This window comes from Xanthomonas theicola, from assembly GCF_014236795.1.
In the GTDB taxonomy this organism is placed as follows: domain Bacteria; phylum Pseudomonadota; class Gammaproteobacteria; order Xanthomonadales; family Xanthomonadaceae; genus Xanthomonas_A; species Xanthomonas_A theicola.
This window is the reverse complement of record NZ_CP049017.1, coordinates 1,417,228-1,643,343: the sequence shown is the minus strand read 5'-3', so window position 1 is coordinate 1,643,343 and position 226,116 is coordinate 1,417,228. Positions and strand designations below refer to the sequence as shown.

At 67.6% G+C, this 226,116-nt stretch carries 189 protein-coding genes, 2 tRNA genes, 34 pseudogenes and 1 riboswitch (2 of these 226 cut by a window edge); of the genes and pseudogenes, 109 read left to right on the top strand and 116 right to left on the bottom strand.

Annotated elements, in window-relative coordinates; genetic code table 11:
- The 12 genes from G4Q83_RS07475 to G4Q83_RS07420 form a co-directional block, all read left to right on the top strand.
- Positions 1 to 165 carry the 3' portion of an ADP-ribosylation/crystallin J1 gene (locus tag G4Q83_RS07475; protein ID WP_128419985.1) on the top strand. 210 nt of this gene lie to the left of the window's left edge, so the window shows 165 of its 375 coding nt (coding positions 211–375); its start codon lies off the left edge, out of view; its stop codon occupies positions 163 to 165.
- A complete protein-coding gene (locus tag G4Q83_RS07470) occupies positions 162 to 467 on the top strand; it encodes a hypothetical protein (protein ID WP_128419984.1) in 306 nt (101 codons plus the stop codon). The genes G4Q83_RS07475 and G4Q83_RS07470 overlap by 4 nt, the downstream gene beginning before the upstream one ends.
- Complete coding sequence (locus G4Q83_RS07465) at positions 464 to 778, top strand: hypothetical protein (RefSeq protein ID WP_128419983.1); 315 nt, start codon at positions 464 to 466, stop codon at positions 776 to 778. The genes G4Q83_RS07470 and G4Q83_RS07465 overlap by 4 nt, the downstream gene beginning before the upstream one ends.
- Positions 779 to 785: 7 nt before the next feature.
- Positions 786 to 1,412, top strand: coding sequence for an FMN-binding negative transcriptional regulator (locus G4Q83_RS07460; protein WP_128419982.1), 627 nt, complete (start codon positions 786 to 788; stop codon positions 1,410 to 1,412).
- A gap of 469 nt (positions 1,413 to 1,881) precedes the next feature.
- On the top strand, positions 1,882 to 2,067 hold the full coding sequence (locus G4Q83_RS07455) for a hypothetical protein (RefSeq protein WP_185817374.1): 186 nt from the start codon (positions 1,882 to 1,884) through the stop codon (positions 2,065 to 2,067).
- Between the two features lie 9 nt (positions 2,068 to 2,076).
- Entirely contained in the window at positions 2,077 to 2,739 is a 663-nt protein-coding gene (can, locus tag G4Q83_RS07450) for a carbonate dehydratase (protein WP_128419981.1), read from the top strand.
- Between the two features lie 41 nt (positions 2,740 to 2,780).
- A complete protein-coding gene (locus G4Q83_RS07445) occupies positions 2,781 to 3,305 on the top strand; it encodes a 3-hydroxyanthranilate 3,4-dioxygenase (RefSeq protein WP_128419980.1) in 525 nt (174 codons plus the stop codon).
- A gap of 37 nt (positions 3,306 to 3,342) precedes the next feature.
- Positions 3,343 to 5,478, top strand: coding sequence for an FUSC family protein (locus tag G4Q83_RS07440; protein ID WP_128419979.1), 2,136 nt, complete (start codon positions 3,343 to 3,345; stop codon positions 5,476 to 5,478).
- Positions 5,479 to 5,507: 29 nt separating this feature from the next.
- The gene (kynU, locus tag G4Q83_RS07435; RefSeq protein WP_128419978.1) at positions 5,508 to 6,779 is read left to right on the top strand and encodes a kynureninase; all 1,272 of its coding nucleotides are present in this window, start codon (positions 5,508 to 5,510) and stop codon (positions 6,777 to 6,779) included.
- A gap of 49 nt (positions 6,780 to 6,828) precedes the next feature.
- Complete coding sequence (locus tag G4Q83_RS07430) at positions 6,829 to 8,193, top strand: FAD-dependent oxidoreductase (RefSeq protein WP_185817373.1); 1,365 nt, start codon at positions 6,829 to 6,831, stop codon at positions 8,191 to 8,193.
- A 178-nt stretch (positions 8,194 to 8,371) separates the two neighbouring features.
- Positions 8,372 to 9,811 carry an exodeoxyribonuclease I gene (sbcB, locus tag G4Q83_RS07425; RefSeq protein ID WP_128419977.1) on the top strand — a complete coding sequence of 480 codons (1,440 nt, stop codon included), beginning with the start codon at positions 8,372 to 8,374 and terminating at the stop codon, positions 9,809 to 9,811.
- A complete protein-coding gene (locus G4Q83_RS07420) occupies positions 9,808 to 10,494 on the top strand; it encodes a DUF2461 domain-containing protein (RefSeq protein ID WP_128419976.1) in 687 nt (228 codons plus the stop codon). The genes sbcB and G4Q83_RS07420 overlap by 4 nt, the downstream gene beginning before the upstream one ends.
- Positions 10,495 to 10,560: 66 nt before the next feature.
- Here G4Q83_RS07420 and G4Q83_RS24230 read toward each other — a convergent pair whose 3' ends face one another.
- On the bottom strand, positions 10,561 to 10,860 hold the full coding sequence (locus tag G4Q83_RS24230) for a VgrG-related protein (protein WP_343068451.1): 300 nt from the start codon (positions 10,858 to 10,860) through the stop codon (positions 10,561 to 10,563).
- 49 nt (positions 10,861 to 10,909) lie between these two features.
- On the opposite strand from G4Q83_RS24230, the gene G4Q83_RS07415 reads away from it, so the two are divergent.
- Complete coding sequence (locus tag G4Q83_RS07415) at positions 10,910 to 11,893, top strand: IS5 family transposase (protein WP_185817191.1); 984 nt, start codon at positions 10,910 to 10,912, stop codon at positions 11,891 to 11,893.
- Between the two features lie 114 nt (positions 11,894 to 12,007).
- On the opposite strand, the pseudogene G4Q83_RS07410 reads toward G4Q83_RS07415, so the two are convergent.
- Positions 12,008 to 12,496 (bottom strand): annotated as a pseudogene (locus G4Q83_RS07410) (integrase core domain-containing protein); the annotation flags it as partial.
- Between the two features lie 73 nt (positions 12,497 to 12,569).
- Between G4Q83_RS07410 and G4Q83_RS07405 the strand changes: the two are divergent.
- A protein-coding gene (locus G4Q83_RS07405; RefSeq protein ID WP_425480344.1) for an IS3 family transposase occupies positions 12,570 to 13,684 on the top strand; the annotation gives its coding sequence in 2 pieces (ribosomal slippage) (positions 12,570 to 12,824 and positions 12,827 to 13,684; 1,113 coding nt in all).
- A 177-nt stretch (positions 13,685 to 13,861) separates the two neighbouring features.
- Here the strand turns inward: G4Q83_RS07405 and G4Q83_RS07400 are convergent.
- The 22 genes and pseudogenes from G4Q83_RS07400 to G4Q83_RS07295 all read right to left on the bottom strand — a co-directional run.
- Entirely contained in the window at positions 13,862 to 14,347 is a 486-nt protein-coding gene (locus G4Q83_RS07400) for a DUF4189 domain-containing protein (protein WP_128421930.1), read from the bottom strand.
- Between the two features lie 232 nt (positions 14,348 to 14,579).
- Positions 14,580 to 15,563, bottom strand: a complete 984-nt coding sequence (locus G4Q83_RS07395) for an IS5 family transposase (protein WP_185817191.1) — start codon at positions 15,561 to 15,563, stop codon at positions 14,580 to 14,582.
- Positions 15,564 to 15,602: 39 nt separating this feature from the next.
- On the bottom strand, positions 15,603 to 16,460 hold the full coding sequence (locus tag G4Q83_RS07390) for a TrbL/VirB6 family protein (protein WP_185817371.1): 858 nt from the start codon (positions 16,458 to 16,460) through the stop codon (positions 15,603 to 15,605).
- 40 nt (positions 16,461 to 16,500) lie between these two features.
- Positions 16,501 to 17,805 (bottom strand): peptidoglycan-binding domain-containing protein, encoded by a 1,305-nt coding sequence (locus G4Q83_RS23165; RefSeq protein ID WP_246432314.1) that lies wholly within the window; start codon positions 17,803 to 17,805, stop codon positions 16,501 to 16,503.
- Positions 17,806 to 17,837: 32 nt separating this feature from the next.
- The gene (locus G4Q83_RS07380; RefSeq protein WP_128421082.1) at positions 17,838 to 18,302 is read right to left on the bottom strand and encodes a hypothetical protein; all 465 of its coding nucleotides are present in this window, start codon (positions 18,300 to 18,302) and stop codon (positions 17,838 to 17,840) included.
- Between the two features lie 109 nt (positions 18,303 to 18,411).
- Positions 18,412 to 18,897, bottom strand: coding sequence for a DUF4189 domain-containing protein (locus G4Q83_RS07375; protein ID WP_128421083.1), 486 nt, complete (start codon positions 18,895 to 18,897; stop codon positions 18,412 to 18,414).
- Between the two features lie 12 nt (positions 18,898 to 18,909).
- Positions 18,910 to 19,917: pseudogene (locus tag G4Q83_RS07370) on the bottom strand (TrbL/VirB6 family protein); the annotation flags it as partial.
- A 13-nt stretch (positions 19,918 to 19,930) separates the two neighbouring features.
- Complete coding sequence (locus G4Q83_RS22535; RefSeq protein WP_221893115.1) at positions 19,931 to 21,283, bottom strand: XVIPCD domain-containing protein; 1,353 nt, start codon at positions 21,281 to 21,283, stop codon at positions 19,931 to 19,933.
- Between the two features lie 34 nt (positions 21,284 to 21,317).
- Positions 21,318 to 22,157, bottom strand: a complete 840-nt coding sequence (locus tag G4Q83_RS07360; protein WP_246432313.1) for a hypothetical protein — start codon at positions 22,155 to 22,157, stop codon at positions 21,318 to 21,320.
- Positions 22,158 to 22,436: 279 nt separating this feature from the next.
- Positions 22,437 to 22,940 (bottom strand): DUF4189 domain-containing protein, encoded by a 504-nt coding sequence (locus G4Q83_RS07355; RefSeq protein WP_128421917.1) that lies wholly within the window; start codon positions 22,938 to 22,940, stop codon positions 22,437 to 22,439.
- Complete coding sequence (locus G4Q83_RS07350; RefSeq protein WP_185817369.1) at positions 22,924 to 24,027, bottom strand: TrbL/VirB6 family protein; 1,104 nt, start codon at positions 24,025 to 24,027, stop codon at positions 22,924 to 22,926. The genes G4Q83_RS07355 and G4Q83_RS07350 overlap by 17 nt, the downstream gene beginning before the upstream one ends.
- A gap of 85 nt (positions 24,028 to 24,112) precedes the next feature.
- Positions 24,113 to 24,898, bottom strand: a complete 786-nt coding sequence (locus G4Q83_RS07345; protein WP_386273468.1) for a hypothetical protein — start codon at positions 24,896 to 24,898, stop codon at positions 24,113 to 24,115.
- Between the two features lie 71 nt (positions 24,899 to 24,969).
- Positions 24,970 to 27,441: a VirB4 family type IV secretion/conjugal transfer ATPase gene (locus tag G4Q83_RS07340; RefSeq protein WP_128421086.1), complete on the bottom strand. Its 2,472-nt coding sequence runs from the start codon at positions 27,439 to 27,441 to the stop codon at positions 24,970 to 24,972.
- 178 nt (positions 27,442 to 27,619) lie between these two features.
- Positions 27,620 to 27,931, bottom strand: a complete 312-nt coding sequence (locus G4Q83_RS07335) for a VirB3 family type IV secretion system protein (protein ID WP_128421087.1) — start codon at positions 27,929 to 27,931, stop codon at positions 27,620 to 27,622.
- The gene (locus tag G4Q83_RS07330; RefSeq protein ID WP_128421088.1) at positions 27,924 to 28,325 is read right to left on the bottom strand and encodes a TrbC/VirB2 family protein; all 402 of its coding nucleotides are present in this window, start codon (positions 28,323 to 28,325) and stop codon (positions 27,924 to 27,926) included. Before G4Q83_RS07330 ends, G4Q83_RS07335 begins: the two co-directional genes overlap by 8 nt.
- A gap of 70 nt (positions 28,326 to 28,395) precedes the next feature.
- Positions 28,396 to 29,241 (bottom strand): lytic transglycosylase domain-containing protein, encoded by an 846-nt coding sequence (locus tag G4Q83_RS07325; protein ID WP_185817368.1) that lies wholly within the window; start codon positions 29,239 to 29,241, stop codon positions 28,396 to 28,398.
- 147 nt (positions 29,242 to 29,388) lie between these two features.
- The gene (gene virB11 / locus G4Q83_RS07320; protein WP_128421090.1) at positions 29,389 to 30,429 is read right to left on the bottom strand and encodes a P-type DNA transfer ATPase VirB11; all 1,041 of its coding nucleotides are present in this window, start codon (positions 30,427 to 30,429) and stop codon (positions 29,389 to 29,391) included.
- An 18-nt stretch (positions 30,430 to 30,447) separates the two neighbouring features.
- Positions 30,448 to 31,629 (bottom strand): TraB/TrbI/VirB10 family type IV secretion system protein, encoded by a 1,182-nt coding sequence (locus G4Q83_RS07315; RefSeq protein ID WP_128421091.1) that lies wholly within the window; start codon positions 31,627 to 31,629, stop codon positions 30,448 to 30,450.
- Entirely contained in the window at positions 31,626 to 32,387 is a 762-nt protein-coding gene (locus tag G4Q83_RS07310) for a TrbG/VirB9 family P-type conjugative transfer protein (RefSeq protein ID WP_128421092.1), read from the bottom strand. The genes G4Q83_RS07315 and G4Q83_RS07310 overlap by 4 nt, the downstream gene beginning before the upstream one ends.
- Entirely contained in the window at positions 32,384 to 33,385 is a 1,002-nt protein-coding gene (locus tag G4Q83_RS07305; RefSeq protein ID WP_128421093.1) for a VirB8 family type IV secretion system protein, read from the bottom strand. Before G4Q83_RS07305 ends, G4Q83_RS07310 begins: the two co-directional genes overlap by 4 nt.
- Positions 33,386 to 33,444: 59 nt before the next feature.
- Entirely contained in the window at positions 33,445 to 33,876 is a 432-nt protein-coding gene (locus G4Q83_RS07300) for a hypothetical protein (protein WP_128421094.1), read from the bottom strand.
- A 397-nt stretch (positions 33,877 to 34,273) separates the two neighbouring features.
- Positions 34,274 to 34,702: pseudogene (locus tag G4Q83_RS07295) on the bottom strand (type IV secretory system conjugative DNA transfer family protein); the annotation flags it as partial.
- Here G4Q83_RS07295 and G4Q83_RS23160 point away from each other — a divergent pair.
- Positions 34,699 to 35,034: pseudogene (locus tag G4Q83_RS23160) on the top strand (IS5/IS1182 family transposase); the annotation flags it as partial. The pseudogenes G4Q83_RS07295 and G4Q83_RS23160 sit on opposite strands and share 4 nt — an antisense overlap.
- Positions 35,035 to 35,066: 32 nt before the next feature.
- Here the strand turns inward: G4Q83_RS23160 and G4Q83_RS07290 are convergent.
- From G4Q83_RS07290 to G4Q83_RS07265, 6 genes and pseudogenes are all read right to left on the bottom strand, one after another.
- Positions 35,067 to 35,303: pseudogene (locus G4Q83_RS07290) on the bottom strand (nitrilase); the annotation flags it as partial.
- Positions 35,300 to 35,880, bottom strand: a pseudogene (locus tag G4Q83_RS07285) (GNAT family N-acetyltransferase). The pseudogenes G4Q83_RS07285 and G4Q83_RS07290, both read right to left, overlap by 4 nt.
- Before the next feature lie 278 nt (positions 35,881 to 36,158).
- Complete coding sequence (locus tag G4Q83_RS07280) at positions 36,159 to 36,557, bottom strand: YgiW/YdeI family stress tolerance OB fold protein (RefSeq protein WP_211288328.1); 399 nt, start codon at positions 36,555 to 36,557, stop codon at positions 36,159 to 36,161.
- 55 nt (positions 36,558 to 36,612) lie between these two features.
- A complete protein-coding gene (locus G4Q83_RS07275; RefSeq protein ID WP_211288329.1) occupies positions 36,613 to 38,049 on the bottom strand; it encodes an ATP-binding protein in 1,437 nt (478 codons plus the stop codon).
- Positions 38,046 to 38,708, bottom strand: coding sequence for a response regulator transcription factor (locus G4Q83_RS07270; RefSeq protein WP_128421095.1), 663 nt, complete (start codon positions 38,706 to 38,708; stop codon positions 38,046 to 38,048). The genes G4Q83_RS07275 and G4Q83_RS07270 overlap by 4 nt, the downstream gene beginning before the upstream one ends.
- A 141-nt stretch (positions 38,709 to 38,849) precedes the next feature.
- Positions 38,850 to 39,833, bottom strand: a complete 984-nt coding sequence (locus tag G4Q83_RS07265; RefSeq protein ID WP_185817191.1) for an IS5 family transposase — start codon at positions 39,831 to 39,833, stop codon at positions 38,850 to 38,852.
- A gap of 663 nt (positions 39,834 to 40,496) precedes the next feature.
- Between G4Q83_RS07265 and G4Q83_RS07260 the strand changes: the two genes are divergently transcribed.
- Positions 40,497 to 41,405: a 23S rRNA (adenine(2030)-N(6))-methyltransferase RlmJ gene (locus G4Q83_RS07260; RefSeq protein ID WP_128420803.1), complete on the top strand. Its 909-nt coding sequence runs from the start codon at positions 40,497 to 40,499 to the stop codon at positions 41,403 to 41,405.
- A gap of 21 nt (positions 41,406 to 41,426) precedes the next feature.
- Here G4Q83_RS07260 and G4Q83_RS24060 read toward each other — a convergent pair whose 3' ends face one another.
- A complete protein-coding gene (locus tag G4Q83_RS24060; RefSeq protein WP_386273465.1) occupies positions 41,427 to 41,546 on the bottom strand; it encodes a DUF1963 domain-containing protein in 120 nt (39 codons plus the stop codon).
- Positions 41,547 to 41,757: 211 nt separating this feature from the next.
- Positions 41,758 to 42,132 (bottom strand): annotated as a pseudogene (locus G4Q83_RS24055) (DUF1963 domain-containing protein); the annotation flags it as partial.
- A 408-nt stretch (positions 42,133 to 42,540) separates the two neighbouring features.
- Here G4Q83_RS24055 and G4Q83_RS07250 point away from each other — a divergent pair.
- Positions 42,541 to 43,083 (top strand): GNAT family N-acetyltransferase, encoded by a 543-nt coding sequence (locus tag G4Q83_RS07250; protein WP_128420804.1) that lies wholly within the window; start codon positions 42,541 to 42,543, stop codon positions 43,081 to 43,083.
- A 152-nt stretch (positions 43,084 to 43,235) separates the two neighbouring features.
- Positions 43,236 to 46,787 carry a transcription-repair coupling factor gene (gene mfd / locus G4Q83_RS07245; RefSeq protein WP_128420805.1) on the top strand — a complete coding sequence of 1,184 codons (3,552 nt, stop codon included), beginning with the start codon at positions 43,236 to 43,238 and terminating at the stop codon, positions 46,785 to 46,787.
- A gap of 22 nt (positions 46,788 to 46,809) precedes the next feature.
- Here the strand turns inward: mfd and G4Q83_RS07240 are convergent, their stop codons facing one another.
- The gene (locus G4Q83_RS07240) at positions 46,810 to 47,133 is read right to left on the bottom strand and encodes a hypothetical protein (protein WP_128420806.1); all 324 of its coding nucleotides are present in this window, start codon (positions 47,131 to 47,133) and stop codon (positions 46,810 to 46,812) included.
- 317 nt (positions 47,134 to 47,450) lie between these two features.
- Here G4Q83_RS07240 and G4Q83_RS07235 point away from each other — a divergent pair, with 317 nt between their 5' ends.
- The 8 genes from G4Q83_RS07235 to G4Q83_RS07200 all read left to right on the top strand — a co-directional run bounded on the left by G4Q83_RS07235 (position 47,451) and on the right by G4Q83_RS07200 (position 57,932).
- A complete protein-coding gene (locus tag G4Q83_RS07235) occupies positions 47,451 to 47,768 on the top strand; it encodes an STAS domain-containing protein (protein ID WP_128420807.1) in 318 nt (105 codons plus the stop codon).
- A 13-nt stretch (positions 47,769 to 47,781) separates the two neighbouring features.
- Positions 47,782 to 49,836, top strand: coding sequence for a chemotaxis protein CheA (locus G4Q83_RS07230; RefSeq protein ID WP_128420808.1), 2,055 nt, complete (start codon positions 47,782 to 47,784; stop codon positions 49,834 to 49,836).
- Positions 49,837 to 50,118: 282 nt separating this feature from the next.
- Positions 50,119 to 52,116 (top strand): methyl-accepting chemotaxis protein, encoded by a 1,998-nt coding sequence (locus tag G4Q83_RS07225; protein WP_185817367.1) that lies wholly within the window; start codon positions 50,119 to 50,121, stop codon positions 52,114 to 52,116.
- 119 nt (positions 52,117 to 52,235) lie between these two features.
- On the top strand, positions 52,236 to 54,152 hold the full coding sequence (locus tag G4Q83_RS07220; protein ID WP_246432312.1) for a HAMP domain-containing methyl-accepting chemotaxis protein: 1,917 nt from the start codon (positions 52,236 to 52,238) through the stop codon (positions 54,150 to 54,152).
- Between the two features lie 9 nt (positions 54,153 to 54,161).
- Positions 54,162 to 54,689: a chemotaxis protein CheW gene (locus G4Q83_RS07215; protein ID WP_128420810.1), complete on the top strand. Its 528-nt coding sequence runs from the start codon at positions 54,162 to 54,164 to the stop codon at positions 54,687 to 54,689.
- A gap of 60 nt (positions 54,690 to 54,749) precedes the next feature.
- The gene (locus tag G4Q83_RS07210) at positions 54,750 to 56,021 is read left to right on the top strand and encodes an EAL domain-containing response regulator (protein ID WP_128420811.1); all 1,272 of its coding nucleotides are present in this window, start codon (positions 54,750 to 54,752) and stop codon (positions 56,019 to 56,021) included.
- A complete protein-coding gene (locus G4Q83_RS07205) occupies positions 56,018 to 56,824 on the top strand; it encodes a CheR family methyltransferase (RefSeq protein ID WP_128420812.1) in 807 nt (268 codons plus the stop codon). The genes G4Q83_RS07210 and G4Q83_RS07205 overlap by 4 nt, the downstream gene beginning before the upstream one ends.
- Before the next feature lie 31 nt (positions 56,825 to 56,855).
- A complete protein-coding gene (locus G4Q83_RS07200; protein WP_128420813.1) occupies positions 56,856 to 57,932 on the top strand; it encodes a protein-glutamate methylesterase/protein-glutamine glutaminase in 1,077 nt (358 codons plus the stop codon).
- Here G4Q83_RS07200 and G4Q83_RS24525 read toward each other — a convergent pair.
- Positions 57,933 to 58,154: pseudogene (locus G4Q83_RS24525) on the bottom strand (phospholipase D family protein); the annotation flags it as partial. It lies immediately after the preceding gene.
- 261 nt (positions 58,155 to 58,415) lie between these two features.
- Positions 58,416 to 59,231 (bottom strand): helix-turn-helix transcriptional regulator, encoded by an 816-nt coding sequence (locus tag G4Q83_RS07190; protein ID WP_128420815.1) that lies wholly within the window; start codon positions 59,229 to 59,231, stop codon positions 58,416 to 58,418.
- 192 nt (positions 59,232 to 59,423) lie between these two features.
- Here G4Q83_RS07190 and G4Q83_RS07185 point away from each other — a divergent pair, with 192 nt between their 5' ends.
- Together G4Q83_RS07185 and G4Q83_RS07180 are read left to right on the top strand one after the other, a co-directional pair.
- The gene (locus tag G4Q83_RS07185) at positions 59,424 to 60,824 is read left to right on the top strand and encodes an MFS transporter (protein WP_128420816.1); all 1,401 of its coding nucleotides are present in this window, start codon (positions 59,424 to 59,426) and stop codon (positions 60,822 to 60,824) included.
- A gap of 38 nt (positions 60,825 to 60,862) precedes the next feature.
- The gene (locus G4Q83_RS07180; protein ID WP_128420817.1) at positions 60,863 to 62,857 is read left to right on the top strand and encodes a glycoside hydrolase family 127 protein; all 1,995 of its coding nucleotides are present in this window, start codon (positions 60,863 to 60,865) and stop codon (positions 62,855 to 62,857) included.
- 24 nt (positions 62,858 to 62,881) lie between these two features.
- Here the strand turns inward: G4Q83_RS07180 and G4Q83_RS07175 are convergent, their stop codons facing one another.
- Positions 62,882 to 63,076 carry a hypothetical protein gene (locus G4Q83_RS07175; RefSeq protein ID WP_128420818.1) on the bottom strand — a complete coding sequence of 65 codons (195 nt, stop codon included), beginning with the start codon at positions 63,074 to 63,076 and terminating at the stop codon, positions 62,882 to 62,884.
- Between the two features lie 39 nt (positions 63,077 to 63,115).
- Positions 63,116 to 63,348: pseudogene (locus G4Q83_RS23150) on the bottom strand (IS5/IS1182 family transposase); the annotation flags it as partial.
- A 139-nt stretch (positions 63,349 to 63,487) separates the two neighbouring features.
- Between G4Q83_RS23150 and G4Q83_RS07165 the strand changes: the two are divergent.
- Positions 63,488 to 63,637 carry a hypothetical protein gene (locus tag G4Q83_RS07165; RefSeq protein ID WP_158255038.1) on the top strand — a complete coding sequence of 50 codons (150 nt, stop codon included), beginning with the start codon at positions 63,488 to 63,490 and terminating at the stop codon, positions 63,635 to 63,637.
- Positions 63,638 to 63,827: 190 nt separating this feature from the next.
- On the opposite strand, the pseudogene G4Q83_RS07160 reads toward G4Q83_RS07165, so the two are convergent.
- Positions 63,828 to 64,570: pseudogene (locus G4Q83_RS07160) on the bottom strand (IS5 family transposase); the annotation flags it as partial.
- Positions 64,571 to 64,919: 349 nt separating this feature from the next.
- On the opposite strand from G4Q83_RS07160, the pseudogene G4Q83_RS23145 reads away from it, so the two are divergent.
- Positions 64,920 to 66,065, top strand: a pseudogene (locus tag G4Q83_RS23145) (ISL3 family transposase).
- A 103-nt stretch (positions 66,066 to 66,168) separates the two neighbouring features.
- Here G4Q83_RS23145 and G4Q83_RS07150 read toward each other — a convergent pair.
- The 10 genes and pseudogenes from G4Q83_RS07150 to G4Q83_RS23140 all read right to left on the bottom strand — a co-directional run.
- Positions 66,169 to 66,245, bottom strand: a tRNA-Pro gene (locus tag G4Q83_RS07150).
- Between the two features lie 82 nt (positions 66,246 to 66,327).
- A complete protein-coding gene (locus tag G4Q83_RS07145; protein ID WP_009597860.1) occupies positions 66,328 to 66,684 on the bottom strand; it encodes a MerR family transcriptional regulator in 357 nt (118 codons plus the stop codon).
- Positions 66,665 to 66,964, bottom strand: a complete 300-nt coding sequence (locus G4Q83_RS07140; protein WP_128421685.1) for an integration host factor subunit alpha — start codon at positions 66,962 to 66,964, stop codon at positions 66,665 to 66,667. The genes G4Q83_RS07145 and G4Q83_RS07140 overlap by 20 nt, the downstream gene beginning before the upstream one ends.
- 21 nt (positions 66,965 to 66,985) lie before the next feature.
- On the bottom strand, positions 66,986 to 69,364 hold the full coding sequence (pheT, locus tag G4Q83_RS07135) for a phenylalanine--tRNA ligase subunit beta (RefSeq protein WP_128421686.1): 2,379 nt from the start codon (positions 69,362 to 69,364) through the stop codon (positions 66,986 to 66,988).
- Positions 69,365 to 69,481: 117 nt separating this feature from the next.
- On the bottom strand, positions 69,482 to 70,492 hold the full coding sequence (gene pheS / locus G4Q83_RS07130; RefSeq protein WP_128421687.1) for a phenylalanine--tRNA ligase subunit alpha: 1,011 nt from the start codon (positions 70,490 to 70,492) through the stop codon (positions 69,482 to 69,484).
- A gap of 186 nt (positions 70,493 to 70,678) precedes the next feature.
- Complete coding sequence (gene rplT / locus G4Q83_RS07125; RefSeq protein WP_128421688.1) at positions 70,679 to 71,038, bottom strand: 50S ribosomal protein L20; 360 nt, start codon at positions 71,036 to 71,038, stop codon at positions 70,679 to 70,681.
- 10 nt (positions 71,039 to 71,048) lie between these two features.
- On the bottom strand, positions 71,049 to 71,246 hold the full coding sequence (gene rpmI, locus G4Q83_RS07120; RefSeq protein WP_010342861.1) for a 50S ribosomal protein L35: 198 nt from the start codon (positions 71,244 to 71,246) through the stop codon (positions 71,049 to 71,051).
- A gap of 397 nt (positions 71,247 to 71,643) precedes the next feature.
- Entirely contained in the window at positions 71,644 to 72,183 is a 540-nt protein-coding gene (gene infC, locus G4Q83_RS07115; protein ID WP_128421689.1) for a translation initiation factor IF-3, read from the bottom strand.
- A gap of 48 nt (positions 72,184 to 72,231) precedes the next feature.
- Positions 72,232 to 74,136, bottom strand: coding sequence for a threonine--tRNA ligase (gene thrS, locus G4Q83_RS07110; protein ID WP_128421690.1), 1,905 nt, complete (start codon positions 74,134 to 74,136; stop codon positions 72,232 to 72,234).
- Positions 74,137 to 74,407: 271 nt separating this feature from the next.
- Positions 74,408 to 75,142: pseudogene (locus G4Q83_RS23140) on the bottom strand (IS3 family transposase); the annotation flags it as partial.
- On the opposite strand from G4Q83_RS23140, the pseudogene G4Q83_RS07100 reads away from it, so the two are divergent.
- Positions 75,119 to 75,298, top strand: a pseudogene (locus tag G4Q83_RS07100) (IS481 family transposase); the annotation flags it as partial. The pseudogenes G4Q83_RS23140 and G4Q83_RS07100 sit on opposite strands and share 24 nt — an antisense overlap.
- On the opposite strand, the gene G4Q83_RS07095 reads toward G4Q83_RS07100, so the two are convergent.
- Complete coding sequence (locus G4Q83_RS07095) at positions 75,299 to 77,737, bottom strand: TonB-dependent receptor plug domain-containing protein (RefSeq protein WP_128420750.1); 2,439 nt, start codon at positions 77,735 to 77,737, stop codon at positions 75,299 to 75,301.
- A 233-nt stretch (positions 77,738 to 77,970) separates the two neighbouring features.
- Between G4Q83_RS07095 and G4Q83_RS07090 the strand changes: the two genes are divergently transcribed.
- The 5 genes from G4Q83_RS07090 to G4Q83_RS07070 all read left to right on the top strand — a co-directional run bounded on the left by G4Q83_RS07090 (position 77,971) and on the right by G4Q83_RS07070 (position 82,862).
- Positions 77,971 to 78,450 (top strand): DUF3574 domain-containing protein, encoded by a 480-nt coding sequence (locus G4Q83_RS07090; protein ID WP_128420751.1) that lies wholly within the window; start codon positions 77,971 to 77,973, stop codon positions 78,448 to 78,450.
- A gap of 89 nt (positions 78,451 to 78,539) precedes the next feature.
- Positions 78,540 to 78,959 carry a GNAT family N-acetyltransferase gene (locus G4Q83_RS07085; RefSeq protein WP_170069174.1) on the top strand — a complete coding sequence of 140 codons (420 nt, stop codon included), beginning with the start codon at positions 78,540 to 78,542 and terminating at the stop codon, positions 78,957 to 78,959.
- Positions 78,960 to 79,065: 106 nt separating this feature from the next.
- Positions 79,066 to 80,664, top strand: a complete 1,599-nt coding sequence (locus tag G4Q83_RS07080; protein ID WP_128420765.1) for a hypothetical protein — start codon at positions 79,066 to 79,068, stop codon at positions 80,662 to 80,664.
- Between the two features lie 589 nt (positions 80,665 to 81,253).
- Positions 81,254 to 82,171, top strand: coding sequence for a hypothetical protein (locus G4Q83_RS23135; RefSeq protein WP_246432311.1), 918 nt, complete (start codon positions 81,254 to 81,256; stop codon positions 82,169 to 82,171).
- Positions 82,065 to 82,862, top strand: a complete 798-nt coding sequence (locus tag G4Q83_RS07070; protein WP_246432310.1) for a DUF3014 domain-containing protein — start codon at positions 82,065 to 82,067, stop codon at positions 82,860 to 82,862. The genes G4Q83_RS23135 and G4Q83_RS07070 overlap by 107 nt, the downstream gene beginning before the upstream one ends.
- A gap of 208 nt (positions 82,863 to 83,070) precedes the next feature.
- On the opposite strand, the gene G4Q83_RS07065 is transcribed toward G4Q83_RS07070, so the two are convergent.
- Positions 83,071 to 83,775, bottom strand: a complete 705-nt coding sequence (locus tag G4Q83_RS07065; protein WP_128420753.1) for a glutathione S-transferase — start codon at positions 83,773 to 83,775, stop codon at positions 83,071 to 83,073.
- Positions 83,776 to 84,013: 238 nt separating this feature from the next.
- Between G4Q83_RS07065 and clpB the strand changes: the two genes are divergently transcribed.
- The 3 genes and pseudogenes from clpB to G4Q83_RS07050 all read left to right on the top strand — a co-directional run bounded on the left by clpB (position 84,014) and on the right by G4Q83_RS07050 (position 89,867).
- Entirely contained in the window at positions 84,014 to 86,629 is a 2,616-nt protein-coding gene (gene clpB / locus G4Q83_RS07060) for an ATP-dependent chaperone ClpB (RefSeq protein ID WP_128420754.1), read from the top strand.
- Between the two features lie 464 nt (positions 86,630 to 87,093).
- Positions 87,094 to 88,399 (top strand): annotated as a pseudogene (locus tag G4Q83_RS07055) (O-acetylhomoserine aminocarboxypropyltransferase/cysteine synthase family protein).
- Positions 88,400 to 88,736: 337 nt separating this feature from the next.
- On the top strand, positions 88,737 to 89,867 hold the full coding sequence (locus G4Q83_RS07050; RefSeq protein WP_128420755.1) for a sterol desaturase family protein: 1,131 nt from the start codon (positions 88,737 to 88,739) through the stop codon (positions 89,865 to 89,867).
- A 47-nt stretch (positions 89,868 to 89,914) separates the two neighbouring features.
- Here the strand turns inward: G4Q83_RS07050 and G4Q83_RS07045 are convergent, their stop codons facing one another.
- Both G4Q83_RS07045 and G4Q83_RS07040 read right to left on the bottom strand, forming a co-directional pair.
- On the bottom strand, positions 89,915 to 90,229 hold the full coding sequence (locus tag G4Q83_RS07045) for a PsiF family protein (protein ID WP_128420756.1): 315 nt from the start codon (positions 90,227 to 90,229) through the stop codon (positions 89,915 to 89,917).
- A 394-nt stretch (positions 90,230 to 90,623) separates the two neighbouring features.
- Positions 90,624 to 91,424 carry an AraC family transcriptional regulator gene (locus G4Q83_RS07040; protein WP_246432309.1) on the bottom strand — a complete coding sequence of 267 codons (801 nt, stop codon included), beginning with the start codon at positions 91,422 to 91,424 and terminating at the stop codon, positions 90,624 to 90,626.
- A 66-nt stretch (positions 91,425 to 91,490) separates the two neighbouring features.
- On the opposite strand from G4Q83_RS07040, the gene G4Q83_RS07035 reads away from it, so the two are divergent.
- Positions 91,491 to 92,705, top strand: a complete 1,215-nt coding sequence (locus tag G4Q83_RS07035; RefSeq protein ID WP_128420758.1) for an MFS transporter — start codon at positions 91,491 to 91,493, stop codon at positions 92,703 to 92,705.
- A gap of 253 nt (positions 92,706 to 92,958) precedes the next feature.
- Here the strand turns inward: G4Q83_RS07035 and G4Q83_RS07030 are convergent, their stop codons facing one another.
- The 8 genes and pseudogenes from G4Q83_RS07030 to G4Q83_RS06995 form a co-directional block, all read right to left on the bottom strand.
- Positions 92,959 to 94,155 (bottom strand): type III PLP-dependent enzyme, encoded by a 1,197-nt coding sequence (locus G4Q83_RS07030; RefSeq protein WP_128420759.1) that lies wholly within the window; start codon positions 94,153 to 94,155, stop codon positions 92,959 to 92,961.
- On the bottom strand, positions 94,152 to 95,915 hold the full coding sequence (locus G4Q83_RS07025; RefSeq protein WP_128420760.1) for an IucA/IucC family protein: 1,764 nt from the start codon (positions 95,913 to 95,915) through the stop codon (positions 94,152 to 94,154). The genes G4Q83_RS07030 and G4Q83_RS07025 overlap by 4 nt, the downstream gene beginning before the upstream one ends.
- A complete protein-coding gene (locus G4Q83_RS07020; protein WP_128420761.1) occupies positions 95,893 to 97,065 on the bottom strand; it encodes an MFS transporter in 1,173 nt (390 codons plus the stop codon). Before G4Q83_RS07020 ends, G4Q83_RS07025 begins: the two co-directional genes overlap by 23 nt.
- Positions 97,062 to 98,882, bottom strand: coding sequence for an IucA/IucC family protein (locus G4Q83_RS07015; RefSeq protein ID WP_128420762.1), 1,821 nt, complete (start codon positions 98,880 to 98,882; stop codon positions 97,062 to 97,064). The genes G4Q83_RS07020 and G4Q83_RS07015 overlap by 4 nt, the downstream gene beginning before the upstream one ends.
- On the bottom strand, positions 98,879 to 100,105 hold the full coding sequence (locus G4Q83_RS07010) for an ATP-grasp domain-containing protein (RefSeq protein WP_128420763.1): 1,227 nt from the start codon (positions 100,103 to 100,105) through the stop codon (positions 98,879 to 98,881). Before G4Q83_RS07010 ends, G4Q83_RS07015 begins: the two co-directional genes overlap by 4 nt.
- Positions 100,106 to 100,358: 253 nt before the next feature.
- Positions 100,359 to 100,751, bottom strand: a pseudogene (locus G4Q83_RS07005) (TonB-dependent receptor domain-containing protein); the annotation flags it as partial.
- Positions 100,752 to 101,165: 414 nt separating this feature from the next.
- Positions 101,166 to 101,813, bottom strand: coding sequence for a XopG/HopH/AvrPtoH family type III secretion system effector (gene xopG / locus G4Q83_RS07000; RefSeq protein WP_128421785.1), 648 nt, complete (start codon positions 101,811 to 101,813; stop codon positions 101,166 to 101,168).
- Positions 101,814 to 102,266: 453 nt separating this feature from the next.
- Positions 102,267 to 103,319, bottom strand: a complete 1,053-nt coding sequence (locus G4Q83_RS06995; RefSeq protein WP_128421783.1) for a DNA-binding protein — start codon at positions 103,317 to 103,319, stop codon at positions 102,267 to 102,269.
- A gap of 183 nt (positions 103,320 to 103,502) precedes the next feature.
- On the opposite strand from G4Q83_RS06995, the pseudogene G4Q83_RS06990 reads away from it, so the two are divergent.
- Both G4Q83_RS06990 and G4Q83_RS06985 read left to right on the top strand, forming a co-directional pair.
- A pseudogene (locus tag G4Q83_RS06990) lies at positions 103,503 to 104,459 on the top strand (site-specific integrase); the annotation flags it as partial.
- A 20-nt stretch (positions 104,460 to 104,479) separates the two neighbouring features.
- Entirely contained in the window at positions 104,480 to 107,440 is a 2,961-nt protein-coding gene (locus G4Q83_RS06985; RefSeq protein WP_128421782.1) for a Tn3 family transposase, read from the top strand.
- 73 nt (positions 107,441 to 107,513) lie between these two features.
- Here the strand turns inward: G4Q83_RS06985 and G4Q83_RS06980 are convergent.
- The 3 genes and pseudogenes from G4Q83_RS06980 to ybaL all read right to left on the bottom strand — a co-directional run.
- Positions 107,514 to 109,196 (bottom strand): annotated as a pseudogene (locus G4Q83_RS06980) (TonB-dependent receptor family protein); the annotation flags it as partial.
- 97 nt (positions 109,197 to 109,293) lie between these two features.
- Positions 109,294 to 110,025, bottom strand: coding sequence for an HpcH/HpaI aldolase family protein (locus G4Q83_RS06975; RefSeq protein WP_128421736.1), 732 nt, complete (start codon positions 110,023 to 110,025; stop codon positions 109,294 to 109,296).
- A 182-nt stretch (positions 110,026 to 110,207) separates the two neighbouring features.
- The gene (gene ybaL / locus G4Q83_RS06970; RefSeq protein WP_128421735.1) at positions 110,208 to 111,887 is read right to left on the bottom strand and encodes a YbaL family putative K(+) efflux transporter; all 1,680 of its coding nucleotides are present in this window, start codon (positions 111,885 to 111,887) and stop codon (positions 110,208 to 110,210) included.
- A 647-nt stretch (positions 111,888 to 112,534) separates the two neighbouring features.
- Between ybaL and G4Q83_RS06965 the strand changes: the two genes are divergently transcribed.
- Entirely contained in the window at positions 112,535 to 114,049 is a 1,515-nt protein-coding gene (locus G4Q83_RS06965; RefSeq protein ID WP_128421734.1) for an MASE1 domain-containing protein, read from the top strand.
- On the opposite strand, the gene G4Q83_RS06960 is transcribed toward G4Q83_RS06965, so the two are convergent.
- The 3 genes from G4Q83_RS06960 to G4Q83_RS06950 all read right to left on the bottom strand — a co-directional run bounded on the left by G4Q83_RS06960 (position 114,033) and on the right by G4Q83_RS06950 (position 116,318).
- Entirely contained in the window at positions 114,033 to 114,467 is a 435-nt protein-coding gene (locus G4Q83_RS06960; protein WP_185817365.1) for a hypothetical protein, read from the bottom strand. The genes G4Q83_RS06965 and G4Q83_RS06960 overlap by 17 nt on opposite strands.
- A gap of 441 nt (positions 114,468 to 114,908) precedes the next feature.
- A complete protein-coding gene (locus G4Q83_RS06955) occupies positions 114,909 to 115,547 on the bottom strand; it encodes an IS5 family transposase (RefSeq protein ID WP_185817364.1) in 639 nt (212 codons plus the stop codon).
- Positions 115,548 to 115,625: 78 nt separating this feature from the next.
- Entirely contained in the window at positions 115,626 to 116,318 is a 693-nt protein-coding gene (locus tag G4Q83_RS06950; protein WP_128418612.1) for a TraX family protein, read from the bottom strand.
- A 512-nt stretch (positions 116,319 to 116,830) separates the two neighbouring features.
- Between G4Q83_RS06950 and G4Q83_RS06945 the strand changes: the two genes are divergently transcribed.
- Positions 116,831 to 117,271 carry a hypothetical protein gene (locus G4Q83_RS06945; protein ID WP_158254944.1) on the top strand — a complete coding sequence of 147 codons (441 nt, stop codon included), beginning with the start codon at positions 116,831 to 116,833 and terminating at the stop codon, positions 117,269 to 117,271.
- Positions 117,272 to 117,588: 317 nt separating this feature from the next.
- Positions 117,589 to 117,678 (top strand): annotated as a pseudogene (locus G4Q83_RS24520) (DUF3325 domain-containing protein); the annotation flags it as partial.
- 198 nt (positions 117,679 to 117,876) lie between these two features.
- Here the strand turns inward: G4Q83_RS24520 and crcB are convergent.
- Both crcB and G4Q83_RS06930 read right to left on the bottom strand, forming a co-directional pair.
- Complete coding sequence (gene crcB / locus G4Q83_RS06935) at positions 117,877 to 118,296, bottom strand: fluoride efflux transporter CrcB (RefSeq protein ID WP_128418520.1); 420 nt, start codon at positions 118,294 to 118,296, stop codon at positions 117,877 to 117,879.
- A gap of 114 nt (positions 118,297 to 118,410) precedes the next feature.
- A riboswitch (Fluoride riboswitch) is annotated at positions 118,411 to 118,481 on the bottom strand.
- A gap of 1 nt (position 118,482) precedes the next feature.
- Complete coding sequence (locus G4Q83_RS06930) at positions 118,483 to 119,772, bottom strand: replication-associated recombination protein A (protein WP_425480273.1); 1,290 nt, start codon at positions 119,770 to 119,772, stop codon at positions 118,483 to 118,485.
- A gap of 389 nt (positions 119,773 to 120,161) precedes the next feature.
- Between G4Q83_RS06930 and xopZ the strand changes: the two genes are divergently transcribed.
- Positions 120,162 to 124,280, top strand: coding sequence for a XopZ family type III secretion system effector (gene xopZ, locus G4Q83_RS06925; protein ID WP_185817363.1), 4,119 nt, complete (start codon positions 120,162 to 120,164; stop codon positions 124,278 to 124,280).
- Between the two features lie 57 nt (positions 124,281 to 124,337).
- On the opposite strand, the gene lolA is transcribed toward xopZ, so the two are convergent.
- The 3 genes from lolA to G4Q83_RS06910 form a co-directional block, all read right to left on the bottom strand.
- Positions 124,338 to 124,964, bottom strand: coding sequence for an outer membrane lipoprotein periplasmic chaperone LolA (gene lolA / locus G4Q83_RS06920; protein ID WP_128418522.1), 627 nt, complete (start codon positions 124,962 to 124,964; stop codon positions 124,338 to 124,340).
- Positions 124,965 to 125,021: 57 nt separating this feature from the next.
- Positions 125,022 to 126,932: a DUF3857 domain-containing transglutaminase family protein gene (locus tag G4Q83_RS06915; protein ID WP_185817362.1), complete on the bottom strand. Its 1,911-nt coding sequence runs from the start codon at positions 126,930 to 126,932 to the stop codon at positions 125,022 to 125,024.
- A 101-nt stretch (positions 126,933 to 127,033) separates the two neighbouring features.
- Positions 127,034 to 129,391: a DNA translocase FtsK gene (locus tag G4Q83_RS06910; protein WP_128418523.1), complete on the bottom strand. Its 2,358-nt coding sequence runs from the start codon at positions 129,389 to 129,391 to the stop codon at positions 127,034 to 127,036.
- Between the two features lie 288 nt (positions 129,392 to 129,679).
- Here G4Q83_RS06910 and trxB point away from each other — a divergent pair, with 288 nt between their 5' ends.
- Entirely contained in the window at positions 129,680 to 130,723 is a 1,044-nt protein-coding gene (gene trxB / locus G4Q83_RS06905; protein WP_170069110.1) for a thioredoxin-disulfide reductase, read from the top strand.
- On the opposite strand, the gene G4Q83_RS06900 is transcribed toward trxB, so the two are convergent.
- Positions 130,651 to 131,103 carry a carboxymuconolactone decarboxylase family protein gene (locus G4Q83_RS06900; protein WP_128418524.1) on the bottom strand — a complete coding sequence of 151 codons (453 nt, stop codon included), beginning with the start codon at positions 131,101 to 131,103 and terminating at the stop codon, positions 130,651 to 130,653. The genes trxB and G4Q83_RS06900 overlap by 73 nt on opposite strands.
- Positions 131,104 to 131,114: 11 nt before the next feature.
- Positions 131,115 to 131,510, bottom strand: a complete 396-nt coding sequence (locus G4Q83_RS06895; RefSeq protein WP_128418525.1) for a MerR family transcriptional regulator — start codon at positions 131,508 to 131,510, stop codon at positions 131,115 to 131,117.
- Positions 131,511 to 131,601: 91 nt separating this feature from the next.
- On the opposite strand from G4Q83_RS06895, the gene G4Q83_RS06890 reads away from it, so the two are divergent.
- From G4Q83_RS06890 to infA, 3 genes are all read left to right on the top strand, one after another.
- Positions 131,602 to 132,705 carry a GNAT family N-acetyltransferase gene (locus G4Q83_RS06890; RefSeq protein WP_246432308.1) on the top strand — a complete coding sequence of 368 codons (1,104 nt, stop codon included), beginning with the start codon at positions 131,602 to 131,604 and terminating at the stop codon, positions 132,703 to 132,705.
- Between the two features lie 35 nt (positions 132,706 to 132,740).
- The gene (gene aat / locus G4Q83_RS06885; protein ID WP_128418527.1) at positions 132,741 to 133,478 is read left to right on the top strand and encodes a leucyl/phenylalanyl-tRNA--protein transferase; all 738 of its coding nucleotides are present in this window, start codon (positions 132,741 to 132,743) and stop codon (positions 133,476 to 133,478) included.
- 94 nt (positions 133,479 to 133,572) lie between these two features.
- Positions 133,573 to 133,791, top strand: coding sequence for a translation initiation factor IF-1 (gene infA, locus G4Q83_RS06880; RefSeq protein WP_004425677.1), 219 nt, complete (start codon positions 133,573 to 133,575; stop codon positions 133,789 to 133,791).
- Here the strand turns inward: infA and G4Q83_RS06875 are convergent.
- The 6 genes from G4Q83_RS06875 to clpS all read right to left on the bottom strand — a co-directional run bounded on the left by G4Q83_RS06875 (position 133,776) and on the right by clpS (position 139,779).
- Positions 133,776 to 134,096, bottom strand: a complete 321-nt coding sequence (locus G4Q83_RS06875) for a transposase (RefSeq protein ID WP_185817361.1) — start codon at positions 134,094 to 134,096, stop codon at positions 133,776 to 133,778. The two genes, infA and G4Q83_RS06875, sit on opposite strands and share 16 nt — an antisense overlap.
- Before the next feature lie 148 nt (positions 134,097 to 134,244).
- Positions 134,245 to 135,573: a S1 family peptidase gene (locus G4Q83_RS06870; protein WP_246432307.1), complete on the bottom strand. Its 1,329-nt coding sequence runs from the start codon at positions 135,571 to 135,573 to the stop codon at positions 134,245 to 134,247.
- Between the two features lie 120 nt (positions 135,574 to 135,693).
- Complete coding sequence (locus tag G4Q83_RS24515; RefSeq protein WP_425509769.1) at positions 135,694 to 136,056, bottom strand: transposase; 363 nt, start codon at positions 136,054 to 136,056, stop codon at positions 135,694 to 135,696.
- Between the two features lie 94 nt (positions 136,057 to 136,150).
- A complete protein-coding gene (locus G4Q83_RS24045; protein ID WP_128418529.1) occupies positions 136,151 to 136,402 on the bottom strand; it encodes a transposase in 252 nt (83 codons plus the stop codon).
- 650 nt (positions 136,403 to 137,052) lie between these two features.
- The gene (gene clpA / locus G4Q83_RS06855) at positions 137,053 to 139,335 is read right to left on the bottom strand and encodes an ATP-dependent Clp protease ATP-binding subunit ClpA (RefSeq protein ID WP_128418530.1); all 2,283 of its coding nucleotides are present in this window, start codon (positions 139,333 to 139,335) and stop codon (positions 137,053 to 137,055) included.
- Between the two features lie 123 nt (positions 139,336 to 139,458).
- Positions 139,459 to 139,779, bottom strand: coding sequence for an ATP-dependent Clp protease adapter ClpS (gene clpS, locus G4Q83_RS06850; protein WP_128418531.1), 321 nt, complete (start codon positions 139,777 to 139,779; stop codon positions 139,459 to 139,461).
- A gap of 76 nt (positions 139,780 to 139,855) precedes the next feature.
- Here clpS and G4Q83_RS06845 point away from each other — a divergent pair, with 76 nt between their 5' ends.
- From G4Q83_RS06845 to G4Q83_RS06820, 6 genes are all read left to right on the top strand, one after another.
- Complete coding sequence (locus G4Q83_RS06845) at positions 139,856 to 140,362, top strand: hypothetical protein (RefSeq protein ID WP_128418532.1); 507 nt, start codon at positions 139,856 to 139,858, stop codon at positions 140,360 to 140,362.
- Positions 140,362 to 140,820 carry an NUDIX hydrolase gene (locus tag G4Q83_RS06840; RefSeq protein ID WP_128418533.1) on the top strand — a complete coding sequence of 153 codons (459 nt, stop codon included), beginning with the start codon at positions 140,362 to 140,364 and terminating at the stop codon, positions 140,818 to 140,820. Before G4Q83_RS06845 ends, G4Q83_RS06840 begins: the two co-directional genes overlap by 1 nt.
- Positions 140,817 to 142,013, top strand: coding sequence for a tRNA 2-thiouridine(34) synthase MnmA (gene mnmA, locus G4Q83_RS06835; protein ID WP_128418534.1), 1,197 nt, complete (start codon positions 140,817 to 140,819; stop codon positions 142,011 to 142,013). The genes G4Q83_RS06840 and mnmA overlap by 4 nt, the downstream gene beginning before the upstream one ends.
- Positions 142,010 to 142,624, top strand: coding sequence for a high frequency lysogenization protein HflD (gene hflD / locus G4Q83_RS06830; protein ID WP_128418535.1), 615 nt, complete (start codon positions 142,010 to 142,012; stop codon positions 142,622 to 142,624). The genes mnmA and hflD overlap by 4 nt, the downstream gene beginning before the upstream one ends.
- Positions 142,625 to 142,753: 129 nt before the next feature.
- Entirely contained in the window at positions 142,754 to 143,944 is a 1,191-nt protein-coding gene (locus G4Q83_RS06825) for a methyl-accepting chemotaxis protein (RefSeq protein ID WP_128418536.1), read from the top strand.
- Between the two features lie 153 nt (positions 143,945 to 144,097).
- On the top strand, positions 144,098 to 144,394 hold the full coding sequence (locus G4Q83_RS06820; RefSeq protein ID WP_128418537.1) for a hypothetical protein: 297 nt from the start codon (positions 144,098 to 144,100) through the stop codon (positions 144,392 to 144,394).
- Positions 144,395 to 144,700: 306 nt separating this feature from the next.
- Here the strand turns inward: G4Q83_RS06820 and G4Q83_RS06815 are convergent.
- A pseudogene (locus G4Q83_RS06815) lies at positions 144,701 to 144,985 on the bottom strand (ATP-binding protein); the annotation flags it as partial.
- A gap of 89 nt (positions 144,986 to 145,074) precedes the next feature.
- Positions 145,075 to 145,644: a transposase gene (locus tag G4Q83_RS06810; RefSeq protein ID WP_185817360.1), complete on the bottom strand. Its 570-nt coding sequence runs from the start codon at positions 145,642 to 145,644 to the stop codon at positions 145,075 to 145,077.
- A 315-nt stretch (positions 145,645 to 145,959) separates the two neighbouring features.
- Here G4Q83_RS06810 and G4Q83_RS06805 point away from each other — a divergent pair.
- Positions 145,960 to 146,035 (top strand) — tRNA-Phe (locus tag G4Q83_RS06805).
- Positions 146,036 to 146,581: 546 nt separating this feature from the next.
- Here the strand turns inward: G4Q83_RS06805 and G4Q83_RS23120 are convergent.
- Positions 146,582 to 146,794 (bottom strand): annotated as a pseudogene (locus G4Q83_RS23120) (transposase); the annotation flags it as partial.
- A 162-nt stretch (positions 146,795 to 146,956) separates the two neighbouring features.
- Between G4Q83_RS23120 and G4Q83_RS06795 the strand changes: the two are divergent.
- The 5 genes from G4Q83_RS06795 (at position 146,957) to G4Q83_RS06775 (ending at position 151,684) form a co-directional block, all read left to right on the top strand.
- Positions 146,957 to 147,436 carry an LEA/WHy family protein gene (locus G4Q83_RS06795; RefSeq protein WP_128421813.1) on the top strand — a complete coding sequence of 160 codons (480 nt, stop codon included), beginning with the start codon at positions 146,957 to 146,959 and terminating at the stop codon, positions 147,434 to 147,436.
- A gap of 415 nt (positions 147,437 to 147,851) precedes the next feature.
- Positions 147,852 to 148,310 carry a MarR family winged helix-turn-helix transcriptional regulator gene (locus G4Q83_RS06790; protein ID WP_343068442.1) on the top strand — a complete coding sequence of 153 codons (459 nt, stop codon included), beginning with the start codon at positions 147,852 to 147,854 and terminating at the stop codon, positions 148,308 to 148,310.
- On the top strand, positions 148,307 to 150,490 hold the full coding sequence (locus G4Q83_RS06785) for an FUSC family protein (RefSeq protein WP_128421811.1): 2,184 nt from the start codon (positions 148,307 to 148,309) through the stop codon (positions 150,488 to 150,490). Before G4Q83_RS06790 ends, G4Q83_RS06785 begins: the two co-directional genes overlap by 4 nt.
- Entirely contained in the window at positions 150,474 to 150,680 is a 207-nt protein-coding gene (locus G4Q83_RS06780; RefSeq protein ID WP_128421810.1) for a DUF1656 domain-containing protein, read from the top strand. Before G4Q83_RS06785 ends, G4Q83_RS06780 begins: the two co-directional genes overlap by 17 nt.
- Positions 150,681 to 150,688: 8 nt before the next feature.
- Complete coding sequence (locus G4Q83_RS06775; protein ID WP_128421809.1) at positions 150,689 to 151,684, top strand: HlyD family secretion protein; 996 nt, start codon at positions 150,689 to 150,691, stop codon at positions 151,682 to 151,684.
- A 141-nt stretch (positions 151,685 to 151,825) separates the two neighbouring features.
- On the opposite strand, the pseudogene tnpA (G4Q83_RS06770) reads toward G4Q83_RS06775, so the two are convergent.
- Positions 151,826 to 152,257: pseudogene (gene tnpA, locus G4Q83_RS06770) on the bottom strand (IS200/IS605 family transposase).
- A 274-nt stretch (positions 152,258 to 152,531) separates the two neighbouring features.
- On the opposite strand from tnpA (G4Q83_RS06770), the gene G4Q83_RS06765 reads away from it, so the two are divergent.
- The 4 genes and pseudogenes from G4Q83_RS06765 (at position 152,532) to dxs (ending at position 157,973) form a co-directional block, all read left to right on the top strand.
- Entirely contained in the window at positions 152,532 to 154,316 is a 1,785-nt protein-coding gene (locus G4Q83_RS06765) for an acyl-CoA dehydrogenase C-terminal domain-containing protein (protein ID WP_128421951.1), read from the top strand.
- Between the two features lie 42 nt (positions 154,317 to 154,358).
- Positions 154,359 to 155,145, top strand: a pseudogene (locus G4Q83_RS06760) (IS5 family transposase); the annotation flags it as partial.
- Between the two features lie 122 nt (positions 155,146 to 155,267).
- The gene (locus tag G4Q83_RS06755; RefSeq protein WP_128421882.1) at positions 155,268 to 155,927 is read left to right on the top strand and encodes an HNH endonuclease; all 660 of its coding nucleotides are present in this window, start codon (positions 155,268 to 155,270) and stop codon (positions 155,925 to 155,927) included.
- A 138-nt stretch (positions 155,928 to 156,065) separates the two neighbouring features.
- Positions 156,066 to 157,973 carry a 1-deoxy-D-xylulose-5-phosphate synthase gene (gene dxs, locus G4Q83_RS06750; protein WP_128421881.1) on the top strand — a complete coding sequence of 636 codons (1,908 nt, stop codon included), beginning with the start codon at positions 156,066 to 156,068 and terminating at the stop codon, positions 157,971 to 157,973.
- A gap of 248 nt (positions 157,974 to 158,221) precedes the next feature.
- Here dxs and G4Q83_RS06745 read toward each other — a convergent pair whose 3' ends face one another.
- From G4Q83_RS06745 to G4Q83_RS06735, 3 genes and pseudogenes are all read right to left on the bottom strand, one after another.
- The gene (locus G4Q83_RS06745) at positions 158,222 to 158,380 is read right to left on the bottom strand and encodes a hypothetical protein (protein ID WP_158255087.1); all 159 of its coding nucleotides are present in this window, start codon (positions 158,378 to 158,380) and stop codon (positions 158,222 to 158,224) included.
- A 73-nt stretch (positions 158,381 to 158,453) separates the two neighbouring features.
- The gene (locus G4Q83_RS06740; protein ID WP_128421880.1) at positions 158,454 to 158,912 is read right to left on the bottom strand and encodes a cupin domain-containing protein; all 459 of its coding nucleotides are present in this window, start codon (positions 158,910 to 158,912) and stop codon (positions 158,454 to 158,456) included.
- A 198-nt stretch (positions 158,913 to 159,110) separates the two neighbouring features.
- Positions 159,111 to 159,370 (bottom strand): annotated as a pseudogene (locus G4Q83_RS06735) (transposase); the annotation flags it as partial.
- A 79-nt stretch (positions 159,371 to 159,449) separates the two neighbouring features.
- Between G4Q83_RS06735 and G4Q83_RS23115 the strand changes: the two are divergent.
- Positions 159,450 to 160,240, top strand: a pseudogene (locus tag G4Q83_RS23115) (IS5 family transposase); the annotation flags it as partial.
- Here G4Q83_RS23115 and G4Q83_RS23110 read toward each other — a convergent pair.
- Positions 160,241 to 160,336, bottom strand: a pseudogene (locus G4Q83_RS23110) (gamma carbonic anhydrase family protein); the annotation flags it as partial.
- Between the two features lie 216 nt (positions 160,337 to 160,552).
- Positions 160,553 to 160,759, bottom strand: coding sequence for a hypothetical protein (locus G4Q83_RS06720; RefSeq protein ID WP_185817460.1), 207 nt, complete (start codon positions 160,757 to 160,759; stop codon positions 160,553 to 160,555).
- Between G4Q83_RS06720 and G4Q83_RS06715 the strand changes: the two genes are divergently transcribed.
- Together G4Q83_RS06715 and G4Q83_RS06710 are read left to right on the top strand one after the other, a co-directional pair.
- Complete coding sequence (locus tag G4Q83_RS06715) at positions 160,662 to 161,429, top strand: ankyrin repeat domain-containing protein (protein ID WP_170069195.1); 768 nt, start codon at positions 160,662 to 160,664, stop codon at positions 161,427 to 161,429. The two genes, G4Q83_RS06720 and G4Q83_RS06715, sit on opposite strands and share 98 nt — an antisense overlap.
- Before the next feature lie 36 nt (positions 161,430 to 161,465).
- On the top strand, positions 161,466 to 162,650 hold the full coding sequence (locus tag G4Q83_RS06710) for a Tle-like phospholipase domain-containing protein (RefSeq protein ID WP_128421251.1): 1,185 nt from the start codon (positions 161,466 to 161,468) through the stop codon (positions 162,648 to 162,650).
- 321 nt (positions 162,651 to 162,971) lie between these two features.
- Here G4Q83_RS06710 and G4Q83_RS23105 read toward each other — a convergent pair whose 3' ends face one another.
- Complete coding sequence (locus G4Q83_RS23105) at positions 162,972 to 163,250, bottom strand: hypothetical protein (protein ID WP_158255058.1); 279 nt, start codon at positions 163,248 to 163,250, stop codon at positions 162,972 to 162,974.
- Between the two features lie 156 nt (positions 163,251 to 163,406).
- On the opposite strand from G4Q83_RS23105, the pseudogene G4Q83_RS24510 reads away from it, so the two are divergent.
- Both G4Q83_RS24510 and G4Q83_RS23100 read left to right on the top strand, forming a co-directional pair.
- Positions 163,407 to 163,727: pseudogene (locus tag G4Q83_RS24510) on the top strand (hypothetical protein); the annotation flags it as partial.
- Positions 163,728 to 163,736: 9 nt separating this feature from the next.
- Complete coding sequence (locus G4Q83_RS23100; RefSeq protein WP_246432306.1) at positions 163,737 to 163,919, top strand: hypothetical protein; 183 nt, start codon at positions 163,737 to 163,739, stop codon at positions 163,917 to 163,919.
- A 47-nt stretch (positions 163,920 to 163,966) separates the two neighbouring features.
- Here G4Q83_RS23100 and G4Q83_RS06700 read toward each other — a convergent pair whose 3' ends face one another.
- The 3 genes from G4Q83_RS06700 to G4Q83_RS06690 all read right to left on the bottom strand — a co-directional run bounded on the left by G4Q83_RS06700 (position 163,967) and on the right by G4Q83_RS06690 (position 169,806).
- Complete coding sequence (locus G4Q83_RS06700; protein ID WP_128421249.1) at positions 163,967 to 165,196, bottom strand: DUF819 family protein; 1,230 nt, start codon at positions 165,194 to 165,196, stop codon at positions 163,967 to 163,969.
- Between the two features lie 220 nt (positions 165,197 to 165,416).
- A complete protein-coding gene (locus tag G4Q83_RS06695; protein WP_128421248.1) occupies positions 165,417 to 167,486 on the bottom strand; it encodes an alpha/beta hydrolase family protein in 2,070 nt (689 codons plus the stop codon).
- Positions 167,487 to 167,847: 361 nt separating this feature from the next.
- On the bottom strand, positions 167,848 to 169,806 hold the full coding sequence (locus G4Q83_RS06690) for an OPT family oligopeptide transporter (protein WP_128421247.1): 1,959 nt from the start codon (positions 169,804 to 169,806) through the stop codon (positions 167,848 to 167,850).
- 641 nt (positions 169,807 to 170,447) lie between these two features.
- Here G4Q83_RS06690 and G4Q83_RS06685 point away from each other — a divergent pair.
- From G4Q83_RS06685 to G4Q83_RS24505, 4 genes and pseudogenes are all read left to right on the top strand, one after another.
- Positions 170,448 to 173,516, top strand: a complete 3,069-nt coding sequence (locus G4Q83_RS06685) for a TonB-dependent receptor domain-containing protein (RefSeq protein ID WP_128421246.1) — start codon at positions 170,448 to 170,450, stop codon at positions 173,514 to 173,516.
- A gap of 22 nt (positions 173,517 to 173,538) precedes the next feature.
- Complete coding sequence (gene ggt, locus G4Q83_RS06680; protein ID WP_128421245.1) at positions 173,539 to 175,320, top strand: gamma-glutamyltransferase; 1,782 nt, start codon at positions 173,539 to 173,541, stop codon at positions 175,318 to 175,320.
- Positions 175,321 to 175,917: 597 nt separating this feature from the next.
- A pseudogene (locus tag G4Q83_RS06675) lies at positions 175,918 to 176,799 on the top strand (IS3 family transposase); the annotation flags it as partial.
- Positions 176,800 to 176,849: 50 nt separating this feature from the next.
- Complete coding sequence (locus G4Q83_RS24505) at positions 176,850 to 177,035, top strand: IS3 family transposase (RefSeq protein WP_185817229.1); 186 nt, start codon at positions 176,850 to 176,852, stop codon at positions 177,033 to 177,035.
- A gap of 267 nt (positions 177,036 to 177,302) precedes the next feature.
- Here G4Q83_RS24505 and G4Q83_RS06665 read toward each other — a convergent pair whose 3' ends face one another.
- Positions 177,303 to 178,286, bottom strand: coding sequence for an IS5 family transposase (locus tag G4Q83_RS06665; protein ID WP_185817191.1), 984 nt, complete (start codon positions 178,284 to 178,286; stop codon positions 177,303 to 177,305).
- 141 nt (positions 178,287 to 178,427) lie between these two features.
- Positions 178,428 to 178,859 (bottom strand): annotated as a pseudogene (gene tnpA / locus G4Q83_RS06660) (IS200/IS605 family transposase).
- Between the two features lie 232 nt (positions 178,860 to 179,091).
- Here tnpA (G4Q83_RS06660) and G4Q83_RS06655 point away from each other — a divergent pair.
- Genes G4Q83_RS06655 through G4Q83_RS06645 form a run of 3 tightly spaced genes read left to right on the top strand, consistent with a single transcriptional unit; the run spans position 179,092 to position 181,864 of the window.
- A complete protein-coding gene (locus G4Q83_RS06655; RefSeq protein WP_128419860.1) occupies positions 179,092 to 179,952 on the top strand; it encodes a DUF2306 domain-containing protein in 861 nt (286 codons plus the stop codon).
- Complete coding sequence (locus tag G4Q83_RS06650) at positions 179,922 to 181,064, top strand: sensor histidine kinase (RefSeq protein WP_246432305.1); 1,143 nt, start codon at positions 179,922 to 179,924, stop codon at positions 181,062 to 181,064. The genes G4Q83_RS06655 and G4Q83_RS06650 overlap by 31 nt, the downstream gene beginning before the upstream one ends.
- A complete protein-coding gene (locus G4Q83_RS06645; protein WP_128419859.1) occupies positions 181,061 to 181,864 on the top strand; it encodes a LytR/AlgR family response regulator transcription factor in 804 nt (267 codons plus the stop codon). The genes G4Q83_RS06650 and G4Q83_RS06645 overlap by 4 nt, the downstream gene beginning before the upstream one ends.
- 741 nt (positions 181,865 to 182,605) lie before the next feature.
- Here G4Q83_RS06645 and G4Q83_RS06640 read toward each other — a convergent pair.
- Complete coding sequence (locus G4Q83_RS06640) at positions 182,606 to 183,100, bottom strand: single-stranded DNA-binding protein (protein WP_128419858.1); 495 nt, start codon at positions 183,098 to 183,100, stop codon at positions 182,606 to 182,608.
- A gap of 191 nt (positions 183,101 to 183,291) precedes the next feature.
- Between G4Q83_RS06640 and G4Q83_RS06635 the strand changes: the two genes are divergently transcribed.
- Positions 183,292 to 184,290, top strand: coding sequence for a polyprenyl synthetase family protein (locus G4Q83_RS06635; protein ID WP_128419857.1), 999 nt, complete (start codon positions 183,292 to 183,294; stop codon positions 184,288 to 184,290).
- Positions 184,291 to 184,309: 19 nt separating this feature from the next.
- The gene (locus tag G4Q83_RS06630; protein ID WP_128419856.1) at positions 184,310 to 184,585 is read left to right on the top strand and encodes a nucleotidyltransferase family protein; all 276 of its coding nucleotides are present in this window, start codon (positions 184,310 to 184,312) and stop codon (positions 184,583 to 184,585) included.
- On the opposite strand, the gene G4Q83_RS06625 is transcribed toward G4Q83_RS06630, so the two are convergent.
- The 4 genes from G4Q83_RS06625 to G4Q83_RS06610 all read right to left on the bottom strand — a co-directional run bounded on the left by G4Q83_RS06625 (position 184,540) and on the right by G4Q83_RS06610 (position 190,914).
- Positions 184,540 to 185,340, bottom strand: a complete 801-nt coding sequence (locus G4Q83_RS06625) for a dienelactone hydrolase family protein (protein WP_128419855.1) — start codon at positions 185,338 to 185,340, stop codon at positions 184,540 to 184,542. The two genes, G4Q83_RS06630 and G4Q83_RS06625, sit on opposite strands and share 46 nt — an antisense overlap.
- 92 nt (positions 185,341 to 185,432) lie before the next feature.
- Entirely contained in the window at positions 185,433 to 186,866 is a 1,434-nt protein-coding gene (gene murD / locus G4Q83_RS06620) for a UDP-N-acetylmuramoyl-L-alanine--D-glutamate ligase (protein WP_128419854.1), read from the bottom strand.
- Positions 186,847 to 188,217: a UDP-N-acetyl-alpha-D-muramoyl-L-alanyl-L-glutamate epimerase gene (gene murL / locus G4Q83_RS06615; RefSeq protein WP_128419853.1), complete on the bottom strand. Its 1,371-nt coding sequence runs from the start codon at positions 188,215 to 188,217 to the stop codon at positions 186,847 to 186,849. The genes murD and murL overlap by 20 nt, the downstream gene beginning before the upstream one ends.
- An 87-nt stretch (positions 188,218 to 188,304) precedes the next feature.
- Positions 188,305 to 190,914: a bifunctional aspartate kinase/diaminopimelate decarboxylase gene (locus tag G4Q83_RS06610; protein ID WP_128419852.1), complete on the bottom strand. Its 2,610-nt coding sequence runs from the start codon at positions 190,912 to 190,914 to the stop codon at positions 188,305 to 188,307.
- A gap of 151 nt (positions 190,915 to 191,065) precedes the next feature.
- On the opposite strand from G4Q83_RS06610, the gene G4Q83_RS06605 reads away from it, so the two are divergent.
- Positions 191,066 to 191,944 carry a PhzF family phenazine biosynthesis protein gene (locus G4Q83_RS06605; RefSeq protein ID WP_128419851.1) on the top strand — a complete coding sequence of 293 codons (879 nt, stop codon included), beginning with the start codon at positions 191,066 to 191,068 and terminating at the stop codon, positions 191,942 to 191,944.
- Between the two features lie 76 nt (positions 191,945 to 192,020).
- On the opposite strand, the gene G4Q83_RS06600 is transcribed toward G4Q83_RS06605, so the two are convergent.
- Together G4Q83_RS06600 and G4Q83_RS06595 are read right to left on the bottom strand one after the other, a co-directional pair.
- On the bottom strand, positions 192,021 to 192,638 hold the full coding sequence (locus G4Q83_RS06600; protein WP_128419850.1) for a glycine zipper 2TM domain-containing protein: 618 nt from the start codon (positions 192,636 to 192,638) through the stop codon (positions 192,021 to 192,023).
- Between the two features lie 258 nt (positions 192,639 to 192,896).
- Positions 192,897 to 193,328 (bottom strand): OsmC family protein, encoded by a 432-nt coding sequence (locus G4Q83_RS06595; protein ID WP_128419849.1) that lies wholly within the window; start codon positions 193,326 to 193,328, stop codon positions 192,897 to 192,899.
- 285 nt (positions 193,329 to 193,613) lie between these two features.
- Here G4Q83_RS06595 and G4Q83_RS06590 point away from each other — a divergent pair, with 285 nt between their 5' ends.
- The 5 genes from G4Q83_RS06590 to G4Q83_RS06570 all read left to right on the top strand — a co-directional run bounded on the left by G4Q83_RS06590 (position 193,614) and on the right by G4Q83_RS06570 (position 196,513).
- Positions 193,614 to 194,012, top strand: coding sequence for an HU family DNA-binding protein (locus G4Q83_RS06590; protein ID WP_128419848.1), 399 nt, complete (start codon positions 193,614 to 193,616; stop codon positions 194,010 to 194,012).
- 151 nt (positions 194,013 to 194,163) lie between these two features.
- Positions 194,164 to 194,859, top strand: coding sequence for a tellurite resistance TerB family protein (locus tag G4Q83_RS06585; protein WP_128419847.1), 696 nt, complete (start codon positions 194,164 to 194,166; stop codon positions 194,857 to 194,859).
- Positions 194,860 to 195,414 carry a M23 family metallopeptidase gene (locus G4Q83_RS06580; RefSeq protein ID WP_128419846.1) on the top strand — a complete coding sequence of 185 codons (555 nt, stop codon included), beginning with the start codon at positions 194,860 to 194,862 and terminating at the stop codon, positions 195,412 to 195,414.
- Positions 195,415 to 195,508: 94 nt separating this feature from the next.
- Positions 195,509 to 195,808: a DUF3861 family protein gene (locus G4Q83_RS06575; protein WP_128419845.1), complete on the top strand. Its 300-nt coding sequence runs from the start codon at positions 195,509 to 195,511 to the stop codon at positions 195,806 to 195,808.
- Positions 195,809 to 195,916: 108 nt separating this feature from the next.
- On the top strand, positions 195,917 to 196,513 hold the full coding sequence (locus G4Q83_RS06570) for a DUF1439 domain-containing protein (RefSeq protein ID WP_128419844.1): 597 nt from the start codon (positions 195,917 to 195,919) through the stop codon (positions 196,511 to 196,513).
- 223 nt (positions 196,514 to 196,736) lie between these two features.
- Here G4Q83_RS06570 and G4Q83_RS06565 read toward each other — a convergent pair whose 3' ends face one another.
- Both G4Q83_RS06565 and G4Q83_RS06560 read right to left on the bottom strand, forming a co-directional pair.
- Positions 196,737 to 197,282, bottom strand: coding sequence for a type 1 glutamine amidotransferase domain-containing protein (locus G4Q83_RS06565; protein WP_128419843.1), 546 nt, complete (start codon positions 197,280 to 197,282; stop codon positions 196,737 to 196,739).
- Between the two features lie 89 nt (positions 197,283 to 197,371).
- A complete protein-coding gene (locus G4Q83_RS06560) occupies positions 197,372 to 197,839 on the bottom strand; it encodes an SET domain-containing protein (RefSeq protein ID WP_128419842.1) in 468 nt (155 codons plus the stop codon).
- 200 nt (positions 197,840 to 198,039) lie between these two features.
- Here G4Q83_RS06560 and G4Q83_RS06555 point away from each other — a divergent pair, with 200 nt between their 5' ends.
- The 17 genes and pseudogenes from G4Q83_RS06555 (at position 198,040) to G4Q83_RS24500 (ending at position 211,869) form a co-directional block, all read left to right on the top strand.
- The gene (locus G4Q83_RS06555) at positions 198,040 to 198,498 is read left to right on the top strand and encodes an SUF system Fe-S cluster assembly regulator (protein WP_128419841.1); all 459 of its coding nucleotides are present in this window, start codon (positions 198,040 to 198,042) and stop codon (positions 198,496 to 198,498) included.
- 16 nt (positions 198,499 to 198,514) lie between these two features.
- Positions 198,515 to 199,957: a Fe-S cluster assembly protein SufB gene (gene sufB, locus G4Q83_RS06550; protein WP_128419840.1), complete on the top strand. Its 1,443-nt coding sequence runs from the start codon at positions 198,515 to 198,517 to the stop codon at positions 199,955 to 199,957.
- Positions 199,957 to 200,295, top strand: coding sequence for a hypothetical protein (locus G4Q83_RS06545; RefSeq protein ID WP_128419839.1), 339 nt, complete (start codon positions 199,957 to 199,959; stop codon positions 200,293 to 200,295). The genes sufB and G4Q83_RS06545 overlap by 1 nt, the downstream gene beginning before the upstream one ends.
- Positions 200,289 to 201,056 carry a Fe-S cluster assembly ATPase SufC gene (gene sufC / locus G4Q83_RS06540; protein WP_128419838.1) on the top strand — a complete coding sequence of 256 codons (768 nt, stop codon included), beginning with the start codon at positions 200,289 to 200,291 and terminating at the stop codon, positions 201,054 to 201,056. Before G4Q83_RS06545 ends, sufC begins: the two co-directional genes overlap by 7 nt.
- Entirely contained in the window at positions 201,053 to 202,315 is a 1,263-nt protein-coding gene (gene sufD / locus G4Q83_RS06535) for a Fe-S cluster assembly protein SufD (RefSeq protein ID WP_128419837.1), read from the top strand. Before sufC ends, sufD begins: the two co-directional genes overlap by 4 nt.
- Positions 202,312 to 203,565: a cysteine desulfurase gene (locus tag G4Q83_RS06530; protein WP_128419836.1), complete on the top strand. Its 1,254-nt coding sequence runs from the start codon at positions 202,312 to 202,314 to the stop codon at positions 203,563 to 203,565. The genes sufD and G4Q83_RS06530 overlap by 4 nt, the downstream gene beginning before the upstream one ends.
- 147 nt (positions 203,566 to 203,712) lie before the next feature.
- On the top strand, positions 203,713 to 204,249 hold the full coding sequence (locus G4Q83_RS06525; RefSeq protein ID WP_128419835.1) for a GNAT family N-acetyltransferase: 537 nt from the start codon (positions 203,713 to 203,715) through the stop codon (positions 204,247 to 204,249).
- Positions 204,246 to 204,575 (top strand): non-heme iron oxygenase ferredoxin subunit, encoded by a 330-nt coding sequence (locus G4Q83_RS06520; RefSeq protein WP_128419834.1) that lies wholly within the window; start codon positions 204,246 to 204,248, stop codon positions 204,573 to 204,575. Before G4Q83_RS06525 ends, G4Q83_RS06520 begins: the two co-directional genes overlap by 4 nt.
- Positions 204,576 to 204,879: 304 nt before the next feature.
- Complete coding sequence (locus tag G4Q83_RS06515) at positions 204,880 to 205,782, top strand: TonB-dependent receptor (protein WP_128419833.1); 903 nt, start codon at positions 204,880 to 204,882, stop codon at positions 205,780 to 205,782.
- Positions 205,769 to 205,927, top strand: a pseudogene (locus tag G4Q83_RS23095) (sel1 repeat family protein); the annotation flags it as partial. The gene G4Q83_RS06515 and the pseudogene G4Q83_RS23095, both read left to right, overlap by 14 nt.
- Before the next feature lie 46 nt (positions 205,928 to 205,973).
- A complete protein-coding gene (locus tag G4Q83_RS06510; RefSeq protein ID WP_246432304.1) occupies positions 205,974 to 206,618 on the top strand; it encodes an alpha-hydroxy acid oxidase in 645 nt (214 codons plus the stop codon).
- An 82-nt stretch (positions 206,619 to 206,700) separates the two neighbouring features.
- Entirely contained in the window at positions 206,701 to 207,342 is a 642-nt protein-coding gene (locus tag G4Q83_RS06505) for a PepSY-associated TM helix domain-containing protein (protein ID WP_128419832.1), read from the top strand.
- Positions 207,343 to 207,392: 50 nt separating this feature from the next.
- Positions 207,393 to 207,905: a DUF2271 domain-containing protein gene (locus G4Q83_RS06500; RefSeq protein WP_128419831.1), complete on the top strand. Its 513-nt coding sequence runs from the start codon at positions 207,393 to 207,395 to the stop codon at positions 207,903 to 207,905.
- Positions 207,906 to 207,947: 42 nt separating this feature from the next.
- Complete coding sequence (locus tag G4Q83_RS06495; RefSeq protein WP_128419830.1) at positions 207,948 to 208,754, top strand: DUF4198 domain-containing protein; 807 nt, start codon at positions 207,948 to 207,950, stop codon at positions 208,752 to 208,754.
- Between the two features lie 43 nt (positions 208,755 to 208,797).
- On the top strand, positions 208,798 to 209,790 hold the full coding sequence (locus G4Q83_RS06490) for an FAD:protein FMN transferase (RefSeq protein ID WP_185817357.1): 993 nt from the start codon (positions 208,798 to 208,800) through the stop codon (positions 209,788 to 209,790).
- A pseudogene (locus tag G4Q83_RS06485) lies at positions 209,787 to 211,416 on the top strand (flavodoxin domain-containing protein). The gene G4Q83_RS06490 and the pseudogene G4Q83_RS06485 overlap by 4 nt, the downstream one beginning before the upstream one ends.
- Before the next feature lie 171 nt (positions 211,417 to 211,587).
- Complete coding sequence (locus G4Q83_RS24500) at positions 211,588 to 211,869, top strand: hypothetical protein (protein WP_158254996.1); 282 nt, start codon at positions 211,588 to 211,590, stop codon at positions 211,867 to 211,869.
- A gap of 95 nt (positions 211,870 to 211,964) precedes the next feature.
- On the opposite strand, the gene G4Q83_RS06475 is transcribed toward G4Q83_RS24500, so the two are convergent.
- From G4Q83_RS06475 to ffh, 5 genes and pseudogenes are all read right to left on the bottom strand, one after another.
- Positions 211,965 to 212,231: an EF-hand domain-containing protein gene (locus G4Q83_RS06475; protein WP_128419829.1), complete on the bottom strand. Its 267-nt coding sequence runs from the start codon at positions 212,229 to 212,231 to the stop codon at positions 211,965 to 211,967.
- Between the two features lie 40 nt (positions 212,232 to 212,271).
- The gene (locus tag G4Q83_RS06470) at positions 212,272 to 212,463 is read right to left on the bottom strand and encodes a response regulator (RefSeq protein WP_246432302.1); all 192 of its coding nucleotides are present in this window, start codon (positions 212,461 to 212,463) and stop codon (positions 212,272 to 212,274) included.
- A gap of 139 nt (positions 212,464 to 212,602) precedes the next feature.
- Complete coding sequence (locus G4Q83_RS06465; protein WP_128419828.1) at positions 212,603 to 213,241, bottom strand: HutD/Ves family protein; 639 nt, start codon at positions 213,239 to 213,241, stop codon at positions 212,603 to 212,605.
- 311 nt (positions 213,242 to 213,552) lie between these two features.
- A pseudogene (locus G4Q83_RS06460) lies at positions 213,553 to 214,266 on the bottom strand (transposase); the annotation flags it as partial.
- Between the two features lie 92 nt (positions 214,267 to 214,358).
- Complete coding sequence (ffh, locus tag G4Q83_RS06455; RefSeq protein ID WP_128419826.1) at positions 214,359 to 215,747, bottom strand: signal recognition particle protein; 1,389 nt, start codon at positions 215,745 to 215,747, stop codon at positions 214,359 to 214,361.
- A 130-nt stretch (positions 215,748 to 215,877) separates the two neighbouring features.
- Between ffh and G4Q83_RS06450 the strand changes: the two genes are divergently transcribed.
- Positions 215,878 to 216,672 carry a cytochrome C assembly family protein gene (locus G4Q83_RS06450; protein WP_128419825.1) on the top strand — a complete coding sequence of 265 codons (795 nt, stop codon included), beginning with the start codon at positions 215,878 to 215,880 and terminating at the stop codon, positions 216,670 to 216,672.
- 162 nt (positions 216,673 to 216,834) lie between these two features.
- Here G4Q83_RS06450 and G4Q83_RS06445 read toward each other — a convergent pair whose 3' ends face one another.
- Positions 216,835 to 217,887, bottom strand: coding sequence for an aldose epimerase family protein (locus G4Q83_RS06445; RefSeq protein WP_128419824.1), 1,053 nt, complete (start codon positions 217,885 to 217,887; stop codon positions 216,835 to 216,837).
- A gap of 624 nt (positions 217,888 to 218,511) precedes the next feature.
- Here G4Q83_RS06445 and G4Q83_RS06440 point away from each other — a divergent pair.
- Positions 218,512 to 220,104, top strand: coding sequence for an alpha-N-arabinofuranosidase (locus G4Q83_RS06440; protein ID WP_246432301.1), 1,593 nt, complete (start codon positions 218,512 to 218,514; stop codon positions 220,102 to 220,104).
- A 98-nt stretch (positions 220,105 to 220,202) separates the two neighbouring features.
- Here the strand turns inward: G4Q83_RS06440 and G4Q83_RS23090 are convergent, their stop codons facing one another.
- Entirely contained in the window at positions 220,203 to 220,439 is a 237-nt protein-coding gene (locus G4Q83_RS23090) for a hypothetical protein (protein WP_246432300.1), read from the bottom strand.
- A 393-nt stretch (positions 220,440 to 220,832) separates the two neighbouring features.
- Between G4Q83_RS23090 and G4Q83_RS24495 the strand changes: the two genes are divergently transcribed.
- Positions 220,833 to 221,126 (top strand): helix-turn-helix domain-containing protein, encoded by a 294-nt coding sequence (locus tag G4Q83_RS24495; protein ID WP_128422014.1) that lies wholly within the window; start codon positions 220,833 to 220,835, stop codon positions 221,124 to 221,126.
- Positions 221,015 to 221,314: a transposase gene (locus G4Q83_RS06430; RefSeq protein WP_425509768.1), complete on the top strand. Its 300-nt coding sequence runs from the start codon at positions 221,015 to 221,017 to the stop codon at positions 221,312 to 221,314. The genes G4Q83_RS24495 and G4Q83_RS06430 overlap by 112 nt, the downstream gene beginning before the upstream one ends.
- Positions 221,315 to 221,627: 313 nt before the next feature.
- Here the strand turns inward: G4Q83_RS06430 and G4Q83_RS06425 are convergent, their stop codons facing one another.
- From G4Q83_RS06425 to G4Q83_RS23085, 3 genes and pseudogenes are all read right to left on the bottom strand, one after another.
- On the bottom strand, positions 221,628 to 222,233 hold the full coding sequence (locus G4Q83_RS06425; protein WP_281402005.1) for a dipeptidase: 606 nt from the start codon (positions 222,231 to 222,233) through the stop codon (positions 221,628 to 221,630).
- A 91-nt stretch (positions 222,234 to 222,324) separates the two neighbouring features.
- Positions 222,325 to 222,411, bottom strand: a pseudogene (locus tag G4Q83_RS24040) (hypothetical protein); the annotation flags it as partial.
- 2 nt (positions 222,412 to 222,413) lie between these two features.
- Positions 222,414 to 222,788: a hypothetical protein gene (locus G4Q83_RS23085; RefSeq protein WP_246432299.1), complete on the bottom strand. Its 375-nt coding sequence runs from the start codon at positions 222,786 to 222,788 to the stop codon at positions 222,414 to 222,416.
- Between the two features lie 196 nt (positions 222,789 to 222,984).
- Here G4Q83_RS23085 and G4Q83_RS06420 point away from each other — a divergent pair, with 196 nt between their 5' ends.
- Positions 222,985 to 224,253: a cation:proton antiporter gene (locus tag G4Q83_RS06420; RefSeq protein ID WP_128421667.1), complete on the top strand. Its 1,269-nt coding sequence runs from the start codon at positions 222,985 to 222,987 to the stop codon at positions 224,251 to 224,253.
- Between the two features lie 43 nt (positions 224,254 to 224,296).
- Here G4Q83_RS06420 and G4Q83_RS24225 read toward each other — a convergent pair.
- Positions 224,297 to 224,895: pseudogene (locus G4Q83_RS24225) on the bottom strand (LysR family transcriptional regulator); the annotation flags it as partial.
- Between G4Q83_RS24225 and G4Q83_RS24965 the strand changes: the two are divergent.
- The gene (locus G4Q83_RS24965; RefSeq protein ID WP_484632464.1) at positions 224,860 to 225,357 is read left to right on the top strand and encodes a DUF2798 domain-containing protein; all 498 of its coding nucleotides are present in this window, start codon (positions 224,860 to 224,862) and stop codon (positions 225,355 to 225,357) included. The pseudogene G4Q83_RS24225 and the gene G4Q83_RS24965 sit on opposite strands and share 36 nt — an antisense overlap.
- Positions 225,358 to 225,543: 186 nt before the next feature.
- Here the strand turns inward: G4Q83_RS24965 and G4Q83_RS06405 are convergent.
- Positions 225,544 to 225,807: pseudogene (locus G4Q83_RS06405) on the bottom strand (glutathione S-transferase N-terminal domain-containing protein); the annotation flags it as partial.
- Positions 225,808 to 226,022: 215 nt separating this feature from the next.
- Positions 226,023 to 226,116 carry the 3' portion of a glycoside hydrolase family 97 C-terminal domain-containing protein gene (locus G4Q83_RS23070; RefSeq protein WP_246432297.1) on the bottom strand. 365 nt of this gene lie beyond the right edge of the window, so only the last 94 of its 459 coding nucleotides appear in the window; its start codon lies beyond the right edge, outside the window — the gene reads right to left on this strand; it ends in the stop codon at positions 226,023 to 226,025.

The following is a 226,116-nucleotide window of genomic DNA, read 5'->3' as shown; positions in this document are numbered from 1 at the left end:
CGCGCGGCGTTCCTGGCGCCCTACCCGGTGCAGAAGGTGGGCGGCGCGCAGCACACTGAGTGGTGGATCCCGGCCGAGGCGCTCGATGCGCTGAACGACAACATCGTCGGCCCCATCGAGATCGTCGCGCGCTTCGATGCGCCGCCTGAGGAGGCCGCCCCATGATCCTGTTCTTCGCGCTGTGCTTCGTCGGCGTGGCGATCGCCGGATTCAGCGCGTTCCTGATCTTCTGGCCACTGACCCTGGTGCATGTCCGCGACCGGCACCCGACCCTGGCGGCCGCGTTCGGCCCCGGCGCCTTCCTCAAGCCGGCGGCGCTGGGCTGGCTGCTGGCGCGGCGCTACCGCCCGCTCGGCGACCGCTCGCTGTCCGGGCTGGCGACGCCAGCCTGGCTGTCGCTGCTGACCATCTTCTTCGGCCTGGGCATGGCCGCCCTGCTCTGGCTGCTATCCCTGGTGACCCCATGACGTCAGACTCTCGCGCCAACGATCGGTGGTACCTGACCAGCCTCGGCCGCCTCCTGGTGTGGGCGCGCCTGCGCGTGCGCGAGGCCGGCACCGCCGAGGTCCTGGACAGCGACGGCAATACGTTCAGCTATGACAGCCAGGACACCGCGCAAGCGGCGCTGTTGGACGCCGAATTCGTCGCCTACGACGGCCTGGACGAGGACGATGCGCTGGCGCGCGGATTCTCGCTGGACGAGGTGGCGCCGCCGCAGGCCGACGACGACGCGGCGCTGCGCGGACGCATGACCCAGACCCTCGGCGTGCGCGCCTGAGCGGCCGATGCACGTCCCGCCGGCGTTCGCCGAAACCGACCTGGGCGCGCTCGACGCGCTGATCGCGCGCGATCCGTTCGCGACCCTGATCAGCGTCGGCGACGACGGCCTGCCCTGCGCCACGCCGCTGCCGGTGCTGTACCAGCGCGACGGCGAACGCATCGTGGTCGAGGGCCATTGGGCGCGCGCCAATCCGCAGGCGCGGCACCGCGGGCCGGCGCTGCTGATCGTGCACGGCCCGCATGCCTACGTGTCGCCAGGCTGGTATCCGGACAAGGAAGCGATGGCGCGCGTTCCGACCTGGAACTACGCCACCGCGCACCTGCACGGCCAGTTGCAGGTCAGCGACGACGAAACACTGCTGGCCGACTTGGTGGCGCGGCTCAGCGAGCGCCACGAGCGCACGGTCGGCAGCGACTGGCGCTACGAACCGCACAACGACGCGCACCGACGCCAATTGCGTGGCATCGTCGGCTTCCGCTTCGAACCCGAGCGCGTCGAACTGAAGTTCAAGCTCGGCCAGAATCATCCGGCGGCGAACGTGGCCGCGGTCAGCGAGGCGCTGCAGGCGCAGGCCGATGCGGGTGCGCAGGCCGTGGCCGCGTTGATGCGCGAGCGTCTGGCGCAGCGTTGAGCCGCGCCTGCCGCAGCGCCGGCACGCATCGATGCCGCAACGCACACCGGCGGTGACGCCGCGTGCGCACCGCGGCTGGCGATCGCGCCGCTCACCCGGCGTCGACCGGGCAGCTGCCGCAATCGGCGCACACCGGAAGGTCCCGAAACCCACTCCGTCGGCAATCTGCTCGGCGATGCGCTGTGCGGCAAGATCCCGCGCGAAGTGCGCTTCGGCAGCGCGGCGCTGGCGCCGTTCGATGCAAGGCCAAGGCTGCACGGGCAGCGTATCGTCGCCTTCGAGGCGCGCGGCAAGGCGCTGCCGGGCCGCTTCGACAACGGGCTGGTGCTGTTCACCCACCACCAGCTGCTCGGCCAACGCTGCGCGCCGGCGTCGCGCTGGCCGCCGACGATGCGCCCGCGGTCCTGTTCACCGCGCCCTGGGTGGAGGTGTGGCCGAGCACGGAGATCGGAGCGGCCCGCCGCACCGCTTGCCGCGCAAAAACCGCCGCTGCGCGTGTCTGGCCCGAGAGCGCTGCCGCCGCCATGGCGAACGCACCGACCGCACCGGCGCCACCGACGCCGGCGTGCGCAAGCGCGCCGCAGCCGCGTCGATGAACCACACCACGCCCGGCGTCGCGGCGCCGCGCCCCGGCCCGTGCCCGCTTCTGGAATAATGCGCGGCTATGAGCAAGATCGATCAGCTGCTGCACAACAACCGCGCCTGGGCCGACCGTATCCGCCACGAGGATCCGGAGTTCTTCAGCCGCCTGTCCCAGCAGCAGACCCCGGAGTACCTGTGGATCGGTTGCTCGGACTCGCGGGTGCCGGCCAACCAGATCATCGACATGGCGCCGGGCGAGGTGTTCGTCCACCGCAACATCGCCAACGTGGTCGTGCATACCGACCTCAACTGCCTGTCGGTGATCCAGTTCGCGGTGGAGGTGCTGAAGGTGCGGCACATCCTGGTGGTCGGCCACTACGGCTGCGGCGGCGTGCACGCCGGGCTGACCCGCGCGCGTCTGGGCCTGGTCGACAACTGGATCCGCCACGTCACCGACGTGGCCGAGAAACACGAGGCCTGCCTGCAGCGCGCCGGCGACCTGCCGCTGCAGCATGCGCGGCTGTGCGAGCTGAACGTAGTCGAGCAGGTGGTCAACGTCAGCCGCACCTCGATCGTGCGCGACGCCTGGGCCGCCGGACAGGAACTGACCGTGCACGGCTGGGTCTACAGCCTGCGCGACGGCCGTGTCCACGACCTGGGCATGGAACTGGAGCGGATCGAGGATCTGGCGCCGCGCTACGATGCCGCGCTGGCGCGCATCTGCCAGGACCGCGAGGATCGCTGACGTCTGCGCGCCGCCCCGCCGCGATCGCCGAAGGACACGCCATGCTTCCCGCTCCGCTCAACCTGCATGCCTGGATCGAACAACACCGGCACCTGCTGAAGCCGCCGGTCGGCAACAAATGCCTCTACACCGGCGACTTGATCGTGATGGTGGTCGGCGGGCCGAACACGCGTTCAGACTTCCATTACGACGAAGGCCCGGAGTGGTTCTACCAGATCGAAGGCGAAATGGTGCTGCGGATCCAGGAAGACGGCGCCGTGCGCGAGATCCCGATCCGCGCCGGCGAGACCTTCCTGCTGCCGCCGAAGGTGCCGCATTCGCCGCAGCGGCGACCCCATTCGGTGGGCCTGGTGATCGAGCGCCGACGCCTGCCGCACGAGAACGACGGCCTGCTGTGGTTCTGCACGCACTGCAACCACCTGCTGTACGAAGAATACTTCCCGCTGCGCGACATCGAGACCGACTTCGCGCCGGTGTTCGCGCGCTTCTACGCGTCCGAGGCGCTGCGCACCTGCGGCCGCTGCGGACAGGTGCACCCGGTACCGGCGCCCGCCGCCGCCCCGTGAGCGCACGCGCCGTCCCCCGTCGCTCCATCCCGCCGCGATGCTGCGCAGACTGATCGCGCTGAAGCCGCGCGACGTGCCGCTGCGCGTGGCCGTGCGCAACACCGTCGCGGTGGTCGCGCCGCTGGCGCTGGGCGTGGCCAGCGGGCATGCGGCGCTGGGTCTGGCGATGGCGACCGGCGCCTTGAACACGATGTTCTCCGACCAGCCCGGGCCGTACCGGGCGCGGATGCAGCGCATGCTGATGGCGGCGCTGGCCGCCGGTGGCGCGGCGCTGCTGGGCATGCTGATCGGCGCGCATACCCCGGCACTGGCGCTGGCGGCGCTGCTGCTGGGCCTGGGCGGCGGCCTGCTGGTGGCGCTGGGGCCGGTGGCGGCGCGGGTCGGACTGACCTGCATGATCCTGCTGGTGGTCAGCGCCGACGTGCGCCTGCCGGCGGCGCAGAGCGTCGGCGTGGCCGCGCTGATCTTCGCCGGCGGCGTGCTGCAGATGCTGATGGCGCTGGCCGCCTGGCCGCTGCAGCGCTATCGCCCGGAACGCTTCGCGCTGGCTGAACTGATGCGGCAACTGGCCGGAATCGCCCGCCAGCGGCCCAGCGCGACGCTGGCGCCGCCGGCGACCGAGGCGGTGCTGGACGCGATGGTCATGCTGCACGGCGAACACCGCTCGCGCGGGCTGGCGGTGCAGTCGTTCCGGATCATCGCCGAGCTGTGCGAGCGCGCGCGGCTGGAACTGCTGACCCTGGCCGACCTGCACGGGCGCCTGGACGAGGCGTCGCGCGCGCGGCTGCCGATCGAACGCGTGCTGGAGCGCAGCGCGGTGGCCCTGGACCAGCTCGCCTACGCACTGGACAGCGCCGAGGACCCGACCGCGGCGGAAGCCTCGATGACCGGCTTCGACGATCTGATCGAGGTCCTGGCACAGGCCCAGGCCCAGACCGAGGACACCCGCGAGCGGCGCCTGCTGCGCATCGCCGTGGCCCGCGCGCAGGCCCTGGGCGGGCAACTGCGCGCGCTGGTGCGCAACGGCCATTGGGCCAGCAGCCGCGGCGAGATCCAGGCCAAACTGGCCGAGGCGCGGTTGCCGGCAGCGCTGCGTCCGCTGGCGCCGCTGCAGACCCTGCGCGCCAACCTGAGTTTCTCCTCGGTCGCGTTCCGGCATGCGCTGCGCTGCGGCGTGTGCCTGAGCCTGGCGGTGCTGTTCGAGCGCTGGCAAGCGTTCCCGCACGGCTACTGGATCCCGATGACCACCGCGATCGTGCTCAAGCCGGATTTCGGCGGCACCCTCAGCTTCGGCGCGCTGCGCGTGGCCGGCACCTTCGCCGGGCTGCTGCTGGCCACGGTGCTGGCCCACTTCACGATGGACGGCGTGGTGGTGCGGCTGCTGTTGCTGACCGTGTTCTGCCTGGGCTTCCGCCTGCTGACCCAGGTCAACTACGGCCTCGGCGTGGCCTCGCTGACCGGCATGCTGGTGCTGCTGCTGTCGTTCGAGGGCATGGCCCCGGGCGAGGCGATCGACCAGCGCATCCAGGCCACCGTGCTCGGCAGCGCGCTGGCGCTGTTCGCCTACGCGCTGTGGCCGACCTGGGAGCGCCGCCACATCCGCGCCACCCTGGCGCAGTTGCTGCTGGCCTATCGCGACCATCTCGCCGCGCTGCTCGACGGGCGCCTGCAGACGTTGCCGGAAACCCGCGCCGCGGCGCGTACCGCGCGCACCAACGTACAGGCCTCGATCGAGCGCCTGCGCGGCGAGCCGCGGCGCCGACGCAATGTGCGCGAACTGAAGCTGGCCGAATCGGTCCTGGCCAACGGCAACCGCCTGATCCGGGCCGCGCTGGCGCTGGAGGCGGTGCTGCGCGACAGCCCCGCGCTGCCGCCGCTGCCGGAACTGGAGCAGTTCCAGCGCCAGACGCATGCGGCGCTGACGCAGCTGGCCGACAGCCTGTGCAGCGGCAGCGCGCCGGCGCAGGCCACGCTGCGCACCGACGAACGGCGCTTGTCCGAGGTACTGGCCGCGCACCTGCAGGACGCCGCCGACGGCTCAGCGCTGGCCGCGCTGGCCGACACCAGCGACCGCATCGCCAACAGCGTCGGCACCCTCGCCCACCTGCTGCGCAGCGCCATGCTGCCGGCCTCGGCGGCGGCTGCCGACCAAACGCCGTGCCGCGACCACTAGACTGCGCCCTGGACCCGCCCCCGCCGCCGATGAACGAGATCCTGTCCCGCACCCACGCCACCGCGCTCGACGCCGCCGATCCGCTGCGCGAGCTGCGCCGCCAATTCCTGTTCCCGCAGCATCAGGGCGTGGACCAACTGTACTTCGTCGGCAATTCGCTCGGCCTGCAGCCGCGCGGCGCCCGCGCTGCAGTGCAGGAGGTACTGGAGAAATGGTCGACGCTGGCGGTGGAAGGCCACTTCACCGGTCCCACGCAGTGGATGACCTACCACGAACTGTTCGCCGCGCCGCTGGCGCAGCTGGTCGGCGCGCTGGCGCACGAAGTGGTGGCGATGAACACGCTGACGGTGAACCTGCACCTGCTGATGGTCAGCTTCTACCGCCCGACCCGCGAACGTCCGGCGATCCTGATCGAGGCTGGCGCGTTCCCCTCGGACCAGCATGCGGTGGCCTCGCAGATTCGCTTCCACGGCTTCGATCCGGCCACCGACCTGATCGAAGTGCAGCCAGACGGCGCCGACGGCATCGTGTCGATGGCCGCGATCGAGCGCGCTATCGCCGAACACGGCCCGCGCCTGGCGCTGGTGCTGTGGCCGGGCGTGCAGTACCGCACCGGGCAGGCGTTCGACCTGGGCCAGGTGGCGCGGCTGGCGCGCGCGGCCGGCGCGGCGGTCGGCTTCGACCTGGCCCACGCGGTCGGCAACATCCCGCTCAACCTGCACGAGGACGCACCGGATTTCGCGGTGTGGTGCCACTACAAGTACCTCAACGCCGGCCCCGGCGCGGTCGCCGGCGCCTTCGTGCACGAGCGCCACGGCCATGGCGACACCCCGCGCTTGGCCGGCTGGTGGGGCCACGACAAGCGCACCCGCTTCCAGATGGCCCCGGACTTCGTCGCCGTGGCCGGCGCCGACGGCTGGCAGCTGAGCAATCCGCCGATCCTGAGCATGGCGCCGCTGCGCGCCTCGCTGGACCTGTTCGAACGCGCCGGGCTGCCGGCGCTGCGGCGCAAGTCGCTGCAGCTCACCGGCTACCTGGAGACGCTGATCCGCGCGCGCCTGGCCGGGACCTTGCAGATCCTCACCCCATCCGACCCGGCGCAGCGCGGCTGCCAGCTGTCGCTGCGCGTGGCCGGCGGCCGCGCGCGCGGCCGTGCGCTGTTCGAATACCTGCAGTCGGTCGGCGTGCTCGGCGACTGGCGCGAGCCGGACGTGATCCGGATCAGCCCGGTGCCGCTGTACACCCGCTACCGCGACGTCTACCGCTTCGTCGAGGAAGCGGAAACCTGGGCCGGCGTCTGAGCCGCACCCTCCTGCGCGGCCGCGGCTGCCTTTCCTGCCGGACTTCTCCTTGAGCGCCTCCCCCCGCAGCATCACCCTGATCGGCGCCGGCCTGGCCGGCTCCCTGCTCGCCATCCTGCTCTCGCGCCAGGGCTGGCGCGTCACCGTCTACGAGCGCCGCGGCGATCCGCGCATCCAGGACTACGAGCACGGCCGCTCGATCAACCTGGCACTTGCCGAACGCGGCTTGCACGCGCTGCGCCAGGCCGGCGCCGATGCCGCGGTGATGGCCAAGGCGGTGATGATGCGCGGGCGCATGGTGCACTTCGCCGACGGCCGCCAGCAGTTGCAGCGCTACGGCCGCGACGACAGCGAGGTGATCTGGTCGGTGCACCGCAACGACCTCAACATCACCCTGCTGCAGCTGGCCGAGCAGGCCGGCGCGCAGATCCATTTCTACCGCCGCCTGCACACGGTGGACTTCGACGCCGGCTACGCGCGCTTCATCGACGACCGCGACGACCAGCCGCACGACATCCGCTTCGGCAGCATGATCGGCGCCGACGGCGCCGGCTCGGCGCTGCGCGCGGCGATGCAGCGCGCGGCGCCGATGGCCGAGCACACCGAGTTCCTCGACCATTCGTACAAGGAGCTGGAGATCCCGCCCAACGCCGACGGCAGCTTCCGCCTCGAGGCCAACGCACTGCACATCTGGCCGCGCGGGCACTACATGTGCATCGCCCTGCCCAACGACGAAGGCACCTTCACCGTCACCCTGTTCCTGCCCAACAAGGGCCAGCCGAGCTTCGCCACCACCCGCACCGGCGCCGAGGCGTCGGCGCTGTTCGCGCGCGACTTTGCCGATGCGCTGCCGCTGATGCCGCGACTGGCCGAGCACTGGGAGCAGCATCCGCCGGGCCTGCTCGGCACGCTGCGACTGCAGCGCTGGCGCCTGGACGGGCGCGCGGTGCTGCTCGGCGACGCCGCGCACGCGATGGTGCCCTTCCACGGCCAGGGCATGAACTGCGCGTTCGAGGACTGCGTCGCCTTGGCCGCGCACCTACAGCGCGAACCCAACCTGGGCCGCGCCTACGCCGCGTTCGAGGCCGAGCGCAAGCCCGACGCCAGCGCGATCCAGCAGATGGCGCTGGAGAACTACATCGAGATGCGCGACCGCGTCGGCGATGCCGGTTTCCTGCTGCAGCGCGAGCTGGAGCAGGCGCTGCAGGCGCGCCACCCGACCCGCTTCGTGCCGCACTACGCCATGGTCACCTTCCTGCGCACGCCGTATGCGCTGGCGCTGGAGCGCAGCGAGATCCAGCGCGAGATCCTGGTGCAGGCCACGCAGGGCCACAGCGATCTGTCGCGGATCGACTGGGCGTGGCTGCAACGGATCGTGCACGAGCGCCTGGCGCCGCTGGAGGGCGCGCATTGAGCCGATCTGCCTTACCCTGTAGCAGCGGCTCTAAGTGGCCTCGGGCCATCAACCGCGACAGGCATTACCAATAAGCCTGTCGCGGTTAAAACCGCTCCTGCACAAACAGGCCCATGCGGAACGCGAGCGGCAACGCGTCCGCGGCCGATGCCCTGCCACCCGCCACCGCCAACCTCCAATGCCCGACAGCTTTCTCTTCTACGACCTGGAAACCTTCGGCGCCGATCCGCGGCGCACACGCATCGCCCAGTTCGCGGCGGTGCGCACCGATGCGCAACTGAACGTGGTCGAGGAGCCGATCAGCTTCTTCGTGCAACCGGCCGACGACCTGCTGCCCTCGCCGATCGCCACCCTGATCACCGGCATTGCCCCGCAGCAGGCGCTGCGCGACGGGGTCAACGAGGCCGACGCCTTCGCGCGCATCGCCGAACAGATGGCGCGGCCGCAGACCTGCACGCTGGGCTACAACTCGCTGCGCTTCGACGACGAGTTCGTGCGCCATGGCCTGTTCCGCAATTTCCACGACCCCTACGAACGCGAGTGGCGCGGCGGCAATTCGCGCTGGGACTTGCTGGACATGCTGCGGCTGATGCACGCGCTGCGCCCGGACGGCATCGTCTGGCCGCAGCGCGAGGACGGCGCCACCTCGTTCAGGCTGGAGCAGCTGGCGCTGGCCAACGGCGTGCGCGACGGCGACGCGCACGAGGCCCTGTCCGACGTCTACGCCACCATCGGCATGGCGCGGCACTTCCGCGAGCGCCAGCCGCGGCTGTGGGAGTACGCGCTGAAGCTGCGCGACAAGCGTTTCTGCGGCGGCCTGCTCGACGTGATGGCGATGCAGCCGGTGCTGCACGTGTCGATGCGCTATCCGGCCGCGCGCCTGTGCGCGGCGCCGGTGCTGCCGCTGGCGCGGCATCCGCGCATCGACAGCCGGGTGCTGGTGTTCGACCTGCAAGGCGGAATCGAGCCGCTGCTGCGCTACACGCCGGAGCAGATCGCCGACCGCCTATACACGCCGCAGGCCGACCTGCCCGAGGGCGAGCAACGCATCCCGTTGAAGGAAGTGCACCTGAACAAGGCGCCGGCACTGGTCGCTTGGGCGCACCTGCGCGCACCCGACTTCGCCCGCCTGCAGATCGAGCCGGCGCAGATCCTGGCCAAAGCCGCGCGCCTGCGCGCGGCCGGGCCGGAGTTAGCCGAGAAGGTGCGCCGCGTGTTCGGCAGCGAACACGCGTCGGCCCCGGCCGATGTCGATGCCTCGCTGTACGACGGCTTCCTGGCCGACGCCGACAAACGCGCGATGGCGCAGGTGCGCGCCACCCCGCCGGCGCAACTGGCGCCGCTGGAACACGGCTTCCGCGATCGGCGCCTACCCGAACTCTTGTTCCGCTACCGCGCGCGCAACTGGCCGCAGACGCTGTCAATCGCCGAGCGCGGCCGCTGGGACGACTACCGGCGCCGGCGCCTGCACGGCGACAGCGACCTGGCCGAACTGGGCTTGGACGACTACTTCGCGCAGTTGGCCGATTTATGTGTGGCTCACGCCCACGATGCTACCAAGCAAGCCCTGCTCGACCAGCTGGCCGCCTGGGGCCAGGACCTGCAACGCACCCTATGACCCGTTATTTCAGCGACGCCAGCTTCAAGTTCCTGCGTGCCCTGGCGCGGCACAACGACAAGGCCTGGTTCAACGACAACCGGTCCAAGTACGAGGAGCACGTGCGCCAGCCGTTCCTGCGCCTGATCACCGACCTGCAGCCGGACCTGGCCCAGGTCAGCGAACATTTCCGTTCCGATCCGCGCGGCGTCGGCGGCTCGCTGTTCCGCCTCCATCGCGACGCGCGCTTCTCCCACGACAAGTCGCCGTACAAGACCTGGCAAGGCGCGCGCCTGTTCCACGAGCGGCGCAAGCAGGTGCCGGCGCCGTCGTTCTACATCCACCTGCAGCCGGGCGAGAGCTTCATCGGCGCCGGGCTATGGCATCCGGAACCGGACACCCAACGCAAGGTGCGCCAGTTCATCTTCGACAACCCGGGCAGTTGGAAGGCCGCCGCGCATGCGCCGAAGCTGCGCCGCCGCTTCGACTTCGAGGCCAGCGAAGTGCTGGTGCGGCCGCCGCGCGGCTTCCCGGCCGAGTTCGAGTTCATCGACGACCTCAAGCACAAGAACTGGGTGTTCTGGCGCCAGCTCGACGACGCCAGCATGACCGGGCCGAAGCTGCGCGCGCTGGTGGCTGCCGACCTGCAGACCCTGGGACCGTTCGTGGACTATTTGTGCGCGGCGTTGGATTTGGAATTCTAGACATGGCAACGCTTTCTGTAGGAGTCAACCGTCATGCAGAAGCGATGACAGGAGAGGGTAAAGCGCTCAATCGCGCGCGATGGCATTGATGTCATGACCCATTTCCGAGAGACCACGCTGGAATATTCCAGGAATCAGGTCTCGAAACTGCACTGACGTACTCCACAGGGCATCTTGAACTGATGGACCTCGATCACTCAAATCTAGTCCGGCTGCGGCAAGCCGCGACACCTGCGGATCATAGTGTGTCCGACGGATGAAATCGTGCTGGTCCTGACTGAAAGCAGAATCATCATTCGCCAGCTGGCGCCACCCGACGTCCCCCCCGCTTTCAGTAGCGGGGCTCTTTAGGGATGGTCTGAACAACTCCCTCTGATCCTGCGACAATCGTACAAAGCCCAACAGGACAACGACGATGCAATTGTCTTTCGGCGACGCGGAGTACAACGGCAAGCGCAAGCAGACGCGGCGCGAAAGGTTGCTGGCCGAGATGGATCAGGTGGTGCCGTGGAAAGACCTGCTGGCGCTGATCGCGCCGCACTATCCGAAGTCGGGCCATCCGGGCCGTCAGCCGTACCCGCTGGAGACAATGCTGCGCATCCACTTTCTGCAGCAGTGGTACGCACTGAGCGACCCGGGCGCGGAAGAAGCCTTGTACGACACGGCGTCGATGCGCCGTTTCGCCAGGATCGGCGGGTTGGATGAGGTGCCGGACGAGACCACGATCCTCAACTTCCGCCGGTTGCTGGAGACGCACGATCTGGCGCGCACGCTGTTCAACCGGGTCAACGCGCACCTATCGCGCAAGGGCCAGAGCCTGCGCGGCGGCACCATCGTGGACGCCACGATCATTGCCGCGCCCAGCTCGACCAAGAACAAGAACGGCGAGCGCGACCCGGAAATGCACCAGACCAAGAAGGGCAATCAGTACTACTTCGGGATGAAAGCGCACATCGGCGTGGACGATGAGTCCGGGCTGGTGCACCACTTGGAATGCACGGCGGCCAACGCCGCAGATATCACCCAGGCGCACAAGCTGCTGCACGGCAAGGAAGACACGGTATGCGGCGACAGCGGCTACACCGGGCTGGCCAAGCGCGAGGAGATGGCGAGCAAGCGCAAGCTGCGCTATCTGATCGCGGAGAAGCCCTCGAAGCTGAAGCAGATCAAGAGCAAGCGCGAATTGAAGTGGGCACAGCGCTGGGAGCACGCCAAGGCCAGCCTGAGGGCGAAGGTGGAGCATCCGTTCCGGGTGATCAAGCGCCAGTTTGGCTACGTCAAGGTGCGCTATCGCGGCCTGGCGAAGAACACGGCGCAAGTGCTGACGCTGTTTGCGCTGTCGAACCTGTGGCTGAAGCGAAAGCAGTTGCTGCCTGTCGTGGGGAGGGTGTGCCTGTAATCCGGGAAATACCCCGGAAATGCGCCGGAAACGGCGAAAAACCGAGGGTCTGAGCGCCGTGGGCGTGGTCGATATGGCTTGCCTCATCCTCCGACCGCGTTGATCAGACTATCCTTAGAGTCCGGGTTTCATCGTAGCGGCTTTGGCCGCTAGCTGTTGGGCATAGGCGGCCGGGGTCAGGCCGCCCAAGATCTTCTTCGGTCGCTCCTCGTTATATTCCCGTCGCCAGGTCTCGATCTCGGTGCGGGCGTGCAGCAGCCTCGGGAACCAGTGCTCGTTGAGGCATTCGTCGCGCAGGCGGCCGTTGAAGCTCTCGATGTAGGCGTTCTGGTTCGGCTTGCCTGGCTGGATCAAGCGCAGCTGCACACCGCGCTCGTGGGCCCACGTCACCATCGTCTTGCCGCAGAACTCCTTGCCGTTGTCGGTGCGGATCACCTGCGGCAGACCCCGTGTCAGCGCCAGCCGATCCAGCACCCGGGCCACGCCGTGGCCGGAGATGGCCCGCTCCACCTCGATCGCCACCGCCTCGTGCGTGGCATCGTCGACGATGGTCAGGGCCTTGAGCACCCGGCCCTCGGCGGTGCGGTCGAACACGAAGTCCATCCGTAAGCTCCCCCGCACCGCAGACACCGCATAAGTAGATCTTTCTGGCATCGTTTCACAGCCAGGAGGTTCCATGCGCACATCGAAGTTCACCGAGACGCAGATCATCGCAACGCTCAAGCAGGCCGACGCCGGCGTACCGGTCAAAGACATTTGTCGCCAAGTCGGCATCAGTACGGCGACCTACTACCAGTGGAAGAGCAAGTACGGTGGCTTGGAGGCCTCCGAGCTTCGACGGGTCAAGGAGCTCGAGTCCGAGAACGCCAAGCTCAAGCGGATGTATGCCGAGCTGGCGCTCGACAACGCGGCGATGAAGGACCTGATCGCAAAAAAACTCTAGGGCCGGCGCGCAAGCGCGAGGCGGTGCGGTTCCTTGTCGAGGTCCACGCGCGGCCGTTGCGCCGGTCCTGTGCATGCGTCGGGTTGTCGCGGGCGGCGTGGTACGCACCGCCTTTTGACTGGACGGTGCGCGATGCCGAGCTGATCGCCGAGATCGCGCGCTTCGTTGAAGCGCACCCCAGTCGCGGCTTCTGGAAGTGCAGCGACCACCTCCGCAAGCAGCACCCGGGCTGGAATCCCAAACGGATCTATCGCGTGTACAAGGCCATGAATCTCAACCTGCGCCGCGCCGCCAAGCGGCGCCTGCCCAAGCGTGAGCGGGTGCCGCTCTACGTGCCCAGGCTGCCAGACACGGTCTGGTCAGTCGATTTCATGAGTGACGCGCTGGCCTGCGGCCGCAGATTTCGCACCTTCAACGTCGTGGATGATTTCAACCGCGAGGTGCTGCACATCGAGGTGGATACCTCGATCAACTCGCAACGCCTGGTGCGTGTTTTCGAGCAGATCAAACGCGACCATGGCCTGCCGCAGGTGGTGCGCTCGGACAACGGCCCCGAATTTCTGGGCGAGGCGTTCACCGGCTGGCTCAAGGCCAATGGCGTCGCACTGCAGTACATCCAGCCGGGAAAGCCGAACCAGAACGCCTTCATCGAGCGCTTCAATCGCACCTTCCGCGAGGAAGTGCTGGACCAGCATCTCTTCGCCCGTCTCGACGACGTTCGCGAAGCCACCCATTGGTGGATGATCGATTACAACGACGAGCGATCCCACGACTCGCTCGGCGGAATGACCCCGGTCCAGTACCGCAACCAACACGCCGAAAGTTCTACTTTTAAAGTGCCTGCTTGACGGGGGAGCTTACGCCTGATCATCAGTAAGGCACTGAGCGCTCCCGGCCTGTACTTCAACAGGGCAACGAGTCTGTGCGAATGAAGTATTCGAAAATATAAAAAATTCAAGAGCAAAGAGCAAGATGGTAATTATTATTAAATTTTGTATCGCGCGCATATTAGTCACCACACAAATTTAGTACTTCCTAAAAAATGGATCAGTGCACTCCGTAAACTTAACTGAGCACTGAGAACTGTACTTGTTTTTACAATCAGCCAGTGCGCGACTACTTGCAACAGATTCATCCTTCCCGGTAACAATACTGCTGCCACCACTAATCGAGTCAGCTATAGCCACACACTGATTAAAATATGTCATCTCGACCAAACAGTCCTCTGCGCCGACCGAATAACATTTCTTTAGGGCGTCTTGGCGTGCATCTTCCTCAGTGAATTTACCATTTGAGCTCCACCCCTCCCTCCCTTTAACTGAACCGACGATAGCGCCCCACGTTTTAATCCACTCACCAGTGGTTCGTGGAGGCGCCCGCTCTTGATCATCAGGAAGACATTGAGCTCCTCCTGCTTGCACTCCAACTGGACAACGCGTTTGTGCATACAAATCAAAAGAAGCAAAAAAAATTAGAAAAACAAAAGATAGATACCCGACCTTGATTTCCATAATTACTCCAACTACTTATTCTCATGAGCTCCACGACTTCCCGCCTGAGCAACCTGACTGGATGCTTCAACGCCTCGATTCATTGAAACATGACTATTATCTACATGATTCGAATTAAGGATAGTCTGATCAACGCGGTCGGAGGATGAGGCAAGCCATATCGACCACGCCCACGGCGCTCAGACCCTCGGTTTTTCGCCGTTTCCGGCGCATTTCCGGGGTATTTCCCGGATTACAGGCACACCCTCCCCACGACAGGCAGCAACTGCTTTCGCTTCAGCCACAGGTTCGACAGCGCAAACAGCGTCAGCACTTGCGCCGTGTTCTTCGCCAGGCCGCGATAGCGCACCTTGACGTAGCCAAACTGGCGCTTGATCACCCGGAACGGATGCTCCACCTTCGCCCTCAGGCTGGCCTTGGCGTGCTCCCAGCGCTGTGCCCACTTCAATTCGCGCTTGCTCTTGATCTGCTTCAGCTTCGAGGGCTTCTCCGCGATCAGATAGCGCAGCTTGCGCTTGCTCGCCATCTCCTCGCGCTTGGCCAGCCCGGTGTAGCCGCTGTCGCCGCATACCGTGTCTTCCTTGCCGTGCAGCAGCTTGTGCGCCTGGGTGATATCTGCGGCGTTGGCCGCCGTGCATTCCAAGTGGTGCACCAGCCCGGACTCATCGTCCACGCCGATGTGCGCTTTCATCCCGAAGTAGTACTGATTGCCCTTCTTGGTCTGGTGCATTTCCGGGTCGCGCTCGCCGTTCTTGTTCTTGGTCGAGCTGGGCGCGGCAATGATCGTGGCGTCCACGATGGTGCCGCCGCGCAGGCTCTGGCCCTTGCGCGATAGGTGCGCGTTGACCCGGTTGAACAGCGTGCGCGCCAGATCGTGCGTCTCCAGCAACCGGCGGAAGTTGAGGATCGTGGTCTCGTCCGGCACCTCATCCAACCCGCCGATCCTGGCGAAACGGCGCATCGACGCCGTGTCGTACAAGGCTTCTTCCGCGCCCGGGTCGCTCAGTGCGTACCACTGCTGCAGAAAGTGGATGCGCAGCATTGTCTCCAGCGGGTACGGCTGACGGCCCGGATGGCCCGACTTCGGATAGTGCGGCGCGATCAGCGCCAGCAGGTCTTTCCACGGCACCACCTGATCCATCTCGGCCAGCAACCTTTCGCGCCGCGTCTGCTTGCGCTTGCCGTTGTACTCCGCGTCGCCGAAAGACAATTGCATCGTCGTTGTCCTGTTGGGCTTTGTACGATTGTCGCAGGATCAGAGGGAGTTGTTCAGACCATCCTTAAAGCTTTCATTTCTCCCCGGCGCCTGCGGCGTATAAGGCTGCCCCGTCGCCGGATCCTTGCCCATCTGCCCAAACGCCGAGTACGCCGTGAACTGCCCCAGCGTCCCCTGGAAGAACGCCGCCGCCATCGGCGGCGACGTCACGATCAACGTCGTCAACACCAACCCGATCCCTCCCTGCTGCAACGCCATCCCGCTCACCCCTTCCCCCGTCCCACCCGTCACCGACCACTTCGCCAGAAAACCCGTACCCACCACCCCGACCACCTTCGTCGCCAAACTCACCGTGAAACTCAGCACCGACAACGAGAACACCGTCCCGATCCCGTACATCAGCCACTTCTGGAACAACGACTTCGTCGCATCGAACAGCAAGCACAGAATGAACAATGGACCAAATCCCACGAACAACGCCATCGCCAGCTTGTTCAACAGCAGCAGCGATCCCCCCACCACCCCGGGACCGGCCATCCCCAACCCCGTGAACAACCGCGCCTGGTCTTTCTTCTGACCCAGATCCGCGTCGCCGCCCGTCTGGATCTGGTCGATGCTCGTCAGCGCCACCTGCATCAAAAACAGGTTCCTGTCGATCGCCTCGTACGGACTGCGCGTGTCACCGGTCACCGTCTTCACGATCGCGCTGCTCAGCCCGTCGGTCAGCTTCCAGTACAACCCGCTCATCAGACCATCGCTCTGGCTCGCACCCGGCCTGGCCGCCGACACCATGCTCATCGCCACTCCAATGATCAGCACCGCTCGCAACGCCGTCACCACCAGGTCCATCGCGATCTCTCGCGACTGGCCCGTCACCACGCGGTAAGCAACTTTCATTCGGCTCACTCCCTTGCAATCCATGTCTCCACTCCAATGCCTACCGCGACATCGCGACCGGCTCCTTCGACGCGACCTGCTGCGTCTGGGCCTGCCGCTGTACTTCCTCGGCCATCTGCCGCGTGCTCTCCTGCAATGGCTGCGCCTGCGCCTGTTCGCGATCCACGTACACCCGATGCATCGCCGGATCGTTCAACCCGCCCTGCACCGCGATCAGGCCGCGCCCGTCCTTGTTCGCCACCACATGGTCGATCCGATCCAGGCCGCTGACCTTGGCCTCCAACGCCATCTGCCCGGCCGCCTGCTCCAATGCCTGGCGATTGGCGAAGCCGCCGCGCTCGCCAAGCCCTTCCAGCGCGCGCACGGCGCCGGCATATAAAGCGTGCTGCGGATGGCTGGGGTCGGACAGCAATGGCGCTGCAACCGCTGACTGAAGCGTTGCGGCTTGCTGTGCTGGAGCATGCTGCGCCAGTGCCTGGTCCAGCGCCGCGCGGGTGTTGCGGCCGACGATGCCGTCCACCTGCAAGCCGCGCTCACGCTGGAACTGCTTCACGGCGTGGCGGGTGTTCGGGCCAAAGTCGCCATCCGGGTGCAACGGTGCGCCGGCGCGGCCGGTCTGGCCGAGTTGCGCCAGTTGGCCTTGCAACTGCTTGACGGCTTCGCCACGCTCGCCTTGTTCAAGCCTACCATCGGCTATCGGTTCGCTGCCATTTTGGGCGCGAGACGACGTCGACAACTGCTGCGCGGGCTCGGAGTTGATCTGGCGCCACGCATCGTCTGGAGACAAACCGCTTTGGATCGCTTTAAAATAAGACTCGCGCATCGCGTCTAGCGCCTGCGCTGTTTCCGCACTAGTAATGGAGGAATGATTCGCGCCACCAGCTTTATGATAATAGCTTTTCCCTGTATCAGGATCGGCGATACTTGCCCACTCTTGCGATAACGCCTTTTGCGCATCGTGAAGCGTCGCACCAGTCTGACCAGTGATGTATTCCTTGATAGCCGGCCTTTTCTGCGACATAAGGTAGTCGGAGAAAATTTCATCTTGTATTTCAGGCGTCATAGCCTTAGAGCGTTCGATGCCGAGCAAATCCACAGCATCTTTCATTGTACCGGGAATCACTTGATATCGACCTACCGCAAACAGTCGTTGTTCATCGCCTCTCGGCAATGCCTGAGCATCCATTACCTGAGCAACTGTCATCACAGAAAAATCTAATGGGCCGTCACTGCCACGGACGTGTTCGCGTCCATCGACACCAAGATACGTACCACGGTTGTAAGCGTTATATCCTATATGCCCAGACTCGCCACGCTGGATTAGATCAGCTAACGGACTACTCATAAAAACTCCTTTTAAAAAACCTGGATTATTTTCTATTTAACGGATTTTACTTTCCATGAAGAAACCTGAAGTCGCGATTTTTCACCCGACACTAGCACATCGTCGATTTCGCCGTAAGTTATTACTGTTAGTAATTGCCTGCCATCAGCACCATCAAACTCCATGATGCAGTATCCATCTCCACTGCATTCACTCAACTCAGGAGCAAGGTCACAAACTTCACAACGCTTCGGATTGGATGAGCAAATTTTCTCAAAAGCAGCGCCAATCACTTCCTGCTTGCAAGATGGGTGGAGCTTAGGAATCCAGCCATTAATCAAAGCAATGCCTCTTAAATTCCCATAAGACATACCCTTTTTAAAATTTGAAGTAATTGAAACAGAAATTTGGTTTTTTTTGGATATTTGTGCGACAAAATTATCATCAGATGAAGCCTTATCTTCGGCAGCAGAAACACTCTCTCTTGAATCAATTGGTGGCAAATCAGCCTGAGACATACACCCAGTCGAAGAAAAAAATAATAGCATCAAAAGATTAGCTCGCAACACGGAATCACCGCCGCTATATTTTCGAATGATAAAAAATCAGAAGATCACCGCGATCCATTTAAAATCCCCTAAATACTGGCTTGGTACAATCACTATAGATCACAGAGCATTCTGTGCTTCCATTTTTTTTACACATATTTATGGCATTTTTTTTTGCAATGGAAATATCTTGTGCAGAAGCCATCCCGCTGTCACCGTCGCCAGAAGCTGGTGAAGCCATAGCGACGCATTGATTTCTATAAGTAATTATAACTACACATCCTTTATAACCTGCTGACTGGCATTGATCTAATGCATCAACTCTCGCATCTTTCTCAGACATCATGCCAATAGACGCCCAAGCCTTTGAGGTATCTACAGCGTTGGCAATAGCACCCCATGTTTTAATCCACTCTCCCGTGGGACGTGGAGGCGAAACTTCTTCAGCATCAGGCAGACATTGAGCACTCCCAGCTTGAACACCCGTTGGGCAGCGCGTTTGCGAATGAGCAACACCCGCCCATAACGTAAAAAAAATAAAGATAAATTTTATTCGCACTTCCATCCTCCAAGAGCATCAAACGTCTTTATTATTAGACGCTAGCCCACGAGATCCAGGGCCAGCGACATTAGAATTAGACGCATCTACACCGCTAGTTCTAGTTTCAACCTGACCTACATGTTTTGCAGTGCCAGTAGAACCTGAAGCATCTGCCATCGGCGCCTGCGGCGTATAAGGCTGCCCCGTCGCCGGATCCTTGCCCATCTGCCCAAACGCCGAGTACGCCGTGAACTGCCCCAGCGTCCCCTGGAAGAACGCCGCCGCCATCGGCGGCGACGTCACGATCAACGTCGTCAACACCAACCCGATCCCTCCCTGCTGCAACGCCATCCCGCTCACCCCTTCCCCCGTCCCACCCGTCACCGACCACTTCGCCAGAAAACCCGTACCCACCACCCCGACCACCTTCGTCGCCAAACTCACCGTGAAACTCAGCACCGACAACGAGAACACCGTCCCGATCCCGTACATCAGCCACTTCTGGAACAACGACTTCGTCGCATCGAACAGCAAGCACAGAATGAACAATGGACCAAATCCCACGAACAACGCCATCGCCAGCTTGTTCAACAGCAGCAGCGATCCCCCCACCACCCCGGGACCGGCCATCCCCAACCCCGTGAACAACCGCGCCTGGTCTTTCTTCTGACTCAGATCCGCGTCGCCGCCCGTCTGGATCTGGTCGATGCTCGTCAGCGCCACCTGCATCAAAAACAGGTTCCTGTCGATCGCCTCGTACGGACTGCGCGTGTCACCGGTCACCGTCTTCACGATCGCGCTGCTCAGCCCGTCGGTCAGCTTCCAGTACAACCCGCTCATCAGACCATCGCTCTGGCTCGCACCCGGCCTGGCCGCCGACACCATGCTCATCGCCACTCCAATGATCAGCACCGCTCGCAACGCCGTCACCACCAGGTCCATCGCGATCTCTCGCGACTGGCCCGTCACCACGCGGTAACCCTTGAACAGCACCCATAGCGTCAGCGCGCTCATCGCCGTCACCGTCACCCACCACGACATCCGGATCACCCAATGCCTACCGCGACATCGCGACCGGCTCCCTCGACGCGACCTGCTGCGTCTGGGCCTGCCGCTGTACTTCCTCGGCCATCTGCCGCGTACTCTCCTGCAATGGCTGCGCCTGCGCCTGTTCGCGATCCACGTACACCCGATGCATCGCCGGATCATTCAACCCGCACTGCACCGCGATCAGGCCGCGCCCGTCCTTGTTCGCCACCACATGGTCGATCCGATCCAGGCCGCTGACCTTGGCCTCCAACGCCATCTGCCCGGCCGCCTGCTCCAATGCCTGGCGATTGGCAAAGCCGCCGCGCTCGCCAAGCTTTTCCAGCGCGCGCACGGCGCCGGCGTACAAGGCGTGCTGCGGGTGATGGGGATCCGATAGCAACGGCGTCGCAGCCTGTTGCAAGGGCGCAGGCTGCGCCACTGCCTGGTCCAGCGCCGCGCGGGTGTTGCGGCCGACGATGCCGTCCACCTGCAAGCCATGCTCACGCTGGAACTGCTCCACGGCGTGGCGCGTGTTCGGACCGAAGTCGCCATCCGGGTGCAACGGTGCGCCGGCGCGGCCGGTCTGGCCGAGTTGCGCTAACTGACTTTGCAGCTCATGTACGGACTTTCCATGATGCCCTTGTTCAAGTTTAACGATATCATTCGAACGATGTATCTGATATGTTGTTTCAACAAGCGGCCCTTGCACGGGTTGACTCGACTGATAAGCCTGCTTTAGATTCGTTACAGTCTCAGCATAGCCAGAATACCTATCCATCTGCCGTCCCATGGCCGCATAAGCTTGGGCATTGGTAATATTTCCATCACCATACAGGGAGGCATTTCCCCTGATGACCTGAGCACTCAGCACGCTGCTCACCTTGGCATCCGGATGATCATGCACTGCTTGAAGGAATCTGGAACCGTCACCGACACCCAAGTTATGCATTGCATAAACATCCGCCACAACGTCCTCTCCGTCATATCGAGCAGCACGATCAATATTATCGCGTGTAAACTCAGCCAACATCGCAGCTTGTAGACGAGTATTTTGGCGCAATTCTGGCGAATTCGCCTGCGCACGAGTGAGATTCACAGCATTCTCAACACCATACTTTTCACCATAGGTATTGATCATCTGCTGCCAAGTGCCATCCAAGAATTGGCCATATCCATAGGCGGACGAGATTGCCATTGTCCCGTCAAACTGCCTCACGGTATTATTATTTGGATTACTGATAGCTATCGGCCTCGCTTGCGGGTTAAAACCTGATTCAAAACCAGCAATTTTGATCATCACGGCTGGATCTATACCAGCATCTCGCGCAGCATCTTCCAATTCTTGACGATGCTCAGCCCATCGCTCATCGATCCTTTCCATAAAACGACCCTCCTATGATATCTCATTAAAATTCTTAAGGTTTCCAGGGATAGAACCCCTGTTTTTCATCATAAGCGACCAAACGAGTCTCTAACACACTATCGCCCCGACTTAGAGTGACTTTTAGTGGATACATTCCTGCCACTACCTCACCATTACGCTCAACTTCTAAAGTATTGCTTTCGCCCGGTGAATTCTCGCGGACACGCGGAATGTTTGATACGTCACGAATTTTGCTACCTATCGGCACTTGAAGTGAATAGTGAGTCGCTTGTATTCCTTGCCACACACCGCCCATAGTAGACAACCAACCATAACGACTAGGCCCGACTTCGATCAGCTTGCTATCAAGGCAACCACAATCACCAGCCTGCCCCCTATCAATTGCAGGATTAGAGGCAACAACTCTCCATTTTTTTCCGGCACCTACCTCAATCAAAAAAAGCCCCTCCAGACCAGGCTCGACTTGAGAATATATTTCAGCTTGCGGATCGCTATAAGCTTGCAAATAAATCATAATGCCGCCATCAGCATTAATAGCTTCAGGCTTGGCGGCAATCATGCAATATTCTATTGAATCTCCACCTGTCTGAAAGGAATGATGCCAACAGCCTCGCGATGAATCGAATTTATTACGTCCATAGACAGAATCCAGCACCGCTTTTACGATAAATTCAAGCGAATTCGAATCAATTGAAACCTGTTTGAGAGAATTCTCTGTCGTAATTGAAACTGCATCCACGCTAATAGCATGCTTTTTATTGCCCCCCACTCCCTTACTTTGATAAACAGGGACATCTTCATTCTGCTTCTGGCAAGACAACAGAAAAGAAGAAAAGCTGACAACAAGCACAAATAATAATTTTCGCGACATGAAATTCAACTCGTTTTGCCCATAATTTATTTAATAAACAAAATCCTACTCGCCAAATTAAAAAATTCCATATGAAATTGCCGTGTGCGAACCCATATTAAAAACATGATCACAATCACAATTATCAATTAAAACAAAATATGTAAAATTCCTGCATTAAATAAAAGCGTAACAAATATAATTTAATTGAATTTCGTCTATTCATCTCATTTCGACAGATAGGTCAGAACAATACCCTCCAAAGATTCTTAGCTAACTCGATAACCAAAAATTAGAAATTCAATATTTTCTAAACACCGAATCCGTGCATTCAGCAAACAAGGCCGAACACTGCGTCGCCGATTTTTTTTGACAATCACCTACGGCTCTTTTACTAGCAGTAGCTTCATCTTTCCCAGTATTGGTGTAGATTCCACGACCACCTGCCCCAGCAACAGCGATACACTGATTGAAATAAGTTGCATCCACGCTACAATCAGAAGCCCCCGTGGAGAAACATCTATTCAAAGCATCTTGGCGTGCTTCATTTTCAGTAAACTTTCCTTTGCTTGACCAAGCACCATGCGCTTGATTGGAGCTAACCAATGCTCCCCAAGTTTTAATCCATTCTCCTGTCGGACGGGGCGGTGCTGCGCTCTGGTCATCAGGAAGACATTGCGCTCCTCCTGCCTGTACCCCAACGGGGCAGCCCGTTTGAGCAAAAATTTCCTGAGAAAGAAAAATTGCTGCAACGACAGTCAAATAGAAAGTATTGTTTTTGATAGAACTAAATTTTGTCTTCATGAGCACCTCTAGTCCCGGGGCGGGCTACTTGGTTTTGCTCCCCACCGACCCTGTTCATATTCGCGTAATTAGTCGTTTCCTTAGAGCCTATATCGCCTGGATTCGTATGACCAATTCTAACCGGCGCCTGCGGCGTATAAGGCTGCCCCGTCGCCGGATCCTTGCCCATCTGCCCAAACGCCGAGTACGCCGTGAACTGCCCCAGCGTCCCCTGGAAGAACGCCGCCGCCATCGGCGGCGACGTCACGATCAACGTCGTCAACACCAACCCGATCCCTCCCTGCTGCAACGCCATCCCGCTCACCCCTTCCCCCGTCCCACCCGTCACCGACCACTTCGCCAGAAAACCCGTACCCACCACCCCGACCACCTTCGTCGCCAAACTCACCGTGAAACTCAGCACCGACAACGAGAACACCGTCCCGATCCCGTACATCAGCCACTTCTGGAACAACGACTTCGTCGCATCGAACAGCAAGCACAGAATGAACAATGGACCAAATCCCACGAACAACGCCATCGCCAGCTTGTTCAACAGCAGCAGCGATCCCCCCACCACCCCGGGACCGGCCATCCCCAACCCCGTGAACAACCGCGCCTGGTCTTTCTTCTGACCCAGATCCGCGTCGCCGCCCGTCTGGATCTGGTCGATGCTCGTCAGCGCCACCTGCATCAAAAACAGGTTCCTGTCGATCGCCTCGTACGGACTGCGCGTGTCACCGGTCACCGTCTTCACGATCGCGCTGCTCAGCCCGTCGGTCAGCTTCCAGTACAACCCGCTCATCAGACCATCGCTCTGGCTCGCACCCGGCCTGGCCGCCGACACCATGCTCATCGCCACTCCAATGATCAGCACCGCTCGCAACGCCGTCACCACCAGGTCCATCGCGATCTCTCGCGACTGGCCCGTCACCACGCGGTAACCCTTGAACAGCACCCATAGCGTCAGCGCGCTCATCGCCGTCACCGTCACCCACCACGACATCCGGATCAACAGCGACCATTGGAAATAGTCGATCTCGTCACGCAAGAAATTGTTGATGAGCGTGAAGAACGCGTAGTTTCCTATATTCTGTAAAAAATCCATGACTGCTCCATGATGCGATATGTTCGCCGCTGAACGTTACTGCTGTGGACCGGCGCCCGTTCGAAAGGAACCGGAACAAGACCGATTATTTCTCGATACTCAGTCTTTGGAAGCCGTCCGGACGCGATGACTTGGCGGTCTCCAATGCCCCGGCCATCGCCGCTCCGCCGACCAGCTTGCTGGCAAAATCGCTGAGTCCGGTAAACCCTTCGAACAAGCTGCCGCCTCCCGTGGTCGTCGCGGACGGCGCCTTCTTGCCGTTCATCGCCGCCCATGCCCCGGCCGACTGCACCTTGGTCAGGTAGGCCAAGCGCTTCTCGTAGGCGAACATGGCCGATTCGGTCTGTTGGCGATCGATGTCCATCAGCGTCTTCAGCGCGATCAGTTTGTTGGTGTTGTCTTCGAGCTTGCCGATCTCTTCCGCCTTGATGCCTTGGCGCTCTTTTTCGATCGCGCGCAAGCGTTCCAGCCGCTTCGCCGTGATGTCGTACATCGCCACCATGTAGTTGAACTGCGAATTGCGGGTGCGCTGGATGAGTTCGCAGGTCTGCTGCTGTTCCTTGGCAACGGGCGTACCGGAGGTCGTGCTCGCACAATCGGAAACGCCGTCGTTGTCATCGGCCTTTACCAGCTTCTCTTTCGGCTTCTCGACTTCCTCGCCACTCGGTTTTTCACCGGTGCTTTTGCCAATGAGGTTCGCCTTGTGGATTTCATCAAGCTTGTCATGAAGCTTTTCGGTATTTTCCTCATTCTTTTTGATTTGCTCATTGTCGATCACCTCCCACTGGGCGAGCGCTGTAGCAGGCGCCAACGCGCACAGCGCAACCGCAGCAACGATGATCCGGAAGCGATTGGAAGCTTTCATAGTCATGTCCATAGACCCCTCTCAACACTGAACTTGGAGAAACAGCCGGCTATTCCCATGGCCTGGGCAGCCCATCGTCAGATGACGGCGGCAGCACCCCGGCTATCGGAAGGCGAAGATTTGGCAGAGGCCGATTTTCCGGAACCCTTGCGCCTGGCGTAAAACTCGCTCAGCCACTGTTCGGGCCGCAGATCGTCCGGCGCCACGCCATGCTCCTTGGCTTTCCGTTCGAGCACTTGATGCATGATTTCGATATTGTCGGTCGAGGCGGAAATGACGGCCAGCGCATCGTCCATGCCGCGCAGATTGAGCTGGCAGACCGACGAGCCATGCCCTTGTTTGACCAGGAAGCAACGCGAGCGTTCGTCGAGGTTGACGACCACCTGGTACTCGGCTTCGGTCAGTTTGAGCCCCTCGATGTAGTCTTCCTTGCTCGCGTTCGGGTTCGGCAGCAGGATCATGGTGGCGGTCTGCTCGACCAGCGCCGCGGAAATGTCGCTGGCCAGCGCATCCTCGGGGCTCTGGGTGGCGAAGATGCCCAGGCCATTCTGCTTACGAATGGTCTTCTGCTTGTTCTTGGCGAATTCCTTGAGGCCGCCCTTGCCGTCCAGGATCTTCCAGAATTCGTCCATGACGTAGATCAGCGGGCGCCCGTCGATCAGGGCCTCCAGCCGGTGCAACAGGTAGTTGACGACCGGGACGCGCACTTCCGGGTTGTCGATGACGTCGGTGTAGTCGAAGCCGATGATGCTGGCCTTTCCCAGGTCGATGGTGTCGGCCGGGTTGTCGAACACCCAGCCGTGCGAGTTGCCCGCGGTCCACTTGCGCATGCGCGCATACAGGCCGTCGTCGCCCATGTTGGGCAGGCTCTTGCGGAAGTTGGTCATGCTGCGCAAATGCATCGGCGTATCCAGCATGCCTTCCACGCCGCGGAAGATGTCCTCTTCCTCGCGCGAGGTGTACTCGAGCTTGCCCGCCAGGACCTTGATCAGGTCGGCCAGGAACTGCACGTTGGCTTCGCTGCGCTCGCATTGGAACGGGTTGAAACCGGTAGGCCGGCCGTTCTCCAGGGCGAGGTAGTTGCCGCCGCAGGCGCGGACGAAGATCTCGGCGCCGCGGTCCTTGTCGAAGAAGAAGATGGTCGGGATCGGGTCGAATTTCTGCACCTGGCTGAGCAGGAAGTTGATCAAGGCGGTCTTGCCCGTACCCGACTTGCCGATGACCATGGTATTGGCGATCGCCTTTTCGCCCAGCGAGTTCTCCGCCGGGTGCGTGGCGTGGAAATTGAAGTAGTACGGCTGGCCGTTGGTGGTCTGCAGCGTGGTGACGCATTCGCCCCAGGGATTGTTGTCGCGCTTGCCCTGGGCGAAGTTGTGCAATGGCGACAGGCCCAGGAAGTTCAGCGAGCTCACGTTGGCCAGGCGCGTACGGTATTTCCAGTTGCCCGGCAGCTGCGCGTAGAAGGACGATGCGATGGCCAGGTCCTCCTTGGTGGAGACGAAGCCGGCATTGGACAGCTCGGCACGGGTGGTCGCGATCTGCTGCGACAGTTTTTCCTGGGTGTCGGCGTAAACGGCGACGGTGAAGTGGTACTCGCCCAGCACGAAGTTGCCGGACGACAGCTGGTCCATCGCCAGGTCCAGTTCGTGGATCTGGCTGACCGCCTTGTCGCCCGAGGAGATCATCATGCCCTTGGTGCGGTCCAGCACCTTCAGCGCGTCGTGCCGGCCCATGGGGCTGAAGGAATGGGTCACGACATATTCGAAGTCCAGGTATTTCAGGCCGTTGAGGATGCCGGGATAGGTCGCGTCGGTGTATTCCTTGATGTTCAGGATGGCGCCGAAGTGATTGACGCCATCGGGGGTCTTGATCACGTAGTCGCCGGTCTTGTTGGCGAACATGTGCTTGCTGACCGGCAGATAGGCCGGCACCGGCGCCTGCAGCACGGGCACCGGCTCGTCGATCCGGTTGATGAGGTAGCCGAAGAACTCGAGCGCTTCGGAGAACGCCACGCCATTGCTGGCTTCGTACATGCTGAGCCGATAAGGCGAATAGTCCTTCAGCACCGCCTCGACGTTGCCGGCCATCTCGAGAACCTTGGCGATCGACTGGTTCTGCTCGGTTTGCAGCTGCGCGATATTGGACGATTTGTCCATCAACCGTTTGCCGGTGACGACGGGGCGGTAGATCATGGTCAGATACAACTCGTTCTGCATGATCTTTTGCGACGAAAGCGCGCCGTAGTAGTGCTCCGAGAGCGCCTGGTTGAATGCTTGGTGGAACTTGCCGTTCGACTTGATGCGGCGGCGGCGGCGCACGTCGTGCACCCAGAAGGCGACATTGGCGAAATCCGGGGCGCGCAGGGTCTGCAGCATCCGGTTGAATGTGTTGTGGCGATGCTCGATCTCCCACTCCTCGCGGCCGACGAACGGCAGCCCTGCCAGATGCCAGGTCAGCATGAAGTCTCCTCCCGTCGTCTTGAGCACCGACGGTGCGACGTGCGTGGAGATGGTGATGAACTCGCTGATCGAAGTGTCTGGAATGAACATAGTGGGATGACTCTGAGTCCATTGCGTCTTGCCAAGGCCCGACTCGTACGAGGCGGGAACAGTCGAACAATCATTCGCCTACATGAACGGCATATTGCATAGCGGTGCGGAAGACCGAACAACCCCATGCATGAACCGAGCATTCGTGCATGGGGCCGAGGCCGTCACGCCCGTCGACCTACGGCTTGGCGCCTGGGACGTTCCTCCGGTACTCGTTGGGAGAAAACACCCACATGCCGCCGTAGCGCTGCAGGTTGCACACACGCATCCTGAACAGCCAGCGCAATCCGAGCATTCTGAATATCATCTCGTCGCGCTTGGTCATCTGCTGCATGATGAAAATGATCACCGGGATGAGCAGCAGAAACCACAGATCGAAGTAAATGCCCATCAATAAGCCGCCGCCCGCACCGATGAAGAAGGGAATATAGGGCACTCCCAGGAACATCGCAGGACGCGTGCAGCCACGGAAGAGCACGTTCTTATGCATAGTGCTGGATGGCCTGCATGACCAGGGATCCGGTGCTCTTGATGCACGAGGTCTGGCCGGTATCGCCGATCAGCATGTTGGCCAACTGGCCAGCGGCACCGATCAGCACGCCACCGATCAGGATCGGCGAAACTTCGGAGATGCGCTTGTGCGCAAACGCGATCTGGTATCCGGCCACGATGACGGCGATGGTCACCACCGCGACGGATCCCATGTTCAGGATATTGTTGACGTTGCTCAGGAAGCCACAGACCTTCTTATCGGCACCGGCATAACCACTTGTCGCCATCGCGACGTTGGCGGCCAGCAGTGCTATTACGAACAGCATGGATTTCAGCGCCGCCATGCCAGCAACGTTTGTGCCGGCGGATATTTCAATCTTATTGAGCTTCATAACATATCTCCTGATTTTGAACAGCGAGTGGTCGAAAATGTCATTTCCATGACGGCACTACTTTGGCTGGCTAGAACACAAAAGCCCCGTCGCCAGCGGCCGGCGGCGGAGAATTCGAGCCAGGGACATCCGCTCCCACGATAGGCTGCGGCCTATTCGCGGAAGCATGCGAAGCTGGACCGGCTCCGCCACCAGCAGGTACCGCCATTCCTTTGCCGGCGCCTGTCGGCCGTATCACATAGAGATCCGGATCGGTCGCAGCCGCTTGCGCGGTCTCGCCGGCAGGCCGTGCCGCAGCGGCCGCCGGATGGAGCACCGACGGCTGCGGCTGCGAGGCCAACCCGTCGGCCAACTGGTTGGCTGCCTGGATGCGCCGCGACACCACCGAGTCGAGTTCGCGCACGACCGACGCCCTCGCCGCTTCGGTGGCGGCGCGGCGCACGCCGGACGACACCAGTGGAATCGCTCCCGCAGGAATGTCGGCCTGCGCCCTGCCCTGGTTGATGGAGGCGTAGACCTTCTGCACATAGCCATGCCTGTAGCCGGTCTCGAAGTTGCCCGAGTAGTAGCAACTGAACGACTTGCCCCAGTTGCCGCCCGAACGGCCATGACACTCGGCCAGGATCCTGGAGGCGGCCTGCAGGTTGGGGCAGGTCTTGAACGCCTTTTCGTAGGAGTCGAGCCCGTATTTCAGGAGGTTGTAGCGGTTGACCTGGCCCAGGCCGAGCGAGAAGTTGTAGCCCTTCGCCTCGAGCATCCGCGCGGTGGCGACGGCCTCGGCGATGTTTTGCGGCTGGCGCACCAAGCGGCCGCCGACCACGCCGATCGCGAGCGGATTGTACGACGATTCGACGCGCACGACGTGCTGCATCACTTCAGCCGGAACCGCCATTTCGGGGCAGCTCAGGAGTTCCATGCCTGGCAACATTCCGTCACACTCCTTTATCCATCGACTTAGCGGCAAGCAGCCAACGAGTCGCAGATGACGCAAATCAATCGTGTTCGAAGGGAACCCCAAAGTCAATCCACGGCGGCGCCCGCATCACTTCGGTGAATATATTCATCAATGCCCATGAAGCGTCCGCTCCGGGTCGAAATCGATGCCGGTGATGTAGCGACGGCCGGCATGCGACTTGATGTGCACCACGATGTCGATGGTCATCATCAGCAATCGCTTGATGACCGAAAACTCCAGCCCCGAGCCCTCGGACGAGGCTTTCACCATCAGCGCCAACTGGTCCCAGGTCTGGCCGATGCTGCCGGCATGGCAACTGGTGATGGAACCAGGATGGCCGGATGCGCAGTTCCGGATGAAGTAGAACGATTCGTCGCCGCGCAGCTCCGCCAGGATGATGCGATCGGGCTTCATGCGCAGGCAGGCCTCCATGCAGCTCTTGGCGGTCACGTTGCTCGTACTTTGTCCGCCTTTCGAATAAAGCAAATGCACCGAATTGGGCTGGCTGATGAACAGCTCACGCGCATCCTCGATCGTCACCAGACGCTCTTCATTGGGAATGTGATTCACCAACGACTTCATGAACGTGGTCTTGCCGCTGCCGGTGGCGCCGGCGACGACGACGTTCTTCTTGAACAGCACCGCCTTCTTGAAGAACTCGGCGTAGTTTTTCTCCCGTCGCAACTCCAGCAACTCACGATCCTGGTCGCTGGCACCCATTTCCTGCTCCAGGATCTCATCGAAGAACCCGTCTTCCTTGTATTGTTCAAGCGTCTTGGTGTGCTTGGACGGCAGGCGGATCGTGATCGACACCTTGCCTGCATCGCAGGCAGGAGGGATGACGAATTGGGCGCGCTGGCCGGTCGGGAAGGTCAGCGACACCACCGGATCGGTATCGGTGATGCGCTGGCCGGTATTGCTTTCGTTGACCACGGCGGTACAGAACTGGCGGGCCCGATCGAAGGTCAGCGACGGGATATCCATTTTCCGCCAGCCGCGCAGCGTCTCCAGGTACAACTCGCCGGGACGGTTGATGCAGATTTCCGTGACGTCCGGCGAATTCAGATAATCCAGGATGCCCAGCACCGAATACTGGTAATCCAGGAAATCCGTGGAGATCTGCGCGGTCGGCGAGTCGTCGAAAGTCACGGCGAGGTCCTTGCGCGATCAACGCGGCAACACGGCGGTGAAATCGACGTCTTTTGCCACATAGACGCTGACCACGGTGCCTTGATTGATGGTCACGGTGGCGGGCCGGCGACGTTCCAGCGCCTGGTCCGCCAGCCGCTGGATGGACTGCGCCGTATTGCTCTCGAACGGTTGCTCGGTGACGATTCCAGAGTTGAGGCCGACCGTGGTGGTCGAAGGCCCGTTTTCAGCCGCTGCCCATTTGAACGCGTCGCTGAGCATGCTGATCATCAACGCGGACGAGATCCGGCTGCCCCAGTGCGCATTGTATTGGCCCGGATGCCCCGCGCTGCCCAAGTTGTCGATGCCAGGGCCCAGCAGCGTGACATCGATCCCGGTCGGCGTGGTGATGCGATCCCATACCACCTGCATCCGCGGACCGGTGGGCTCGATCGCACCGTATTGGCCGAGGATCTTCGAACCCTTCGGCAGCAGCAGGCGCCTGCCGTTGATGGAGTAGACCGGCTCGGTGACGATGCAGGACGTGAAACCGGGGAAATCGGTGATGATCCGCGTCTCGAGCACGCAGCGGATGTAGGTGCCGCGCACCAGCAGGCCGTCGGGATTTGCGATGGGCTTGGCGGAAGTCTCCTGCTCCTGCGCCTGCGGCGCGGTGCCCGGCTGCTGACCAGGCAATATGCCGCCCAGCCCCTGTTGCGCGCCGCCGGCCGGCTCCTGCATGCCCGCCATGCGCCGTTCGAGCAGCGACGGCCCACGTTCCTGGCGCGTGGGCGCAGCCGACATCTCGTTGTCGGTCGGCAGCGGCGGCAGCGGCGGCAGGCTCGGCTGCTGCTCCAACGCCACCGGTTCTGCCGTCTGTGTCGGCAACGGCGCGGCCGTCTGGGTCTGCGGCAGCGCAGGCGCGACGACCGCCTCCTGCTTCGGCTTTGGCGGCGGTTGGTTGGAGCCGGTGCCGCTGAACAGCCAGAGAATGACGACGGTCAGCAGCAAGGCGATGGCGGCGAGGAACACAAGCGCCTTGCGGTTGAGCTTCTGGACGTCGCTGGAACGCAGCACCGGCTCGTTGGCATCGAGATCCGGATCGGCAGCCTGGCGCTGGCGGGCGAAATAGGGATTTTCGTTGCCCACATCGCCTGCTTGCGGAGCGCGCGGCCGTTCGTGGCCGTTATTTTCGTCAGACGGAGGTATGTTCGAGTTCACTTTTGCTTATTCCTACGCAAGCCGACAACATTCTTGCCATGGCGGACAACCAGGAAAGGATAGGTTCCGTGGACGATCAGGGCATTGCCCTCGACTGTGGTATTGACCAGAAAATCCTCGTCATTCTCTTTTTCGCGACCGAACACGGCCGGGAAATTGCCCGTCGGGAAGCGCGTCAGATCCATCTTGATGTAGGTGAACTTGCCGTCGTCGTAGACGCTGTTCGGCACGATCCAGGTCTGCTTCGAACGTGTCGAATAGTCGTAGTCGAAATAGTAATGGCGCCCCTTGGAGAGACGGGTATCGAGCTGGGACTCGTCCTTCACCTCCTCGCTGGCGGCAGCGAAGCTGGTGTCCTTGGGATAGGTGAAGGTCACCTTGTATTGCACACCCGCCTGCTTGGCCTGCTCCAGCCGCTGCCAATCCGTGGCGACAACCTTCAATTCCAGGATATAGGAATGGGTCGCCGTACGGATCATCATGTTGGTGTCGACGTCGACGTTCTTCGGCTTCAGGTAGAACACGTTCTCGCGGCGGCTCAGTTCCCAGCCGCTGGTAAACCCGGTGCTGTAGTCGAGGATCTTCTCGTTCGGGCTGAGCTCGACCTGTGTCGTGATCCCCAGGCCGGTCCGCACCTGGTAGATCCTGTCGGGTTCGTACTCATATTGTTGAACCACCTGCGCCGAGGCAAGCGGCGCAAACAAGGCCGATGCCAGCATTGCGGCACATGCCGAACCGGTTTTCGTCATGAAACTCATCGAACGTTCGCTCCATTGCCATTGTTCTGGGGTGCAACGTTGGGCGTGGGCGCCGCGGTGGCCGGCTGCATTCCCGGATAGGCCGGCGCGCTGACCGGGGTGCGCGGCGGGATCTGCTGCTGGGGAGGCAATCCGCCATTCGTCCCGGGCGCTACCGGCTGGCCCGGCGGCCCTGGCAGCGGCTGCGCCGGCGCCTGTCCGGGCGCGAGTTGCGGCTGGCCGGCCGCGGCGGCTGGCGCCTGGAACGCTTGCGGCGGCGGCGCAGGGATTGCCGCGTAGTCGTTGTCGACCCGGTAATCGGTGACCTGGAAGCCCAGCGGGTTCTGCACGCGAAGTTCCTCCTTCATCATGAGATTGGCGCTGTATCGAAAACCCATGATCGCGAACTTATTGTCCAGCAGCGTCGTCTGTCCGGTCTTCTTGTCGTAGACGCTGCGCTGGAAGCGGACATTGGCGCCGGTGTACGGCTTGCCGCCGCCGCCAAGCAGGGTGATGCTCAAGATGTTCACGCGAATGGAGCGGACCTTGCCATAGGTGTAGTACGGCGACGCGGGATTGTTGGGCGAATGCAGCGACTGGTACTCGCTGCCCACCGCGGTTTCTGATGGCGCCATCGAGAAGACCAGACTCCAGTCGTTCAGCCCCATAATCTCGAAATCGTAGGACTCGCGGGCGGTGATGAAGCGGGCCACATTGCTCCTGGCCAACGCCTCGCTGGCGGTGATGCTCTGGACATCGGCGGGATTCTCCAGCACCGATACCGTCGAGGTCCCGGTGTACGCATCGGCCATCACCAGATAAGGCACCTTCTCCTTCAACGGCAGCATGTAGTAGTAGCCGCCTCCCAGCAGCAGGCACATGACGATCGCGCCGAACGCAATCCACCATGCGCGGCGCTCGCTGCGCCGCGCCAGATCGGCGATGCTGACCTCGTAGTCGACAGCCTTTGCAACCGCCTTGTTGACGCTTTCGCTCTCAATTGGTTTTTTACCGAACATCAGACTTCACCGGGTTACGTAACATGGCTGCGGCGGCATGCGATGCCCCCGAGGTAACGTCACTTCGCCTTGCCATCGCCGGCCGGCGGCGGGGTCCGGCTCAGCGAAGAAGAGGATGGCTGCACGAGAATGCGGTTGCCCGCGGCGGAGACGGTGACGCCTTCCTGCGCATAGACCAGGCTGAGCTCGGCGACCGCCTGCTGTATGCTCGTGGTATTGAGCTTGGCTACCGGCGCATAGAGGGTGTAGTCGGACTGGATGCTGTATGCCAGCTCCATGTTCGAGTCCTTGGCCCAGCGCTCGAGCATCGTCTTCAGGGTGCCGTCCATCGGCACGGCCTGGTACACGTACGACGAGTACAGCGGGATCTCCATCGTCGACTCGGAGAACCGGTTGACCGGCTTCCACCTGCCGCGGAAATCGGGCGCTGGCTTGGTCGCGCAGGCGCTCAACAGCGCAACGGTGCCCAGGGTGGCGATCAGCCGAAACATATGTGTTCTTTTCACGCGAGCCTCTGAATTGCGGAAACATTTGTCGATGGGCGGTCGGCAGGCAGCCGACGGTCAGAGAACTGCAGGTTTCGCCACAGAGAAGGCGCGGTGCGGCGCGCGGCGGACGCTCGCGTCCGGCGACGCGGTCTGCGGCCACGCGAGTTGCGCACAGGGGCGTGCTCCCGAAGACGGACGACGTCCCGGAACAGGTATTCAACACCGAAAAAGACTGAATTTGATCGCAAACTCTCCATGTCACCCTCGCGTGCGTCCTGAGAACCCACGCCCCCCTGTTTCTATTGCCAATAGTCCTAATTGCCAATTGCACCGCACCAACGCCGCGAGAATGTGCCGCAGCGCATGCTCTCGTCAAGCATTTGGCAAAAAAACGTTCAGTTCATCTGAATTGACAGTAATTTTGTGACTCAATTCGCATTTCTTCAGGCGGCAATGTCGGCACGTCGACCCTCGGCAGCAATCTGGCGGTGAAGCGGCGGTCCTTGTAGTACTTGATCTTGTGGCATTTGACCGGATGCGCGATGCCTTCGTACAGGAACACTTCGTGGTCGTTGCCCATCGCCTTCAGTTCCTGCGGCAGCATCAGCGCCCTCTCTTCGGATACGCTGCGGGTCACGTCCTTGCCGCGCGTGAGGTTCTGGCGACGGAAGGTGGTGCAGCCGAGCATCTCGGAGTCGTCATTGGCACCTTGCTGCTCGCGCGCAGCGTAGAGGATCTGCAACGCATGGTTGGCGATGATGGTGCGCGACACGTCCTTGCCATAGGTCGCATCCCGCTGCGCCATGCTCTGGATGATCGGCAGAAATCGCCAATGCGCGGGCGAGGCGGGCCGATGGGGACGCTGAACGCGAGGCGGCCAAGGCGATGATCGCCGATGCTGGGCAGGCGGCAGCGCCGGGGGCGGTGCTGACGCGGGGAGCGGACAAGGGCGATGACGCAGCCGCGCTCATCCAGGCGCTGGACGAACCGAAGCTCGTGCCGCATGTGGCGCAGAACACGTCAGGCCGGCGTTCGGCGGCGGCAGACGCGGTGGCGGCCAGCGAGGGCCATGCGCGCTCCCGGCGCAAGGGCAAGTTGATCGAGCAGGGGGTCGGCTGGGCCAGGGCCGTGGGCCGGATCCGGCAGGCGATGGCGCGCGGTCCGGGGGTCAGTTCAATCCCAGGGCGATTCACTGCGAACAGCACCAGGTATTGCGGATGCAGCGCCTGGACCGCCGCCAGCGATGTGGGCAGGCTCGCGGACGCGGCCGCGGCGAAGGTCGCGGCCAGTTCCAGCGACAGGTACTCGGGCAACCCCGCGAGCTGCGCGCCGGCCGGCGCGGCCTGGCCGATCAAGGCCGCCTGCTTGTCGGCGAAGGCGGCGAAATCGATCGGCGCGCCGACCGGGTGCTTGGCGACGGCGATCTTCATGCGGCGGGCTCCAGCGGCCGGGTCCAGAAACTCAAGGTATGCATGAGCTGGCCGCGTTCAAGCTCGTCCCACGGCAACTGCATGCGCAGCGACGGCTGCGGCCGGTAGCCGCGCTTGCGCCAGAAGCGGTCGTTGCCGCGGTCGCCGGGCGGGCGCCGCGGATCGCCGGGATCGCGGTCGACCGTGCAGAACGCGGCCGGGCGGAAGCGCCGAGCGCGCGCATGCGCCTTGCGATGATCGAAGAAGGCATTGCCGACGCCGCGCCCGCGATACTCCGGCAGCAGGACCGATTCACCGAAATAGAACACGTCCGCGACCGCGATGGCGCTGCCGGCCAAGGCCGCGCCGAACGCCTCGGCGGCGTCGCCGAGCGGCAGCCCGGTGCAAGCGCCCACCACCCATCGCGCCAGCACGAGCACGCTGCCGGGCGAAGCGGCGTGGCGGACAGGTGATCGCGCTCGTAGTCCAGGTCGCCGGCTTACAGGTAGGGCCAGTCGCAGAACACCGCGATGCGCAGCGGCGCCACTGTGTCCAGGAACGGGGCGATCTGCGCATCGCGCAGGCGCAGGCGCTGGATGCGGAGCGTCCATCCGTGGACTCTACCGCGGGCGTGCCCATCGCGCGGCCGGCTTGGCGAGCGCCTGGCCGGTGTTCCTTGCCATCATCCTGGTCCCGGCTGAGACCGACCCTGTCGGGGCTGAAGCCCCTCCCGCAGGGAACCCGGCCGACTCCTGCATGCCCTGTAGAAGCGGTTTCAACCGCGACGGGCGAAGCGGCGGGCGCTGCGGCGCCTCGCACCGCGCGGGCCGATGACGCGAGGCGCTCGGCACCGGCCGCAAGGCAGCGGCCGCGGCATCAGCGCAGGAAGCGCACTTCGTCCACCTCGACTTCGGCGGAACGCAAGCCCTTGTCGAATTCGCCCAGCAGTTCGACCTCGGCCCTGTCGTCGAACGAACGCCCGGCCGGCAGCCGGTGCGCATCGATTTCGACCTTCATGCTGCCGGTCGCGTCGCGGAAGGTGTAACGGTCGCCGCCGTCGTGGGAGACGATGCGCCCGCGCAGCACCACCGGTTGTTCGTCCTTGCCCTGGTCCAGCAGTTGCTTGACCGTCGTCACCGGCACGCTGTTGGGCCCGGTGTACTGGGCGGCGGCCTGGCCCGCGGCGAGAACCGCCAGAGCGGTGACGGCGAGGGTGGAGAGAATGGTCTTGCGCATGGAGTGCTCCTTCGGTTCGAGATCATGGCCGATCGCCATGGACGCCATTGGAACGCCCGAACCTGAAGTGGATCTGATGCCAGGCGCCCGCGATTCAGGCAGGCGCCCTGCGCTGCGGCAGTTCGATCCATACCGACAGGCCGGTGCCCTCGCCGCCGCAGGCGAACCGCAGTTGCCCGCCGTGCAGGGCGACGATGCGCTCCACCAGCGACAGGCCCAGTCCGCTGCCCTGCCCGGCGTTGCCGAGCACGCGGAAGAAGCGCTGGGTGAGCCGGGGCAGGTCGCCCGGCGCCACGCCGGGGCCGTCGTCGCGGACCACGATGTGCACCGCGGCGACAGCGCCGGCGGCACTGCGCATCTGGCTGGCGTGGATGCGCACCTGACCCTCCACCCTGCCGTAGCGCACCGCGTTGTCGAGCAGGTTGCGCAGCACGCTGCGCAACAACGAGCCATGCGCCCAGACCGTGTCGGCGCCGACCGCCGCATGCAGGCCGATGCGCTTGGCCGCCGCCGCGGCGGCGACGTCGGCCAGCGCCGCATCGACCAACGCCGGCAACGCCACCCACTCGCAGGGCAGGCTGCCGGGGCGCTGCGGATCCAGCCGGGCCAGCATCAGCAGGTTGTCCACCAGCGCGGTGGCACGGTCCACGTCGCCGCGCAACAGCGCCAGATCCTGGCGCTGCGCGGGATCCAGCGCCGCCGCGTGGCGGCGCTGCAGCAACTGGATCTTCATGCGCAGGCCCGCCAGCGGCGTGCGCAGCTCGTGCGCCGCATCGGCGGTGAAGCGGCGTTCGGACTGCAGCGCCTCGCCCAGCCGGGCGAGCACGCCGTTGAGCGCCTGCACGATCGGGCGCAATTCGTCGGCCTGGCCGGCCGCCGACAGCTCCTTCATATCCTGCGGCGACTGCCGGCCGATGTCCTCGGCCAGGCGCTCCAGCGGCCGCAGCTGGCGGCGGATCACCCACCAGTTGAGCGCGGCCAGCAGCGCCAGCAGCGCCAGCGCCGGCCACACCAGATTCTCGGCCATGTCCCCGAGCAGTTCGGTGCGCTTTTCCAGCGGCTGCGCGACCTGCACGTAGATACCCTGCGCGCGGGCGTGCAGCACGTGCACCCGCCACAACCGCCGCGCGCGGCGCACGGTGCTGGTCGCGTCGTCGCCGTGCACCTGTTGCGGCGGCACGAACGGCTGCACGGGAACGTCCGGCGAGCGGCGCAGCACCGTACCGTGGCGGTCGACGATCTGATAGTACAGGCGCACCCCGCCGCCGGCGTCCGCCGCGCGATCGCCGTCCGCGGACTGCGCCGCGCCGTGCAACAGGCCCGGGCCGAAGGTCGCGACCAGGCGCGCGCCTTCTTCCAGCGCCTCGTCGAACACGTCGCTGGCCTCGCTCCAGGCCACGCCGACGATGATGCCCAGGCTGACCAGCCAGCACACGATGCTCGAGCCCAGCGTGGTGGCGATCAGCCGCCGGCGCAACGAATAGCGCGGGTCGGCCGCGTCCGACGCACGGTCGCGGCGCCGCCCGTTCACCCCTGCGCTCCCAGGCAGTAGCCCTGGCGCCGGATCGTGCTGATCAAGTCGCTGCCCAGCTTCTTGCGCAGATGCGAGATGTGCACCTCGATCGCGTTGCTCTCCACTTCCTCGCCCCAGCCGTACAGCGCATCCTCGAGTTGGTCGCGGCCGACGATATGCCCCTTGCGCGCCAGCAGCGCGTGCAGGACCGCGTACTCGCGCGCGGTCAGGGCCACCGCCGCGCCGCCGCGGGTGACCCGCTTGGCGACCGGGTCCAGCTGCACCTCGCCGTGGCACAACACCACGCTGGCGTTGCCGTTGCTGCGGCGCAACGCCGAGCGGATGCGCGCGGACAGCTCTTCCAGGTCGAACGGCTTGACCAGATAGTCGTCGGCGCCCAGGTCCAGGCCCTGCACCCGGTCCTCCAGCGCGTCGCGCGCCGTGATCATCAACACCGGCGTGGTCAGCCGCGCCGCGCGCAGCGTGCGCAGCAGCGTATCGCCGTCGAGTCCGGGCAAGCCGCGGTCCAGCAGCACGCATTGGTAGGCCTGCGCCTGCAGCGCGGCACGCGCCGCGTCGCCGCGGGTCAACCAGTCCACGGTGTAGCCGTCCAGCTTGAGCCAGGCGCGCAGCGTGTCGCCGAGCGAGGGATCGTCTTCTACCAGCAGGATGCGCATCGGGGAACGCTAGCCGACAAGGCTTAAGGATAGTCTGATCAACGCGGTCGGAGGATGAGGCAAGCCATATCGACCACGCCCACGGCGCTCAGACCCTCGGTTTTTCGCCGTTTCCGGCGCATTTCCGGGGTATTTCCCGGATTACAGGCACACCCTCCCCACGACAGGCAGCAACTGCTTTCGCTTCAGCCACAGGTTCGACAGCGCAAACAGCGTCAGCACTTGCGCCGTGTTCTTCGCCAGGCCGCGATAGCGCACCTTGACGTAGCCAAACTGGCGCTTGATCACCCGGAACGGATGCTCCACCTTCGCCCTCAGGCTGGCCTTGGCGTGCTCCCAGCGCTGTGCCCACTTCAATTCGCGCTTGCTCTTGATCTGCTTCAGCTTCGAGGGCTTCTCCGCGATCAGATAGCGCAGCTTGCGCTTGCTCGCCATCTCCTCGCGCTTGGCCAGCCCGGTGTAGCCGCTGTCGCCGCATACCGTGTCTTCCTTGCCGTGCAGCAGCTTGTGCGCCTGGGTGATATCTGCGGCGTTGGCCGCCGTGCATTCCAAGTGGTGCACCAGCCCGGACTCATCGTCCACGCCGATGTGCGCTTTCATCCCGAAGTAGTACTGATTGCCCTTCTTGGTCTGGTGCATTTCCGGGTCGCGCTCGCCGTTCTTGTTCTTGGTCGAGCTGGGCGCGGCAATGATCGTGGCGTCCACGATGGTGCCGCCGCGCAGGCTCTGGCCCTTGCGCGATAGGTGCGCGTTGACCCGGTTGAACAGCGTGCGCGCCAGATCGTGCGTCTCCAGCAACCGGCGGAAGTTGAGGATCGTGGTCTCGTCCGGCACCTCATCCAACCCGCCGATCCTGGCGAAACGGCGCATCGACGCCGTGTCGTACAAGGCTTCTTCCGCGCCCGGGTCGCTCAGTGCGTACCACTGCTGCAGAAAGTGGATGCGCAGCATTGTCTCCAGCGGGTACGGCTGACGGCCCGGATGGCCCGACTTCGGATAGTGCGGCGCGATCAGCGCCAGCAGGTCTTTCCACGGCACCACCTGATCCATCTCGGCCAGCAACCTTTCGCGCCGCGTCTGCTTGCGCTTGCCGTTGTACTCCGCGTCGCCGAAAGACAATTGCATCGTCGTTGTCCTGTTGGGCTTTGTACGATTGTCGCAGGATCAGAGGGAGTTGTTCAGACCATCCTTAAGGGAATCTGATCGCGGCCACTCTACGCCGCGCCCGCCACCGCGGACAGTCCGGTGCGGCGAACACTCACTGCTGGTGGACGAACACCCGCTTCGCCATCTCCCCGGCGGCGGCCACGACACCGCGCCAGGCGGCCGATTCGAGCAGGACCAGGGTCGGAGGCATCCACCATTCCGCGGTCCTTGACGGCCGCGATGCGCACCGCGCTGCCGGCGGCGTAGGCCGCGCCCTGCGCCGGCAGCGGGCACGCATCCAGGCAGCGCTTGCGGCTTGCGCCCGCCCAGAACGGGTACGTGGAAGTCCCGGTGGTGCACACGGCCGGGCCGAAGACGCGCTTGGCCACCCGCCGATCGCCGCTGCGCCGCTCCACGTCGCCCCTGGCCGAGGTCCAACGCCCGCTGCCGGCGACGCAGGCAGCCGACATGCCCGCCAACGACGCCGCGACGAGCAAGCGGCAGGCGCGGCACGGCGCCGGGGCACACGACGCACCGGGACGACAAGCAGCACATGAAGGACAGGTGCGGCATCCGCCTACGCTAGCACCACGCAGCGTCCGGCGCATGGCTGCGCGGCGCGGCGCCCCGTACACTGCGCCGATGAACTATCGCCACGTCTACCACGCCGGCAACCATGCCGACGCGCTCAAGCACACCGTGCTGCTCGCGCTGATCGATGCGCTCAAGCGCAAGGACAGTCCGTTCTTCGTGCTCGATACCCATGCCGGGCGCGGCCGCTATCTGCTCGCCGCCAGCCAGGCGCGCAAGACCGGCGAGGCCGCGGCCGGGGTGCTGAAGCTGATGGGCCAACCCACCTTGCCCGAGGTGCTGGAGCGCTACCTGCGCGCGGTGCAGGCCGACAATCCGGTCGGCGCGAAAGATGCGAGTCCCTCGCAAAAGCCCGCTCGTCCATGTGCGGGGATTCAATTGAATCACTACCCTGGTTCGCCGTTGCTGGTCGCCCAGGCGATGCGCGGGCAGGACCGGCTCGCCGCCTGCGAACTGCAGGCCGAGGAGGCGGCCGAGCTGAGCGCGCTGTTCGCCCACGACCGCCGCGTGCAGGTGCATGCCGGCGACGGCTATGCGGCGATCAAGGCATTCGTGCCGCCGAAGTCCGGCGCGGCCAGGATCGGCCGCGGCGTGGTCCTGATCGATCCGCCCTACGCGGCGCAGGACGCCGAGTATCCGCTGGTCGCCGCGGCCCTGCGCGAGACCCTGAGCCGCTGGCCGCAGGCGATGTGCGCGGTGTGGTACCCGATCAAGCAGCGGCGCAGCCTGCAACCGTTCTTCCGCAAGGCCGCGGCGATGCCGGCGAAGGCGGTGCTGCTGGCCGAGCTGCAGGTGCGCCCCGACGATTCGCCGCTGCGGCTCAACGGCAGCGGCATGCTGCTGCTGAATCCGCCGTGGCAGTTCGAGCAGGTGCTGGCGAGCGCGCTGCCGGCGCTGAAGACGCATCTGGGCGAAGCGGGCGCATCGACGCGCCTGGAGTGGTTGAAACGCGAGGAGTGAAGCGGTGCGCGCGGCGCAGAGTCAATAGCAATCCCAGTTGTAGGCGACCGGGCTGAAATCGCCGCGGTGCAGGTCGGCCGGATCGATGAAGAAGTCGGCGATGCCGCTGTCGCCCCACATCATCGCCTGGTCGCTGTCCAGCTGCAGCCGCAGGACCTGCGCATCCTGCGGCTTGCGCGGATCCTCCTGGGTGAACTCCGGTAGCCGCCGAGCTCGCGCCCGCTGCGATCCAACGCGTCGTACAGCGCCTCGTCCACGTCGTCCTGCGGCAGCGTGCGGCGTAGGCGGCGGCCTCGTCCAGTAGCCGGCCCAGCGCCTGCTCGACGTGCACGTCGCTGCTGCCGACGGTCTGCTCGCCGACAGTGGAATGCATCGCCCGCGGATGCGCCGGATCGAACGGCAGCGTGTCGCCGGCCGGCAACGGCAGCTCGGCCTGCCGTGCCGACGCCTCGGGCCGCGACCAGCACACCACGCGTAAATTGCGTTGCGCGCTCAATGCGGCCAGGTCGTTACCGTCATCCAAATGGGTGCCATAGAAGTCGTCGCTGCCGATGCAGAACTGCAGGATGCCTTGCGTGGGATAGCCGCGCAGCGTCGGCATTTCCGCCGGGTCGACCTGCGCCAGCCGCGTCAGCGGCTGGCCGCGTGCGTCGCGCAGGTACGCTTTGTCCGCGGTCCAATACGGGCGCCCGCCAACCTTGCTGGCCAGGCGATCGTCCTGCGCCATCGGCTGCAAGCGCAACTGCGCCTCCGGCTTGCGCGTGGCATCCAATCGTTGCCGGCAGGGCGCCAGTACCGCGTCCACCCGCACCCGCGCCGCGGCGCCGGGCGGGGCGACGGCGCGACCGGCGGCAGCGGCGCCTGCAGCAGCTGATTGCCGCAGCCGGCCAGCGTGTGCACGGTCTCGGCGAGCATCGCGCCGAAGCCGGTGGCCAACGCGGCAGCGCCCTTGGCCAGGGCGATGGGCAGGTTGGCGCCAAGCGCGAAAAAAGGCGCGCCGCGAATCGCCGCTGCCCGACATGGCCTATCCTCATTCAAAATCGCCGCATGGGCAGGCAAACGCGGTGAGCGCTGCGTTCACGGCATCCGCCCTGGGTAATGCGAAAATCCAGGCTTCCTCGAGGATCATCCGGCCATGGCTACCCGCAACCGCATGCCTCCATGGCATGAAAACGTGACCCTGCCCAGCGGACGCGAGTTGCTGATCCGGCCGATCCGGCCGGAGGACAGCGCGCCGTTGCAGGGGGCGTTCGGCCTGCTCGGGCCGGACGAGATCCGCGTGCGCTTCCTGCATGCGATGCAGGAACTGACCGAGGACATGGCGCAGCGGCTGACCCACCCCAAGCCGAAGACGGAGCTGACCCTGGTCGCGGCCGAACCGCTGCCGCCGGGCGAAGCGGTGGTCGGAGCGGTGGCGCGCGCGGCGATCACCCCCGGTACCCGCGAGGCCGAGTACGCGATCCTGGTCAGCAGCTTCGTCGCCGGCCAGGGCCTGGGCCGGCAGTTGATGCGCAAGCTGGTCAAGTGGGCGCGGCGCAAGTACCTGGACCGGCTGTACGGCGACGTGCTCGAAAGCAACCTGCCGATGCTGCAACTGGCCGAGTCGCTGGGCTTCCAGCCGATGCCGCATCCGGACACGCCGGGGCTGGTGCGCGTGGTGCTGGAACTGGGCAACTAAAGCCCACACGCCTCTTCCCAGGCGCCCACGCCTCACAACTCGCCGCACCGCGCTTGTCCCGAGTCCCCGGTCCCCGGTCCCCGGTCCCTGGTCACTGCTGGTCCCTGCTGGTCCCCGGTCCCCGGTCCCGAGCTTGCTAGACTACTCGGTCCATGGCGCCTCTTTTTTCCTTCCCCAGTCCGCCGCTGCCCAAGTCCGGCCGGCTCCGCGCCTATTGGCGCGCCCCTGCGTCCTCGACCGCCCTGGCCTGGCACATCGCCTGCGCCGCCGCGGCGCATCGCGGGCCGCTGCTGGTGGTCGCGCGCGACAACCAGAGCGCGCACCAGATCGAGGCCGACCTGCGCACCCTGCTCGCCGGCGACGTCACCCTGCCGGTGGTGCCGTTCCCGGATTGGGAAACCCTGCCCTACGACCAGTTCAGCCCGCACCCGGACATCGTCAGCCAGCGCCTGTCGGCGCTGCGCCGGCTGCCGACGCTGCAGCAGGGCATCGTGGTGGTGCCGGTGCAGACCTTGATGCAGCGCGTGGCGCCGTTGCGCTACATCGTCGGCGGCAGCTTCGACCTGCGCGTGGGCCAGCGCCTGGACCTGGAGGCGGAAAAGCGCCGCCTGGAAAGCGCCGGCTACCGCAATGTGCCGCAGGTGATGGATCCGGGCGACTTCGCGGTGCGCGGCGGGCTGCTCGACGTATACCCCATGGGCGCCGAGGCGCCGCTGCGCATCGAACTGCTGGACGAGGACATCGACTCGATCCGCGCCTTCGACCCGGAATCGCAGCGCTCGCTGGACCATGTGCAGGCGGTGGAGATGCTGCCGGGCCGCGAAGTGCCGATGGACGATGCCAGCGTCGAGCGGGTGCTGGCCACGCTGCGCGAACGCTTCGACGTGGACACGCGGCGCAGCGCGCTGTACCAGGACCTGAAGGCGCGGCTGGCGCCGTCGGGCATCGAATACTACCTGCCGCTGTTCTTCCAGGAGACGCGCGGCGCAGGGACGCCACCGCGCGACGCCACCGCCACCCTGTTCGATTATCTGGGCGAGGCGGTGCTGCCGCTGGTCGCACCGGGCGTGGGCGCCGCCGCCGATGCGTTCTGGGTGCAGACCCAGAACCGCTACGAGCAGCGCCGCCACGACGTGGAGCGTCCACTGCTGGCGCCCGAGGAACTGTACCAGGCGCCGGACACACTGCGCGAAAAGCTCAATGGCCTGCCGCGCATCGAGGTCTGCGCCGCCGACCACGCGCGCAGCGGCGCGGCGCAGGCGCTGGGCGACCAGCCGTTGCCGCCGCTGCCGGTGGCGGCCAGGGACGCCGCCCCGGCCGAAGCGCTGAAGCGCTTCCTCGGTCGCTATCCCGGCCGGGTGTTGATCGCCGCCGACTCGCCGGGCCGGCGCGAGGCGCTGCTGGAAGTGCTGGCCGCGGCGCAACTGCGGCCCGAAGTGCTCCCCGACTTCGCGGCATTCCTGCCCTCTGCCGCCGGCAACGGCCGGCGCGAGGCGCCTGGCCGCGGGCCGGCGCCCGCGGCGGTCGCGTTCGCGATCGCGGTGGCGCCGCTGGAGGACGGCTTCGCGCTGGACGAGCCGCAGGTGGCGGTGTTGACCGAGCGCCAGCTGTTCCCCGAGCGTGCCAGCCAGCCGCGGCGCACGCGCCGCGCCGGGCGCGAGCCGGAAGCGATCATCCGCGACCTCGGCGAGCTGTCCGAGGGCGCGCCGATCGTGCACGAGGACCATGGCGTGGGCCGCTACCGCGGGCTGATCGTGCTCGACGCCGGCGGCATGCCCGGCGAATTCCTGGAGATCGAATACGCCAAGGGCGACCGCCTGTACGTACCGGTCGCGCAGTTGCACCTCATCAGCCGCTACTCCGGCGCCTCGGCCGAGACCGCGCCGCTGCATTCGCTGGGCGGCGAGCAGTGGAGCAAGGCCAAGCGCCGCGCCGCCGAGAAGGTGCGCGACGTGGCCGCCGAACTGCTGGAGATCCAGGCCCGCCGCCGCGCCCGCGCCGGCCTGGCGCTGCAGGTGGACCGGGCCATGTACGAGCCGTTCGCCGCCGGCTTCCCGTTCGAGGAGACCGCCGACCAGCTCGCGGCGATCGAGGCGACGCTGCGCGACCTGGCCAGCAGCCAGCCGATGGACCGCGTGGTCTGCGGCGATGTGGGCTTCGGCAAGACCGAGGTCGCGGTGCGCGCCGCGTTCGCCGCGGCCAGCGCCGGCAAGCAGGTGGCGGTGCTGGTGCCGACCACGCTGCTGGCCGAGCAGCACTACCGCAACTTCCGCGACCGCTTCGCCGACTGGCCGCTGCGGGTGGAGGTGCTGTCGCGCTTCAAGAGCGCCAAGGAGATCAAGGCCGAGCTGGAGAAGGTCGCCGACGGCGGCATCGACGTGATCATCGGCACCCACCGCCTGCTGCAGCCGGACGTGAAGTTCAAGGACCTGGGCCTGGTCGTGGTCGACGAGGAACAGCGCTTCGGCGTGCGCCAGAAGGAGGCGTTGAAGGCGCTGCGCGCCAACGTGCACCTGCTGACCCTGACCGCCACGCCGATCCCGCGCACGCTCAACATGGCCATGGCCGGGCTGCGCGACCTGTCGATCATCGCCACCCCGCCGCCGAACCGGCTGGCGGTGCAGACCTTCGTCACCGCCTGGGACAACGCGCTGCTGCGCGAGGCGTTCCAGCGCGAACTGGCGCGCGGCGGGCAGCTGTACTTCCTGCACAACGACGTGGAAAGCATCGGCCGCATGCAACGCGAACTGAGCGAGCTGGCGCCTGAGGCGCGCATCGGCATCGCCCACGGGCAGATGCCCGAGCGCGAACTGGAACGGGTGATGCTGGATTTCCAGAAGCAGCGCTTCAACGTGCTGCTGTCGACCACGATCATCGAATCGGGCATCGACATCCCCAACGCCAACACCATCGTCATCAACCGCGCCGACCGCTTCGGCCTGGCCCAGCTGCACCAGCTGCGCGGCCGCGTCGGCCGCTCGCACCACCGCGCCTACGCCTACCTGCTGGTGCCGGACCGGCGCAGCATCACCGGCGACGCGCAGAAGCGGCTGGAGGCGATCGCCTCGATGGACGAACTCGGCGCCGGCTTCACCCTGGCCACGCACGACCTGGAGATCCGCGGCGCCGGCGAATTGCTCGGCGAGGACCAGAGCGGGCAGATGGCCGAGGTCGGCTTCAGCCTGTACACCGAGTTGCTGGAACGCGCGGTGCGCAGCATCCGCCAGGGCAGGCTGCCGGACCTGGACGCCGGTGAGGAAGCGCGCGGCGCCGAGGTGGAGCTGCACGTGCCGGCGCTGATCCCGAACGACTACCTGCCCGACGTGCACACCCGCCTGACCCTTTACAAGCGCATCTCCAGCGCGCGCGACGCCGAGACCCTGCGCGAGCTGCAGGTGGAGATGATCGACCGCTTCGGCCTGCTGCCGGACCCGGTCAAGCACTTGTTCGCGCTCGCCGAACTCAAGCGCGGCGCCGGCGACCTGGGCATCCGCAAGCTGGAACTGGGCGAGAACGGCGGGCGCATCGTGTTCGAGGCCAAGCCCAGCGTCGATCCGATGACCGTCATCCAGATGATCCAGAAGCAGCCCAGGCTGTACGCGATGGATGGTCCGGACAAACTGAAACTGAAACTGCCGCTGCCCGACGCCGCGGATCGCTTCAACGCCGCCCGCGGCCTGCTGGCGGCGCTGTCGCCGCGATGATCCGGGGTTGCCGCCGCCGCCTTCACGAGGCGCCCGCCTGACACGTTTTGCCGGCGCTTCCCTGCCCGCCCGCCATGCGCCGGACCCGGGCCGGGATTCGGCGCCGGACGATGCCGGCCAGCTGCAACAGGCGCCGACGACCGGCCATGTCGCCAACGTCGACGCCGTGTTCGCCACGCTCGAGCAAATCGCGGCACTGCCGGACGATTTCCAGACTGCCCACTTCGCGCCGCTGGGCGGGAAGCTGCAGCAGCCGACGAACGCTCTGGACGAACGCACCAAGGCGCTGAACGACGCCCAGCACGGCTGCGTGGTGAAGCGGCACGCCATCCGCTTGCTCGAGCACGCAGCGCACAGGTCCGCGCGTCGCCAACGACGACCGGTCGCACCCACCGTTTTGGTTTGGGCGGCGCCCGCCACGGCGCTGGCACGGCGGATGCATCGGATCCGGTGCCAGGCATCGCCACGCACACCTGGAATGGAGGCCAACTCTCATGCTGAACAAATCATCCTTGTCAAGAAGTTTTGCAAGACAAAATGTGTCGCCAGGGCTAAATATTCCCAGAAGAGGCCGATATCTGCTGGTAGCAAGCCGGGAACGGCTTGTTCGCACCCGTGCCACGGCCGGGTGCGCCGTTTCACTGCCCGTATCGGAGACACGCCATGCGCTCACCATCCCCGGACTCCCCGCGCCTGCCGCTGCAACTGAGCGTGGAAGGCGACATGACCATCCGCCGCGCCGGCGAACTGAAACCGTTGCTGCTGCCGGCGCTGGAGCACCCCGGCGGCCTGCAGCTGCAGTTGCAGGCGGTCACCGAAATCGACGCCACCGGCATCCAGCTGTTGCTCGCCACCCAGGCCGCGTTGCGCGCGCTGGGCAGGCCGTTCCAGCTCGATGGCTGCAGCGCGCCGGTCGACGAGGCGCTCGACCTGCTCGGCCTGCGCGACACGCTCGCGCCTGCCGGCGACCCCCTCCACTGATCGGCGCCACGCTATGAATCTCGCTCAACTGCTGCAGACTTTCATCGCCGAGAGCCGCGACCTGCTCGAGGACATGGAACGCAACCTGCTGGAAGCCGAACGCGGCGAAGCAGGTCCGGACGCGGTCAACGCCATCTTCCGCGCCGCACACACGATCAAGGGCTCCGGCGGGCTGTTCGACCTGGCGCAACTGGTGGGCTTCACCCACCTCGTCGAGAGCGTGCTCGATCTGGTCCGCGAGAACGCGGTGGCGCTGGATTCGGAACTGATCCAGCTGATGCTGGCCTGCTGCGACCATCTCCGCACGCTGGTGGAAGCGGCGGCCGGCGCCGAGGCCGACGAAGCCGCCATCGCCGCCGCCGGCGAGCCGCTGCTGGCACGCCTGCAGACCTACCTGCAACCGGCCGCCGCACCGGCAGCGGTCGCCGCCGCCGCACCGGCGCAGACCGGCTATTGGCGGATCTCGCTGCAGTTGTTCAGCGACGCGCTGCGCTTCGGCAACTCGCCGCTGCACCTGATCCGCTGCCTGCGCAGCCTCGGCACGCTGCTGGCGGTGCGCACCCGCCACACGCGCGTGCCGGCGCTGCCGGAACTGGACCCGGAAGCCTGCTATCTGGGCTTCGACATCCTGTTGCGCGCGCACGTGCAACAGGCCGCGATCGAGGACATCTTCGAGTTCGTCCGCGACGACTGCGAACTGCAGGTGATCGCGGTGGATCCGCACGGCGACGCCGCCAACCTGGAACTGCCGCTGCTGGTCGCCGAGGCGGGCAGCAGCGCCCACGCCGACGATTTCGCCGGTTTCGACACGCCCGCGGCGGTCGCCCCGCTCGCGCCCGCCACGCCGGCACCGGCTGCGGCTGCCGCGCCCACCACCGTGCGCGGCGAAGGCGGCAACGCCGCGCGCGCGCAGGAAGGCGGCTCCATCCGCGTCGATGCCGACAAGCTTGACCGCATGATCGACCTGGTGGGCGAGCTGATCATCGCCGTCGCCAGCACCGGCGCCAATGCGCAGCGCACCGGCGACGCGCAACTGCTGGAATCCACCTCGATCCTGGCCGGGTTGGTCGAGGACGTGCGCGAAAGCGCGCTGCAGCTGCGCATGGTCAAGATCGGCGGCACCTTCAGCCGCTTCCACCGCGTGGTCCACGACGTGGCGCGCGAACTGGGCAAGGACATCGTCCTGGCGGTCAACGGCGAGGACACCGAGCTGGACAAGTCGGTGGTGGAGAAGATCGCCGATCCGTTGACCCACCTGGTGCGCAACGCCATGGACCACGGCATCGAACCGGCCGAACTGCGCCAGGCGCGCGGCAAGCCGGTGCGCGGCACGGTGCGGCTGAACGCGTTCCACGACTCGGGCAGCATCGTCATCCAGATCAGCGACGACGGCGGCGGCCTGAACCGCGAGCGCATCCTGGCCAAGGCGCTGGAGCGCGGGCTGGTCGAGCCGGGCCGCAGCCTGTCCGACCGCGAGGTGTTCGCGCTGATCTTCGAACCGGGCTTCTCCACCGCCGAAAAGGTCACCAACCTGTCCGGGCGCGGCGTCGGCATGGACGTGGTCAAGCGCAACATCGCCGCGCTGCGCGGCAGCGTGGACATCAGCAGCCAGCAGGACGTCGGCACCACCATCTCGGTGCGGCTGCCGCTGACCCTGGCGATCATCAACGGCTTCCAGGTCGGCGTCGGCAGGTCGGTGTTCGTGGTGCCGCTGGACGTGGTCGAGGAGTGCGTGGAGTTCGCGCCGAACTACCAGAGCGACTACATCGACCTGCGCGGCGGGGTGTTGCCGTACGTGCGCCTGCGCTCGCTGTTCGGCATCGCCGGCGCGCCGCCGGCGCGCGAGAGCATCGTGGTGATCCGCCAGGGTGCACAGCGTTTCGGCCTGGTGGTGGACAGCCTGCTGGGCGAATGGCAGACCGTGATCAAGCCGCTGGCCAAGGTGTTCGCCGGGGTCAAGGGCATCAGCGGCTCGAGCATCCTCGGCAGCGGCGGCGTGGCCCTGATCCTGGATGTGCCTTCGCTGCTGTCGCAGGTGGAACCCGCTGCCGATTCGCTGGCCGCCTAGTCCTGCGCCAGGCCGCATGCAGACCATCATTGCCTCCGATCCACGCAGCAATCGGCAGCCAACACTGAAGAATTCGCCGCCACGGCCGAAGACGTAAGCAGCCAGGCTGAACACTTGCAGGTACTCATGCGTTTCTTCAGGACCGGCGCCGCGACCGCACTCCCTCGTCGGCATCGCCTCGGCGCCGGCGGCGCGGATCGATGAAGCCGCGTTCGGAACGTTCTGAATGCCGCCACACCCCCACCCGGCGCCATGCCGCCCACCCTCCATAGGTACACCGCAATGTCCCATATCGCACTCTCCACCAAGCTCTGGACCAGCTCCGCCATCGCCGTGTCGCTGCCGCTGGCGGCGAGCGCGGCCGGTTTCGCGCTGGCCTTGCCCGCGAGCCAGACGCTGGCGCTGGGCGTGGCGGCCGCCGTCGCCGGCGGTGCGGTGCTCGCCCGCGCGGTCTACGTGAGCTGCCGCTCGCTGCGGATCTGCACCGACACCCTGGCACGCTTCGCCCGCGGCGATTTCGACGTGGTGATGCCGACGGTGCGCAACGACCAGGCCTGCGAGATCCTGCTGGCGCTGCGCCAGGTGCAGTCGTGCGTGCGTCGGCTCAGCGAGGATATCGGGACCATGTCGCGCGAGCACGACGCGGGCGCAATCGACGCCGTCATCGACAGCCAGCGCTTCGAGGCGGACTTCCGCAGTGTGGCCGAGGGCGTCAACCGCATGGTCGCCGACCATATCGCGACCAAGAAGAAGGCCATGGCCTGCATCGCCGAGTTCGGCCGCGGCAACTTCCAGGCGCCGCTGGAAAGCTTCCCCGGCAAGAAGGCGTTCATCAACGACACCGTCGAGCAGGTGCGCCGCAACCTGCTGGGGCTGATCGCGCAGATGAACCACATGTCCGCCGAGCACGATGCCGGCGACATCGACGTGAGCATCGACAGCCAGCGCTTCGAGGGCGATTACCGCACCATGGCCGAGGGCATCAACCGCATGGTCGCCGGCCACATCGCGGTCAAGAAGAAGGCCATGGCCTGCATCGCCGAATTCGGCCGCGGCAACTTCGATGCGCCGCTGGAGACCCTCCCGGGCAAGAAGGCGTTCATCAACGACACCATCGAACAGGTGCGCGCCAACCTACGCGCGCTGATCCGCGACACCAACCTGCTGGCCGAGGCCGCCGGCGCCGGGCGCCTCGAGGTGCGTGCCGACGCCAGCCTGCACAACGGCGATTTCCGCCGCATCGTCGACGGCATCAACCAGACCCTGGATGCGGTGATCGGCCCGCTGAACGAGGCGCGCCAGGTGCTCAAGGCGATCGAGGAAGGCGACCTGACCCGCACCGCCAGCGTCCAGTGCCAGGGCCAGCTGAAGGAGCTGCGCGACAGCGTCAACGCCACCGTGGCGCGGCTGTCGCAGGTGGTCGGCGACGTCAACATCAGTGCCGAGGCCCTGGCCAGCGCCTCCGAGCAGGTCAGCGCCACCGCGCAATCGCTGAGCCAGGCGGCCAGCGAGCAGGCGGCGGGCGTGGAGGAGACCAGCGCCTCGCTGGAGCAGATGACCGCCTCGATCGCACAGAACACCGAGAACGCCAAGGTCACCGACGGCATGGCCGGCAAGGCCGCCAACGAGGCCACCGAGGGCGGCGAGGCGGTGCGCTCGACGGTGGCGGCGATGAAGCAGATCGCGCAGAAGATCGGCATCATCGACGACATCGCCTACCAGACCAATCTGCTGGCCTTGAACGCGGCGATCGAGGCCGCGCGCGCCGGCGAGCACGGCAAGGGCTTCGCCGTGGTCGCCGCCGAGGTGCGCAAGCTGGCCGAGCGCAGCCAGGTCGCCGCGCAGGAGATCGGCGATGTGGCAAGTTCCAGCGTCGAGCTGGCCGAAAACGCCGGCAAGCTGCTCGAGCAGATGGTGCCGTCGATCAAGCGCACCTCGGACCTGGTGCAGGAGATCACCGCCGCCTCCGAGGAGCAGACCTCCGGCGTCGGCCAGATCAACGCCGCGGTCGGCCAGCTCAACCAGACCACCCAGCAGGCCGCGGCCAACTCCGAGGAACTGGCCGCCACCGCCGAGGAAATGAGCGGCCAGGCCGAGCAGTTGCAGCAGCTGATGGGCTTCTTCCGCACCAACCAGGCGACGTCGCCGCGCCGGTCGGTCGGTGCGCCGCGCGCGACGAAGAAGCCGTCGGCCGGCGCGCGCGCGCGCGCGTTCGCCCACGCCGAAAGCGGCCTGGCGCTGCTGGCGGCGCCGGACGAAATCCACTTCGACAGCTTCTGACCGCCCCCCCTTTTCCTGGCCTTTCGCTGCAAACACATGCGTTCCGCGCAGCCCCAGACCGGCCGGCATTTCACCTTCGACACAGGGAGCCCAAGATGTTCGCCAATATGAAAATCGGCATGAGAATCGGCCTCGGCTTCGCCGTGGTGCTGCTGTTGCTGCTCGGCATGGGCGCCTTCGCCACCTACGCCATGGCGAAGATCAACGCTGCCTCGGTGGAGATCAGCGGCATCAGGATGCCGGGCATCCGCTATGCCCAGGCGATGAACACCGATATGTCGAACTATCGGATTCAGGAATTGCAGCATGTGATCAGCACCACGCCGCAGGACAAGCAGAATTACGAGCAGCGGATGGAGGAGTTCCTCGGCCAGTTCAACAAGGACCGCGACGCCTACCTCAGGCTCGATTCCTCGCCCGAGGAAAAAGCGCTGTATGGCAGGTTCAGCGCGGAATTCGACAAATACCTGGCGCTGAACCGAACCATGCTGCAACTGTCCTCGCAGAACAAGACGCAGGACGCGATCGCGCTGCTCAACGGCGAGCAGCGCGAACTCTACTATGCCTCCGCTGCCGCGCTGGCGAAACTGATCGAACTGAACACCGGCAGCGGCGAACAGGCCAGCGCCGCGGCGAGCGCCACCTACGCGTCCTCGCACACGCTGATCCTCGCCACCATCGCGGTCTCGGTGCTGCTGGGGATCGCGGTCTCGGTATTCATCGTGCGCGGGCTGATGCGCGTGCTCGGCGGCGAACCGGCCTACGTGGCCGAGATCGCCAACCAGGTGGCGCAAGGCAACCTGACGCTGGACGTCAGGATCGGCGCCAACGACAGGGGCAGCGCGCTGTACGCGATGCACAGCATGGTCGAGCGATTGAAGCTGGTCATCGACGGCCAGCGCCGCGTGGTCCAGGCCGCCAACCGCGGCGACTTCTCCGAACAGGTCGCCCTGGACGGCCTGGCCGGCTTCCAGCGCGAGATGGGCCAGCGCCTGAACGATCTGGTGGGCACCACCGGCAACAGCATCCAGGACGTGGTGCGGGTGATGAGCGCGATGTCCGACGGCGACCTGACCCAGAGCATCGACCAGCACTACGACGGCGCGTACGCCGAGATGAAGAGCTACGTCAACAACACCATCACGCGGCTGTCGCAGGTGGTCGGCGAGGTCAACGGCAACGCCGAGGCCCTGGCCAGCGCCTCCGACCAGGTCAGCACCACCGCGCAATCGCTGAGCCAGGCGGCCAGCGAGCAGGCGGCGGGCGTGGAGGAGACCAGCGCCTCGCTGGAGCAGATGACCGCCTCGATCGCGCAGAACACCGAGAACGCCAAGGTCACCGACGGCATGGCCGGCAAGGCCGCCAGCGAAGCCGCCGAAGGCGGCGAAGCGGTGCGCTCGACGGTGGCGGCGATGAAGCAGATCGCGCAGAAGATCGGCATCATCGACGACATCGCCTACCAGACCAATCTGCTGGCCTTGAACGCGGCGATCGAGGCCGCGCGCGCCGGCGAGCACGGCAAGGGCTTCGCCGTGGTCGCCGCCGAGGTGCGCAAGCTGGCCGAGCGCAGCCAGGTCGCCGCGCAGGAGATCGGCGATGTGGCAAGTTCCAGCGTCGAGCTGGCCGAAAACGCCGGCAAGCTGCTCGAGCAGATGGTGCCGTCGATCAAGCGCACCTCGGATCTGGTGCAGGAGATCACCGCCGCCTCCGAGGAACAGACCTCCGGCGTCGGCCAGATCAACGCCGCGGTCGGCCAGCTCAACCAGACCACCCAGCACGCCGCGTCCAATTCCGAGAAACTGGCCGCCATCGCCGAGGAAATGAGCGGCCAGGCCGAGCAATTGCAGCAACTGATGCGCTTCTTCAAGCTCGGCGCCACGGCGCAGGCGCCGCGGCGCCGCGCCGCGCCCGCGGCAGCGCGCAAGCCGGCGCCGCCCACGCATGCCGCGACCCGCAAACCGTTGGTGCGTTTCGCCGGGGACCAGCTCGCGTTGGCCGGCGATGCGCCGGACGAAGTCCACTTCGACAGCTTCTGAGGACAGGCCATGACCGCCCACGAACCGTCCGCGCCGTCCGGCGCCCCCGATCTGGCTCCCGACCAGTTCCTGACCTTCCTGCTCGGCAAGGAAATGTTCGGCGTCGGCATCCTCGGCATCAAGGAAATCATCGAGTACCGCACGCCGACCGATGTGCCGATGATGCCGCCGGCGCTGCGCGGGGTCATCAACCTGCGCGGCGCGGTGGTGCCGGTGGTGGACCTGCAGCAACGCTTCGGCCGCGCCGCCAGCGACGTCACCAAGCGCACCTGCATCGTCATCGTCGAGGTGGCCAACGGCAACGAGCGTCAGGTGCTGGGGCTGCTGGTCGACGCGGTCAGCGAAGTGCTGGAGATCGCCGATATCGCCCCAGCCCCGGCCTTCGGCGCCGGCATCCGCCGCGACTTCATCCACGGCATGGGCAAGGTCGGCGAGCGCTTCGTGATCCTGCTCGATGCCGATGCGGCGCTGTCCACCCAGGAGTTCGTCGCCATGGCCGGCATCGCGTCGGATGTCGAGGAAGGCATGGCCGCCTGAATTCCCCGCGCGGCACGGCGCGCGTGGCGCCCGCGTCCGCCCCTTCCCACCGGAATCCTCATGCCGCTCGTTCATGAAATCGCCTCGCTCAGCCACCTCGGCACGATCCTGGTGGTCGACGACAGCCAGGTCCAGCGCGAGCACGTGCTGGCGCTGTGCCTGCGGCTGGGCGCGGTGGCGGTGGAAGGCCTGCACGACGGCCATGCGGCGCTGGCGCGGGTGACCCAGGGGCCGGCGCCAGGACTGCTGATCGTGGACCTGGAGATGCCCGGCATGGACGGGGTGCAACTGCTCGACGCACTGGCCCGCTGCGGCGTGCGCGTGCCGATCGTGGTCGTCTCGCAACGCGGTGCGGCGCTGATCGAATCGGTGCTGCAGGTCGGCCGCGCCAGCGGCCTGCAGGTACTGGCCGGCCTGGAAAAGCCGCTGCGCGCGGCCGAGCTCGGTGCGGCGCTGCAGGCGCACCCCGCGCCGGCCACGCCGGCGGCGCGGACCGACGCCGCGCTGGACGGCGCGACCGACGCGGCGACGCTGCACGAGGCGCTGCGCCGCGGCGACATCGAGGTGGCGTACCAGCCGAAGGTGGACATGCGCAGTGGCCAGGTCCACGGCGTGGAAGCGCTGGCGCGCTGGCGCCATCCGCGCAACGGCCAGATCGCGCCGGACCGCTTCATCGCCCTGGCCGAGCGTGAGGGCCTGATCCACGCGCTGACCGCCAGCGTCGCCGACCAGGCGATGGCGCGGCTGGCGGCATGGAAGCAGTCCGGCTTGCGCCTGACCCTGGCGATCAACCTGTCGCCGCTGCTGTTGCAGGACCCGGGACTGCTCGACGAACTGCACAGCCAGTTGCAGCGCCACGGACTGGCGCCGGCCGACGTGGTCCTGGAAATCACCGAAAGCTCGCTGGTCGAGGCCAGCGCGCTGGGCATGCTGGCGCGGCTGCGGCTGCAGGGCTTCGGCCTGTCGCTGGACGACTACGGCACCGGCTTCTCCTCGCTGCAGCAACTGACCCGCATCCCCTTCACCGAACTGAAGATCGACCGCATCTTCGTGCACGACGCGCACCTCAGCCGCAATCTGCGCACCGTGCTGGAATCGGCCCTGGGCATGGCCCAGCGGCTGGGCCTGAGCACCGTCGCCGAAGGCATCGAGACGGTGGAAGACTGGCGACTGCTGCAACAACTGGGCTGCGATCTCGGCCAGGGCTACCTGCTGGCGCGGCCGATGGGCGGCGGCGCATTGCATGCCTGGCTGCTCGAGCACCAGGCCCGGCTGCAGGAACACGGCCCCAACGCGGCAAGCGCCGCCCCACTGACACGCGGACCCTCATGACCAGCACCGAGACCATCACCGAGCAGGAATTCGGCAAGTTCCAGCGCTTCATCTTCGACGCCGCCGGCATCACCATTTCTCCGGCCAAGAAGGCGATGCTGTGCGGACGCCTGGGCAAGCGGCTGAAGGTGCATTCGCTGCAGACCTATACCCAGTACCTGAAGCTGCTGGAAAGCCGCGAAGGCAGCGGCGAGGTGCAGACCGCGATCGACCTGCTGACCACCAACGAGACCTATTTCTTCCGCGAGCCCAGGCATTTCGATCTGCTGCGCAAGCTGGCGAACGCGCACAAGGGCGGCGCGCCGTTCCGCAGTTGGAGCGCGGCCAGTTCCAGCGGCGAGGAGGCCTACAGCATGGCGATGGTGCTGGACGACGCCATGCAGGGGCGGGCCTATGAAGTGGTCGGCACCGACATCAGCACCCGGGTGCTGGCCAAGGCGCGCACCGGCCACTATCCGCTGCAGCGCATCGAGCACATGCCGCCGACGCTGCTCAAGCGCTACTGCCTGAAGGGCCACGGCGAGTACGAAGGCAGCCTGCTGATCGACCGCAGGATCCGCGACAACGTGCGTTTCCTGCACGCCAACCTCAATGCCCCGCTGCCCAACCTGGGCCAGTTCGACGTGATCTTCCTGCGCAACGTGATGATCTACTTCAACGGCCAGACCAAGCGCGAAGTGGTCGCGCGGGTACTGTCCACGCTCAAGCGCGGCGGCATTTTCTGCATCGGCCATTCGGAAAGCCTGAACGACATCAACAACGACGTGGTGCAGCTGGCGCCGTCGGTATTCCGCAAGCCATGAGCGCCGTGGCCGCCCTTCAAAGGAACGCGTGATGACGACGATCAAGGCCATGGTGGTCGACGACTCGGCGGTGGTGCGCCAGGTGCTGGTGGCGGTGCTCAACGAGGCGCCCGGCATCGAGGTGATCGCCGCCGCCGCCGATCCGCTGCTGGCCATGGACAAGATGCGCCAGCAATGGCCGGACGTGATCGTGCTGGACGTGGAAATGCCGAAGATGGACGGCATCACCTTCCTGCGCAAGATCATGGGCGAGCGCCCCACCCCGGTGGTGATCTGCTCCACGCTCACCGAGAAAGGCGCGCGGGTGACCATGGACGCGCTGGCCGCCGGCGCGGTGGCGGTAGTAACCAAGCCCAAGCTTGGCCTGAAGCAGTTCCTCACCGACTCGGCCGAAGAATTGGTGGCCACGGTGCGGACCGCCGCGCGCGCCAACGTCAAGCGCCTGGCCGCGCGCAGCGCGGCGGCGGCGGTGGAAGCGGAGGTCAAGCACAACGCCGATGTGATCTTGCCGGCGCAGGGCGGCCGGCCGCTGGCGCAGACCACCGAACGGGTGATCGCGATCGGCACCTCCACCGGCGGCACCCAGGCGCTGGAGGAAGTACTCACCGCGCTGCCGCGGGTCAGCCCGGGCATCGTCATCGTCCAGCACATGCCGGAGAAGTTCACCGCCGCGTTCGCCGCGCGCCTGGACACGCTGTGCCAGATCTCGGTGAAGGAAGCGGCCAACAACGACCGCGTCGTGCCGGGCCGCGCGCTGATCGCGCCCGGCGGCAAGCACATGCTGCTGCGCCGCAGCGGCGCGCAGTATTTCGTGGAAGTGATGGACGGGCCGCCGGTGAACCGGCACCGGCCGTCGGTGGACGTGCTGTTCCGTTCCGCCGCGCGCGCCGCTGGCGGCAATGCGCTGGGCATCATCATGACCGGCATGGGCGACGACGGCGCGGTCGGCCTGCTGGAGATGCGTCAGGCCGGCGCCCGCACCGTGGCCCAGGACGAGCAGAGCAGCGTCGTGTTCGGCATGCCCAAGGAAGCGATCAAGCGCGGCGGCGCGGAAAAGATCCTGCCGCTGGGCGCGATGGCGCGCGAGATCGTGCAGCAGCTCGGCTAGCACCCGCTTGGCCCGCAGGCCGGTGTGGGTATCGGTGTCGTTGGTGTCGCCGGACGCATCGAAGCATGCGCCGACGTTGCGTCCGCCGACCGCGGCCATGCGCCCGTCGGCGATCCAGGCCCTGTCGTGCATGCGCCGGTTGACGCTGAAGAAGCGCGGCAGCAGTTCCACACCGCGCAGCAGCGCGGTCGCAGGCAACGCCTGACGGCCGGGCCGCGCGCGCGGTCGGCGAAGCGGCCCTAGAACACTTTCGATCCAAGTGACGCCACTTGTGGGAGCGACTCCGCTGGCTGCAAATACCACAGTCGAAATGCGCTAGCCGTCCAGCGCCGCCAGCGCGGCCAGCAGCGGCCCGGTCGTCAGGCGTTGCCGCTCCATGTCAGCGCGTTCTTCCTTCGCAGGCGTCCCCGGACATCGACGCCGCGTGGCAATGCCATGCGCAGGCGACCGCGGCCGCGCCGCAGCGCCCCGGCGGTCGCGCATTCACCCGGAGTTGATGTGCTCCTTGCAGTACAGCCGACGGTAGGCGGTCGGGGTCATGCCCAGGCGCTGGCGGAAGATGCGGCGGAAGTAGCCGCCGTCGCTGAAGCCGGCGCGCTGCGCGATCTCGTCGACGCTGCAGGCGTTCACCAGCAGCAGCTTCTCGGCGAAGGCGATGCGTTGGCGGTGGACCGCCTCGGTCAGCGTGGTGCCGAACGCGCGGCGGTAGATGCGCCCCAGGTAATCCGCGTTGCAGTGCAGTTGCGCGGCCAGCATGGAGGTGTTGAGCGCGGTGTGGAACCGGGTGCCGATCAGTTGCTTGGCGCGGTACGCCAGCGCCACCCCGGCACGGTCGGAATCGTGCGGGTCGGGCCAGGCGCCGGCCACGCATTGCAGCATCGACAGCACGATCGGCTCCAGCATCGGCAGCGTGCGCCGCTCCTCCTGCTCGCTCAGGAACCAGCGGAACAGGCCGACGAAGCGCTCCGGATCGTGGATCGCGGTGCGTTGCGGCATCGACAGGAGCGTCGCGGCGCCCGCGGCGGCGGCCGGCTCCAGCTCGAAGTGCACCCAATAGAAGCGCAGATCGTCGGGGAAGCGGCCTAGCCCGGCGTGCTCGCGTCCCGGCCACAGGATCAGGGTCTCGCCGGGGTCGATGTGGAAGTCGATGTCTTGCTCGCGGATCGACAAGGCGCCGCGCTCGACGAAGATCAGCTCGTAGGACTGGATCACCCGCGCCGGATGCGCGCCGACCCCGCGGGAAATGAACAGGCCGCCGTTCTGGACCCGGATCGGATAGGCGACTGCGAGTTCGAGCATGTCGGAAACGTCTCCCCGCCGCGAAGGCCACGCTGCATTGCAGCAAACAATGCGCCGCAAGGCCATGCGCCCGGCCGCCGCCACGCAAGTCGGAATCGTACCGTTTTTATACCGCGCCGGCTCTTGTCCCGTGGCCGGCGGCATGCGAGGTTGGCGTGCCGCCAACCCCGCGTCCCGCAAGGAACCGTACCGTTGAACGCGACCGCCGTTGTCTCCGTCGCCGCGAGCGCCGAACAGGCCGCCACGCACAAGCTCTCGCGCCTGGAGAAGTTCGGCTATGGCCTGGGCGATGCCGGCGGCACCATCGTCACCTGCCTGATCGCCAACTTCCTGACCTTCTTCTACACCGACGTGTTCGGGCTGACCCCGGCGCTGGTCGGCACCCTGTTCACCGTGCTGCGCATCGCCGACGCGCTGTCCGATCCGTTGATGGGCCTGCTCGCCGACCGCACCCGCAGCCGCTGGGGCCGCTTCCGCGGCTGGCAGCTGTGGATCGCGCTGCCGATCGGCATCGCCTGCGTGCTGACCTTCAGCACGCCGCAGCTGAGCTACGCGGCCAAGGTCGCCTACGCCTTCGCCAGCTACTTCCTGCTGTCGCTGTGCTACACCGCGATCAACGTGCCGTACTGCGCGCTGATCAACAGCATGACCGGCGACCACCGCGACGTGGTGTCGGCGCAGTCATGGCGCTTCGTGCTGTGCGGCATCGCCGGCTTCCTGGTCTCGGTCGGGCTGCCGTGGCTGGTGCGGATGCTCGGCGACGGCGATGTCGCGCGCGGCTACCAGCTCGGCGTGGGCCTGCTCAGCGTGCTGGCGGTGGCGATGTTCCTGTGCTGCTTCTTCACCGTGCGCGAGCGCGTGCCGGTTAGCCTGATGGGCGAGGCCGGCGTCGGCCAGCACCTGCGCGGGCTGCTGCGCAACGACCAGATGCGGCTGGTGCTGCTGATGTCGTTCCTGCTGATCAACGTGTTCAACATCCGCGGCGGCGGCTACCTGTACTTCATCACCTACGTGCTCGGCGGCGGCGCCGGCTACACCTCGCTGTTCTTCGCGATGGTGGCGCTGGCCACGGTGCTGGGCGCGATCGTGGTCAACGCGCTGTGCCGCCGCTTCGATCCGCTGGTGCTGTACCTGCACACCAACCTGGCGCTGGCCGCGCTGGGCGTGCTGCAGTGGTACATGCCCACCGGCCCAGCGCAGCAGACGCTGTGGCTGGGCCTGATCTTCGTCAACGGCCTGGTGCTCGGCTTCGCGCTGCCGCTGCACTTCTCGATCATGGCCTTCGCCGACGACTACAGCGCATGGAAGAACCGGATCCGTTCCTCCGGCATCAACTTCGCCTTCAACCTGTTCTGCATCAAGCTGGCCTGGGCCTCGAGCGCGGTGGTGATCAGCTACCTGTTCGTGCGCGTGGGCTACCGCGCCGGCGCCGAGCACCAGACCACCGCCTCGCTGCAGGCGATGACCCTGCTGGAAACGCTGATCCCCGCGGCCATCCACCTGCTGCTGGCGGTGGTGATCTACCGCTGCCGCCTGCGCCGGCCGCTGCTGGCCGAGGTCGCCGCCGACCTGGCCGCACGCCCGGTGCACTGATGCCCTCCCCTCTCTCCCTCCCCAGGATCGCCACGCTCATGCCGCATTCGCTCGCCCCGCCGCCCGAACTCCCGCTCGACCGCCTGCGCATCGCCGACCCGTTCTGGCAGCGCTACCAGCGCCTGGTGCAGGAGGTGGTGCTGCCCTACCAATGGGACGCGCTCAACGACAACGTCGCCGATGCCGAGCCCAGCCACGCGATCGAGAATTTCCGCATCGCCGCCGGGCGCAGCGACGGCGCCTTCTACGGCATGGTGTTCCAGGACAGCGACGTGGCAAAGTGGCTGGAAGCGGTGGCCTACCTGCTCGCGCAGCATCCCGATCCGGCGCTGGAACGCGATGCCGACGCCACCATCGAGCTGATCGGCGCCGCGCAGCAGGCAGACGGCTACCTCAACACCTATTTCACGGTGAAGGCGCCGGAGCAGCGCTGGAGCAACCTGGCCGAATGCCACGAGCTGTACTGCGCCGGGCACATGATCGAGGCCGGCGTCGCCTACCACCAGGCCACCGGCAAGCGCGCGCTGCTGGACATCGTGTGCCGGCTCGCCGACCACATCGACGCCACCTTCGGTCCCGGCCCGCAGCAACTGCACGGCTATCCCGGGCATCCGGAAATCGAACTGGCGCTGATACGCCTGTACGAGGCCACCGGCGAGCCCCGCTACCTGGCGCTGGCCCGCTACTTCGTCGAGCAGCGCGGCACCGCGCCGCACTACTACGACGAAGAATACGAAAAGCGCGGGCGCAGCTACTTCTGGGGCGGCCATGGACCGGCGTGGATGATCCAGGACAAAGCCTACAGCCAGGCGCACGTGCCGGTGGCGCTGCAGACCACCGCGGTCGGCCACGCGGTGCGCTTCGTCTACCTGTACGCCGGCGTGGCGCACCTGGCGCGGCACAGTGGCGATGCCGGGCTGCGCGCGACCTGCGAGCGGCTGTGGGAGAACACCACGCAGCGGCAGCTGTACCTCACCGGCGCGATCGGCGCGCAGAGCCACGGCGAAGCCTTCAGCGTCGACTACGACCTGCCCAACGACACCGCCTACAACGAAAGCTGCGCCTCGATCGGGCTGATGATGTTCGCCAACCGCATGCTGCAGCTGGCGCCGCACAGCCGCTATGCCGACGTGATGGAGCGTGCGCTGTACAACACGGTGCTGGCCGGCATGGCGCTGGACGGGCGCCACTTCTTCTACGTCAATCCATTGGAAGTGCATCCGCCCACGGTGCACGGCAACCACGGCTTCGACCACGTCAAGCCGGTGCGCCAGCGCTGGTTCGGCTGCGCCTGCTGCCCGCCGAACATCGCACGCGTGCTGACCTCGCTCGGCCACTACATCTATACCCGCCGCGACGACACGCTGTACGTGAACCTGTACGTCGGCAGCGATGCCGCCTTCGACGTGGACGGGCACACGCTGACGCTGCGCCAGCGCAGCGACTATCCGTGGCAGGAACAGGTGGAACTGAGCATGGACTGCGACGCGCCCATCGACGCTGCGCTGGCGCTGCGCCTGCCCGACTGGTGCCGCGCGCCGCAACTGCGGCTCAACGGCGACGCGGTCGCGATCCAGGAGCACCTGCAGCACGGCTACTGCGTGCTGCGCCGACGCTGGCAGCGCGGCGACACCCTGCACCTGCAGTTGCCGATGCCGGTGATGCGGGTCAGCGGGCATCCGCGCGTGCGCCATCTGGCCGGCAAGGTCGCGCTGCAACGCGGGCCGCTGGTGTACTGCCTGGAGCAGGCCGACAACGGCGCGCAGCTGCACCAGCTGCGCCTACCCGCCGCTGCGGCGATCCGCACCGCACCCGGCAGCGGCGCGCTGGCCGGACAGGTGCTGTTGCAGGCCGAGGGCGAACGCCTGCACGGCCACGACGCCGCCCAGGCCGACGTCCTGCCGCTGTACCGCTACGACGCGCCGCCGGCATCGCGGCAGGCGCAGACCCTGACCTTTGTGCCCTATTTCGCCTGGGCCAACCGCGGCGAAGGCGAGATGCGGGTCTGGGTGGACGCGGGCGGCGACAGCTGAGGCCGTCCGCCGCCCACGGCGCGCTCACAGATCGGCGAGGATCTGCTGGCGCCGGGGTTCGTGTTGCGCCGGGTCGATCCGGCCTTGCGCCCGCAACGCCTCGAGCGCGGGCAGCCGCGCTTCCACCGATGCCGCGGGCGGCAGCGCCAGCACGACCAGCAGAATCACGAAGCGCCAGATACCGAACCCGAACCTCCGATCCTCCTTGATGCGGCGCATGCTGCGCCCTGCGACGTCGCCGGCCCTGAAAAATCTTTCTCAGCAAGTCGCAATCGACCTGCAGATTGATCCGCCTTGGCGCGTCGCCCGCGCGATCAGCTGGAGCCAGGCACACGAAAACGCGACAGCGCATCAGCCAGCGCAGGTTGTCGCCGGCTGCGCTGGGCACCGCGTTGCAGGCATCGCCCGCCTGGCCCCTTCAGCCAGCACCGATCCAGCCTGTGCTCCTGCTTCAAGTGCCCGATCACCGGTTCCACCGCCTGCCGGCGTTCCCGGCCCTTCGCGTTCATCGCACTGTCGCAGCTTCAAGCCGTGCCGCTTGCTAAGCCGCGCCGGCTTGCGGCGCGTTGAACCTGCCCCGCAGTAATGGACGCCATGAAGCGATACTTTCATCGCAACCTGGAGGTTCCCATGCAACGCGTTACCCGTCGTCGATATACCGATGACTTCAAGGCCCAAACCGTAGCCCTGGCCAAGTCGATCGGCCTGGCCAAGATGGAAAGCGAGCTGGCCGGCTGCGGACAGAAGACACCACGCTCAAGATGGAGCGCGATATCCTAAAAAACAATCACGGGCTTTGGTCCGCCTGTGAGCGTGAGAGTGGTGACGCTGTCTCATCAGCGATCCCGGTTAGGGAAGGTCTGAACAACAGGACCTGAGGCGGAGGAATGCAGCATCATGCCTACAATTCGGTTTCGGACCACCGGATGTCGCGCCGTTTCCGACCCATTCCCGGGTGTTCCCCGGGTGACAGGCGCAACTCTCCCACCACCGGCAGCAACTGCGTTCGCTTCCACCACAGGTTCGACAGCGCAAACAGCGTCAGCACCTGCGCCGTGTTCTTGGCCAGGCCGCGATAGCGCACCTTGACGTAGCCGAACTGGCGCTTGATCACCCGGAACGGATGCTCCACCTTCGCCCTCAGGCGAGCCTTGGTCTGTTCCCAGCGCTCGGCCCGCTTCAATTGGCGTTTGTTCCTGATCTGCTTCGGCTTCGAGGGCTTCTCGGCGATCAGCTAGCGCAGCTTGCGCTTGGCGGCCATCTCCTCGCGTTTGGCCAGCCCGGTGTAGCCGCTGTCCCCGCACACCGTGTCTTCCTTGCCGTGCAGCAGCTTGTGCGCCTGGGTGATTCAGCCACATTGGCCGCTGTGCATTCCACGTGGTGTATCAGGCCGGACTCCTCGTCCACGCCAATGTGCGCCTTCATCCCGAAGGAGGACTGGTTGCCCTGCTTGGTCTGGTGCATCTCCGGATCGCGTTCGCCATCCTGGTTCTTGGTCGAACGGGGCGCGGCAATGATCGTGGCGTCCACGATCGTGCCACCGCGCCAGCTCTGGCCCTTGCGCGACAGGTGCGCATGAATCCGGTTGAACAGCGTGCGCGCCAGATCGTGCGTCTCCAGCAACCGGTGGAAGTTGAGGATCGTGGTCTCGTCCGGCACATCATCCAGGCCGCCGATCTTCGCGAAACGGCGCATCGACACCGTGTCGTACGGCGCCGCAGGGTCACGATCCGAGCCTTCGGATCGCCGAACACACCTCGCCGCGTGGCCAGCGCCACAAAGCCGGGGAAGCAGAACAGATCGCGCAGGGTGCGGCCGGTCTTCATGCGTTCACCCAGGTCGGCAAGTCAGGGCAGGATCCGCCCTGCGGCACAGCGCAGAAAAGCGCTTGTTTCCAAGGACCAAGGCAAGTTCAACCCGGCAAAAGCACCCCTATGAATCCGCGATGAGCCTAAAAAAAAGGTTCATCGCCCAACTGAGTGGAGAGGCGCACGGCCGACCGGTCGGACTTGCTGTTGTCCAGGCAACCCACTGAAGGTCGGCCGCGGCCGAGCAGGATTGTATGTCCCGGCTGGGCGGCTGGGAGGGGTGCGGTGTCCGCAAGCGGCGGCATGCGTCCCGTGGGCAGCAGCGTTGGGGGGTGATCGACCTGGAGCCGGCGCCGGGTGCGCAACGGCACTGCATGGGCTGCGGGCAGACGGTGACAGCGATTGATGGCCGCACGATGCGGCGCATCGGCGAGTTGCCGGTATTCGGCGATCCGGTGGAGTTGCATGTGCCGTGTCTGCGCCTGGCTTGTCCGAGGGGCGGCCCCCGGCGGCAGCGGCTGGACTGGCTGGATCGGCATGGCCGGGCGACACGACGGCTGGCCGAGAGCGTGGCGCGGCCATGCGCGGCGACCTCGGTACTGCACGCCGCCCGTTGGCATGGGATCGACTGGAAGACGGCCAAGACAATCGCTTTCAGGACCCTGGAGCGCACGCTGGGGCCGCTGGAGCTGGACGGGGTACGCGCGATCGCGATGGACCAGTTCGCGGTGCACAAGGGCCATCGCTACGCCACCGTCGTGGTGGACGTGGAGCGCAAGCCGGTGCTGTGGGTGGGACGGGGCCGCCCACGGGTCCAGGTCAGAGCCTTCTTCGAACTGCTCGGCCCCCAGCGCTGTGCCGACATCCAGGCGGTGGCGATGGACATGAACGCCGCCTAGGACCTGGAAGTGCGCCAGCACCGCCCAAACGCGCGCGTGGTCTACGACCTGTTCCATGTCATCGCCGAAGACGGCCGCGAGGTCATCGGCCGGGGGCGGGTGGATGCGGCCAACCCCCTGCGCCACGACAAGCCGGCGCGCAAGGCGGTCGAGCGTGCGCACTGGCTCCTGTTGCGCAATCGGGCCAACCTGGCCGAGTCCGAACGGATCCAGCTGAGCGAGGTGCTGCAAGCCAACCAGACGTTGATGACGGTCTACGCGATGAAGGAACAACGCAAGGCGCTGTGGAATGCAGGTACGGCCCGGGCCTGGCGCCGTGCCTGGAGGCAGTGGCGACGCCACGCCCGGGAGAGTGCGATCCCGGCCCTGATGCACTTCGCCAGGTGCCTGCGGCCCGACTGGCGCGGCATCCTCCGTCGGGTACGCTGGCCGAGGCACACCGGCTTGCTCGAAGGCATCCACAACAAGATCAAGGTCATCAAGCCCATCGCCTACGGCTAACGCGATGACGCCCACTTCTTCCTCAAGATCGCGCTGCCTTCCACGCAGTTGGGAGATGAACCAACGAAAAGGCCCATGTCGCTGACATGGGCCTTCTTGAAGATGGTCGGGGTAGCCGGATTCGAACCGACGACCACTAGTCCCCCAGACTAGTGCGCTACCAGGCTGCGCTATACCCCGGTAAAAACGTCCGCCTCGTGGCGAGGCTGGCAAGTATAGCCGGTTCGACGCTGCCATTCCTAGCCGATTTCGCCAGTGGCGCTCAACGCCGCAGCAACTGCAGCACTTCTTCCAGTTCCTGCCGCACCTGCTTGATGATCTGGTTACTCAGCGCCGACTCCTGGCGGGCGCCCTCGCCTTCCAGGCGCAGGCGCGCGCCGCCGATCGTATAGCCCTGTTCGTACAGTAGGCTGCGGATCTGCCGCACCATCAGCACGTCGTGGCGCTGGTAGTAGCGCCGGTTGCCGCGGCGCTTGACCGGTTCCAGGCTAGGGAATTCGGTCTCCCAGTAGCGCAGTACGTGCGGCTTGACGTCGCACAGCTCGCTGACCTCACCGATGGTGAAGTAGCGCTTGGCCGGAATCGGCGGAAGTTCACGGTTACTGCCCGGGTCCAGCATAAGCCTCCACTCGCTCCTTGAGCTTCTGTCCCGGTCGGAAAGTCACCACCGTCCGCGCCGAGATCGGGATTTCTTCGCCGGTCTTGGGATTGCGACCAGGCCGTTGGTTCTTGCGACGCAGATCGAAGTTGCCGAAGCCGGACAGCTTCACCTGCCGGCCCTGTTTCAGCGCATCGCGCAGCACATCGAAGAAAGCATCGACGAATTCCTTGGCCTCGCGCTTGTTCAGCCCGACTTCGTCGAACAACCGTTCGGCCATTTCCGCTTTGGTCAACGCCATTGCCCTGCTATCCCCTACATCTCAGCCGCGAATCCGCGCATCGTGTTCGCGCGCCAACGCCGCCACTGCATCGGCGACCACTGCATCCACATCGCGATCCGTCAGAGTGCGCGAGCTGTCCTGCAAAATCAAGCCCATAGCGAGACTCTTGAAACCCGCCTCGACCCCGGGGCCGACATAGCGGTCGAACAGCACCACCTCGCGCAGCAGCGGCCCAACCGCACCGCGCACGCTGTGCGCCAGCGCCGCCCAGGCCACCACCTCCGGCACCAGGAAGGCCAAGTCGCGGCGCACCGACGGGAACCGCGACAGCGCGGCGGCGCGCGGCAACGCGCGCGCGGCCAGCGGTGCCAGATCCAACTCGAAACCCAGCATATCCGCGTCGATCTGCAGCGCCTGCAACAGCCGCGGGTGCAGTTGGCCGATCCAGCCGATCAGCGCGCCGTCGCGGTACACGTCGGCCGACCGGGTCGGGTGCGCGAAAGGGCGCGCCGACGGACGGTATTCCAGGCGTGCGCCAGCGGCGCTGGCCAGCGCCTCCAGGTCGCCCTTGAGGTCGTGGAAATCGACCTTGCGCGCCGGCAGGCCCCACTGCAGTGCGTCGGCATCGCCGCACACCGCCACGGCCACGCGCTGCGTCTCCGACGGCGCGGCGCCGGCGGCCGGCGCGGCCGCGAAGACCTTGCCCAGTTCGAACAGGCGCACGCGGCCGGCCTGGCGCGCGACGTTGCGGCCCAGCGCCGCGGCCAGGCCCGGCAACAGCGACGGGCGCATCACCGCCAGTTCGGCGCTGAGCGGATTGGCCAGCGCCACGCGTCCGGCATCCAGGCCCCACTGGTCCAGCAGGGCCGCATCGACGAAGGCGTAGTTGATGGTTTCCAGCATCGCGCGCGCGACCAGTTGGCGGCGCACGCTCACTTCGTCCAACTGCGTTTCGCTGCCCATGGCGATGCGCGAGGCGCCGCCCGGCAGCGTGGTCGGCAGCCGGTCGTAGCCGTGGATGCGCGCCAGTTCCTCAATCAGGTCCTCTTCCAGGGCGATGTCGAAGCGGCGGCTCGGCGCGGTGACCTGCCAGCCAGTGGCGGCCGCGGCGACCTCCATGCCCAGCGCGCGCAGGATGCGCTCGACCTCGGCATCGGCGATCTCGATGCCGAGCACGCGTACGATGCGCGCGCGGCGCAGCGCGATCGGCGCCGGCGCCGGCAGGTGCTCGAGCAACTCAGCCTCGACCACCGGGCCGGCGCGGCCGCCGGCCAACTCCAGCACCAGCCGCGTCGCCAGTTCCAGCGCCGGCCGCGGCAGCGCCGGATCCACGCCGCGCTCGAAGCGATGGCCGGCATCGGTATGCAGGCCGAGCTTGCGGCCGCGGCCCATGATCGCGGCCGGCGCGAAATGCGCGGCCTCCAGGAACACATGCCGGGTCGTATCGGTGACGCGGGTGTCGTGGCCGCCCATCAATCCGGCCAGGGCGACCACGCGGTCGCCGTCGGTGACGGCCAGGAAGTCGTCGTCGAGCGCCGCGTTGCGGCCATCGAGCAGCGTCAGCGTCTCGCCGGCGCGCGCGCGGCGCACGCCGACCGGGCCGCGCAGCGTGTCCAGGTCGAAGGCATGCATCGGCTGACCCAGCTCCAGCATCACGTACTGGGTGATGTCGACCAGCAGCGATACCGGGCGCACGCCGCTGCGACGCAGGCGCTCGGCCATCCACAACGGCGTCTTCGCCGCCGGGTCGAGATCCTCGACGACGCGGCCGCAATAGCGCGGCGCGGCGCGGCCGGCCTGCAGCCGCACCTCCAGCCGGCGCGCGCTGGCGACGGCGACCGGCGCGGCCGCGAACGGCAGCACGTCGCTGCCGCAGGCCGCCGCCACGTCGTAGGCGATGCCGCGCACGCCGAAGCAGTCGGCGCGGTTCGGGGTCAGCTTGATCTCGATGCTGGCGTCGGGCAGGCCCAGGTACTCGGCCAGCGCCTGCCCGGTCGGCGCGTCGTCGGGCAGTTCGAACAGACCCGACACGTCGCTGTCCAGGCCCAGTTCCTTGGCCGAGCACAACATGCCGTTGGACTCGACGCCGCGCAGCTTGGCCGCCTTGATCGCGATACCGCCGACCTGCGCACCGACCAGCGCCAGCGGCGCGACCAGCCCGGCGCGCGCGTTCGGCGCGCCGCAGACGATCTGCAGCAATTCCCCCTGCCCGGCATCGACCTGGCAAACCTGCAACCGGTCAGCCTGCGGATGCGGCGCCGCGGCGACGATGCGTGCCACCACCACCTGCTGCAGCGACTCGCCGAGCGGCGTGAGCTGCTCGACCTCCAGGCCGATGGCGGTCAGGGTCGCGGCCAACTCGTCGCGCGAGGCCTGGGTGGGAACGTGGCTGCGCAGCCAGTTTTCAGAGAATTTCATGGTTTTTCCGGGACTCGGGACTCGGGACTCGGGACTCGGATGCCAGAACTCGCGAACAGGCGGAACGCCGAAGCTTCCACGAGTCCCGAGTCCCGGATCCCGAGTCCCGAACGGAACTCAAGCGAACTGGCGCAAGAACCGCACGTCGTTGTCGAAGAACGCGCGCAGGTCGTTGACGCCGTAGCGCAGCATCGCGAAACGCTCCACACCCATGCCGAAGGCGAAGCCGGTGTAGCGTTCCGGATCGATGCCGACGCTGCGCAGCACGTTCGGATGCACCATGCCGCAGCCGAGCACTTCCAGCCAGCGGGTGCTGCCGTCGGACTGCTGCCAGGCGATGTCCACCTCCGCGCCGGGTTCGACGAACGGGAAGTAGCTGGGGCGCAAGCGCATTTCGAAATCGCGCTCGAAGAACGCGCGCACGAACTCGGACAAGGTGCCCTTGAGGTCGGCGAAGGTGGAATGCTCGTCGACCAGCAGGCCTTCGACCTGGTGGAACATCGGCGAATGGGTCTGGTCGCTGTCGCTGCGGTAGACCTTGCCGGCGGCGATCATGCGCAGCGGCGGCGCATGCTCGAGCATGTAGCGCACCTGCACCCCGGAGGTGTGCGTGCGCAGCAAGCGGCGGCCGTCGCCGCGGTCGTCGGCGAGGTAGAAGGTGTCGTGCATCGCCCGCGCCGGATGGTGCAGGGGAAAGTTCAGCGCCTCGAAGTTGTGCCAGTCGTCCTCGATCTCCGGGCCGTCGGACAGCTCGTAGCCCAACCGCGCGAAGATCTCGGTGATGCGCTCCAGCGTGCGCGTGACCGGATGCAGTCCACCGCGCTCGCCGCGCCGGCCCGGCAGGGTCACGTCGATGCGCTCGGCGGCCAGGCGTGCGTCCAGCGCCGCGCGCTCCAGCAGCGCGCGGCGTTCGGCCAGCGCCGCGCAGACCGCATCGCGCGCACGGTTGATCGCCTCGCCGGCGAGCTTGCGCTGCTCGGGCGGCAACGCGCCGAGCTGTTTCATCTGCACGGTGATGCTGCCGCTCTTGCCCAGCAGCGCGACGCGCAACCGCTCCAGCGCCTCCGGACTCTGCGCCGCGGCGATGTCCGCCAGCGCCTGCACGCTCAGGGATTGGATCTCACTCATTGCACTCGCGCCTCACTTCAGCCGATCACCCGGTCCGGATCCCGCGACAGGATCGATCCCGCAATCGGGATGCCCAGAACGCAAAAAGGGGAAGGACTCGCGCCCTTCCCCTGCATGTCTGCTCTTTCCCTGCTGTTGTTCAACAGTCCGCGCATGGATGTGCGGGCCGTTGCAGAGGGACCTGCATTATGCCGCCAGCGCGCCCTTTGCCTTCTCAGCCAAGGCGGCAAAGCCCTGCGCGTCGTGCACGGCGATGTCCGCCAGCACCTTGCGGTCCAGGGTGATGCCGGCCTTGAGCAGGCCGTTCATGAAACGGCTGTAGCTCAGGCCGTTGATGCGGGCCGCCGCGTTGATGCGGGTGATCCACAGCGAACGGAAATTGCGCTTCTTCTGCTTACGGCCGATGTAGGCGTACTGCTGCGCCTTGATCACCGCCTGCTTGGCGACGCGGAAGACCTTGCGGCGGGCATTGTAGTAGCCCTTGGCCAGGTTCAGAACTTTCTTGTGCCGGCGGCGCGCCTGGACGCCACGTTTTACTCGAGCCATGGTTCAGTCCTCAGAGGTAAGGAAGCATACGGTCAAGACGGCCTGCGTCCTCGGCACGAACATGGTTCGTCTGCCGCAGGTTGCGCTTTCGCTTGGTCGCTTTCTTGGTGAGGATGTGGCTACGGTTGGCGTGGCCGGCCTTGTACTTGCCGGAGGCGGTCTTGCGGAACCGCTTGGCCGCCGCCCGGTTGGTCTTGATCTTGGGCATTGCAATGTCCTTGAGGGTGTTTTGTCACTGGTCAGGGCGGTGGCGGCGCCACGCTTTCCATCCGTGCCCGTACCGGCTTGTAAGCCCTTGATCCTCGAAGGATCCGGGCGGGTCCTGTTGCCGCGCGAACGGCAAACCCGGCGAACCGGGCCGCGCATTATGCCAGGGCTTGGAATGCCTTGCAAATCATGCATTTCGATCCCGCCGGACAGACGATGGCGTCGAGACTCGGGACTCGGGACTCGGGACTCGGGACTCGAAAAAGGCTGCGCGATCGGCAGCCACGCCTCAAGCGCAGCGATCCAGACGCCGATAGGGGAACGCGAAGTCACCAGCAGGCGCCCGGGGCGGCCGCGCGCCCGCACATGGACGGCCGCGCGATCCTGACTTGCTGCGGTCAGCGCTTCTTCGGCGCGATCATCATCACCATCTGCCGGCCTTCCAGGCGCGGACGCGATTCGATGACGATGTCTTCGCCGAGGTCGGCCTCGATCCGGGACGCCATTTCGCGACCGAGCTCCTGGTGGCTCATCTCGCGGCCACGGAAGCGGATGTTGACCTTGACCTTGTCGCCCTCTTCGAGGAAACGGCGCATGTTGCGCAGCTTGATCTGGTAATCGCCCTCGTCCGTGACCGGACGGAACTTGATTTCCTTGATCTCGACCTGCTTGGTCTTCTTCTTGGCCTCGTTCGCCTTCTTCTGCTGCTCGAACTTGAACTTGCCGAAGTCCATGATCTTGCAGACCGGCGGATCGGCCTGCGGCTGGATCTCGACCAGGTCGAGCCCATCCTCTTCGGCCAGCGCCAGCGCTTCGTCGCGGGTCAACACGCCGACCATCTCGCCGTCCGCGCCGATCACGCGGACGCGCGGGACGCGGATCTCTTGGTTCTTGCGGTTCTGTTTGTTGTCAGGGGTACTGATGTTGCAATCTCCCAGGGGAATCGGACCGACGCGGACGGAGGCTCCGCCCGCATCGGGGTTGTCTTACGCCAGCTGCTCGGCGAGCAACCGTTCGGCGAAGGCGGCAACCGACATGGTTCCCAGATCCTCCCCCGATCGCGTACGTACTGCAATGGCGCCGTTTTCCTTCTCGCGGTCGCCCGCTACCAGCAGGTAAGGCACCCGCTGCAGCGTGTGTTCGCGAATCTTATAGCCGATTTTTTCGTTCCGCAAATCAGCCTGGATGCGGAACCCTTGATTTGCAAGGAGTTTCCGCACGCCGTCCACATAGCCGGCCTGGGCATCGGTGATGTTCATCAGCATCGCCTGCACCGGCGCCAGCCAAGCGGGGAACGCACCGGCATGGTGCTCGATCAGAATCCCGATGAAACGCTCCATCGAACCGACGATGGCCCGGTGCAGCATGACCGGATGCTGTTTCTGGCTGTGCTCGTCCACATACTCGGCGCCGAGGCGGCCGGGCATCATGAAATCCACTTGCATCGTGCCCAGCTGCCAGGTACGGCCGATCGCGTCCTTCAGGTGGTACTCGATCTTGGGACCGTAGAACGCGCCCTCGCCCGGCAACTCCTGCCATTCCACGCCACAAGCGCCGAGCGCGGCGCGCAGCGCGGCCTCGGCCTTGTCCCAGGTCGCATCTTCGCCCAGGCGCTTTTCCGGGCGCAGCGCGATCTTGATCTGGATGTCGTCGAAACCGAAGTCGGCATACACCTTCAGCGCCTGCTGGTGGAACGCGGTGACCTCGGCCTCGATCTGCTGTTCGGTGCAGAAGATGTGGCCGTCGTCCTGGGTGAAGCCGCGCACGCGCAGGATGCCGTGCAGCGCACCGGACGGCTCGTTGCGGTGGCAGGCGCCGAACTCGCCGTAGCGGACCGGCAGGTCGCGGTAGCTGTGCAGGCCCTGGTTGAACACCTGCACGTGGCCGGGGCAGTTCATCGGCTTGACCGCGTAGGTGCGTTTCTCCGACTCGGTGAAGAACATGTTGTCCTGGTAGTTGTCCCAATGGCCGGACTTCTGCCACAGCGACACGTCCAGGATCTGCGGGCAGCGCACCTCGCCGTAGCCGCTGTCGCGGTACACCTTGCGCATGTACTGCTCCACCACCTGCCAGATCGACCAGCCCTTGGGATGCCAGAACACCAGGCCCGGGCCCTCTTCCTGCAGGTGGAACAGGCCCTGCTGCCTGCCGATCTTGCGGTGGTCGCGCTTGTCCGCCTCCTCCATGCGCAGGATGTAGGCATCCAGATGCTTCTTGTCGGCCCAGGCGGTACCGTAGATGCGCTGCAGCTGCTCGTTCTTGGCGTCGCCGCGCCAGTAGGCGCCGGAGATGCGGGTCAGCTTGAACGCCTTGAGGAAGCGCGTATTGGGCACGTGCGGGCCGCGGCACATGTCCACGTACTCCTGGTGGTAGTACAGGCCCATCGCGGTGACGTCGTCGGGCATGTCCTTGATCAGGCGCAGCTTGTAGTCCTCGCCGCGGGCCTTGAACACCTCGATCGCCTCGGCGCGCGGGGTCACCTTCTTGACCACGTCGTAGTCCTGCGCGATCAGCTGGCCCATGCGCGCCTCGATCGCCGCCATGTCCTCGGGGGTGAACGGGCGCTCGCTGTAGATATCGTAATAGAAGCCCTCGGCGATGACCGGGCCGATCACCATCTTGACCTCGGGATACAGCTGCTTGACCGCATGGCCGACCAGATGCGCGCAGGAATGGCGGATGATCTCCACGCCCTCCTCGTCCTTGGCGGTGATCAGGCGCAGCGTGGCGTCGTGGTCGATGATGTCGCTGGCATCGGCCAGGCGGCCGTCGATCTGGCCGGCGATGGTCGCCTTGGCCAGGCCCGGGCCGATGGACCGGGCCACGTCAATGGGGCTGACGGGGTGTTCGAATTCGCGGCGGCTGCCGTCGGGGAGCGTGATCGTGATCATGGGATTCGGCAAGGAAAGGAGCGGTGCGGATCGGGCGTCTCCCGCCTTGCGCCGCAAGCCGGCGGCGCAAGGCACGGGATACAAAGAAGGCGCCACAAGGACGCCTGCTCGGACAGCCTTGGGCGAGGTTTCATGCTGGGGCGAAGGTAGTGCTCATGTCGCACGCTCGGCCGGCGTCGCCGCGGGCCACCCGAAGTTCCGCATCGATGATGGTCGGAATGGTAAACCAATTTGAACCGCCCCGACTTTCTTGGAGGCCGTTTGGTTTGAGTCAGGCCGCCTTGGCCTGAGCGGCTTGCTGCCGAGGGTAAGCGCTTGGGCTTCCGCTGGCCGGACGTGCCCGATCGGCCCCAGCCGTGGTTTGTGGTTGAACCCGTGCACCCAGTCCAGCGTGGCCAGCTCCACCTGTTCGCGCTTGCGCCACGATCGGCGGTGGATCCCCTCGGCCTTGTACAGGCCATCGATCGTCTCGGCCAGCGCGGTGTGCCCCAAGGGCAGGCTTCGCGCTCATAGCAATCGCTCACGCGGCCCACCGACGGCTCGATCCGCCTCGGTCGGCCGCTCGCTGTCGCGGATGCTCACAGACTGCGAACCGCGGTCGCAGGGGTGGATCAGTACGCCCTCCCGCTGCCGCGCGTGCAGCGCCTGTTCCAGGGCGTCGAGCGCGAGGTCCGTGGTCATCGAGCCCGACGCCTGCCAGCCCACGATCCGCCGCGCGGACACGTCGAGCGCCAACGCCACGGACACCCTGCCCTGCCACGTCGAGACCTAGGTGAAGTCGCTCACCCACAGCGCGGTCGGCCGGTCGGCCTGGAACTGCCGGTTCCCCCGGTCCAGCGGACACGGCGGCGCCTTCGCTGTGCGTGGTCTTCACTGGCTTGCCACCGACCACGCCACGCAGGCCCAGCCGGCGCATCCGCCGCGCCACCGTGCACCGCGCCATCTGCCGGCCTTCCCGCAGCAACTGCTTCCATACCTTGCGCACGACGATCACGCGCAGTTGCGCCAGCACCTAGCCGACTTCATCGATGCCTACACCTTCGGCCGCAGGCGCAAGACCCTGAAGGGGCTGACGCCGTACGAATTCATTCGCAAACAGTGGACATCCGAACCCGGCCGGTTCAAGGTCGCCCCGATCCATCCAATGCCGGGACTGAACAGCCTAGAAAGCCAACCGCACCCGCCCGTAGTAGTAAGCGCCATTGCTGCCGATCGGCGACAGCACGTCGTAGGGCAGGTTGCCAAAATAGGAGATGTCGCTGTTGGAGCGGTCGGAGTAGTTGTCGGTAAGGTTCTGCCCGCCCAGCGCCACGCTCCACTGCGCGGTAAGGTGGTACTCGACCTCGGCGTCGAGCTGCCACTCGGCGCCGTAGGTCTGCCGCGGCACGTAGCCGTCGCCGAAGTCGAACACGCGGGTGGCGCTGCCGTAGCGGCTGAGGCGGGTCTGCAGCGCCCAGCGGTCGTTGCTCCAGTTCGCCGCGAACTGGGCGCGGGTGCGCGGTGCGGCGTCGGTCAGGGTGTTGCGCTCCTCCGCGCCGAACAGCACGTAGTCCGGGTTCAGCGCCAGCAGCTGCGCCGGCGTGGCGACCAGGTTCTTCAGCTCGGTCTTGGCGTAGCTCCAGGTGCCGGTCAGCTGCAGCTGGCCGTCGCCCAGCCCCTGCCGCCAGTTGCCGACCAGTTCGGCGCCGCGGGTGCGGGTGTCGGCGGCGTTGACGAAGAAGCTGGCGCTCTGCAGGCCGGTGACGCCGAAGTTCTGCGCCACGAACGCGGTCAGCGCGTCGCCGCTGATGTCCTCCGACAGCGCGATGCGGTCGTCGATGTCGATCTGGAACAGGTCCAGCGACAGGTCGAAGTGCGCGCCGACGCGGCTGGTGAAGCCGAGGCTGTAGTTGACCGACTTCTCCGGCTTCAGGTCGCGTGCGCCCAGCGCCTGCGCGATCGGGTTGTTGACCGACAGCAACCGGCCCTGCAGCAGCTGGCCGGAGGCGTCGTAGCCGGTGGAGGTGGCTTGGTAGCCGATCTGGCTCAGCGACGGCGCATGGAAGTTGTTGGAGATCGCGCCGCGCAGCGCGAACGCCGGCACGAATTCGTAGCGCGCGGCCAGCTTGCCGGTCAGCTCGCCGCCGAAGTCCTGGTAGTGCTCGTAGCGCGCGGCCAGGTCGGTGGAGAACGTGTCGCCGAACTGGCTGGACAGGCTGGTGTAGACGCTGGCGACGTTGCGCGACAGGTCGGCCGCGTCCTGCGGGGTCAGCCCGCCGCCGGCCTGGGCGCCGGTGGGACGGTCGGTGTAGGCGCCGGCGGCGTAGCTGGCGGGGTCGCCGGGACGGGTGCGGTAGTGCTCGCGGCGGAACTCCACGCCGCTGCCGACGGTGTGGGTGGCGCCGGCGGCGTCGAAGCTGCGGCTCAGGTCCAGGTTGGCCACGCTCTGCGCGAAGGCGTAGTCGCCGGTCTTGAAGCGGGTCGGGCTGTCCGGGCCGAGCGAGGCGTTGAGCGAGTTTTTCAGCCGGTAGGTGAAGTCGTTGCGGCCGTAGTCCAGGCTGGCGTCGTACGCCCAGTCGCCCCACTGCCCGCGCGCGCCGGCCACGCCCTGCTGGTCGCGGTTCTCGCCCAGCGACACCGGGCGGTAGCCGTTCGGGTAAACCTGTGTCCAGTTGGCGTCGCTGTCGGGATAGCGGAAGTAGTTGGCGCCCTGCGTGTCGCGCTGGTTGTAGGTGCCGAAGAAGTAGAACTCGCTGGCCTGGCCGAACGGCAGCTTGCCGTTGATCCAGGCGTTGAGGTCCTTGCTGGCGCCGTCGCCGAGCACGTAGTTGCGCTTGCCGGCCAGGGCCAGGTTGGCCGGGGTCTGCGCCTCGAAGGACGGGATCTGGTCGTAGCCGGCGCGATTGGTGCCCTCGCGGTTCTTCAGCTCCAGGCCGACCTTGAAGAAGCCGCCGTCCTCGCCGAGGCCGGTGCCGACCTTGGCGCTGGCGTAGCTGGTCCGGCCGTCGGTGAGGGTGCGGTCGATCGGCTTCACGTCGGTGTGGTTGGCGCCGAAGCTGGCTTCCAGCGCGCCGCTGTCCGGATCGTCGTCGAGGATCACGTTGATCACCCCGGCCACCGCGTCCGAGCCGTATTGCGCGCCGGCGCCGTCGCGCAGCACTTCGATGCGCTTGATCGCGCTGATCGGGATCGCATTGAAGTCCACCGGGGTGGTGCCCTTGCCGATCTTGCTGTCGGTGTTGACCAGCGCCGAGGTGTGGCGGCGCTTGCCGTTGACCAGCACCAGCACCTGGTCGGGCGAGAGCCCGCGCAGCTGCGCGGCACGGATGTGGTCGGCGCCGCCGGAGTTGGACTGGCGCGGGAAGTTGAACGACGGCAGCAGCGCCTGCAGCGCGCTGCCCAGCTCGCCGTTGACCACGCCGGCCTTGCGGATGTCCTCGGCGCTGAGCACGTCGACCGGGGCGGTGGACTCGAGCACGGTGCGGCCGCTGGCGCGGGTGCCGGTGACGATCACCGTGTCCAGGTTGGTCGCGGTGCCGGGATCGGCTTGCTGCGCCAGGGCGGGGGCCGACAGGGCCAGGGCGATGGCCAGGCTCAGCGGCTTGGCGAACGGGTACGACATGGGGGCTCTCTCCTGCAGTGGCGCAACGCCCGGCTGCAGCGGTGGTCCGTGCCGCGCAGGCGGAATGCATTTCGGGTACATCCATCCGGATGAAGCGAGATCTTACCGTTAACGCGGCCGTGGGCCGCCCGGTCCGCCGCGTTCGGCATGGGCTGATGCCCTACGCTTATCGGGCGCGCGCTGCCGCGGTCGCCTACCATCCCGTCCTTCCGTTCCACTTCCGAGACCTGCCGATGCTGCTGCGTGCCCCCGTGCTTGCCGTGTTCCTGGCCCTGACCGCCTGCGCCGGCGTGGCGTCGTCCGCTTCCACCGCGCCGGCCACCGTCGGCGCCGCGCTGCAGGGCGATGCCGCGCGGCCGGCGCAGGCCAGCGGCTGGGTGCGCAGCGAGCTGTATTTCGGGGTCGGCGAGGAGAGCGGTCCGGCTGATCGGCCACAGGCCGAGCCGATCAGCGAGGCGCAATGGCGCGCGTTCCTGGACAAGCAGGTCACGCCGCGTTTCCCCGACGGCCTGACCGTGTTCGACGCCTACGGGCAGTGGCTGTTCCGCGGCGCCAAGGAGCCGAACCGGCTCAACACCAAGGTGCTGGTGATCCTGCACGAGGACACGCCGCAGCGCCGCGCCGACATCGAGGCGATCCGGCTGGCGTGGAAGCAGGCGACCGGGCACCAGTCGGTGCTGTGGTCGCGGCAGCCGGTGGAGGTGTCGTTTTGACGGCGGGACCGGGGACCGGGGACTCGGGACCCGGAAAGGCAGGAGCAGCGACGTTCGCGATCGGCCAGGATGATCTTTCCGGCGAGGCGGTGCGTGCGCTGCTGGAGTACCACCTGCAGCAGATGCATGCGCAGTCGCCGCCGGGCAGCGTCCATGCGCTGGACCTGTCCGGACTGCAACGCGCGAACGTGACCGTGTGGAGCGTCTGGCGCGGCGATGCGCTAGCCGCAGTCGGCGCGTTGCGCGTGCTGGACGATGGCGGCGGCGAGCTGAAGTCGATGCGGACCCATCCGCACTTCCTGCGCCAGGGCGCGGCTGCGGCCCTGCTGGAGCACATCGTGGCCGCCGCGCGCGCCGCGGGCCTGCGCCGGCTGAGCCTGGAGACCGGCAGCGGCCCGGCGTTCGACGCGGCACTGGCCTTGTACCGGCGCCGCGGCTTCCGCGATGGACCGGCGTTCGCCGACTACGTGCCGACCACGTTCAACCAGTTCCTGCATCTGCAACTGTAGCCGCGGCGCGGATGCGCAGGCCGGGATGCTGCATCCCTGCCTGCGCGCCAATCCGGCCGCGCTGCTTCCATTACCATCCATCGACCCCCACGCCGCCATCGCCCGCATGCCCAGCACCGCTCCTCCTTCGTCGCGCCCGCGCTGGTTCGTTGCCGGCGACCTCAACGGCTTCTTCGGCCTGGTGCTCGACAACCTGTCGATCCTCGGCTTCATCAGCGCGGCCCTGATCGGCCTGTTCCAGTTCCCGGCCGAGGTCATCTACACGCGGATGATCCCCGGCACCGCGTTCGGCGTGCTGATCGGCAATCTGCTGTACACGTGGATGGCGCGCCGGCTGGCCGCGCGCAGCGGGCGCAGCGACGTCACCGCGATGCCGCTGGGCCTGGACGCGCCGACCAGCATCGGCATGGCGCTGCTGGTGCTCGGCCCGGCGTTCGTGCGCTACAAGCAGCAGGGCCTGGACCCGCAGGCCGCGGCGCTCGCCACCTGGCACCTGGGCATGGCCGCGCTGGTGGTGATGGGCGCGCTGAAGACCATGCTGTCGTTCTTCGGCGACGCGGTCGCCCGCGCCTTGCCGCGCGCGGCGCTGCTCGGCTCGATCGCCGGCATCGCGCTGGTGCTGATGGGCTTTTTGCCGTTGCTGGAGACGCTGCGCTCGCCGCTGGTCGGCCTGGTCGTGCTGGGCCTGCTGCTGTACGTGCTGATCGCCAAGGGCCGGTTGCCGTACGGCGTGCCCGGGGTGCCGCTGGCGCTGGTGCTCGGCACCGGCCTGTACTACTGGTCCAATGCCGCCGGTTTCGGCATCCCCGGCGCCCAGGCGCCGCAATGGGTGGCGCCGCAGCTGGTGCTGCCGTGGCCGAGCCTGAGCTTCGTCGCCGGCCTGGCCGACGCGGTGCCGCTGTTGCCGCTGCTGCTGCCGTTCGGCCTGCTGATGGTGGTCGGCGGCATCAACGTCAGCGAGAGCGCGCGCGCCGCCGGCGACGACTACCGCACCCGCGACATCCTGCTGGTCGAAGCCTGCTCGACGCTGGTCGCCGGCATCTGCGGCGGCGTCGCCCAGACCACGCCCTACATCGGCCAGCCGGCCTACAAGCACATGGGCGCGCGCAGCGGCTACACGCTGCTGACCGGGCTGTTCATCGGCCTGGGCGGCATGCTCGGCCTGGTCGCCGGGCTGGTGCAATGGCTGCCGCTGGCGGTGCTGGCGCCGATCATCGTGTACGTGGCCATCGACATCACCACGCAGGCGTTCCAGGCCACGCCCAAGCGCCATGCCGGCGCGATGGTGCTGGGCTTCCTGCCGTCGGTGGCCTACCTGCTGGCGATCAAGGCGCCGGGCTGGATCCCGCCGGACAAGCTGGCCGCGCTGACCACCACCCTGGACGGCCATGGGCTGCCCGAACTGGCGGTGATCTTCACCCTGGGCAACGGCTTCATCATCACCGCGATGCTGTGGATCGCGGCGGTGGCGGCGATGGTGGACGGGCGTTTGCGCCGCGCCGCGGCGTTCCTGCTGGTGGCGGCCGGATTGACCCTGTTTGGCCTGATCCACTCGGTGGATCCGCGCGGCGGCATCTACCTGCCGTGCACGCTGAGCGGCCTGCCCAAGCTGATCGCCTGGCAATTGGCCGGCGGCTACGTGGCCCTGGCCGCGCTGCTCGGCCTGCTGTCGCTGCAGAAGCCGCGCGCGGTGCTGGTGGACTGACGGCGCAACAATCGGCGCCGGCATCGCGCCGGCGCGCGCGGAGGGCGGAATGGACGAGACCGGCAGCCTGTGCGTGAGCGCGCGTTGGCGCTGGCGTAGACGCCCGCCGCCAGGGCGGTGTCGTTCGACTGCGCCAAGGCGTCCAGTGCGGTCGAGCGACTGTTGTGCACGGACCAGCGATCGGACGCCGCTGGCCCGGCGCTAGGCGGCGCGCGTGGCGGTGGTGCCGGCTGCGCAGCGGCAAAGCGTGCGCAGCGCGCAACACCTGGTTGGCGCAGCGCGACCGCTGCCTGGTCCAGCCCGATCCGGGCGCCTGCCTGAAGCAGGCGGATCGAGGCGCAGGTGCGCGCGCTGGACAGCCGGTTCGCGCCGCAGGCGGCGCGCTTTGATCGCATCGTCGCCGCCATTCCCGCCACGCCGGCCGCGGCGGCGGCGCAATTGCGCGACTACGACGGCGGCCTGGCCTCGGCCTGGCTGGTGTACCTGCATCGCTTCGTTGTCGGCGGCCGAGGTCGGCGCGCCCGAAGCGCGTGCCCGGCTTGCGTCTGCGAGCGCCGCGCTGCGCCGGCAAGACTCGGTGTCCGCCGGGATGCCCGACGTCGCCGAGCCGGCCAGCCGACAGGACGAAGAAGCGCGCGATCTGAGCCTGCTGCGGCTGTGGATCGAGCGCAGCGGCTACACGGAGCACGCCGCCAAGCCGCCGAATCCGCGTCCCTACGTGCATTGCTTCGTATTCGCTCAGCAGGGCGAGGCGGCCTACGACGCCATGGGGCCGCTGTACGGTTCCAGTCGCGATCTTTCCGCACCGATTTGCCGGCCGTTGCCCGGCCTGTTCGATCAACCCGCATGGGAGCAATTGCACCAGGCGTTCCGCAGCCTAGTGGAGCGCGTGTCCGACGATGCCGGCACGATGCGCTATGCGGATTTCGCCGGATGGCGGCGGCTGTCGTTGCAGGCCGCGGTGTCGCCGCTGTTGTTGCTGAAGCAGCCCAAGGGCGCCGAGCCGCCGGGCGATCCGACGGCCGCCATCGCGGCTTGGCACGACGCGAGCCTGTGGCCGGACGCCGATCGCAAGGCGGCATTGGCCGCCTTGCAGCCGGCGCGCGAGGTCACCGCGCGTTGGATGATCGAACACACGTCCATGCCGGCGGCGCAGGCCGAGCACGTAGCCGCCGCTCTCGTCGCGAAGTGGGTCGAGGCGCGTATCGCCTTCGGCAAGGGACCCGAAGGCTGGCGTCGCTTGCTCGAGGCGCGGCGCAGCGCCAGCGCGCAGAGGCTGAACGCTGGCCGTCCCGCATTGGAACCGGCGATGGCCGTGGCGGTCGCACCTGCCACTGTTCAACGGAGAACCGGACGCCATGCAGCCGCGTCATTCGTTCTGGCCCTGGATCCTGGTCGCTGTGCTGGTGATCGCTGCCGCGTCGTGGCTGTTCTGCGACAACCTGAGCGCGCTGCTGCGCAGTGCCGAGCCTGCACCGACCATGGTGGCGCCGGCATCTGTTTCTAGCGCGGCGCCGCCCGCGCCCGCGGCGGCACCGGCCGCGTCGCCGCCGCCGATCCAGCATCCGATCGATCCTGCCGCCGCGGCCGATGCGGCGATCCCCGCGCTGGCCGACAGCGACACGGCGGCGCGGGCCGAACTGGCGACGCTGGCAGGCAGCGAGGCACCGCTGACGCTGTTGATCGGCGACCATCCGATCCAGCGCGCGGTGACGATGATCGACAACCTGCCGCAGCGCCGCAGCGCCGCGCGCACCCTGGCATTGAAACCGGTCCCCGGGCAACTGCAGGTCGCCACCGATGCGGCCGGCGCCAGCACCATCGCCGAGGCCAACGCGCAGCGCTACGCCCCGTACGTGCAGGCCTTCACCCAGGCCGATGCCGGCGCCATGGTGGCCGTTTACCGGCGCTTCTATCCCTTGTTCCAGCAGGCGTACGTGGAACTGGGCTATCCCCGGGGCTGCTTCAACGACCGCCTGGTGCAGGTGATCGACCATCTGCTGCAGGCGCCGCGGCCGCGGCCGCCGTCGCCGCCGGCCGTGGTCGCCGATGCGCGCACCGGCAAGTACCGCTTCGTCGATCCGGCCCTGGAGTCGCTGTCGGTCGGGCAGAAGGCGCTGCTGCGTCTGCGACCGGCGCAGGCCGAGGCGGTGCGCAAGCAGTTGCAGGCGATCCGTGCGGTGTTGATCCGGCCCTGAGGGCCACCACCTCGGCTGGCTTCGGTACCGTCGTTGTGGGCCGTCTTGCGCAGCGTTGCAGGGCGCATGGAGGAGCGACTTCAGTCGCGACGGGCATTACCTGCAAAGCCCGTCGCGACTGAAGTCGCTCCCACAGGAGGCATCATGCTGCTGCTTGGCCCGAACGCGGACCCCGCGATCCTCCATCTAGACCGCGTGCCGCCACGCATCACCCATCCAGCTCCGGATAACGCCGGAAAATCCCGTTGTCGTTGAACGGCAGGCGTCGCGCCGAGGCCAGGTAGGCCGCGACGCCGGGACGTTCGGACACGCGCTGCTGCAGGGTGCGCAGCTGCGGCAGCTTCGGCGAGAGTTTCTTCATCGCGTTGGGGAAGGCGTAGTCCAGCCCGCTCATCAGCTGGAACAGCGACAGGTCCACGTAGGAGTGCTCGCGCACCGCATGGCGCCCCCCGCCCTGGCCCAGCACCTGCTCGAAGTAGCCCAGGAACTTCGGCAGCCGCTGCGTGCGCAGATCCTCGGCGCGGCGCCGCGCTTCGGGCTTCTGGTCTTCGTAGTACAGCGCGCTGGCGACGGGATGGTGGCTGTCGTGGATCTCGGTCACCAGATCGGCGATGGTCAGCTGCAACTGCAGCGCTTGTGTGCGCCGCGACTCGCCGTCCGGCACCAGCCCCAGCGGCGGGCCCAGGTAATGCAGGATGTTGGCGACCTGCGCGATCACCAGCCGTCCGGCCTTCAGGAACGGCGGCGCGAACGGCCGCGCACCCGGCTGCGCGCCGTCGAGGAAGGGCTGCATGGCCGCGTCGCCTTCCTCGCGGGCCACGTCGCGGTAGGCCGCGCCGGCATCCTCCAGCGCCAGCCGCACGAACTCGCCGCGGCCCTGGATGCCGGTCCAGTAATAGAGGTCGTAGCGCATGGCGGTTCCTGTGCGGGAAGGTTCGCAAGCGCCAGGGTAGGCGCTGCACAGGTAGCGGCGTGTGACCAGGCCGCGACCGCTGCGGGGGCGCGGCGTGGCGGCGTGGCCGCTCCGCGGGGTACGTCGCGGACCCGGTGGCTGCGGATACAGCGGGCGCTGCGGCCTTGAAACACGCCGCCCCAACCGCATCTGACTAGCATGCCGGCGCGGCCGGCCTCCCTTTCAGAGGAACTTCCCGATGCGGATGGACAAGCTCACCTCGCGTTTCCAGCAGGCGCTGGCCGACGCCCAGTCGCTGGCCGTGGGCCGCGACCACACCATCGTCGAGCCGGTGCACGTGTTTACCGCGCTGCTCGACCAGTCCGGCGGCAGCACCCGGCCGCTGCTGGCGCAGGCCGGCGTCAACGTGCCGGTGCTGCGCGAGCGGCTGGGCGAGGCGCTGGAAAAGTTGCCCAAGGTCAGCGGCCAGCCCGGCAACCTGTCGATCGGCAACGACCTGAGCCGGCTGCTCAACCAGACCGACAAGCTGGCGCAGCAGCACAACGACCAGTTCATCGCCAGCGAGTGGTTCGTGCTGGCCGCGGCCGACGATGCCGGCGCGCTGGGCCTGGCGCTACGCGCCGCCGGCGCCGACAGGAAGAAGATCGAAGCGGCCATCGACAAGCTGCGCGGCGGCGAGACGGTGCAGTCGGAGAATGCCGAGGACCAGCGCCAGGCGCTGGAGAAATACACCATCGACCTCACCGCGCGCGCCGAGAGCGGCAAGCTGGATCCGGTGATCGGCCGCGACGAGGAAATCCGCCGCACCATCCAGGTGCTGCAGCGGCGCACCAAGAACAACCCGGTGCTGATCGGCGAGCCCGGCGTGGGCAAGACCGCCATCGTCGAGGGCCTGGCCCAGCGCATCGTCAACGGCGAGGTGCCCGAAGGCTTGCGCGGCCGGCGCGTGCTGTCGCTGGACATGGGCGCGCTGATCGCCGGCGCCAAGTTCCGCGGCGAGTTCGAGGAGCGGCTCAAGGGCGTGCTCAACGACCTGTCCAAGACCGAAGGCCAGGTCATCCTGTTCATCGACGAACTGCACACCATGGTCGGCGCCGGCAAGGCGGACGGCGCGATGGATGCGGGCAACATGCTCAAGCCGGCGCTGGCGCGCGGCGAGTTGCACTGCATCGGCGCCACCACGCTGGACGAATATCGCAAGTACATCGAGAAGGACGCCGCGCTGGAGCGGCGCTTCCAGAAGGTGTTCGTCGGCGAGCCGACCGTGGAGGACACCATCGCGATCCTGCGCGGACTCAAGGAGCGCTATGCGGTGCACCACGGCGTGGAGATCACCGACCCGGCGATCGTCGCGGCGGCCACGCTGTCCAACCGCTACATCACCGACCGCCAGCTGCCGGACAAGGCCATCGACCTGATGGACGAGGCCGCCAGCCGCATCCGCATGGAGATCGACTCCAAGCCGGAGGAACTGGACCGCCTGGAGCGGCGCCTGATCCAGCTGAAGATCCAGCGCGAGATGCTGAAGAAGGAAAAGGACGAGGCCTCGCGGCAGCGCCTGGCCGACCTGGAAAGCGACATCGGCAAGCTCGAACGCGAGTTCTCCGACCTCGACGAGGTGTGGAAGTCGGAGAAGGCCGCGCTGCAGGGCGCGACCAGGATCAAGGAGCAGATCGAGCAGGCGCGGGTCGAACTGGAGGCGGCACACCGGCGCCAGGACTATGCCAAGATGAGCGAGATCCAGTACGGTCTGCTGCCGAACCTGGAGAAGCAGCTGGCCGCGGCCGGCGAGGCTGAGCATCACGACTTCACGCTGGTGCAGGACCGCGTCACCGCCGAGGAGATCGCCGAGGTGGTGTCGCGCTGGACCGGCATCCCGGTCAATAGGATGCTCGAGGGCGAGCGCGACAAGCTGCTGCGCATGGAGGACGAGCTGCACCGGCGCGTGGTCGGCCAGGAAGAGGCGATCAAGGTGGTGTCGGACGCGGTGCGGCGCTCGCGCGCCGGCCTGTCCGACCCGAACCGGCCCAGCGGCTCGTTCCTGTTCCTTGGCCCCACCGGCGTCGGCAAGACCGAACTGTGCAAGGCGCTGGCCGACTTCCTGTTCGACAGCAGCGACGCGATGATCCGCATCGACATGAGCGAGTTCATGGAGAAGCATTCGGTGGCGCGGCTGATCGGCGCGCCCCCGGGCTACGTCGGCTACGAGGAAGGCGGCTATCTCACCGAGGCGGTGCGGCGCCGGCCGTATTCGCTGATCCTGCTCGACGAGGTGGAGAAGGCGCACAGCGACGTGTTCAACATCCTGCTGCAGGTGCTCGACGACGGCCGCCTCACCGACGGCCAGGGCCGCACCGTGGACTTCCGCAACACCGTCATCGTGATGACCTCCAACCTGGGCTCGCACCAGATCCAGGAACTGAGCGGCGACAGCGTGCCTGGACCGGACGGCAAGCCGTCCGGTGGGCCGGAGGCCTACACGCAGATGCGAGCAGTGGTGATGGGCGTGGTGCAGGCGCATTTCCGCCCGGAATTCGTCAACCGGCTGGACGACATCGTGGTGTTCCACCCGCTGGACAAGGCGCAGATCAAGTCGATCGCGCGCATCCAGATGAGCGGCCTAGAAAAGCGCCTGGCCGAGCGCGGCTTGAAGATCGAACTCGGCGACCACGCGCTGGAGCTGCTCGGCAACGTCGGCTTCGATCCGGTCTATGGCGCGCGGCCGCTGAAGCGCGCGATCCAGTCGCAGCTGGAGAACCCGCTGGCGCAGCAGATCCTGTCCGGGCAGTTCCTCGGCGGCGACACCATCAAGGTCGGCGCCGAAGGCGGGCACCTCACGTTCGAGAAGACCTGAAGCGCGTCGAGGCGCCGGTTGGATCCGTTGTCGGATCGGTGGGCGGCGCCGGCGCACCGGCGCCGGCTTTCCGCCAAGTGGCGGTGCGTGGCGGCTATTTCGATCATGAACTGCGCGGAAGCGCTGTCGGCATGCGTGGTGCCCGCAGCATGTCGCCGATGCTGCGCATCGCAGCTGCCTGGTCGGCTCCCTTGCTCCATGGCGTAGGACGGCAGCGGCGGTGCGGCCCACGCGAACGCCGGCAGGGCGAGGACCAGCGACGGGAGCGAGCATGCGGCGTGTTTCATCGGGGAGAGCGTCCTGGAGGCGCCTGCGCACCGCCGCATCGGTGCGACCGGCCCAGCCGCGCAAGCGTGCTGGCCGGAATGCGCTGACAACCCGGCGGCATGACCTCATAATCGCAGGTTTGCATTCCCCGCCGCGCAGGGCGCTATCGTCTCGGCTCCTCTTGCCGAGACCCGCCCATGTCCGACCCGAACTGGAAGCTGGAAACCATCGCCGAGCACGGCGGTTACCGCCCAGACCCGACCACGCGCGCGGTGGCGGTGCCGATCTACCAGACCGTGGCCTATGCCTTCGACGACACCCAGCACGGCGCTGACCTGTTCGACCTGAAGGTGCAGGGCAACATCTACAGCCGCATCATGAATCCCACCACCGACGTGCTGGAGCAGCGCATCGCCGCGCTGGAAGGGGGATCGGCGCGCTGGCGGTGGCCTCCGGGCAGGCGGCGGTGGCCTATGCGATCCAGACCATCGCCGAGGCCGGCGACAACATCGTTTCCTCCAGCGCGCTGTACGGCGGCACCTACAACCTGTTCGCGCATACCTTGCCGCTGTCGGGCATCGAGACCCGCTTCGCCGACTACCGCGAGCCCGGCGCGTTCGCCGGGCTGATCGACGACCGCACCAAGGCGATCTTCGTCGAGTCGATCGGCAATCGGCGCGGCAACGTCACCGACCTGGAAGCGGTCGCCACGGTGGCGCATGCGCACGGCGTGCCGCTGATCGTCGACAACACCGTGCCCACGCCGTATTTGCTGCGGCCGATCGAGTTCGGCGCGGACATCGTGGTGCACTCGCTGACCAAGTACCTGGGCGGGCACGGCACCAGCCTGGGCGGGGCGATCGTGGATTCGGGCAAGTTCCCGTGGGCCGCGCATGCGCAGCGCTTCCGCCGCCTCAACGAACCGGACGTCAGCTACCACGGCGTGGTCTACACCGAGGCCCTGGGCGAGGCCGCCTACATCGGCCGCGCGCGGGTGGTGCCACTGCGCAACACCGGCGCGGCGCTGTCGCCGTTCAACGCGTTCCAACTCCTGCAGGGCATCGAGACCCTGCCACTGCGCATGGACCGGATCAACCAGAACACGCTGGCGGTGGCCCGGCATCTGCAGACCGAAGCCAAGGTGGAATGGGTCAACTACGCCGGGCTGCCCGGGCATACGCCGGGCTGCCCGGGCATCCGGAGCATGCGCTGGCGCAGAAGTACCTGCGCGGGCACGGCTCGGGCGTGCTCACCTTCGGCCTGCGCGGCGGCCGCGCCGCCGGCGCGCGCTTTCTCGACGCGCTGCAGCTGTTCACCCGGCTGGTGAACATCGGCGACGCCAAGTCGCTGGCCACGCATCCGGCCTCGACCACGCATCGGCAGCTGTCGGCGCAGGAACTGGAGCGCAGCGGGGTCGGCGAGGACACGGTGCGGCTGTCGGTCGGCATCGAGCACATCGACGACCTGCTCGACGACCTGCGGCAGGCGCTGGCGCAAGCCTGACCCGGACAGGAGCGCGCGCCGCAGCGGTGGCCCTGGGCGCCGCTGCCGCGACGCATGCCATGGTGCGCGCGGCGGCAGCGGACAGCTAGGCGAAAGGATGCGGCGCCACGCTAGCACGTGTCATCCATCCCGAGCAGGCCGCATTGGGTCTGGCGTGCCGTCGGCGGGGGTGCATGGCGTCGCGCCAGGCTGGGCGGTCAGGCCGCGCCGCGGACGGCCTGCCAGGCATGGCCCGCCGGGCCGCTGTCGGCGCGACCTGCTGCGGGCTGGCCGGGCACGCCCGTGTGCGCGGCCACCGTGCCGGCATTGCCATGTCCTCAGGTCAGGAGCTCTCGCCATGTTGTCCATCCCGCATGCCTGGTCGGTCGTGGTCGCCGCGATGGCCGACCATGCGGTGGCGCCGCTGCTGGCGGCGCTGCACCTGACCGGGCTCAGCGACGATCCACGCGAGATCGCCGCGGCGTTGCTGATCGCGGCCCTGCAGCTGTGCATCATCGGCGTGCTGTTCCGCCCGCTGGAAAGCCTGTGGCCGGCCGAGCGCTGGGAGCACCAGCGCCTTGCCAGGATCGACTTCCACTACACTTGGCTGATGCTGGTCGGGGTGTTCCCGCTGTTTTCGTTCCTGATCCTGACGCCGGTGGCCAATGCGCTGGGCGGCGCCGATGCCAGCGCCGCGGCGGCGCCGGCGTTCGGCCTGCGCCATGCGTGGCCGTGGCTGGACCGGCATCCGCTGGCCTTGTTCGTGCTGTACTACCTGGCCTACGACTTCACCTACTACTGGATGCACCGGGTGCAGCACTGGCTGCCGTGGTGGTGGGCGATGCACAGCATGCACCACAGCCAGCGCCAGCTCAGCTGCTGGGCCAACGACCGCAGCAACTACTTGGACGGCGCGCTGCAATCGTTCGTGCTGGCCGCGGCGGGGGTGGCGTTCGGCATCGCCGCCGACGAGTTCGCCTGGTTGATGCTGCTCGGCGAACTGGTGCAGAACCTGTCGCACGCCAACGTGCGCTTCGGGTTCGGGCCGGTGCTGGAGAAGATCCTGGTCGATCCGCGTTTCCATCGCCTGCACCACATGCGCGTGGACCCGCAGCGGCCGAGCCTGCACAACTGCAATTTCGGCCAGGTGTTCGCGTGCTGGGATGTGCTGTTCGGCACCGCGTTGTACGGCGAGCCGTTGCGTCCTACCGGGGTCGGCGATCCGATGGTGGACCGCGACAACGAGCTTGGGCTGGTGGCGTTGCAACTGGAGGGATTGAAGCGGTTCTGGGGCGCGGTGCGGCGCCGTGCCGGATGGACGCCGGGCGAGGTCGCCTTCAGCGAGGACTATGTGCCGATTCCTGTCGAGCATGTCCCGGTCGAGCATGCTGTGGCGGCGAGCGAACACGCGGTACCGGCCGATGCGGCGGCCGAGGCCCCGGCGCCGGGCAGTCCCCGCGTCCCGAGCGGTCTGCTCGGGAGCCGATGACAGATCCTGGCGGGGCGGCGTCGCTTCGGTTCGGTGCCGCCGACCGATCACTGCTTCTTCAGGCAACCGCTCATGAAGGTCTTGCGTGCATCGCCCTGCAGCTTCTGCGTCGCGGCCTGCGCATTGCAGTCCTTCATCCGCTGCTGCGATGCATTGGCCGGTGCCGTCGCCGCAGTGCTGCCGCTGAGGCACGCCTTCTGCGCGGCCTTGTAGTCGTCGCCTTTCTTGCCCTTGTTCTGGGCCGAGCACTGGGCCATCAGCGACTGCTGCGCGGTCTGCGGCTTGGTTGCGGCATCGGCCAACAGCGGAGCGGCGCCCAGGCTCAGCAGCAGGCACACGGCGAGAGAGCGGGAACGGGTCATGGCGGTACTCCAGTCGGGGGGTGCGCGCATCCTGCGCCTGCGCACCTGACCGGACCGTGACACAGTCAGCGGACCGGCACGCTGACGGAAGGGCTGTCTCGGCGGCTGGTCGAAGCGGCGCTTCAACATCGCGGCTAGAACATTTCCGACTCGGGTATTTGCAGTCAGCGGAGTCGCTCCCACAAATGGCATCACCTGGATCGAAAGCGCCCTAACGCGCCGGGGCCGTCGTGGCCGACTCGACCGCTACGTCGATGACGCGGCCGTCGGCGGCCAGCCGTCCCGGCCCGCGCAACGGGCCTGGAGGGTCTCGGGGGCCGCGCGCCTGGCCGCGCGGGCCGGCCGTGCACGGCGGCAGCGCCTATGCGCCGCAGGCGCCTCGCGACCGGCACGGTTACCGGAAGAACTGGCTCGGCGGCTGGCCGAACTGGCGCTTGAACATCGCGGTGAACGCGCTGGGGCTGTCGTAGCCGAGTTCGATCGCCACGTCGATGATGCGGTCGCCGGCGGCCAGCCGTTCCAGCCCGCGCAGCAGGCGCAGCTGCTGCCGCCATTGGCCGAAGCTCATCTGCAGCTCGCGCCGGCACAGGCGCTGGATGGTCTTGACGTCCACGCCCAGCCGCGCCGCCCAGGCATGCAGGGTGGTGGCGTCGGCCGGGTCGGCATCGAGCGCGGCGGCGATGCGCAACAGGCGCGGATCGTGCGCCTGCGGCAAGTGCAGCGGCAGCGCCGGCAGCGCGTGCAGCTCGTCCAGGATCAGCCGCATCAGGCGCCCGTCGCGCGAGTCGGCGGGGTAGTCCCAGGGCACGCTGGCGGCGCTGCGGATCAGCGCTTCCAGCAGCGGTTCCACCGCCATCACCGACGGCTGCGCCGGCATGCCGGCGATCACGCCGGGGCGGATGTACAGGCTGCGCATGCCCAGCGTGCCGACGCAGCGCACGCTGTGCACGGTGCCGGCCGGCATCCACAGCGCGCGCGTGCTCGGCACCACCCAATGGCCCTGGCCGGAGCGCACCACCATCAGCCCGTACAGCGCGTAGACCAACTGGTGGCGCGCGTGCCGGTGCGGGGCGATGGCGGTCTCGCTGGGATCGTCGGTGGCCTTGCACACCACGTCGGCCGGCGCGTCGTCCACGCTCCACGCGTGCCGCGCCGTGGCGCTGACACTGTCCTTTTCTCGACGAGTGGTGGGCATGTTGCGCAGGAAGACCGAAGCGGCTCAGCCTACCATGCGCGCCGTCGCCCCATTGCCCGGTCCCTCATGTCCAGCATGCGTCACGCCGCCGCCGTTCCCGCCGCCGCCCGTCCGGTGGTGACCGGCATCCTCGCCGCGATCACTTCCTCGCATCTGATCAACGACATGATGCAGTCGCTGATCCTGGCGCTGTACCCGGTGCTGAAGGGCCAGTTCCAGCTCAGCTTCGCCCAGGTCGGGCTGATCACGCTGACCTACCAGCTCACCGCGTCGTTGTTCCAGCCGCTGATCGGGCTGCGCACCGACCGGCGGCCGGCGCCGTACTCGCTGCCGCTGGGCATGACCTCGACCCTGTGCGGCCTGTTGCTGCTGGCGTATGCGCCGAGCTTTGCGATGGTGCTGCTGGCCGCGGCGCTGGTCGGGATCGGCTCGGCAATCTTCCATCCCGAATCCTCGCGGATCGCGCGGCTGGCCTCGGGCGGGCGGCATGGGCTGGCGCAATCGGTGTTCCAGGTCGGCGGCAATACCGGCACCGCGCTGGGACCGCTGATCGCCGCGGCGGTGATCGTGCCCAACGGCCGCCACGCCGTGGCCTGGTTCGGCGCCGCGGCGCTGCTCGGCATCGCCTTGCTGTCCTATGTCGGCCGCTGGTACGCGCTGCACCTGCAGGCGGCCCGCGTCGCGCCGCGGCTCGCCGCCATGGCGCCGTCGCTGCCGCGCAAGACCGTGGTGCGGATCGTGGCGGTCCTGCTGCTGCTGATCTTCTCCAAGTATTTCTACATCGCCGGGCTGAGCAGCTACTACACGTTCTATCTGATCCAGCGCTTCGGGGTGTCGGTGCAGAGCGCGCAGCTGCACCTGTTTGCGTTCCTGCTGGCCTCGGCGCTGGGCACGCTGATCGGCGGCCCGGTCGGCGACCGGATCGGGCGCAAGCCGGTGATCTGGGTGTCGATCCTGGGCGTGGCGCCGTTCGCGCTGGCGCTGCCGTACGTCGGCCTGCATGCGGCCACCGCGCTGACCGTGCTGATCGGCTTCGTGCTGTCCTCGGCGTTCTCGGCGATCCTGGTGTACGCGCAGGAAATGATGCCCGGCCGCATCGGCACCATCTCCGGGCTGTTCTTCGGCTTCGCCTTCGGCATGGGCGGGCTGGGCGCGGCCGTGCTCGGCCTGCTCGCCGATCGCGCGGGCATCGTGTTCGTGTACCAGGCGATGTCCTACCTACCGCTGCTGGGCATCGTGGCGGCGCTGCTGCCGAGCCGGCGTCCGGCGCCGACGCCTTGAGCGCGGTGCGTCCTTTCGGGGCATAGCAGCGCAAGATCGGGACCGCGCGGGAGCGGTCGGCGCGGCGCCGGACGCACGCCCGCGCGTCTGCGGCAACGCTCGCAGGCACGCGGCCTTGCCCGGCTCGCCCCGATCGCCGTTCCACGCCCAGGTGTGTGCCGGCTGGCGAGACCCTCGGCTCCCGGACCGGGAGTCTCCGGAAACGCCGGCCGCGACCGAACTGCGCCGCCGTCCGCGTGCCGGTGCGCAGTGCTCAGGGCGTGTCCTCCACGAACAGCATCTGCGGCGGCGGGTGCATCAGGAACCGCTGGTGCGAGATGTTCCAGGCATAGGCGCCGGCGAGCGGGAACGCCAGGCAGTCGCCCGGCGCCAGGGCCGCCACCGGTTGCGCCCGCGCCAGCACGTCCTTGGGCGTGCACAACTGGCCGACCAGGGTGACGCGCGCGTCGCGCAGCAGCGGCGGCTGCGTGCCGCGCAGCACCAGGAACGGATGGTCGTGGCCCTGCGCGACCGGGGTGCGGAAGTGGTGGGTGCCGCCGCGGCCGATGGCGAACCATTCGCCATGGCTGCGCTTGATGTCGAGCACCTCCATCAGGTACCAGCCGCAGCTCGCGCTGACGTAGCGGCCCGGCTCCAGGCGCAGGCGCAGGCCTTCGCCGTGCGCGTGCAGCAGCGCCGGCAGGCCGGCGCAGAACCTGGCCCAGTCGAACGATGCGGTCGGATCGGCGTAGTTCACGCCGAAGCCGCCGCCGGCGTTCACCGTCAGCGGACCCAGCGCATGGGCCTGGCGCCAGCCCTGCACGGTCTGCAAGTAGTGGGCGAGCAGACGCAACTGCGCCTGCGCGTCGCACTGGTGCGACATCAGGTGGAAGTGGAAACCGGCCAGCTGCAGCGCCGGGGCCTCGCGCAGCCGCTGCAGGGCCGCGTCCAGGTCGAGCGTGTCCAGGCCGAACGGCGATGGCCGCCCGCCCATCATCAGGCGCGTGTCCTGCATGCCGGGTACGGCGATGTTCATGCGCAGGAACAGCGGCACGCGGCGCCCGCCGTGCGCGGCGATACAGGCCAGCCGTTGCAGTTCGCCCAGGCTCTCCACATGCAGCGTGCACGCGGGCAATGAGACTGCCAGCTGCAGTTCGGCGTCGAGCTTGCCGGGGCCGCCGAACAGCAGCGGCCGTCCCGGTTGGTGTTCGCGCAGCCACTGCAGCTCGCCGCCGGACGCCGCTTCGAAGCCGTCCACCCACGGCGCCAGCGTGCGCAACAGCGGCGGCTCGGCATTGGCCTTGGCCGCGTAGTACAACTCGCAGTCCGCGGGCAGCTGCGCGCGCATCGCCACGGCATGGCGGCGCAGCGCTGCCAGGTCGTAGACGTAGGCGCACACCGGTGCGTCGTCGCGTTCGCGCAATTGCGTCAGCGCCGCCGCCAACGGCGCCGGATCCACGTGCAGGCTCATGCCGCGGCCTGCCGCGGCGCCGGCATCGCGATCGGGTTGGGCAGCAAGGTGTAGTCGGCATGGCGGTCGGCGCGCTGCAGCAGGCGCAGGCGCAGGTTGTTCTTGGCCGGCAGCGGCGCGCCATCGAGCAGCGCCTGCAGCGCCGGTTGCGTGCCGTGGCGCTGCTGCCATGCCTGGGCGATAGTGCCGACGATTCCCCACAACTGCCGTTCAAGGCGGTCGTGGCCGTCGGCCAGATGGAAGATCGCCTCGGCCAGGTTGTTGACCAGGGCGCAGTAGGCGATCCGGTTCCAGCCCTGCTCGGCGCTGTAGTACAGCGACTGCCGCGCGGTCTGCGACATCCCGTGCAGGCGCGCGGCGGGCCAGCGCGCCGGCAGCAGCTTGGTGCCTTCCAGGTCGCGGATCCAGACCCGCGCCGGCAGCCCGTCCACGCAGCCGATCACGGTGTTCTGCAGGTGCGGCTCGAGCACGATGCCGTAGTCGAACCAGGCGCTCCACACGCCGTCCAGCAACAGCCGCGTGTAGGCATGGAACCAGGCCGCGGTGGCCGCATCCAGGCTGCCGTAGCGGCCTGCCAGCGCCCGCAGCGGCGCTGCGCAGGCGGCCTCGCCGCGCGCATCGCGGGTGAACAGCGCACCGGCCACCTGCGGTTGGAAACGCAGCCGTTGCGGCGCCGGGATCGCCTGCCGGTAGAGCATGCCGAAGCTTTCGCCGAGCTCGCGGCAGGCCTGCGCATCGCCGCCCAGCGCGGAGAAGTCCAGATCGGTGGCGGCCGGCTCCAGCAACACCTCGAAGCCCGGCACGCGCTGCGCCAGTTCGCGCCAGGTCGGCGCCAGCAGGCGGGTCAGCGCGACCGCGCTTTCCAGCTCGTACCAGGCGTTCTTGCGCACGCAGTTGGTCAGGCGCACGTGCACCGACAGCTTGAGGAAGTAATCCAGCTCGGCGTGGTAGAGCGTGCGTATCGAGGAGGTCGGGCGCAGCGCCAGGCCGCGTTCGCCCAGCGGTTCGATCCAGCCGCACGCCTGCGCCTGGCGCAGCAGCGGATGCGCCAGCACGCGCTCGGCTTCCCACGGATGGCAGGGATACAGGTCCGGCCCGGCGCCGGCCTGCGCCAGCGTGGCGCGCACGTCCAGGCCCTGCGCGCGGTACAGGCGCGGGTCGATGCGGAACCAGAACAGCGGAAACTGGCTGCGCGCTTCCGGCGCGCAGGCCAGCACCTGCGCCAGCGGCACGCCTTCGCGGCTCTTCGGCGTCGGGTGCAGCGCGTGCCCCCACAGCATCGATTGCTCGGCATCGATCATCGCCTCGCCGCTGGGCGCGGCGGCCTCGGCGCAGCGCAGCAGCTGTGCGGTCACCGCGATGCTGTTGTCGCTCTGCGCCAGCAATTCGGCATTGAACGCCTCGCCGTCGGCCAGTTCCTGCAACAGCAGGCGCACCAGCGCGGCCGCGTCCAGGCAGTGCCACGGTTGTCCGTTCGCCTTCAGGTACGGCGCCGAGTCGAAGCGGCAGCGACCCAGCGTGTCGGTCTGGGCCAGGCGGATGCACAGCAGTGCGCCCGAAGGCAGTTGCAGGCGCAGCCAGCGCTCGCCGGCCGTGGCGATGCCGGGACGGTCGAGGCCGCGGTAGTCGAACTCGGCCTGGCCGCGGCCGATCGCCACTTCGCGCAGGTAACAGTTGAGCCAGCAGGTGATCGCCTGCGCTTGCGCCAGGCTGGCGTACCACGGGTCGTGCAGCGGGTCATGCATCGCGAGCGGTGACATGCGCGGTTCTCCGTACGGAAGTGAGCGAGAGGGCCGGCGCCAGCGCCAGCAGGGCCGCGACGGTCGCGGCGAGGAACGGCACGGCCAGGCCGTGGCCTTGCACCAGGGCGCCGGCGAGTGCGCCGCCGGCCACGCCGGCGTACTTGCCGACCGCATCGAAGCGGCCGAACAGCTGCCCGGCGGCGTGCGTGCCGGCCACGCCGGCGAGGCTGCGGTTGAGTCCGCGCAGCGCCATCCACATGCCCACGCCGAACAGCACGCGCGCCCCGATCAGCCAGCCCGGCGCGTGCAAGGTGGCCTGCAGCAGGCACGCCAGCGCGAACAGCGCCAGCCCCGCCGGCAGCGGCGAGGCGCCGTGCTCGCGGCCGCGCCAGCACGGCAGCAGCACCAGGTAGACCAGATGCGGCAGGCTGTACAGCAGGCCCGCGGCGGCGGCGCTGCCGATGCCCTGCGCCTGCGCGTACGGCAGGAAATACGGGAAGGTCACCACCATCGCGAAACAGAACAGGAACTGCGTGCTCCACAGCGCGCAGCGCTGCCGGCGCCGGCTGGCGTCGGTGTGCGCGTCGGCATCGGTCGCGGCCCTGGCCGGGCCTGGCCACGGCGGGTCGGCGGGCAGCCGCCAGCTCAGCGCGAAGGCGAGCAGCGGCAGCAGCGCCAGGTAGCGGTACAGCGATTGCGCCGGACCCAGCGTGCTGGCCAGGCCGAGCAGCGCCGGTGCGGTGACCATCGCCAGCCGCGCCGAGAACTGGGTCCAGTCCAGTGCGCGCGCCAGCGGCCCGGTGCGCGCCTGCGTGGTCAGGTAGGCGTTGGTCGCGGCCAGCGAGCCGCCGCAGGCGCCCTGCACGACCAGCCCGGCCACCAGCCAGCCCAGGTCGGGGGCGAAGCCGGCCATCGCGAAGCCCAGCGCCAGGCCGAGCTGCGCGCGCAGCAACGAGCGCTTGCGCCCGTAGCGGTCGGCCAGCCGGCCCCAGGCGCTGGCGGTGAGCGCGGTGCACAGGGTCGGCAGCACGTACAGCACCCCGCTCCAGCCGATCGCCGCGCCCGGCGCCAGCTGTTCCAGCACGCGCGGCAGGAACAGCGGCATGCCCAGGGCGGTGAACGCGGCCAGGTAGTGCGCGGCCAGCACCGGGCCGAGCACGCGCTTCATCGCGATGCCCCGTGCGCCAGCGCCGTCGCTTGCGCCGGTGCCGATGCCGCGGGGGCGGCCGTCGTGGCCGGTTCCTCGCGCAGCAGATTGGGGGCGCTGTCGCCGTAGAACTTGTTGATGTCGGCGGCGCCGGTGATCTGCTTGCCGAACAGGCTGCCGGCACTGAGCAGGTACTTCACCGGCAGCCGCGGCGCCGCCAGCAAGGCGTGCGCCGGAGCGGTGTCGACGCCTTCGGCATGCAGCGCACGCAGGGTGCCGTGCAGGTGCGCGCGCAGGTGCGCGTACAGCGGCGCGCGCAGTGCGGGCTGCGCGTCGGCCAGGCCTTCCAGCACCGCCTGCAGGTCCAGCTGCACGATGATGGTGCAGAACATCCGCGCCAGCGCGGCCTCGTCTTCCACTGCGATGCGCGCGTCGCGCGGCGGCCCCAGTTGCGCCAGCTGCGGACGCTGCGCATACAGCCGCGACAGCTTCACCCGTGCCGCGTCGTTGTCCTTCAGCAGCAGTCGCGGCGCGCGGCCGCGGGCGTAGATCAGCACGCTGTTCTGCTGGTTGGCCTCCAGCGCGATGCCGTAGCGCAGCCACAGCCGCAGGTGCACCTGGCACATCAACGCGAGGTAGGCGTCCCACCAGGCGTGCAGATCGCCGCCATGGAAGCGCTCGGCCAGGTGCAGCGCCAGCGCACGGCCGTCCGGCAGCGCCGCGCACAGGCCGGCCACCGGCACCAGCGTCGCCTCCGGCAACGGCGGATAGCGACGCAGCAGATAGGCCAGGTGGCGCGCCTCGCCGACCTGGCCGGCGTGGGCTTCGTCCACGTGCAGGTAGCGTTCGCTCAAGGCCGGATCGTGGTTGGCGATGTCGCGCAGCACGCGTTCGAACCAGTGCCCGTCGTACAGCGTGGACGGCTTGATCAGGCGCAGGTTGAGCGCGCCCAGGGTGCGCATCGGCAGCGGCAGCTTGAGGTGGTGATCTGGATGATCCAACGGGATCAGCGTGCGTACCGACAGCGACGGGCGCACCTGCAGCCACGGCTGCGGCGCGGCGATCGCGCCGTCGGGCAGCGCGAAGCCGTCTTCGCCCAGGCGCGCGAAGGTCAGCGGGTGCAGCGGCCAGGCGATATGGCTGGCGTCCAGTGCCGGCGCCAGCCCGAGCATGCTCGGGCGCGGCCAGAACGCCGGCGGCGGCGTGGTCTGCGCGGCCTGCGTCGCCGGCAGCGCCAGCCAGCGCAGCGCGAAGCGCGGCGCGAACTCGGGCGCATAGTGCGGCAGCTGCGCGTCGTCCAGCCCGGCCTTGGCACGCGCGGTCGGATAGAACGGATGGTCGCGATGGCTGGCCAGCTGTTCGCAGCGGTAGGCGCGTTCGTGCGCATCGGCTGTGTCCAGCGCGGCGGCCAGCAGCGGGCGCTGTTGCGCGTAGGCCTGCCGCGCCAGCGCCCGCTGGCGCACCGCGCAGTCCGCTTCGTCGGCATAGGCGCGGTGCAGGCGCTGCGTGTCCGCGTCCAGTCCGGCGCTCATCCGTGCCAGCCAGGCGCCGGCGCCGGATTCGAACGCGATGCGGTCGCCGTCGCGCAGCAGCCAGCCATCGCTGCAGGCGCTGAGGTCCTGCAGGTAGCCGCGGCGTTGCAGCGGCAGCCACAGTTCGCCGTCGGGCAGGTGCGCGATGCGCCACCAGATCGCGCCGGGCAGCGGCGCCGGCCAGGCCGCGAGCAGCGCCGGCGGCGGCGTGGCGGCGCCGCCGCGGCTGACGATGCCGTGCAGGTCCTCGCGCAGGCAGGCATCGATGATGCGCAGGTCGATGTAGCGGCGGTCGTCCAGGTTCATGGCTGCGCTCCCGCGCCGCCTTCGATCCGCCAGTGCAGCGGCGCCTCGGCGGCGGCCAGCGCGCGCGGCAGGTCGGGCGCGGTGTCGGCGAGCACGTCCAGTGCGCCCAGGTAGTCCTTGTTGGAGTGGCTGAGGCGGATGCTGTCGCCGGGTTGCCGCAGGCGCCGATAGCGCGCCTCCCAGTGCGTGCCGTTGCACGCCTGATCGTCGCTGGCCACGGCCAGAGTGCCTTCGGCCTCGGCGACGTAGTAGCGCACCAGCGCATGTTCGCGCTGCGCGCGCAGCGTCGGCAGCGGCTGCCCCAGATGCAGGCCGAGCACGCTGTCGAACCAGCGCCCGCCGAACATGCGGTCGAGCAGGAACTCGCGGCCGTCGCCGATGCTGCGGTAGTTGATCTCCACCAGCACCGGCCCGTCGGCGGTAAGGATGAATTCGCTGTGGCAGGCGCCGAAGCCGATGCCGAACGCCTGCAACTGCGCCAGCGCCTGGCGCAGCGCCGGCGTGTCGGGATCGCCGCGCCAGCTGGCTTCGCATTCGACGAAGTGCGGCGGCGGCGACAAGCGCACGTCGAAACCGCCCAGCGCCTGCAGGCGCTGCCCGTCGCCGAGCGTCTCCACCGTGAACAGCGGCCCCTGCAGCATGCCTTCCAGCAACACGCTGCGCTGCGGGTGGCGCAGCCAGAAATCGTCCAGATAGGCTTGCAGCGCGGCGCGATCGGCACAGTGGCGCACGTCCAGGCTGGCCACCCCCTCGCGCGGCTTGGCGATCAACGGCCAGGGCGCCTGCGCCGGCACCGGCACGCCCGGCGCCAGGCTGCGGAACCACGGCGCCGGCAGGCCGCGCGCGCGCAGCCGCTGGCGCATCGCGGCCTTGTTCTTGGCCGCATAGCAGACCTGCCAGTCCTTGCCCGGCACTCCCAGCGCGGCGGCGACCAGCGCGGCGCTGGTCTGCAGATGGTCGCTGTTGCTGAACACCGCGCGCGGCTGCACTTGCACGGTGCTGAGCAGGTCGAGCACGCCGAGCGGATTGAACACGTCGCACTCCAGCACGTGGACCGGCACCGCCGGCGGATGCCGGCGGAAGTGCGCCAGGTGCGCGTGGCCGTGGTCGGTCAGCACCAGCACCGGCACGCCCAGGCGCTGCGCGGCGGGGACGAAGCCATCGGTAACCGCGGGATGGCAGACGTGGCTCAGGATCAACAGGGGAGCGTCATGCGGGGTCATGATCGGTTCTCGTTCGGAAGACGGGGACGGACGCGCGCGACGCCGCGCGCGGCCGCGATCGGGCGGACACGGGGGAGCGAGCCGCGGCTGCGGCGGATCCAGGGACTGCCTGGCACACGCATCGAGCGCGCGCTGGGTACGTGGCGAACGCGGCCGCGTTCGCCGTAAAGGCCCGCGTCTCCCGCGGGCGGCGGCGCGCCGGGTGGCGCGCGGTGCTGCAAAGGCTAGCGTCGTCGTCCGACGGCAACGGCGATCAGAAGCGGTATCCCAGGCCGACCGTGACGCTGCGGCCCGGGGCCGGCTGCCGGCCCCATGGGCTGGTGTCGATGCCGCGGTACCAGTAGTTGCGATCGAACAGATTGTTCACCGCCAGCGAGGCGCTGAGCTTGCCGCTGTCGCGCTCGCTGAGCACCTGGCTCAGCTGCGCGTTCCAGACCCAGTACGCGGGCAGTTCGCCGACCGAGCCGATCGCGTTTTCCTGCACGGTATTGGCGGCATCGCTGAAGGCACGGCTGAAGTAATAGCCGGACACTGCGACGGTGGTGTGACCGGGCTGGTAGGACGCGCCGAGGCTGAGCTGGTTGCGCGAGGTGTAGGGCACCAGCTTGCCGTCGTAGGCGCCCGATTCCTGGCGTGCGTCCAAATAGGGGTTCAGCCGACATACGTGTAAAAATGACTCGCAGAACCCGATTTATTTTGTGAAAACATGAAGTTGCCAGATAAAACGGCGCTTCCATCGGCTCATCCACTACCTTGTCCCTTTCGAGGTTCGGCACGCTGCAACCCGTCTATTACCCACCCTGCGGATTCTGTGAGTCATTCTGGCCTGGACGTAGCCCACGTCCCCAGGAGCAACGGAACTCACGCCTACGACCAATGACTACTTACCCCACGCCGCGATCAGCCTGAGGACCAGGAGTGATTCGTGCAAGAAATAGCCAAAAATGAGGGTGGAGCAGGGATTCGTGTAAAAAACAGCCAAAAGTGAGCTAACTCGCTGTCAGCAAAGGTTTTTATACACCAATCCCTGCCGACCCTCTTAAGGATAAATTCGCGAAACTCAGGGGTCATTGAATCCAGGATAGGCACTGCGGCGCGTAATGCCATGCTCATCGCATATTGAGTATTCTGACGTTTCCCGCCCCTCATATTTGCCCAGACCAATAGCTCGCCATTCTTCCTTGGCTGCAGGAGTTCCTGCAGCATATTTATGCCCGCTCAGGCCTTTATGGGTTCCCTGCATCATATGCTTTGCGTGAATCAGCTCGTGACCAAGAATTACAAAGGCACTTTCGGGATTGGAATGATCAGGCTGCGCCATGCCTTCTTCATCCGTTTTGAAACCCAAGTTTGGCGACCATTTGACGGTTACGCTTGTGCCCTTTCCATTTTTCTTTATCCCAAGGAAATTGCGTGACTTTGTAATGAGGGTGTTGGTGACGCTCGGATCATTTACCCTGTCTCGACCATACTTTTTCTGCTGCTTTTCTGTGAGGCATGGGCGTGCCCCAGGATCATCGCTATTGTCTCTCTCTATAGTTACTCTCTTATTCCTTGACTCAAAATTCCTTAACTCATCGAGCAGATTATTGCCACTTGGTCCGCTTCTTAGCCTATTCAGAGAACTCTCCACTTCCCCTGGAAAATGTGCATCTTGCTCATCATGAGATACAAATATACATGGATGGCTTGTAGGAGTGATATTCATGCCGGGGATGTCTCCGGGAACGTGTCAGAAACAGCGCAAAAAAACGGGGTTTCGAGCATGATGGCCGGCCGGCGGGCGTTGATCAGACCTTCCTTAGCGTATAATCTCCGCCTCGCCTCGCCAGTCGATGCTGAGACAATCTTGACGGACGCCCGCTTAAACCATCGAATGCTCCTGCATTGAAGCTGGTGGTTGATGAGAGGAAGGGGGCGTGACATTCGGGGAGATGAGGGCGATCCTAGATCCCCCTCTGTAATGTGGGTTGTATAATGCGCAGGTGACCCTGCCACGCTCGGTTTTGAAGCGCATAGACCCATGTCGATCTCCTGCTGTGACTTTAGAAGCAAGTTTGCCGGGGAGCGCTCCTCTTCGCTTCGCCTCACCGAAGTCGTGGCTGCGACGACGAAGGCGTTGGCGCTGAGGATGACCGAGCATTCCCCAAATGGCTGGGTATCAGCCTGCCGGCATTGCACCGGCTGCGATGGTCTTTTCGTGTTCGTCAACGAGGCGCGGTGGTCGCAGCTGCGCCAGGAGCTGTTCCAGCGTGCTCAGACGTACCGTGGCCCGCAAGGTCTCCACCTCGGCGTGTTCCCGGCGCTGGCGCTCCTCGACCAGATCGGTCAGCGCTGCAGCCAGCTCGGTGCGCACGCTTTCCAGCGCTTGGACATCGCCGGTCCAGCGCACCTGCAGGGCTTGGTGCTCGGCGGCCGCCAGGCGCAGCGAATCGCGCTCGCGTTGCTGGGCGTCGGCCCGCTGGCGTGCCTGCGTCAGTTCCCGCTCCAGGCGGGTCTGGCGTTCCAGCCACTGGCCGTTTTCCCGGTTGAGCTGCATCAGATCGTGGTTCTTGGCGGTCAAGGCCTCGTTGGCCTGCCGTAGGGCGACCTGCAGCTCCTGCACCTGGTGCTCATGCCGGCGCTGTTCCTGCTCGCGCTGGTCCTTGACCGAGGCGCGGTAGTGCTCCAGAGCTTCCCTGGCGTGTTCGTGCTTGTGTTCCAACGATTTCGCATGGGCGTCGTGCTCGGCCACGCGAACGGTCAGGCCGGAGATCCGCTCCTCCAGTTGGGCCAGCTCGGTGGTGCGGCTGGCCACCTCGTTCCTGGCGGCCTCGCCCGCCTCGCGTTCGGCCTGCAGGGCGGTCTCGCAGCGTTGCAGCTGCGTCCTGAGTGAGTCAGCCTCTTGCCGGGCCTGCTCCAGCGTTTGGGTACGCTCTTGAAGCTGCGCCTGGAAGCGCGCCTGGGCCTGCGCCACCAACGTCTCAGCCTCGGCGTGCAAGCGCTCGGCGAGGCGGCTGACCAGATCCTGCAGCGCGTCGCTAATGGCGACCTTGGCGCCGGGGCGCCGTCCGTCCTCGTCTTCCAACTCCCTCAGATAGCGGTGGATGGTGGTCTTGGAGCCCGTGTTGCCGAGCGCCACCCGGACCGCGTCCACGGACGGATGCTTGCCCGTTGCGCGCAGGCTATCGCGGGCACGTTGCACGTCGCTTTTGTACAACCCGGACCTTGCCATCCGTCACTCCGCGTATTTCGTAACGAATTACATACCATGTAATTACGTACTACTCAACGCGTTAGACGAACCAGCTGCGAGCCGTGGGTTCACGCGGGATAATGTTGAATTATCCCGCGTTACCCGGAATTTTCGGCTACAGTCGCCATGCGGCCGTACGAAACGGCGTTTCGGAGCGACGCGGTGAGCTCGGTCAAGCAGTATCTGGAAGCGGCAACCCGTGCCAACACCGAGCGCGCGTATGCAGGGGCGACCCGTCACTTCGAGGTCGATTGGGGTGGTCATCTGCCGGCGACCGCGGAGCAGGTGGCGCGCTACTTGGCCACCTACGCCGGACAACTCGCGCTCAACACACTCAGGCACCGGCTCGCGGCACTGGCCCAGTGGCACCAGGCGCACGGTTTCGCCGACCCCACGCGGGCGCCCGTCGTACGCAAGGTGCTCAAGGGCATCCAAACGGTGCATCCAAGTCAGGAAAAGCGCGCCACGCCACTGCAGCTCACGCAGTTGGGTCAGGTCGTGGATTGGCTCGATGGCGCCGCAGCTGCGGCCGGCACGCGTGACGATGCGGCCGGTCGGCTCCGGCACCTGCGCGATCGCGCCTTGGTACTGCTGGGCTTTTGGCGCGGCTTCCGCGGCGACGAACTGGTTCGCCTCCAGGTTCAGGATTTGGAGCTGGTGGCCGGCGAAGGCATGACCTGCTTCCTGCCGCACAGCAAGGGCGACCGCCAGCACGCCGGTCGGATCTACAGAGTGCCAGCCTTGTCGCGCTGGTGCCCGGTTGCCGCCACCATGGCCTGGGTCGCGGCAGCCGCCCTCCACGAGGGGCCACTGTTTCGCGCGGTCAACCAGTGGGGTGGGATTGCCGCCGCGCCGCTCCACCCCAACAGCCTGGTGCGCCTGCTACGGCGGATCTTCCGCGAGGCTGGGCTGACCTCTCCCAACCACTACAGCGGCCACTCGCTGCGCCGCGGCTTCGCCGGCTGGGCCAACGCCAACGGCTGGGACGTCAAGGCTCTGATGGAGTACGTCGGCTGGCGAGACGTGCACTCGGCGATGCGTTACATCGACGGTGGTGATCCCTTCGCGCGCCAGCGCATCGAAGCAAGTCTGCCGGAAGCGCCCGCGCTGCCAAGGCCTGCAACGACCTGAGGGGCTGGATGGCGTCGATCGAACGGACCGCATACCCGCAATTCAAGCGCAACCCGGTCGTCCGCGAACTGGTTGCGGCCTACACGCCAACCGACGCTGAGGCGGCCTTCGTTGCCGAGTACACCCGGCAGCCTGCGCACCGCCTGACGCTGACGATCCTGCTCAAGACCTTCCAACGGCTGGGGTATTTCCCCGTATTGGACGAAGTCCCGTCGGCGGTGGTGCGCCATATCCGCAGCGCGCTGAAACTGCGCGTGCAGGTCAAGCCAGCGAGTATTGCCAACGCCTCGCGCTATCGCTACTACCGCCGGATCCGCCAATTCCTGCAGGTCTGGGCCTACAGCGACGGCGGGCTGAAGATTGCGGCACGCGCGGTATACGAAGCCGCTGCGGTGATGGATAACCCGGCGGACCTGATCAACGTGGCCATCGAACAGCTCGTGCGTGATCGCGTCGAGCTGCCGGCGTTCTCCACACTGGATCGCCTGACCCGGCGCATCCGCACGCTGGTCAACGGGCGCTATTTCGCCCAGATCGAGGCTCGGCTGACCATCGACGAAAAACAGCGCCTGGAAGGCCTCCTGCAGGTCGAACAGGGGCGTCAGAAGAGCCCGTTGCACGCGATCAAGCGCCTTCCCAAGCGCTCTTCGCTGCAGCATTTCCAGGAGTTGATCGACCATATCGCCGAACTGGGCGAATTGGTCGGCAGCGAGTTGCACCTGGCGGGCATCCCGGAGGTCAAGCGCAAGCACTTCGCCGCCGAGGCGCGGGCATTGGATGCTTCCGAGCTGCGCAAGTTTCGGCCCGCCAAGCGCTACGCCGTACTGGTGTGCTTGATCCACCGGGCCCGGGTCCGGACGCGCGACGATCTCGCGGAGATGTTCATCAAACGCATGGGGAACATCCACAACCTGGGCCGAGAGGAACTGGAGCGGCTGAGGGCGCGCTATCGCGAGAAGACCGAAGCGATCGTGGCGACGATGTCGGATGTGGTCCGCGTCCTCGACCATCATCGCGGCGACACCGAGGCGGGGCGTGAAATCCGCCGTCTGGTCAACGCCCACGGTGGCGTGCAGATGTTGCAGGCCGACTGCAACGCCATTGCGGCGCATAGTGGCGACAACTACTTGCCCCTGCTGTGGCCATTCTACAAAAGTCATCGCGCCACCATCCTGCGGATGGTGCGTATGCTGGACTTGGCCTCGACCACGGAGGACCGCTCGCTGATCGACGCGATCGAGCTGATCCTGACGCAGGAACGAACCCGCAGCAATTGGTTGGACGAAGCGGTCGATTTGGCGTTCACCACCCAGCTTTGGCGCAAGACCATCGTTCATCGCACCGAACGAGGCGGGGAGCGCATCCACCGGCGTCTGTTCGAGGTTTGTGTGTTCTCATCGCTGGCCAACGAACTGAAATCGGGCGACGTGGCTGTGCGCGGATCGGAAACCTACGCCGACTACCGCGAGCAGTTGCTGCCGTGGGAGCAGTGCGAACCTATGTTGGAGGATTACTGCAAGCAGGTGGGGCTGCCGGCCACGGCCGTGGGCTTCGTCAATGCCTTGCAATCGCGCCTGATGCAGGTCGTCGAGCTTACCGATCAGGGCTATCTGGAGAACGGCCAAGTGGTCATCGGCGAGGATGGCATCCCGGTGCTCAAGCGCAGCAAGGCCAAGGAGATGAGCAACGGGGCCCGCGCCCTAGAAACCGCCGTCCTAGACCGCATGCGCGAACGCAGCGTCATCGAGATCCTGTGCGATGTGGCCCACTGGACGCGCTGGCCCCGGCACTTCGGTCCTCTGTCCGGCTCGGACGCCAAGATCGAGCAACCGACCGAGCGCTACGTCCTCACTGCCTTCACCTATGGTTGCAACCTCGGACCGGCGCAGGCTGCCCGACACCTGCGTGGCGCCGTCTCGGCACACATGCTGTCATTCGTCAACCGCCGGCACGTGGATGCCAACAAACTGGCGGCGGCCTGTCGGGACATCATCAACAGCTACGCCGGCCTGCAGCTCCCCAAATGCTGGGGCGATGGCAAGAGCGCGGCCGCCGACGGCACCAAATACGACCTCTACGACCAGAATCTTCTCGCCTCGTACCACATCCGCTATGGCGGCTACGGCGGCATCGCCTACCACCACGTGTCCGATACGTACGTCGCGCTGTTCAGCCACTTCATTCCGTGCGGTGTCTGGGAGGCGGTCTACATCATCGATGGCCTGCTGAAGAACACCTCCGACATCCAGCCGGACACCGTCCACGCCGACACGCAGGGACAGTCGCTGCCGGTCTTCGGCCTTTCGCATCTGCTGGGCATCCAGCTGATGCCGCGCATCCGCAACTGGCGCGAATACAAGTTCTTCCGCCCCGACGAGGACATTCGCTACGAACACATCGACGCGCTGTTCCGGGACACTGTCGACTGGGATCTGATCGAGACCCACTGGAAGGACCTGATGCAGGTCGTGCTCTCGATCAACACCGGCAAGATCGCGGCCTCGACGTTGCTTCGCAAGCTGGGCAACTACAGCCGCAAGAACCGGCTGTACCAGGCCTTCAAGGCGCTCGGTTCAGCCGTGCGCACCTTGTTCCTGCTGCAGTACATCTCCAACCGCGAGTTGCGCGAACAGATCACCACCTCGACCAACAAGGTGGAGGCCTACAACGGCTTCGCAAAGTATTTCTTCTTCGGCGGGGAAGGGGTGATTGCCGACAACGACCCCGTCGAGCAGGAGAAAGCCGTCAAGTACAACGACCTGGTCTCCAATGCCGTCATCTTCTACAACGTGGTCGAACAGACCCGGATCATGAAGTCTCTGATGCGGCAGGGGTGGAAGATCACGCGAGAGGACGTGGCTTTCCTCAGCCCGTACGTGACCAGCCATGTGAAGCGCTTCGGGGATTACCTGATTGATGTGGAGGCGGTCCCGGAACCGTATGAGACTGAACTGGCATTGGTAGTATAGTTTTGTTGCGCCAAAATATCCGCTAACTCACTGATGCAATGGATGAAATCCGATCTTGTGAGCCATTTTTACACGTATGTCGGCTGAACCCCAAATAGGCGTAACCGGCGTCGAGGGTCAGCGCGCGCAGCTGCGCCGGACTCCACTGCAGTTCCACTTCGCCGCCTTGATGACGGGTCTTGCCGAGGTTGCGGTAGGTGCGGGTGGTGTTGTCGAGCTGGATCTGCTGGTCGAAATCGATCAGGTAGCCGCCGAACTGCACGCGGGTGCGGTCGTTGGGCTGGTAACGCGCGCCGGCCTCGTAGTTCCAGGCCAGCTCGGCGTCGAGGTTGTCGCCGTAGATGATCTGGGTGACCTGCGGGGCGCGCAGCGAGCGTTGCCCGTCGGCGTACAGGTACCACTGCGGCGAGGCCTGGAAGCCGACGGTCAGGCCGGGCAGGACATCGCTGGTCTTGTTGCGCGTGCTGGCGCCGCTGGCGAGGTTGTAATAGCGCGAATCCACCCGTTCGTAGCGCAGCCCGGGGGTGATGGTGACGCGGTCGTCGGCCAGCCCGATCGCATCGCTGACGTAGGCGGCGCCGCCGCGCTCCTTGAAGCGCCAGTCGCGCACCAGGGTATACAGCCCGTCGCTCAGCCGCGTGTTGCCGACCAGGAAGTCGATGTCCTCGCTGATCGCGCGCGCGCCGACGGTCCACTGCTGGCTCACTGCGCCGGAGTCCATCTTCCAGTTCAACCGCGGCTCGCTGCCATAGACCTTGAAATCGCGTGGGCCGCTCTGCCGCAACTGCGGCGGCAGGTCGGGGCGCCAGGTCTCGCCGGACGCCGAGCGCATGCCGACGACGAAGTTGCGGCTGCTGCGCGCGCTGAAGTTGCTCCAGTCCAGGCGCAGGTCCTGGAACGGGCCCAGATCGCCGAAGTCCTGCTGGTAGACCAGCGACGCGCGCGTGGTGCGGCCGGTGAATGCGTCCAGCGGTCGCGTCGACTGGCGCCTATCGCGCAGATAGTCGGCGGTCGACAACGCGCCGGCCATGTCCATGGCGGCCACGTAGCGCTGCACGCTGGCCTTGAGCAGCGTGTCCGGCGCCAGCCACCACTCGGCGCGCAGGCGCAGGTTCTTGATGTTGGTGTCGCTGTGCTCGCGCCAGTACTCGCCCTTGGTCCAGTTCGCGTCCAGCTGCAAGCCGAAGCTGTCGCTGGCGTAGCCGCCAGTGCTGATCGCGGTGTCGCTCAGGTAGTGCCCGGCGCCGCCGGCGGTGACCTTCTGCCCCAGGGTCGTGGTCCAGGTCGTGGGAATGTCCGGACTGATCAGGTTGATCACCCCGCCGACGTTGTTGGGGCCGTACTGCACCGCCGCACCGCCGCGCACGATGTCGATGCGGTCGACCTGGTTCAGGCCGACCGGGAACAGCGACAGGCTGGTCTGCCCGTAGGGCGCCAGGGCCAGCGGAATGCCGTCCTCGAGCACCTGCACGCGGCCGCTGCGGCTTTCGTACAGCCCGCGCAGCATGATCTGCGGCAGCGCGCCGGTGCCGGTTTCGTCGAACACCTTGATCCCCGGCACGCGCTGCAGCGCATCGTCCAGCGAGCGGTTGGCGCCGTTGCGCAGTTGCGCGCTGTCGATCACCTGGCGGCTGCCGGCGTAGTGCTGCACATCCTCAACGGTGGAGCGGCCGAGCAGGCTGCCCTGCACCTGCACGGTATCCAGCTGGCGGATCCGCGCCGCCGCGTCCTGCGGATCCTGCGCCTCCTGGGCGATGGCCGCGGACGGGGCGAGCAGGGCCAGGCCAACGGCGGCGGCCAGCAACGAGGGGGAGAGCGAAACGGTCAAGGCGAAGACTCCGGAGAACGAAAGATCAGGGCGTGCGCAGTTCGGCGGCGTGCTGGCGCAGCGCGGACTGCATCAAGGCGCGGTCCTCGCCGGCGAACAGCCACTGCAGGTCGGCCTGCGCCAGCCAGTGCCGGCGTTGCGCCGCGTCGCGCGGATTGGGGCAGAACGCGATGCCGGCGTCGCGGCAGGCCGCGTCGATCGCCAGCAGCTGCGCCCACACCTGCGGATGGGTCGGCTGCGGGCCGACGCCCAGGTCCAGCGCCAGGTCGAGCGCGCCTTCCATCACCAGCGACACCCCCGGCACCTGCAGGATCTGCGGCAGTGCGCGCACGCCGGCAGCGCTTTCGATCATCGGCACCACCCGCAAGCTCTGCCGGGTACGTTCGATGTAGTCGGCCAGCGCGACGCTGCCGAAGCCGGTGACCCGCCCGCCGCTGATGCCGCGCCGGCCGCGCGGCGGGAAATGCGCGGCGGCGACCGCGCGTTCGGCCTGCTCGGCGCTGTCCAGCCCGGCCAGCACCACGCCGCGCGCGCCGGCGTCGAGCACCCGGCCGATCAGCTTGGCGTCGACCTCGGGCACGCGCACCCAGGCGTCGCAGCCGCCGAGCTCGCAGGCGCGGATCGCGTGTTCCAGCTCGGCCGGCGAGCGCAGCACGTGTTCCAGGTCGAGCACCGCGAAGTCGTAGCCAAGATGGCCGAACATCTCGCACAGCAACGGGCTGGGTACCGAATTGAGCAATCCGATCTTGCAAGCCATGGGGAAACGAGCGCCGTTGGAGCGGGCGCCCATCCTGACTTAAACGAGAATGATTATCAAGAGTATTGGGGGCGCCGCGGCGGCGTCGCTGTAGACAGTTTCTGTGCGCGGCGCACGCTTGCGGGCGGCGTGCCGTCGCCTGCGGCACGGATCGCCCCGCAGCGGGCCGTGCTACGCGCGGTTCAGCGCGGCGCGCTGCGCAGCGCGCGATACGGCGGCGTCGCCATCACCATCTCGGCCAGCGAATAGGCCAGCTCGCGTTCGGCCATCACCGTGCCGTCGGCGCCATGCTCCAGCAGGTGCTTGACTTCGGCATCGCTGTGCGCGCGGGCGAGCAGGGTCAGCGCCGGGTTGAGCGCGCGCAGCTTGGCCAGGGCCTCGCCCGCTTCCAGCGGTTGCGGGATCGCCAGGATCGCGATCTTGGCCTTGTCCGGGTGCGCCTCGGCCAGCACCCGGTCGGCGGCGGCGCTGCCGCGGATGCCGGGGATGCCGTCGGCGTGCGCGCGTTCCACGTGCTCGCGGTTGTCGTCGATCACCAGCACCGGCACCCCGCGCTCGCGCAGCACCGCGACCAGCGTGCTGCCGACCCGGCCGTAGCCAATCACGATGGCGTGGCCGACCAGGTCCAGCGACGGCCCCGGCGGCAGTTCCGCTTCCACCGCCACCGGCGCGTCCGCCGCCTGCCTGGCCTGCCAGCGGTCCAGCCAGGTGAACAGCAGCGGGTTGGCGATGATCGACAGCAGCGCGCCGGCCAGGATCAGGTCGCGCCCGGTCTCGGGCAGGATCGCCAGGCTCACCCCGAGCCCGGCCAGGATGAAGGAGAACTCGCCGATCTGCGCCAGGCTGGTGGAGATGGTCAGGGCGATGCCGGTGGGATGGCCGAACGCGCGCACGATCGCGAACGCGGCCAGCGACTTGCCCACGGTGATGGTCAGGAACGTGGCCAGCACCTGCCACGGATGCTCGAGCAGGATGTGCGGGTCGAACAGCATGCCGACCGAAACGAAGAACAGCACCGCGAACGCGTCGCGCAGCGGCAGCGAATCGCTGGCCGCCTTGTGGCTGAGCTCCGATTCCTTCAGCAGCATGCCGGCGAAGAACGCGCCCAGCGCGAACGACACCCCGAACAGGGTGGCCGAGCCGAACGCCACGCCCAGCGCGATCGCCAGCACCGACAGCGTGAACAGCTCGCGCGAGCCGGTCGCGGCGACCTTCTCCAGCGCCCACGGGATCGCGCGCCGGCCGACCACCAGCATCACCACCACGAATGCGGCCATCTTCAGCAGGGTGATGCCCAGCGCGCCGAGCACCGCGCCGGTGCCGACGCCCGTGCCGCCGAGTGCGTCGGCCAGTGCCGGCAGCAGCACCAGCGCCAGCACCATCACCAGGTCCTCCACGATCAGCCAGCCGACCGCGATGCGCCCGCGCTGGGTTTCCAGCAGGCGCCGTTCCTCCATCGCGCGCAGCAGCACCACCGTGCTGGCCACCGACAGCGCCAGGCCGAACACCAGTCCGTGCAGGGTCGGCCAGCCCATGCTCCAGGCCAGGCCCCAGCCGAGCAGGGTGGCCACCGCGATCTGCGCCAACGCGCCGGGGATCGCGATCCACTTCACTTCCATCAGGTCTTCGAGCGAGAAATGCAGGCCGACCCCGAACATCAGCAGCATCACCCCCAGTTCCGACAACTGGTTGGCCAGCGCCTGATCGGCGACGAAGCCAGGGGTGAACGGCCCCACGCAGACGCCGGCCACCAAGTAGCCGACCAGGGGCGAGAGCTTGACGCGATGCGCCAGGGTACCGAGGACGAAGGCGAGGGCGAGCCCGACCGCGATGATGTCGATGAGGCTGGTGTCGTGATGCATGCAGATTCGCAGAACAAGAATGCCTGGAGTGTGGCCGATGCGGCTTCTGCCGGCAAATCGCGGCGCGTCCGCTGCGCCGGATGCCGCCTTCGCGGGCGCGGTCGCCGCTCTTGCCGGAGCAGGGAGGGCTGCGGGTTGCGGCCTCATGCGGACGATGGGCGGGGCGAGCTTGGCCTGGCCCGCTCGCGACGCCTGAGGTCTGGTGCGGCGGTCCGGGCGCGGCGCTTGTGCGGGCGCCTGCTGCGCGCGGCGCCGTTGCCCGAGCGCGCTGGCGTTGCAGCGCAGTCGAGCCGGCGCTGCCGCCGCCAAGTCGCGGGCGGGTAACGGCGGCGCCATCCGCTTGCGGTAAAGCCGGGCCGTTCCTGCCGCAGGCCGGCACGCTGGCGCCGCCCGGCGTTCGCACAGGCCGCAGGTCCAGTCTTTGCGCCGCTCTCAAAGCAGTGCGTGATACGCCGGAAGGGCGGAGTCGCGGGCGCAACCGGGGGCGGCGAATGAGAAGTCCGTCCCAACCTGCTGGCGATCCGCCGCAGACCCTCGCCGCACAAGCATTGCGGTTTGCCCTGCGGCCGGCAAACTGTCTACTGTGCGGGCGCGAGGCGTGATGTATGTTGCGCCGAATTGGGCGTCCTGCCAGGGATCAAGGTGGCATGGCTAGACTGAAAAACTTCGCGAAGGGCCTGTTGCTCGGCGCCGGCTACTGTGCGGTCTATCTGACCGTGTGGCACTGGTCCGTGGATCAATGGTTCCTGCCGGCCGGGCTGCGTGCGGCCTCGCTGTTGTTCCTGCCCTATCGACTCTGGCCCTATCTCTTCTTGGGCGACGCCGCCGCATTGCTTACGATGCGCGTGCCGATGGTCGAGGCCGATGGCGCTAGCGCCTTGTGGGCCTATCTCAGTTCTTTGCTGCTGATGCCCTTATTTTCGCTGCTGGCCTGGGCTTTCCGCCGAGGTCTTCCCGATTTCCGAGTGGAGCAGAACTGGTTGCCGCTCGTCACTCTCTGTCTAGCGCTATGGGCAGTCCTGGTCAACAAGGGATTGAATTGGCTGTTGTCTGGTCCTGCTGCATATATCAACTTGGAAAATACCCTGAAATTCTGGATAGGTTTCTATCTGGGGATCATCATGTTCGTCTTGCCCGCGTTGCTCTGGGTCAGGCGCGAGGGCGCTAGGTTCGTTTCCAGCGACCTTCTGCGAGACATTGGAATCGCGGCGCTGTTGATGGCAACCCTGTTCGGCGGAGCCATGAGTATGCATGGCGTGCTACGTCAATTCTTGCTCGTGCTGATGATTACCCCGGCAGTGTGGCTGACGCTTTCGCACGGCTGGCGTGGCGCTGCGGCCGGTGTCGTCATGGCGAACTTCGCGGTGGCAATGTCGCTGCCGAAGACCAACTATCCAGGAGCCTACGACGCCGACACGCTTCAGGTGCAACTGTTGGTCGGATTTGCGGCAACCGCGCTCTTCACGCTTGGTGCAAAGATATCCAGTGCTTTCGATCAAGTCCGCCGCTTCGGTTTTGCCGAGCAACAGGCGCTGCAGGTCGCGCAGGCCAGTTACATGTCGGCGGAACGGACGCTGCGCAACCGTGTGATCGAGTATGCGGATATTCACCTGCATATTAACAAGATGCGTGGCGACATCGCTACCTCGCTGAAGAAGCGCGGGCACTATGCTGCGGCGATGGAGATGACGCGGACGGGAGTCATACAGGCGCAACTCTTGGACGACTACATTGCGGCACTGTATCCGCTGGATATCGAAACGCACGGGTTGTATGGCGCGTTGAGTTCGATCGCATTCGCTAATGCCTGTGATACGGAGGTCGAGTCGTGCCTGCATGGTGAATCCCTGCAACTGTCAATTGGCCTGCAGCTTGCCGCGTACCGGTGTGTGCTGAATGCGATGGATATCCTGCCAGGCGCCAGCCGGCATAGGATCACCGCCCGGGTATGGAAGCTGCATGGCAAGCGTGGCGTGGCGATCGTGATTGCGGCTGATCCGGTGATGCTCGATGTCGGAAAGAGCAAAAAAACCGACGAGATCGAATGGGAAATTTCCAGTCGCTTGAAAGCTCATGACGGCACCTGGAAGCGCCGTCATAAGTTTAAGATCAGCTTCTTCGTTTCCGAGACGTTGGAAAGGAAGATCACTTCTTGGCAGTGACCGTCCATGCATCGCCATTGGCGGTACTTGCTACCTGCACGGTGAAGTAACGCGCATCGTAGACGACGGCGCCACGGCTCTTGTCGAGCGCCTCGACGATGGTGATGCGCTCGACATCCTTGCCCATCGGGGTTACCCAAGCCGTGTTCTCGATACGGCCTACCGCACCACGGACCTGCCCCGTTGCGTCGTTGATCTGGAGATATGTGACCCCGCTGCGTTCGAACTGGTAGATTCGCACCGAGGTGTTCGAGGAAAGATTTTCCGCGAGCGGCGCACTTTCGCCGAAGCCCTTGGTTGCGATTGGGGTGCCTACGCCACCTCCCGGGCAGCAGCTCTGCGCATGAGCACTTGCAGCGAACGCCGAGCACAGCAAGGTGCCCGACACCATCGCCGTGATTTTTGATGCGTTCCACATAATCGATTCCTTCCCCTGCCGAGGGGGGCATAGCCTGCCATTCAGGCGCGTCTACCTTACGCGAATCGCAGCGCGCGGCTGTCGACAATTACGTCGCGGGAAGACGACATGCGCTCATAGGTCGTTGAGATGGTTGCATCTCCAGGGTTGTGTCTAGCGCAGCAACTTCCTCTCTTTACTTGCGTTGTGCCGATCGAATCGAGCCAATCGACAGGGACCGGTCGCCTTTGGGCGAGCGATTGCTGCCAAGGTTCTCCGCAACATTCCGCGGCAGCCAGGACCGAAGGGTCGTCCGCCCTGGGGCGGGCACCCGACAGGCTGCATGAGGCCATCGGCCAGGTTCTCTGTCCCACCCTTCCTGAGGGTGTGGCGCAGCCGGCGGACAAGGGCTAGGCTGGATCGTGTGCGGCCTGCCACGCGGTGCAACGGCCGCAGGCCCCTTTAGAGCCTGTTCAAAGTCTTTTTGAGCAGTACTGCCGGGAAAGCAGGATGGACGAGCTGCAAGCTGGCGTTGCGTTTGCGCTCGCAGTTCTTCCACAGCCTTCGGTTCTTCTCTGGCCATGCAAAGCTGCCCTGGAGCGCCAGCAGCGCACCCTTGCAATCGGTCGCCTCTGCCGTCGTCACCGCGATGGCATGCGGCAATCCTTGGGTATCGGCAGCGATATGACGCTTGATGCCTGACACTTTCTTGCCAGCGTCATCGCCCTTCCGGCCCGCAGCGTCCGTGTTCTTCACGCTCTGCGCGTCGAGGATCAAGAACCTGCTGCAGGCGGTGCGCCCCGTTTCTCGCGGGCCGCGCCAACCCGATTTCTTTAACGCCCGCTCCAGCAGGCTCACGGCGCGCTCATCCACTTCGCTCCATATCTGGAAGTACGCGTGCACCGTGCGCCACTTCGGAAAGTCGCTGGGCAAAGCGCGCCATTGGCATCCGGTGCGCAGCAGGTCAAGCACCGCGCAGAACACCTCATGCCAATCGACCTTGCGCGGCGCGGTCTTCTTGCGCGCACCTTCAGGCAACGCGCGGATCTGCTCGAACGGCTCGCCGCTGATGCCACTGGGATAACGGGCTCTGCTCTCCATAGGATCGGATAAGTCGAGCAGACTTTGAACAGGCTCTGACACCAACTCGCTGATTCTTGTGATTCGATTTGGCCGACATCAATTGGGGACATCGACAAACGCCAGCACAGCCAGGTGCCCGACGTAATAGACGTAAAACGCCCAGCGCGTGCGCGCAACCGGGAAATGGCGGCGCGCCAGCAGCGCCAGCAATGGCAGCGCCGGCACTGCCCAGCCGTTGCCGTTGTACCAGCACAACAGGGCGAACGAGAGCCCGAACAGCGCGATGCGCGGATAAAGGTGGTCGGCCAAACGCCGTAGCCGGTCCTGCGGTGTCGCCTGCAACGCGTCGAGCCGCACCGCCTGCCACCGGAACAGCCACCAGGCCGACAGGACCAGGGCCAAGCCCGCCCACTGGTAGTCCACCAACGGCGGCGCAGGCAGCGCGCACATGCCGAGCAAGGTCCAGCGACGGTGCTGGATGCTCCAGATCGCGGTAGCAGCCAGGGCAAAACTGAGCAATACGTTGACCGGTATCCAGTAGCCGAACGCGAGCCCGTGCACCGGTTGCGCTACGATGCCCCACAGCAGCAGCCGACGCACGGACTTGAGTACGTCGGCCCTGGGCTGGGCCAGGTTGTAGGCCAGCACCAACGCGAACAGCGGGAACGCAATGCGACCGAGTTCGGACACCACCGGAAGGTAGCCGTCGCCGAGCACTTTCGCCACATGGTCGCCGGTCATCAGGATCAGGGCCAGCCATTTCAACAGCTCGCGGGCACTGCTGGTCATCGTGTCATGTCCGGATGCTGCTCCTGGCAGCCAGATTGCCGCCCTGCCCGACATTTTGCTCCTGTCGCCATTCAGGACGCCGCAATACGCAAGCGGCGCGAGCAAGCCCCGGCCGGCATTCTGTCGGCGCCGGCTGGCACCACGAGCGTTGGCTTTCCCAGGCGATGCGTGCTCTGCAGGCACCACGCTGCAGCGCCGCCATCGCTGCGCGTTGCCTGTGGAAAACGTCAGCGCGGCGCTGGCCCTGCCCTACCACGCGATGATCACCCATACCAGGCTGGTCACGCCGATGCTGATGCACCTGCCATAAGGCGTCAAGGTCGCCTATCCGGATGCCGAGCAAGCGTTCTACGCCGACGCCTTCCAGCAACCGCAAAACACCCGCGCCGCCAGCGGCGACCGGGCCGGCGGCTGCCCCGATGGCGCGCCTGCTGGACGCGGCCCGGGCCGAATGGGGCGCGTAGGCAGCGATCGCCGGGTTCTCACTGTACAACCCGGGCGATGCCGCCGCGGTGATCGAAATCCGCCAGGGCCACGGCCAGCATCTGGCCTACGACGCGCCGTCCATGCTGCTGGACGCCGGCACTGGCCGGATCCGAGGCATCGCCGACGCCCGGCGCAGACCCGCAGCACGCTGTATGGCCTGCACGGGCGCTTCGCCGGCCCCGGCCTGCGCTGGCTGTTCTGCTCGGCTGCCTGATGGTGGTTTGAGGCACAATGGAACGGAAAACCGGCATAAGCCGATCAGTACGCAACCGGTCCAAGGCGTCCACTGCGCGCAAGATCGCCGGCGTGTCGAGACCATCTTCAAGGGTTTGCCACTCTGCACCGGTGATCGAAGCGATGTGCTGATTCCTCAATTCCTCACTGGGGGCCACTGCCGCGCCGTGTGGACCAGAACCGGCATCCGTACGGCGTTATCGTCGATCACGATCCCGTACACCAAGCGGTAGCTTTCATGCGGGATCGACTCTCGGGTGCCGAGGATCCTGCCGAGATGCCCAATCATCGATGCGCACCTGGGCAATGGCATCCCGGCGGCCGACCGGGGCGTTGGCCGGGGTGGATCTGGTGCGCTTCGGGCTGGGCTGCGCGTTGGCACTGACCGCGCGGTGCATGCAGCGCTGGCGGCCGCCGCTGTCGGCGGCCGAACGTCGCGCCCGCGAACGCGCGGCGGGCGCAGTCGGCACCGACCGCGGCGCTGGAGTGGCCATGAGCCTGCTCGGCCTGGCCCTGGCGTTCTCTGCCTTCTCCGCGCCGTGCCTTAGCGATGGAGAAGCGCCAACTGGGGATGTATGGCGCGCAGCGCGCCACGCCGGCGCGGATGCGCCGGCTGCGGGTCGCCGGCTGGCTGCTGCTGGGCGCGGCGTTCGCCTGCTGCGCGACCGCCCGCGGCTGGAGCATCGGTCCGGTACTGTGGCGCCAGCGCCGCGCTGCCGAGCCATGGGCTGCTGCCATACCAGCCGCGTGCCATCGTGCCGCTGGCATTGGCCGCGCCGCCGCTGGACCTGGCCGTCGCGCTGCCGTCCTGAACCATCACTGCCGGTGCCGGCGCGGCTCATTTGCCGGCGCTGGCCTCCGGCGGGCGCAGATCGGTGGCCACGCGGGCGCCGGCGAACACCAGCAACAGTCCGGCCGCCAGGGTGATCGCCAGGTACGTGGGCACCATGCCGCCGCGCCCGTTGCGCACGAACAGCAGGCTTTCCATCATCAGCGAGGAGAACGTGGTCAGGCCGCCGATCAGGCCGACGATCAGCAAAACCCGCCAGTACGGCGCGCTGGCGCCCTTGCCTTCGAACCAGACCAGCAGGAAGCCGCCGAAGAACGCGCCGACCAGGTTCACCGCCAGCGTGCCCCACGGGAAGCCGGCGCCATAGCGCTGCAGCAGTGCGCTGCCGACGGCAAAGCGCAGTCCGGACCCGACCGCACCACCGGCCATCGCCAGCAGCAACTGCTGCCACCACAACGCGAGGTTCATGCGCACCTCCAGCGAACGCAGGCGGTGGAGGTGGACGGATGGGCGGAAGCGAAGGTCGGCATCGTGGTCTCCGGAAAAGGCGATGCCGGGACGCAGGCCTACCGCCCCGGCGGGGGTTGGGCAGGCATCATCAGCGCGCAGGTGCTGCGGGCGGTTCGAGGAGGAATGCCATCTCCTGGGTGCCGATTATGCAGGCGGCGGCTTGGTCTTGTCAGCCCGTGCCTGCGCGCGCGCGGCGCGCAGCCGGTCGAGCTTGTCCTTGAGCTTGATCTCCAGGCCGCGTTCCACCGGCCGGTAGTACACGCGCTCGCCCATCGCATCCGGAAACCCGGTCTGGTCCAGGGCGATGCCGCCCTCGGCATCGTGGTCGTACTGGTAGTGTTCGCCGTAGCCAAGGCGCTTCATCAGTTTGGTCGGCGCGTTGCGCAGATGCAGCGGCACCTCCTGGGTCCCGCTCTCGCGCACCTCGGCCTTGGCCTGGTCGAAGGCGGCATAGCCGGCATTGGACTTGGCGGTGCTGGCCAGGTACAGCACCAGTTGCGCGAAGGCCAGTTCGCCCTCCGGGCTGCCCAGTCGCTCGTAGATGTCCCACGCCTCCAGCGCCATCTGCTGCGCGCGCGGATCGGCCAGGCCGATGTCCTCGATCGCCATGCGGGTCAGGCGCCGCGCCAGGTAGGACGGATCGCAGCCGCCGTCGAGCATGCGCGTGAGCCAGTACAGCGCCGCATCCGGGTTGGAACTGCGCACCGACTTGTGCAGCGCCGAGATCTGGTCGTAGAACTGCTCGCCGCCCTTGTCGAAGCGGCGGGTGCGGTCGGCCAGCACCTGCAGCAGGGTCTGCGGGGTGATTTCGCCGCCCTCGTCCTGGGCCAGTTCCGCGGCGATCTCCAGCAGCGTCAGCGCGCGCCGCACGTCGCCGTCGGCGGCGCTGGCGATCTCCAGCAGCGCCGCGTCCGCGACCCGGATCGCCTCGTTGCCGAGCCCGCGCTCGGCGTCGTGCAGCGCCCGCTGCAGCGCCGCAGCGATGTCCTGCGGGGACACCGCTTCCAGCACGTGCACGCGGCAGCGCGACAGCAGCGCCGAGTTCAGTTCGAACGAGGGGTTCTCGGTGGTGGCGCCGACGAACAGGATGGTGCCGCGCTCGATGTGTGGCAGGAACGCGTCCTGCTGCGTCTTGTTGAAGCGGTGCACCTCGTCGACGAACAGCACGGTGCGGCGTCCGTCGGCGAAGCGCTGCGCCGCCTCGGCCAGCACCTGGCGCACGTCCGGCAGGCCGGACAGCACCGCGGAAATCGCCTTGAACTCGGCGTCGGCATAATGGGCCAGCAGCAGCGCCAGGGTGGTCTTGCCGCAGCCCGGGGGCCCCCACAGGATCATCGAATGCACGCGCCCGGATTCCACCGCGCGGCGCAGCGCACTGGCCGGCGCCAGCAGGCGCTTCTGCCCCACCATCGCGTCCAGCGTCCGCGGGCGCATGCGCTCGGCCAGCGGCCGCAGTGCATCGCGATCGCCGCTCAGCAGGTCGGGGGCATCGGGGATGAGTCTGCGCTTGGCCACCTGCGTATTCTATCGTCGGCATGTGTGCGGCGTGCAGCGCCGGCACGCCAACCGGGGGGCGCGCGTGAGCGGTTGGTGCAGCGGCCAGCGCGTGCCGCTGATCCACAGCCACTGCTGCAGCGCCGGCGAACTTTCCGTTTTCAGCACGCCACTTCGCCGGTCGATGCCCGCAATCGACCATGGCATGCGATCTTTGCGGCTACGCTGGCGCAAGCCTGGAGGCCACGACGGCCCGCCACATCCGATGCGAAGGCACCCCTCCCGAGAGCGGATCGCGGCGTGAAAACTCCCTTGCGCGAATCATTTCCATGCCCCTTTTCCCGCTGCGGCCGTATGCTGTTTCCGCCTGCCTGCCGGGCATGGCCGAGACCATCTCGCATCCATCCGCACCTTCGGCACGGCGGCAGACGCACAACAAGCTGGCCACGCCCGATCCAAGCGCGTTCGAAGCCGACCTGATCGCGGCGCAGGACGCGCCCCTGACCTGGTCGGCCGCGCTGTTGGAAAAGGCGGCGCAGAGCAAGCCAGTTCCGTTCACACCGGCAAGCGCGCCGGGCAAGCGGCGGGCGTTGACCCTGCCCTGGCGCAAGGCAGGGGCGCTCCTGGGACTGGACAGCGGAACGCCGCTGCCGCATCGCGACCTGCTTCGCCATGCGTCCTGCGCCGGCCCTGCCGACAACGCGGGCCATCCGGCCCCGCCACAGCCCGATGCCGCGCCGGATCTGAATGGGGCGTTGCTGTCTCGCCTGGAGCATGCCAATGGACGCCTGGCGAGGGATATTGCCCGGCGCCAGGCCGACGAACTGAAGTATGCGCATACACGGACGTTGGAGGCGGCATGCGAGCGGTTGGCGTTGCTGGCGCGCCGCGCCGGGAACCTCGGCGACCGCATGGCTCAGCTCAGCCGGCAACGTGCCGAACTGGTACAGCAGGTGCAGCAATGCGATGCCCAGGCGGACGCGGTTTCCGCTGCACTGCGCGCACTGGAGCCGAACGTCGCGGCCGCACGCGACGCGCTGAGCGGCGCGCGACGCCGCGGTCAGCCGCTGCGATCCACAGAGGCCGGGCCGCCGTCGGCCGCAGCGAATGTGCAAACCGCCATCGCCCAGGCACGTGCGGCGCTCACCCGGCTGGAAGGCGAACTCGACCGCGCGCGCAGCAATGGCAACGCGCTTGCCAAGGCCGTCTTCTTCGGCCGCGGCACCGCGCAGGCCGAGACACTGGCGCAAAAGCTCACCGATGCCAATGCCGAGCTGGCCGCGATGCAACGCGCGCATGCGCAGGCACAGGAGAAGTTGCATGCACTGCAACACGGCCCGCAAGGCGCGCCCGGCGCTGCAACCGCCTCCCCGTCGACATCCGGCATCCTTGACCGGCCAGGCATGGGGGCGGACATCCTGCGCGCGCGGCTGTTGCAGCACGAACGCATGCAGGCCCTGCAACGCAGCCACGGCGCGCGTTGCCAGCGGCATAGGCAGCGACTGCAGGACGAATTGCGGCGCGTGGATGCGCAATTGGACCAGGCGCGGCACTCGTCGAAAGTCAATGCGAACGAGCTTTGGCAGCAGGACCGGACCGTGCATGCGCTCAAGCAAGCGCAAGGCCGGATGGATCAGATCGTGGTCCAGGTGGCTCAGGACCTGTCCAGTACCGAAGCGCAGCACGAAGCGATGCAGGCGGCGTTCGCCAGCACGACCGCCGACGCCAGCGAATGTCTGCTCGATGCCCTGCCGGGCTTCCGTGCCCAGACGCGGTGCGCGGCCGGCGAGCGGACCTTGCGCGCCTGGACCGCCGCTGTGCAGGCGCGTGGCGATGCGTTCGGCAGCGACGCATTGGCGCCGGCCGACGCGATCGGAATCGGCTTGCAGGCGCTGTCGATCGCCGCCAACGGCGACGTCGCGCAAGCTGCGCAGGCGCTACGCGACCTGAGCGCGATCGGTTTGCGCGACCTGGTGCCGGCGCCGGCGGTCAGTCCTCCGACGTTGAGCGAGGTCGCCACCGCCTGCGTCGGATTGCTGGCCGGCGTGCCGCGCGGCATGCAGGTGCTTTCGCAGATGCTGGGGGCCGAGCAGATGCGGCCGTCCAACGAACAGCGGGAGGCCGCGCAGATCTATCTACGCGCTGGTCAACTGCGTGCGCGCACGGCCGAAGCGCAGAGCGCCCACCGCACATGGTTGGGCGCGGCCCAGGGCGGGGCGCAGCATGCGCTGCATGGCGCATCGCTGACGCACGGCTTGCAGGCGGCCACGCAGATGCAACGCAGCGCTTTCCACGCATTGCGCAACGGCTATGAGAGCGTCGCAGCCGGATCGCCCTATGCGCAAGTCAACGCCTGCCTGCAGATGTTCGCGCAATGGGCGCGTGCCGGCAGCGCGGTCGCAGACCGGCGCCAGCTCAACCCGTTGCATGCGCTGGCGCTGGGCACGCGGGTGGCCGCTGCCGAAGCCCTGCCCACCGCATCGCGACGCGCCAGCGATGAACTGCGCAAGGCGGCGGCGCACCTGACCGGCTGGCTGAGCGCGCGGCGCCATGCCCAGCGTGCGGCCGGGCAACTGCCGGCAGCGCAGGAGCTGGCCATGCAGGCGCTTGCGGAACACGTGCGCTGGAATCCGCCCGAACAGGACCTGACGCGCCTGGCATTCACCGCCAAGCGACTACGCGAAATCGAGCAGCGCGGCGTGGACATCCAGGGCCACGCAGCCGGATCCTCGCGCACGGATCCGGCCGAACCCGTGGCAGCCTGCCATCCCGCGGTCGAGGCCACCTGGGTCGCATTGCGCGCTGGCGGCATGCGGCTGCCGGACACGCTGCGCCTGCTGCAGCGCGGCCTGCTCGACTGCCGGGAGCAGGCCGCGGCAAGCGCCAGCGAGGAAGAACTGGAATCCACCGAGCGCCAGCGTTTCCATCAGGCCGTCGCCAGCGCCAGCCGCCTGCTGCACGACGGCGACACCGCCCGCGTGCGATCGCCGCGGGCCTTGTTCGATTGCCTGCGCGACCTGCTGGAAAATCTGGCGTGGCGCGATAAGCTGCGCATCACCGAACAACGCGTGCTTGGCCTCAACGCATCGCCGCTGTCCGCCGCGCTGGCGGTGATCCCCGCCGGACTTGGCCTGAAGCTGGTGCTGAGCGGGCAAGCAAGCGCAGAGGCCTCGTTGGAAATCTACATGGGACGGACCGGCCTATCGTTGCAGATCGGACGACAGGCAACCCGCCAGGTGCAGGCCGGTGCGGGAATCAGCGCCGGGTTTCTGCTGCCGGGCACCGAAGCTGCGCCGGTGGGCGTGGGCGGAGCGGCCGAATGGCGCTTGAAGGCCGAATCGAGTATCGAGAATGGCGTGCAGATTCGCGTGCCCCGGCGCGGCAAAGGCCAGGAACTGGAGCAACGCGCGCAATTCCTGGCCATGTTCGAGCATCTGTTGCACCTGGCCGGCGAGGCCGACAGCGACGGCGTGCCGCTTGCACAACGCGACCTGCTGGGCCAATTGCTGGCGCAGCATCCCAGCATCACCGTCGGCGCGATCGCCGGCGCCCAGCGGAGGTCGTCGAGCACCGAATCCAGTATCGTCGCCAGCGCCGGCGTGCGTGTGGGAGAGATGGACGGTAGACCGCGGCGCGCGACGTTCGGCGTGTCGCTGGGACTCAAGGGGCGCCGCGAAACCGCCAGTTCGCAGACGCCGGTCGCCGGCTACATGAAAACGCTGCTGAGGGATTCGATCGCGCAGTCCAGGGTCGAGACGACCGCGCGCGCGGCGGCCAGCGTGGTGGCCCGGCAATGGCATCGCCCCGGCGCGGCGGGCGCTGCGCCCGCGCCGCTCGGGCGGCTGTCCACCGGCACGCTCGAGGCCGGTTTCAGCAAGGAACTGCATTCGGCCGGCAGCAGTACGTTTTGCACGCTGTGGATGTTCAACAACGAAATCGATCCGGTACGCACCGACCGCGGTTTCGAATTCCAGAACGTCGCCCAGTTCGAACGCGACGTGCGGCGCAACTGGGCGCTATGGACCCATTACGGGATCGCCAGGTTGCGAGGCAAGGTCGACGAACAGCGGCTTTACCTGGTGGCCGAGCGTCAGTTGGAAGACTTCATCGACAGAGTCCGCGTGCATATGCGCGACAACCGCTTCGCCTCGCTGATCGTGGACTGGGCGCTGCAGGCCGAGGCCGCGCCGCGCCTGGACGCGCTGCGCGCGCAGAGCCAGCTGTTGCGGATCGCCGGGCGCGAAGCGGAGGCGGCACGGGCCGACCGCGCCTTCGACGCGCTGCTGAACGAACCGGCGGTGTGGGAACCCACGATGCTGATCCTGCGCGAGAAGGGCAAGCGCCAGCGCGAGCGCGGCATCGATTTCTTCGTCAAACGGCAGACCAACCAGTTGGCCGAGTCGATGCGCACGGTAGGCCAATGGACACCCTACGAACCGGTGCCGTGACCGCGCCGACACGCCGCCGGCCGCCCTGCCCCGCTTGCCGCCGGGCCCGGCGGCGGATCACTGGTCGCCGACCACGTCCACGTCCTTGTCCGGCACGTAGCGGAAGGTGCCGGCGGCGAAGGCCGGATTGCGCTTCCAGCCGCTGAAGCGGATCTCGGTGCGCTGGCCGACCGCATCGACCACTTCCATCCGCGCCAGGCCGCTCGCATCGAAGCCGAGCTTGGCGATCTGGAAGCTGGCCTCGGTGTCCACCTTCGGCGTCATCGACAGCCACTGCAGGCCGTCGCGGGCCACCGCCTCTTCGCTGACGTCGTACTGGCGGTCCAGCTTGCCCGGATCGATCAGCGCGGTCAGCGGGCTGTTCTGTTCCTCGGCGCCCTGGGTGCGCACCGTGACCTGCTTCAGGTCCGGGTCGTAGACCCAGATCTTGGCGCCATCGGCGACGATCAGCTGCGTATAGGGCTTGCGGTACTCCCAGCGGAACAGGCGCGGCGCCGACAGCGCGACGCGGCCACTGGCGGTTTCCTTCAGCGCGCCCTTGCCGTCGTAGACCTTCTGCGCGAACTGGCCGTCCAGGCCCTTGAGTCCGCGGGTGAAGGTGTTGAGGTCCTCGCGCGCGCCAGCGACGGCGCTGCCGGCCAGCAGCATGCTGGCAAGGACGGTGTAGCGGAGTGTGCGAGGCATGCCGATGGCGTCCGGATGGGAGGTGGGAAGTGTGGCGCGGACAAGCTGAATAGGCGGTCAGAGACCCGCCGGAGCGTTCCCGGTCTGCATGCGGCCGAGGTCGCCGTACAGGATCTGCCCGCGGAAGCCGCGCCGCACCTGCTGGTACAGCTCGCGGAACGCGGCGTAGTCCTGCGGCTGGCACAGCGCCTCGGGGCCGTGTACCGCACGCCGGTGCAGCGTGTGCGTGGCGACCACGGTCTGCCCGTCGCGCACCCAGGTCGCGGCGTATTCGCCGGCGGCGTTGCGGAAGCGGGTGTCGGCGGGGATCGCGATGATCGGCACGCTGTCCGGGAAGGTCAGCCGGTAGGTCTCGCTGCGCGCGTTGTCGTTGCAGTAGAAAGGGGTCAGGTTGCGCTCGGCCGAGGTGGTGGCGTAGACCCCGCGCACCGAGTCGGCGCCCGGCATCTGCGGCAGGCTCATGCCGCCGACCACGCCGAAGTCGACGTAGTCGCTGGCGCGGAACCGGTAGGCGTAGCCGAACGGCCGGCTCAGGTCCTGCGGCGCGCCCTGCAACACCAGTTCGCCGCTGCCGTCGAAGCCGGACGCGGCGAGGATCGATTCCTCGATGCGGGTGCGGTTCTGCGCATTGAGCTGCACGAACATGGTGCGCAGGCCGATCTCGCCGATCTGGCCGCTGTCCAGCCGGGTCATGCCGCTCAGGCTGCCGTCGGCGGCGAAGCGGTAGTCGGCCTCGGCCTGGTACAGGTTCACCCGCGCGTCGTTGGGCGGGGTACGCGCCACGGTGCCGTCCGCGGTATGCAGCACCGGCACGCCGAGATCGCCGGCCGGCAGCTGGCCGAAGCGCGCGTAGGGATTGGTCGAGTCCACGTACAGCTTGAACTCGGGCAGATAGGTGATGGCGTGGTTGAAGCGGCCGAGCACCGGCACCTCGGGCAGGGTCGGCCCGCCCTCGGCGCCGATCAGCACCGGCGTGCTGGCGACGCCCTTGGCCGCCAGCAGCGCCTCCAGCACCACGGTGTGGTCCTTGCAGTCGCCATAGTGGTTGTCGAGGATGCTGTCGGCGCTGTTCGGCTCCAGCCCGCCGTTGCCCAGGTACACCGCCACGTAGCGAATGTTGCGCGCCACCCACTCGTACAGCGCCGCGGCCTGCGCGCGGCGGTCGCCGATGCCGGCGGTGATCTGCTCGGCGCGCGCGCGCACCTTCGGCGTGACCTGCGAGGCGACGCCGCTGCTGCGCTGGTAGGCCTGGCCCATCTGCGACCAGCGGCGGAAGCTGCTGGCCATGATGGTCGGGCTGAACTCCCAGGTCGCCGCCGCCCAGTTCTGGCTCTTCATCGGCTCGCGGCGCTGGTAGCGCCATTCCCAGCGCGCCCGCTCGCCGTCGATCCTGGGCATGTCGGCGCCTGTCACCCCGCGCGTGTACAGGTGCATCGGCATGCGCCGCGGCGCGACCAGAGTCACCGTGGCATCGTCGTACTGCGAGAACACGCTGAAGGTCTCCCACAGGCTGAAGTAGCCGGGAAAGTAGGGCACTGTCTGGGTGCGGCGCACCCGGTACACCAGCCGCGCGCCCGGCATCAGGTTGGGGAACACCACCACCTTGACCTTGCGGTCGGCGTACATCGCCGCCGAGGCGCTGGAGTAGCTTTCCTGGGTGTAGATCTTGTCGGCCGGCACGTCGTGGCGCAGCCCGTCCGGGGTGATCGCGTAGGCGGCCAGCACCTCCAGCGTCTCCAGCTTCTCGCTGTAGCTCAGCCGCACCTGGCTGAACTTGTCCACGCCGGCCTTGGTCTTCAGCAGCAGCTCGTACTCGTCGGTCTCCACGCTGCCGGCGTCGTCGCGCACCTCGTAGTCGGCGCGGTAGCGCACGTAGCTGTAGTTGTTGGCGACCTCGGCCGCGGCGGGCCAGGCCACGGAAAGGAGGGCGCACAGCAGCAGGCGCAGGAGGCAGGCAAGTCGGGGCATCGGCAACGGCAGCGGACGGAAACGGCCGCCAGCATCGCACGCACCGCGGCGGCGGGCGCCGCGCAGGGCCCGGAACCGGGATGCGGGCCGCGTCGCGCGCCTCACTTCGGCGGCGGCGGCGCCAGCACGCTGCGGTCGCCGTTGTGCTCGGGCGCACTGACCACGCCGGCCGCCTCCATCGCCTCGATCAGCCGCGCGGCGCGGTTGTAGCCGATCTTCAGCCGCCGCTGCACGCCGGAGATCGAAGCGCGGCGGGTCTCGGTGACGATGCGCAAGGCCTCGTCGTACAGCGGATCGGACTCGTCGCCGCCCCCGCCGTTGCTCTCCGGCAGGCCGGTCGCACCGATCACCGTGCCGTCGCCCATGCTCTGCACTTCGTCGAGCACGCCCTCGATGTAGTCGACCGGGCCGCTGGCCTTCAGGTGCTCGACCACGCGGTGCACTTCCTCGTCGCTGACGAAGGCGCCGTGCACGCGCTCGGGCATCGCCGTGCCCGGCGGCAGGTACAGCATGTCGCCGTGGCCGAGCAGGGTCTCGGCGCCGGACTGGTCGAGGATGGTGCGCGAGTCGATCTTGGAGCTGACCTGGAACGCGATGCGGGTCGGGATGTTGGCCTTGATCAGGCCGGTGATCACGTCCACCGACGGGCGCTGGGTGGCCAGGATCAGGTGGATGCCGGCCGCGCGCGCCTTCTGCGCCAGGCGCGCGATCAGTTCCTCGACCTTCTTGCCGACGATCATCATCATGTCGGCGAATTCGTCGATGAAGATGACGATGAACGGCAGCGTGTCCAGCGGCCGCGGCGCTTCGGCCAGGTCGGGATTGGGCTTGAACAGCGGGTCCATCAGCGGCTGCCCGGCGTCCTGCGCGTCCTTGACCTTCTTGTTGAAGCCGGCCAGGTTGCGCACCCCGACCGCGCTCATCAACTTGTAGCGACGTTCCATCTCCGCCACGCACCAGCGCAGGCCGTTGGCGGCCTCCTTCATGTCGGTGACCACCGGCGCCAGCAGGTGCGGAATGCCCTGGTAGACGCTCAGCTCGAGCATCTTCGGATCGATCATCAGCATCCGCAGGTCGGTGGCCGAGGCCTTGTACAGCAGGCTCAGCACCATCGCGTTGACCGCCACCGACTTGCCCGAACCGGTGGTGCCGGCGACCAGCAGGTGTGGCATGCGCGCCAGGTCGGCCACGGTCGGTCGGCCGGCGATGTCCTTGCCCAGCGCCAGGGTCAGCGGGCTGGCCGACTTGTCGTATTCCTTGGAGCGCAGCAGCTCGCTGAGGTAGATCATCTCGCGGCCGACATTGGGGATTTCCAGTCCGATCACCGACTTGCCCGGGATCACATCGACCACGCGCACCGATTTCACCGACAGGCCGCGCGCGATGTCCTTATCCAGCGAACTGATCTGGCTGACCTTGATGCCCGGCGCCGGCTCGATCTCGAAGCGGGTGATCACCGGCCCCGGGTAGGCGCCGACCACCTGCGCCTCGATGCGGAAGTCCTTGAGCTTGAACTCGATCTGCCGCGACAGCGTCTCCAGTGTCTCCTCGGAATAGCCCTTCGTCTGCGGCTTGGGATCATCCAGCAGCGCCAGCGGCGGCACCCCCGACTGGTCGCCGCCGACACCGAAGAACAGCGGAATCTGCTGTTCGCGCTTGGCGCGCTCGCTCTTCTCCACCACCGGCGCCGGCGGCGGCTCGATCTTCACCGGCTCGCGCGTGGCGCGCTGCACCGCGTCCACCTTGCGCACTTCCTCGCGTTCCTCGCGCAGGGCGCGGGTCTGCTGCCATTGGTTGGCCTGCTGGCTGCCGCGCCGCGCCAGCGCCGGCAAGGTCATCAGCGCCTTGCCGATGCGTTCCATGACCGCGAACCAGGACAGCCCGGTGGCCAGCGTGATCGACACCAGCATCAGCACCAGCACGAACAGATTGCCGCCCAGCGCGCCGAAACCGGCGTTCAGCGAACTGCCGACCAGCTTGCCGAGGATGCCGCCGGCCGCCACCACGTCGCCGCCGAACAGGCGCAGGTGCAGCAGCCCGGTGGCGGCGATCAGGAAGCCGACGATGCCGACCAGGCGCAGCGCCGGACCGAGGTCGGCCTCGCCGTCGCCATCGCTGTCCATGCCGAACAGCGCGATCCAGGACACCGAGCCGATCACCAGCGGCAACAGGAACGCCACATAGCCGAACAACTGCAGCAGCACGTCGGCGATCCAGGCGCCGAACTTGCCGCCCATGTTGCGCACCGGCGCGACCACGCTGCCGGTATGCGACCAGCCCGGATCGGTCGTCGAATAGGTGGCCAGGCTGGCCAGCAGGTACAGCAGCAACGGCGCGATCGCGATCAGCGCCAGATCGCGCCACAGCTTCTGTCGGCGCGGATTGGCCGCGGCGGCCTGCTTGCGTGCGGCCGCGTTGGCGCCCTGGGATTTGCCGCGTTCCGGAACCTGCTTCGCCACGCTCTGACCAGACCTTAGAAATACACCCTTAGTGATTGATAATAAACGAAACGGCCTGGCATTTCAGCACTCGGAGCCTGAGCCGCCCCACCCTCTTCTGCGATGCGCCCCAGCGCTGCGCGGCGTTGCCCACGGGCGGCGTTCGAGTGGCGGCGCGGCGGCCGCAGGTCGCCGCGTTCCCACCACGCGGCTTGATTCATCCCAGGCCGGCCGCCACTCTATGCGACTTCGCCGGAAACCGCGCAATGCCGCGATTCCGCCGCCATTTCAACCTCTTTGCGAGTATACATGAGCCCCTCTGCCGCCAATCCCGCCAAGCATTCCCGCCTGCTGATCCTGGGCTCGGGCCCGGCCGGCTGGACCGCCGCGGTGTACGCTGCGCGCGCCAACCTGAAGCCATTGCTGATCACCGGCCTGCAGCAGGGCGGCCAGCTGATGACCACCACCGAGGTCGACAACTGGCCCGGCGACGCCCACGGCCTGATGGGGCCGGACCTGATGGCGCGGATGCAGGCCCATGCCGAGCGCTTCGACACCGAGGTGGTCTTCGACCACATCCACACCGCCGACCTGGCGCAGCGCCCGTTCCGGCTCAGTGGCGACAGCGCCGAGTACACCTGCGACGCGCTGATCATCGCCACCGGCGCCACCGCCAAGTACCTGGGCATCCCTTCGGAAGAGGCGTTCAAGGGCCGCGGCGTGTCCGCCTGCGCCACCTGCGACGGCTTCTTCTACAAGGACCAGGACGTGGTCGTGGTCGGTGGCGGCAACACCGCGGTGGAAGAAGCGCTGTACCTGTCCAACATCGCCCGCAAGGTCTACCTGGTGCACCGCCGCGACAGCTTGCGCGCGGAGAAGATCATGCAGGACAAACTGTTCGCCAAGGTCGAAGCCGGCAAGATCGAGACCGTCTGGCACCACGCCATCGACGAGGTGCTGGGCAACGAGACCGGGGTGATCGGGGTGCGGGTCAGGTCCACGCTCGATGGCAGCACGCGCGAGCTGGCCGCCCACGGCTTCTTCGTCGCCATCGGCCACCACCCGAACACGCAGCTGTTCGACGGCCAGCTGGCGATGAGCAACGGCTACCTGGAGATCCGTTCCGGCCTCGGCGGCGCGGCCACCGAGACCTCCGTCGCCGGCGTGTTCGCCGCCGGCGACGTCGCCGACCAGCACTACCGGCAGGCGATCACCTCGGCCGGCTTCGGCTGCATGGCCGCATTGGATGCCGAGCGCTATCTGGACGCCGGCGCCGCAGTTCAGCCGCCGGCTTCCGCGAACGCCTCGCGAGCGCTGGCGACCGCGTTGAGCGCGGCCGGGAAGCCGGCGTAGACCGCGGTCTGCAGCAGGATCTCAACGACTTCCGCGCGCGTGGCGCCCACGTTCAACGCCCCGCGCACGTGGACCTTGAGTCGCGGCCCGGCATGACCCAGCGCGGCCAGGGCGGCGACAGTGGCCAACTGGCGTGTCTTCAGGTCGAGGCCAGGGCGGCCGATCACCTCGCCATAGCAGAAATCGACGATGAATCCGCCCAGTTCCGGGGCGATGCCGCCCAGTCCGTCTATCACCGCGCGGCCACTGTCGCCGGTGACCCGTTCCAGCACGGCCATCCCGCGCGCGCGGCGCATGGATGCCTCAACTGCCGAGGCCGGGGTTGCCGGCGATGCGGCGCCGGCGGTGACGGCGGTGACGGCGAGCGCACCCTGCAGCATGTCACGTCGTTTCATTTGCGTTCTCCTTTTCCAGAATTGCTGACGGCGGAGCGCTGCATCCGCCGGTAGACCTCGATCTTTTCCGTCAGCGCGGCACGATGTGCGACCAGCTCGCTCTCGCGCACGGCCAGTCGCTGCAGGTGCTCCTGCAGCAAGGCCAGGCGCGCATCCACGCTGGCCTCGCCCTGCCGGCGCAGTTGCGCGTAGCCGCCGATCTGCCGCATCGGCATACCGGTGGCGCGCAACCGCTGGATGAAGCGGATCCAGGCAAGGTCGGTCTCGGCATAGCGCCGCCGGCCTGCGACCCTGGTCACCGGGTCCAGCAACCCGGCGCGCTCGTAGTAGCGCAGCGCATGCGCACTCAGGCCGAGCCGTGCGGCCACTTCGGAGATGGCATAGGTCTTCATGCGGCGACCGTACCGCTTCGAGCACGCTCGAAGTCAAGCGCCCGCGGCCTGGGCGATGGGCTACCCTGTGCGCATGCCGGACGTACGCCTGATGCCTTCGCTCTCTCGCATACCCGCAGCGGATTGGGATGCCCTTCACGATGGCCGCAACCCTTTCGTCGGCCATGCCTTCCTGTCCGGGCTGGAGCAGACCGGCTGCCTGCGTCCGGACTGGGGCTGGAATCCGCTGCATCTGACCCTCTGGGAGGGCGCGATCCTGGTCGCCGCCGCGCCCGGCTACCTGAAGACCAACTCGCACGGCGAATTCGTGTTCGACCATGCCTGGGCGCACGCCTACGCGCGCTATGGGCAGGACTACTTCCCGAAATGGCTGTGCGCGGTGCCGTATTCGCCGATGACCGGGCCGCGGCTGCTGGCGCGCGACGGCGCCGGGCGCCGGGCGCTGCTCGCGGCGATGCAGGCGCTGACCGAAGCCAACGGACTGTCCTCGGCGCATGTGAACTTCCACACTGCCGCCGAAGACGCTGCGTTCGGCGACGATTGGCTGCCGCGCAGCGACGTGCAGTACCAGTGGCACAACGACGTCGGCTGGACCGATTTCGAGTCCTACCTGGCGGCAATGGACCACAAGCGGCGCAAGAACATCCGCCAGGAGCGGGCCAAGGTGCAGCGCGCCGGCATCGGCTTCCGCATCGTGCACGGCGAGGAGGCCAGCGCCGCCGACCTGCAGGCGATGTACGGCTTCTATCTGCGCACCTTCGACGACTACGGCAATTCGCCGGCGCTGACCCCGGATTTCTTCTCGCATCTTGCGCGAGAAATGCCGCACAATTTATTGATATTCATGGCGGTCTTGGATGACGTTCCGGTCGCGGGCGCGCTCTGCCTGCGCGGCGGCGAGACCCTGTACGGACGCTATTGGGGCGGCGACAACCTGCCCGGCCTGCATTTCGAGACCTGCTATTACCAGGGCATCGACTACTGCCTGCGCGAAGGCCTGACCCGCTTCGAGCCTGGTGCGCAGGGCGCGCACAAGATCGCCCGCGGCTTCCTGCCGCGCCTGGTGCGCAGCCGCCACTGGATCGCCGATCCCGGTTTCCGCGCCCCGCTCGCGGACTGGTGTGCGGAGGAAAACGCGGCAGTGCGCCGGCATGCGGCGGCGCTGCTGCGGCATTCGCCGTTCCGCCACGGCTGAGTCCGACCCTCGCCCGATCGGCTACGCTGCGCCCGATGCGCCGACTTCCCGCCCTGCTCCCGGCCGATCCGACCGCCCCGTTCCCCCCGCCGGCAGGCGCGCTGCGCGACCCCGACGGCCTGCTCGCGATCGGCGGCGACCTGTCGCCGACGCGCCTGCTCAATGCCTATGCGCACGGCATCTTCCCGTGGTACTCGGCCGGCCAGCCGATCCTGTGGTGGAGTCCGGACCCGCGTACCGTCTTCCGCAGCGAGGCGGTACGCCTGTCCTCGCGCTTCCGCCGCGCGCTGCGCCGCTCGCCCTGGCGGGTCCGCGCCGACACCGCGTTCGCGCGGGTGATCGAGGCCTGCGCGCAGGCGCCGCGCCGCGGCCAGGACGGCACCTGGATCAGCGCCGAGATGGCCGCCGCTTATGTCGCCCTGCACCGCGCCGGACATGCGCATTCGGTGGAGGTGTTCGACGGCCAGACGCTGGTCGGCGGCATCTACGGCGTGGCGCGCGGGCGCATGTTCTTCGGCGAGAGCATGTTCAGCGCGCGCAGCGGCGGTTCCAAGGTCGCGCTGGCGGCGCTGGCGCGGCGTTTGCGCCAATGGGGATGGCCGCTGATCGATGCCCAGGTCGAGAACGACCACCTGCTGAGCCTGGGCGCCGAGCGCTGGCCGCGCGCCCACTTCCTCGGCGCGGTCGCCGCACTGGTCGCCGAGGCCACGCCGGCCGGGCCGTGGACGCCGTTGTTCGGCGAACTGGCGGCCGCGGAACTGGGCCGGGACTGAGCGGCATTAACACAAACTTTGCATGCAGCGGCCGAGGCGGGTAAAATCCCCGCTCTTAAGGCCTTTGGCCGCACGCGAAATCGCACAGGATTACATGTCGAAAGACGACTCCATCGAATTCGAAGGCACCGTCAGCGAGACGTTGCCCAATACCACCTTCCGGGTCAAGCTGGAAAATGGGCACGAGATCATCGCCCACATCTCCGGCCGCATGCGCAAGAACTACATCCGCATCCTGACCGGCGACCGGGTGAAGGTCGAGATGACCCCGTACGACCTGACCAAGGGCCGCATCACCTACCGCATGAAGTGACCGCCCCGCAGCGGTCGTGAAAAACGGGTCTTCGCGGATCGGTGTGGGTGCGAACGGGCGTTTTCGGGTAGCGGCGGCAGGACGCTGGCGATGTTCGTGAGCCTGAGATCGTCCTGATCGCGGTCGCCATAGGCACTGTGCGGGATGCCCCGGATCTTGTTGTTCAGGCCTTCCACCCGGCCGCGGCCGATCTTGTGATCGGGATGGCAGTAGGCGGCGATGCCGTCCCAGTGCCGCCCGATCCTCTTCACGAACCGCTGGGACGGCGCCAGCCGCTGCCGGGTTCCCCCCGATTTCACGGACACTGACAAGAAAGCCGATAGAGGCAGCAGGCGTGTTCATGACGAAGCGAAGGAAGTTCAGTGCGCAGTTCAAGCGCGGTGCGGTTGGGCACGTCAGCCGGCCGGGCGGCAGCGCGGGCCGTCGGTGGGGTGATGCATGGCGCTCGGACGATCAGTACAGCCGCAGTCCCAGGTCCACGATCTTGCCGATCGGGCTGAAGACCAGCGCGTCGCATTTTCCGGGCTCGACACCCGCATATGCCGCACTCTTGACGATGCCGAAGGCCGTGTTCCCGTAGTGGACCGGGCCGCCGCTGTCGCCCCCAAAGCAGGCCAGTTCCTCCCCCACGGCGACCTTGTAGGCACGGGGATCGCAGACTTTTCCGTTGCAGTCGTTCTTGCCGAAGCTGTAGGTGGTACCCGATACCACGCCGCAGGACCAGCCGGTCTGCAGGCCGCGATGGCATACGCGATCCCCTGCCTTGGGAGCCGCCGTGGAAAGGATCACGACACCGCATTGCGCGCATGTGTCGCGCGCGAAAATTTCGCCGAGCGGCCGATACCCGACGACGGGGAAGGAGTGCCAGGCCAGGTCGTGCGTTGCATCGAAAAGCTGTGCTTCATGCGTGAGCTTGGCCGTGACCTGCTGCCCACTGCCCGCATCCGACCAGTTGCCGTACATCAGCTTCTTGCCGCAGTGGGCAGCGGTGAGGATGCCCCACTTGGTGTTGTCCTTGTTCCGCACGATGAAGCCGCCCGTGCATTGGTGTTCGTTTTCGAGGTTGAGGAGCGGCGGTCCGCCTTGCACGTAGGGCGCAAGGGGTTCCGCAGCGGCGCCCGCATCGCCGGACCGCGCCGGCCCGGACGACGGCGCATCAGCGGCTTCTTCCGGCGGTGTGGATTCCACCGGACCCCGCAGGAACTTGAACGTGACGGGCGCTCCAAGCTCGCGGCTCAGGGAATCCGTTTCCGCCTCGTAGGCACTGCGATCGTCGGAGGGCGCAAGGACGTAAAGCACGATCGCGCTGTGTACTTCGTCGATGCCCGTGCCCTGCATGCCTGGCACGAGTTCACGCAGGCGCCCATCCTGGGCGGTGAGGATGGCGCTGATTTCGTCCAGCGTCTTTCCCGACACCAGCGAGAACTCCACCGGAATCGCGCCATGCGCGGTGGTCACTTGCTTGATGGCGGGCAGCGGGCCGCGCTTGAGGCGCAGGATCAGCTTGAATCCATCTCTGCGGTCGTCCCAGTACGAGGTATCGAGCCGATCCGCGTATTGCGACTCGAACACTTCGATCTCGGGGCGCGCCAGTTGCTTGAGCTGCAGCCGGCGGCCGGCTTCCTTTTCATCAACCTGGTTGTCCTTGGCGTATCCCTTGGCCGCCGCTTCCAGCTGGTCCTGTGGAACGGGCGCCTGGACCTGGGCAATGGCGGGGGCCATGGTGGCGAAGCCAACGGCCAACAGCAATGAACGCATCATCATCATCATCTCCTTCTCCATGGTCTGCTTGCGACGTGTGGTGGTGCGACCTCGTTTTATTTTTGTTGGCGCTGAATTCAGCGTCAATCGCCATCAATCGTCACGTGCTCGCGGCGCTGGTAGAAGCGTCTGAATTATTTTTTATCGTCCAGATAACAGGAGATTTACGGAAACAAATATCCGCCACCGGTAGGGAGGTTGATGGGCTCTGCTTCCTCTACCATCGCCAGCATCCCGAAATTGGGGTCTTCGCGGATCAGTGTGGGTCAAACGGGCGTTTTCGGGTAGCGGCGGCAGGACGCTGGCGATGATCTTGAGCCTGAGATCGTCCTGATCGCGGTCGCCATAGGCACTGCGCGGGATGACCCGGATCTTGTTGTTTAGGCCTTCCACCCGGCCGCGGCCGATCTTGTGATCGGGATGGCAGTAGGCGGCGATGCCGTCCCAGTGCCGCCCGATCCTCTTCACGAACCGCTGGGACGGCGCCAGCCGCTGCCTGCGCAGGCGCTGCTTGCAGCGCTCGAAGAAGGCCCGGCGCCGCGTTCGGTGCGATAGCTCCAGAGCTGGCCGAACGACGCCTTGAGCAAGGAGGCGGTGTTCAGGCGCTGGTCGGCGGCCAGCCGCTTTTCAGTGCCTGGCGGCCGTCCAGGGCCAGGTGCTGGCGGTGGGACAGCCGGGTGCAGCGCTGGCCCTTGAGAGAGGCGCGATCCTTGCCCTGCAGGCGCTTGTACTGCTGGCGCCTGACCCGGCCAAGGGCGTCGGACAGGCGGGGCAGGATGGGGAACTTGTCGAACACGATGGCCGCCTTGGCGGCGTTCTTGCCCACCCAAGTGCGGAACGGCCGCCACATGGACCGTCCTGCCGTGAAGCCGCTCCACCTCGGCCACCGCCTTGTTCGTCATGCGTGGGCACAGCTTGCCCACGTGCAGGGCAAAGCGCTCGGTATGGCGCGGGTTCATCGCCAGCCCGTCCAGCCGCTCTACGTGCACGCCGCCGCACCCCGGGCATGGGACCCGGCCCACGCTCGAACTCCACGAACACGCACCCGCCGGCCGCCGGCAGGTCGCGGGCACGGCACAGGCGCGTGTCATAGCGGTTGCGACAGCGATGCCCGCGGTGGGAACACACAGCCGTTTTTTTGGCGCCGCAGGGTCACGATCCGAACCTTCGGATCGCCGAACACACCCCGCCGCGTGGCCAGCGCCACAAAGCCGGGGAAGCACAACAGATCGCGCAGGGTGCGGCCGGTCTTCTGCGTTCACCCAGTTCGGCAAGTCAGGGCGGGATGCGCCCTCCGGCACAGCGCAGAAAAGCGCTTGTTTCCAAGGACCAAGGCGAGTTCAACCCCGCGAAAGCACCCACGCGAATCCGCGATGAGCCTGAAAAAAAGCGGCCGGCGGCCGCGCGTCTTGTTTCTGCATCGGTGACATCGCCAGGCGACTGCAGTTGGTGCTGCAGCCGCCTTTTGCCGTGTGGGCGGCGTCCACCTCCCGCGCCGCCTCACTCCACCGTCGCCGGCAGCAGGCGCTCCGGCTCGGCCTGGGCATCCACCACCAGCTCGCCATTGCTGACGTCGATGGTGACGCGACCGCCGCCGACCAGCTTGCCGAACAGCAGTTCGTCGGCCAGCAGGCGCTTGACCTTGTCCTGGATCACCCGCGCCATCGGCCGCGCACCCATCAGCGGGTCGAAGCCGTGCTGAGCCAGCCAGTCGCGCGCGGTCGGCGTGGCCGACAGCGACACGTGCTTCTCCTGCAGCAGCATCTCCAGCTCGATGACGAACTTGTCGACCACGCGCAGGATGTGGCTGAACGCCAGCGGCTGGAACTGCACCACCGCATCCAGGCGGTTGCGGAACTCCGGGGTGAAGCTGCGGCGGATGACCTCCATCGCATCGGTGGAATGGTCCTGCTGGGTGAAGCCGATCGAACGCCGCGACGCCTGGGTGGCGCCGGCATTGGTGGTCATCACCAGGATCACGTTCTTGAAGTTGGCCTCGCGTCCGTTGGTGTCGGTCAGCACGCCGCGGTCCATGACCTGCAACAGGATGTTGAAGATGTCCGGATGCGCCTTCTCGACCTCGTCCAGCAGCAGCACGCAGTGCGGGGTCTTGACGATCTTCTCGGTCAGCAGGCCGCCCTGGTCGAAGCCGACGTAGCCCGGAGGCGCGCCGATCAGGCGGCTGATCGAATGCGGCTCCATGTACTCGGACATGTCGAAGCGCACCAACTCGATGCCCAGCTGCAGCGCCAACTGCTTGGTCACCTCGGTCTTGCCCACGCCGGTGGGGCCGGCGAACAGAAAGTTGCCGATCGGCTTCTCCGGGTTGGCCAGGCCCGAACGCGCCAGCTTGATCGACGACGCCAGCGTCTCGATCGCCGGATCCTGGCCGAAGATCACCATCTTCAGGTTGCGCTCCAGGTGCTGCAGCACGTCCTTGTCGGTGGCGCTGACCTGCTTGGCCGGGATCCGCGCCATCTTGGCGACGATGGTCTCGATCTCCTCGATGTCGATCAGTTGCTTGCGCACGCCCTCAGGCAGCAGGCGCTGGCGGGCGCCGGCCTCGTCCATCACGTCGATGGCCTTGTCCGGCAGCAGGCGGTCGCCGATGTGCTTGACCGACAGGTCCACCGCCGCCTGCAGCGCATCGTCGGCGTAGGTCACGCCGTGGTGCGCCTCGTATTTGGGCTTGAGCCCCTGCAGGATCTCGAAGGTCTCGCCCACGGTGGGCTCGACGATGTCGATCTTCTGGAAGCGCCGCGCCAGCGCGCGGTCCTTCTCGAAGATGCCGCGGTATTCCTGGAACGTGGTCGAGCCGATGCAGCGCAGGTCGCCCGAGGCCAGCGCCGGCTTGATCAGGTTGGAGGCGTCCATGGTCCCGCCCGAGGCCGAGCCGGCGCCGATGATGGTGTGGATCTCGTCGATGAACAGCACCGCGTTGGGCACCTTCTTCAGCGCGGTCAGTACGCCCTTCAGGCGCTTCTCGAAGTCGCCGCGGTACTTGGTGCCGGCGACCAGCGCGCCCAGGTCCAGCGAGTAGATCACCGCATCGGCCAGTACCTCGGGGACGCTGCCCTCGACGATGCGCTTGGCCAGGCCCTCGGCGATCGCGGTCTTGCCGACGCCGGCCTCGCCGACGTACAGCGGGTTGTTCTTGCGCCGGCGGCACAGCACCTGGATGGTGCGCTCGATCTCGTCGGCGCGCCCGACCAGCGGGTCGATGCGGCCGTTGCGCGCTTGCTCGTTCAGGTTGCTGGCGTACTCGGCCAAGGCGTCGCCCTTGGCTTCGCCCTCGCCGGCCTCGCTCTTGGATTCGCCATCGGCCGGCGCCGGGCTCTCGCCCTCCTCGCCCAGCTTGGCGATGCCGTGCGACAGGTAGTTGACGATGTCGAGCCGGGTGATGTCCTGCTGATTCAGGAAATACACCGCATGCGAATCCTTTTCGCCGAAGACCGCGACCAATACGTTGGCGCCGGTGACTTCCTTCTTGCCCGAGGATTGCACGTGGTAGACCGCCCGCTGCAGCACCCGCTGGAAGCCCAGCGTGGGTTGCGTGTCGCGGCCGTCGTCCTCGGCCAGACGCGAGACCGACGCCTCGATCGCCTGCTCCAGTTCGCCGCGCAGGCGCCCGACATCGGCGCCGCAGGCTTTCAGCACCGCCTGCGCCGAGGGGTTGTCGAGCAATGCCAACAGCAGGTGTTCGACCGTCATGAACTCATGACGGGCTTCCCTGGCGCGCTTGTAGCACTGGCCGATGGTTTGCTCGAGATCTTTGCTGAACATGGTTCACTCCGACGTCTGTTGCCAACGATATGCGGCTGGAGTTGCGAATTTTCACAACCCTATCGGATCAGTGTGTTCAGACCGCGTTAGTCCGGGCAAGCCGGCGACCGACGCTTACCAATATCAGGCTTTTTCCATGGTGCACAACAGGGGATGCTGGTTCATCCGCGAGAACTCGTTTACCTGAGCTACCTTGGATTCAGCCACCTCGCGGGTGTACACCCCGCAGACGCCGCGGCCGCGGGTATGCACGTGCAGCATCACCTGGGTGGCTTTTTCCAGGTCCAGCGAGAAGAACTGCTGCAACACGGTCACCACGAAATCCATCGGAGTGTAGTCGTCGTTCAGCAACAGCACTTGGTACATCGGCGGGCGGGCGACTTCGGGCTTGCCGGTCTCCACCAATACACCGTGGTCATGGTCTGGGGAATTCTTGCGAGGCATGTGCCGATTATATACGGCGCCTGTCGGCCCGGATTGGACGATCGCCGGTCCTGCCCGCACAATTCGCCTTCCTTCGATGGCGCAGCGCATGCATTCCAACCATTTCCGCACCGCCGTCCTGTGCGCCACGCTGCTGGCCGGCGCCGCCGCGCCGGCGCTGGCTGCGCAACCGGACCTGGCGCTGGGCAAGCGCCTGCAGGCGATGGGCTACGACGTCCAGGCCGATGCCGACGGCGACTACCAAGTGCTGTTCGGGCTGCACGGACAGGGCGGCGAGCGCCGGCAGCTGACCTACGTCCGCTCGCCGGTGGAGACCTTCGGCAGCTACCGGATCCGCGAGATCTGGTCGCCGGCCTACCAGGCCCAGGGCGCCACCCTGCCGGCCGCGGTCGCCAACCGCCTGCTGGAAGACGCGCAGGCCGACATCCTCGGCGGCTGGGTGCGCCAGGGCGGCACCGCGGTGTTCGTGGTCAAGCTTGCCGCCGATGCCGACGACACCGCATTGCGCGAAGCGCTGGAAGCGGCGGCGCGCGGCGCCGATGCGATGGATGCCGAACTCAACGCCGGCAGGGACGCATTCTGATGGCGCCGGCTCCCGGCCCCTGGCAACCGGACGTGACCGTGGCCACGGTGGTGGTGCACGACGGACGCCTGCTGCAGGTCGAGGAATCCATCGCCGGCGCGCTGGTGCTGAACCAGCCGGCCGGGCACCTGGAGCCGGACGAGAGCCTGCTGCAGGCGGCGCTGCGCGAGACGCTGGAGGAAACCGGCTGGCAGGTGCGGCTGACCGCGTTCATCGGCGCCTACCAGTGGAAGGCCGACAACGGCCGCCACTACCTGCGCTTCGCCTTCGCCGCCGAGCCGGTGGCGCACGATCCGCAACGGCCGCTGGACGACGGCATCGTGCGCGCACTGTGGATGACGCCAGCCGAGCTGGAGACGGCAGCGGCGCGCTGGCGCAGCCCGCTGGTCTGGCAGGTGGTCGCCGATTTCCTTGGCGGCCGGCGCTATCCGCTGGACCTGCTGCGGCAACTGGCATGAGCGGCGCACGGATCATGGTCGGCGTCTCCGGTGGCGTCGATTCGTCGGTGGCGGCCTGGCAGCTGGTGCGGCAGGGTGCAGCGGTCGCCGGCCTGTTCATGCAGAACTGGACGGACGACGGCAGCGGCGATGCGCAGGACAGCGCGAGTGTCGCTGAAGGCAGGAAGCCGAAAGCGACCGGCTGCCGCGCCGAGGACGACCGCCGCGACGCGGTGGCGGTCTGCGGCCTGCTCGGCATGCCATTTCACTTCCGCGATTTCTCGCAGGAATACTGGCAAGGCGTGTTCGCCCACTTCCTGGCCGAGTACGCGGCCGGGCGCACCCCGAACCCGGACGTGCTGTGCAACCGCGAGGTCAAGTTCAAGCATTTCCTGGATGCGGCGCGCGAACTCGACGCCGAGCACATCGCCACCGGCCACTACGCACGGGTGGCGTTCGCCGAGGCTCGCTGGCGGCTGTTGCGCGGGGTGGACCGCAACAAGGACCAGAGCTATTTCCTGCACCAGTTGGGCCAGTCGCAGCTGGCCGCGACCCTGTTCCCGGTCGGCGAGCTGCCCAAGGAGCAGGTGCGGCGCATCGCCCGCGAGGCCGGCCTGCCCACCCACGCGAAGAAGGACTCCACCGGCATCTGCTTCATCGGCGAGCGCGACTTCCGCGAATTCCTCGGCCGCTACCTGCCGGCGCGGCGCGGCCAGATCCGCGACCCGCGCGAGCAGGTCGTGGCCGAACATCCGGGGGTGTTCTACTTCACCCTGGGCCAGCGCGAGGGCCTGAACATCGGCGGCATGCGCGGCCGCGCGGCGGCGCCGTGGTACGTGGTCGGCAAGGACGTGGCGCGCAACGTGCTGTACGTGGACCAGGACCGCGACAGCCCCCATCTGATGTCCACACGATTGCAGTCCGAAGCCGCGCACTGGATCGCCGGGTCGGCGCCGGCGCGGTGCTTCGACTGCACCGCGCAGACCCGCTACCGCCAGGCCGACGAACCGTGCACGGTCGAGGTCGGCGACGACGGCACGCTGGCGGTGCGTTTCGCGCGCCCGCAGCGCGCCGTCACCCCCGGCCAGTCGCTGGTGCTGTACCAAGGCGACGAATGCCTGGGCGGCGCCGTGATCGCCACCACCGACGCCGCGCTGGAACGCCGCCTGGCGCAGCGTCAGCACCCCGCTTCACTTGAGGAAACCACCCGATGACCGATTCCATGGACGCGCGCGTGCTGGCGCTGGCCGGCGTCGCCCAGGCCCTGCAGCAGGTGCGCCGCATCGCCGAGACCGGGCAGTCGGAGGCATCGCTGGTGCGGATCCTGCTCGACAGCGTGTTCCGCACCGACGCCGACACCCCGGAGGCGGTGTACGGCCGGGCCGGCGAGGTCGCGCCGGGGCTGCGCCTGCTGCACAACTATTTCCGCAACCAGGGCCAGGACGAGATGCTGCCGCGGCTGGCGCTGGCGGTCGTGCAGCTGGAGCGGCGTTTCGTGCGCGACACCGAGACCAGCGCCAAGGTCAGCGCAGGCATCGCGCGGATCGTGCCGGTGCTGGAGGAACACGCCGACAGCGCGCACCCGGAGGTGATCGGCGCGCTCGGCCAGCTGTATGCCGACACCATCAGCCATCTGCGCCCGCGGGTCATGGTGCAGGGCAACCCACACTACCTGGGTCAGGCCGGGGTGGTCGCGGAGATCCGCGCGCTGCTGCTGGCAGCGGTGCGCTCGGCGGTGCTGTGGCGGCAGATGGGCGGCAGCCTGTGGGATTTCCTGCTGGCCAAGCGGCGCATGCTCGAGGCGGTGGACCGCGCGCTGCGCTGAACGCGCGGCCCCGGCGTCGGCGCGCCTGCGGGGCGGGTCTGGCCCGCATGGCCGCGATCGGGCCAAGCTGCGCCTAAAGACCGAGGGGGGACGGCCGATACAGCAATCGTGAATCTGCCGAGAACGTCCATGTACTCACGCCTCCTGATCCGTCTGGCCGCCCCGCTCGCCCTGACGCTGCTGTTCCCCATCGCTGCCGGTTTCGACTGGCCGGCTCCGGTCCGTTGGGCCATCCTCACCACGATGACGTTGAGTTGGCTGGGCTTCGCCGCCTGGACGGCATACAGCCAGAGCCGGCGCTCGCCGGAGCAGTCCAAGATCATGCGCGAGCAGGATCAGCTGCTGTCCGAGCTGCGCAACTTCGTCGGCAACGAGATCGACGGCTCGCGCAGCGAGATCGAACGCGCCCGCGAGCTGATCCGCCAGGCGGTCAGCGGCTTGGGCGGCAGCTTCGAGGCGATGAACCGCAAGTCGCGGCAGCAGAGCGTGGCGCTGGCCCGGATCGTGGACCGCGCCGGCGACGACGGCGGTGCCGGGGTGGACGTGGCGCGCTTCGCCCAGCATGCCAGCCAACGCATGGAGCAACTGGTCGAGGCGCTGGAGCAGGTCAGCGGCCAGAGCAGCGCCACGGTGCACTACATCGACGACATGTCCCAGCACCTGGACGGCATCTTCGCGCTGCTGGAGGACGTCAAGTCGATCGCCGACCAGACCAATCTGCTGGCGCTGAACGCGGCGATCGAAGCGGCGCGTGCCGGCGAGGCGGGCCGCGGCTTCGCGGTGGTCGCCGACGAGGTGCGCAACCTGTCCGAGCGCTCGACCACCTTCAACGAGCAGATCCGCAAGCTGGCGCATAGTTCCAAGGACGCCATCGCCAAGGTCCGCGAGACGGTCTCGCACATGGCTTCGCGCGACATGGACCGCTCCCGCGAGGCGCGCGCCGAGGCCGCATCGATGCTGGACAACGTGGCGGCGATCAACAATTCGCTGGGCGACGGCATGCGCGAGATCTCCGAATGCGGCCGTGCCATCGACAGCAGCGTCGCCGAAGCGGTGCGCGCCCTGCAGTTCGAGGACATCGCCACCCAGGCCCTGGGCGGGGTGCACACCCACCTGGACCGCCTGACCGCGATCAACCGCGAGGCGGTGGCGCTGCAGGAACTGCTGCATCGCAATGGCGGCGTGTTCGACAGCGAGCTGGTCGAGGCCCTGCAGCGCGTCGGCAGCCGCCTGCGCGAGATGCGCGTGGAGTGGGAGCGTCCGCCGCACAAGCCGGTGGCGCAGCAGAGCATGGGTGCCGGCACCGTCGAACTGTTCTGATCCATCCCCCACTGTCCGGATGCACGCCGTGCTCCCTACCGCGCCAGTCCCCGGTCCCGGCCGGGGCTTGTCACGCCTGCCCTACCCCCGGCCGAGCCGATGCCTTTCCACGCGACGATGCCTTTGCACCCGTCTGCGCCCCGAGTCGCGGCCATGCCTTGCGACGACCTGACCGCGGCGCTCGATGGCGCACCCGGCATGGGGGACGCCGTCGCCGCGATCGCCGCGCGGCGCCAGCCGGGCCGCGCGCTGCGGCAGCTGGAAGCCGCGGCGCAGGACGAACTGCGGCGGATGCTCGCCGCGCGCGGGCACGCGGCGCCGGGGAGCCGCATCGCCGACCCGGTCTGGGCAGGGCTGGCCTGGGACATGGGCCTGAACGGGGCGGCCATCGCCGCCGCCGGTGCGCCGGCCCAGGCGCCTGGCTACACGGTGCTGCCCGACGACGACTGAACCGGCCTGCGCGGTCGCTGCCGTCTGCGCCTGCGGCGCCCCATCGCGACCTCGCTGCACCGCGTGATCCACTGTGGCTGCTCGACACACCTCCGCCCGGTCGCCGCGAATTTTGTAGGAGCTTCAGGCGCGACCGGGCTTCAGCAATACCAGTAAGGCCCGGTCGCGCCTGAAGCCACTCCTGCACGGTTCCGTTGCCGGCGAATCGATGAGAAACGGGGAATGCGGACAAAAAGTTGGACTACCCGGAGGTAGTTCATGTATTCGTACGAAGACAGGATTCGAGCGAGCCAGCTGCACGGCGTCTCAGTCCACCGGCCCAGTCCGTCTGGCCGCCTGGCCGGCCTTGCGTTTGCCCTTGAGCCTGTCGCTCTCGCCCGTGATCTGCACGATGTGCGCGTGATGCAGCAGCCGGTCGAGCATGGCCGCCGTGAGCGTCTGGTCGTCGGCCAAGGCGCCTGCCCATTGCGTGAACGGCAGATTGCTCGTCGGCACCATCGATCCGCGCTCCTCGCGCTTGGCGACCACGTTGAAGAACAGGTTCGCTTCCTCGCGCCCGAACGCCAGGTAGCCGATCTCGTCGACCACCAACCGCTTCGCGATTGCCCTGACGCCTGGAGGCCGATGTTGTCGTGTTGGTAGGATTGGATTCGGGGTTTCGGGGCTTCCCGGACGAACGCTCACCGGAGCCGTTGCTGGACCTCGTCTTGCCCAAGCTCGCAAACGAGAACGAACAAAAGCGCCGCTTGCTCTACGTTGCTCTGACCCGGGCCAAGCACCAGGTGGTGATCCTGGCCAATGGGGAGGCGCCGAGCGGATATGCCCCGGAACTGTCGGCACTGTCGGAACGGCATCCCTTCATCGAGTGGGGCAACCTGGACGCCCAGGGACATGGCCAAGAACCAGGTCCGCAGCGGCAGTTTGGCCTCGGCCAGTACCGTGCCAGGGGGGAGCGAAGTCGGGTGCTTGCCGCGATGGCGCTGGAACACATCGCGGCCATGCCGGTGGCCATGACGGCGATGCCCGCAGGCAGGGCAGACCAACCCCTGGGGCCATCGTTGCGCGAACAATGCCTGTCGGCATGGCGCCTGCTGGCCGTAGCGCTCCAGAAACGCCGGCAGACTCAGGCCGGCCTGGAACCGGATCAGGTGCTTTTTCCTCCCCATGGCCCCGGCCTGTTGTGGATCAGACAGATGCAGCTTTGCAGACGCCTGGATCAAGGGATGCGACTGGTGGGGAATCAGGAACATCTAAGGCCAAGCCGCAGTCCCCCCCCCCCCCCCCCCCCCCGGCCCCTTGGTCTGCGGCTTCTCAGCAGCGGGTTGCGTCGCCAGCCGCAAGCCGGCCCGGGGCGCGCCATGTATGCGCCTCAAGGCGCGGTTCCAGGCGTTGCCTGCACTGTTGCCGACACCCAGACTACGCAGCCCGCCCAACTGCAGCGCGGCGCTTCGCGCAGCTCGTGTTTCTTCGCCGCCGCAGGCCACTGCCGCCCGGCAAGCCTTGCCCAATCCCGATGGCATCGCTATGATGCGCGTCCCCGCACCGGTCCTGCCGTGTTGCGCAGTGGCCGAGTAGCTCAGTTGGTAGAGCAGGGGATTGAAAATCCCCGTGTCGGCGGTTCGATTCCGTCCTCGGCCACCATATAAATCAAGGGCTTGCGGAGATGCGGGCCCTTATTTTTTTTATGGTCTGGCATTTGTGCCCGTATAGTGCCCGTTACGCAGAATGCCTTCTCTTCTCGTTGGCATTGAGATATGCAGAGCCCCCCCTCCCCCCGAAAGAACAGTCCCCGCCAGGATCGCCCGGGCGGGGCCGGGGCCGGTGCCGGGCCAGGGTCTCCCTGTCCAGCGGCGCCCCAGACGCGGGGCGGTGCCGATGTTTTCCGCCAGTTCGGCATGGACTGGCGGCAGCCGGTATTCGACGCCCGCACGCGGCCCGCACTGTCCATCCGCGCGCGGGGTCATGTGTTGGCGATCGGGTTGCGCTTGAGGTAGATCAGCAGCTCCCGGTTGCGGTAGGCGATGTTCTGGATGCTCACTGTTGTCCCAGTGCTCGCCGCGCACGACGATGCGGTCGCTGGGCTGGATACCGTCGCGCCAGCGCACGCCCGGCCTGGCGCATCTGCTTGGTCAAGTCATCGCGGCTGCGGAAGAGGCCCAGAGCGGGGTTGGCGGCGCGCCAGGCGGTCTCGTCGTCCAGCGCGCACCCCTGGCATCCGGTGCGCAGGATATATACCACCGCTTCAAACACCAGCCGAGCTGGCTTGGGCGGTCGCCCAGCGCCAGCTCGGCGCCGGTACTCCGTCGTCGCTGGGCGCTCGCGTACGGGAATCAACGGTTCGGCCCGAGCCCAGAGGTCATCCGTTACCACCCACGCGTCCACGCGTTTACCTGTTGCCATGCTTTCACTGCCTCGCCGCGTGCTGGGCGGCTCAGAGCAATAGTTCACTATTTACGGGCAGGTTCTTAGTCTGGGGCTTGGGGGCTTTGGCTGGAGCTGACCAAGCTCGGCCCGATGGCGCCGTAGTATTCTTCGCCGATCTTCCCGTTCTGGAATCCGATCATGCGTCAGCGGCTTCGCTTCGGCTTGCTCGTGTTCTGCACTGCGCTGCTGGCCGCCTGCGGCGACGGCATGGTGCGGCGCGTGTCCGACCCCGCCGCCAGGGTGCAGCAACTCACCGTGAACATGGACGGCAGTTGGAAGGTGGACCTGCGCCTGCAGAACTACAGCAGTATCCCGATGCGCTACGAGGGCGTGCGCCTGGACCTGGACGCGGGCGGCGAGGCCGCCGGTGTCTTGCAGCTCGCGCCTGGGATCTCGATCGGACCGGAAGCGGCAGATGTGGTGAGTGTCGCGCTGCGTCCGAGTTCGGCCGCCCGCATCGCCGTGGCCGATGCGCTGGCCGGGCACCGCAGTCTTGAGTACACGCTCAAGGGCAGCATCGATGCGACGCCGGAAGACAACAAGAAGCAGCGCCATTTCGAAATCGACACGCGCAACCTGCTCACCCCGGCACCTGGCCTGGACGGCGTGTTGCGCTGAAGCGGGTCATTCGTTCCCGAGTGGATCGCGCCGCCCTTGCGCGCGTGGCCGGCAAGTGAGGAATGTGGACATTAGAGATGCCCACACCCGATCAACGACGCGCCGCGCCGCGCGCAACAGCGGCCCAGCGGGCGAGCGTCCTGACGGTACGGCTGCTCTGCCGCGCCCATAGCTTGGCGGTATGCGGCCGCCGCGGTTTTTCGTTCCCGCATCCTGGCCAGGGGCCAGGGGCCATTCGGCATCAGGCATGACGTCTTGCCGCCTGCATTTAACTCAGTGAGGTAAGCCCCCGGCTTTGCCGGGGGTCATTTAACTACCGTTATTACCCAATTACTACACATATGTAATATATGTATATGTATAAAATGACCCGCCAGCCATAAGCCGCTTCGATGCCACCGAACAGCGCCTGGACGTGACCGGCCACAGGCATCCGGGCTTCCCGCGCGATGCGGCGACGGTCGTGCGCCTGATCAAGCTGTTGCACAAGCTGATCCTGGACCAGGGCAACGACATGCTGCGCGCCTACGGCCTGAACTACTCCGAATACAACGTGCTGATGATGATCGACGCCAGCCCCGACGCGACCTTGAATCCGTCGCAGCTGAGCGACGCGGCCAGCGAGAAATCGGCCAATATCACCCGCCTGACCAGCCATCTAGTCGACAAGGGCCTGATCCGGCGCGCACCCAGCGCCGAAGACCGGCGCATGCTGCTGCGCCTGACCACCGAGGGCGAACGCCTGATCGAGGCGTTCATGCCGACGGTGTCCGCGCAGCTCGGCGGCTATGCGCGGCACCTGGACCAGGCGGAACTGGCGCAGCTCGAAGCGTTGCTGAAGAAATTGCTGCGCAGCGTGGAAGGCGAGACATGAGCGCGCCAGGCGTCGACGTCGCCGCCAACGCGCCCGCCGCGGCACCGCGGCAGGGCCTGCGCACGCTGCTGGCCGAGGCATTGCACGGCGAAGGCCAGGCCTGGCTGTTCGTGTTGCGCACGCTGCTGTCGATCTACGTCGCCGGCTGGATCGCGCTGCGCCTGGACCTGTCCTCGCCGATGACCGCGATGATCACCGTCGTGGTGGTGATGCACCGGCAGACCGGCATGGTGTTCGCGAAGGGCTTCTACCGTGTGCTGGGCACGTTGATCGGCAGCGTCGCCGCGCTGGCGATGGTCGCGCTGCTCCCGCAGGAACCGGTGCTGTTCGTGCTGCTGCTGGCGCTCTGGATCGGCTTGTGCACCGGCGGCGCGCTGTTGTACCGCAACTTCAAGGCGTATGCGTTCGTGCTGTCCGGCTACACGGTGGCGCTGATCGCATTGCCGGCGGTGAACCAGCCCGAAAACGTGTTCGCGCTGGTGACTGCGCGCGTCACCGAAGTGGTGCTGGGGCTGTTGGTGACCGGCATCATCAGCGACGTGGTGTTCCCCAGTCGCCTGCGCCTGACCCTGCGCAACACCGTGCGCCGTGCCTACGACGGCTTCCTGGACTTCGTCCACGACGCCACCGGCGGCCAGTTGCCGCGTGCGGCGATCGAACAGGCGTACCTGCGCTTCGTCCGCGACGCGGTGAACATCGAGGACCTGCGCAGTTCAGTGGTGTTCGAGGACCCGGAGGCGCGCGCGCGCAGCGGCCGCCTGCGCCTGCTCAACCAGCGCTTCATGGCCGTGTCCACCAGCTTCCAGTCGCTGCACCACTACATCAACCGCCTGCTAAGCCGGGCCGAGGGCGACGTCGCCGACGCGCTGATCGGCCTGTACCGGCCGCTGCAGGTGGCGCTGAGCGAACGCGGCGGCCGCGAACGCACCGCCGAGACCGCGCGTCGGCTGGCCGCGTGCCGCGACGTGCTGGCGTCCCGCGCGGCGGCGCTGCGCGACGTCCTGCCGGGCGCACGCCACGAGGATTTCGACACCGGCGTATCGCTGTTGCGGCGCTTCTTCGGCGAATTGCACGACTATGTCGCCACCGAGGCCACGCTGCTCGCCCCGCAGCAATGGCGCACGCCGCGGGCGACCGGCGATAGCGCGGTGTTCCTGCGCGGCAACGACTACGCGGCGGCGGTGGTGACCGGGCTGCGCAGCGCGCTGCTGGTGGCGGCGATGTGCTGGCTGTGGATCCACGCCGGCTGGATCAGCGGCGCCACCGCGGTGTTCCAGGCCGTGGCGCTGAGCGCGATCCTGTCGTCCAGCGCCAACGCGCCGGCGGCGGCACGCTCGCTGTTCAAGGGCTTCGCGTTCGGCGCCGCGCTGGGAACAGTCTGCCAGTTGCTGGTGCTGCCGCAGATGGACGGCTACGCCCTGTTCGTCGCCGGTACTGCGCCGTTCCTGCTGCTAACCCTGTACCTGGCCTCCAAGCCCGCGTTGTTCGGTCTCGCCACCGGCACCAATCTCGCCTTCGTCTCGATCCTGGCGGTGCAGCCGACGCCGAGCTTCAACGCTATCGCCACCTTCAACAGCGTGGTGCCGCTGCTGCTGGGCACGCTGGCGGTGGGCGTGGCGTTCGTGCTGGTGCCGCCGGTGATCGGCACCCGCTGGCATCGCCGGCGTCTGCTGGAACAATTGCGGCGGCAGACCACGCTTGCCGCGCGCGCGCCGCTGCCCGGGCTGCAGCTGCGCCTGGAAAGCGTCAACCGCGACCTGTTTCAACAGATCGTCGCGCACACCCCGCCCGGCGACGATGAACTGCGCGAGCTGCTCGGCTGGGCGCTGTCGGTGCACGAAACCGGGCGCACCCTGATCGAACTGCGCCGCGACGCCGCCGACGGCGAGCTGCCGGACGCACTGGCGGCCAAGGTCGACGCCGCGGTGCAGGCATTGGCCAGGCTGTACCTGACGCCGTCCTCCGCGCACCACCGCGCGGCGCTGGAGCGGATCGACCAGGCGCTGGCCGCGTGCCGTCTCGACGACGAGGCGGTGCCGCTACGCTGGAAACCGACCCGCGAGCACCTGCAACTGCTGCTCGGCGCCTTGCTCGATGCCGACTCCGTGCTCGCCGCGCTCGCCGCCGCGAGCGCGCCCTCCCCCCCCTTGCCAGGAGCCGCCGATGCCGCTGCCCGCTGAAATCTCGATCGCCGGCGTATACGTGCCCGGCCTACTGGTGCTGGCGGTGTTGCTGCTGTGCGTCGCCTCGGCGGCGGACGCGCTCGCCGGCCGCGCAGGTCTGTACCGCTACGCCTGGCACCCGCCCCTGTTCCGCCTGGCCCTGTACGTCGGCACCTTCGCCGCGTGCGGCCTGCTCCTTTTGCCGTGAGCTCCACCATGAAGACGCCCGCCCTGATCCGTTTCGCCCTGACCGCACTGATCGTACTGGCCGCCGCCCTGCTCGCGCACGCGCTGTGGCGGCACTACATGCTGTCGCCGTGGACCCGCGACGGCCGCGTGCGCGCCGAGGTGGTGCGCATCGCCCCGGACGTGTCCGGCCTGGTCGATGCGGTCGCGGTGGCCGACAACCAGCACGTCAAGCGCGGCGAGGTGTTGTTCAGCGTCGACCGCCGGCGCTTCGAACTGGCGCTGGCGCAGGCCCACGCCGACCTGGCTGCGGCGCAGGCGCAGGCGCGCTCGGCCGGCGCCAGCATTTCCGCAGCGGCCGCCAGCCAGGCGGCGAGCGAGGCCGAATTCCAGATGCGCCGCGCGCAGGCGGAACGGCGCGCCCGCGCCGCCGCGGTGATCTCGGCCGAGGCCCGCTCCGATGCCGAGGCCACCGCGCGCTCGGCACAGGCCGACGTGCACCGTACCGCCGCCGTGCGCGGCCAGGCCAGCGCCGCGCAGATGCAGGCGCTGGCGGCGGTGGCGCAGGCCCAGGCCGCGGTCGACCTGGCGCAGCTGGACCTGCAGCGCACCCAGGTCCGCGCCACTGCCGACGGCTACGCCACCAACCTGGACGTGCGCGTCGGCGACTACGCCCAAGCCGGCAACGCGCGGCTGGCGCTGGTGCGCGACGACGCGATGTGGATCTACGGCTACTTCGAGGAGACCAAGCTGCCGCAGGTGCACGTGGGCGACCGTGTCGACATCCGCCTGATGAGCGGTGGGGTGCTGCTGCGCGGCCGGGTCGAAGGCATCGCCCGCGGCATCGCCGACAGCGACAACCCGACCGGCACCTCCCTGCTCGCCGACGTCAGCCCGACCTTCAACTGGATCCGCCTGGCGCAGCGAGTGCCGGTGCGGGTGCGCATCGACCCGGCCAGCGTGCCCAAGGACACGGTCCTGGCCGCCGGCATGACCGCCACGGTAACGGTACGGGGGGAGCCGTGATGACCGGCCTACGGCCGTTGTGAAGCGCTTCGGGAGTAAATATCCCCCGGCAAAGCCGGGGGCTTTAGAGATGTGAGCCGCTCAAAGCGGCTGCGGGAGCGCTACGCGCCTCCCTTGTTAGGGCCACCTGAAGGTGGCCGACTACCTCAGCAACTGCAATTGGTCCAAGCGCCGATCTTCCGCCTCTTGGTTCTGGATGTATGCCCCGATCAACCCTTCATCCCGACCTACCCTCGTAACGAAGTAACCTCGCGCCCAGAAGCTCTGCCCTACAAAGTTCCGCTTCCGCTCCACATACACCCGCGCTAGGTGGATGGCGCTCTTGCCCTTGATATAGCCCACCACCTGCGACACCGCCTACTTCGGCGGAATCTTCAACAGCATATGGACGTGATCTGGCATCAGATGGCCCTCCTCGACCCGGCTCTCCTTCTGCTCGGCCAATCGCCGGAACACCTCTCCTAGATGCTTCCTCAGACCCACATACAGTGTCTTACGGCGACACTTCGGTATGAACACAACGTGGTACAGACACTCCCACCTGGTGTGACTTAAGCTCTCAAACTCATCCATCTCGGTTCCTCCGTCTCGTGTGCTTGGCCGCTCACGTTGCGGAGTCTCCGGGATGGACTCCCGGATACGTCAAACTTCTACTGCCTCCCCGGCAGAGCCGGGGGAACTCTCAGGTTGGTTTAGGGATTGGCAACGACGGTTCTGCGCAAAGGACAGAGCATTACCCGCAGGGCCGGGCATTGGCTTTTGCGAATCCCCAATCCCCGCCCCACATCCATACGCCGTAGTATCCTGCGCACCTCGGCCGCGCCGCGGCCTCTGTTCGAGCAACCGCATGAGCACCTACCAAGCCCCGCTGACCGACCTGCGCTTCGCGCTGCACGACGTGCTGCAAGTGGAGGCGCTGTTCGCCCGCCTGGGCTATGCCGAGGCCACCGCCGACGTGGTCGACGCGGTGTTGGAGGAAGCCGCGCGCTTCACCGACACGGTGCTGGCGCCGCTGAACCGGGTCGGCGACGAACACGGCTGCACGCTGGACGCGGCCACCGGCGCGGTCGCCACCGCGCCCGGCTTCCGCGAGGCCTACCGGCAGTTCGCCGAAGGCGGCTGGACCGGGCTGACCGCCGCGGTCGAATTCGGCGGCCAGGGCCTGCCGCACACGCTGGGCGTGCCGCTCAACGAGATGGTCAACGCGGCCAATCTGGCCTGGGGCAATTTCCCGCTGCTGTCGCACGGTGCGGTCGAGGCGCTGAAACGGCACGGCGAGGCGTGGCAGCAGGAGGTGTTCCTGAAGCCGCTGGTCGACGGCCGCTGGACCGGCACCATGTGCCTGACCGAGCCGCACTGCGGCACCGACCTGGGCCTGCTCAAGACCCGCGCCGAGGCCAATGCCGACGGCAGTTGGTCCGTCAGCGGCACCAAGATCTTCATCACCGCCGGCGAGCACGACTTCACCGACAACATCGTGCATCTGGTGCTGGCGCGGCTGCCGGACGCGCCGGCCGGCGCCAAGGGCATCTCGCTGCTGGTGGTGCCCAAGTTCAAGGTCGCGCGCGACGGCAGCGTCGGCGCGCGCAACGCGGTGCGCTGCGGCTCGCTGGAACACAAGATGGGCATCCACGGTTCGGCCACCTGCGTGATGAATTTCGACGGCGCCGAAGGCTATCTGGTCGGCCAAGCGCACAAGGGCCTGCAGGCCATGTTTACGATGATGAACACGGCGCGGCTGGGCGTCGGCCTGCAAGGCATCGGCCTGTCCGAGCGCGCCTACCAGAACGCCCTGCGCTATGCGCGCGAGCGCCTGCAGTCGCGCTCGCTGACCGGTGCCAAGCTGCCGGACAAGCCGGCCGACCCGATCCTGGTGCATCCGGACGTGCGCCGCATGCTGTTGACGGTGAAGGCGCTGACCGAAGGCAGCCGCCTGCTGGCGCTGCACGCCGCGACCCTGATCGACGTCGCCCACCACGCGCAGAATCCGGCCGAGCGCGAACAGGCCGACGTGCTGGTGAGCTTCCTGACCCCGATCGCCAAGGCCTGTCAGACCGAATGGGGGGTGGAGAACACCTACCATGCGCTGCAGTGCTTCGGCGGCCACGGCTACATCCACGAGCACGGCATGGAGCAGCTGGCGCGCGATGCGCGCATCACCACGCTGTACGAGGGCACCACCGGGATCCAGGCGCTGGACCTGATCGGGCGCAAGACCGCGTCGAGCCAGGGCGCGGGGCTGACGCTGTTCCTGGCCCAGGTCGAAGCGTTCTGCGCGGCGCATGCCGACGCCGCGGCGCTGGCCGAGTTCATCGGCCCGCTGCGCGAGAAGGCCGGCCAATGGTCGGCGCTGACCAACCACATCCTGCAGCGCGCCGCCGGCAATGCCGACGAACTCGGCGCGGCGAGCTACGACTACGTGTTCTATTCCGGCTACGTGGTACTGGCCTACTGGTGGGCGCGCAGCGTCGCCGCCGCCGACGCCTCCGCGCGGAGCGACGCGTTCAAGCAGTCCAAGCGCGAGACCGCACGCTTCTACTACGCCAAGCTCCTGCCACGTACGCTGACCCACGCCGCGGCGATCGAGGCCGGCGCCGAACCGCTGATGGCGATGGCCGATGCGCACTTCTGAGAGCCTGTTCACGATCTTTCCCGGGTAGTGCAAACTCTGCGGATGCGCACAAAGACCTATCCGAGTGCCATGAGCCGGGAGCGGTTCGAGCAGATCCGCCCCATTCTGGAGCAGGCGCGCAAGCGTACCAAGCCACGGACCGTGGATCTGTACGACGTGTGGTGCGCGGTGCTGTACCTGCTGCGCACCGGCTGTCAGTGGCCAGCGCTGCCCAGCGACTTCCCGAAGTGGCGCACCGTGCACTGCTACTTTGCCAAGTGGAGCGAACCAGACGATGAAGGAGTGAGCCTGCTGGAGCGGGCGCTCAAAAAATCAGGGTGGCGCGGCCCGGCAGAGACAGGGGCGCAACGCTTGCAGCACGTTCTTGATCGTGGACGCACAGAGCGTGAAGAACACGGACACGGCCGGCCAGAAGGGTTATGACGCGGGCAAGAAGGTCTCGGGGATCAAGCGTCGCATCGCCGTCGATACCCAAGGCCTGCCGCATGCGGTCGCGGTGACGACGGCGGAAGTGACCGACCGCAAAGGCGCGCTCCAATCCCTGGATCGTTGCAAGCCGAACCTGGGACACGTGCAAAGCCTGTTGTGCGATAGCGGCTATACCGCAGAACCGTTCGCCGAAGGCGTACGAGAGATCCTGGGCAAGCAAGTCACGGTGCAGATCGCCAAACGCAGCGAACTGCACACCTTCAAGGTCATGCCCAAGCGCTGGAGCGTCGAACGCAGCTTTGCGTGGCTGGAAAAGAACCGAAGGCTATGGAAGAACTGCGAGCGTAAGCTCAACACCAGCTTGCAGTTCATCCACCTGGCATGCCTGACACTACTACTCAACTACTCAAAAGATCGTGAACAGGTTCTGAGCGCGCCGGCGCCCTGCGCTGCGCCGGTCGCCCGGTTCCGTCCCGCCGCGATACACAAATCGTCAACAATCGGGTATAAGCTGTTTTCCCGATGGAGACGGACACAACAACGCTTGGTCTGATCGATACCGGAGCCTTCGCCGCTGCGGCCGGCGACCCGCTTTTTCCGCCGCCCCCCGCCCACCTGCCCTCGGTACGACTGCTGTCGCTGGATGCGCACGGCCGGGTGCTGGACTGGATCAACTGGCAGGCTGCCGCCTGCCTGTACGCGCGTGATGCGGTGGCCTGGACGCTGGGCGAGCCGTGCATGCACATCCATGGCGGGATGTCGCGTGCCAGTGGCGAGCGCAGCGTGCTGCGCCTGCATCCAATCATCGCCGCGCGCGGCCACGCCCGCTCGCGCGCGCTCGACCCAACGCCGACGCTGACCAATATCGCGCTGTTCGCCCGCGACGCGCAGCTGTGCTTGTACTGCGGCCAGCAGTTCAGCCGCCCGCAACTGACCCGCGACCACGTGCTGCCGGTGTCCAAGGGCGGCCGCGACACCTGGGAAAACGTGGTCACCGCGTGCTTCCATTGCAACTCGCGCAAGGGCAGCCGCACCCCGCAGCAGGCGGCGATGCCGCTGCTGGCGGTGCCCTATCGGCCGAGTTGGATCGAACACCTGATCCTGTCCAACCGCAACATCCTCGCCGACCAGATGTTGTTCCTGAAGGCGCAGTTGCCCAAGCGCTCCAAGCTTTCGCTCTGAACCGGCGCAGCGCCGCGCACTGCGACCGATTACCGCACCCGGCCTCCGCCGCGACCTGCGGCATCCGCAGATGAACGGGTTGCTTGCCCGTGCCTGGAATGGGGAGGAAAATGATCAATCCGCTGGACCCTAATCCCCATGATCGACGCCACTCGCTATCCGCGCCTCTCGCGCATTCAGATCCCTGCCGAACTGCGCCGCTGCCAGGAGTCGGAGTTGCCGGCGATCGCCGAGGAACTGCGCGCCTACCTGATCGAGTGCGTCGGCAAGAGCGGCGGCCATTTCGGCGCCGGCCTGGGCGTCATCGAGCTCACCATGGCGCTGCACTACCTGTACGACACGCCGGCCGATCAGTTGGTGTGGGATGTCGGCCACCAGACCTATCCGCACAAGATCCTCACCGGACGCCGCGACCAGATCCACTCGGTCAAGCAGGCCGGTGGCGTGGCCCCCTTCCCCAAGCGCGAGGAAAGCGAGTACGACGCCTTCGGCGTCGGCCATTCCTCCACCTCGATCTCCGCGGCGCTGGGCATGGCCATCGCGTTGCAGCGCGCCGGCGACCCGCGCAAGGTGGTGGCGGTGATCGGCGACGGCGCGATGACCGCCGGCATGGCCTACGAGGCCTTGAACCATGCGGGCGGCATGGACCCGGAGCCGAACCTGCTGGTGATCCTCAACGACAACCGCATGTCGATCTCCGAGGCGGTCGGCGGGGTCACCAAGATGCTCGGACGGATGAGCGGCAGCAAGACCCTCCATGCGATCCGCGAGAGTGGCAAGAAGATCCTCGGCGACAAGAAGCGCAATCCGACCGCGCGCTTCGTCCGCCGCTGGGAAGAGCACTGGAAGGGCATGTTCGTGCCGTCCACGCTGTTCGAGGAAATGGGCTTCCACTACACCGGCCCGATCGACGGCCACGACCTGCCGGCGCTGATCGGCGCGCTGAAGACGGTGCAGACGCTGAAGGGCCCGCAGCTGTTGCACGTCATCACCACCAAGGGCAAGGGCTACCAACTGGCCGAAGGCGACCAGATCGGCTACCACGCGGTCGGCCCGTTCGACCCCAGCGAGGGCCTGGTGTCCAAGCCAGGGGCCAAGGCACCGACCTACACCGACGTATTCGGCGACTGGATCTGCGACATGGCCGCCGCCGAGCCGAAGCTGCTGGCGATCACTCCGGCGATGCGCGAGGGCTCGGGCCTGGTGCGCTTCAGCAGGGAGTACCCGCAGCGCTACTTCGACGTGGCCATCGCCGAGCAGCACGCGGTGACGCTGGCCGCGGGCATGGCCACCCAGGGCGCGAAACCCGTCGTTGCGATCTATTCGACTTTCCTGCAGCGCGGCTACGATCAGGTGGTCCACGACGTGGCGGTGCAGCAGCTCGACGTGCTGTTGGCGATCGACCGCAGCGGCGTGGTCGGTCCGGACGGCGCCACCCATGCCGGCAACCTGGACATGAGTTTCCTGCGCTGCGTACCGCATCTGGTGGTGATGGCGCCGTCCGACGAGGCCGAATGCCGGCAGATGCTCAGTACCGGGTTGCAATATGCCGGCCCGGCCGCGGTGCGCTACCCGCGCGGCACCGGTCCCGGCGTGCCCCCCGGCGCTGCGTTGGACACGCTGCCGATCGGAAAGGCGCAGCTGCGCGTCAAGGGCGCCACGCTGGCGCTGCTGGCGTTCGGCTCGACGCTGGCGGCGGCCGAGCAGGTCGGCCGCGAGTTCGGTCTGAGCGTGGTCAACATGCGCTTCGTCAAGCCGCTGGATCGCACGCTGCTGCTCGATCTGGCCCGCAGCCACGACGGCTTCGTGACCATCGAGGACAACGTGGTGACCGGCGGCGCCGGCTCCGGCGTGGCCGAGTTGCTCAATGCTGAAGGCATGCTGCGCCCGGTGCTGCACCTGGGTCTGCCGGACGCGTTCCAGCACCACGCCAGCCGCGAGCAGTTGCTGGCCGAAGCCGGCATCGACGCCGCCGGCATCCGCGCTGCGATCCTGACGCGCTGGCCGCAACTGGCGGCCGGCGCGCCGCGCACCGCTGTGGGCTGAAGCACGCCGGACAACGCGATCGGCGGACCGTCGGCCGGGCTCGCGAGGTATGGCCCGGGCCACGCGCGGCGGCCGCGGCGCGGGCCGCTGGCATCGCCTGGCGCGCTTGCTGCAGCGGTCGCAGGCCGTCTGGGCGTAGCGTGCGCGCCGCCATCTTGAACCCTGCAGCGGGAGCGCGCGCCGCGCCGCAACCATACCGTTCGCGCGCCCGGCCTCGCCCACCGCGTCGCCAGCGAACGCCGTGCCGGTCAGGCTGCGATCACCTCGTAGCCGCGGGCGCGCAGTCGATCCAGCGGCCCGGCCGCCTCCTGCAGGCGCTGCATCGACAACGTCGCGAAGCTGGAGCGGTTCCGCGCCAGTTGCTCGACCGTCTCCCGCCACTGGCCCAGCGCACGCTGGCTCCGCACACATTCGCCAAAAGCATCGCACCACACTCCGGGGTTGGGGCCGGCGCCGGGCGGCGGCACAGCGTGGACCGGTTCAGACCACCAGACTGGGCAGGTAGGCGGCCAATGGATCGGCGGCGGACAACAGCTCGAAGCATCCCCACAGAAAGAAGCCAGGCGCCACCACGCAGCGTACCAGGCTGCCGTCGTCCAGCGGCCGCGCCGCCTGACAGGTGACCACCGCGGGCACGCCGCCGCGTTCGCTGGCATCCATGCGGTAACGCTGCAGGCCATGCTGCGGATCAAAGCTCAGCAATTCGAGCGCACCGCCCTCCTCCCACTGCCAGGTCACGTCGGCGTCGATCCGGTGCCAATCGCTGCTCTCCCCGCGCGCCAGCAGGAAGCGGACGCGGTGCAGGCCGGGCGCGTGATGCCCTCGTGGCATACCTGCAGCGCGGAGGTGCACGCGCGCATAGCGCCCGCCTTCCGGGTGCGGCAACAGCGACAGGTCGCGCAGCAAGGTCTCGATGCGGGATGCGGATGCGGTCGCCATGCGAGCCAATCTAGAGCAGATTCGACTTATTCCGGTTCATATCCTGCAGCCTTGAAATAGTGCCAACACTCGTCGGCAGTGAAGGCTGGTAACAATCCCCCGGCAAAGCCGAGGGCATTCGTAATGTGAGCCGCTCAAAGCGGCTGGCGGGGGCGCTAACGCGCCTCCCTTGAATGGCGCCACCTGAAGGTGACTGGCTTATCGCAGCAACTGCAACTGATCGAGCCGGTCATCCTCCTTCTCCTGATTGCGCACGTCCTCCCGGACCTCCGCTTCATCCCGACCTACCGTCGATACAAAGTAGCCTCTGGCCCAGAAGTGCCGACCCACGACGTTCCGTTTACGCTCGGCATACCCCCCTGCCAGATGGATCGCGCGCTTGCCCTTGATGTAGCCCACCACCGGCGACACCGCCAGCTTCGCCGAATCCGCAACATCCTGTGCACGCGATCGGGCATCCTGGCTGTGACTTAGAACTTATCCGAATTGTTAAACTTCTGATCCGAACCGCAGAGAACGCGGCGGCGGATCGGGACCATGGCTAAGCGCGTCGAATCGTGGGTCGTGGCCGATGACGTCTGGGAACGGGTTGAGCCGCTGATGCCGCTGCGCTTGGCGGCGCACCGGGTATCTGGTCGCAAGCCAGGAGCGGGCCGACCACCGAAGCGGCGCGGCAGGTGTTGGAGGCCGTCGTCCATGGGCTGCGCACCGGCGGCCAGTGGAAGGCGCTGCCCAAGGAGCGCTTGGCTAGCGCAAGTGCCATCCACCAACGCTTCCTGGAGTGGGCGGCGGCGGGCTTCTTCGACGCGTTGTGGAAAGGGCTGGCCGAGTACGACCAGATGGCGGGCATTGCCTGGCGCTGGCAGGGCGTCGACGGCGCGATGATGAAGGCGCCATTGGCTCAAGAAACCGTCGGCCCGAATCGGATGGATCGGGGGAAAAACGGGCAGCAAGCGACAGCTGCGGGTGGCCGGGCGTGGCGTCGGGTTGTCGCTCGTGGTGAGCGGGGCCAACGTTCATGACGGCAAGGCGCTTGATGGCGTCCTCGGCGCCATCGCCGTCAGGCGCAAGGATCGGCCGCATCGGCCAAACAAGCATCCGTGCGCCGACGCGGGCGACCGCGGCGTGCCGCATCTGCGCACCATCGAGCGCCACGGCGACATTCCCCATGTCCTCGATCGCCGCAAAGCGGCCGATGACAAGCGGGGTGACCCGAAGAAAAAGGCCCGACGGCGGGGGGCGAGGTCTGCCATGGCGGGTTCAACCGCTCCGGCAAGCTGCTCGTTCGGTACGAGAAGCTCGAGCGCAGCGTCGTCGCTCTCAACCATCAGGACCACGTCGCCGATGACGGTGCAGGCCGGGTCCACGTAGACGCGTGCGCCCAGCTGCGGCGTCTTGTCAAGGAACGGGCGGATCGGGTTCACGGCAGTCTCCGGCGATCGGGCCGGGCATGCGCCAGATCGCCGCGCGCGCCGATGATAGCGCCTGCCCATCAAGGACCCGCACGACCCGGACCAACGGCTCCCCCGCTTTTCCGGGTCCCCGGTCCCCGGTCCCGAGTCCCGCTCGCCGCGGCCATTATCGCGTTCCGCAAGGCACCGGTCCGGGTCGATACAATTTACGGATAAGTTCTTACACGGTCACAAAACCTTAGCGAAACGCCGCCGGGCAGCTGCTAGCATCGGCCAGGTTGTGGCAAGGATCGTCGCCACCGGCAACAGGAAAGCGAACAGAAACAAGGAGCTATCCATGCGCAAGCAGTTGTCCGTCCTGATCGCGCTTGCGACCTCGATGTTCTTCTCGGTCTCATGCGCCGCCCCGTCCGGCGCCAAGGAGCAATCTGCCATGTCAGCCACGCTGCAGAATCATTCGGTCGCGTTCCGCGACCCCCACCTCGCCGACATCGCCGCCGCCGTGGCGCGCGGCGATGCGGCCCGTATCGCCGCGCTCGCGCCGGGCGTGGACTTGTCCGCCCGCGGCGACCAGAACGTCACCCTGCTCGAATATGCAATCTGGAACGAACAGCCGCGCGCGCTCGGCGCACTGCTGGATGCCGGCGCGAACCCGGCCGAACCGGGCATGGACCAGGAAACCGTCGTGCACATGGCAGCGATGGCGAAGGACCCGCAATACCTGAAGACTTTGCTGCAGCACGGCGCGCCGGCGGATCCGGTCGGCGCGCGCGGCAACTGGACGCCGCTGTTCCGCGCGGTGCAGAGCAAGCGCGACGAGCAGATCCAGTTGCTGCTGCAGGCCGGCGCCGATCCGCGCCGGGTCGATGCCAGCGGCAACTCGCTGCTGCACCTGGCCGCGCAGAGCAGCGCCGGCAACCCATGGGTGCTGAAACTGCTGCAGGCCGGGGTCGATCCGAGCCTGCGCAACGCGCAGCAGAAGACGTTCCAGGCGTATTTCTTCAACACACCCGAGCGCCTGCTCAACAGCACCGCGCAGCAGACCCGCGCTGCGGTGCGCGAGTGGTTGAGCGTACACGACATCCCCCTGGAAGCGGCCCGCTGAGGCGGGCGTTCGCAGCACACGCTTAAGGAGCCGCGCATGAGCCGGAACGATCTCTCCGACACCGCCGCATCCGTCCCCTTCGCCGACGCCATTCGCGGCCAGCAGCCGCAGGCGGTGGACACGCAACTTCCAAGCCTGCTGCAGGACCTCTACATCACCGCAGCCCAGCGCCGCGCCGGCGGCGCGGAAAGCTTCGCGCCGCTGCCCGGCGGCTGGACCCGCCTGGACGATGGCGCGGTGCAGCGCGTCGGCATCGACCCGGGCATGCTGCACGATGCCAAGAGCGGCTTCGACGCGGCGTTCTACCGCAACGGCCAGGGCAACGTGGTGCTGGCACTGTGCGGCGCCGACGAAGGCAAGGACTGGAAGCACAACATCGGCCAGGGCCTGGGCGTTGCCGACACCCAGTACGCCGCGGCGATCCAGCTCGGCAGCCAGGCCAAGCAGGCTTTCGGCGAAGAGCTGATGGTCTCCGGGCATTCGCTCGGCGGCGGCCTGGCCACGGCCTCGGCGATGGTCAACGACGTGCCGGCGGTCACCTACAACGCCGCCGGGGTCAACGACCGCACCCTGGAACGCGAAGGTCTGGACGCATCGGCGGCCAAGGCCTATGCCGCCGACGGCCTGATCCGCGGCTACCACGTCAAGAACGAACTGCTGACCCACCTGCAGGAAGACAGCATCCCGCTGAAGTGGGCGATGCCCGACGCCGCCGGCCACCAGATCCAGCTGCCGGACCCGGACCCGCTGTCGTTCGGCCAGCGCCTGGCGCCGGGGATGATGCTCAAGCATCGGCTGGACTTGCACGGCATCGATTCGGTGATCAAGGCGCAGGAGCTGGAATTGCAGACCCAGGAACGCATGATGCCGACCGGCAGTCGCCTGTTCAATGATGCGGTGGTGCAGCTGGACGGGCAGCGCGAGCGGCTCGGCCTGCACGACGACGGCGCCTTCCTCAACACCGCCGCCAGCGTCGCCGCGCAGGCCAGCCACGATGGTCTGCAGCGCATCGACCAGTTGCTGCCCAGCCGCGACGGCGAGCGCCTGTTCGCGGTGCAGGGCAACGCCGACGATCCCGCGCATTTGCGCAGCCAAGTGCAGACCGCGGCGGCGGCCAGCGAACCGGCGCAGGCCAACGTTGGCCAGTTGCAGCAGCAGAATTTGCAGGCGCACGCGCCGCAGCAGGAAGAGCCGCAGCGTCGGGGCGCGTTGCAGCAGTAGGCACATCGGGTATTGGTGCAGGCAAGGCCCGCCGGCGCCATTCGCGTCGATCCCTATTCTGCTTCATCGAGGCCAGGGAGCCTCCTGTGGGAGCGACTGATGGCCCGAGGCCACCCGGAGTCGCTTGTGTCTTATACGGGTCTATCGTTGAGGTGAGAGCGGAGTGCGGCAGGCCGTTAAGCCGCAGTGCCAAGCGAGCACGAGTGGGAGTCAGGACCGCCGCACTGCGTTTCTCCTGCCCTACAAGCCCGAACCGTTGCCTGAGCTGCGAGTTCGAACCGACAAGCATGGGCATCGGCAGGAGATCTCTGGCCCCTGAGTCTACTGCGGAGAACGTCCACGTCCATGCCACGTTTTGTCGGGATCGATGTCGCCAAGGCCGAACGCGTCACGCATGTCTTGCCGGACGTCCTGGCCTGGATCCAGGCCACTACGCCCGAGGAGCATGCCTTGCTGGTCGAACGCCTGGCACCGATGGAATGCCAGCCGATCGTGCTGGAAGCCAGCGGCGGCGGCGAACAGGCCGTGCTGCAGGCGCTGGCGCAGGTCGGCCTGCCCGCGGTCCGGCTGCCTGCCCAGCGCCCCCGGGCGCTGGCGCATGCGTTGAGCCTGAAGACCAAGACCGATGCCCTGGAGCGCGCTTGCTGGCCGTGGCGGCCCAGTGCATCCACGCCCCGCCCACCGCCGTGTTCCCTGCGCCGTTGCAGGCGCGGCGCGAACGGCTTCACCTGCGCCGCACCCTGCTCGCCCAGCGCGATGCGCAGCGCCGCTGCCTGGCGCAGGTCACCTGCCAGGCCGTGCGCGGCCAGTGGGTCGAGGGGATCGCGCTGCTGCAGCAGCGTCTCCGTGACGTGTTCCGACAGATCGCACAGGCGGGGGCGGCGTGTTCTCGCCTGCCCAAACTGCCCGGGCTTGGCCCGATCCTGCGCGCCACCCTGGCGGCCCGGCTTCCGGAGCTGGGCACCATGCATCCGCGCAAGATCGCCAGCCCTGGTCGGGCTGGCCCCGTTCAATCGCGCCAGCGGCCGCTGGCGCGGCCAACACCGCATCCAGGGCGGGCGCGCCGACGTGCGCCAGGTGTTGTCCATGGCCACCTGGGCCTGGATCCGCGCCGGCTCCCCGCTATCCCACACCTACGCCCGCCTCACCGCCGCAGGCAAGCCCGCCAAGGTCGCCATCGTCGCGTGCATGCACAAATACCTGCGCTGGCTCAAGGCCATCGCACGCGATCGAGCGACGTACGCGCCTCCTACGCTCGCTTTTGCATGACAGTTGACTCCCACATTTTTTCTTCAGACACATCGCCGAGCCTTTGCTCAGCCCGCACCCGCCATTGCGCGCAAGGTGATCCCGACCAGGTACGCCAGATAGGTGCCGGTGGCATAGCCCATCGTGCCCAGCAACACGCCGACCGGCGCCAGCGCCGGATGGAACGCGGCCGCCACCACCGGCGCCGAGGCCGGGCCGCCGACGTTGCTCTGCGAGCCGATCGCGAAATAGAAGAACGGCACCCGCAGCAGCTTGCCCAACGCCAGCAACAGCAGGATGTGCACGCACAGCCAGATCAGCCCGAGCAGGAAGATCCACGGCCGGTTGAACAGCGCCAGCAGGTCCATCTGCATGCCGATGCAGGCGATCAGGAAATACAGCAGCAGCGCGCCGATGCGCGAGGCACCCGCGCCTTCCAGCGTGCGTGCGCGGGTGAAACTCAGGAGCAGGCCGATCGCGGTGGACAGCACCACCACCCACACGAACGGCGAGCCGAGGCTGAACTGCCTGGCCCAGCCGACGTTGGCGTCGAACCATGCCGCGGTCGGCGCCGCGATCGCATGCGCCAGGCCGACCGCGCCGAACGCGATGCCGACGATCAGCATCAGGTCGGTCAGGCTGGCCACGCGTTCGTGTTGGGCCTGGAACTGTGCGATGCGCTGCTTCAGGTCGTCGATGCCGCGGGTGTCGGCGCCGCTGTGCGCATCGATCGCCGCCGCGCGCGGGGCGAGGAAGATCAGCAACGCCATCCACACGTAGCCGACGCCGACATCGACCACCGCGAACTGGCCAAAGGTGGTGGCATCGACGTCGAACACCTCGCGCATCGCCAGCATGTTGGCGCCGCCGCCGATCCAGCTGCCGGCCAGTGCGGCCATGCCGGCCCAGGTATCGCCGGCCACGGTGGCCGGGTGCAACCACTGCATCAGCTGGAACGCGACCACCGCGCCGAGCATGATGCTGAAGGAGGCGCCCAGGTACATCGCCACCAGCTTGGGGCCCAGGTGCAGGATGCCTTTCAGGTCAATGGTGAGCGTCAGCAGCACCAGCGCCGCCGGCAGCAGCACGTCGCGCGCGACCGGGTCGTACAGGCGGTTGTGCTGCCCGTCGATCAGGCCGACGGTGTTGTAGATGCCGGGAATCAGGTAGCACAGCAGCAGCGCCGGTACCACGCCGTAGAAGCGTTTCCAGAACCCGCGCGGCCGCGCCGCGGTCCAGAACACCGCCCCGAGCGTGGCGGCGATCAGGCCGAAGATGACGATGTCGTTGTGGATCATTGGGAAGCCGGGACTCGGGACGGGGGACTCGGGACTCGTGAAAGCAAAGCCGGATGGCGCGAACGCGGGCGCCACGCAGTCGATCGACACAGCGGATGGAGTGTCTCACTCATCCGTGAGACCCGTCCCGAGTCCCGAGTCCCGAGTCCCGAGTCCCGAGTCCCGAGTCCCGAGTCCCGAGTCCCGAGTCCCGAGTCCCGAGTCCCGAGTCCCGGCTTTCCTACTGCCCGATATGCTGCTTCAGCCAGCCATTGACCGTGTCGTGCCAGAGGATGCTGTTCTGCGGCTTCAGCACCCAGTGGTTCTCGTCCGGGAAGTACAGGAACTTGGAGGCGATGCCCTTGCGCTGCAGCGCGCTGAACGCGGCCAGGCCCTGCTCCACCGGGATGCGGAAATCCTGCTGGCCGTGGATCACCAGCATCGGCACCTTCCATTTGTCCACGTGCAGCACCGGGTTGAACGTCTCGTAGCCGGCCGGGTTCTGCCACGGCGTGCCGCCGTTCTCCCACTCGCTGAACCACAGTTCCTCGGTGGCGTAACCCATCATGCGGTTGTCGAACACGCCGTCGTGGTCGACCAGGCACTTCCACGGTTGGTTCCAGTTGCCGGCCATCCAGTACACCATGTAGCCACCGTAGCTGGCGCCGAGCGCGCAGGCCTTGTCGCCGTCGAGGAACGTGTACCGCTGCTGCGCCGCGGCCCAGCCCTTCTGCAGGTCTTCCAGCGGACGGTCGCCCCAGTGCCGGCTGATCGCGTCGGTGAACGCCTGGCCGTAGCCGGTGGACCCGTGGAAGTCGATCATCACCACCGCGTAGCCCTGGCCCGCGTAGGTCTGCGGGTTCCAACGGTAACCCCAGCCGTTGCCGAAGCTGCCCTGCGGCCCGCCGTGGATCAGGAACGCCACCGGGTAGGTCTTGCCCTCCTGGTAGTTCCACGGCTTGACCACGTAGCCGTGCACGGTCTCGTCGTTCCAGCCCTTGAACTGGAACTGCTCGTAGTCGCCGAAGGCCACGTCCGGCAGCTGTTCGCCGGTGCTGGCGGTGATCGCACGCGGATGCTGGCCGTCGGCGTCGGCGACGAACACCTGGTTGCCGCTCTTGAGGCTGTTGCGGGTGAACGCCAGTGTGCTGCCGGCCAGCACCGGCGCCCCGACGCTGCCGCCATCGACCACGGTGCGGACCTTGCCGCTGGCGGTCTCCACCGCGAACAGCGGATGCTGGCCGAGGTCGTCGGCGGTGGTGTACACGGTGGCGCCATCGGCCGAGAGCACGATCTCGCCGGCCGAGCGGTCCCACTGCGGCGCGATCTCGCGGGTCTTGCCGCTGGCCAGGTCCATCGCCATCAGGCCGAAGCGGTCGGCCTCGAAACCCGGACGCTTCATCGCGCGGTAGTACAGGGTCTTGCCGTCGGCGGAGAACACCGGGCCGGCGTCCCAGGCCGGGTTGGCCGCGGTCAGGTTGACCGGCGCCGCCTTGCCGGCCGCGTCCAGCCGGTACAGGTCGAAGTTGGTCGACCACGGCTCCTCGCGCCCGGCCACGCGCACGCTGGCCACCAGCGAGCGCCCGTCCGGCGCCCAGGCATAGTCCTCGCCGCCGCCGAATGGCTTGGACGGGATGTCGCCAATCAGGGTGGCGCTGATCGCCGAGGCGCCGACCACCGGCTTAGCCTTCGCGCCGGCAGGCAGCGGCGCCACGAACAGGCTGTTGCGGCGGCCGTCGTTCCAGGTGTCCCAATGGCGCACGAACAACTGGTCGAACACCACGCCGCTGGCCTTGGCGTTCTTCTTCGCGTCCAGGCGCTTCTGCGTGCAGCCCAGGTCCGAGCCGCAATCCTGGAACACACCGGCGCTGAAGGCGACGCGGTCGCCCTGCGGGGCGACGTGGTAGCTGTCCATGTCCAGCGCGACATCGGTGAGCTGGCGCGGCGCGCCGCCGGCCAGCGGCAGCGCGTACAGCTGCTGGCGGCCGGACTTGGCGCTGAGGAAGTACACGGTCTGGCCGTCGGCCGACAGCTCCGGCGAATTGACGTTCCAGCCGTCCGGGGTCAGCCGCTTCGGCGGCGCCGCATCGCGGGTGCGCAGGTTGCGCAGCCACAGCCCGGTGCTGGCCTTGTCGCTGGCCTTGTCCATCTGCCGCTTGGCGAAGATGACGGTGCCGCCGTCCGGGGTCAGCAGCGGCGAGGACACCCGGTCCAGCGCCACCAGGTCGCGGACGTCGAAACCGCGGGTCGCCGCCAGCGCGGGCAACGCAGTCAGCAGGCACAGGGGCAGCAAGGCATGGCGCAGGGTCATCGGGTGTCTCCGGAACATGGCAAAATGCCGATGGTAGGCGTGTGGGCGGGCGCGGTGCAAAGGTATGAAGTCATGGAGGGGCCGGGATTGAGGACTCGGGACTCGGGACTCGCGGAAGCATCGGCGCTGCATCTTTCTTTGCAAGGCTGCAGCGACTTTGACTCCAATACGACTGTCTAGTGCTGCTGCAGCGCTGCAGCGCTTGCATGCGACGCAAGCCACTTCGATCTGCGAAGCGGCGTTGGATGTTTGCGCCAAGAAGCTACCCAGCGCGTTGCCCATACACTTGGCCGCCATCGAAAACGCCAAGCCCGGCGCGTGGCCGGGCTTCGTGCATTGCTTGGCTGGCGCCTGTGCCTGCTTACGCAGACGGCGGCGCGGTCGGTTCGCCCTTGTCGCCGGTGCGGTACAGCAGCCAACCGACGAAGGCCAGCAACGCCAGGCCGTACCACTGGTTCAGATGGAATGCCGCAGGCAACGCCAGCACGTCGGCGTGGCCCGAGGCCACGATCGGCACGGCGATGGCGATGCCCATCAGCGCCTCGCCGGTGATCAGGCCGGCGGCGAACAGCGTGCCCGGACGGTGCACGCGGTCGCGGCCTTCCTCGTCGTCGGCGCGTATCCTGTGGACGCGCTCGACCAGATAGGTGATCAGGCCGCCGATGAAGATCGGCACCATCAGTTCCAGCGGCAGGTAGATGCCGATCGCCGCGGCCAGCACCGGCACGCGGAAGCGCTTGCCGGTGCGCTTGAGCCACTCGTCCAGGACGATGATCGCCGCGCCGACGCCGGCGCCGATGGCGATCATCGTCCACGGCAGCTCACCGCCGAACAGGCCCTTGGCCACCGAGGCCATCAGCGTCGCCTGCGGCGCCGCCAGCGAGTTCGGATGCTCCGGCGTCGCCGCGCCGATGCCGTAGGCCTGGGCCAGCAGGTTCAGCACCGGGGCCATGATCAGTGCGCACGAGAACGCGCCGATGGCCAGCATCAGCTGTTGCTTCCACGGCGTGGCGCCGACCAGGTAGCCGGCCTTCAGATCCTGCAGGTTGTCGCCGCCCACCGCCGCTGCGCAGCACACCACCGCACCGATCATGATCGCGGCGACCGCGCCGATCGACGAGTCGCGCCCGAGCAGCAGCACCAGCACCGCCGAGGCGAACAGGATGGTGGAGATGGTGATGCCCGACACCGGATTGTTCGACGAGCCGATCAGGCCGGCCAGGTAGCCGGACACCGACACGAACAGGAAGCCGGCGACGATCATGATGAGGGTCATCGGGATGCTGACGTGCCACTGGCCGACGATCGCCTGGTACAGGCCCAGCAGCGGCAACGTGCACAGCAGCAGCGCCACCAGCATCCACTTCATCGGCAGGTCGCGGTCGGTCTCGACGACCACCGTGCCGGCGGTGCTCTTGCGCGCGGCGGCAAAGCCGCTCCTGACCCCGGACAGCAGTGACTTGCGCAGCGAGAACAGCGTCCACACGCCGCCGATCAGCATCGCGCCGACGCCCAGGTAGCGCACCTTGGCCGCCCAGATGCCGAACGCCGCCTCGGCCGCCGGCGCGCTGGCCAGGCTCTGCGCCAGCGCCGGGTCCGAGCCCATGAAGAACTGCTGGTACAGCGGGATGGCGATGTGCCAGGACAAGATCGAACCGGACAGCACCACGATGCCGACGTTGAGCCCGATGATGTAACCCACCCCGAGCAGCGCCGGCGACAGGTTGGTGCCGACGTAGCCGACCAGCTTGCTGCTGCCCAGGTAGGTGGCCTGCGCCCAGGTATCGGGGATCACCCGCAGGCCGCTGGCCGCAGCCAGCTTGACCAAGCCGCCGATGGTCGCCGACAGCGCCAGGATCTTCAGCCCCGGCCCGGGATTGTCGCCGGCCTTGAGCACTTCGGCCGCGGCCTTGCCCTCGGGGAACGGCAGCGGCTCCTCGACGATCATCGAGCGCCGCAGCGGCACCGAGAACAGCACCCCGAGCAGGCCGCCCATGCCGGCGATGCCGAGCACCCACCAGTACTTGAAGTCCGGCCAGTAGCCCATGATCACCAGCGCCGGGATGGTGAAGATCACCCCCGCGGCGATCGACGAACCGGCCGAGGCGCCGGTCTGCACGATGTTGTTCTCCAGGATGGTGCCGCCGCCGAGCAGACGCAGCACGCCCATCGACACCACCGCCGCCGGGATCGCGGTGGCGATGGTCAGGCCGGCGAACAGCCCCAGGTAGGCGTTGGCGGCCGACAGCACGACGGCCAGCACGATCGCCAGCACGACCGCGCGGAAAGTGAGCTGGCGCGGCGCAGCAGCGTTGTTCATGGTTACCCCCTGAAACGACAAAACGTGTCGCACGCTAGCATCTGCGGCCGGGCAAGTCCAGCGCCCGCGCGCCCAGCGCGTGGCGCATGCGGGAGGGGGCCGGGCCTGGATCGGGCTGGAAGATCGCGGGCGCCTGCGACCGCTCCTTGCAGGAGGGCGTGGGCGCCGATGCGCTTGGCCGCGCGCACGTTCTGCGGCTTCGGCCTCGCGGTTGAATCCGCTCCGGCCGGCAGGACGCGCGGCGATGCGCCGGGTGCGCGGAGAGAGCACTGCAACCGCGCCCTCCATCCCGGCCACACCCAGCGCGCCTCCCGCCACGCACGGCGATACCGCCGCCTACACTCACCGGCACGCTTGTACTTCGCCGCAGCATCAACTCAACCGTGACGGCAGAAAGGGGCGTCGGTCTCGGCTACGCTCGATGCGGGGGTGGATCCGAGGCCCGGCAAGCGTAACGCTGTACGACGCGAGCCGCGTTCTATCGGGGAATTTCTCACGGATAGGGAATGAAATTCACATCGACTTACATTGCAAATGGCGTGGCTTTCGAGGGCTGTCAGTTAGTATTTCAGCAGACTGCCAGGATTCGATAACGCGCCGCGTCGTGCTGGCGCGCTTTCCATCTCCGGAGAAATCATTGGATGTTGCGTCCGTCGCGCCTGTTGCTGGCTTCCGCCGTTCTCGCCGCTCTCGCCAGTACCGCACAGGCACAATCGGCGGCCGATGAGGCGCGCGTCGCGCCGACCAGGGCCACCACGCTGGACAAGGTGAGCGTGGTCGGCAGCCAGATCCAGGGTGGCTCGGCCGCCACTGCGCTGCAGGTGACCTCGCTGGACCGCCAGCAGGTGGATGCCACCGGCGCGACCGGCGGCGACGAACTGTACCGCACCATCCCGCAGATGGGCGATGTCTCGTTCAACCCGTCCAATGGCGCCAACAGCAGCAATTTCTCGCGTGGCGACGTCGGCTCGGTCGACCTGCGCGGCCTGGGCGTCGGCAACACGCTGGTGCTGTTGAACGGGCGCCGCACCGTAGCGCACCCGGGCAGCCAGGCCGACGACAACCTGGTGCCGGTGCTGACCTACAACGCCAACGCGATCCCGGTGGCGGGCCTGTCGCGCGTGGAAGTGCTGCGCGATGGCGCCTCGGCCATCTACGGCTCCGACGCCGTCGGCGGCGTGGTCGACAACGTGCTGCAGGACAACCTGCTCGGTGGTTGGCTGGAGTTCCGCTACGGTGGTGCGGAAGGCGCCCGCCTGCGCCAGCGCGATGTCAGCGGCGCCTACGGATGGGATGTCGGCGACGGCCGCGGCAATGTCTCGGTGTTCCTCAACCAGACCCGGCACAGCGACCTGCCCGCCAGCGACCTGGATGACGCCGCCTCCAGCGACAAGCGCCCGCTGTTCGACGGCACCCGCTTCGCCGGCGCCAGCAGCCTGGACATGCGCAGCACGCTCAGCGCTTGGGCCGACCTGGCCGTGCCGGCCTCGTTCGGTCGCGTCACCGGTGAGGGCGTGGCGCTGACCAGCGCGTCCGGCGCATTCCACATCCAGCCCGGGACCAACGCCGGCTGTGCGACGCCGCTGCCGGGCGGCCTGTGCCTGGACGACGGCACCCGCACCACGGCGGGCGCCGACCGCAACCTGCGCTACGACAGCGCAACGTATCCGCTCTCGCTGCTGCCTTCGCTGGTACGCCGCAATGTCTTTGCGACCGGCCACTATGCGCTCAACGATGATGTGGAAGCCTACGGTGAACTCGGCTGGTACCAGGCCGACACGCGCGCGCTGCAAAACCCGGTGTTCACCATCGGCCCGACCAAGGTGACGATCCCGGCCAGCAACTACTGGAATCCGTTCGGCGCCACCACGCTGCCCGACGGCAGCGTGAATCCCAACCGCCTGTCGGGGCTGGACATCCCCGATGAAGGCCTGCCGGTCAGGTTGACCAATTACCGCTTCATGGACCTTGGCCCGACCCTGGTGAAGGTGGGAAACACCCAGGCCCGTGTGCTTGGCGGGCTGCGCGGCCACTGGAAGGGATGGAATTGGGACAGCGCGCTACTGTCCTCGCGGGCCGAAGTGGTCGACCGCCAGGACGGCATCAGCTCCACCGCGCTGCAGCGGCAACTGGCGCTGTCCACGCCCGATGCCTACAACCCGTTCAACGGCGGCGACCTGGCAGCGCCTTCTACCGGCGGCGACACCACGCCCAGCCGCCATGCGGCCCTGGACGCGATCCGGGTGATGTCCACCCGCCGCAGCCGCGCCACGCTCGCGCTGGGCGATTTCAAGCTCTCGCGTACCGACCTGCTGCACCTGCCTGGCGGTGACATGGGCGCGGCGGCCGGCATCGAATTCCGCCGCGAAACCCAGCTGGATGATCGCGACGCGCGGGTGGACGGCCGCATCGGTTTCGTCGATGCGGTGACCGGCGAGGTGCAGACGGCCGACCTGTTCGGCGTCAGTCCCACGCCGGACGTACGTGGCGCGCGCAACGTCTGGTCGGCCTATGTCGAGCTGGCCGCACCGCTGGTGTCGCCGGAGATGGACATCCCGCTGGTGCGTTCGCTGGATGTGCAACTGGCCGGTCGCTTCGAGCGCTACAGCGACTTCGGCAACGTCGCCAAGCCCAAGGTGGCGATGGCGTGGGAACTGGCCGATGGCGTCCGCGTCCGCGGATCGTGGTCGCAAGGCTTCCGCGCGCCGAACCTGGAGCAGGTCAACGCCAGCCTGGTCACGCGCGGCAACACGCGCACCGACTGGGTGCTGTGCGAGGCCGACCTGCGTGCCGGCCGCATCGCGTCGTTCTCCAACTGCTCGCGCAGCGGCGTGGCCACCGCACAGCGGTCGGGCAACCCGGACCTGGACCCGGAGGAGTCCACCTCGTGGACCGCGGGCCTGCTGTGGACGCCGCGCAGTGAACGCTTCGGCGGCGTCTCCTTCAGCGCCGACTACTGGAAAGTGAAGCAGACCGGCATCATCGGCCTGTTCGGCGAAGGCAACGCGCTGATCCTCGACTACCTGTTGCGCACCCGGGGCAGCAGCAATCCGAACGTGGTCCGCGCGGCCCCCACCGCCGATGACATCGCAGCGATCGCCGGCACAGGGTTGGATCCGGTCGGCACCGTCGTCTACGTCAAGGACCAGTACGTGAACCTGCGCCCGCAGACCGTGCGCGGGCTGGACTTCAACGCCAGCTGGCGGCTGGCCGCCGAGCGTACAGGCACGTTCGACATCGACCTGTCGGCCACCCGGCTGCTGGCGTTCCATCGCGCCCCTTCGCCGGAGATCGCGGCGCTGATCGCCGCCCGCGACGGCGGGCAGATCAATGCCGGTACCACCATCACCGGGGGCGGCGACCTGATCGGCCAGAACGGCACGCCCGAATGGAAGGGTTCGGGTTCGCTCACCTGGCAGTACGGCAGGTTCACCACCGGCGCCTTCGTGCAGTACATCGATGCAGTGGATGACACGGGTCTGATCGACAGCAACGGGCGTCCGTGGCGCGTCGATGCGACCACCACCGGCCACCTATACGTGCAGTACGCATTCGGGCGCGATCCGGCGTCCGGCACGCGCGTGCGCCTGGGCGTGCGCAACCTGACCGATGAAACCCCGCCGCTGGCCGCATCCGCGTCCGGCTATCTGGGTTCGCTGTATGAACCCTATGGCCGCTACTGGTACGCCAGCGTCCGCCATGCCTTCTGATCGCTGCGTACAAGGATCCTCGATGTCCTGCCCCCTCCCGTCTGCGCATTCACCGTCCTCCCGCCGCACGCGTTGGGCCGCGCTGCTGTTGCTGCTGGTGCTGCCGCCGACACTCGCCGACGCACCGGCCACGCGCGAAGTGCCCAATACCGCGCCTCGCAAGGGCAACGTGGACGATGCACGCGGCTACCAGCCGATCCACCACCCGCTGCGCACCACCGGCGGCGTGGTGGTCAGCCAGAGCCGCCCGGCGTCCGAGGTGGGCGTGCGCATCCTGCGCGAAGGCGGCAATGCGATCGATGCAGCCGTCGCCGTCGGCCTGGCCGAGGCGGTGACCTTGCCGCGCGCGGGCAACCTGGGCGGTGGCGGCGCGCTGGTGATCTACCTGGCAAGGGAAAACCGCACCACGGCATTCGACTACTACGGTTCGGCGCCGGCAGCGACCACGCCGAAGCTGCTGCTGGGGCGCGATGGCAAACCCGAGCGCAGGGCATCGATCTCCTGGAAGGGCGTCGCCGTGCCGGGCACCGTGGCGGCTTTCCACCAGGCACACCGGAAGTACGGCAAGCTGCCGTGGGCGCAGGTGGTGCAGCCGTCCATCGAACTGGCCGAACAGGGCGTACGCCTGTCCGACGACGAGGCGATGATCTTCGACTGGGCAAAGCCCACGCTGTCGCGCACGCCGGAAACCCGCGCGCAGTTCTTCAAGCCCGACGGCAGCAGCTATGCCGCGGGCGAGACACTGCGCCAGCCCGACCTGGCGTGGTCGCTGCGCGAGATCGCGCGCGATGGCGCCGATGCGTTCTACACCGGCGAGATCGCCAAGCGGATCGTCGCCGCCAGCCGCAGGAACGGCGGCATCCTCACCGCCAGGGACCTGGCCGATTACCGCGTGCGTGAACTGGAGCCGGTACGTTCGACCTATCGCGGCGTGCAGCTGGCACTGGCGCCGTCGCCGTCGTCGGGCGCCACGCTGGCGCAGTTGCTGAACCTGATCGAGCCGTTCCCACTGGCTCCCACCGATGCCGGCAGCGCCAAGGCGTATCACCTGATCGCCGAAGCCACGCGCCTTGCTGGAGCCGACCGCAGCGCATTCGCCGGTGGCCCACCGCAGCACACCGCACCCAGCGAACAGTTGCTCGACAAGGGTTACGCACGCCAGCGCGCCGCGCTGATCTCGCCCGAGCGCACGTTGCCGGCCAATGCGGTGAAGGCCGGAGACCTGCGCGCGCACGAGAGCCCGGACACCACCCACTACTCGGTGGTCGATGCCGAGGGCAACGCGGTCGGCAACACCTACACGTTGAGCAACAATTTCGGCGCCGCCGTCATTGCGCCGGGTACCGGCATCCTGCTCAACAATTCGCTGGGCAACTTCGCCTGGGGCGGGCCGGCCGATTCGCCGAATGCCCCCGCGCCGGGCAAGCGGCTGGCGACCACCATCGCTCCGTTCATCGCCTTCAAGAACGGCAAGCCATGGATCGTTGCCGGCACCCCGGGCGGCGGCTCGATCATTTCCGCGCTGGCGCAGTTCGTGGTGAACGTAGTGGACTTCAAGCTCAACATCGCCGAAGCCGCCGCGCGCCCGCGGATCAACACTGCACGCGATGGCACCATTTCCTACGAACTGGCACTGTCGCCCGATACGCTGGACCGGCTCGAAGCGCTCGGCCACAAGGTCGAGCCGTTCATCACCCAGACCAGCATCCAGTCCATCGAACTGGCGCCGGATGGGTCGGCGTTCGGATCGGCCGATCCACGCCGCCCGGATTCGGCAGCAGTGGGGGTGCACGAGTACCGTTGAGCGCGCACCGGACAGTCCCAGCCGTCCGCTTCCTGACGGCGGCTGGGACTGTCCGCTACCCGATCAGCGCCAGACCACGAGGCGAACGTTCTGAATTCTGGAGTGGATACTGCTTCGGCGCTCGCCCACTGCAACAAAGCCCTTGCTCTCCACCAGATTGTCTCCTGCCAGAAGGGGCGGCCTCCAGCTGACCTGCCCGCACCAGCCGTAACCGTGATCACTGAAAAAGCGCGCAGTTGAGGGTTACTGCGTTTCGATGGTCCGTGCCCAGTGGCTGGCGCCGCCGGCGTACGGCTGGATTCGCCTCGCGGTAGCGGCGACGGGAAATACGTTGCATGGGAACCTCCAGGGCACGATAAAAGTATCGCCTCCTGGCGTCCGTTTCAGTGGGGCAGGGTCACTCTGACTTGCCTCGCGTGGACTGTTGAAGTTGCCTGGCGGCCCTGGGGTGGCCAGGCAATTTTGAACCTGCCCCGCAGGAACGTACGCCAGGAAGCGATACTTTGATCGCATCCTGGAGGTTTCCATGCAACACATTACTCGTCGTCGCTACACGGACGACGCTACACGGACGACTTCAAGGCTCAGGCTGTCGGCCTGGCTGAGTCGATCGGGCCGGCCAAGGCCGCCCGGCAACTGGACATGTCAGCCAAGACACTGGCCAACTGGCTTGGTGCATCCCGAGCCGGCCAGCCGCTGAGCTCTCCCAGCCGCAAGCCGGTCAGCGAGATGGAGAGCGAAATGGCCCGGCTGCGGGCCGAGAACGCCACGCTCAAGATGGAGCGCGAGATCCTAAAAAAAAGCGACGGCGTTCTTCGCCAGGGAGTCCAAGTGAGGTACGCCTTCGTCGCACGTGAACGGGCTCGCTATCCACTGCGGATGCTGTGCCGCCTGCTGGCGGTGTCGGTCTCCGGCTTCCACGGCTGGCTACAGCGTCGGGATCGCCCGGACCCCGAGGCGGCCCTGCGTGCCGACCTGCGCACGCTGCATGCTGGCAGCCGCGGCACGTATGGGCGGCCGCGCATGGTGCGGGCGCTGCGCGCCTGTGCCCACGCGGTGGGCCATAAGCGCGTGGCCCGGCTGATGCGCGAGGAAGGCCTGTGCGGCAAGACCAAGGGCCGCTTCACGCCGCGCACCACCGACAGCCGGCATGGCCGGCCGGTGGCCGGGAACCGGCTGGATCGGCAGTTTGCCGTGAACAACCCGGTGCCGGCCTGGGTGGGCGACATCACCTACTTGCCGACCCGCCAGGGCTGGCTGTATCTGGCCACGGTCATCGACCTGCGCACCCGGCAAGTGCTTGGCTACAGCTTGTCCGAGCGCCTGCCCGACACGCTGGTCCAGCAAGCCTTCCTCAACGCCTGGTCGGTGGCACCGGTCGGTGCTGGCGTGCTGTTCCACTCCGATCGCGGCGCCCAGTACGCCAGCGGCGACTTCGGCAAGACCTTGGCCGCGCACGGCTTCGTGCCCAGCATCAGCCGCAAGGGCAACGGCTGGGAGCGCGCAGCCTGCCCTCGGGGCACAACGCCGTGGCCGAGAGCTTCTTCGCCACGCTCAAGAACGAAGAGGCGACCGGCGTGTACGAAACCAAGGCGGCCGCCCACGCCGCTATCGCCCGCTACATCCACGGCTTCTACAATCCCACCCGCCTGCACTCGGCGCTTGGCTACCTGTCGCCCAACGACTACGCCAGGAAAATGAAGCACGCCGCTTGACCTCGTGCTTCTTGGCGTCCGTTCTCTGGGGGCAGGTTCATTTCTCCTCACGCTAGCGATACGTCCGGCGCGCCGAAGTGGACCGGAACATGGTCCCGTGGGTCCAGCTTTGAGTCCGTAGTAAATATCCCCCGGCAAAGCCGGGGGCTTTAGGGATAGTCTGATCAACGCGGTCGGAGGATGAGGCAAGCCATATCGACCACGCCCACGGCGCTCAGACCCTCGGTTTTTCGCCGTTTCCGGCGCATTTCCGGGGTATTTCCCGGATTACAGGCACACCCTCCCCACGACAGGCAGCAACTGCTTTCGCTTCAGCCACAGGTTCGACAGCGCAAACAGCGTCAGCACTTGCGCCGTGTTCTTCGCCAGGCCGCGATAGCGCACCTTGACGTAGCCAAACTGGCGCTTGATCACCCGGAACGGATGCTCCACCTTCGCCCTCAGGCTGGCCTTGGCGTGCTCCCAGCGCTGTGCCCACTTCAATTCGCGCTTGCTCTTGATCTGCTTCAGCTTCGAGGGCTTCTCCGCGATCAGATAGCGCAGCTTGCGCTTGCTCGCCATCTCCTCGCGCTTGGCCAGCCCGGTGTAGCCGCTGTCGCCGCATACCGTGTCTTCCTTGCCGTGCAGCAGCTTGTGCGCCTGGGTGATATCTGCGGCGTTGGCCGCCGTGCATTCCAAGTGGTGCACCAGCCCGGACTCATCGTCCACGCCGATGTGCGCTTTCATCCCGAAGTAGTACTGATTGCCCTTCTTGGTCTGGTGCATTTCCGGGTCGCGCTCGCCGTTCTTGTTCTTGGTCGAGCTGGGCGCGGCAATGATCGTGGCGTCCACGATGGTGCCGCCGCGCAGGCTCTGGCCCTTGCGCGATAGGTGCGCGTTGACCCGGTTGAACAGCGTGCGCGCCAGATCGTGCGTCTCCAGCAACCGGCGGAAGTTGAGGATCGTGGTCTCGTCCGGCACCTCATCCAACCCGCCGATCCTGGCGAAACGGCGCATCGACGCCGTGTCGTACAAGGCTTCTTCCGCGCCCGGGTCGCTCAGTGCGTACCACTGCTGCAGAAAGTGGATGCGCAGCATTGTCTCCAGCGGGTACGGCTGACGGCCCGGATGGCCCGACTTCGGATAGTGCGGCGCGATCAGCGCCAGCAGGTCTTTCCACGGCACCACCTGATCCATCTCGGCCAGCAACCTTTCGCGCCGCGTCTGCTTGCGCTTGCCGTTGTACTCCGCGTCGCCGAAAGACAATTGCATCGTCGTTGTCCTGTTGGGCTTTGTACGATTGTCGCAGGATCAGAGGGAGTTGTTCAGACCATCCTTAGAGATGTGAGCCGCTCAAAGCGGCTGCGGGAGCGCTACGCGCCTCCCTTGTTAGGGCCACCTGAAGGTGGCCGACTACCTCAGCAACTGCAATTGGTCCAAGCACCGATCTTCCGCCTCTTGGTTCTGGATGTATGCCCCGATCAACCCTTCATCCCGACCTACCCTCGTAACGAAGTAACCTCGCGCCCAGAAGCTCTGCCCTACAAAGTTCCGCTTCCGCTCCACATACACCCGCGCTAGGTGGATGGCGCTCTTGCCCTTGATATAGCCCACCACCTGCGACACCGCCTACTTCGGCGGAATCTTCAACAGCATATGGACGTGATCTGGCATCAGATGGCCCTCCTCGACCCGGCTCTCCTTCTGCTCGGCCAATCGCCGGAACACCTCTCCTAGATGCTTCCTCAGACCCACATACAGTGTCTTACGGCGACACTTCGGTATGAACACAACGTGGTACAGACACTCCCACCTGGTGTGACTTAAGCTCTCAAACTCATCCATCTCGGTTTCTCCGTCTCGTGTGCTTGGCCGCTCACGTTGCGGAGTCTCCGGGATGGACTCCCGGATACGTCAAACTTCTACTGCCTCCCCGGCAGAGCCGGGGGAACTCTCAGGTTGGTTTAGACCCTCCCCACCGTCACCCATCTGCCCCAGCCGCAGTTCGTCCGATCGGTTAGGACACCCACCCCACTCCTCCCGCACCTTTGGCGCCATCCTTTCCGAGATTGCTGCCATGTCGCTGCCCGCTTCTTTGATTTCAACCTCGTCCCAAGCCGTTACCCGGGACAAGCCTAGCTCCGGTCAGCCAGCCCTACGGATTACTGCCATCGGTTGGGTCGTGAGTGCCGCAGCGGGGCAGCTCATCTTTGCCGCCTACATCGCAAGCTTCTACGGTCGCTCCACACTTTCAGGCCACCCCGAGCGCTGGAACGAGGTCATGAACCGAGGGTTCGTCGCTGGCGACCACACCTTCAACTGGGTCTTGGGCGTCCATCTTTTAATGGCGCTTGCCATCATCCTGGGCGCGCCGCTCCAACTTTTCCCCGCCGTACGGCGCCACCTCCCTGCCTTCCACCGTTGGAACGGCAGGCTCTACATGGTCATGGCGTCTACCCTTGCCTTGGGTGGACTGTCACTTGTCTGGATCCGCGCTGGGGTGGCCGGTGACTTAACGCAGCACCTAGGCACAAGCCTCAATGCTGCCTTAATCTTGTGGTTTGTCATCGAGGCTTGGCGCAGCGCCCGCCGCCGAGCCATCGAGCCGCACCGGCGCTGGGCATTGCGGCTCTTTCTGGCGGTCAGTGGCGTTTGGTTCTTCCGTATCGGACTCATGCTCTGGCTTGCGCTTAACCAGTCCCCCGTGGGCTTTGATCCCAAAACCTTCACCGGCCCGACGCTGAGTGCTTTGTCCTTCCTGCAAACGCTCCTGCCGCTTGGCATTTTACAGGGCTACTTCTATGCGCAGCGAACAATCCATCCCCCCCTACGCTGGGTAGTTGTGGCAACGCTTTTTTTGGCAACATTGGCCACGTTGGCAGGGAGCGCCGCCGCCACAATGATCCTGTGGTGGCCCAACATGACTTCGACCGGATGAGCTGCTCTGCTACCTTGGCTATGCTTGCGCTCATGACGCCTCACCCGCCAGAACCTGTCCTTGGCAAAGTGCCGCCATTCTTGAACTGGCGCCGCGTGACCACGGTCGCATTCATCTGTGCGGTGCTCTCCGCGCTATTAGGGCTTAGCTGGGACCGATGGATCCCGCTTATCCTGCGTGTCTTCCTGATTGGCTTCGTGGCACTCGTGGTTTTTACAACGCTCGAGCGCTGGCCGAAGAAGCTTCCCAGTTGGCTTCCGCGCTGGGTGCTGCAAGTGACCGGCGTTGCGGCATGCATCCTGCCTTGCACGCTCAGTATCTACTTGCTGACCACACAAGCCGGTGCGCCACCATTTTGGGAAGACAGCGAGCGCCTCAATGGCTTTTTCATGGTCACTGTCACAGGACTCTTGATTGGGCCCTGGGTCGCTTTGGCTGCCTTGGTTCGACAGAAGGATGCCTTGGCGCGCCACCAAGCGTTGACCTTTGAAGTTCAACGCATCGACTTGGAACGCCAAGCCCTCGATGCCAAGCTGCAACTCCTGCAGCGCCAGGTCGCGCCGCATTTTTTGTTCAACACGCTTGCTAATGTGCAGGCTCTCATTGAAGTCCAATCTCCTCAAGCGCCAGCACTGATGCGAAACCTCATTGCCTACTTTAGGGCAGCAGTCCCACGCTTGAACGATGCCAGTACGACACTGGATGAGGAAGTTGCGCTCACCCAGGCCTATCTGGAACTCATGCACATGAGAATGCCCGACCGGCTGAGCTACACCTTTGACGTTCAAATTGGCTCCGAAGAGAAAATTCACTGCCCCAGCCTAGCGCTTTTGACGCTGGTCGAAAATGCTGTCAAGCACGGCATCGATCCTTGTGAGGACGGCGGGCGCATCGACATCCGTGCGTGGTCTACTGATACCCACTGGTATTTGGCCGTCGAAGACACGGGCGCTGGGCTGGATGCGTCCCAGCCAGGCTTGGGCACTGGGCTTTCGACCTTGCGCGATCGTTTGAGGCTTGCCTTCGGTGAGCAAGCGAGACTAACGCTGGCCGGACGAGCCCCGCACGGTACGGTGGCCGAAATCGTCCTGCCACGCGGGCGGCCATCATGACGCATGCTGCTCCCACTGCTCTAATTGCCGATGATGAACCGTTGCTGCGCGACGCCTTAGCAAGGCAGCTTGCCCGCGTGTGGCCAGATCTTGTGATCGTCGCGCAGGCGCGTAACGGACGTGAGACGCTGCAATTCTTTGAGCGGCATCATGTAGACATTTTTTTCCTAGACATTCGCATGCCTGGCCTTTCGGGCGTGGAAGTTGCTCAGGCAATTACTCGGCCCGCTCATGTAGTCTTTGTGACAGCCCATGACGACTACGCCGTGCAAGCGTTTGCCCAAGGAGCGCTTGATTACTTGGTCAAACCGGTTGAGCCGGAGCGCCTGGCCAACACGGTTGCCCGCCTTCAAGCAAGGCTAAGGGCCGATCAGCCGCCGCTTGTGGATGTTGCTGAGCAGTTGCAGCGATTGGCTGCACAGCTTGCCCAAGCCCGGCAAGCCCCATACACGCCAAAGCAACATCTGCAGTGGGTCCATGCCCAGTCAGGGCAAACGCTTCGCCTGATCCCGGTCGACGCCATCGATTACTTCCAGTCCGACACCAAATACACCCGCGTGGCCTGGCACGACGACGCGGGGGTTGCGTGTGAGGCGATTGTCAGTATGACGCTGGCTCAGCTCGTCCAGGCACTTGATCCAGCGCGCTTTTCCCAGGTGCACCGCTCGGTCCTGGTCAATCTGCACGCAGTCTCGCACTTGGTCCGGGGGGAGCATGACACCGCCCGGGTCCATCTGCGCCGGCGCAAAGAGTCGCTTCCAGTTAGTCGGCGCTACTTGCCACAATTTCGCGCCTTCTAATATGGTGTACCGAATGAAACTATGTCATATATTTCCGGTCGAACGATGACCTGTGTTCGCCAATTGAATTGGCGATGGGACGAGCGAAGTTTGCACTGGGCGTCACCACGGACGAGCGTCGTGAGTTGGAGGCGATCGCTGCCTCGCGTAGCCTGCCGCACGGCCTGGTGCGGCGCGCCCGGATGATTTTGTGCAGCGACGAAGGATGATGGTACGGGAGATTGCCCGACGCACGCAGGTAACGCCAGCGGCGGTCTCGAATTGGCGCAAGCGCTTTGGCCAGGAGCAGGTGGTGGGCTGCACGATGCCCTCAAATCCGGACCACCGCGCACGCATGGCGACGAACGCATCGCACAATTGCTGAATGCAGCACGGTTGTGCCGACCCGCTGTCGGGACGCATTGGACGGTACGTTGGCTGGCCGATGAAACGGGTGTGGCCAAGCGTTCGGTGCAGCGCTATCTGAAGCTGTTCGGGGTGCAACCGCATCGATCCAAGACCTTCAAACTGTCGACCGATCCGTTCTTCGTGGAGAAGATACGCGACATTCGCTCGCGCCCACGGTCTGGGTCGGGGGCCACGCTGAATCTGGCGTTGCTCCCGTGCTTCAGTCGCCATCCACACGTACGCCATAGCTACACCGTCAACTCACCTCTTACTTTGGCAGGACTCTCACCCGCAAGGATCCGAGCAGCAAAGAAACCCCCTAGCCTCGGCGAGGGGGGCCTTGATACGAACCGCTCAGAACGGGATGTCGTCGTCCGCGAAATCGTCCATCGGCGCGGACTGCTGCGGCGCCGGCTGCTGGCGACGCGGGGCGTAGTCCTGCCCGCCGCCGCCCTGGCTGGGACGCTCCTGCCGCGGCGCAGCCGCGCGCTGCGGGCGATCGCCGCCGCCTTCGCCACGGCCACCGAGCATCTGCATCTCGTCGGCGACGATGTCGGTGGAGTACTTCTCCACGCCGTCCTGGCCGGTGTACTTGTCGTAGCGGATCGAGCCTTCGACGTAGACCGAGCTGCCCTTGCGCAGATACTCGCCGGCGATCTCGCCGAGCTTGCCGAAGAACACCACGCGGTGCCACTCGGTGCGCTCCTGTTGGTTGCCGTCCTTGTCCTTGCGCACGCTGGTGGTGGCCAGGCTGATGCGGGTGATCGCCATGCCGGACTGGGTGTACTTGGTGTCGGGATCGTTGCCGAGGTTGCCGACGAGGATGACTTTGTTGATGCCGCGTGCCATGAGATTCTTCCGTTGGGGTGGTGAACCCGCTCGGGCGCGGGCAGGTCGGATGGGAGAGTCCGCTCGGAAACGGACTTAGACAGTGAATTATACCGGGCTGAGCGCGGATGTCGGCCTTCCCCTTGTTCAGCCCTCAGGCTTGCCCCCACCGGGGTGGCCTATAATCCCTGCACTCCTCCTAGTCCGACCGCATGAGCCTCGCCGAAGACCTCCGCCCCGCCCTGGGGCTGCCTCAGATCCAGGCGCTGGCCGCGCCCGACATGAGCGCCGCCGATGCCCTGATCCGCCAACGCCTGGCCTCGGACGTGGTGCTCATCAACCAGATCGCCGAGCACATCGTCTCCGCCGGCGGCAAACGCCTGCGGCCGATGCTGGTCATGCTGGCCGGGCGCGCCTGCGCCGGCGGCGGGCCGCTGCACCACCAGTTGGCGGTGATCGTGGAGTTCATCCATACCTCGACCCTGCTGCACGACGACGTGGTCGACGAATCGGACCTGCGCCGCGGCCGCAGCACCGCCAATGCGCTGTGGGGCAATGCGCCCAGCGTGCTGGTCGGCGATTTCCTGTATTCGCGCAGCTTCCAGCTGATGGTGGAACTGGACAGCATGGCGGTGATGCGGCTGCTCGCCGACACCACCAACCGCATCGCCGAAGGCGAAGTGCTGCAACTGCTGCATGTGCACAACCCGGATACCGACGAGGCCGCCTACCTGCGCGTGATCGAGCGCAAGACCGCGGTGTTGTTCGCCGCCGGCACCCGGCTCGGGGCCATGGCCTCCGGCGCGTCCGAAGACGTGCAGCAGCGCCTGTACGACTACGGCATGCACCTGGGCTACGCGTTCCAGATCGCCGACGACGTGCTCGACTATACCGCCGATGCCGCCGACCTGGGCAAGAACCTGGGCGACGACCTGGCCGAAGGCAAGGCCACGCTGCCGCTCATCCACGCGATGGCGCACGCCGACGCCGCCAGCGGCCGGCGCCTGCGCCACATCGTCGAACAGGGCGATGCGCAGGCGATGCCGGACGTGCTGGCGGCGATCCAGGCCAGCGGCGGACTCGACTACAGCCGCCGCCGCGCGGCCGAATACGCCGCCGCCGCCGAACGCGCGCTGGACGGGCTGCCGGAAAGCCAGGCCCTGGCCGCACTGCGCGGGCTGGCCCGCTACGCAATCGAACGCAGCCACTGACGCCTGGGGAACAGACGCCATGGACCGCTTCGACGCCGAGCAACGCGCGCTCCTGCTCGGCATCAAGGGTGTCGGCCCGACCGTGGTCGCGCGCCTGGAGCAACTCGGCCTGCATATCCTGGAAGCATTGGCCGCCTGCACGCCGCACCAGCTGACCGCGCAAGCCGCGGCACTGGTCGGCTCCACGTGCTGGCGCAACAGTCCACAAGCGCATGCGGCGATGGCCGCTGCCATCGCCGCGGCGCAGGCTCATTCGGCGAAACGCTCCTCGAAGAAGTCCTCCAGCATCCGATAGGCGCGCCTGGCTGCGCGGGCGTTGTACGCGCAACCGGGCGGGCTGTTGGCGTCCGCCTCGGCGAAGCAGTGCACCGCGCCACTGAAGTTGACGAACTGCCAATCGGCGCCGGCGCGGTTCATCTCCTGCTCGAAGGTGGCGATGTCGTCGCGACTGACGCTCTTGTCGTCGGCGCCGTTGAGCACCAGCAGCGGCGTCTTGGCGCTGCCGGCGGCGGCCGGCGCCAGTGTGGCCAGGCCACCGTGCAGGCTGACCACGCCATCCAGCGGCGCACCGGCGCGCACCAGCTCCAGCACCGTGCTACCGCCGAAGCAGAAGCCGACCGCACCGATCCGCGACGCGTCCAGCGGCGCCGAGCCGGCCTGCGCCTTCAGCACCTCGACCGCCTTCAGCGCACGCGCGCGCAGCGTCGCCGGGTCCTTCTTCAACGCGCCGGCGAACTGCCCGGCCTCGGTATCGTTGGCCGGGCGCTTGCCCTTGCCGTAGACGTCGGCCACCAGCACCACGTAGTCGTCGCCCGCCAGTTGCTTGGCCTTGCCGATCGCCGCGTCGTTCACACCGCGCCAGTTCGGCACCATCACCAGGCCCGGACGCTTGTCCTGCTTGCCATCGTCATAGACCAGCAGGCCGCTGAAGCGGTCCGTACCAACCGTCCATTCCACCGGCCTGGTCTGCATTGCCGCCAACGCCGACACCGGCGGCGCCAAGGCCAGGGCCAGCAACCCGATCCACCACTGCATCGAACGAGTGCGCATTGCCTCTCTCCCATCGGAACCAGACCGCAGTCTAAGCGCGGCCCCGGCACGACGGCGTGCGCACCAGCCCAGTGCGCCGGCCGGCATGCGGCTCAGGCGATCCCCAGCCCCGGGATCGCGCTGATCGCCTCCGGGTCGAACCCGGCCAGCTCGGCGAAATGGCGGCCGCGCGCCACGTAGTCGCGGTAGGCGCCGAAACTGGGCGCGCCCGGCGACAGCAGCACCACGCCGCCCTCCCCGCCCAGCGCCGCGCGCGCCAGCGCCACGGCGGCCGGCAGATCCGCGGCGGCGTGCAGGTCGAAGCCGCCGCGCGCGGCCAGCGGCGCCAGCAGCGCATGGATGCGCGGGCCGTTGCCGCCCATGGTGACGATCTGCAGCGGCGCGTCATGGCGCATCCTGGCGACGAAATCGCCCCAGTCCAGGCCGCGGTCGTGACCGCCGACCAGCAGCGCGATGCGGCGCCCGCCGAAGCAGTCCAACGCCGCCAGCGTGGCGTGCGGGGTGGTGCTGATCGAGTCGTTGACGTAGGCCACGCCGGCGCGTTCGCCCAGCGTCTGCAGCCGGTTCGGCAGCGGCCGGAAGCTGACGGCGGCCGGCGCCAGCGCCGCCGCGTCCAGGCCCAGCGCCTCGATCGCCGCCAGCACCGCGCACAGATTGCCGCGGTTGTGCCGGCCCGGCAGCGGTACCCGCGCACTGTCGAACACCGCCACTTCGCCGCGATGCACGACGTCGCCGCGCATGTGCCAGCCGTCTTGGCGATTGAACCAGCGCACTTCGCTGTCGGGCAGCGACAATGCCGCCAGCTGCGGATCGGCGGCGTTGAGCAGCGCGATGCGCGGCCGCGCCCGGGTCACCAGCGCCAGCTTGTCCTCGACGTAACGCGCTTGGCTGCCGTGCCAGTCCAGGTGTTCCGGGAACACGTTCAGCGCCAGCGCCAACTGCGGGCGCGCGCCGCTGCCGGCCACGTCACCGGTCTGGTAGCTGGACAGTTCGATCGCCCAGTACCGCGGCGCCGGCGCCGGCGCCAGCACGTCCAGCAGCGGCACGCCGATGTTGCCGACCAGGCCGGTGCGGTGGCCGCCGGCGCGCAGCAGGTGCGCCAGCAAAGCGGTGGTGGTGCTCTTGCCCTTGGTGCCGGTGATGCACACGCTGCCGGGCACGACCCCGTCGGGCCCGGCTTGCTCGGCGAACCACAGCGCGCTGCCGCCGACGAAACGCGTGCCGCGCGCCGCCGCGGCCTGCACTTCGGGACGGTATGGGCTGATCCCCGGCGACTTGACAACCACGTCGAACGCGGCCAGCCGCTCGGTACTGGCCTCGGTTTCCACGCGCAGATCGGGATCGTGCAGCGCGGCGACCTCGGCGGCTGCGTCGGCGGAACAGAACACCGTCAACGGCAGGCTTGCCGAGTCCCGAGTCCCGAGTCCCGAGTCCCGCACATCGCGCAACGCACGATACGCCGCCCGCCCCTCGCGCCCCCAGCCCCACAGCGCGACACGCAGGCCCTCAAGCTGCGAAATTCGCACGCACGCGTTCCCACAGCTCGGCCGGAACGCGGTGCTGGGCGTGCAGCGCCAGCAGCGGCTCCATGCGCAGGTCGTCGGCGTCCAGTTGCGGCTGGATCTCGCGGATGAAGCGCGCGACCAGCGCGTCCTCCTTCCATTCGGCGCGCGCCGCCAACGTGGCCATGGCCGCCCGCGATTCGCGGCCCTCGCCGACGCACTCGAACGGCTTGTGGTCCTGGAACTCGAGCAGCGCGTCGAAGCCCGGCGCCTGTGTTGCGTCGTCGAGCAGGTTGCGGCCGAAGATCCGCACCAGCCGTGTCTTGGGCATGAACGGGGCCAGCGCCAGGAACACGAAATGGCACTTCGGGCATACCCCGCACCAGCGGTGCGCCGGGCGCTCGCCGAGGATGTGGAAATTGCGGTTGCAGCTGGAGAAATGCGCGTCGTAGTGGTCGTTCTTGGCGAACTGCCGCGCCACCGCCAGCTCCGACAGCGGGCGCAGCAGCGAGTAGTAATGCAGGTCGGCGGCCACGTGGCGCTGCACGTGCGCGCCGAACGCCTGCTCGAACGCCCAGCCCTTGGACCACTGGTGGTTGACCTCGGCGGTGCCACTGCCGTCAGCGGCGATGATCTGGCTGCCGTAGCTGGCCGAGTGCTCGTTGGAGAACACCACCTGGCCGGCGTCGTGCAGCAGCGCGGCGAACGCCAGGATCGCCGAATTCACCGCGGTCACCGGGATATGCCCGTTCCACGCGCCCTGCCGGTTCAGCTCGAACAATTCCGGCGCCAGCGCGCGGCCGATGTTCAGGGTCGGCAGCGTGGTGCGTTCGGCGCAGGCGCGGATCAGCTGCGAACCGCCGATCCAGGCCACGGTCTGCGCCATGCCGGCCGCGCGCAGGGCCTCGATGCTGACCAGCGAATCCTTGCCGCCGCCGATCGCGACCAGGGCATGGTCGCGCAGGCCCAGCGCCGCGGCGCCCGGCACGGCCGGTGCCGTCGCCGGGAACCGGATCCTGCCGTGCAGGTCCAGGCCGTTGCGGTAGGCGAACTCGCCCAGCCCGTGCAGGTACACGCTCTCCAACAGCGCGGCGGTCTCGGCGTCGATCGCATCATCGTCGATGACGATCCGCGGCGGCACCGCCGCCTTGTAGTAGCTGACCCCGGCGACCAGGTGCAGCAGGCGCAGCGCGCGCTGCAGCGCCTGCGCGCGCGCCGCGTCCAGCACGAACGGCGCGCCTGACACGCTGATCGTCTCCACCAGCTCCGGACCCTGGTCGAATGCGTAGACCAGGCGCGCGACGCCGCTGTCGGCGTCGAACGCGCAACGCACGAAGCGGAAGGTGGTGATCTGCTGTTTGTCGAAAGCGGTCATGGGATATCCGGAAGCGGACGCACCGGTATTGGCGCCGAAGCGCGGCGGGCCGGGCGCGGTGCACACGGCGGCGCGAGAAGGCGGGTCTCAGGCGGCAGGCGCATCGATCACGTCCTCCCGCGGCAGCTCGCGCTGGTTGTAGGTGCTGGCCATCGCGTAGCCGTAGGCGCCGGCGTCGGCGATCAGCATCACGTCGTCCGCCGCGGTGGAGGCCGGCAGGCGGCGGCGCTTGCCGAACACGTCGCTGGACTCGCAGATCGGCCCAACCACGTCGAACACCGCATCGGCATCACGGTCCAGCCGGCTCAGGTTGGCCACGTCGTGCCAGGCGTCGTACAGCGCCGGACGGATCAACGCGTTCATGCCCGCATCCAGGCCGACGCGGCGAATGCCGTCCTTCTCGATCACCTGGGTGGCGCGCGCCAGCAGCACGCCGCATTCGGCGACCAGGTAGCGGCCCGGCTCGATCGCCAGGCGGAACGCCGGATGCACGGATTTGGCCTCGGCCAGGCCCTGCGCCCAGGCATCCAGATCGAACGGCTCGTCGTCGGCGCTGTATGGGATCGGCAGGCCGCCGCCGATGTCGATGACCTCCACGCTGCCGAGACGGCGCGCGAAGCCGGCCAGTTCGTCGCACATCCGCCGCCAGTGCTGCGCGGTCTCCACGCCGCTGCCCAGGTGCGCATGCAGGCCGACGATGCCGATGTCCAGCGCGCGCGCTGCCTCGACGAATTCGTCCACCCGCGTCGCCGACAGGCCGAACTTGGAGGCCTTGCCGCCGGTGTTGACCTTCTCGTGGTGGCCGTCGCCATGGCCCAGGTCGATGCGCAGCCACAGGCTGCGGCCGCGGAACAGCTCCGGCCAGCGCTGCAGCGCCTCGACATTGTCGACGGTGACGGTCACGCCCAGCGCGAACGCGGCTTGGTACTCGACCTTTGGCGCGAAGCTGGGGGTGAACAGCACGCGCCGCGGCGACAGCTCCGGCAAGGTGTTGAACACCCGCTGCAGTTCGCCGTGCGACACGCATTCCAGGCCGAAGCCTTCGGCGACCAGCGCCTCCAGGATCGCCGGGTGCGAATTGGCCTTGATCGCGTAGTAGCGCTGGTCGATCGGCGCGATCGTCTTGAGCGCGCGCGCGCGCGCGCGCAGCGTCGGCAGGTGATAGACGTAGCGCGGCGTGCCGGCCTGCGCCAGGCGCAGCAGGTGCGCGCGCTCGGCGTGCCACCATGGCGTGGGCCGCGCGCGCACGCTGCCGGCGATCTCGCGCCAGCGCGGGCCGAACACCTCGGTCTCCTCCACCGGCATCGCGCCGCTGTCGATCAGTTCGGCGTGCAGGATCGGCAGCAAGCCGTCGGCATCGGCCTCGTCGATGACGAAGGTCAGGTTCAGGTCGTTGGACGACTGCGAGATCATGTGCACGCGCTCCTTGCCGAACGTGGCCCACACGTCCGAGAGCTTGTGCAGCAGCGAGCGCATGCCGCGCCCGACCAGGGTGATCGCCGCGCACGGCACGATGATCTTGACCCGGCAGATCTCCGCCAGATCGGCCGACAGCGCCGCCAGCACGTCGGTGTCGACCAGGTTCTCGCTCGGGTCCAGCGACACGGTGACGTTGGTCTCGGCCGAACCGATCAGGTCCACCGACAGGCCGTGCTTGGCGAAGCGCGCGAACACGTCGGCCAGGAAGCCGACCTGCTGCCACATGCCGATGCCTTCCATCGACACCAGCACGATGCCGTTGCGGCGGCTGATCGCCTTGACCCCGGGCACGGTGCGCGCGTTGCCGTCGATGCTGGTGCCGGGCAGTTCCGGGCGCTCGGTGTCCAGGATCGCCATCGGCACGCCGCCGTCGCGGCACGGCTTGATCGAGCGCGGGTGCAGCACCTTGGCGCCGGTGGTGGCGATCTCCTGCGCTTCGTAGTAGTCGAGCCGGGTCAGCAGGCGCGCATCCGGCACCTCGCGCGGGTTGGCGCTGAACATGCCCGGCACGTCGGTCCAGATCTCCACCCGGCCGGCGCCGAGCAGCGCGCCGAAGTACGCCGCCGAGGTATCCGAACCGCCGCGGCCGAGGATCGCGGTGCCGCCGTCCTGGTGGCGCGAAATGAAGCCCTGGGTGATCAGCAGGCGCGCCGGCTGGGCGACGAAGCCCTCGCGCCAGGCGGCGTCGGACTGCCACTGGCACGACACCGACAGGCGCTTGGACCATTCGCTCTGGTTCGGCTGCGGCGGCAGCGCGTGCAGCCACTGGCGCGCGTCCATCCAGCCGACATCCAGGCCGCTGGCGCGCAGATAGGCCGCACCCAGCGTCGACGACAGCAATTCGCCCTGGCCCAACAGCTCGGCCTGCCAGTCCAGCGTATGGGCCGCCGCGCGCGGATCCTGCAGCAGCCCGCGCAACGCCGCCAGGCGCTCGCCCAGCACCGTCTCGGCATCCAGTTCCAGTTCGTCCAGGAACTGGCGGTGGCGCTGCTCCAGCGCCGCCGCCCGCTGCGCGGCGTCGGCGCTGCCTTCGGCGATCGCGGTCAACTCGTTGGTGACGCCCGACAGCGCCGAGACCACCACCAGCACCCGCGCACCGGTCTCCTCCGCGCGTTTTTTCGCCAGCGTCCCGATCGTGTCCCAGCGATGACGACGCGACACCGAGGTGCCGCCGAACTTGAGGACGATCCAAGGACCGACGGGGGGGAAAGAGGGCATTTCGTGGTGGAGTCTGGTGGAGGGAGAGAGGCCCGGAACGCTGGGCGCAACCTGCGATTCTATGCCAAGCGCCGCGCTCCTGGCGCTGCCCGCGCAAAGCCCGGCGCGCCGCCGGTTGCTAAGCTGCGCGCCCCCGCACCGAGTACCCGCCATGACCTCGCGCCGTTTCATGCAGTTGGATGTGTTCGCCCCGCGCCCCGGCACCGGCAACCCACTGGCCGTGGTGCTCGATGCACAGGGCCTGGACGCGCCCGCCATGCAGGCCATCGCGCGCTGGACACGGTTGCCGGAGACCACCTTCGTGTTCGCGCCGACCCGGCCCGGCGCCAGCTACGCCATCCGCATGTTCAGTCCGCACAAGGAGGTGCCGTTCGCCGGCCACCCCAGCGTCGGCACCGCGCACGCAGTGCTGGAGGCCGGCATCGCCGCGCCGCAGGACGGCCTGTTGCTGCAGGAAGGCATCGCCGGGCTGCTGCCGCTGCGCGTGGACATGGACGGCGGCGTGCGCAGCATCGCGGTCCGCACCCCGCGCGCGCAGGTCGCGGACATCGCCGACGCCGCAGATACGCGCCTGACCGCCGCGCTGCGCGGCTGGACGCTCGGCGCGCAGCCGCCGGCGCTGATGGACGGCGGCAGGCGCTGGTGGCTGGTCGATGTCGCCGACGAGGCCGCCCTGCGCGGCCTGGCGCCGGACTGGGACGCGGTGGCGGCCCTGGCCGAAAGCACCGCCAGCATGGGCGTGTTCGCCTATGCGCGCGCGCGCGGCCAGGCCTATGCGCTGGCGGTGCGCGCGTTCGTCGGCAATGGGCGCCGTTTCGAGGACGCCGCATCGGGCGCCGCCAACGCCGTGCTCGCGGCATGGCTCGAGCATCGCGCCGCCCTGCCAGGCCACGCGCGCCGTTACGTGGTCAGCCAGGGCCGCGAGGTCGGCCACGACGCCTTGCTGACCCTGAGCGTGGACAGCGCCGGCGACGTCTGGTCCGGCGGCCAGGTGCAGACGGTGATCGACGGACGCATCGCCTGGTGCTGAGCCGGTGCAGGCGGCGCCAAGCCTCGTCCATGGCCGGCCCGCGCCGGCGCGCGACGCCGCGGGCAAGGCGTGCCGATCAGTCGGGCAGCACGTCCACGCGCACGCGGATGCGATCACCCGGCCGCTGTTCGCTGCGGGTGTGGTAGTAGCGGCCGCCGTACTCGTAGGTCACGTCGTAGCCGTCCACCCGGTCGTAGCTTTCGGTGCGGTAGGAAACCGGTTGGCAGACGCTGACCGAGCCGGTGCGCACCGTGGTGCGCGCATTGCTGTCGTAGATCGAGCGCCCGGCCAGGCCACCGACCATGGTGCCGACCGCAGTGCCGACGAAGCGCCCGCTGCCGCCGCCGACACGGCTGCCCAGCAACGCACCGGCGATACCGCCGACCACGGTGGCCGCGCTGCGCCCGCCGTCGGTGCCGCGATAGCCATCATTGTAGTAGCTGCCACCATAGCCGTTCTCCACATAGCCATCGGAGGCCGGACGTTCGTAGCAGCGCTCGGTGGTCTCGCGCGGGCCGCGCACGTGCGCCAGAATCGGATCGGCGCGGACGACGCGGGCGTACTCGTAGCTGCCGCCGGCCGGATAGCCGCGGTCGCGATAGTCGTCGTAGCGGCCGTAGTCCTGCGCAGCGGCGGGGCCGACCACGCCCACGGCGAGCGCGGCGGTCAGAAGACGGGTCGAGAACTTGTTCATGTCGAAGGGTCCAGGCGCGTGGATCGCGCAACCGCATGCTCGGTCCGCTGCGGTGAAACGAGTCTGAATCGGGCCCGGAACGCGGCGATCGTTTAGCGCCGCGACAGCCGCTGCGGCCCATGCAGCATGTGCCTCCCGGCACGCATCGCCACTGCAGCCACGTCCGGCGTGCGCTGCGCGAAGGCCGGACCGCACCGCCGGCGCGGCACGGCGCGATCCCGGAATACCGGCCTGGCGGCCAACGCCAAGCCGCGGGATTCAGCCCAGTTCCGCTTCCAGGCTGATCGGCACTGCGCTCAGCGCCTTGGACACCGGACAGTTCTGCTTGGCGTCGTCGGCCAGCGCACGGAACTGCACGGCCTCGATGTTCGGCACCACCGCCTTGACCTTGAGCCGGATCTGCGACAGCTGCGGACCGCCTTCCATCGACAGGTCAACCTGGGCGCGCGTGTCCAGCGACGTGGGCGGAAAGCCCGCTTCGCTGAGCTTGGCCGACAGCGCCATGGTGAAGCAGCCGGCATGCGCGGCGGCGATCAGCTCTTCCGGATTGGTGCCCTTCTCGTCGCCGAAGCGGCTGTTGAACGCATAGCGGATGTTCTCCAGCAGCCCGCTCTGCGGCGTGCTCAGCCGGCCCTTGCCGGTCTTGAGGTCGCCTTCCCAATGCGCGGTGGCGTGACGCGAAATGCCCATGGCTGTGCTCCTGTCGGTGGGTGAGGCGGGCACCATAGACCAGAACCCGTTACGGACTTGTGCGGCGCAGCGCGCGCAAGGACGGACCAAGCAGGACCGAGCCGCGGCGCGGCGCCGCTTTCCCTGCCGGAACCGTGCGGCGACGCGAAAAAGCGCCCATTTGGGGCTTTTTTGCGCGCTTTTCGCCTTTTCCCTATTGGCGCGGCGTGGCACATGCCCTACATTTCGCAATGCCGACGGGGTCGGCGCGACCCAACCACCAACCGTTTACGGAATCAGGACATCATGGCAAAGACCACGAAAAAGGCTGCCCCGAAGAAGGCAGCAAAGAAAGTAACCGCCAAGACCGCCGCCAAGCCGGCCGCTCCCAAGCCGATCAAGGACGCACTGAGCAAGTCGGCGCTCGTCGCCCACATCGTCGAAGCCAGCGGCGTCCTCGCCAAGGACGTGCGCGCGGTGATGGCCTCGCTCGAGCACGCCGTGGCCGGCTCGGTCAGCAAGAAGGGAGCCGGTTCGTTCACCCTGCCGGGCCTGCTGAAGATCACCGCCATCAGCGTGCCGGCCAAGCCGAAGCGCAAGGGCATCAACCCGTTCACCAAGGAAGAGCAGTGGTTCGCCGCCAAGCCGGCCACCACCAAGCTGAAGGTGCGCCCGCTGAAGAAGCTCAAGGACGCCGCGCTCTGAGCGGCGGCACCTGATCCAGGCAAGCACACCCGACGGGACGGCACGCGCCGTCTCGTTTTTTTTTCGCGCTCGCCGCCGCCCGCAACGGGATTGACGGGCCGCTAAGGCGATGCCCGCTATACCAGTGCTTCCACTCGACAGGAATGCGTGCATGAAGCTACAGGGCTTTCTCGACCAACTGCTGCAATCGGCACAGGGCGCCGCCGGCCAGGCCATGGCCAAGACCGGCACGTCCGCCGCCGCGGGCTCCCCCGCCAAGAGCGGAGGCCTCGGCGGCATGCTCAACGCCGACTTCGGCAAGGGCGCGCTTGGCGGTGGCGCGCTCGGCCTGCTACTGGGCAAGAACCGCACCACCCGCAAGCTGGCGACCTATGGCGGGCTGGCCGCGCTCGGGGTGATGGCCTACCGCGCCTACGGCGACTACAGGCGCCAGCAGCTCGGTGCCGCAGCGCCGGAGCCACAGACTCTGGACCGCGTGCCGCCGCTGGAAGTGGAACAGCACAGCCAGGCCATCCTGCGCGCGCTGGTCGCCGCGGCCAAGGCCGACGGCCATATCGATCCCCGCGAACGCGACCTGATCGAAGGCGAGTTCACCCGCCTCAACGGCGACGCGGACGTGCAGCGCTGGCTGCATGCGGAACTGGAGAAGCCGCTGGACCCGGCCGAAGTGGCGCAGGCCGCGACGACCCCGGAAATCGCCTCGGAGATGTACCTGGCGAGTCTGCTCGCGGCCGACGAGCAGAGCTTCATGGAACGCAGCTATCTGGACGAACTGGCGCGCCAACTCGGCATCGACGACAGCTTGAAACAGCATCTGCAGCAGCAGGCGGCGGCCCAGGACGGTTAGATGGCGCCCTCGCCGGCGCGGCGGCTGCGCCGTTGGGTGCTGCGCGCAGCCGCGCTGGCCTGCGCAGGCGTGGCGCTCGCCTGGGCCTGGCAGCAGCCGTGGGCGCTGCGCGCGCGGGTCGGCTGGGAACTGGCGCGGCAGCCGCCGCCGACCGTACTGCGCATGCCGGTGCAGGGCGTGGATCCGCGCCGGGTCGCCGCCACCTTCGGTGCGCCGCGCGGTCGCGACCGCCAACACGCCGGCGTGGACATCTTCGCCAGGCGCGGCACGCCGGTGCTGTCGGCGACCCGCGGCATCGTCGTCGCGGTCGCCGAGCGCGGCCTCGGCGGGCGCCAGGTCTGGGTCGTGGGCCCGGCCCGGCAACGCCATTACTACGCGCACCTGCAGGACTGGGCGCCCGGCCTGCAGGTCGGCGATCTGGTCGAGGCCGGCGACCGGCTCGGCAGCGTCGGCGACAGCGGCAATGCGCGCGGCACGCCGCCGCACCTGCACTACGGCGTCTATGCCGAGGGCGGCGCCCACGACCCGTTGCCGCTGCTGCGCGCGGCGCGCTGAACGCAGGCATTGGAACAGAGCGTCGCGGCGGTCCCTCTCGTGGCGGCGGCGGACGGCGCCTATCTTGGGGCTACCGACCCGTCCCCGCGTCCCCATGACCGCCTTCCAACGCTACCGCCTCACCGTCACGCCGATCGAAGCCGACGGACTGCAATGCCAAGGCCGCTGCACCATCGAATTCGAAGCGCGTTGTCGGCAGGACTGGATGCGCCTGCTCGAAGCGGCACAGCGCCATCCGGGCCTATGCGGCGACGAACGCGCCGCGCTGACCATCGGCACCCAACTGCTGCGCGGACTGAGCGAGCGCAGCGACAGCCAGGCGCAGGCCCTGCTGGCGCCATTGCGCCCGTCGCTGGACGCAATCCTGGCACGGCTGGCGGCGCCAGCAGGGTGAGCGCGCACGCCGCCGCGCGATCGGCCGCCAACGGCTCGGTCGTCCGCTAACCGCGCATTCACCCCCTGCGGTTATGTTGAAGCCCCGATACCGCAAGGCGCCACCACGATGAAGCTTCGCCTGCTGACCCTGCGCGCCGCGGCGCTGCTGACCCTGAGCGCCGCGATCCAGCTGCACGCCACGCCGACCATCCAGGGCAAGCAGGTCAGCGTCGGCGCCGCCGACGTGCAGCATTACCTGGACGGCAGCTTCCCGCAGACGCACGAGACGCTCGGCGGCCTGGTCGAGATGACCGTGCGCAATCCCAGACTGTCGCTGCCGCCGGGCGACCGGCTGAAGATGCAGTTCGATCTGAGCGTGGCCACCGGTGGCGGCGCGCCGACGCCGGTGGGCACGGTGCTGCTGACCAGCGGGCTGCGCTACGAGCCGCAGTCGCGGGGTTTCCACCTGCAGTCGCCGACCATCGACGACTTCCGCCCGGCCGCCAGCGGCGGCAAGCTCGACGCCAGCACCCGCGAACTGCTCAACGCCTGGCTGGGCGACTACGCGCGCAGGGAACCGATCTACAAACTGGATCCGGCGCTGGCCGCGGCGATGGGCAATGTGCAGATCGAATCGGCGGCGGTGGAGAACGGCAAGCTGGTGGTGCGCTTCAACCAGGACATCGGCCATCTGCTGCCGGCCGGCGCGCTGTCGGCGCAGTGACCCTGCGCTACCGTCGTTGAGGGGACGATACCGCGCGCCTGGGATCAACGCGCAGAAAGAATCTGCGTCTTCGCTTTGATGCCGCCTTTTGCAGATCGGCTTCAGCCGCAACGTCCTTAGCGGAACGGCTTCCCGCCTCGGATAGGGTCGGGGCTGAAGCCCCTCCTGCGAAAAACGGCAGCCCGCAGGCCGCCGCGTTCCGTTGCCGGAACTGCCGCCGGATTCAGGCCAGCGCCTTCGCCACCGCGGCGGCGAACGCAGGAATATCGTCCGGTTTGCGGCTGGTGATCAGATTGCCGTCCACCACCACTTCCGCGTCCTGCCAACGTGCGCCGGCATTGCTCAGGTCGGTCTTCACCGATGCCCACGAGGTCACCTGCCTGTTGCGGACCAGGCCGCTTTCGGCCAGCAGCCAGGGGCCGTGGCAGATCGCCGCGATCGGCTTGCCGGCTGTTGCGAACGACTGGATGAAGCGGATCGCCGACGCCTCGGTGCGCAGGCTGTCCGGATTGATCACCCCGCCGGGCAACACCAGCGCGTCGTACGCGCCGGCATCGGCCTGGTCCAGGCGCTGGTCGACCGGCACGCTGTCGCCCCAGTCCTTCTTGTCCCAGCCCCGGATGCTGGACGCGTCGCCGGGCGCGATCACGGCGACCTGCGCGCCCCACGATTCCAGCAGGCGCTTGGGCTCCTGCAACTCGGACTGCTCGAAGCCGTCGGTGGCCAGCACGGCGACGTGCTTGCCGGCAAGGGAAGGTGCTGCGCTCATGGGAGACTCCTCTGCAAAGGGAGGGCCACCGTAGGGGCGTGCCGGTTGCAGCGCCGTGAACCGGGCGTCTGTGCGACGTGCAGGCGCGCTCAGCGCTTGGGCTGCAGCATGGTGCCGGTGCAGTTCTTCGAGCCGCAGCGGCATTCCCAGATCTTCTTCAACCGCGGCGTGTGCCGTTCGCCCAGGGTGATGCCGTAGTTGTAGGTCAACTCCTCGCCCGGCTTGATGTTGCGCAGCGCCTCGATCACCACCTTGTCCAGGCGCCGGTCCTCGCCCTCGGCCTCGACGATCACCGCCTCGCAGTTCGGCGCGCAGCTGTGGTTGATCCAGCGCGCGTCGTTGCCCTCGTAGTTGGCGTCGATGACGCAGTCCTCGCTGAGGGTGAACAGGAAGGTGTGCCCGGTCTCGACATCGCCGGTCTCGTCGCGATCCACTTCGGCATGGGTACGGCGGCGGCCCTTGTACTCGATGACCCGCTCGCCTTTCTTGAGCGGCAGCACGGCGAACACGCCATTGCCATGGATGCGGGACTTGCGGGCGGCGATCTTGCGGGGCATGCGGCAGTCCGGAACGGGAAAGCGTCGATTCTGGCGCACATCGGCGGCGATCCCAAGCCCTGCCGGCCGACGCCACGGGCAATGCGCCGCTGCCGGCAGCGCCGATCGCGACGATGGAGAAAAATCATGAACGCGCGGCTTGGACGCCGGCGCCGCAAAAGCGTACAATTTCGGTCCGCATTGAAATCCGACCATCCGCCATGCTCCGCGTCACCAAGTTGACCGATTACGCCACCGTCGTGCTGACCGTGCTTGCCGCGCGGGCCGGCGAGGTGCTAAGCGCGACCGAACTGGCCGAGCAGTCCGGGCTGGAGCCGCCCACGGTCAGCAAGCTGCTCAAGCCGCTGGCCCAGGCCGGGCTGGTCGCCGGCCTGCGCGGCGTGCACGGCGGCTACCGGTTGGCGCGGCCGGCCGACGCCATCACCCTGATCCAGATCGTCGAGGCGATGGAAGGCCCGCTGGCGATCACCGAATGCAGCCACCACGAAAGCCAGTGCAGCATCGCGCAGAAATGCGGCGTGCGCTCCAACTGGCGGCTGATCAACGACGTGGTCGCCGATGCGCTGCGCGGCGTGACCCTGGCGCAGATGCTGCATCCGCTTCCCTCTTCCGGCGAAACCAAGCGGCGTCCGATCGCCGTGCGTTTCGCGACCACCTGACCTGTAGGCAGCCCCCATGGCCACCGAAAACGCTGAAATCCTGGAACGGCTGGGACGTCGCTACGACGCCGGCTTCATTACCGACATCGAATCCGATGCGTTCCTGCCCGGCTTGAACGAAGACGTCGTGCGCGCCCTGTCGGTGAAGAAGGACGAACCGGAGTGGATGACCGAGTGGCGCCTGGCCGCCTACCGGCACTGGCTGAAGATGCCGATGCCGCACTGGGCCAAGCTGCAGATCGCGCCGATCGATTTCCAGGCGCTGAGCTACTACTCCGCGCCCAAGGGCCCCAAGTACGCCTCGCTGGACGAGGTGCCGAAGGAACTGCTGGACACCTACGACAGGCTCGGCGTGCCGCTGCACGAGCGCGCCAAGCTGGCCGGCGTGGCGGTGGACGCGGTGTTCGACTCGGTCTCGGTCGGCACCACCTTCCGCAAGGAACTGGCCGACAAGGGCGTGATCTTCTGTTCGATGTCCGAGGCGATCAAGGAGCATCCCGAACTGGTCCGGCGGTACCTGGGCAGCGTGGTGCCGGTCGGCGACAACTACTTCGCCGCGCTCAATTCGGCGGTATTCTCCGACGGCAGCTTCGTGTTCATTCCCAGGGGCGTGCGCTGCCCGATGGAACTGAGCACCTACTTCCGCATCAACGCCGGCCACACCGGCCAGTTCGAGCGCACCCTGATCGTGTGCGAGGACAACGCCTACGTGTCCTACTTGGAAGGCTGCACCGCGCCGATGCGCGACGAGAACCAGTTGCACGCGGCGGTGGTCGAGCTGGTGGTGCTGGAAGGCGCGCAGATCAAGTACTCCACGGTGCAGAACTGGTACCCGGGCGACGAGAATGGCGTCGGCGGCATCTACAACTTCGTGACCAAGCGCGGCGAATGCCGCGGCGCGCGCAGCAAGATCGCCTGGACCCAGGTCGAGACCGGCTCGGCGATCACCTGGAAGTACCCCTCGTGCGTGCTGCTCGGCGACGACTCGGTCGGCGAGTTCCACTCGGTCGCGCTGACCCACCATCGCCAGCAGGCCGACACCGGCACCAAGATGATCCACATCGGCAAGCGCACCAAGAGCAAGATCGTCAGCAAGGGCATCAGCGCCGGCCGCGGCCAGAACACCTACCGCGGCCTGGTCAAGGTGGAGCGCGGCGCCGAGGGCGCGCGCAACTACACCCAGTGCGATTCGCTGCTGATCGGCAAGCGGTGCGGCGCGTACACCTTCCCGTACATCGAAGTCAAGCACCCCACCGCCACGGTCGAGCACGAGGCCACCACCTCCAAGATCAGCGACGACCAGCTGTTCTACTGCCGCACCCGCGGCATCGACCAGGAGAACGCGGTATCGCTGATCGTCGACGGCTTCTGCAAGCAGGTGTTCCGCGAACTGCCGATGGAGTTCGCGGTGGAAGCCAAGAAGCTGCTGGAAGTGTCGCTGGAAGGCTCGGTGGGCTGATGAATGCTAATCCCAAGAATGGAAACCACCTTCCTGACGAGGTTTTAGCGGAAGTTGCAAAATCAGAACTCACCCGAAGCAATCAATGGCTTGTCGGTGCGTTCATTGCAGGAATTCCATCTTATGCGTTAATCGCATCTCTCGGAATTCAAGCAATTAGCGATCCTAAGATAAAGCTATTTTTCTGGCTTGCCGGTTTCCTCGGCCTATTTGTGATCGGCGCCGGCGCTTTCCTCAGCAACCACTTGAAAAGACGTGCCATTCGAACACTTTGCGAAATCCATGCGCGGAAGTCGGCAAATAAAATTACTACGGATAAGTCAGTACAATCATGTTGAAGATCGAAAACCTCCACGTCTCCGTCGCCGGCAAGGACATCCTCAAGGGCCTGTCGCTGCAGGTACAGCCAGGCGAGGTGCACGCCATCATGGGCCCCAACGGCGCCGGCAAGTCCACGCTGGGCAACATCCTCGCCGGCCGCGACGGCTACGAGGTGACCCAAGGCAGCGTGCGCTTCGAAGAGCGCGACCTGCTCGAGCTGGAACCGGAAGAGCGCGCCGCCGCCGGCCTGTTCCTGGCCTTCCAGTACCCGGTGGAAATCCCCGGGGTCAACAACACCTACTTCCTGCGTGCCGCGCTCAACGCGCAGCGCAAGGCGCGCGGCGAGGCGGAACTGGATTCGATGCAGTTCCTGAAGCTGGTGCGGCGCAAGCTCGCCGTGCTGCACCTGAAGGACGAACTGCTGCACCGCGGCGTCAACGAGGGCTTTTCCGGCGGCGAGAAGAAGCGCAACGAGATCTTCCAGCTGGCGGTGCTGGAGCCGAAGCTGGCGATCCTGGACGAGACCGACAGCGGCCTGGACATCGACGCGCTGAAGACCGTCGCCGAAGGCGTCAACGCGCTGCGCTCGCCGCAGCGCGCGTTCCTGGTCATCACCCACTACCAGCGCCTGCTCGACTACATCGAGCCGGACGTGGTGCACGTGCTGGCCGACGGCCGCATCGTGCAGAGCGGCGGCCCGGAACTGGCGCTGGAACTGGAAGCGCACGGCTACACCTGGTTGAAGGACCGCGTGGCGCCGGAGGCGACCGTCCGATGAGCGCCCTGCTCGACTCCCTGGCCGCCGCCTTCCATGGCGACGGCGCGCGCCGCGCGCCGTTGGAACAGGCGCTGCGCGACGGCCTGCCCGGCCCGCGCAGCGAGGCGTGGAGGTATACCTCGCTGCGCGCGCTGGAGCGGCGCAGCTTCGGCCCGGCGCCGGCCGCGGCGCCGGCCGTGGATGCGGCCATCGTCGACGGCATTCCCGCGCCGCGGCTGGCGTTCGTCAACGGCCGCGCCAGCGAGGCGCTGTCCGACCTGGCCGGCCTGCCGGCCGGGGTCGAACTGCAGCGCCTGTCCACGATCCTGCGCAGCGGCGACGCTGCGATGCGTTTCCTCGGCCGCCGCTTCGAGCGCAGCGACGAGGTCTTCGCCCGGCTCAATGCCGCGCTGGCCGACGAAGGCAGCGTGCTGCGCGTGGATGCCGGCGTGCAGATCGCCGCGCCGCTGCACCTGGTGTTCGTGTCCACCGCCGGCGCCGGCGACCATGCCTGGCACCACCGCCACCTGATCGAACTGCGCCAGGACGCCGCGCTGGCGCTGATCGAGCATCACCTGCATCTGGGCGAGGCCGCGCACCTGAGCAACACCCTGGCGCACGTGCACCTGGCCGCCGGCGCGCAGCTGGCGCATGCGCGGGTGCAAGCGGACGCGTCCGGCGTCACCGCGCTGCTGCGCACCGATGCGGTGCTGGCGCGTGATGCGCAGTACCGGCGCATCGACCTGGAGTTGGGCGGCGCGCTGTCGCGGCACGAACTCAACGTGCGCCTGGAAGGCGACAACGCACGGCTCGTCGCCAACGGCGTGCTGCTCGGCAACGGCCGCCGCCAGATCGACACCCGCCTGGGCATCGAACACATCGCCCGCGACACCGCTTGCGAACTGCTGTGGCGTGGCGTGGCGGCGGCGCGCAGCCGGGTGGTGTTCCATGGCGGCATCCACATCCGCCAGGACGCCGACGGCAGCGATGCCAACCTGTCGAACAAGAACCTGCTGCTGTCGGCCGACGCCGAGATCGACACCCAGCCGGTGCTGGTGATCGACGCCGACGAGGTCAAGGCCGCGCACGGCGCCACGGTCGGCCAGCTCGACGCCAATGCGCTGTTCTACCTGCGTTCGCGCGGGTTGCCGCGCGAGCGTGCGCAGCAGTTGCTGACCGCCGCGTTCTGCCGCGAACCGCTGCGCGTGCTGGATGCGCCGCTGGCCGGGTTCCTGGTCGCGCGCCTGGACCAGGCGCTGGCCGCCGCGGGCGTGGCGTGAGCAGCGTCGCCCCGCACACGACGGCGCCGGACCAGGCCCCGGACTGGGACAAGGTCCGCAGCGACTTCCCACTGCTGATGCGGCAGGTGCACGGCAAGCCGCTGATCTATTTCGACAACGCCAACACCGGGCAGAAGCCGCTGCGGGTGATCGCGGCGCTGGACGCGTTCTACCGACGCTACAACGCCAACGTCAGCCGCGCGGTGCATGCGCTCGGCACCGAGGCCACCGACGCCTACGAAGGCGCGCGCGGCAAGCTGGCGCGCTTCCTCAACGTGCGCGCCGACGAACTGGTGCTGTGCAGCGGCACCACCTTCGCGATCAACCTGGTGGCCTACGCGTGGGCGCTGCCGCGGCTGAAGGCCGGCGACAGCATCCTGGTGTCGCGGATGGAGCACCACGCCAACATCGTGCCGTGGCAACTGATCGCGCAGCGCACCGGCGCCACCATCAAGGTCGCCGAGATCACCGCGGACGGCGCGCTGGACCTGGACGCGCTGCGCAAGGCGATGACGCCGGAGGTGAAGCTGCTCGCGCTGGCCCACGTGTCCAACGTGCTGGGCACGGTCAATCCGGTACGCGAGATCTGCCGCGAGGCGCGCAAGCGCGGCATCGTCAGCGTCATCGACGGCTCGCAGGCGGCGCCGCACCGCGCCCTGGACGTGGCCGCGATCGGCTGCGACTTCTACGCCGTCACCGGGCACAAGATGTGCGGGCCCACCGGCACCGGCGCGCTGTGGGCGCGGCGCGAGCACCTGCAGGCGATGCCGCCGTTCATCGGCGGCGGCGAGATGATCAAGGAAGTCAGCTTCGACGGCACCGTGTTCAACGATCCGCCGCACAAGTTCGAGGCCGGCACCCCGAACATCGCCGGCTTCGTCGGCCTGGGCGCGGCGGTGGACTACCTGACCGCACTGGGCCTGGAGCACGTGGAAGCGCGCGAGGCCGAGCTGCTGGTGCACTTCACCGAAGAACTGCACAAGATCGACGGGCTGCGCATCTTCGGCACCGCGCCGGGCAAGGCCGCGGTGGTGTCGTTCCTGGTCGAAGGCGCGCACGCCCACGACCTGGCCACGCTGCTGGACCTGGAAGGCGTGGCGATCCGCTCCGGGCAGCACTGCGCGCATCCGCTGCTGCAGTTCTACGGCGTCGCCGCCACCTGCCGCGCCTCGCTGGCGTTCTACAACACGCATGCCGAGATCGAGCGCTTCGTCGAGGCGTTGGTGAAGGTGCGGCGGTTGTTGGGCTGATTTGTTCGGGACTCGGGACTGGGGACTCGGAAAGCTGATTCCCCAACCGGAGAGAGGGCTGTATTTGTGCACGCGCGACAATGTCGCCGGGATCTTGAATCGCGTCCCTAGTCCCGAGTCCCGCGCCACTGACATAAAATCCCCCCCATGCACACCCTCACCTTCCGCACCGCCACCGTCGCCGATCTCGACGCCATCGCCGCCCTGGTCACCTCGGCCTACCGTGGCGACAGCAGCCGCGTCGGCTGGACCACCGAGGCCGATCTGCTCGACGGCCACCGCATCGATCGCGAGGTGCTGCGCGCCGACATCCTGCGCCCGCGCAGCCTGGTGCTGCTGGCCGAGCGCGACGGCGAACCGATCGCCTGCGCGCACATCGCCGACGACGACGGCGCCGGCTACTTCGGCATGTTCTCGGTGCAGCCGCAGGCGCAGGGCGGCGGTCTCGGCAAGACCGTACTGGCCGAGGCCGAGCGCATCGCCTGGCAGGAGTGGCGGCTGCCGGTGATGCAGATGACGGTGATCGACGTGCGCGAGGAGCTGATCGCGTTCTACGAGCGCCGCGGCTACCGCCGCACCGGGATCAAGAAGCCCTTCCCCTATGGCGACCCGCGCTTCGGCACGCCCAGGCGCGACGACCTGCGCTTCGAACTGCTGGAGAAGCCGCTGGGCGACGCCGCATGAGCCAGACCTGGACCTTCGTCTGCGCCGACGGCGCGCTGCTGCCGGGCGAGACGGCCACCGTGTGGGACGAGGTCACCGCCACGCCGATCGTGGTGTTCAATTTCGACGGCACGTTCTACGCGCTGGAGGACCGCTGCAGCCACGAGGACTACGAGCTGTCCACCGGCATCTTCGATGCCGCCGCCGGCAGCATCGAGTGCATGCTGCACGGCGCACGCTTCGATGTCCGCGACGGCCGCGCGCTGTGCGCGCCTGCCTACAGCCCGGTGCCGAAATTCCCGGTGAAGTCCGAGCACGGTGGGATCTGGACCCGCGACGACCGCTGAGTCGGCGGGCGACGGCGCCTGGCGCGTCGCCCATGCGCGGCGGCCGCCGCCACCTGTTTTCCCATTCTTCGCCACGCGCCTGCCGGCTCGCCGATCCGCGCCGGCAGGCGGCGGGCGCCGCTCGCCTGCACGTGGCGATAGCGCCACCCCGAGGCAACCTTTGCAAAGGTACCAATTCTCATTGCCATTTTGCGCACGAACGCTCGCCAGCGGCCCTGACGCGCCGCTGAATCCCTGCTCGACGAGCGTAGCGGCCGGCGGTGATGCCCCCGCCCAGATCCTGCTACCCACTCGGAGAGCCGCCATGACACCTCGCGCGACCCCGCTCGCCTCGGCCTTGCTGCTGGCACAGCCCGCCTCCGACCTCGCCCAGAGCAGCGACCGGACGCCGGACCAGGCGACCGACCTGGATCGCATCAACGTCGAACAGGATCGCGCGCCCATCGCTTCCACGCCCAGGTTCGCCGCGCCGCTGATCGATACCCCGCGCTCGGTCGGCGTGATCCCGCAGGCGGTGATCCAGGAAACCGCCGCCGCCACGCTGCTGGAAGCGCTGCGCACCGTTCCCGGCATCACCTTCGGCGCCGGCGAAGGCGGCAATCCCAACGGGGATCGTCCGTTCATCCGCGGCTTCGACGCGGAAAGTTCGATCTTCGTCGATGGCGTGCGCCGCAGCGGCTCGCAAAGCCGCGAGACCTTCGCCATCGACCAGATCGAGGTGACCAAAGGGCCGAGTTCCGCCCATACCGGCCGCGGCTCGGTCGGCGGCAGCATCAATCTGGTGAGCAAGACCGCCAAGCGGGCCGACTTCATCACCGGCTCGATGGGCGTGGACACCGACGACTACGCCCGCGCCACCGTCGACATCAACCAGACGCTCGGCGACAGCGCGGCGTGGCGCATCGCGGCGATGTCCCAAGGCAACGACATTCCCGACCGCGGCGGCCCGCAGAACAAGCGCTGGGGCATGGCGCCCTCGCTGGCCTTCGGCCTGGGCGCCGACACGATCGCGTCGATCGGCTACTCCCATCTGGACACCCACAATCTGCCCGACAGCGGACTGCCCGACAGCAACCCCTTCGCCGACAACGGCGACGGCTCGCCGATCAAGGTCGCGCACGACACCTACTACGGCTGCTACCGCCTGCGCGACCGCGACTTCCAGCGCGGCAAGAACGACGTCGGCACGATCAAGCCGTTGCCATGAACTGGGCCGCGGCAGCGCCGCCGATCCGGCGCAGGCCGCGGTGTGGTACCGCAAGGCGGCCGAGCACGGGCTGGATTGGGGCCTCCACAACTACGCGAACCTGCTGGCCACCGGGCGCAGCGTGGCGCAGGATCGCGCGCAGGCGCCGCTGTGGTTGCCAGCGATACCTGCAATGCGAACGCGCCGACAGCGTGCGCCTGCTGCGGCTGGCCGAGGCTTGCGGCTATCGCGCCATCGTGGTGACCGTCGACGCGCCGGTGAACGGCATCCGCAACGCCGAGCAGCGCGCCGGCTTCGGCGTGGACGCGGTCGACCTGCGCGGCTTCAGGATGCCGCGCGCCAGCGCCGGCCCCGGCCAGAGCCCGGTGTTCATGGGCCTGCTGGACGACGCGCCGACCTGGCAGGACATCCGCCGGCTGCGGCGGCAAACCACCCTGCCGTTGCTGCTGAAAGGCATCATGGACGGCGCAGATGCACAGCACGCGCTGGACTGCGGCATCGACGGGATCATCGTGTCCCACCACGGCGGGCGGACGCTGGATACGCTGCCCGCCTCGCTCGAGGGGCTGCCGGACATCGTGCAGCGGGTCGCCGGAAAGGTCCCGGTGCTGATCGACGGCGGCATCCGCCACGGCACCGATGTCGTGAAGGCGCTCGCCCTCGGCGCCGATGCGGTGCTGATCGGGCGGCCCTACCTGTACGCGCTGGCGGTGGCCGGACCGCTCGGCGTCGCTCACCTGCTCACCCTGCTGCGCGCCGAGCTCGAAGTGGCCATGACCCTGACCAGCCGGCGCACGCTGGACGAGATCGACGCCGGCACGATCCGCTCGGCGTGAACCAGCGACAGCTCAATCGAGAAACATTCCCATTTATACTGTCGACAGGCCCGCCCTTCTGCGCGGCAGGACACGCGGCAACGTGCAACCGGGGACGAAAACCACGCCGAGCGATGCGCAGCAGCGCCGCGGCTTCTGGCTGCGCACGCTGCACCAGTGGCACTGGATCAGCTCGGCGCTGTGCCTGGTGGGCATGCTGGCGTTCGCCACCACCGGGCTGACCCTCAACCACGCCGCGCGCATCGAAGCCAAGCCGCAGGTGCTCGATCGCACCGCGCAGTTGCCAGCATCGCTGCTGCCTTGGCTGCGCGGCCATGCCGATGGCGATGCGCCGCTGCCGCGGCCGGTGTCGGCCTGGCTGGAACGCGAACTGGCGCTGAGCCTGGGCCGGCGACCGGCCGAATGGTCGGCCGACGAGGTGTATCTGGCGCTGCCCGGCCCGGGCGGCGATGCCTGGCTGAGCATCGATCGCGGCAGCGGCGCGGTCGAGTACGAACGCACCGACCGCGGCTGGATCTCCTATTTCAACGACCTGCACAAGGGCCGCAACGCCGGCCCGGCCTGGGACTGGTTCATCGACCTGTTCGCGGTGGCCTGCCTGGTGTTCTGCATGACCGGCCTGTTCCTGCTGCAGTTGCATGCGCAGCAGCGGCGGATGACCTGGCCGCTGGTCGGGCTGGGCCTGCTGATCCCGTTGCTGATCGCGCTGCTGCTGATCCACTGATCCGATCCACCGACTTTCCGATCCACCTCTTTCACCACACGGAGCCTCGCATGCGCGTCACCCTGACCATCGCCCTGAGCGGCCTGCTGACGATGCCCGCCTATGCGGCCACGCTGGAGCTGGACGTGGAGATCCCCAGGCTCAACGTCGCCGAATACCACCGCCCCTATGTCGCGATCTGGGTGGAAGGCGCCGACCAGCAGGTCGCGCGCAACCTGGCGGTCTGGTACCAGTCCAAGGACACCGCCGAAAGCCACGGCACCAAGTGGCTGCCCGACCTGCGCCAGTGGTGGCGGCGCAGCGGCCGCACCCTGCAACTGCCGGTGGACGGCGTCAGCGGCCCGACCCGCCCGGCCGGCAAGCACGCGCTGGCCTTCACCGACGCGCAGCAGCTCAAGGGCCTGGCGCCCGGCCAGTACACGCTGGTGGTCGAGGCGGCGCGCGAGGTCGGCGGCCGCGAGCTGCTGAAGATCCCGTTCGCCTGGCCGGCCAAGGCCGGCGAGACCGGCAGCGCGCAAGGCAGCAGCGAACTCGGCGCAGTGCGACTGACCGCCAGGCCGTGAGCGATCCCGCGCAGTTCCCTATTCGTCGCAAGAAGCAATCCCATGAAGCGTTCCCTCGTGCTGGCGCTGGCCGCCGCCGCGGCCCTGCCGTTCTCCGCCCTCGCCCACAAGGCCTGGCTGCAACCCTCGCAGACCGTGATCGCCGACGAGCGGCCGTGGATCACCGTCGATGCGGCGGTGTCCAACGACCTGTTCTATTTCAACCACGTGCCGCTGCGCCTGGACAATCTGACCATCACCGCGCCCGACGGCAGCGCGGTGCGACCGCAGAACCCGGCCACCGGCAAGTACCGCAGCGTGTTCGACGTGGAGCTGGCGCAGACCGGCACCTACCGCCTGGCCCTGGTCAACGACGGCCTGTTCGCGAACTGGAACGAGAACGGCCAGCGCAAGCGCTGGCGCGGCAACGCCGCCAGCTTCGCCAGCGAAGTGCCCAGGGACGCGAAGGACCTGCAGGTGGCGCAGTCGCTGGGCCGGGTGGAAGCCTTCGTCAGCAACGGCGCGCCCAGCCAGGCCACGCTCAAGCCCAGCGGCAAGGGCCTGGAGCTGGTGCCGGTGACCCATCCCAACGACCTGTTCGCCGGCGAGAAGGCCACCTTCAAGCTGCAGATCGACGGCAAGCCGGCCGCGGGACTGGAGGTGGAGATCGTGCGCGGCGGTACCCGCTACCGCAACGCGCAGGACGAACTGAAGGTCACCACCGACGCGCAAGGCAGCTTCAGCGTGACCTGGCCGGAAGCGGGCATGTACTGGCTGGAGACCACCAGCGAGGATGCCAGGACCTCGCTGCCGCAGGCCAGGCAGCGCCGGCTCAGCTACGTGGCGACGCTGGAAGTGCTGCCGCAGTGAGCGTCACCGCACGCCTGCCCGGTGCGTGGCGGCACGTCGCGGCATGAACACGCCGCTCGCGCCCCAGGCCGATGCCGAGACCGAGATCGCCACGCTCGGCGGGCAGAGCATGGGCACCACCTGGAGCGCGAAGCTGGTGCTGCGCCGCCGCCGCGACCTGCATCCGCTGCACGCCGCGATCCAGGCGCGGCTGGACGAAGTGGTGGCGCAGATGAGCACCTGGAAAGCGGACTCGGACATCAGCCGCTACAACCGCGCCGCCGCGGGCAGCGTGCAGGCGCTGCCCGCGGCATTCGCCGACGTACTGCGCTGCGCGCTGGACATCGCGCGGCGCAGCGACGGCGCGTTCGACCCCACCATCGGCGCGGTGCTGGGGTTGTGGGGCTTCGGCGCCGACGCCGGCAGCCGGCGCGTACCCGATGCGGATGCGTTGCGTCAGGCGCGTGCTGCCGGCGACTGGCGGCAGTTACGGCTGGACGACGCCGACCATACCTTGCGCCAGCCCGGCGGCCTGCGCCTGGACCTGTCGGCGATCGCCAAGGGCTACGGCGTGGATCTGGCGGTGCGCGAACTGCAGGCGCAGAGCGTGGCCAGCGCGCTGGTCGAGGTCGGCGGCGAACTCTACGGCTACGGCCGCAAGCCGGATGGACAGCCATGGCGGGTGCTGGTCGAGTCGGCGCCGGACGAGGACGCGCAGGCCGCGACGCCGCCGCGGGTGCTCGCGCTGGACGGGCGCGCGGTCGCCACCTCCGGCGACCGCTGGCACCGCTTCGAACAGGACGGACGGCGCTACAGCCACACCCTGGACCCGCGCAGCGGCATGCCGATCGCGGCGACGCTGGCGGCGGTCAGCGTGGTCGCCGCCGATGCGATGCAGGCCGATGCCTGGGCCACCGCGCTGGGCGTGCTCGGCGCCGACGCCGGCCTGGCCTGCGCCGAACGCGAACGGCTGGCGGCACGCTTCCTGCTGCGTGCTGGCGACGGCATGCAGGAGCGGCTCAGCAGCGCCTTCGCCGCATTATTGCTCGATGCATGACCCGGTCCCCGCCGCGTCGCAGTTGGAACACCGCCGGGCACGTGGCGACGTTCGCGCTGCTGGGGACGATCGGCTATGCGCTGCTGCGCCTGCACCCGCAGCCGTGGTGGAGCGGTGCGCCGTCGCGGCGGCGCATCGTCTGCGCAGCGCTGGCGACGGCAGCGTATGCAGCAGCCTGTCTATGGCGGTGGTGGCGCGACCGGCGCGGCGTGCAGCGGCCCGGCCGACGCGCCGACGCGCCGCTGCTGCTGGCCTGGGCCAGCCAGACCGGCTTCGCCCGGCAACTGGCGCTGCGCAGCGCCGCGGCACTGCGCGCGGCCGGCCAGGCGGTGCGCGCGCTGCCGTTGCAGAAGGTGGCCGCAGCCGACCTGGCCGGCGCGACCCAGGCCCTGTTCGTGGTCAGCACCAGCGGCGAAGGCGATCCGCCCGACCACGCACTGCCGTTCCTGCACCGGGCGATGGCGCAGCCGCAGGCCCTGCCGCGGCTGCGCTACGCGGTGCTGGCGCTGGGCGATCGCCGCTACGACCACTTCTGCGCCTTCGGCCGCCAGCTCGATGCCTGGCTGCGCCTGCACGGCGCGCATCCGCTGTTCGACCGCATCGACGTGGACGACGCCGACGACGCCGCGCTGCGCCACTGGCAGCAACTGCTCGGACAGCCCGCAGGCGGCGGCGAACAGCCCGATTGGCGCCCGCCCGCGTACCGGCACTGGCGCCTGCAGCAGCGGCGCGCCTGCAATCCGGGCAGCGTCGGCGGCACAGTGTTCGAGTTGGCGCTGCTGCCCGCCGCCGGCCCGCTGCCTTCCTGGCAGGCCGGCGACCTGGCCGAAGTCGGCCCCTGTCATGGCGACGCCGCCGTGCAGGCTTGGCTGCAGGCCAGCGGCATGGACGGCGCGGCGACGCTGCCCCGCCCCGGACAGGCAGCGACCACGCTCGCCGCATTGCTGGCACGCCGCCGTCTGCCGGATCCGACGCTGGCCGCCGGCACCGCGCCAGCGGCGCTGGCCGCGCGCCTGCAGCCGCTGCCGCACCGCGAGTACTCGATCGCCTCGATGCCCGGCGACGGCGCGCTGCGCCTGTTGCTGCGCCGGGCGATCCGTCCGGACGGCACGCCCGGCCTGGGCAGCGGCTGGCTGTGCGACGCGGCACCGATCGGTGCCGCGATCGCCCTGCGGCTGCGCCCGAACCCGAATTTCCATCCCCCGGCCGATCCGACCCGGCCGCTGATCCTGATCGGCAACGGCACCGGCATCGCCGGGCTGCGTGCGCACCTGCGCGCGCGCATCGACGCCGGCGCAACCCGCACCTGGCTGCTGTACGGCGAACGCCACGCCGCGCACGACGACCACTATGGCGAGGAACTGCGCAGCTGGCTGGCGCAAGGCGCGCTGCAGCGGCTGGACGCGGTGTTCTCGCGCGACGCCGGCGCGCACCGCTACGTGCAACGCCCTGCGTGCGGCCGCGCCGCAGCTGCGCGACTGGGTGGCGCACTGCGCGGCGATCTGCGTGTGCGGCAGCCTGCGCGGCATGGCCCCGGGCGTGGATGCGGTGCTCGAAGAGGTGCTGGGGCGCCTGGGCAAGGAGACCCTGCTGCTGGAAGGCCGCTACCGGCGCGACGTGTACTGAGGGCGCTGCATGCGGCGGCGGTTCGCAGGTCGCCGCAGCCTGGAGCGGAACTGCACAGCGAGATTTTCACCACCGAGCACGGCAGCCAGCCGCTGCTGCGCCATCGCCTGCGCAACACCGGCAGCGGCTGCGCCTTGCATGCGACTGCCATTCGCATGTGCACCGCGCACCATGCAGGCGCGCTTGGCGACCGGACGCGACCGGCCTGTAAAAATGCCGGCACCTCTGACGTTGCCATCATCGACGCGTCATGAGCGTTCTTCAGCTGTTTTCGTGCAACGGCGCCTGCGCAGCGATTCAGAGCCGAACGGCTTCGCACCATCGCGCGCGACCGACTTCATCGGCGCCGCCTGTCGCGACCGAGGTCGCTTCCACAACACCTCGCGCAACAGCCGGACCGACGCCTGCGCCAGCGGTTTACGCACCGATGTGGCGCGGCATTTGCCTGGATGATGCGCACGCTGCGTCGGCAACCTGGCGATGCCGCTCGCCGTGCGGCATCGGCGAGCCGCGAGCGGAGCATTCGCCGCCTGGGCGGACCGTCGCGGTCAGGCGGCGATAGAGAGCGACGTCGACGCGCTGCTGTCGCTGCCGAAGCCGCGGTACTGGTTCAACACCAGCCTGGCAGGCAAGGCATAGGCATCCTGCGCACTGCTGCTGTCGTCGTTGGAACTGGAGCCCGAACTGGAACTGCTGGTGCCGGCGCTGGCGGCATCGTAGCCCTGGCCACCTTGCAGCGGCGGCGGACCCATCGGACGCATGGCGTCCTCCAGCTCCTGCAGGCTGATCGACCCGCGGTGGTCGCTGTCGAGCATGGCGAACAGTTCGGTGCTATCGCTGTCCTGGCTGGGCGCGTCAGCTCGTCGCTGCTGATGGTGCCGTCGCCGTCGGTGTCCAGGCTGCTGAGCATCGTCGCAGCACCGCGTCGTAGCGATCCGCCGCCAGTTGCGCATACAGCTGCGGACCGCTTTCGGCATCGTGCGCCTGCAAGTGGAAACGGGCCAGACAATCGCAAATCCGGTCGCGCAAGGCCGCGTCGTCGTCCACGACCAATACCTGCGCCAACCACCTGCCGTTGTCTGAGGCCGCCTGTCCGGTGCCGGTCCACGGCTCCCGGATAGCCGCGTCCGCGCATTGAACGCGGTCGGCGCCGCCCCTGCAAGACCGGCGCGGCCGGCGCCGGCGCTCAGCGGGCAGCGGTCGGCAGCGGCTCGACGCGGATCGCCAGCAACTCGCCGCCTCCGGTCAACGCGAAGCGCTGCCTGGCATTGGCCGCCAGCCAGGCGCTGTCGCCGGCGGCCAGCGGCGGCAACCCGCCGGCCGCATCGAAATGCGCCTGCCCTGCAAGAAGATGAACGACCCAGCCGAGGCCCGGCCTGGCGAAGAACAGCATCGGCCCGACCAGCGGCCGGTGCAGCAACTGGGTGCGCAGGCGATCGCGGCGCCACATCAGGTTGAAGTCGTGGGTCGGGCCGTCGAGCAGTTCGCCGCGCAGCGGTCGCTCGCCGGCGAAACGCAGGCGCGCGTAGGGCGACTCCAGCAGATGGGCGGCGCCGTCGTCGAAGCGCAGGCGCAGGCCGGCGCCGCGCAGCAACACCAACTCCCGGTCGATCCCGGGAAAGGAGGAAAAAGCTGCATCCTGTTCGATCTCGGCGATCGACAGGCGCAGCAGCCAGTCGTCGCTGCCGGGTTGCGGCAGGCGCAGGATCTCCCGGGTCCAGCCCAGTCCGTTGCGCCAGCGCTCGCGGCGGTAGTCGTTGGCGGGGATCACCCGCGAGGGAAGCTCGCACCAGTCCATCGGCGCATTCTGCACGATCGCGGCCATGGCCGGCCGCCGGCGCGGCCGGCACGGTCACAGCGGCCGCCAACGCCGCCGCCGCAGGCCAGGCAGCCGTATTCCGCATCGGCGGGCAGGACCGGCGGCCCTGCCATAACCCAGCGAGAGCGCCAAATGCCGCCCCTAACAGGCTGCTGAAATACCAACAGCCAAGTCCTGCCGACCGCGGTGGTGTCGATTCCTGCGGCCATTGACGGTCGGACAAGCGGGCCTGGAAAGGTTCCTTTGCTCTCGCTCGTGCGGCATCCAGGGGGTCTGCACACCCCGATTCATGCCCTTGCTCCAATCGGCGCGCAGACCTAGCCCAGCGTGCGCATGCGCACCAAGTTGTAGGCCGCCATGTTCGGCACGAACGTCTGGTGCACCTTCTCCAGACCGCGCACCATCGCCTGCCGGATCCGGCCCACGGCCCTGGCCCAGCCGACCCCCTGCTCGATCAACTTGCCCTTGCGCCGGGAGCGCGCATGGCCCTCGCTGGCCGCCACCGCGTCCGCCGCCGCCGAACGCCGGCCTGACGTGTTCTGCGCCACATGCGGCACGAGCTTCGGTTCATCCAGCGCCTGGATGAGCGCGGCTGCGTCATCGCCCTTGTCCGCTCCCCGCGTCAGCACCGCCTCCGGCGCTGCCGCCTGCCCAGCATCGGCGATCATTGCCTTGGCCGCCTCGCGTTCAGCGTCCCCATCGGCCCGCCTCGCCCGCGCATTGGCGATCAGCCCATGCCGGTTGTCGCGCAGCGTGCGCCCGCTGTAGCGCAGTTCGCTGGCCCTGTTGCCCTTGCCATGCAGCCGCGCATCCGCATCGCGAGTGGAAACGTGCGTTGCGTTGCTGCGGGACTGTCCACGGAAATCGTCGCCGTCCTCGTCATCGCCATCCTTGCGCTTGAAACGCTTGTGCCCGGCCCAGGCCTGGATCAACGTCGCGTCCACACGGAAATGCTCGCCCGACGGCCCACCGCATCCATCGGCGATCTCCAGCACTTCATTGGACAGCGCGATCACCGCATCGTGTTCGATCGGTTGGTCAGGTAAGTCTATGGAAGACGGGGTTCTTCAGCAGCCTGTTAGGGCGCCGGCGCTCCTTCTTCCAAGGGCGCCGTTGCACGGGCTCAGCGGAACGGCAGGCCGCCGCGGCCGCCCATGCCGCCCATGCCGCCCATCATGCCCTTCATGCCGCGCATCAGGCCCTTCATGCCGCCGCCGGCCATCTTGCCCATCATCTTTTCCATCTGCTGGTACTGCTTCATCAGCTTGTTGACGTCGGCCGGCTGGGTGCCGGAGCCGCGCGCGATGCGGGCGCGGCGCGAGCCGTTGAGCAGGGTCGGGTTGCGCCGCTCCTTTCTGGTCATCGAGCCGATGATCGCGATCATCCGCGGCACGTCCTTGTTGCCGGCGACCTGCTGCTTGAGGTGCTCGGGGATCTGGCCCATGCCCGGCAGCTTGTCCATCAGCCCGGACAGGCCGCCCATGTTCTGCATCTGCTCAAGCTGGTCGCGCATGTCGTTGAGGTCGAATCTCTTGCCCTTGGCGACCTTCTCGGCGAGCTTCTGCGCCTTGTCCTTGTCGACCTGATGCTCGACCTGCTCGACCAGCGACAGCACATCGCCCATGTCCAGGATGCGGCTGGCCAGGCGGTCGGGGTGGAACACGTCCAGGCCCTCGGGCTTCTCGCCCACGCCGATGAACTTGATCGGCTTGCCGGTGATGTAGCGCACGCTCAGCGCCGCGCCGCCGCGCGCATCGCCGTCGGTCTTGGTCAGCACCACGCCGGTCAGCGGCAGCGCCTCGCTGAACGCCTTGGCGGTGTTGGCCGCGTCCTGGCCGGTCATCGCATCGACCACGAACAGGGTTTCGGCCGGGTTGATCGCCGCGTGCAGGGCCTTGATCTCGCTCATCATCGCCGCGTCGATGGCCAGGCGGCCGGCGGTGTCGACCAGCAGCACGTCGACGAAGGACCTGCGTGCATCGGCGATCGCGGCGCGGACGATGTCCACCGGCGGCTGCGCGGCCTCGGACGGGAAGAACAGCACCCCGACCTGCTCGGCCAGGGTCTTGAGCTGTTCGATCGCGGCCGGGCGGTAGACGTCGGCCGAGACCACCATCACCTTCTTCTTGCGCTTTTCCTTCAGGTGCTTGGCCAGCTTGCCGACCGTGGTGGTCTTGCCCGCGCCCTGCAGGCCGGCCATCAGCACGATCGCCGGCGCCGGCACGTTGAGGTTGAGGTCGCTGGCGGCCGAGCCCATCACCGTGGTCAGCTCGTCGCGCACGACCTTGATCAGCGCCTGGCCCGGGGTCAGGCTCTTGAGCACTTCCTGGCCGACCGCGCGCACCTTGATGCGCTCGATCAGGGCCTGCACCACCGGCAGCGCGACGTCGGCCTCGAGCAGCGCGATGCGCACTTCGCGGGTGGCTTCGCGGATGTTCTCCTCGGTCAGGCGGCCGCGCCCGCGCAGGCGCTGCATGGTGCCGGAGAGGCGTTGGGTGAGGGATTCGAACATGCGGGCCGGTCGCAGACGGGAAACGGTCGCCGATTATAGCCGTGCCCGCCGGCGATCCCGGCGACGGCCCTGGGCGGCCCGCCGCGGCACCCGCGCCACCCGCGCAGGCCCGATATGCGAAACTGGCGCGATGCTCATCGTGCTCCTCGCCACCCTGCTGTACCTCGCCGCGGCCGGCCTGCTGGTGGGTTCGGTGGTGCGCGACCGGGTCGAGCGCAGCCACGGCTGGCTGTGGGCGGCGCTGCCGGCGGTGGCGCTGCATGCGGCCTACCACGTACAGGTGGCGCTGCACACCGCCGGCGGGCCGGACATGCACTTCTTCGCCGCGCTGTCGCTGGTCAGCCTGGGCATGGCGCTGATGACCGCGCTGGTCGGCGCCAGCGGCCGGATGGCGGCGCTGGGCGTGGTGGTGTTCCCGCTGTCGGCCGCGCTGCTGCTTGCCTACCACTCGCACGGCCACGAGCCGGCGCCGCTGCTGGACTGGCGGCTGCAGCTGCACGCATGGATGGCGCTGCTGGCCTACGCCACGCTGGGCATCGCCGCGCTGCTGGCGGTGATGCTGTGGCTGCAGGAACGCGCGCTGCGACGCCGCGACTTCCACCCATGGCTGCGCGCGCTGCCGCCGCTGACCGCGCTGGAGACGCTGCTGTTCCGCACCATCGTGGCCGGCTTCATTCTGCTGACCCTGACCCTGCTGACCGGGGTGCTGTTCGTGCAGGATTTCCTGGCGCAGCGACTGGTGCAGAAGACCGTGCTCAGCGTGCTGTCGTGGATCGTGTTCGGCGCGCTGCTGTTCGGCCGCTGGCGTTACGGCTGGCGCGGCATCAAGGCGGTGCACTGGACGCTGGCGGCGATGCTGTTGCTGCTGCTGGCGTTCTTCGGCAGCAAGTTCGTCATCGAACTGGTGCTCGGCCACCCGCAGTAGCGGCGGCGGCTCGGCATTTGGGAGGCAATGCATCCCCTGCAGGAATGGCTTCGGCCGCGACAGTAATGTTTCCGCACCCGGAGTCTCCTCGGCGCCGGCGCCGCCGCTGAAGCCGCTCCTAAAGGAAGCGCCGTATCGGCCGGCAGCGAGCTGCATCGCACCTCAATCTGCCAGCGCCGCCTCCACCGCCTCCCAGTCGGCGCCTGCGCCGACCTCGGCGAAGCGGTATTCGATGCGGTGCCGGTAGATCTGGCCGGGACGCAGGAGGGTGTCGGGAAAGCCCGGCTGGTTCGGCGCATCCGGATAGCCCTGCGGCTCCAGGCACACGCCGCGGCCCAGGCCCGGATGCTGGCGGTCCAGCCAGTGGCCTTCGTACAGCTGCAGCGCGGGCATCGCACTGGCGATGCGCATGGCCACACCGCTGTGCGGCGAATACAGCACGGCGCTGCAGTCGCGCGCCTGCGCCAGCACCAGGCAATGGTCGTAGCCGCCGCTCAGGCGCAGCTGCGGATCGGCGGCGATGTCCTTGTCGGCGATGGCGCGCGGGCTGCGGAAGTCGAACGGCGTGCCGGCCACCGCGGCGATCTCGCCGCTCGGCAGCAGCGCCGCGTCGGCCACCGGCAGGTAGCGGTCGGCCGGCACCCGCAGCCACTGCGCCGCGGCGGCCACGCCGGCATCGCCGGCCAGGTTGAAGTACGGGTGATGGGTGAGATTGAGCGGGGTCGGCGCATCGCTGTGCGCGGCGAACTGCAGTTCCAGCGTGCACCCATGCACGCGGAATTCGGCGCTGACCTGCACGGTGCCCGGATAGCCCTCCTCGCCGGCCGGCGAGTCGTAGCGCAGGTGCAGGTGGCGCGTGGACTGCGCCTGCACGGTCCACACCCGGCGCCCGAATCCGAGCGCGCCGCCATGCAGGTGATTGGCGCCCTCGTTGGCCGCGAGCGCGTAGCGCTGTCCGTCCAGCTCGAAGGCCGCGCCGGCGATGCGGTTGCCGAAGCGGCCGACCAGCACGCCGAGATAGGCCGGGTCGTGCAGATACGCGTCCAGCGTCGGCAGGCCGAGCACCAGTTCGGTACGGCCGCGCGCGGTGTCCAGGCTCAAGCTGCGCAGCAGGCCGCCATAGGTCAGCAGTTCCGCGCGCAGGCCCGCACCGCTGTCCAGGACCAGGCGTTGGATGGCGGTACCGTCGGGAAGCTGGCCGAAGATCGATGACATGCGGGGGTCCTGGTTGGGTGGGCGCGCGTTCCACGCGTGCCGCGCAGCATAACCAGCGCGGTCGGTGGCAAGCCATCGCCGCGCGAGGACGCGGCCGGTCGCGCAGCGACATCGCGATCCCGATGCGGCGCGGAACGTGCGGCCCAACACAAACACCGACATCTGCGGCATCGCAGCATTGCAATCCCCATATCGATGCGCCGATTTAAATCATTGGTCGGCCATCCGGCGCTCCCCTATCCTCGATGCGCGCACCGGGGAGCGCATCGGGACGGCGCGGCAACACACGGCGCCGCATCGCCGCACCCGCAATGCGAATCGGCTATAGCGGCGAGGATTTGCGTCATTAGGTCGCGATACGCCGGCCTGCCTATGCTCGAACCGCGGCCGGGGACCCGCCGCCGGATGGCTGCCGTGCCGCCGCACCATCACCGGTCACAAGGACTGCGATCTGCACCGATACCGCCACCATGCCGTGCCCTGCCAGCCGCCACTGCCGCGGCGCGCCGCGCGTGCGCCGGGCCGCGTTGTCCCATCGCATGCGCCGCGCGCATCCCGTGCCGTTGCACACCGACGCGGCGTGCGTGCACGCAACCGCCATCCCATCCACTTAGGAGACCCACGATGCTCTCGACCCGCGCACTGAAGAACGCTGCGCTGCGCTGGCGGCGACGCCTGCCGCTGGCCGCCGCCGTGGCCGCGCTGACCTTCGGCGCCGGTCTGGCGCAGGCCGCCGACGTCGAGGTGCGCGGCACGCTGCACGCCGACCAGCCGGGCGCGCAGGTCTCGCGCAACCTGTTCGGCCAGTTCGCCGAGCATCTGGGCAACGGCATCTACGGCGGCGTGTGGGTCGGGCCGGACTCGAAGATCCCCAATACCCGCGGCTACCGCAACGACGTGGTCGCGGCGCTGAAGGCGCTGGAGGTGCCCAACATCCGCTGGCCCGGCGGCTGCTTCGCCGACGAATACCACTGGCGCGACGGCATCGGCCCGCGCGCCAAGCGCCCGACCAGCATCAACACCCACTGGGGCGGCGTCGAGGAACCCAACAGCTTCGGCACCCACGAATTCATGGACTTCACTGAGCTGGTCGGCACCCAGGCCTACGTGGCCGGCAACGTCGGCGACGCCGCGCCGGACGAGATGGCGCAATGGGTCGAGTACATGACCGCGCCGACCAAGTCGACGCTGGCCAACCAGCGCCGCGGCAACGGCCGCGACGCGCCGTGGAAGGTGCCGTACTTCGGCGTCGGCAACGAGCTGTGGGGCTGCGGCGGCAACATGCGCGCCGAGTACGCCGCCGACGTGTATCGCCGCTACCAGACCTTCGTCAAGGCGCCGGCCGACCAGAAGATCATCAAGATCGCGCCCGGCCCCAGCGATGCCGACTACCACTGGACCGACGTGATGATGCGCGAGGCCACCAAGTACATGGACGGGCTGAGCCTGCACTACTACACCATCCCCGGCGGCTGGCCGCCGCGCGCGTCCTCCACCGATTTCGACGAGACCGCGTGGATCGAGACGCTGTCGCGCACGCTGCTGATGGACGAGCTGATCAGCAAGCACAGCGCGATCATGGACAAGTACGACCCGGGCAAGAAGGTGGCGCTGGTGGTCGACGAATGGGGCACCTGGTACAGCGGCCTGCCCAACGTCAATCCCGGCTTCCTGCGCCAGCAGAACACGCTGCGCGACGCGCTGGTGGCCTCGCTCAACCTGGACATCTTCGTGCAGCACGCCGAGCGCGTGCGCATGGCCAACATCGCGCAGATGATCAACGTGCTGCAGGCGATGATCCTCACCGACGGCGACAGGATGCTGCTGACCCCGACCTACCACGTGTTCGCGATGTACAAGCCGTACCAGGACGCGACCGCGCTGCCGCTGCAGATCAAGACGCCGGACTACAAGCATGGCCAGTACACGGTGCCGTCGGTGCACGGCTCGGCGGTCAAGGCCAAGGACGGCCACGTCTACGTGGCGCTGACCAACCTGGATCCGAACCGCGCCGCGGCGGTGGTGGTGAGCGTGGACGGCGTGCAGGCCAGTGGCGTCGGCGGGCAGATCCTGACCGCGCCGACGATCACCGCGCTCAATACCTTCGAACAGCCGCGGGCGGTGCAGCCGGCGACGTTCGGCGGCGCCAGCCTGCAGGGCGGCATGCTGAGGGTGGCGCTGCCGGCCAAGGCGATGGTGATGCTGAAATTGCACTAGTCGCGGACGCCTTCGCGCCTACCCGCCCGCTGCAGGGCGCGGGCAGGTCGTCCGAACCGCGCCGACGCAGGTCGGCGTGGTTTTTTTGTGTTCGGCGATTACTCCTGCGAGTCGGACAGCCGCGCAAACAGCGATTCGCCGGCCGGCGAGATCAGGTCGCTGACCGCCCAGCAGCCGTTGCCGCGGCGCTGCAGTTCGATCTTCACCGTGCCCGCGCCACCGAGCGCCAGCCGATAGTCCATCCGCACCTCAAGCACGGTGGCCAAGGATCCGCCCGACACCAGGGTGAAGCGTGGCGCGCCCTCGATGTCGCGCCGTCCTGCGCGTTGGTCCACCGGTCCTGGTCGAGGCGGCAGATGCTCTCGCGCTCGGCGCAGGCGAGTTCGGTCTTGACCGCATGGGCGAAGGACGGCGTCAGCCGCCCGTCCAGGTTCTGCGGCCGCCGATAGAAATCGCGCGCCTGCTACAGCCGCTAGGCTGCCGGGGATGGTATTGCGCCATTGGGTGGCGGGGAGGGGGATGGGGTGTCGGGTTGGCGGTAGGAGCAGCGGGGTAACGGCCGTGGATGGATCCTGGATCTGGTGCCGCAGGCCGATGCCGCGCATCGTTGCTCGGGTTGCCACGAGGTGGTCAGCGCGATCCACGATTGCAGCGTGCGTGGTCTCCGCGACCTGCCGGTGTTCGAGCATGCGGTGGAATGACGGGTACCGCGGTGGCGCCTGGCCTGCATGGGCGGCGGGCCGCGTTCGGAGCGCCTGGATTGGCTGGATCGGCACGCCGGCCCGACGCGCCGGCTGGCCGACAACGTGGCGCGGCTGTGCACGGCGACCTCGACCGTGCAGGCGGCGCGTTGGGTCGGGCTGGCCTGGACGCACTGCTGGCAGCCAACCGCGCCTTGCTGGCGGTCTACCTGCTCAAGGACGACCTCAAGCAGCGATGGCGCTGCCGCAGCCAGGCGTGGGCGCGCAAGATCTGGAAGAGCTGGAAACCTCGTGTCCTGCGCAGCGGCCTGGAGCCACTGAAGGTCTTCGTCGGCCGGCTGGAGCCGTACCTGCTGGGCATCCTGGCGCACTGTCGCTGGCCTCTGGGCACCCATCTGGTCGAGGGCGTCCACAACAAGATCAAGGTCATCAAGCGCATCGCCTATGGCCACCGCGATGATCACTCCTTCTTCCCCAAGATCAGGGCGGCCTTCCCCGGACTTGGGTGAAGAACCATAAAAAAAGCACCCATCGGGTGCTCGGCGGCGGCGGCGGATCGGCGGCGGCGGAGCGCTACGGCTCGGCCCGGTCCATCCCGCCAGGCAGGCGCACCCGGCCCGCGCTGCCGCGCAGGGCGTGGTTCGGCAATGTCAGCAGCGATGCGTGCGACATGGGAGAGCAGGCGCTACGGTGGACGAGGACGCACGTCTGGACCGGCGCCGCAAGCGGGTCAATGCGTCCGGCGCCGCGCCGCTGGAACACTTCGGCGCGGCGCATGCAACGACGCGGCCGGGCCGCTCGCCGGCGTTGCCGCGGCGTGCGTCAGGCGGCCCAGATCGCGCCGAATACCCGGTCGAAGTTCAGCCCCAGCACCTTCTCGATCACCCGTGCGCCGTCACCGTGGCGCAGCAGGCCGTCGGCCACGCGTTCGAGCTTGCGCACGGTGTCGACGTCGGGCAGGCACGGGGTGCGGTTCTCGCCGGGCGCGCCGACGCCGTCGCGGCGGCGCTGCTGCATGTGCAGGTCCATCTCGTGCACGTCCTGCTCGGTGACCGTGAAGAACATCGAATCGGTGCCGATGCCGACATGGCCCTCGCCGCGCACGTCCAGCGCATGCCGCATGTGCCGCAGGTAGTCGGCCAGCTGCGGCTGGCGGCTGTCCTCGATCAGGAACGGCAGCATGTAGATGCCCGTCATTCCGCCCTTGTCGGCCAGCGCGCGCATGTCGCGGTCGAGCTTGTTGCGCGGATGCGCGAACACCGCGCTGTAGCCGGCATGGGTGAAGACCGGCGGGCGCTGCGACAGCGCGATGCCCTCGCGCGTGGTCTGCGCATTGGCATGGCTCGGGTCCAGCGCCACGCCGAGCCGGTTCATGCACGCGATCGCCTCGCGCCCGAGCGCGGTGACGCCGCCGGCATCGCCGTCCAGACAGCCGGTGCCGAACGGCGAGGCATGGTAGGGACAGCTGCATCACGCGCACGCCGAGCTGGCGCAACAGGTCGATGCGCTCGGGCCTGTCCTCCAGCATCGTCGCCGATTCGAAGGAGAAGATCAGCGCGATCCGGCCTTCGCGCTTGGCCGGCTGCAGATCGTCGTGCTGCAGCACTTTCAGGAAGCGCTGGGATAGTTCCCGACCAGCGCCTGTGCGGCGGCAATGTCCTTTACCGCCGCCTCGAAGTCGCCGTCGGCGCCGCCCAGCGTGGTCTTCAGCGCGGTCACGCCGCAATCGCGCACCTGGCGCAACCGCTCGTCGCTGTCGTCGTCGGAGGCCAGCTGGCCGATCCAGGCCAGGGTGTTGACGTCGAGCACCAGCGCGCGCCGGTGCAGCGCCTCGGCGTCGGTCGCGCCCGAGGCGTTCTTGGTCACGTCCTTCGCAGCGGGTGCCGTGGCGCCGCCCGCCGTGGCCGTGCCGGGCAGCAGCCCCGCCAGCAGCACACCGCCGGACAGGCCCAGCCATTGCCGCCGCATCCATGCCTGGCTCATCGCTCCCTCCCGTGCAATCAAGTGGTGGCGCGCTGTTTGGCCGGCATGGCCGGGCGCGCCGGCACGCATAGCCCTGCATCCGGCGCACGGCGGTCAGTGCCGAAAGTCCTGCCGCCGCGCGCGCCGGGCGCCGGCCTGCGTGGATTTCTCCGCGCCACGCTCCTATCATCGGCCGACATATCAAGGATGCGCGCCCATGACCACCCCGCAGATGTCGGTGTATTTCTTTCTGCAGGCGGCGGCGATCCTGCTGATATGCCGGCTGGTCGGCCTGCTCGCCAAGCGCGTGGGCCAGCCGCAGGTGGTGGGCGAGATGATCGCCGGCGTGGCGCTGGGGCCGTCGCTGTTCGGCTGGCTGCTGCCGGACGTGCAGCAGGCGCTGTTTCCCAGGCAGACCCTGGACATGCTGTCCGTGGTCGCGCAGTTCGGCGTGGGCCTGTACATGTTCCTGGTCGGCACCGACTTCCGCGGCGACCATTTCCGTGCGCGCTACCGCAGCGCGATGAGCGTGTCGCTGGCCGGCATCGCGGTGCCGTTCGTGCTCGCCTTCGCGCTGGTGCCGTGGCTGCTGCACACGCCGGGCCTGTTCTCGGCCAAGGCCAAGACCCTGGAAGCCTCGCTGTTCCTGGGCGCGGCCATCGCCATCACCGCCTTCCCGATGCTGGCGCGGATCATCCACGAGCGCGGCCTCACCGGCAGTCCGCTCGGCACCCTGGCGCTCACCGCCGGCGCGGTGGACGACGCTGCGGCCTGGTGCATCCTGGCCATCGTGCTGGCCAGCTTCGGCGGCAGCTGGAGCAGCGCCTACCTGGCGATCGGCGGCGGCGTGGGCTATGCGCTGTTCATGCTGCTGGTCGGCCGCCATTGGCTGCGGCGCCTGGCCGACCACGTGCGCCCCGACCAGCCGCTCAGCGCCAGCGTGCTGGCGGTGGTGCTGATGCTGTTCTGCCTCAGCGCCTGGGCGATGGACGCGATCGGCATCCATGCGGTGTTCGGCGGCTTCCTGCTCGGCGCCTGCCTGCCCAAGGGCGCGCTGACCGAGAAGCTGCGCGAGCAGCTGCAGCCGTTCGTTGTGGTGTTCCTGCTGCCGATGTTCTTCACCTTCTCCGGGCTCAAGACCCAGCTCAGCGTGCTGCTGGATCCGCAGATCCTGCTCGCCGCCGGCGCGATCCTGCTGGCCTCGTTCCTGGGCAAGGGCATCGCCTGCTGGGCCGCGGCACGCGCCAGCGGCGAGAACAACCGCGACGCGATGGCGATCGGCGCGCTGATGAACGCACGCGGATTGATGGAGCTGATCATCATCAACATCGGCCTGCAGGCCGGGGTCATCGAGCAGGGCCTGTTCTCGATCCTGGTGCTGATGGCGATCGTGTCCACGCTGATGGCCACGCCGCTGTTCAACTGGGTGATGCGCCACGCCGCCGCGCACGATGCGGTGCCGGCCGTGGCCGGCGGCAGATCATAGCGCGGCGAACGCAGCCTACGCCGGGAGACGCGCATGCCGGCGGCAGGCAGGCGTGGCCCTTCAATTGCTCCGGCGTGGTCGGCGTGCCGGCACGCGCCAGGTACCCCGGCGCGGCACAGAACACGAACGGCACCGCGGCGATGCAGCGCGCGACCAGGCCGTCGTGCAGCTGCGGTTCGATGCGGATGCGGATGCCGACGTCCACGCCCTCTTGCCCGTGATCGACGCGACGCGCTGATCGGCGCTCAGCAGCTCGATCGACAGGCGCGGATACCGCGCCGCCAGCGCCGCCAGCGCCGGCAGCAACGGCAGCAACGGCGCCAGCACGTGCCGGCCGAACGCGGCGGTGCTGGCCACGCGCAGGCGCCCTTCCGGCGCCGCCTGCGGGCCGGCGACCGATTGCCGCGCGCGCTCCAGGTCCAGTTCCACCTGCCGCACCTGCTCCAGGTACAGCGCGCCGCGCTCGGTCGACGCCAGGCTGCGCGTGGTGCGGTTGAGCAGGCGCACGCCCAGGTGCGCCTCCAGCCGCGCGATGTTCTGGCTCACCGCCGCCCTGCTCACGCCCAAGGTCCTGGCGCCGCCGGCGCCGCTGCCGGCCTCGGCGGTGTGGATGAAACTGCGGATGGACTGGAGGATGTTCACTACGCAAGCCGGTATACGCGATGCATTCGTAAGTTACCGTTTACAAAGTCGCAAGCCGCACGCGCCTCCTGGCCCTGCGATCGGCTTGCTAACGTACCGCCTCCCGAGCCGTCCGGCCGGCAACGACCACCGAGGCATCGCCCATGCAGGATTGCGACATCGCCGCGCCGCCTGAAGCTGGGGGTACGCGCCACCCCGTTCGTGTTCGCCTTCTACATGGCCGCGATCATGGCCGTGCTGATGTGCCTGGTGATCACCGCGGCCAATGCCGGGCTCGGCGGGGACTATCTGCAGCGTGTGCTCGGCGCCTACCGGCTGGCGATGCCGACCGCGTTGTGCTGCATCCTGGTGGTGCGGCTGGTGGCGTCGACGGTGCATGCGCCGTGGCAAGTGCCTTTCGGGGGCCGTGCCTGCACCAAGCTGATCATGAAGGGAGCGTGGCGATGGCGGGCTTGCCGGTGAGTTCCTGTCGCGGCTGATGGCCCGAGGCCACCCGGAGCCGCTCGCCTGATTGCCGCAGGCAAACCCACCAAAGTCGCCATCGTCGCGTGCCTGCACAAATACCTGCGGTGGCTCAAGGCCATCGCGCGCGATCGAGCGACTACGCGCCTCCTACGCTCGCTTCTGCATGACAGTTGACTCCTACACCGGATCTTCAAGGTACAGCGTGCCCGGCGCATAGCGCGCGGCCAGGTAGCGCACGATGGCGTTGGATTCCCACAGCGCCAGGCCGTCGCGGTCCTCGATGGCCGGCACCAGGCCGTTGGGATTCATCGCCCGGTAGTGCGGATCGTCGGTCTTGCCGAACGCGCCGCCGGCCTCGATCGATTCGCAGGCCACGCCGATTTCCTCGGCGCACCACAGCACCTTGCGCACGTTGCTCGAATTGTGTCGGCCCCAGATCTTCAGCATGGCAGCGCTCCTGTCGCGCGCGCCAATTCTATGCTGCCGCATCCGCACCTGCGACGCCGATGCGTGCAAGTGCGACCGTGCTGCCAGCGATGCAACGGCGCAGCGTCAGCCTGAGCCGACGCTGCGGCATCCCATCCCAGGCAATCCTCGCCACCGGCATCGGCAGGCGCTGCTGCGGCCGTGCCCGTCCCTGCGCGCGGCAGGAGCAGGCACGCTCAGTCGAACTGCAGCACGAAGCCGCTGCGCGCCGGCAATGCCACTTCGACGCTCTGCGGCGGCCCCATGGCGATGCGGCGGCTGGCCAGGCCC

Excerpts from the sequence above, each read along its gene's own strand:
- G4Q83_RS07345 (WP_386273468.1), bottom strand. The coding sequence starts at position 24,898 with ATGACTATGAAAGCTTCCAATCGCTTCCGGATCATCGTTGCTGCGGTT.
- G4Q83_RS06610 (WP_128419852.1), bottom strand. The coding sequence starts at position 190,914 with ATGCCCTCTTTCCCCCCCGTCGGTCCTTGGATCGTCCTCAAGTTCGGC.
- G4Q83_RS07030 (WP_128420759.1), bottom strand. The coding sequence starts at position 94,155 with ATGAGCCTGCACGTGGATCCGGCGCCGTTGGCGGCGGCGCTGACGCAA.
- G4Q83_RS06560 (WP_128419842.1), bottom strand. The coding sequence starts at position 197,839 with ATGCCCCGCAAGATCGCCGCCCGCAAGTCCCGCATCCATGGCAATGGC.
- G4Q83_RS07300 (WP_128421094.1), bottom strand. The coding sequence starts at position 33,876 with ATGTTTCGGCTGATCGCCACCCTGGGCACCGTTGCGCTGTTGAGCGCC.
- G4Q83_RS07360 (WP_246432313.1), bottom strand. The coding sequence starts at position 22,157 with ATGTCGCGAAAATTATTATTTGTGCTTGTTGTCAGCTTTTCTTCTTTT.
- kynU (WP_128419978.1), top strand. The coding sequence starts at position 5,508 with ATGAACGAGATCCTGTCCCGCACCCACGCCACCGCGCTCGACGCCGCC.
- xopZ (WP_185817363.1), top strand. The coding sequence starts at position 120,162 with ATGCCCCTTTTCCCGCTGCGGCCGTATGCTGTTTCCGCCTGCCTGCCG.
- G4Q83_RS06655 (WP_128419860.1), top strand. The coding sequence starts at position 179,092 with ATGTCGCTGCCCGCTTCTTTGATTTCAACCTCGTCCCAAGCCGTTACC.
- dxs (WP_128421881.1), top strand. The coding sequence starts at position 156,066 with ATGATCGACGCCACTCGCTATCCGCGCCTCTCGCGCATTCAGATCCCT.
- crcB (WP_128418520.1), bottom strand. The coding sequence starts at position 118,296 with ATGAACCTCGCGTTGTGGTGGCAGCAGTTGCTGCTGGCGATGGCCGGT.
- G4Q83_RS07140 (WP_128421685.1), bottom strand. The coding sequence starts at position 66,964 with ATGGCGTTGACCAAAGCGGAAATGGCCGAACGGTTGTTCGACGAAGTC.
- G4Q83_RS06490 (WP_185817357.1), top strand. The coding sequence starts at position 208,798 with ATGAACACGCCGCTCGCGCCCCAGGCCGATGCCGAGACCGAGATCGCC.
- G4Q83_RS07260 (WP_128420803.1), top strand. The coding sequence starts at position 40,497 with ATGAACTATCGCCACGTCTACCACGCCGGCAACCATGCCGACGCGCTC.
- G4Q83_RS07035 (WP_128420758.1), top strand. The coding sequence starts at position 91,491 with ATGTCCAGCATGCGTCACGCCGCCGCCGTTCCCGCCGCCGCCCGTCCG.
- G4Q83_RS06665 (WP_185817191.1), bottom strand. The coding sequence starts at position 178,286 with ATGCAATTGTCTTTCGGCGACGCGGAGTACAACGGCAAGCGCAAGCAG.
- G4Q83_RS07065 (WP_128420753.1), bottom strand. The coding sequence starts at position 83,775 with ATGCGCTACGACCTCTATTACTGGACCGGCATCCAGGGCCGCGGCGAG.
- G4Q83_RS06570 (WP_128419844.1), top strand. The coding sequence starts at position 195,917 with ATGAAGCTTCGCCTGCTGACCCTGCGCGCCGCGGCGCTGCTGACCCTG.
- G4Q83_RS06640 (WP_128419858.1), bottom strand. The coding sequence starts at position 183,100 with ATGGCACGCGGCATCAACAAAGTCATCCTCGTCGGCAACCTCGGCAAC.
- clpB (WP_128420754.1), top strand. The coding sequence starts at position 84,014 with ATGCGGATGGACAAGCTCACCTCGCGTTTCCAGCAGGCGCTGGCCGAC.
- G4Q83_RS07325 (WP_185817368.1), bottom strand. The coding sequence starts at position 29,241 with ATGGAACTCCTGAGCTGCCCCGAAATGGCGGTTCCGGCTGAAGTGATG.
- G4Q83_RS07080 (WP_128420765.1), top strand. The coding sequence starts at position 79,066 with ATGCCCAGCACCGCTCCTCCTTCGTCGCGCCCGCGCTGGTTCGTTGCC.
- G4Q83_RS06915 (WP_185817362.1), bottom strand. The coding sequence starts at position 126,932 with ATGCCCCGACTTGCCTGCCTCCTGCGCCTGCTGCTGTGCGCCCTCCTT.
- G4Q83_RS07310 (WP_128421092.1), bottom strand. The coding sequence starts at position 32,387 with ATGAGTTTCATGACGAAAACCGGTTCGGCATGTGCCGCAATGCTGGCA.
- G4Q83_RS24495 (WP_128422014.1), top strand. The coding sequence starts at position 220,833 with ATGGGCGGCGGGCCGCGTTCGGAGCGCCTGGATTGGCTGGATCGGCAC.
- G4Q83_RS06810 (WP_185817360.1), bottom strand. The coding sequence starts at position 145,644 with ATGTTCCTGATTCCCCACCAGTCGCATCCCTTGATCCAGGCGTCTGCA.
- G4Q83_RS23135 (WP_246432311.1), top strand. The coding sequence starts at position 81,254 with ATGCCCGACGTCGCCGAGCCGGCCAGCCGACAGGACGAAGAAGCGCGC.
- sufD (WP_128419837.1), top strand. The coding sequence starts at position 201,053 with ATGAGCGCCCTGCTCGACTCCCTGGCCGCCGCCTTCCATGGCGACGGC.
- G4Q83_RS06775 (WP_128421809.1), top strand. The coding sequence starts at position 150,689 with ATGAAGACGCCCGCCCTGATCCGTTTCGCCCTGACCGCACTGATCGTA.
- G4Q83_RS06565 (WP_128419843.1), bottom strand. The coding sequence starts at position 197,282 with ATGAGCGCAGCACCTTCCCTTGCCGGCAAGCACGTCGCCGTGCTGGCC.
- G4Q83_RS06985 (WP_128421782.1), top strand. The coding sequence starts at position 104,480 with ATGGCGTCGATCGAACGGACCGCATACCCGCAATTCAAGCGCAACCCG.
- G4Q83_RS06995 (WP_128421783.1), bottom strand. The coding sequence starts at position 103,319 with ATGGCAAGGTCCGGGTTGTACAAAAGCGACGTGCAACGTGCCCGCGAT.
- trxB (WP_170069110.1), top strand. The coding sequence starts at position 129,680 with ATGAGCCCCTCTGCCGCCAATCCCGCCAAGCATTCCCGCCTGCTGATC.
- G4Q83_RS06440 (WP_246432301.1), top strand. The coding sequence starts at position 218,512 with ATGCTCTCGACCCGCGCACTGAAGAACGCTGCGCTGCGCTGGCGGCGA.
- rplT (WP_128421688.1), bottom strand. The coding sequence starts at position 71,038 with ATGGCTCGAGTAAAACGTGGCGTCCAGGCGCGCCGCCGGCACAAGAAA.
- G4Q83_RS07145 (WP_009597860.1), bottom strand. The coding sequence starts at position 66,684 with ATGCTGGACCCGGGCAGTAACCGTGAACTTCCGCCGATTCCGGCCAAG.
- G4Q83_RS07205 (WP_128420812.1), top strand. The coding sequence starts at position 56,018 with ATGACCAGCACCGAGACCATCACCGAGCAGGAATTCGGCAAGTTCCAG.
- G4Q83_RS07090 (WP_128420751.1), top strand. The coding sequence starts at position 77,971 with ATGCTGCTGCGTGCCCCCGTGCTTGCCGTGTTCCTGGCCCTGACCGCC.
- G4Q83_RS07165 (WP_158255038.1), top strand. The coding sequence starts at position 63,488 with ATGCAACGCGTTACCCGTCGTCGATATACCGATGACTTCAAGGCCCAA.
- sbcB (WP_128419977.1), top strand. The coding sequence starts at position 8,372 with ATGCCCGACAGCTTTCTCTTCTACGACCTGGAAACCTTCGGCGCCGAT.
- G4Q83_RS06890 (WP_246432308.1), top strand. The coding sequence starts at position 131,602 with ATGCCTTCGCTCTCTCGCATACCCGCAGCGGATTGGGATGCCCTTCAC.
- G4Q83_RS07265 (WP_185817191.1), bottom strand. The coding sequence starts at position 39,833 with ATGCAATTGTCTTTCGGCGACGCGGAGTACAACGGCAAGCGCAAGCAG.
- G4Q83_RS06635 (WP_128419857.1), top strand. The coding sequence starts at position 183,292 with ATGAGCCTCGCCGAAGACCTCCGCCCCGCCCTGGGGCTGCCTCAGATC.
- G4Q83_RS06950 (WP_128418612.1), bottom strand. The coding sequence starts at position 116,318 with ATGACCAGCAGTGCCCGCGAGCTGTTGAAATGGCTGGCCCTGATCCTG.
- G4Q83_RS06580 (WP_128419846.1), top strand. The coding sequence starts at position 194,860 with ATGGCGCCCTCGCCGGCGCGGCGGCTGCGCCGTTGGGTGCTGCGCGCA.
- G4Q83_RS06870 (WP_246432307.1), bottom strand. The coding sequence starts at position 135,573 with ATGGAGAAGGAGATGATGATGATGATGCGTTCATTGCTGTTGGCCGTT.
- G4Q83_RS06765 (WP_128421951.1), top strand. The coding sequence starts at position 152,532 with ATGAGCACCTACCAAGCCCCGCTGACCGACCTGCGCTTCGCGCTGCAC.
- G4Q83_RS07020 (WP_128420761.1), bottom strand. The coding sequence starts at position 97,065 with ATGAAGCGCGTGCTCGGCCCGGTGCTGGCCGCGCACTACCTGGCCGCG.
- clpS (WP_128418531.1), bottom strand. The coding sequence starts at position 139,779 with ATGCCTCGCAAGAATTCCCCAGACCATGACCACGGTGTATTGGTGGAG.
- G4Q83_RS07440 (WP_128419979.1), top strand. The coding sequence starts at position 3,343 with ATGCTGCGCAGACTGATCGCGCTGAAGCCGCGCGACGTGCCGCTGCGC.
- G4Q83_RS06605 (WP_128419851.1), top strand. The coding sequence starts at position 191,066 with ATGACCTCGCGCCGTTTCATGCAGTTGGATGTGTTCGCCCCGCGCCCC.
- G4Q83_RS06625 (WP_128419855.1), bottom strand. The coding sequence starts at position 185,340 with ATGCGCACTCGTTCGATGCAGTGGTGGATCGGGTTGCTGGCCCTGGCC.
- G4Q83_RS06420 (WP_128421667.1), top strand. The coding sequence starts at position 222,985 with ATGACCACCCCGCAGATGTCGGTGTATTTCTTTCTGCAGGCGGCGGCG.
- G4Q83_RS06900 (WP_128418524.1), bottom strand. The coding sequence starts at position 131,103 with ATGCTGCAGGGTGCGCTCGCCGTCACCGCCGTCACCGCCGGCGCCGCA.
- G4Q83_RS07445 (WP_128419980.1), top strand. The coding sequence starts at position 2,781 with ATGCTTCCCGCTCCGCTCAACCTGCATGCCTGGATCGAACAACACCGG.
- G4Q83_RS07305 (WP_128421093.1), bottom strand. The coding sequence starts at position 33,385 with ATGTTCGGTAAAAAACCAATTGAGAGCGAAAGCGTCAACAAGGCGGTT.
- G4Q83_RS06500 (WP_128419831.1), top strand. The coding sequence starts at position 207,393 with ATGCGCGTCACCCTGACCATCGCCCTGAGCGGCCTGCTGACGATGCCC.
- G4Q83_RS07190 (WP_128420815.1), bottom strand. The coding sequence starts at position 59,231 with ATGCTCGAACTCGCAGTCGCCTATCCGATCCGGGTCCAGAACGGCGGC.
- G4Q83_RS07040 (WP_246432309.1), bottom strand. The coding sequence starts at position 91,424 with ATGCCCACCACTCGTCGAGAAAAGGACAGTGTCAGCGCCACGGCGCGG.
- hflD (WP_128418535.1), top strand. The coding sequence starts at position 142,010 with ATGACCGATTCCATGGACGCGCGCGTGCTGGCGCTGGCCGGCGTCGCC.
- G4Q83_RS06555 (WP_128419841.1), top strand. The coding sequence starts at position 198,040 with ATGCTCCGCGTCACCAAGTTGACCGATTACGCCACCGTCGTGCTGACC.
- G4Q83_RS07015 (WP_128420762.1), bottom strand. The coding sequence starts at position 98,882 with ATGAACCTGGACGACCGCCGCTACATCGACCTGCGCATCATCGATGCC.
- G4Q83_RS06955 (WP_185817364.1), bottom strand. The coding sequence starts at position 115,547 with ATGGAGAGCAGAGCCCGTTATCCCAGTGGCATCAGCGGCGAGCCGTTC.
- G4Q83_RS07200 (WP_128420813.1), top strand. The coding sequence starts at position 56,856 with ATGACGACGATCAAGGCCATGGTGGTCGACGACTCGGCGGTGGTGCGC.
- G4Q83_RS06780 (WP_128421810.1), top strand. The coding sequence starts at position 150,474 with ATGCCGCTGCCCGCTGAAATCTCGATCGCCGGCGTATACGTGCCCGGC.
- thrS (WP_128421690.1), bottom strand. The coding sequence starts at position 74,136 with ATGATCACGATCACGCTCCCCGACGGCAGCCGCCGCGAATTCGAACAC.
- G4Q83_RS06795 (WP_128421813.1), top strand. The coding sequence starts at position 146,957 with ATGCGTCAGCGGCTTCGCTTCGGCTTGCTCGTGTTCTGCACTGCGCTG.
- G4Q83_RS06630 (WP_128419856.1), top strand. The coding sequence starts at position 184,310 with ATGGACCGCTTCGACGCCGAGCAACGCGCGCTCCTGCTCGGCATCAAG.
- G4Q83_RS06590 (WP_128419848.1), top strand. The coding sequence starts at position 193,614 with ATGGCAAAGACCACGAAAAAGGCTGCCCCGAAGAAGGCAGCAAAGAAA.
- G4Q83_RS06495 (WP_128419830.1), top strand. The coding sequence starts at position 207,948 with ATGAAGCGTTCCCTCGTGCTGGCGCTGGCCGCCGCCGCGGCCCTGCCG.
- ggt (WP_128421245.1), top strand. The coding sequence starts at position 173,539 with ATGTCCTGCCCCCTCCCGTCTGCGCATTCACCGTCCTCCCGCCGCACG.
- mnmA (WP_128418534.1), top strand. The coding sequence starts at position 140,817 with ATGAGCGGCGCACGGATCATGGTCGGCGTCTCCGGTGGCGTCGATTCG.
- G4Q83_RS07395 (WP_185817191.1), bottom strand. The coding sequence starts at position 15,563 with ATGCAATTGTCTTTCGGCGACGCGGAGTACAACGGCAAGCGCAAGCAG.
- pheS (WP_128421687.1), bottom strand. The coding sequence starts at position 70,492 with ATGAGTGAGATCCAATCCCTGAGCGTGCAGGCGCTGGCGGACATCGCC.
- G4Q83_RS07230 (WP_128420808.1), top strand. The coding sequence starts at position 47,782 with ATGAATCTCGCTCAACTGCTGCAGACTTTCATCGCCGAGAGCCGCGAC.
- G4Q83_RS23100 (WP_246432306.1), top strand. The coding sequence starts at position 163,737 with ATGGCCACCTGGGCCTGGATCCGCGCCGGCTCCCCGCTATCCCACACC.
- G4Q83_RS06710 (WP_128421251.1), top strand. The coding sequence starts at position 161,466 with ATGAGCCGGAACGATCTCTCCGACACCGCCGCATCCGTCCCCTTCGCC.
- G4Q83_RS24045 (WP_128418529.1), bottom strand. The coding sequence starts at position 136,402 with ATGTGGCGGCCGTTCCGCACTTGGGTGGGCAAGAACGCCGCCAAGGCG.
- G4Q83_RS06515 (WP_128419833.1), top strand. The coding sequence starts at position 204,880 with ATGACACCTCGCGCGACCCCGCTCGCCTCGGCCTTGCTGCTGGCACAG.
- G4Q83_RS06645 (WP_128419859.1), top strand. The coding sequence starts at position 181,061 with ATGACGCATGCTGCTCCCACTGCTCTAATTGCCGATGATGAACCGTTG.
- G4Q83_RS07330 (WP_128421088.1), bottom strand. The coding sequence starts at position 28,325 with ATGAAGCTCAATAAGATTGAAATATCCGCCGGCACAAACGTTGCTGGC.
- G4Q83_RS06930 (WP_425480273.1), bottom strand. The coding sequence starts at position 119,772 with ATGCGCCCGCGGACGCTGGACGCGATGGTGGGGCAGAAGCGCCTGCTG.
- G4Q83_RS07180 (WP_128420817.1), top strand. The coding sequence starts at position 60,863 with ATGCCGCATTCGCTCGCCCCGCCGCCCGAACTCCCGCTCGACCGCCTG.
- G4Q83_RS07415 (WP_185817191.1), top strand. The coding sequence starts at position 10,910 with ATGCAATTGTCTTTCGGCGACGCGGAGTACAACGGCAAGCGCAAGCAG.
- G4Q83_RS06575 (WP_128419845.1), top strand. The coding sequence starts at position 195,509 with ATGACCGCCTTCCAACGCTACCGCCTCACCGTCACGCCGATCGAAGCC.
- G4Q83_RS07470 (WP_128419984.1), top strand. The coding sequence starts at position 162 with ATGATCCTGTTCTTCGCGCTGTGCTTCGTCGGCGTGGCGATCGCCGGA.
- pheT (WP_128421686.1), bottom strand. The coding sequence starts at position 69,364 with ATGAAATTCTCTGAAAACTGGCTGCGCAGCCACGTTCCCACCCAGGCC.
- G4Q83_RS06465 (WP_128419828.1), bottom strand. The coding sequence starts at position 213,241 with ATGGCCGCGATCGTGCAGAATGCGCCGATGGACTGGTGCGAGCTTCCC.
- G4Q83_RS07050 (WP_128420755.1), top strand. The coding sequence starts at position 88,737 with ATGTTGTCCATCCCGCATGCCTGGTCGGTCGTGGTCGCCGCGATGGCC.
- G4Q83_RS06595 (WP_128419849.1), bottom strand. The coding sequence starts at position 193,328 with ATGGGCATTTCGCGTCACGCCACCGCGCATTGGGAAGGCGACCTCAAG.
- G4Q83_RS23165 (WP_246432314.1), bottom strand. The coding sequence starts at position 17,805 with ATGAGTAGTCCGTTAGCTGATCTAATCCAGCGTGGCGAGTCTGGGCAT.
- rpmI (WP_010342861.1), bottom strand. The coding sequence starts at position 71,246 with ATGCCCAAGATCAAGACCAACCGGGCGGCGGCCAAGCGGTTCCGCAAG.
- ffh (WP_128419826.1), bottom strand. The coding sequence starts at position 215,747 with ATGTTCGAATCCCTCACCCAACGCCTCTCCGGCACCATGCAGCGCCTG.
- G4Q83_RS07335 (WP_128421087.1), bottom strand. The coding sequence starts at position 27,931 with ATGCATAAGAACGTGCTCTTCCGTGGCTGCACGCGTCCTGCGATGTTC.
- G4Q83_RS07270 (WP_128421095.1), bottom strand. The coding sequence starts at position 38,708 with ATGCGCATCCTGCTGGTAGAAGACGATCCCTCGCTCGGCGACACGCTG.
- G4Q83_RS06690 (WP_128421247.1), bottom strand. The coding sequence starts at position 169,806 with ATGAACAACGCTGCTGCGCCGCGCCAGCTCACTTTCCGCGCGGTCGTG.
- G4Q83_RS06525 (WP_128419835.1), top strand. The coding sequence starts at position 203,713 with ATGCACACCCTCACCTTCCGCACCGCCACCGTCGCCGATCTCGACGCC.
- G4Q83_RS07280 (WP_211288328.1), bottom strand. The coding sequence starts at position 36,557 with ATGGCGATCGGCCATGATCTCGAACCGAAGGAGCACTCCATGCGCAAG.
- G4Q83_RS06685 (WP_128421246.1), top strand. The coding sequence starts at position 170,448 with ATGTTGCGTCCGTCGCGCCTGTTGCTGGCTTCCGCCGTTCTCGCCGCT.
- infA (WP_004425677.1), top strand. The coding sequence starts at position 133,573 with ATGTCGAAAGACGACTCCATCGAATTCGAAGGCACCGTCAGCGAGACG.
- G4Q83_RS06785 (WP_128421811.1), top strand. The coding sequence starts at position 148,307 with ATGAGCGCGCCAGGCGTCGACGTCGCCGCCAACGCGCCCGCCGCGGCA.
- G4Q83_RS23105 (WP_158255058.1), bottom strand. The coding sequence starts at position 163,250 with ATGCGCCAGCGCCCGGGGGCGCTGGGCAGGCAGCCGGACCGCGGGCAG.
- murL (WP_128419853.1), bottom strand. The coding sequence starts at position 188,217 with ATGACCGCTTTCGACAAACAGCAGATCACCACCTTCCGCTTCGTGCGT.
- G4Q83_RS06720 (WP_185817460.1), bottom strand. The coding sequence starts at position 160,759 with ATGGCAGATTGCTCCTTGGCGCCGGACGGGGCGGCGCATGAGACCGAG.
- G4Q83_RS07420 (WP_128419976.1), top strand. The coding sequence starts at position 9,808 with ATGACCCGTTATTTCAGCGACGCCAGCTTCAAGTTCCTGCGTGCCCTG.
- xopG (WP_128421785.1), bottom strand. The coding sequence starts at position 101,813 with ATGAATATCACTCCTACAAGCCATCCATGTATATTTGTATCTCATGAT.
- G4Q83_RS22535 (WP_221893115.1), bottom strand. The coding sequence starts at position 21,283 with ATGGAAAGGATCGATGAGCGATGGGCTGAGCATCGTCAAGAATTGGAA.
- G4Q83_RS06700 (WP_128421249.1), bottom strand. The coding sequence starts at position 165,196 with ATGATCCACAACGACATCGTCATCTTCGGCCTGATCGCCGCCACGCTC.
- G4Q83_RS06845 (WP_128418532.1), top strand. The coding sequence starts at position 139,856 with ATGGCGCAGCGCATGCATTCCAACCATTTCCGCACCGCCGTCCTGTGC.
- G4Q83_RS07095 (WP_128420750.1), bottom strand. The coding sequence starts at position 77,737 with ATGTCGTACCCGTTCGCCAAGCCGCTGAGCCTGGCCATCGCCCTGGCC.
- G4Q83_RS07215 (WP_128420810.1), top strand. The coding sequence starts at position 54,162 with ATGACCGCCCACGAACCGTCCGCGCCGTCCGGCGCCCCCGATCTGGCT.
- ybaL (WP_128421735.1), bottom strand. The coding sequence starts at position 111,887 with ATGCATCACGACACCAGCCTCATCGACATCATCGCGGTCGGGCTCGCC.
- G4Q83_RS06820 (WP_128418537.1), top strand. The coding sequence starts at position 144,098 with ATGCCTTGCGACGACCTGACCGCGGCGCTCGATGGCGCACCCGGCATG.
- G4Q83_RS07045 (WP_128420756.1), bottom strand. The coding sequence starts at position 90,229 with ATGACCCGTTCCCGCTCTCTCGCCGTGTGCCTGCTGCTGAGCCTGGGC.
- G4Q83_RS07010 (WP_128420763.1), bottom strand. The coding sequence starts at position 100,105 with ATGACCCCGCATGACGCTCCCCTGTTGATCCTGAGCCACGTCTGCCAT.
- G4Q83_RS07400 (WP_128421930.1), bottom strand. The coding sequence starts at position 14,347 with ATGGAAATCAAGGTCGGGTATCTATCTTTTGTTTTTCTAATTTTTTTT.
- G4Q83_RS06960 (WP_185817365.1), bottom strand. The coding sequence starts at position 114,467 with ATGTGGAACGCATCAAAAATCACGGCGATGGTGTCGGGCACCTTGCTG.
- G4Q83_RS06965 (WP_128421734.1), top strand. The coding sequence starts at position 112,535 with ATGGCTAGACTGAAAAACTTCGCGAAGGGCCTGTTGCTCGGCGCCGGC.
- aat (WP_128418527.1), top strand. The coding sequence starts at position 132,741 with ATGCGCCGACTTCCCGCCCTGCTCCCGGCCGATCCGACCGCCCCGTTC.
- G4Q83_RS07380 (WP_128421082.1), bottom strand. The coding sequence starts at position 18,302 with ATGTCTCAGGCTGATTTGCCACCAATTGATTCAAGAGAGAGTGTTTCT.
- G4Q83_RS23085 (WP_246432299.1), bottom strand. The coding sequence starts at position 222,788 with ATGAGCCAGGCATGGATGCGGCGGCAATGGCTGGGCCTGTCCGGCGGT.
- can (WP_128419981.1), top strand. The coding sequence starts at position 2,077 with ATGAGCAAGATCGATCAGCTGCTGCACAACAACCGCGCCTGGGCCGAC.
- G4Q83_RS07175 (WP_128420818.1), bottom strand. The coding sequence starts at position 63,076 with ATGCGCCGCATCAAGGAGGATCGGAGGTTCGGGTTCGGTATCTGGCGC.
- G4Q83_RS06475 (WP_128419829.1), bottom strand. The coding sequence starts at position 212,231 with ATGCTCGACAGCGACCACCGCGGGTCGATCAGCCTGCAGGAGCTGGAG.
- G4Q83_RS06585 (WP_128419847.1), top strand. The coding sequence starts at position 194,164 with ATGAAGCTACAGGGCTTTCTCGACCAACTGCTGCAATCGGCACAGGGC.
- G4Q83_RS07355 (WP_128421917.1), bottom strand. The coding sequence starts at position 22,940 with ATGAAGACAAAATTTAGTTCTATCAAAAACAATACTTTCTATTTGACT.
- G4Q83_RS07350 (WP_185817369.1), bottom strand. The coding sequence starts at position 24,027 with ATGGATTTTTTACAGAATATAGGAAACTACGCGTTCTTCACGCTCATC.
- G4Q83_RS06695 (WP_128421248.1), bottom strand. The coding sequence starts at position 167,486 with ATGACCCTGCGCCATGCCTTGCTGCCCCTGTGCCTGCTGACTGCGTTG.
- sufC (WP_128419838.1), top strand. The coding sequence starts at position 200,289 with ATGTTGAAGATCGAAAACCTCCACGTCTCCGTCGCCGGCAAGGACATC.
- G4Q83_RS06840 (WP_128418533.1), top strand. The coding sequence starts at position 140,362 with ATGGCGCCGGCTCCCGGCCCCTGGCAACCGGACGTGACCGTGGCCACG.
- G4Q83_RS07375 (WP_128421083.1), bottom strand. The coding sequence starts at position 18,897 with ATGGAAGTGCGAATAAAATTTATCTTTATTTTTTTTACGTTATGGGCG.
- G4Q83_RS06545 (WP_128419839.1), top strand. The coding sequence starts at position 199,957 with ATGAATGCTAATCCCAAGAATGGAAACCACCTTCCTGACGAGGTTTTA.
- G4Q83_RS07250 (WP_128420804.1), top strand. The coding sequence starts at position 42,541 with ATGGCTACCCGCAACCGCATGCCTCCATGGCATGAAAACGTGACCCTG.
- G4Q83_RS06975 (WP_128421736.1), bottom strand. The coding sequence starts at position 110,025 with ATGGCTTGCAAGATCGGATTGCTCAATTCGGTACCCAGCCCGTTGCTG.
- G4Q83_RS07235 (WP_128420807.1), top strand. The coding sequence starts at position 47,451 with ATGCGCTCACCATCCCCGGACTCCCCGCGCCTGCCGCTGCAACTGAGC.
- lolA (WP_128418522.1), bottom strand. The coding sequence starts at position 124,964 with ATGCCTCGCACACTCCGCTACACCGTCCTTGCCAGCATGCTGCTGGCC.
- G4Q83_RS06600 (WP_128419850.1), bottom strand. The coding sequence starts at position 192,638 with ATGAACAAGTTCTCGACCCGTCTTCTGACCGCCGCGCTCGCCGTGGGC.
- G4Q83_RS07460 (WP_128419982.1), top strand. The coding sequence starts at position 786 with ATGCACGTCCCGCCGGCGTTCGCCGAAACCGACCTGGGCGCGCTCGAC.
- G4Q83_RS07210 (WP_128420811.1), top strand. The coding sequence starts at position 54,750 with ATGCCGCTCGTTCATGAAATCGCCTCGCTCAGCCACCTCGGCACGATC.
- G4Q83_RS24500 (WP_158254996.1), top strand. The coding sequence starts at position 211,588 with ATGCAGGCGCGCTTGGCGACCGGACGCGACCGGCCTGTAAAAATGCCG.
- G4Q83_RS06740 (WP_128421880.1), bottom strand. The coding sequence starts at position 158,912 with ATGGCGACCGCATCCGCATCCCGCATCGAGACCTTGCTGCGCGACCTG.
- G4Q83_RS06755 (WP_128421882.1), top strand. The coding sequence starts at position 155,268 with ATGGAGACGGACACAACAACGCTTGGTCTGATCGATACCGGAGCCTTC.
- G4Q83_RS07465 (WP_128419983.1), top strand. The coding sequence starts at position 464 with ATGACGTCAGACTCTCGCGCCAACGATCGGTGGTACCTGACCAGCCTC.
- sufB (WP_128419840.1), top strand. The coding sequence starts at position 198,515 with ATGGCCACCGAAAACGCTGAAATCCTGGAACGGCTGGGACGTCGCTAC.
- mfd (WP_128420805.1), top strand. The coding sequence starts at position 43,236 with ATGGCGCCTCTTTTTTCCTTCCCCAGTCCGCCGCTGCCCAAGTCCGGC.
- G4Q83_RS07025 (WP_128420760.1), bottom strand. The coding sequence starts at position 95,915 with ATGTCACCGCTCGCGATGCATGACCCGCTGCACGACCCGTGGTACGCC.
- clpA (WP_128418530.1), bottom strand. The coding sequence starts at position 139,335 with ATGTTCAGCAAAGATCTCGAGCAAACCATCGGCCAGTGCTACAAGCGC.
- G4Q83_RS06715 (WP_170069195.1), top strand. The coding sequence starts at position 160,662 with ATGCGCAAGCAGTTGTCCGTCCTGATCGCGCTTGCGACCTCGATGTTC.
- G4Q83_RS07225 (WP_185817367.1), top strand. The coding sequence starts at position 50,119 with ATGTCCCATATCGCACTCTCCACCAAGCTCTGGACCAGCTCCGCCATC.
- G4Q83_RS07220 (WP_246432312.1), top strand. The coding sequence starts at position 52,236 with ATGAGAATCGGCCTCGGCTTCGCCGTGGTGCTGCTGTTGCTGCTCGGC.
- G4Q83_RS06825 (WP_128418536.1), top strand. The coding sequence starts at position 142,754 with ATGTACTCACGCCTCCTGATCCGTCTGGCCGCCCCGCTCGCCCTGACG.
- G4Q83_RS06520 (WP_128419834.1), top strand. The coding sequence starts at position 204,246 with ATGAGCCAGACCTGGACCTTCGTCTGCGCCGACGGCGCGCTGCTGCCG.
- G4Q83_RS06895 (WP_128418525.1), bottom strand. The coding sequence starts at position 131,510 with ATGAAGACCTATGCCATCTCCGAAGTGGCCGCACGGCTCGGCCTGAGT.
- G4Q83_RS07340 (WP_128421086.1), bottom strand. The coding sequence starts at position 27,441 with ATGTTCATTCCAGACACTTCGATCAGCGAGTTCATCACCATCTCCACG.
- G4Q83_RS06450 (WP_128419825.1), top strand. The coding sequence starts at position 215,878 with ATGCTCATCGTGCTCCTCGCCACCCTGCTGTACCTCGCCGCGGCCGGC.
- G4Q83_RS06445 (WP_128419824.1), bottom strand. The coding sequence starts at position 217,887 with ATGTCATCGATCTTCGGCCAGCTTCCCGACGGTACCGCCATCCAACGC.
- G4Q83_RS07390 (WP_185817371.1), bottom strand. The coding sequence starts at position 16,460 with ATGAAAGTTGCTTACCGCGTGGTGACGGGCCAGTCGCGAGAGATCGCG.